The organism is Mesorhizobium sp. 8 (assembly GCF_006351905.1).
GTDB classification, from domain to species: Bacteria; Pseudomonadota; Alphaproteobacteria; order Rhizobiales; family Rhizobiaceae; genus Mesorhizobium; species Mesorhizobium composti.
In genome coordinates, this window is record NZ_CP040914.1 from 2622595 (window position 1) to 2844581 (window position 221987).

Genomic DNA, 221987 nt, shown 5'->3' on the forward strand with positions numbered 1-221987 from the left:
AGCGCAAGAACCCCTCTCCCTCGAGGGGAGGGTGGCCGCGTAGCGGACGGGAGGGGTCGCCTCCACCCCGCCAGCACAAAGAAGAACCTCCGGCACTGCCGAGGTGCCCCCTCTCGCCTCGCTTCGCTCGGCACCCTCCCCTCAAGGGGGAGGGATCGCGACGCGCCGATCCTTGCGAACATCACGAACAGTCTTCAGCCGCCCTGCCCGTTGCCGCCGGTCGTCGTCCCGCCGCTGGTATTGCCGCTGCCGAAATCCACCTTCGGCGGCTCCATCTTGTCCTCGGCCACGGTGAAGTTCTGGAACGGCTGGTTGGAGCGGAACCACAGGGTCGCCCACAGGACCGACGGGAACGTTCGCAGCGTCAGATTGTAGTCCTTGACCGCCTGGATGTAGTCGCGGCGCGCCACGGCGATGCGGTTCTCGGTGCCTTCGAGCTGCGCCTGCAGGGCCAGGAAATTCTGGTTGGCCTTGAGATCGGGATAGTTCTCGGTGATCGCCAGCAGACGCGACAGCGCGCCGGTCAGGCCGGACTGGGCCTCCTGGAACTTCTTGAAGGCCTCCGGATCGGACAGCGTTTCCGGGCTCACCGTCACCTGCGTCGCCTTCGAGCGCGCCTCGACGACAGCCTCCAGCGTGCCTTTCTCATGCGCGGCATAGCCCTTCACCGTTTCCACCAGGTTGGGGATCAGGTCGGCGCGGCGCTGGTACTGGTTCAGCACTTCGCTCCAGGCCGCCTTGGCGTTTTCCTCGGCCGTGGGGATAGTGTTGTAGCCGCAGCCGGCGAGCAGCGGCATCAGCGCCGCCATCACCAGGAAGGTGAGCAGGTTGCGCAGGGAAGGAAGCGGTGCAAGACGGTCTGCGTGCATCGAAAGGCCCTCATGGGATCGGATGCCGAAGCAATAGCACAAACCGCGGCCAAGGAAACGGCAGGTCGCGCGTGGCATGGCCGCAGCGCTTCGGCAGGCCCTGTGCAGGCTTGCCGCGACCGGCTAAGCTGGCCACGAAAACGGGAGCGACGATGGCTGGCAGGCAGAACGGCGACGGCGAGGCCGAGTCGCAGCGCATATTGCGGCGCCTGGCCGCGGAGAGCGAGCCGGGCGGTACGTTCGTCGCCCGCATGACCGACCGCGCCCGCGATCATCTGTCGGCGGCCGACGTCGATTCGTCCGACCGCATCGAGCAGATCGGCACCCGCATCGGCCGCTGGCTGGCCGCCGCCATCACCGTCGCCGTGCTGGTCGGCTTCGTCCTGTTCCTCATGCAGCGCGGTTAGACATCCATGGACGAGAGCATTCCAGGCGGCGGCGCACGCGCGGTCATCGTCGTTTCCAGCCATGTCGCCCGCGGCTCGGTGGGCAACCGCGCCGCCGTCTTCGCGCTGGAGACGCTCGGCTTCCCGGTCTGGGCGGTGCCCACCGTCATATTGCCCTGGCATCCCGGCCACGGCCGCGCCACAAGGATCGTTCCGCCGACGGAACAGTTTTCCGCGCTGTTGGCCGACCTGGCCCGCGCGCCCTGGCTGGGCGAGGTCGGTGCGGTTCTGTCGGGTTATCTTGGCGAGGCAGGACAGGCCCAAGCCATCGCCTATCTCGTCAAGGCCGTGAAGGCGAAGAACCCCGCCGCACTCTATGTCTGCGACCCGGTGATGGGCGATTCGGGCGGTCTCTACGTGCCTGAGGCGACGGCGGTGGCGCTGCGCGACCGGCTGATGCCGTTGGCCGACATCGCCACGCCGAACCGCTACGAACTGCAATGGATGGCAGCGGTTGCCCTCCCCGACATCCGCTCGACGATCGCCGCCGCGCTCGACGCCGGCCCGGCCACCATGCTGGTGACCTCGGCGCCGGCCATGATGGCGGGCGGTACCGGCAACATCCTGCTCGACGGCAACCAGGCGCTGATGGCCGAGCATCGCCTGATCGAGCGGCCGCCCAACGGGCTGGGCGACCTGACCGCCGCCGTCTACCTGGCGCGCATCCTGTCCGGCCAGTTGCCGGCCAAGGCGTTGCAGACGACCACGGCCGCCGTCTACGAGATCCTCGCCCGCACCGCCAAGCGCGGCGGCGACGAGTTGCAACTTGAAACGGACGCGCAGAGCCTGTCGCATCCCATGGCCATGGTGCAGCTGCGCCACCTGCTGCATCCGGGGCGGGACCGCCGCGCGTGAGTGCGACCCGCGCCGCGACGCTGGCCGGCGTCGACGGCTGCAAGGCGGGCTGGATTGCCGTTTGCGCACAACCGGGCCAGGCGCCGTCCGTTTGCGTCATGCCGAGCTTCGCGGCTCTTCTGCAATCGCTGCCCGAGGATACCACCGTCGCCGTCGATATGCCGATCGGCCTGCCGGATTTCACGGCCAAAGGCGGGCGCGGACCGGAGACGCTGGTGCGGCCGCTTCTGGGCGAACGTCAGTCCAGCGTCTTCTCCATCCCTTCGCGTGCCGCCGTCTACGCCGAGCCGGGACCGTTCGCCGATGTCGAGGCCTGGTATGCGGCCCACCGGCGCGCCAGCGCGGTGGCGATCGCCACCTCCGACCCGCCGCGCGGCGTTTCGATCCAGGCTTTCGGCATCTTCGCCAGGATTCGTGAGATCGACGCACTGCTGGTGGCGCAGCCGCACTTGCGCGAACGTGTCTTCGAGAGTCACCCGGAAGTCGCCTTCTGGCGGCTGAACGATGGACGGGCCATGCGCCTGCCCAAGAAGGTCAGGGGTGCGGTGAACCCCGCCGGCATGGAGGAGCGCAAAACGCTGCTTGCCCGCCATGGCTACGATCGCGCCTTTCTCGACCAGGTGCCGCCGCGCGGCGCGGCCGCCGACGACTTCCTCGACGCGGCTGCCATGCTCGTCATCGCAGTCCGGATCGCGCGCGGCGAGGCCCGTCCCTTCCCGGAGCCTCCCGGAACCGACCGCTTCGGCATTCCCGTGGCGGTCTGGACCTGAAGCGCTGGCGATCGCCTGTAATTCGTCGTTGATCCGGGGCGTCGTTTCCCGCTACAGCCTTTGGCGACAGGATCATGATCCCTGCCAGAAAGGTTTCATATCTCCGATGCCCCTGCTTCCCGATCACCTCATCGCCGGCTACCGCAACTTCATCACCGGCCGCTATGTCAGCGAAAGCGATCACTACCGTTCGCTGGCGCGAGAAGGGCAGGCTCCGGAGACGATGATCATCGCTTGCTGCGATTCGCGCACCGCGCCGGAAACCGTGTTCGACGCCGGGCCGGGCGAACTTTTCGTGCTGCGCAACGTCGCCAACCTCATTCCCCCTTATGAGCCGGACGGCGAATACCATTCCACCTCGGCGGCGCTGGAATTCGCCGTGCAGAGCCTGAAGGTGAAGAACATCGTCGTCATGGGCCATGGCCGCTGCGGCGGCATCAAGGCGGCGCTGAGCCACAACAGCGCGATGCCGCTGTCGCCCGGCGATTTCATCGGCAAGTGGATGAGCCTGATCTCGCCGGCCGCCGATACGGTCGCCGCCTCGACCATGATGACCACGGGAGAGCGGGCGACGGCGCTGGAACGCATCTCGATCCGCTATTCGATCGCCAACCTGCGCACCTTCCCCTGCATCAAGATCCTCGAGGACAAAGGCAAGCTTGCCTTGCACGGCGCCTGGTTCGACGTTTCGACCGGAGAACTGTGGGCGATGAACAAGGCGACCGGCGACTTCGAAAGGCCGGAGATCGGCTGAGGCGGGCGCACGGTTGCGCCGCCTGCCTCATCATCCTACATCGGCCATGGTCCCCCTTCTCCGCAACCGTCCCGGAAAGTTCCCGCCATGCCCGCCTCGACCGACCTCGCCGCCCATCCGCTGACGCACTGGACCGGGCCGCTCGGCCTGCCCGATTTCACCCGCATCGGCGACGGCGATTTCGCGACCGTCTTCGATGCGGCGCTCAAGGCGCACGAGGCCGAGATCGCGGCGATCGCCGACAATTCCGAGGCGCCGACCGTCGCCAACACGCTGGCCGCGCTGGAACTGTCCGGCCAGGCGCTCGACCGCGTGTCCTCGATCTTCTGGTGCAAGGCCGGCGCCAACACCAACGACACCCTCCAGGCGCTGGAGCGCGAGGTGTCGCCGAAGATGGCGCGGCATTTCTCCGCCATCTCGATGAACGAAAAACTGTTTGCCCGCATCGACGATCTTTACCAGCGCCGCGAAAAACTCGGCCTCGATGCCGAGACGCTGCGCGTGCTGGAAAAGACCTGGAAAGGGTTCGTCCGTTCCGGTGCGAAACTCGACGCCGCCGGCAAGAAGCGGCTCGCTTCGATCAACGAGGAACTCTCGTCGCTGGGCACGAAATTCGGCCAGAACGTACTGGCCGACGAGCGCGACTGGGCGCTGTTCCTCGACGCCCCTGACCTTGCTGGCCTGCCGGATTTCCTCAAGAGCGCCATGGCAGAGGCCGCCGAAATGCGCGGCCAGAAGGGCCGCTACGCCGTCACCCTGTCGCGCTCGATCTACGAGCCCTTCACCACCTTCTCCGAGCGGCGCGACCTGCGCGAAACCGCCTGGCGTGCCTTCACCATGCGCGGCCAGAACGGCGGCGCCTCCGACAACACGGCGGTGGTGCGGGACATGCTGGCATTGCGCGCCGAGAAGGCGAAGCTGCTCGGCTATGACAGTTTCGCGGCGCTGAAACTCGACGACACCATGGCCAAGACGCCGAAGGCGGTGCACGGGCTGCTTGATCCGGTCTGGCAGAAAGCGCGAGAAAAGGCGGCCGCCGACCAGGCCGAAATGGAGCGGCTGGCTATCGCGGCCGGCAGCAACGAGAAATTCGCCGCCTGGGACTGGCGCTTCTGGCAGGAGAAGCTGCGCGCCGAAAAATTCGCCTTTGACGAGGCGGAACTGAAACCCTACCTGCAACTTGACAACGTCATTGCCGCCTGCTTCGACGTGGCGACGCGGCTGTTCGGCATCACCTTCGAGGAAAAGAAGGGAATCGCCGCCTGGCATGACGACGTGCGCACCTTCGTGGTGAAGAATGCGGACGGTTCCGAGCGCGGCCTCTTCCTTGCTGACCATTTCGCCCGGCCGTCGAAGCGGTCCGGCGCCTGGATGAGCAGCCTGCAATCCGGCTACCGGCTGGGCGATGGCGCCGCGCCCGTCATCTACAACATCATGAACTTCGCCAAGCCGCCGGCCGGCGAGGCCGCTCTGCTTTCGGTGGATGAGGCGAAGACCCTGTTCCACGAATTCGGCCATGCGCTGCACGGCTTGCTCACCGAGGTGACATGGCCGTCGGTTTCCGGCACCTCGGTCAGCCGCGATTTCGTCGAACTGCCCTCGCAGCTCTACGAGCACTGGCTGACGGTGCCTGAGGTTCTGGAAAAGCACGCGCTGCATGTGGCGACCGGCAAGCCGATGCCGAAGGCGCTGCTCGACAAGATGCTGGCCGCCCGCACCTTCGGCGCCGGCTTCGCCACCGTCGAATTCACCGCGTCGGCACTGGTCGACATGGCCTATCACGCACGCGCGGAAGCGCCGGCCGAGCCGCTTCGTTTCGAAGCCGAAACCCTGGCGAAGCTGGAAATGCCCGACACCATCGCCATGCGCCACCGCACCCCGCATTTCGGCCATGTCTTCGCCGGTGACGGCTATTCGGCCGGCTACTATTCCTACATGTGGTCGGAAGTGCTGGACGCCGACGCCTTCTCCGCATTCGAGGAAACGGGCGATGCCTTCAATCCCGCACTGGCGAAGAAGCTGAAGGACAACATCTACGCCGCCGGCGGCTCGAAGGACCCGGAAGAGCTTTACAAGGCATTTCGCGGCAAGATGCCGACGGCCGACGCGATGATGGAGAAGCGGGGGCTGGTGTAGGTTCGCGCCGTATCTCCCCTTGAGGCTCCCTGCCGCCCCTCACCTGCCTGCCGGCATCCTCTCCCCGTAAACGGGGCGAGGAAGGCTGGCCGCACCCTCGGCTCCCACTCCGCAACGTCGACAATTAGAGCGGGATGGGATTACCTTTGGTCATATCCTGAGTTTGCGAAGTAGTTTGAGCACTCGATCGGTGTAACACCGTTGAGGATTTGTCCGATCGCCTGGCAAACGGTTTCGACCGTGCGTCTTGCGGCCTTTCTGAGCCAGTGCTTGAGCTTGGCGAAGAGCTGTTCGATCGGATTGGGATCAGGCGAGTATTTCGGCAGGAAGAAGAGGCGTGCGCCAGCTTTGCGGATGGCGCGGCGCACGGCCTTGGCCTTGTGACTGCCGAGATTGTCCATGACGACGATGTCGCCCGACTGCAGGGTCGGCACGAGTACCTTCTCGACGTAGAGGAGGAACCTCTCGCCATTGATCGGCCCGTCGATGAGCCAGGGCGCCTCGACGCGGTCATGACGCAGCGCCGCCAGAAACGTCATGGTCTTCCAGTGACCATTCGGCACCTTGGCCTTGATCCGCTGCCCGACCGGCGCCCAGCCTCGTAGCGGGGCCATATTGGTCTTGGTCCAGGTCTCGTCGATGAACACCAGGCGGGCGGGGTCGATCCGGTCCTGATACTGAATCCACTGCGCCCGTCGGCGCGCCACGTCCGCACGATCCTGTTCGGCTGCAATCAACGTCTTTTTTTGTGACTGAGCTTCTCGGCGTGCACGAACTCCCAGACCGAGCGGTAGTCGACCCTCAAGCCGCGCTCGCCAAGCTCGGCCACAAGGCCGCGCAAGGTGAAGTCCTTCGTCCGGCAGCGCTCGACCAGCCAATCGCGCCAAGCGCCCGATATCTTCTTCGGCTTGTAGCCGCCGACCTTGAGCGGCGCCACGCTGCCGGTCTCGTCCACCCGCTTCAACCATTCAATCGCCGCGCTGTAGCTGACGCCAAACCGAGCGGCGGCCGCTCGCCGCGAAAGCCCTTCAACCTTGACTGCCGCGACAACCCGCTCGCGCAAATCCATCGAATATCCAGCCATCGATGCTGGCCTCCTGCCCAGCATCGACGTTGAATCAGATCATTGCTGATTTGGGAATCCAACGACTCCTACAAATTTCATCCCGCTCTAGCGAAAGCGGCGATGACAGCTCGCCTCGCCCCGTTTACGGGGAGAGGATGCCGGCAGGCAGGTGAGGGGCAGCGCAGACGGTGAAGAAAACCTAACCCTTCACACTCGCCCCGATCAGCAAATCCGCATTCAGTGCCACCGCCTTCGACGGCCCGCCGGGACCGAAGAGTTGCGCGGAAATATAGGCACCCTCGATCAACAGCAGCAGCCCGTCTCCCAGCACGTCGGGATCGCGCGCGCCCATCTCGGCTGCCATGGCGCGCAGGCGCCGGCGCAGTTCCTTCTTGTTGTCCTCGCTGACGACGCGGGCGGGATGGCCTTCTTCCGGGTATTCGACCGCCGCGTTGGTCATGCCGCAGCCGCGATAGCCCTTCTTCTGCGAGCGACGCCCGACGCCTTCAAGGAAATCGACGATCTGGCGGCGCGCGTCGCCGGGATGCCGTTTCACGGATTCGTCGAAACGCGCCCAGAAATCGCGATCGTATTGCCTGAGATAGGAGGCCGCCAGCTCGTCCTTAGAAGGAAAAGACCGGTAGAGGCTGGGTTTCGTCACACCCGCCTTGCGGACGATCTCGTCGACGCCGATGGCGCGGATGCCTTCGCGGTAGAACAGCTCGCGCGCCACGCCGAGGATCTTTTCAGCCGCCTTCGGAGCGGTCGCATGCGTCTCGCTGATCTTCGCATCAATATTTTTGTCAGCAGACATTCCACCGCTCGCTTGACAATGTTACTGACCGGTACGTATGTCATGCGGCCAAAGATTGCAACGTACCGGTCAGTAACATGAACAGTGCCATCGCTCAATCCCGTCCCTTCGGCCAGCGCTACGCCTTCGTCGTGGTCGGCGTCATCTTCGTCAGCCTTTTGATCGCGGCCGGCCTGCGCTCGGCGCCGGCCGTCATGATGGTGCCGTTGGAGGAAAGCCTCGGCTGGCGCCGCGACGTCATCTCCTTCGGCGCCGCCACCGGCATCTTCCTCTACGGCCTCGCCGGTCCCTTCGCCGCCGCACTGATGGAGCGCATCGGCCTGCGCCGCACGCTCGTCGGCGCCTTCGTGCTGATGTCGGGCTCGACCGCGCTGTCGCTGTTCATGACAGAGGCCTGGCAGTTCGTCGTCACCTGGGGCGTTTTTTCGGGCATCGGCTCAGGCGCGGTAGCGACCGTGCTCGGTGCCACCGTCGTCAACCGTTGGTTCAAGACCAATCGCGGCCTCGTGATGGGCCTGATGTCGGCCTCCAGCGCCACCGGCCTGCTGGTCTTCCTGCCGCTGCTCGCCTCGCTGGCTCAGTCCGGCGGCTGGCGTCCGGTAGCGCTCGCCGTCTCCATAGCCACCGCCTGCTTGATTCCGCTGGTGTTCCTGCTGGTGCCGGAGCGCCCCTCCTCCATCGGCACGGTGCGCTTCGGCGCCGAGGCCGACGACGTGCCGCCGGTGTCGCCGGCCTCTGAGGGCAACTTCATCGCCCACACGCTGGGCACGCTGAAGCGGGCGGCCGGCACACGGGTGTTCTGGTATCTGTTCGCCACCTTCTTCATCTGCGGCTTCACCACCAACGGGCTGGTCGGCACGCATCTGATCGCCTTCTGCAGCGACCAGGGCATCGGCGAGATCCAGGCTGCCGGCCTTTTGTCGCTGATGGGCATCTTCGACCTGATCGGCACCACCTTTTCCGGCTGGCTGACCGACCGCTTCGACCCGCGCAAGCTGCTCGGCGTCTACTATTCGATCCGAGGCCTTGCGCTGATCTACCTGCCCTTCTCGGGCTTCTCCGGCACGGCCCTGATCGTCTTCGCCGTCTTCTACGGGCTGGACTGGATCGCCACCGTGCCGCCGACGCTGCGCCTCACCAACGAGGCCTTCGGCGACCGCAGCGGGCCTATCGTCTTCGGCTGGATCGTCGCCGGCCATCAGGTGGGTGCGGCCGCCGCGGCCTATTTCGGCGGCGTCATGCGCGAGATGCAGGGCGACTACCAGCTCGCCTTCGTCATCGCCGGCATGACCGGCATCATCGCCGCCTGTCTGGCGCTGCTCATCAACACCGACCGGCCGAGCTTCGATCCCGAGCCCCAAGCGGCGTAATGAGCCGGCATAATCAGGCATAACGGCGGGCGAAGGCGACGCAGACGACCACCACGGCGGTCGCCGCGATCATCGTCCAGGCGATCGGCTCGTGTAGCAAAAGGCCGGCCAGCAGCAGCCCGAAGAAGGGCTGCAGAAGCTGCAGTTGGCCGACGCCGGCGATACCGCCCAGCGCCAAGCCGCGATACCAGAAGACGAAGCCGATCAGCATCGAGAACACCGAGACATAGGCGAGACCGAGCCAGGCCGGCATACCTATCGCCTCCCATGTCGCCGGCAGGGTAGCGAGCATGATCGCCAGCATGACCGGCAGCGACAGGGCAAGCGCCCAGGAAATGACCTGCCAGCCGCCGAGCCGCCGCGACAGGGTAGCGCCCTCGGCATAGCCGAGCCCGCACAGGAGGATCGCCGCCACCATCAGGAGGTCGCCTTCCAGCGAGCCGGAGCCACCACCCGACAGCGCGAAGCCGACGACTGTGGCGCTGCCGATGCCGGAGAACAGCCAGAAGGCCGGCTTCGGCCGCTCGCCGCCGCGCAGCACGCCGAAGATGGCGGTGGCGAGCGGCAGCAAGCCGACGAAGACGATGGAATGCGCCGCCGTGATGTGCTGGAGTGCCAGCGCCGTCAGCAACGGGAAGCCGACCACGACACCGAGCGCCACCACGGCGAGCGGCAGGATATCCTGCCGCCGCGGCCAGGTCTGGCGCAGCAGCAGAAGCAACAGCGCGCCGAGCGCCGTGGCGATCACCGCGCGCGCCGAGGTGAGAAACAGCGGCGAGAAGCCGTCCACCGCAACCCGTGTCGCCGGCAGCGATCCGCTGAAGATCACCACGCCGAGCATACCGCTGCCCCAACCGTCCGTCGTTCTCATCGCACATCCCGCTCTGTCGGATATCGCCGCAGTGCTAGCCGAGGACCGCTGGTGCGAACAGAGATGGTTCGATACAATTCAGGAAAACTGTATTGGTTCGATCATCTGTACGGATTGGAACGATGAACGACGAGATAGCGACACGCACCGGCGCTGTGATGGCGGCGATCCGCGCCCGCATAGCCGGCCGCGCGCTCGGTGCCGGCGACCGGCTGCCCTCGATCCGCCGTTTCGCCGCCACCATGGGTGTCTCGCCGGCGACGGTGGTAGAGGCCTACGACCGGCTCGCCGCCGAGGGGCTGATCCGTGCCCGCCGAGGTTCCGGTTTCTATGTCGCGGCAACCGCGCAGGCGCCGCTGGCACTGGCGCCGGCCGGCCCGCTGATCGAGCGCGCCGTCGATCCGTTCTGGGTGTCGCGCCAGTCTCTCGACGCCGATCCCTCGATGCTGATGCCGGGTTGCGGCTGGCTGCCGGCCGGCTGGATGCCGCACGAGGCGCTCCGCCGCGCCATGCGGGCGCTGGCGCGTGCCGACGACCATATCCTCTCCGACTATGGCGCCACGCGCGGCTCGCCGGCGCTGCGCCGGCTCCTGCTGTCGCGCCTTGCCGAGGACGGCATCGAGGCATCGCCCGAGCAGATCATGCTGACGGCCTCCGGCACGCAGGCGGTCGACCTGATCTGCCGCTTCCTGCTTTCGCCGGGCGACACCGTGCTGGTGGACGACCCCTGCTACTTCAATTTCCGCGCCCTGCTGCGCGCGCATCAGGTCGAGCTTGCCAGCGTGCCCTATACGCCCTCCGGCCCGGATGTCGCCGCCTTCGAGGCGGCCGTCTCCGAGCGGCGGCCACGCCTCTACATCACCAATTGCGCCCTGCACAATCCGACCGGTGCGACGCTCTCGCCGCAGACCGCGCACCGCCTGCTCAACATCGCCGCCACGAACAAGCTGACCATCGTCGAGGACGACATCTTCGCCGATTTCGAGCCCGAACCCTCGCCGCGCTTGTCCGCGCTCGACGGGCTGGAGCGCGTCATCCGCATCGGCTCCTTCTCCAAGACGCTGTCGGCCTCGGTGCGCTGCGGCTACATCGCGGCACGGCGCGACTGGATCGACGGCCTGATCGACCTGCAGGTCGCCACCGCCTTCGGCGGTCCGAGCCCGGTCGCCGCCGAAATGATCGCCGGCATGCTGGCCGGCGGCTTCTATCGCAAGCATATGGAGGAGCTGCGCCGGCGGCTGGCGCGGGCACGGCGCGACGTCGCCGGGCGATTGCAAACTCTCGGCATCGAACCGTGGCTGATGCCGCGCGGCGGCTTCTACCTGTGGTGCCGCCTGCCCGGCGGCCACGATGGTGCCGACCTTGCGCGCGCCGTTCTCGCCGACAAGATCGTGCTGGCGCCGGGCAACGTCTTCAGCGTCTCGCAATCGGCACCGGATTTCCTGCGCTTCAACGTCGCGCAGTCGGGCGACCCGCACATCATGGCCGCACTCGCACGGGCGATGCAGCGGTAGACACCGGCGCTGCCTTTCCAGTGCTTCGCCTGCCCACGTGCCTTTCCGGCGCTCCACGTGCCGTTCCGGCACAGGGCGCGCTGTATCGCTTCAGGACGCTGACGCCCCGCCACCCACCCGGCCGTTCCATCGTGGCGAGGTTTTCGTAAAACGCGGATGCCGGCTGGCTGGCCGCTCACCGATCATTCACCATATTGCGCAGCATGGTCCAATGAAACCAACAGGTTAACGAAAGGTCCGGTTTCCGGCGTCGTGTTTGAGCGGATACGGCCGGATTCCTGCATCGGGCCTTTCGAAAGGAACCTCATACCCACGCCGCGCCAACCCGGCGGCGTGTCCATTTCTACCAGGCAGCTTGCGGCACCGAACCGGATGCCGCTTTCCAGGCGATCGCCCGCATCATCAAGCGGCTGGCGCAGGCCTGGCAGAGCCCTCGTCCTCGGCGCCGGTTCGCCGGGATCTTGCGGTCCGTCCCGCGGCGATCGATTCGCGATCGCCGGCCGGCGCCCGAGGCGAGGGTAGAGAGGCGGGGGAGACAACGAAAAGGCCGCCGCTTCTTGCGAAGCCGGCGGCCTTCCCGTGTCTTTCGTCCAGTGCGCGGCCCGTGGCACGATCCCGATTGCCTGAGGCTTGGGATCAAGCGCCGCGCGTCACGCGCTTCAGCGGAGAGACTGCTCCCCGTGAAGGCGATCCGCCGGGACCACGCTCTGGAAAACGAAATCACTCGACATCGGATCACCTCCTTTCGATTGGTTGAACACACCCCTACGATGGGGTGCCAGAGCGTGATTTGCAAGGAGGGGCACCGCGCATGAAGCCGCCGCTGTCAGCGCGCCGGATCGCACTGGCGCTTTTGGTCATCGCCGTCGGTGCCGCGCAGCCGTCTCACGCCTTCGCCGCGAGCTGCAAGCAGGCCAGCACCTGCGAAGAGGCTGTTGTCATGTGGTGCGGCGGCTACAGCCGCGCCGACGGCGATGGTGACGGCATTCCTTGCGAAAACGTCTGCCATTCGCTGGAGCAGGTTCAGAAGATCAAGAAAGAGATCGGCTACTGACTGGCGGTGGGGGGCCTCAGAGGAAGCGCAGCGTGTCGCCCTCGCGGATGCGTCCCGGCCGGTCGACGGTGCAATAGACGCCGATGTTGTGCGCGTTGTGGCGCACCAGCGTGCGCAGGATGCCCGGATCGTTGTCGAACCCGTCCTGGGCGATGACGGTGAAGCCGCAGCGCCGGCACGGTTCCGAAACGGTCAGTTCCAGATCGCCGATGGCGAGCCGGCGGCCGAGCCAGGCCGACTCGGGAAACTCGCCTTCCACCTCCGGCATGGCGACCACGATGCTCGGGCGAAAGCGCCGGGGGTCCGGGTTGCCTTCGGGATGCAATGCCTTGAGGCGAGCAAGAGACGCAGTCGTCAACAGATGCACGGGCGCCTTGCGGTAGCGTGGCGCGACGGTGGAACCGTCGGCAAGCTGCGGCGCGGCGTCGGTGTAAGGCCGCACGGCGACCTCGAAGCCGAGGTAGTCGCCGATCTCCGCATCGCTCGCCGCGTCGGGTGCGGTCAGCCATTCGCCGTCGGGCGTCCTCACTTCCAGCCCGCCGCCCTCCGACAGCCGCGTACGGACGCGGGGAGCCCGGTCCCATTTCGCAGGATTCCGGTCGGGAGCGGCGACGATGCCGCTCGCGACGTCGAATAGCCCGTAGCTGCGGTCGCCTTCGGCCCCGTCGGGACCGAAGGAAAGAGCCTGCATCGGCTGTCCGGCGAGCGAACTGACCGGATAGCGCCACAGCGCGGCCACCTGTCCAAGATCGGTCATCGCAGCCAGCCGAATCGCCTCACGCCCGCTTGTTCTGCCGGTTGGCGATCAGGTCGTCGACGACGCTCGGATCGGCCAGCGTCGAGGTATCGCCCAGCGCGCCGAATTCGTCCTCGGCGATCTTGCGCAGGATGCGGCGCATGATCTTGGCCGAGCGCGTCTTCGGCAGGGCCGGCGCGAACTGGATCTTGTCGGGCGTTGCGATGGCGCCGATCTCCTTGCGCACATGGGCGATCAGGTCCTTGCGCAAGGCCTCGCTGCCCGTCTCGCCCTCGTTGAGCGTGACGTAGCAGTAGATGCCCTGCCCCTTGATGTCGTGCGGATAGCCGACCACGGCTGCCTCCGACACCTTGTCGTGCGAGACCAGCGCCGATTCCACTTCCGCCGTCCCCATGCGATGGCCGGAGACGTTGATGACGTCGTCGACGCGGCCGGTGATCCAGTAGTAGCCGTCCTCGTCGCGGCGGCAGCCGTCGCCAGTGAAATACTTGCCCTTGTAGGAAGAGAAGTAGGTCTGCACGAAGCGTTCGTGGTCGCCGAAGACCGTGCGCATCATGCCTGGCCACGGTTCCTTGATGCACAGATTGCCGCTGCCCTCGCCCTCGATGGTCTTGCCGTCGCCGTCGACGATCTCCGGCACCACGCCGAAGAACGGCCTGGTCGCCGAGCCGGCCTTGAGGTCGGTCGCACCCGGCAGCGGCGTGATCAGGATGCCGCCGTTCTCGGTCTGCCACCAGGTGTCGACGATCGGGCATTTCTTCTCGCCGACGACGTTGAAATACCACTCCCAGGCTTCCGGGTTGATCGGCTCGCCGACAGAGCCCAGCACGCGCAGGCTCTTGCGCGACGACTTCTTCACCCATTCCTCGCCGGCGCCCATCAGCGCACGGATGGCGGTGGGCGCGGTGTAGAAGATGTTGACCTTGTGCTTGTCGACCACCTCCCAGAAGCGCGACGGCGTCGGATAATTCGGCACGCCCTCGAACATCAGCGTCGTGGCGCCGTTGGCGAGCGGCCCGTAGAGGATGTAGGAGTGGCCGGTCACCCAGCCGACATCGGCCGTGCACCAGTAGATGTCGCCGTCATGGTAGTCGAAGACATACTGGTGCGTCATCGACACATAGACGAGATAGCCGCCGGTGGTGTGCAGCACGCCTTTCGGCTTGCCGGTCGAGCCGGAGGTATAGAGGATGAACAGCGGATCCTCCGCCTTCATCTTTTCGGGCGGGCAGGCGGGCTTCACCGAGGCCGCTTCCTCGTGCAGCCACACGTCGCGCCCTTCCACCCAGTTGATCTTGCCGCCGGTACGGCGCACCACAACGACCTTGTCGACCTTGACGCCGGCCTTGCCCGCGATCTCGATCGCCTTGTCGGTATTGTCCTTCAACGGAATGTGCTTGCCGGCGCGCAGGCCCTCGTCGGCGGTGATGACGAAATTCGACTGACAGCCTTCGATGCGGCCGGCCAGCGCATCCGGCGAGAAGCCGCCGAAGACCACCGAATGGATGGCGCCGATGCGCGTGCAGGCGAACATCGCATAGGCCGCCTCCAGGATCATCGGCAGGTAGATGGTGACGCGGTCGCCCTTCTTGACGCCGTGTTTCTTCAGCACGTTGGCGAAGCGGCAGACCTGCTCGTGCAATTCGTTGTAGGTGACCTTCTTCTCGTCGTAGGGGTTGTCGCCTTCCCAGATGATGGCGACCTGGTTGCCACGCTTCTTGAGATGCCGGTCGATGCAGTTGTAGGAGACGTTGGTCAGCCCGTCCTCGAACCACTTGATCGACACCTTGCCGGTGAAGGAGGCGTTCTTGACCTTTGTATAGGGCTTGAACCAGTCGATGCGCTTGCCGTGCTTGCCCCAGAACTTGTCCGGGTTCTTCACGCTATCTGCGTACCACTTCAGATAGGTCTCATTGTCGATCAGCGCGTTCTTCTTCCACGCCGCCTGGACCTTGTGAACGTGAACCTCGGACATTTCCAGTATTCCTCCTCAATCAGCCGACCGCATGAGGCGGCCGCCGCAGCGGCGGGACCGCTGCGTTCGGTGGCATTATTAACAGTTCCGCCCCGAGGGCAATATTAGACGTTCGGTTTGCATGAGGCGTTGCGGTGCACGACCGGCGATCCCATCTCATTAGCCGGCGGTTAACCATCCCGGCGCACAGTTTTGACCGGGAGGAACGGCTCGAAGCTGACGAGGCAGCCATGCGCGAGCATTCCGAGATGGACCTTTTGCTGAAAGGCTACGGCCTGACGACGGCGAAGATCCTCTATCACTATCCGGACCATCCCCACCTGCTGCAGACCTATGTCTGGCAGGATTACGACCTGGCGCCGAAATTCCCGGCGCTATTTGCCTTCATCGATTTCTGGAAAGCCAGGCTCGACGGTCCGCTGCATTCGGTCGTCTATTCGCACCAGCGGCTGATTTCGCCGAGCGAATGGCGCAAGATCGACGGCGAGTTCGTGCTGCACTGAACGGAGCTAGGTAACCAGAACCGGGGTGCTGTGAACGCGCCGCGCCTTTGGCTATGATGCTGCGAGCGACTGCGGGTGGAGCGGCGAGGCGGCGATGCCCGACAACTGGTGCCTGATCTTTTCCGACGGTACGGGCCAGCGCGGCGTGCGCAACGACGCCGGCGTGCGCAACACCAACGTCTTCCAGATGTTCGCCGCGGCGGAAGGCAAGATCTATCTCGACGCCTTCTACGATCCCGGCCTCGGTGCGCCGGAGGAAGGCGAGAACAGTTGGGGCCGCACCTTGCGCAATCTGTGGTCCAAGGCCACCGGCTGGGGCATCAGCGCCAACATCGCCGACTGCTACGAGGCGTTGATGCTGCGCTGGAGGCCGGGTGTGAAGATCGGCCTGTTCGGTTTCAGCCGCGGCGCCTATACGGTGCGCTGCCTGGGCGGCGTGCTGGCAACCTGCGGTATCGCCATGACGGACGGCGGCGCGCCGATCCCTGCCGACAAGGAGGGCGAAGGCGCCAAAAGGCGGCGCGCCATCGCCGAAGCCGCGGTGAGCGCCTACAAGATCCGCAACGAAAGCGAACGCAAGGCGGCGGGCAAGGCCTTCGCACGCAAATACGGCGCGGCGCCGGTGATGCCCGACGTGATCGGCGTCTTCGATACCGTCAAGGCGCTCGGCCTGCCCGGCGTCATGGACCTGGTCAACCCCTGGCGGCACCAGTTCCACGACAACGAGTTGTCGGTGCGCGTTCCGGTCGGCCTGCAGGCGCTGTCGATCGACGAGGACCGCAAGGCTTTCCTGCCGGTGCCATGGGCCGATGTCGATGCGGAGGGCCGGGCCGCCGGGCAGGTCATCGAGCAGGTCTGGTTTCCCGGCGTCCATTCCGATGTCGGCGGCGGCTATCAGGACGACTGGCTGCTGGCCGACCTCGCGCTCGACTGGATGCTGTCGCGGCTGCGCGACGTGGCGCGCCTGCACATTCCGCTGACCGTCACCATGCGCGACAACCTGCTCGGCCGCCAGCACGACGAACGCACCGGCCTCGGCATCTTCTGGCTGCCGGTCGAGCGCAGCGTCCGCGGCGAGAGCGTCGATATCGATCCGCTCTGCCGCAAGATCGAGGACCGCTTCGAGCACTACGCGCCGCCCTACCGGCCGGTGCCGCTCAGGCGTCATCCGCGTGTAAAGCGCTTCTATCGCTCTTAAGACGCTATCTGTGACCGAAGATGGCCGAACCGACGCGCACCGACGTGGCGCCGAAGGCCACCGCCGTCTCGTAGTCGCCCGACATGCCCATCGACAGCTTTTCCACGCCCGCCTGCCCGGCCAGCTTTTCCAGCAGCGCGAAATGCGGGCCGGGATTCTCGTCGGCCGGCGGGATGCACATCAGCCCCTCGACGGCGAGGCCGTGCGTCTCCCGGCAGCGGGCGACGAAGGCGACCGCCTCCGCAGGCTCGATGCCGGCCTTCTGCGGCTCGGAGCCGATGTTCACCTGAACGTAAAGCCGCAGCACCTTGCCCTGTTTCTTCATCTCCTTGGCAAGCTCGGCGGCGATCTTGTCGCGGTCGACCGTCTCGATGACGTCGAACAGCGCAACCGCTTCCTTCGCCTTGTTGGATTGCAGCGGGCCGATGAGGTGCAGCTCGCTGCCGGGAAACTCGTTCCTCAGCGCCGGCCATTTGCCTTGCGCTTCCTGCACGCGGTTCTCGCCGAAGACGCGCTGGCCGGCAGCGAGGACGGGGCGGACGGCATCGGCATCGAAGGTCTTCGACACGGCGACCAGCGTGACGGCGCCGGCCGGACGCCTGGCCTCGCTCTCGGCAGCGGCGATCCTGGCCTTGACTTCGGCAAGGCGTGAGGGCGCATCGTTCATGTCCGGCTCCAGCGTGTTTTTGTCCGGCGGCGCGGGCCTTGCGGTTGACGGGTCTGTCAAACCATGGTGAAGACCGCAGCGGTCGTCCTCCCCGTGCTTTTAAGTGAAATTCGTCCCATGGCAACCGAACGATACAATCCACGCGCATCCGAGCCGAAATGGCAGAAGGCCTGGGACGCCAAAAAGCTCTTCGAGACGAAGAACGACGACCCGCGGCCGAAATATTACGTGCTGGAGATGTTCCCCTATCCGTCCGGGCGCATCCACATGGGCCACGTGCGCAACTACACGATGGGCGACGTGGTGGCGCGCTGGCGCCGGGCTTGTGGCTATAACGTGCTGCATCCGATGGGTTGGGACGCCTTCGGCCTGCCAGCGGAGAACGCAGCGCGGGACAACAAGGTGAACCCGCGCGACTGGACCTACAAGAACATCGCCACGATGAAGGGCCAGCTGAAGACGATGGGCCTGTCGCTCGACTGGTCGCGCGAGATCGCCACCTGCGACGCCTCCTATTATCGGCACCAGCAGAAGATGTTCCTGGACTTCTGGAAGGGCGGGCTGGTCGAGCGCAGGGCGGCCAAGGTCAACTGGGACCCGGTCGACATGACCGTGCTCGCCAACGAGCAGGTCATCGACGGCAAGGGCTGGCGCTCCGGCGCGCCGGTCGAGCAGCGCGACCTGACGCAATGGTTCTTCAAGATCACCTCGGCCAGCCAGGACCTGCTGGACAGCCTCGACACGCTGGAGCGCTGGCCCGACAAGGTCAAGCTGATGCAGGCCAACTGGATCGGCCGTTCCGAGGGCCTGCTGATCCGCTGGAGGCTGGATGCCGCCACCGCGCCGGCCGGTGAGAGCGAACTGGAAGTCTACACCACCCGGCCCGACACCATTTTCGGCGCATCCTTCATGGCGATCGCCGCCGACCATCCATTGGCGAAGAAGGCGGCCGAGAGCAAGCCGGAACTCGCCACCTTCATCGAGGACACCCGCCACCGCGGCACCTCGGCAGCGGAACTGGAGACGGCCGAGAAGCGCGGTTTCGATACCGGCATCCGCGTCGTCCACCCCTTCGATCCGGACTGGACGCTGCCGGTCTACGTCGCCAACTTCGTGCTCATGGACTATGGCACCGGCGCCATCTTCGGCTGCCCCGGCCACGACCAGCGCGACCTGGACTTCGCCAACAAATACGGCCTGCCCGTCATCCCGGTCGTGCTGCCCGACGGCGCCGCCGCCGACGGATTCCAGATCACCGAAGAAGCCGTCGTCGACGAGGGCGCGATGATCAATTCGCGCTTCCTCGACGGCATGCGGTTTCGCGAAGCCTTCGACCAGGTCGCCGATCGCCTCGAGGCAATCACCGTCGGCAATCGCCCGCAAGCCGAGCGCAAGGTGCAGTTCCGCCTGCGCGACTGGCTCATCTCGCGCCAGCGCTACTGGGGTTGTCCGATCCCGGTCATCCACTGCGAAGCCTGCGGCGCCGTTCCGGTGCCGGATTCGGCGCTGCCGGTGGAACTGCCGACCGACGTCTCCTTCGAAAAGCCGGGCAATCCGCTCGACCATCACCCCACCTGGAAGCACGTCGCCTGCCCGCAATGCGGCAAGCAGGCCACGCGCGACACCGACACGATGGACACCTTCGTCGACTCGTCCTGGTATTTCGCCCGCTTCACCGATCCGTGGAACGAGACGGCGCCGACGACGCTCGCCTATGTCGACGGGCCGAACGGCTGGCTGCCGGTCAACCAGTATATCGGCGGCATCGAGCATGCCATCCTGCACCTGCTCTATTCGCGCTTCTTCACCCGCGCCATGAAGGCGACTGGCCACCTGAACGAGGTGAAGGAACCGTTCGAGGGCCTGTTCACTCAAGGGATGGTCGTGCACGAGACCTATCGCAACCTGAACGGCTGGGTGACGCCGGCCGAAGTCAAGGTCGAGGACTTCGATGGCACGCGTAAGGCCTTCATGCTTTCCGACGGCGCGCCGGTCGAGATCGGCGCCATCGAGAAGATGTCGAAGTCGAAGAAGAACGTCGTCGATCCCGACGACATCATCGGCAGCTACGGCGCCGACACGGCGCGCTGGTTCATGCTGTCGGACTCGCCGCCCGAGCGCGACGTGATCTGGACGGAGGCCGGCGTCGAAGGCGCACACCGCTTCGTGCAGCGCGTCTGGCGGCTGGTTTCGGAAGCTGCGCCGGCCGTCGCCGGTGTCGCGGGCGCGGCTGCGTCCGGCGGCGAGGCCGCGGCGCTGTCGAAGGGCGCACACAAGATCCTGAAGGCCGTCGGCGAGGATATCGGCCGGCTGCATTTCAACCGGGCGGTGGCGCGCGTCTATGAACTGACCAACCTGTTGTCGCCGCAGGTGGCCGAGGTCGCGGCCGGCAAGGCGGTCGACCTGCCGGCGGTGCGGCAGGGGCTGGATTTCCTCGTCGCCATGATCGCGCCGATGATGCCGCACCTGGCCGAGGAATGCTGGGCGGCGCTGGGCGGCAAGGGTCTCGTCGCGGAACGGCCGTGGCCGGCTTTCGATCCCGCGCTTGTGGTCGACAACGACGTCACCTATCCGGTGCAGATCAACGGCAAGAAGCGCGGCGATTTGACAATCTCGCGCGACGCAGACCAAGCTGCCGTCGAAAAAGCAGTGCTGGCGCTCGATTTCATGATAAAGGCGCTGGACGGCAAGCCGCCGCGCAAGGTGATCGTCGTGCCGCAGAGGATCGTCAATGTCGTTGCCTGACGCCGAACCATCGAACCGCGCCGGCAGCGCATTCCTGCGCCGGCTCGTCATTGCCGGCGCCGCCGCTTCGGTGTTGCTTGCCGCCGGCTGCACGGTGCGGCCGCTCTATTCCGACGCACCGCTCGGCAATTCGACCGTCAGCGCCAAGGCGGAGCTGGCCTCGATCGCGGTCAAGCCGGTGAGTTCGCGCTATGCCCAGCAGGTCCGCAACAACCTGATCTTCGGCCTTTACGGCGGGGCGCAGGCACCGGCCGCGCCAACCTATTCGCTGGCGCTCAACGTCTCCGAACTGGTCCAGTCCGCGGCGACCATCCAGGTCACCACCGATGTCGACCAGCCGACCGCCGGCACGGTGACGCTGACGGCGGCCTATGTGCTGACCGACGCCCAGACGGGCAAGACGGTCGCCACCGGCACGCGCTCGATCTCGTCTTCCTACGACAAGCCGTCGCAGGAATTCGCCAACTACCGGGCACAGATCGACGCCGAGAACCGTGCCGCGCGCGAACTCGGCGAAGTGTTGCGTCTGGCGCTGGCGCAGGACCTGGCGAAGAAGGCCCGCTGACACGCCGGGCGACCGATCCGATCGCCCTCCAGCCTGTCCCGCAAAAGAGAGCGGTCGTGCAAAAACCCGGCCGCCCTTCGCAATCAGTCGATGGTCTGGCCGGTCTTGGCCCAATCGGCCAGGAACTGCTCCAGGCCCTTGTCGGTCAGCGGATGCTTGACCAGCGCCTTCAGCGTCGCCGGCGGTACGGTCGCCACGTCGGCGCCGATCATCGCCACTTCCTTGACGTGATTCACGGTGCGGATCGAAGCGGCCAGGATCTCGGTCTTGAAGTGGTAGTTGTCGTAGATGGTCCGGATTTCCGAGATCAGCTCGACGCCGTCGATGCCCATGTCGTCGATACGGCCGATGAAGGGCGAGATGAAGGTGGCGCCGGCCTTGGCGGCGAGCAGCGCCTGGTTGGCCGAGAAGCACAGCGTCACGTTGACCATGCGGTCCATGTCGTTGCGGATGGAGCGGCAGGCCTTGAGACCGTCCCAGGTCAGCGGCACCTTGATGGCTATGTTGTCGGCGATCTTCGACAGCACCTTGGCCTGCTGCATCATGCCGTCGTAGTCGGTGGCGGTGACTTCGGCCGAGACGGGACCTTCGACGATGTCGCAGATCTGCTTGGTCACATCGATGATCTTGCCGCCGGATTTCATGATCAGCGACGGGTTGGTGGTGACGCCGTCGAGCAGGCCGAGATCGTTCAGTTCCTTGATCTCCTTGATGTCGGCGGTATCGACGAAAAACTTCATGACGATCTCCTTCGAATTGTCCGGGTGTCGGGAGGGCACGCTCGGCGTTGGGCTTTGCTCTAGACCAAAGTCGGGGCAAGGTCACGCGCGATGAGCAAAGATTCGCCTTTTGACGCGGCCGCCCCGGTGCTGGTTCCCATGCCCGCTGAACGCCCCTACACCTACGCGGTTCCTTCAGGAATGCGTGTGGTGCCGGGCTCGATCGTGCGCGTGCCGCTGGGGCCGCGACAAGTGGCCGGGATCGTCTGGGACGGCGGCGCCGATGCGGTCGATGCTCGCAAGCTCAGGGCCATCGAAGAGGTATTCGACTGCCCGCCGATCGCCGAGCCGATGCGCCGCTTCGTCGACTGGGTGGCGCACTACACGCTGTCGGCTCCGGGCATGGTGGCACGCATGCTGTTGCGCGCGCCGGAAGCCTTCGATCCGGAACCGTGGACGGAAGGTATCGTGCGCACCGACGCCCTGCCGGACCGCATGACGGCGGCCCGCGCGCGGGTGCTCGAAGCCGCGGACGGCGGCCTGGCCTGGACCCGCACCGGCCTCGCGCATGCCGCCGGCGTGTCCTCGACCGTCATCGACGGATTGAAGGCGCAAGGCGTGTTCGAAACGGTGATGATCCCGCCGCGCCCTGTCGTGGCCGCGCCCGACCCCGCCTATGCAAGGCCGCAACTGGCGCCCGACCAGCAGGTGGCGGCCGACATGCTGCGCGCCGGGGTTTCGGCGGAGGGTTTCGGTGTCACGCTGCTCGACGGCGTCACCGGCTCCGGCAAGACGGAAGTCTATTTCGAGGCGGTCGCGGAAGCGCTGGAGAAGGGCAGGCAGGTTCTGATCCTGCTGCCGGAGATCGCACTCACCCACGCCTTCCTCGAACGCTTCCAGGATCGCTTCGGCGCCAAGCCTGGCGAGTGGCATTCCGACCTTGCGCCCCGCATGCGCGAAAAGGTGTGGCGGCAGGTGGCCGAGGGCATGGTGCGGGTGGTGGCCGGCGCGCGCTCGGCGCTGTTCCTGCCGTTCAGGGAACTCGGCCTGATCGTCGTCGACGAGGAACACGACCCCGCCTACAAGCAGGAGGACCGCGTCTTCTACAACGCCCGCGATATGGCCGTGGTGCGCGGCCATCTCGGCGGCTTCCCGGTGGTGCTGTCCTCGGCCACGCCCTCGGTGGAAAGCCGCGTCAACGCCACGCAGGGGCGCTACCGCCATGCGGTGCTGTCCGGCCGCTTCGCCGAGGCGGCACTGCCCGACCTCAAGGCGGTGGACATGCGCCGCGCCCCGCCGGCGAAGGGCAGCTTCCTGTCGCCGCTGCTCACCGAGCAGATCGGCGCGACGCTGGAAAAGGGCGAGCAATCGCTGCTTTTCCTCAACCGGCGTGGCTATGCGCCGCTGACGCTGTGCCGGGTTTGCGGCCACCGCTTCGGCTGCCCGGTCTGCTCGGCCTGGCTGGTCGAGCACCGTTTTCGCGGCCAACTCGTCTGCCATCATTGCGGCCACGCGGAAAAACGCCCGGAAGCCTGCCCCGAATGCGGCACCTTCGACCACCTCGCCGCTTGCGGGCCGGGGGTGGAGCGCATCGCCGAGGAGGTGGTGGCGACTTTTCCGGAGGCGCGCACCATCGTTCTGTCCTCCGACATCGTCGGCGGCGTGCGGCGCCTCAGGCTCGAACTGGAAGCCATCGCCAAGGGCGACGCCGACATCGTCATCGGCACGCAGCTCGTCGCCAAGGGCCACAACTTCCCCAACATGACGCTGGTGGGCGTCGTCGATGCCGATCTCGGCCTCGCCAACGGTGATCCGCGCGCCGCCGAGCGCACTTTTCAGCTTCTCAGCCAGGTCACCGGCCGCGCCGGCCGCACCGGCAAAAAGAGCCACGGCCTGTTGCAGACCTACCAGCCCGACCATCCGGTCATGCAGGCGATCGTTTCCGGCAATGCCGAGAGTTTTTACGCCCGCGAAATCGCCGAGCGCGAACGCGCGGGACTGCCGCCATTCGGCCGGCTGGCCGGCGTTATCGTCTCGGCCGCCACCCGCGCCGAGGCGGAAGGCCATGCACGCGCCCTGCGCCGCGCGGCACCGGAGGCCGCCGACATCTTCGTCCTCGGCCCGGCCGAAGCGCCGCTGGCGCTTGTTGCCGGCCGCCACCGGTTCCGCCTGCTGGTGCAGGGCGAGCGGCGCTCCGACATGCAGGCCTTTGTGCGAGCCATGCTGGCGAACGGGCCGAAACAGCGCGGCTCGGTGCGCGTGCAGGTCGACATCGACCCGCAGAGTTTTTTGTGACGACACGCTGCGATCCAGAAAGCTTCCCTCCACGGAAACTTTCTCTTGCCTCCCCGGTACCGCCGGGATAGTTTCCTTGCAGAGAAACTATTTCGAGACCAACATGGCGCTGACGCTCTACATCCACCCGCTCGCCTCGTTCTGCCACAAGGTGCTGATCGCCTTCTACGAGAACGCGGTGCCGTTCACGGCCGAGACGGTCGACCTCATGGACCCCGGCGAAGCGGCGGACCATCTCGCCCGCTGGCCAGTCGGCAAGATCCCGGTTCTGTATGACAGCGACCGCGATCGCATCGTGCCGGAAACCACCGTCATCATCGAATATGTCGACGAGCGCTACCCCGGCCCGGTGCGGCTGTTGCCGGGAGATCCCGAGGCGCGGCTGGAGGCGCGACTGTGGGACCGTTTCTTCGACCTCTATGTCAGCCAGCCGGTGCAGAAGATCGTCACCGACCGCATCCGGCCGGAAGGCAGGAACGATCCCCATGGCGTCGCCGATGCGCGCCGGACGCTGGATACCGCCTACGCGATGATCGAGGACCGCATGGCCGGCCGGACATGGGCTTGCGGCGAGGCCTTCACCCTCGCCGACTGCGCCGCCCTGCCCGGCCTGTTCTTTGCCGGCATCGTGCAGCCGTTTCCGGCGGGTGCCGCCAACCTATCGGCCTATTTCGAGCGGCTGCTGGCGCGGCCCTCGGTCAAGCGCACGCTGACCGAGGCGCGGCCGTTCTTCTCGATGTTTCCCTATCGGGATGCTATGCCGGAACGGTTTCTTCGCGACTGAGGATGGAGGACCGATGCAGGAAGCCCAGCCGCTCGACCGTCTTTTCCTGGCACTGGCCGATCCCGGCCGGCGCGGCATGGTCGAGCAGTTGAGCCGCGGCCCGGCAACGGTCAAGGAACTGGCCGGCCCGGCGAACATGCGCCTGCCCTCGGCGCTCAAGCACCTCAAGGTGCTGGAGGAGGGCGGCATGGTGGTCTCCCGCAAGGTCGGCCGCACCCGCACCTACGCCATGCGGCCGCAGGCGCTGGCGCCGATGCGCGCCTGGATGCGCGAGCGGGAGGCGGCGCTGAATGCGGCGTTCGACCGGCTGGCGCAGGCGATGGCCGCCATGCCCGAGGAGGATGAGCGATGAGCACGGTCGAGCACACCACCTTCACCATCGAGCGCGACCTGCCGGGCAGCCCGCGCCATGCCTTCCGCTTCTGGTCGGAAAAGGCGCTGAAGCGGCGCTGGACCGATTGCCATCCCGACTGGACGGTGCTGGACGACCGCTTCGATTTCACGGCCGGAGGCGAGGAGGCGGTGCGCTGGCGCACCGCCGAGGGCATCGAACAGACCTTCACCGCCCGCTACCTCGATATCGTTTCCGGGCACCGCATCATCTACGCCTTCGAGATGAGTTCGGCCGGCGCGCGCGTCTCGGCCTCGCTGGCGACCGTCGAATTCCGTCCCGGCGGCAGCGGCACGCGCATGCTCTACACCGAGCAGATGGCCTTCCTCGCCGGCGCCGAGGCGATGCAAATGCGCATCGCAGGCACCGGAACCGGCTTCGACCGGCTGATCGACGCCATCGCGATGGACATTTCCGGCGTGCATTGAACGGGGCGGGTGCTTCGCCCCAACCGCTTGACTTCGCCGCCTCGCCGCCTTCAATGCGCAAACCGCAGCGGACGCAGATCGTAGAGGGGACCGGCGATGGAGTTTTCCTTTCCCTGGCCGATGAGCCAGGGCGAATGGCTGGCCTGGTCGAGCGCGGTCGTCACCGTGCTGCTCGGCCTCTTCTTCTTTCTCGCGCCCGGCCTCGCTTTCCGGGCGGTGCGGTTGCAGGCCAAGGCCGAGAAACCGGAGGCGGTGGCCGAGGGGCGCTCGCGCGTCGCCGGCTTCTATCTTGGCGTCGGCCTGTGCTGTCTGCTGCTCGCACAGCCGCTGCTCTACATGGCGCTCGGCTTCTCCTGGGCGTTCAGCGCCTTCGGCCGGCTGCTCGGCATGATGTCGGACGGCGCCAACACGCCCTACAACTGGGGCGCCATCGTCGTCGACCTCGTCCTGGCCGCCCTGCCGCTCGCCTTCGCCCTCGGTTTCGTGCCCTGATAGGCCCGCCTTCCGCAAGGGCATCGGCATGCATGCGACAATAGTGCAAAAAACCATGCCAGCAGACGCATTGCGGTCGGCAAAGCCGTGTGCTAGACGGCAGGCGACTTTCGGCCGGGGGATGCGGAAGCCGCTCCCTTGTGCTTGAAATAAATTTAGCAAGGTCAAAGATTTAGCCAGAGTTTTTACTCGCGCCAACAATCTGCGGCCTGTCAGTTGAGAGAAAAGACGGACCGTGGCCCAGTCCTCCTCGCCAGTTTCCGGTGTCGCAGAGCGCTACGCAGGCTCTCTGTTCGACCTCGCGCTCGACGCCAATTCGGTTTCCAAGGTCGAGGCCGACCTCGCCAGCTTCGAGCGGATGTTCGAAGCGAGCGACGACCTCAAGCGCCTCATCAACAGCCCCGTCTTCACCGCGGACGGCCAGGAAAAGGCGATCGGCACCATCGCCGACCGCGCCAAGATCACCGGCCTCGTCGGCAACTTCCTGCGCGTCGCCGCCCGCAATCGGCGCCTGTTCGCCGTGCCGGGCATGATCAAGGCCTTCCGCCGCATCGCCGCCGAACATCGCGGCGAGGCTTCCGCGGAAGTCACGTCGGCCCATGCGCTCACGCCCGCGCAGCAGACGGAACTCAAGGCCACGCTCAAGAGCGTCGCCGGCAAGGACGTTTCGATCGCTGTCACCGTCGATCCCTCGCTGCTCGGCGGCATGGTCGTCAAGATGGGCTCGCGCCAGATCGACACGTCGCTCAAGACTAAACTCAATTCGCTCAAGCTTGCACTGAAAGAGGTCGGCTGATGGACATTCGCGCCGCTGAAATCTCCGCGATCCTGAAGGATCAGATCAAGAACTTCGGCAAGGAGGCCGAGGTCTCCGAAGTCGGCCAGGTGCTGTCGGTCGGCGACGGCATCGCCCGTGTCTATGGCCTCGACAACGTCCAGGCCGGCGAGATGGTCGAGTTCCCCGGCGGCATCCGCGGCATGGCGCAGAACCTCGAAGCCGACAACGTCGGCGTCGTCATCTTCGGCAACGACCGCGACATCAAGGAAGGCGACACCGTCAAGCGCACCGGCGCCATCGTCGAAGTGCCGGTCGGTCCGGCCCTGCTGGGCCGCGTCGTCGACGCCCTCGGCAACCCGATCGACGGCAAGGGCCCGATCAAGGCGACCGAGCGCCGCCGCGTCGACGTCAAGGCGCCCGGCATCATTCCGCGCAAGTCGGTGCACGAGCCGATGTCGACGGGCCTCAAGGCGATCGACGCGCTGATCCCGGTCGGCCGCGGCCAGCGCGAGCTGGTCATCGGCGACCGCCAGACCGGCAAGACCGCCATCATCCTCGACACGATCCTGAATCAGAAGTCGGTGCACGAGACCGGCCCGGACAAGGAAAAGCTCTACTGCGTCTACGTCGCCGTCGGCCAGAAGCGCTCGACCGTCGCGCAGTTCGTCAAGGTGCTGGAGGAGCGCGGCGCGCTCGAATACTCCATCGTCGTGGCGGCCACTGCCTCCGACCCGGCGCCAATGCAGTTCCTGGCGCCGTTCGCCGGCTGCACCATGGGCGAATATTTCCGCGACAACGGCATGCATGCCCTCATCGGCTATGACGACCTGTCCAAGCAGGCCGTCGCCTACCGCCAGATGTCGCTCTTGCTGCGCCGCCCGCCGGGCCGCGAAGCCTATCCGGGCGACGTCTTCTACCTGCATTCGCGCCTGCTGGAGCGCGCCGCCAAGCTCAACGACGACAACGGCGCCGGTTCGCTGACCGCGCTGCCCGTCATCGAGACGCAGGCCAACGACGTGTCGGCCTACATCCCGACCAACGTGATCTCGATCACCGACGGCCAGATCTTCCTTGAGACGAACCTGTTCTTCCAGGGCATCCGCCCGGCCGTGAACGTCGGCCTGTCGGTGTCGCGCGTCGGCTCCGCCGCGCAGATCAAGGCGATGAAGCAGGTCGCCGGCTCGATCAAGGGCGAGCTCGCGCAGTACCGCGAAATGGCGGCCTTCGCGCAGTTCGGCTCCGACCTCGACGCTTCCACGCAGCGCCTCCTGAACCGCGGTGCCCGCCTGACCGAACTCCTGAAGCAGCCGCAATTCTCGCCGCTGAAGACGGAAGAACAGGTCGCGGTGATCTTCGCTGGCGTCAACGGCTACCTCGACAAGCTGACGCTGCCGCAGGTCGGCAAGTTCGAGCAGGGTCTGCTGACCCACATGCGCACCACCGGCAAGGCAGTGCTCGACGCCATCCGCGCCGAGAAGGCCCTGTCGGACGACCTGCGCGGCAAGCTGAAGGCCGAGATCGACGCTTTCGCCAAGACCTTCGCCTGATCGGCGAAGGACGGGATCGGAAGCGGAAACAGAGTTTGAAGCATGGCGTCACTGAAAGACCTTCGTAACCGCATCGCCTCGGTCAAGGCGACGCAGAAGATCACCAAGGCGATGCAGATGGTCGCCGCGGCGAAGCTGCGCCGTGCCCAGGAAGCGGCCGAGGCTGCGCGTCCCTATTCCGAGCGCATGGGGGCGGTTCTCGCCAACATCACCCAGGCGGTCGGCGGCGGTGGCGATGCGCCGGCGCTGATGACCGGCACCGGCAACGACGACGTGCACCTGCTCGTCGTCTGCACGGCCGAGCGCGGCCTGTGCGGCGGCTTCAACTCGCAGATCGCGCGCCTGGCCCGCGACCATGCCCGCAAGCTTCTGGCCGAGGGCAAGACGGTCAAGATCATCTGCGTCGGCAAGAAGGGCTTCGATATCCTGCGCCGCGACTTCGCTTCGCAGATCATCGACCGCGTCGACCTGCGCGAAGTGCGCCAGCTCGCCTTCACCCATGCCGACGGCATCGCCCGCAAGGTGATTTCGCTGTTCAACGAGGGCGGCTTCGACGTCTGCACCCTGTTTTATTCGCAGTTCAAGTCGGTGATCTCGCAGATTCCGACGGCGCAGCAGATCATCCCGGCCGCGGCACAGGCCGATACGGCCGACGCCGGAACCGGCGGTGCCGTCTACGAATACGAGCCGGAGCCGGGCGAGATCCTCTCCGACCTCATCCCGCGCAACATCTCGGTGCAGATCTTCCGCGCCTTGCTGGAAAACGCGGCCGGCGAGATGGGCGCCAAGATGAGCGCCATGGACAACGCCACGCGCAATGCCGGCGACATGATCAACCGCCTGACGATCACCTACAACCGTCAGCGCCAGGCGCAGATCACCAAGGAACTGATCGAAATCATTTCGGGCGCCGAGGCGCTCTAACGCGGACGGCGGGCCGGCGGCCCGCGCGTCTTGCGCAAAACGAAGGACGAAAAGGGTAGAGACGATGGCGAAAGCAGCGACTCCTAAGACGGCGGCCGCGAAGACGGCTCCCAAGGCCGCGGCAAAGACGGCTTCGGCTGCGAAGGCGGCTCCGGCGAAGAAGGCAGCGGCTCCTGCCAAGGCGGCCGCGGCCAAGCCGGCGGCGAAGGTGCAGACCACGGCCAACAAGCCGGCGATGCGCGCCACCGGCCCCAAGGGCAAGGTACGTCAGGTCATCGGCGCCGTCGTCGACGTGCAGTTCGAGGATCACCTGCCGGCCATTCTGAACGCGCTGGAGACCGACAACCAGGGCCATCGCCTCGTCCTCGAGGTTGCCCAGCACCTCGGCGAGAACACCGTGCGCTGCATCGCCATGGACTCCACCGAGGGTCTGGTGCGCGGCCAGGACGTCACCGACACCGGCGCGCCGATCTCGGTGCCGGTCGGCCCGGGTATGCTCGGCCGCATCATCAACGTCATCGGCGAGCCGGTCGACGAGGCAGGCCCGGTCGACGGCGTCGAGCTTCGCGCCATTCACCAGCCGGCCCCGGCCTATGTCGACCAGTCGACGGAAGCGGCCATCCTGGTCACCGGCATCAAGGTCATCGACCTGCTGGCCCCCTACGCCAAGGGCGGCAAGATCGGCCTGTTCGGCGGCGCCGGCGTCGGCAAGACCGTGCTGATCCAGGAACTGATCAACAACATCGCCAAGGCGCACGGCGGCTATTCGGTGTTCGCCGGCGTCGGCGAGCGCACCCGCGAGGGCAACGACCTCTATCACGAGTTCATCGAATCGGGCGTCAACAAGAAGGGCGGCGGCCAGGGCTCCAAGGCCGCCCTCGTCTACGGCCAGATGAACGAGCCACCGGGCGCCCGCGCCCGCGTCGGCCTCACCGGCCTGACGGTCGCCGAATACTTCCGCGACCAGGGCCAGGACGTGCTGTTCTTCGTCGACAACATCTTCCGCTTCACCCAGGCGGGTTCGGAAGTGTCGGCGCTGCTCGGCCGCATTCCCTCGGCGGTGGGCTACCAGCCGACACTCGCCACCGACATGGGCGCGTTGCAGGAGCGCATCACCACCACCACCAAGGGCTCGATCACCTCGGTGCAGGCCATCTACGTGCCCGCCGACGACCTGACCGACCCGGCGCCGGCGACCTCCTTCGCCCACCTCGACGCGACGACGACGCTGAACCGCGCCATCGCCGAAAAGGGCATCTACCCAGCCGTCGACCCGCTCGACTCGACCTCGCGCATGCTCGACCCGATGGTTGTCGGCGAGGAGCACTACGCAGTCGCCCGCCAGGTCCAGCAGACCTTGCAGCGCTACAAGTCGCTGCAGGACATCATCGCCATCCTGGGCATGGACGAGCTTTCCGAAGAGGACAAGCAGACGGTCGCCCGCGCCCGCAAGATCGAGCGCTTCCTGTCGCAGCCGTTCTTCGTCGCCGAAGTCTTCACCGGCTCGCCGGGCAAGCTGGTCGACCTCGCCGATACCATCAAGGGCTTCAAGGGCCTGGTGAACGGCGACTACGACCACCTGCCGGAAGCCGCCTTCTACATGGTCGGCTCCATCGAGGAAGCCGTCGAGAAGGCGCAGAAGCTGGCGGCGGAAGCAGCCTGATCAGGGCCGTAAGGCAATAGGACAGTAAGGCAATAGGGAGAGCGGACGAGGGAAGACGGCGGCTGAGCATAGGGATTCCTCCCCTACTGCCCTACTGCCCTACTGCCCTACTCCCATGAAACCATGGCTCAATCCTTCCAGTTCGAACTCGTCTCCCCCGAGCGCCTGCTTGTCTCGGACCAGGTCGAGTCCGTCATCATCCCCGGTGCCGAAGGCGAAATGACCGTCATGGCCAGCCACGCGCCGGTGATGACCACCATCAAGCCGGGCGTCGTCACGGTGAAGTCGGCCTCCGGCACGGAGGAACGCTACGTGGTGTTCGGCGGCTTCGCCGACGTCCTGCCGTCCGGCTGCACGCTGCTCGCCGAATCGGCGGTGGCGGTGAAGGACATCGACCGCGCCGACATCGCCCGCCGCATCCAGGAGGCGAAGGAAGACGTCGCCGACGCCAAGACCGACGAGCACCGCACCAAGGCCGAGGCGTTCCTGCACCAGCTCACCACGCTGGAAGGCGCTCTGCTGCCGGCCTGACGGCACACGGAATCCGCTCCATCGAAAAGGCCGGCAATGCCGGCCTTTTTCTTTGTGCGTTCCATGTTGGCATGACCACTTCCGTACAGCCGAACAAGCCAGGGCGATGGTCGACCCCCACCTGCCTCATACCTGACCTCGTCGACGCAGCGACTCGTTGAATTGTCGTCTGGCGCCAGCCGGAAACCGGCAATCGAGAGCTTTCGCGCGGCCTCTTGGCGCCAGGTGCACGAAAACAAACCGGAATCGAAAAATATTGGGAATCAGTCCGTTATCGAATATGAATGGCGGAGAAGGAGGGATTTGAACCCCCGATGCCCTTGCAGGCATGCCGCATTTCGAGTGCGGTGCATTCAACCACTCTGCCACTTCTCCGCATATGGTTGGGCCGTTGCCGACGCGGCGACTAGATAACGGTTGGCGTCGCCGGATACAAGGCCCAAAATAGGTTCCGATCCGGTCGCGATCCCAGTGCTGTTCCAGCGTGGTCATGGACCTCGTCGCCTTGACTCTGCCTGACCCTTCGGCTAGGGAGGCCGCGCAATCGGCGTGGGAGCTTTCCGCGCCGCTTGTTTTTTGAACCCGCAGACTGACAAAAAGACGGCCCTGCCGCCCCGTTCTCCCGAACGCCAGGTGGCTCCACGAGGCCGACCGAACAGCGAAAGGCAAAAAATGTTCGCAGTCATCAAAACGGGCGGCAAGCAGTATCGCGTTGCCGCCAACGACGTCCTGAAGATCGAGAAGCTCGAGGCTGAGGTCGGCGAGATCGTGCAGATCGGCGCCGTGCTGGCCTATGGCGAAGGCGACAAGGTCACCTTCGGCGCCCCCTTCGTCGATGGCGCTTCCGTCGCCGCCGAGGTTGTGGAGCAGGGCAAGTCGCGCACCGTCATCGCTTTCAAGAAGCGCCGCCGGCAGAATTCGCGCCGCAAGATCGGCCATCGCCAGTTGCTGACCACCGTGCGCATTTCCGAGATCCTGACCGACGGCGCCAAGCCCTCGAAGAAGGCGGCCGCCAAGGCCGAGACGAAGACCGAAGCCAAGGCCGACGCCGCACCGAAGGCTGCCAAGGAAGAGGCCGCTCCGGCTGCCGCAGCGCCGCTGTTCAAGGCGCCGAAGGGCAAGGCCGACGACCTCACCGTCATCAAGGGCATCGGCCCCGTGGCGGCCAAGGACCTCAACGAGCAGGGCATCACCACCTTCGCCCAGCTCGCCGCCCTGACCGATGCCGACGCCGACAAGATTGACGCGGCGATGCCCTTCAGCGCCGACCAGATCAAGGACTGGCGCGAGCAGGCGAAGGAATTGGCCCAGTAATTGGAACAAGCCAAGTAATTCGCCCGGACCTTACCGGACAGGCTTGAAACGGAACGCGAACGCGTTCATAGAGATCGCAGGCGCCGAACGGCGCAAAGGAGTACTACCATGGCACACAAGAAAGCTGGCGGTTCGTCGCGCAACGGTCGCGATTCCGAATCCAAGCGCCTTGGCGTGAAGAAATTCGGCGGCGAAGCCGTGCTCGCCGGCAACATCCTCATTCGTCAACGCGGCACCAAGTGGCATGCCGGCACCAATGTCGGCATGGGCAAGGACCATACGCTTTTTGCCCTCGAAGCCGGTGCCGTGTCGTTTGCCAAGAAAGCCAACGGCCGAACCTACGTGTCGGTAAACCCGATGACCAAAGCCGCGGAGTAGCCGGTTCCGCACTAGAACACCGGCGCCCATCTCGGGAACCGGTGTCTGGCCAGGCCAGGAAAAGGATCAGGGGAGATGGGCGACCGTCTCCCCTTTTACTTTGCCTGGAGGACTGACCATGGTTGCCGAAGAAGCCTTCTTTGAAGAAAGTTCTTTCATCGACTGCCCGACGCTGACCACCGAACGTCTGGTGATGCGCCCGCCGCACGAGGTCGATATCGCGCAACTCATCGAGCTTGCCGACAACCGTCACGTTGCCGAGATGCTGGCGCGCATGCCGCATCCCTATGGCGAGGCCGAGGCACGTGCCTTCCTCGCCATGGCAGCCGCTCCTCGCTCTGGTGTCGTCTATGCGCTGACATTGAAGGAGAACGGCGCCTTCGTCGGCTCCGCCGGGCTCAACGCCACCGATCGCGGACTGGAACTGGGCTACTGGATCGGCGAACCTTACTGGCGGCAGGGTTATGCGACCGAGGCCGCGCACGCGCTGGTCGATCTTGCCTTCGCCCGCACGTCGGTCCAGGTGCTCCACGCCTCATGCCGCGTCATCAACCCGTCCTCGCGGCGCGTCATCCACAAGTGCGGCTTCCAGTACGCCGGCCAGGGCATGCTGAACTCCATCGTCGCCGGCCAGGTGCCGGTCGAGCGCTACCGGCTCGACCGGCGGACATGGGCGAGCCTGAGGAACTGGGCGCGGTTTTGAGGGGCGGCGTGCGTCCTTCGAGGCTCGCCCTGCCATGTCTGCGCTTGCTCGCAACCGATGAAGCGGGCTCGCACCTCGGGATGAGGATCGTTGTCGCCGGTCATTGGCCTACGCCTGTGCATGTCAGGACGCGCGCATCAGCGGCCCTCATCCTGAGGTGCGAGCCCGCACAAGGTCGAAATGCGCGCTTCGATCGCGGCGGGCGAGCCTCGAAGGACGCACTCGAGCCCTACCCCAGCTCCAGCCACACCGGCCTGTGATCCGATCCGACCGCTTCCGCGTCGACCCAAAGGCGTTTCAGGTTGCCGGCCAGCGATACGTTGGTGAAGATGTAGTCGATGCGCTTGTGGCGACTGGCGTCCTGCGGTCGCTTCGGATCGACCCAGGTGACGAGGTCATCGCCGGATGCCTTCAGCCACGCGGCGGCATCGACCGCGAGGTCGGCGGCGAGCGGCATGCCGAATTCGTGGTCGGGCAGGCCGGCCAGCTCGACATATTCGGGCAAGCCGGCCAGCATGTTGAAGTCGCCCATCAGCACGAAGGCCTCCGGCGCCGGCGGTTCCGGCAGGCCGACCTCCGACAGGCCGGTCAGGCCGCCGCCTTCGAGCGCATGATTGAACAGGCGCTCACGCAGGAAACGGATCTGCCGGGCGCGCTCCACGGGATTGCGATGGTCGAGATGGGTGGAATAGAAGCGGATGAAGCCGAGCGGTGTCTCGATCAGCGCTTCCAGCGCGCCGCGCTGGAAGTTGAGGGCCGAGATCGAGCGGCTGCGCGGCAGGAGAAGATTGCGCGAAAGCTGGATCGGCGCCTTCGACAGGATCATGTTGCCGAGCTGGAACATGGTCGTGACGGCGCGGCCGCCGTTCACGTGCGAGCCGACATTGGCCTCGAAATTGGAGCCGTAGACGAAGAAGTAGTCGGGCAGCAGGGCGGTCATCTCCGCCACCATGTCGCGCCCGCCGTTCTGCGGATTGTTGCGTGAGACCTCCTGCAGGGCGATGACGTCGGCGCCGCGCACGGCGTCCGCGATGCGCTCGGCGTCGTAGCGGCCGTCGAGGCCGACGCCGTACTGGATGTTGTAGCTCACCACCTTCATTGCGGCATCCCTTCGGCAATCCGCCCGATTCGACCGTGACGGCCTCGCGCTTACGCGCATCTTGCTCTAAGACCGCTCGATCCGTTCCATAACAGCACGACAAGCCACACGCATGAAATTCCTCGATCAGGCCAAGGTCTATATCCGCTCCGGCGACGGTGGCGCGGGTTCCGTGTCGTTCCGGCGCGAGAAGTTCATCGAGTTCGGCGGGCCGGACGGCGGCGACGGCGGCCGCGGCGGCGATGTCTGGGTGGAGGCCGTCGACGGCCTGAACACGCTGATCGACTACCGCTACCAGCAGCATTTCAAGGCCAAGACCGGCGTCCACGGCATGGGCCGCAACCGCGCCGGCGCCAAGGGCGCGGACGTGTCGCTGAAAGTGCCGGCCGGCACCCAGATCTATGCCGAGGACAACGAAACGCTGATCTGCGACCTGACCGTGGTCGGCCAGCGCTTCCTGCTCGCCAAGGGCGGCAATGGCGGCTTCGGCAACCAGCATTTCAAGAGCTCGACCAATCAGGCGCCGCGCCGCGCCAACCCCGGCCTGCCGGGCGTGGAAATGACCATCTGGCTCAGGCTGAAGCTGATCGCCGACGCCGGGCTGGTCGGCCTGCCCAACGCCGGCAAGTCCACCTTCCTGGCAGCGGTCACTGCGGCCAAGCCGAAGATTGCAGACTATCCTTTCACCACACTGCATCCGGGCCTCGGCGTCGCCCGCATCGACGCGCGCGAATTCGTCATCGCCGACATTCCGGGCCTGATCGAGGGCGCGCACGAAGGCGTCGGCATCGGCGATCGCTTTTTGGGCCATGTCGAGCGCACGCGGGTCCTCCTGCACCTCGTCTCGGCACAGGAGGAACATCCCGGCAAGGCTTACAAGACCGTGCGTGGCGAACTGGAAGCCTACGGTCATGGTCTTGCCGACAAGCCGGAAATCGTCGCGCTCAGCCAGGTCGATACCCTCGATGCCGACGCCCGCAAGAAGAAGCTCGCGGCGCTGAAGCGCGCCTGCGGTTCTACGCCGCTGGCGCTCTCGGCCGTCACCCGCGAAGGTGTCGAGGTGGTGCTGCGCGCGCTGATTTCGGTTGTCGAGGAAGCACGGACCGGCGAAACGCCGGTGCAGGACGACCGGTGGGTGCAGTAGCCGCCATGCATGCACCGTCCCCCGTCCCCCTCTCCCTCAAGTCCTACCGCCGCATCACCGTGAAGATCGGTTCGGCACTGCTGGTCGACCGCGCGGCCGGCCTCAAGCGCGACTGGCTGGAGGCGCTCGCAGCCGACATCGGCAGGCTGGCTCAAGGCGGCGCCGAAATCCTCGTCGTTTCGTCGGGCGCCATTGCGCTCGGCCGCACCATCCTCGGCCTCAGCCGCAAGGCGCTGAAGCTGGAGGAAAGCCAGGCCGCCGCCGCCGTCGGCCAGATCGCACTGGCCGGCGCGTGGTCGGATGCGCTGGGCCGCCACGGACTCAAGTCCGGGCAGATCCTGCTGACGCTCGGCGACACCGAGGAGCGCCGCCGCTATCTCAACGCCCGCGCCACCATCTCGACGCTGGCCAAGATGAAGGCCGTGCCGGTCATCAACGAGAACGACACCGTCGCGACGTCTGAAATCCGCTACGGCGACAACGACCGGCTGGCCGCTCGCGTCGCCACCATGATGGGCGCCGACCTGCTCATCCTGCTGTCGGACATCGATGGGCTTTACACCGCGCCGCCCGCGCAAGACCCGAACGCGACCTTTCTGCCGCTGGTCGAGCGCATCACGCCCGAGATCGAGGCGATGGCCGGCGGCGCAGCTTCGGAACTGTCGCGCGGCGGCATGCGCACCAAGATCGACGCCGGCAAGATCGCCACGGCGGCGGGCACAGCCATGATCATCACTGCTGGCCAGCGCATGAATCCGCTGTCGGCCATCGAGCGCGGCGAGCGCTTCACCCTGTTCAAGCCAAGCAGCCATCCGGTGAAAGGCTACAAGACCTGGATTGCCGGCCAGCTCGAACCGGCAGGCCGGCTGACCGTCGACGACGGCGCGGTCAAGGCGCTGATGTCGGGCAAGTCGCTGCTGCCGGCCGGCGTAAAGCTGGTAAGCGGCAATTTTTCGCGCGGCGATACGGTGGCGATCCTGTCGCTGGGGGGCCGCGAGGTGGCGCGCGGGCTGGTTGCCTACGATGCCGTCGACGCGTTAAGGATCGCCGGATTGAAATCGGCCGAGATCGACAGCGTTCTCGGCTACCATGGACGCTCGGCGATGATCCACCGCGACGACCTGGTGGTGGGCGACGCCGACCAAGCCGACGGAGGGTGAACCGTGCTGAAACCGCATGAATCCGCCGACGACACCGTCTCGTTGATGGCCGCTCTCGGCCGCCGGGCGCGCGCGGCGGCACGGCCGCTGGCCGTCGCCTCGACCGAGGCGAAGAACGCAGCACTTACCGCCATGGCCGATGCCATCCGACGCAACGAGGCGGCGATCCTCTCAGCCAACGCCATCGACCTGAAGAACGGTGAGGAAGCCGGCCTTTCCGCCTCCTTCATGGACCGGCTGAAGCTGACGCCGGAACGCATCGCCGCAATCGCGCAGGGAATCCGCGAGATCGCCGCCCTTGCTGATCCGATCGGCACCGTCATTGCTGCTTGGGACCGCCCGAACGGCCTCCATATCGAGCGCGTGCGCACGCCGCTCGGCGTCGTCGGTGTCATCTACGAGAGCCGGCCTAACGTCACCGCCGACGCCGGCGCGCTCTGCCTGAAGGCCGGCAATGCCGTGATCCTGCGCGGTGGCTCGGATTCCATCAATTCGTCGTCCGCCATCCACGCCTGCCTGGTCGAAGGCCTGAAGGCGACCGGATTGCCCGAGGACGCGATCCAGCTCGTGCCCACCACCGACCGCGCCGCCGTCGGCGAGATGCTGAAAGGGCTTTCCGGCAATCTCGACGTCATCATTCCGCGCGGCGGCAAGAGCCTGGTCGCGCGCGTGCAGAACGAAGCGCGCGTGCCGGTCTTCGCGCATCTGGAGGGCATCGTGCACCTCTACATCGACCGCTCCGCCGATCTTGAGATGGCGAAAAAGATCGCGGTCAATGCCAAGATGCGGCGCACCGGCATCTGCGGCGCGGCCGAGACGCTGCTGGTCGACCGTGCGGTGGCCGGCACCCATCTCGTGCCGATCCTCGCCGCGCTACGCCATGCCGGCTGCACGATCCGCGCCGATGCCGAGGTGCTGAAGGCATTCCCCGCCGCCGAGCCGGCGACCGACGCCGACTGGACGACCGAATATCTCGACGCCGTCATTTCCGTGAAGCTGGTGGACGGGATCGGCGAGGCCATCGATCACATCGAAACCTTTTCCTCGCATCACACCGAGGCGATCGTCGCCGAGGATGCGGCGGCGGTGGAGCGCTTCTTCAACGAGATCGATTCCGCCATCCTGCTCCACAACGCCTCGACCCAGTTCGCCGATGGCGGCGAGTTCGGCATGGGGGCCGAGATTGGTATCGCCACCGGCAAGATGCACGCGCGCGGCCCGGTCGGCGTCGAGCAACTCACTTCCTTCAAGTACCGCGTGCGTGGCGCAGGCCAGGTGCGGAGCTGACTTGCCGTGACACGCGATTGTGCTAAATTGTGCACATGAGCACACAATCCGAGACCGTCACCGTTCGCCTGAGCCCCGAGACCAAATCGCGGCTTGAAACGCTGGCTGAGCACACGCGACGGACGAAGTCCTTCCTCGCCGGCGAGGCCATCGCCGACTATGTCGAGCGCGAACTGGCGATCGTCGAAGGCATAAAGCGCGGGCTTGCTGACATCGAGGCAGGACGGGTGACGCCGCACAAGGAAGCAATGCGGCGGATCAGGGCAACAATCGACCGCGCTCAGAAATCGTAATGCGAGACGTCGTCTGGTCCGACGAAGCATTGGACGACTTCGATTCGGCGATTTATTTCGTTGCTAAAGACAGCAAGAGATCGGCTGATCTAATCGCCGACCGCATCGAGCGAGCCGTCGACTTTCTCGCGGATATGCCGACCGGGCGGCTGGGCAGGGTCCATGGGACTTACGAGCGGGTGGTTCAGAAGACACCCTATATCATTGCCTATACTTTGTCGGATGCGGCGGTCAGGATCGTGCGCATCATCCACAGCGCGCGCGACTGGCCGGAAGGCGAGTGGCCGGCCGAATGATCGCCCCCGACGTCCATTCCCGCTATCTCCGCATGCCCTATGTCGAGAAGGGCATGCAGGTCGGCCTGTTCGGCGGCTCTTTCAACCCGCCGCATGCGGGCCACCGGCTGGTGGCCGAGATCGCGCTGAGGCGATTGCGGCTCGACCAGCTCTGGTGGATGGTAACGCCCGGCAACCCGTTGAAATCGACGCGCGAACTGGCGCCGCTAGCCGAGCGCATCCGGCTTTCCGAGACAGTCGCCGAAGACCCCCGCATCAAGGTTACCGCCTTCGAGGCGGCGCACCGCATCCGCTACACCGCCGACACGCTGGCGCTGGTGCGCGCGAAAAATCCCGGCGTGGAATTCGTCTGGATCATGGGAGCGGATTCGCTGCGCGATTTCCACCGCTGGCAGCGCTGGCGCGAGATCATGATGACCTTCCCGATCGCCGTCGTCGATCGTCCGGGCTCGACCCTGTCCTTCCTGTCCTCGCGTGCGGCCAAGACCTTCGACTATGCCCGCGTCGACGAACGCGATGCGCCGCTGCTGGCGCACATGCGGGCGCCCGCGTGGACTTTTATCCACGGTCCGCGCTCTTCCCTCTCTTCAACGGCACTGCGGCTGGCCGAGAAGCGCTAGCCTCTTGCCGGTCCTATCTCGGCACCCGCCGTCGGCGTGTTCATCGCCCGCGCATAGCTTGCCGGCGAGACCCGCCAGTAAAGCACCGCGACGACGATGGCCGAAGCCAGGTGCAGCAGCCAGCCGGCGACGAAGCTGCCGGTCGCCTCGTGCAGGGCCGCGACGATCCAGGGCGGCAGCGCGGTGATCAGGAAGCCGCCGCCCTGCATCAGCGCCGACAGGGCGCCTGCCTCGGCCGGGTCCGGCAGATGGTCGAGCGCGACGATCATCGACAGCGCGAAACAGCCGCCCAGCCCCGCGCCGAGCATCATCGCCGATGCCAGCGGCGCGGCCTCCGGCCGGAACGCCAGCGCGGCAAAGCCAGCCGCCTGCATGACGAGCGTCAGCCACAGCCATGGCCTCAGATCGTCCTTGCCTTTGGCCAGAACAGGCAGCACCAGTGCCGCCAGCGCCTGGCACACCGCCAGGATCGCCAAGAGGCTGCCGCTGGCCGCCGCACTCCAGCCATGCTCACGGTAGAAAGGCGCGAGCCACGCCACGACGGTCGAGTAGCCGCCGTTGACGAGGCCGAAGCAGACCATCAGCAACCAAACCCTCGGGCGCTTCAGAAAGGCGATGGCGCTGGTGCGCTTCTGCACCGACACGCCGTCGCGCGGGAGATAGAGTGCGGCCAACGCCAGCGCCAGCACCGCCGGAACCGCCATCCAGGCAAGGCCGACGTGCCAGTTCCCGGTCGCCGCGGCGATCAGAGGTGCGGCCTGCGCGCCCAGCGCGCCACCACCCATCAGGGTCGCCGAATAGAGCCCCATGACGACGCCGACATGGCGCGGGAACTGCTTCTTGACGATGCCGGGGAACACCGCCTGGATAACGGCGACGCCGAGCCCGAGCAGGGCCGCCGTTCCCACCATCTGCCAGCCTTTCGCCGCGAACAGCCTGAGGGCGGAACCGAGGACGAGCACGGCGAGAGACGCAAGCGTCGAGCGTCGCGCACCGACACGCGATTGCAGGAAGGGACCGGCAAAGGCGAACAGGCCCATCAGCGCCATCGGCACCAGCGTCAGCAGCGAAATGCCCTTGAGGTCGAGGCCCGTCTCGGCGCCGATATCGGCCGCCAGCGGCCCGATGCCGGTGATGAACGGCCTGAGGTTCAGGCCGACCAGGGCGACGGCTGCAAGCAGCACCGCGTTTGCCGCGCGCGAGGGCGCTTCCGACTCCACCCTTCTTGCCTATGCCCGCCCGCCCGGGGCCTGCTTGCTCCCGGTCCATTCGGCATAGAGGTCCGCCTTGCCTTCCGGGCGCACCGGCACATAGCGGATCGCCATGGACTGCTCGGCGAAAGGCTTGGCCAGGTCCTCGTAGATCGTCGCGGTGGAGAGCCCGAACGGCGCGCCGTCGTCGTTGGAATAGGCGTAGAAGACCTTTTCGACGCCGGCCAGCCGCATCGCGGCCATGCACATGGGGCAGGGATGGCCGCTGGCATACACGGCGCTGCCCTTGAGGTCGGGCGATCCGAGCTTGTGGCTGGCGGCACGGATGGCGTTCATTTCCGCATGGGAGGTCGGATCGTTGGTGACGTGGATCTCGTTCACCGCCGTGGCGACGACCGCGCCGTCGCGCACCAGCACGGCGCCGAAGGGACGGCCGCCCTTGCCGATATTGGCGCGGGCGAGTTCGATCGCCTCGCCGAGGAAACGGTTTTCATCGGTCATGGCCGGATTCCTTTCTTCAACGCATCCGCCCTTCAGCGTGCGCCGGCTGCCGCCAGCGTCGCCTCGATTTCCTTGTAGCCGCCGGCACGCGCATGCTGGAGCGGCGTAACGCCCTTGCCGTCGGCCAGGTTGACGTCGGCGCCGGCCTTGACCAGCAGGTCGACGATCTTCTGGTGGCGTTCGCCGCCGTCGCCGAGGATGATTGCCTCCAGCAGCGCCGTCCAATGCAACTTGTTGACGTGATCGACATCGACACCGGCCGCGATCAGCGTGCGCACCGTCTCGACATGGCCGCGCTCCGAGGCCGGGATCAGGGCGGTGCCGCCATAGCGGTTGACGCTTTTCAGGTCGGCGCCGTGCGCGAGCGTCATTTTCAGGATTTCGAGGTGCCCGCGCGCACCGGCGTAGAGATAGGGACTGTCCTCGATATTGTCCTTGGCGTTGACGTCGGCGCCGGCATCGATCAGCGCCCTGGCGGCCTCGACCTGGTTGGCGTGAGTGGCGGCCAGCAGGGCGGTCGCGCCCGAATTGTCGCGCGCGTCGATGGCGGCGCCCGCCGACAGAAGTTTCTCGATGGCGGCAACGTCGCCGCTGGTCGCAGCGGCATGCAGGGAGGTCTCGCTCATGGTTTCTCCTGACGCGGTAAAGGGAACGGATGCCGAAAGCAGGGCAACGAAGGCCAATACGGCCGAAAAGTATCGCATATTTCGCTCCTGTCGCTGAATGGCGACCTGCCCTTCCACGCAGGCGCGAGGGCACAGGCTCCAGATAGGGCTAGAGTCTTTCATTTGGAAATTAAATATCGTAATAGGTACCATCCTATTCTTTAATGAAGATACGAGCCGGTCACGCCCGTCGTCCTCAGGGAAAAGATGTACGATCCGCGTCTCCTGCGCTCATTCGTCACGATTGCCGACAGCGGCAGCTTCACCCGCGCGGCGGAACAGCTGCATATGACCCAGTCGACGATCAGCCAGCAGCTCGCGCGGCTCGAAGAAGCCGTCGGCCACACGCTGGTCGAGCGCGCCGCCCGGCCAATCCGGACCACGGCGGCTGGCGAACGCCTGCTCGGCTATGCGCGCCGCATCCTCGATCTTCAGCAGGAGGCCCAAACGGCGCTGGCCGATCCCGCCGGCACGACGTCCCTGCGCATCGGCGTCGCGGAAGACATCGCCGGCAAGGCGATGGCGAAAGTGTTCGGCACATTTTCCAGGCATCGGCGCGAAGCGCAGCTCGACGTCACCGCAGGGCTGAGCCGCGACCTGATGCGGCACTACCGCGACGGTGAGCTCGACATTGTCGTCGCCAAGGAGACCGTTCCGGCATCCGACTGCCGTGCCAGCTTCCCCGAGCCGATCGCATGGTTCGAGGCTGCCGACGCCTCCGGCGACTGGACCGATCCCTTGCCCCTGGTCGCCTTTCCGCCCGGCGGGCTCTACCGCGACACCATGCTCGAGCGCATCGAGCGGGAACATCGCCGCTGGTACATCGCCCTGTCGGGCAGCAGCCTGCACAATGTCCTGGTCGGCGTCGAGGCCGGCATCGGCCTCTCGCTTCTGCCGGTCGCGGCGGCAGCCGGATACCAGGTGCGCCGCTATGCGCCCTTCGGTTCGGAGCCGGCGATTACCGTCTCCCTCTATGCCCGGGAACAGGCAGGCCCCGTCGCGGAACTGGTCCGGCAGATGAGCGCCGTGCTCGCCGCAAGGGCCGGCATGGCCAGCAGGGACCTGTGACGCCGCCGGCCGCCTCCTTTCGCTGGACAGCCTTCGCGCGGACAGCGAGGATCAACCCATGACGCGCGCCGACCATAGCTTTCTCGCAAGCCCGCCGAGGCTGCTCGCGGTCTGGTGCCTCCTCCTGCTCGTCGCCTGCGCAGCGCTGACGGCCTTCCAGCACCGGGCGCTGGTCGCCGAGCTTGAGCGCGAAAGCACGGCCCTGCACGCGCTGGCCTCGCAGCGGGCCGACCAGCACGACGCGCATATGACGGCCCTGTCGGCGGTCGCCGTGGCAGCCGGTGGAGAGCGGCAGGATCTGTTCCTCGACGTCGCCGCGACGATCGCGCGCTTTTATCCGCGCATCGACGAAGTGCAGCTCGTCCCGCTCGATCCCGCCGGGCCTGTGATCGGCACCGGACCGCTCGCCCCGCAAACGGCCGAGGTCGTGCGTGCGGCCGCCAAGGCCTCCGACGGCCGCATCATGCTTTTGCCGCATCCTGAGCGGCCGGACCATTACATCATGGTCAAGCGCAGCCCCAACAACGATGCGGCCATCTATGGGCTGATGCTGGGTATCGATGCGCACAAGCTGCTCGGCGAGGCCGGGCCGTTCTGGTCGCGGCCCGGTGTGGCGCTTCGCCTCTCGCTGCCGGACGGCCAACCCCTCGTCGGCCATTCCGGCTCCGGCGAGAGGGTCCGCTTTTCCAGCCCCCTTGGCAGCGCGTCCCAGCCGCTCATTCTCGAAACCGGGATGCGGATCGGCCTGCCCGACCTGCTTCCCGTCCTGCCGACGGCCCTTATGCTCATCGGCGTCAGCCTCGCCTACCTCGCCGTCCTAATAGCGCTGCGCCAGCGGGCGCGCACACGCGCCGCGGTCGAGCAGGCACGACTCAGCGCGCTGGAGACGCGGCTTGCCCACGCCTCGCGCGTCAACGCGTTGGGCGAGATGGCGAGCGGTCTCGCGCATGAGCTGACGCAGCCGCTCACCGCCATCCTGGCGCAGGCGCAGGCCAGCCGCCGTATTCTCGAACGCGGCGACGCGGCCGCCCTTGCCCCGGTGCTGGGCGACACCGTTGCACAGGCGCGCCGCGCCTCGGCGATCCTGGAACGCTTCCGCAACTGGTCGCGTCCGCAGCGCGCGCCGGCATCGGCCGTCGATCTGCGCGAGGCGTTGGCGAATGTGCAGGCGCTTCTGACGCCGCAGGCGACAACGCATGGGACACGACTGGCTTTCGACATCCCGCAATCTCCGGTTCCCGTCATGGCCGATCCCGTCGAGATGGAACAGGTCGTCTTCAATCTCGTGCGCAACGCCATCGAGGCGACCGACGGCGCCGCCGGCAACGCGCAGGTGCGTGTCATGCTGAGGCAGGACGCCGACCAGACCGTGCTGGAGGTCGCCGACAACGGCCCCGGCGTGCCGGCGGACCTGCGTGCGCGCCTGTTCACGCCCTTCACGACGACACGGGCCAACGGCACCGGCCTCGGCCTGGCGCTGAGCCAGCGTCTGGTGGAAAGGGCGGGCGGCGAGATCGCGCTGGTCGGCGACGGCCCGGGCGCCACTTTCCGGGTCACGCTGCCGCGCAAGCAGAAGCCGGAGGAAACGCCGCGATGAACCGTCCCGTCTATCTTGTCGACGACGACGAGGCGGTGCGCCGCGCGCTCGGCCTGCTTTTGTCCACTGTCGGCATCGAGGCCACCGGCTTCGGCGACCCGCAGGCGTTTCTCGCCCAGGTCCCCAAGCTCGCGCCCGGCTGCCTCATCGTCGATATCCGCATGCCGGTTCTTTCCGGCCTGAAATTGCAAGAAAAGCTCAACGAGCAGGGCATCGACTGGCCGACCATCGTCATTTCCGGCCATGGCGACATCGAGGCCTGCCGCCGCGCCTTCCGCAACGGCGCCGTCGATTTTCTCTCCAAGCCGGTCGACGAGCAGGACCTGATCGATGCCATCCAGAAGGGGCAGGACGCGCTGGAGCGCATGCTCGACCGCCGCGCCGAGAAGGCGGAGACGCTGGCGCTGCTGGCCGCACTGACGCCGCGCGAGCACGAAGTGCTCGACCGCATCGCCGCAGGCTTCACCACCCGCCAGATCGCCGAGGGGCTGGGTCTGTCGCCGCGCACCGTGGAAAGCCACCGCGCCGCCATCGGCGCCAAGCTCGGCACCACCTCGCAGGCCGAGATGACGCGTCTGTGGCTCGAGGGACGCGCATCTCCGTAGAACTACGGAGGCGGCCGCAAGGCCTACGAATACCGAGCGGGCGGCAGACGGCCTAATTCCCTTCCATCAAACTTGGAAAGGAAGACACCATGATCCGCAACCTCGTTCTCGCCGCCACGCTGCTGGCTCCGCTCGCCGCCACCGCGCAGGAGCTGCCGACCGCTCCCTACCTGCCGCTCGATATCGCCACCAAGGCCGCCGATGCCGCGCTCAAGGCCTGCGTCGCCGAGGGTCACAACGTCAGCGTCGCCATCGTGGCGCGCGACGGCTCGACCAAGGTGCTTTTGAAGGCCGATAATTCCGGTCCGCACACCGGCACGAGCGCCACCGGCAAGGCTTTCACCTCGGCCGCTCTCGGCCGCGACACCGCCGGCCTCGCCGAATTCATCGCCTCCAAGCCGGCGAACGAGGGCCTGCGCGACATGGACCCGCGCATGGTCATCCAGGCCGGCGGCCTGCCGATCAAGTTCGGCAAGGCGCTGGTCGGCGGCATCGGCGTCGGCGGCGCGCCCTCGGGCGACATCGACGCGGGTTGCGCGGTCGCCGGCCTGAAGGCCGTCGGCGCCGCCGAATAAAAGCTCGTCTCATGGCACGGAAGCGGCCCGCCTTGCGCGGGCCGCTTTTCGTTTCGATGACAACCGCCACAGAACGGATTCTTAACGGTAATGGAGCGTAATCCCGGCCATTAAAATGGCGCGTATGGGTTTGGGGTTACGCATGCCTGAATATTCGACCTTCATCCGTTCGATACGGATACGGTATCTGTCCGGTCTGGTGATCTTCGCACTCGCCTCCGGCTCGGTGATGCTCGCACTCAACAAGATCAGTTCGTTCCGCCGCGACGTGGATTCGCTGAGCAGCAATCTCGTCGAACTGACCAAGGATCTGCGCAACGCCACCGACTTCGCCGAAAAGGCTTCCGGCAACTGGCGCGCCGGAACGCGCGGCGAACTCGCCACGGTCGCCCGCGACTATGTCAGCCGCATCCAGGGCAAGATAGAAACGCTGGAAGCGCAGACCGGCACGCTCATGCCACGCCTGTCCAAGGCGACGCAGGATGTTCTCGGCAGTTCCTCGGTCAACGGCGACCTGTTCTGGAGCGCCAAGGACATGGTGCGCAACCTCAATCTCATGGCGGCGGCGATAACGGTCGACGACTGGAGCCCTCGCCCCATCCGCAACCAGAACGACCTGTTCGTCCAGCCCATGCTCATCAAGGCTCGGACCGTGATGGACAGCGAGCGCCATCAGGCCGACGCCGCGTCCGACCGCTTGCTGGCATGGGCGGGAGCCTTGCTGTCCGTCGTGCTCCTCATCGTCGCCTTCTGGATTTTCCGACCGATGGAAAAGGCGATCCGCCGCGCCTTCACCGAAACGACGACGGCGCTGTTCAAGGCGGAGGCCGCCGACCGCGCCAAGTCGGAATTCCTCGCCAATATGAGCCATGAGATCCGCACGCCGATGAACGGCGTGCTGGGCATGGCCGAACTGCTCGCCAAGACCGAACTGACGCCGCGCCAGAAGACGTTCACCGACGTGATCGTCAAATCCGGCAATGCGCTGCTCACCATCATCAACGACATCCTCGACTTCTCCAAGATCAATGCCGGCCAACTCATGCTCGATCCGGCGCCGTTCCGCCTCACCGAGGCGGTCGAGGACGTCGCCACGCTGGTATCGGCGCGCGTCGCCGAGAAGAACCTCGAACTGATCGTGCGCGTCGACCCGTCACTGCCCGCCTTCGTCGTCGGCGACGCCGGGCGCTTCCGCCAGATCGTCACCAACCTGCTCGGCAACGCCGTCAAGTTCACCGAGAAGGGGCATGTGCTGATCGACGTCGGCGGCGAGGTGGCCGACGGCATCGCCCACCTCAAGGTGCGCGTCGAAGACACCGGCATCGGCATTCCCGCCGACAAATTGCAGAACGTTTTCGAGAAATTCGCCCAGGTGGACGCATCTTCGACCCGCCGGCACGAGGGTACGGGCCTCGGGCTCGCCATCGGCGCGCGTCTGGTCGACCTCATGGACGGCAAGATCGGCGTTGAAAGCGAAATCGGCCGCGGTTCGGTCTTCTGGTTCTCCGTGCCGCTGCCCGTGCATGAGGCGAAGGCGGACGACAAGGCCGTGCCCGGCGACGTGACCGGCGCGCGCGTGCTGGTCATCGACGACAATCCGGTCAATCGCGAGATCCTCCTGGAGCAGCTGCGCAGCTGGGGCTTCGACTGCGCGGCCGCCGAAAGCGGCGCCGTCGGCCTGGCTTTCCTCGACCGCGCCTGCCAGCTCGGCGCGTCGGTGGACTGCGTCATCCTCGACTACCAGATGCCCGGCATGAACGGCGCCGACGTGGCCAGGGCGATCGCCTCCGACCATCGGCTCTCCTCCATCCCGATCCTGCTGCTGACCTCCGTCGACCAGGTGGATTTCGGCAAGCTCATCATGGATTACGGCATCACCGCGCACCTGACCAAGCCGGCCCGTTCGGCGGTGCTGTTCGGCACCGTCATCTCGACGATCCAGAAGGCGCGCGCCCAGGCCGGCAGGCCGGCGCAGTTCGTGCGCGAGCCGGTCGCCGCCGCGATCCCGCAGCAGCCGCACCCGGCCTTCACCGTCATCCGCGGCAACCCCCAGCCGCAGGCCAAGGAAAGCGCCGGCGACCCGGCGCGCCCGATAGACATCCTGATCGCCGAGGACAACGAGGTGAACCAGCTCGTCTTCGGCCAGATCCTCAACGGGCTGGGCTTGAGCTACCGCATCGCCGGCAACGGCCGCACCGCGGTGGAGATGTACCGGACGCTGAACCCGCGGCTGATCCTCATGGACGTCTCGATGCCGGAGCTGAACGGCTACGAGGCGACCCGCGCCATCCGCGCCGCCGAGGCAGGCAAGGAAGTCCGCATCCCGATCATCGGCGTCACCGCCCACGCGCTCAAGGGCGATCGCGAAAAGTGCATCGAGTCGGGCATGGACGACTATCTTTCCAAGCCGATCTCGCCCGACCGCCTCGGCGCCAAGATCGGCACCTGGCTGAGCGAGACCGTGGCGAAACGGGCGTGATCAGCCGCGCAGACGACCGATCGGGATGATCTCCGGCGCATCGCCCCGCCAGGGGCCGCCCTGCCAGTCGCCCAGCCACCGGTCGACGCAAAGCCCGGCTTCGTCGATCAGCGCCGCCACGTTCTCGCGCGCGGGAAAGGCGATACGCGACGAGGCCCTGAACAGCCTGTCGTCGGACAGCGCGCGATAGACCGTCTCATAGGTCACGACGCCCGTCGCCTCGTCGCGCTCGATGGCGTTCCACGCCTCGATGCGGCCGAGCACCGGGTGATCGAAGTTCCGGCGCGATGTCTCCGGCACCCATTCTTCCCATTCGCGCACCGCCGGGTTGCGCGTATCGAAGATGAAGCGGCCTTCCGGCTGAAGGTGATGCGCGATCGTCCGAAGCACCGCCAACTGATCCTCGCGGGTCAGGAAAACCTGGAAGGCATGACCGGTCAGCACCACAAGATCATAGCGCCGGTCCAGCCGCAGGGTGCGCGCATCCGCTTCGATCCATTCCGCCGCAACGCCGCCTGCCCGGCGCCGCGCCACGTCGAGCATCGCGCCGGCTGGATCGACGCCCGTGACATGGCGCCCGGCCGAAAGTGCAGCGGCGAGCTGGCCGGTGCCGCAGCCGAGGTCTAGCACCGAGCGGGCATCGCCCGCCAGTTCGCTGCAGAAGGCGAAATCCGCACCGCCCTTGTTCTCCAGATCGTAGAACTGGACGAGTTCGGGATCGTGATAGAGACGGTCGGGATCGGTCATGCTTTTCGTCGGCTTCCCATCACTCTAGAGATGGAACCAGTCCCTGATACGGCAGGCGCATTCCTGCGGCGTCGCCGAATCGGTATCGAGCCGCAGATCGTAGTCGATTCCGTCATGGACGCGGTCGAATTGCCAGCGCGCCAGCCCTATCGTCCGGTCGCCGCGCTGCCGCTCCCGCTCCTCCAGGACGTCCAGTGAAGCGAAGACGCCGACGACATGAAGGCGGAAGCCGGAAAGCAGTCCGCGATATTCATCGATGCGGCCGTTCAGCATCACGTCGTCGACGATAAGGTTGTTGCCCGCGGCGGCCATGGCGGCGATGGCCCCGTGCATGCCGGCCAACAGCCGCCGAGCCGTCGGTCCGGTGCGAATGGCGACTGTGGGCCGCTCCGCGCCGTCGACCGAAGCGAAGGAGATGCCGTCCGGATGCCCCAGAAGAGAGGCCGGCAGCATATCGATGAACGCATCCATCTGGACATGCAGGAACGGCTCGCGCGTGATCTCTTGCAGCGCTCTGGCGATCGAGCCCTTGCCGGCGCTGCCGACGCCGTTGAGGAGGATGATTGTCGTCATGCCCTGTCTTTCACCGGTTGCGCATGACCACGCAGGCGCCGCCCACCTGCCGCACCTTGCCGCAGACGTCGTTGGCGGCCTGCCGGCTGTCGGCGCCGATGCGCACAGCATAGATTCCGCGCCGTGCATAGTTGACCCGAACGCGGCTGACCACCGGCTCGTAATCCCCCAGCGCGGCCGGGAAACGGCCCTTGAGCCGCTGCCACTGCCGGATCGCCGCCGCGCGGCGGAAGGAGCCGGCCACCTGAACGCCCCAGGGCTTGGTCGGGATGGTCGCCATGGCGACGACCGAGGCTTCGAGCACCGGTAATTTGCGGCAGGCTACGCCGAACGGCATTTTCCCGTCAAGCGGATGGATCGTGCCCTGATAGGCGCTGTCGGTGAAAACGTCCGATGCCTCGCCCATGATCTCCTGCACGTAATCCTCCGTCTCCAGCGGCAGGAAACCACCGGAAGACAGCCAGCGCGAGACGCGCGCCTCGCCGGCATTGTAGGCCGCAGCCGCAAGCCCTAGATTGCCGTAGCCGGCGCGCATCTCGGCAAGGTAGGCGGCCGAGGCGGCGAGCGCCTGGCCGACGTCGAACGGATCGGCAAGATTGCGCATTTTCGCCGTGCCCGGCATGAACTGGGCGATGCCCTCGGCGCCCGCCGGGCTGACCGCGTTGGGATCGAAACGGCTTTCCTTCCAGATCAGCCGGGCGAAGAAATCCTTCGGCAGCCCGTTATAGTCGGCCTGCGCGGCGATCAGGTCGCAAACCCGCCCGATGAGCCGTTCCTTCGCCGAAAGGGAATGCGGCGGATCGGCGTATGCCGGTGCGCTCCCCGCCAGCCAGGCAAGACCGAACCATGAAAAGCAAAGAAGACAGGCGGCGAACGCCCTTCGCATCGCCTATTCGGCCGCCCTGGCACCGGTGCCGAAGCGCTGCTCGATATAGTCGGCGACCATCTTCTGGAAGTCTTCCGCGATGTGCGGCCCGCGCAGGGTCGCCGCCTTTCGGCCGTCGATGAAGACCGGCGCGGTCGGCGTCTCGCCGGTGCCGGGCAGGGAAATGCCGATATCGGCATGCTTGGATTCGCCGGGGCCGTTGACGATGCAGCCCATCACCGCGACCTTCAGTTCCTCGACGCCCGGATAGCGCTCGCGCCAGAGCGGCATGTTGATGCGGATGTCCTCCTGGATCGACTGCGCCAGTTCCTGGAACACAGTGGAGGTGGTGCGGCCGCAGCCGGGGCAGGCGGCGACGATCGGCACGAACTGGCGGAAGCCCATGGTCTGCAACAGTTCTTGCGCCACCTGCACCTCGCGCGTGCGGTCGCCGCCGGGTTCCGGCGTCAGCGAGATGCGGATGGTGTCGCCGATGCCTTGCTGAAGCAGGATGCCCATCGCGGCGGAAGAGGCGACGATGCCCTTGGAGCCCATGCCGGCCTCGGTCAGGCCGAGATGCAGCGCATGGTCCGAGCGCTTGGCAAGTTCGGTGTAGACGGCGACAAGGTCCTGCACCCCGGAAACCTTGGCCGACAGGATGATCTTGTCGCGGGAAAGGCCGATCTCCTCGGCCATATGGGCCGACAGGATCGCCGACTGCACGATCGCCTCGCGCATCACCTCCAGCGCCGTCATCGGCGAGCCCTTGGCCTGATTCTCGTCCATCAACCGGGTGAGCAGGTCCTGGTCGAGCGAGCCCCAGTTGACGCCGATGCGCACCGGCTTGTCGTGGCGGATCGCCATTTCGACGATGTCGGCGAACTGGCGGTCGCGCTTGTCCTTGAAGCCGACGTTACCGGGATTGATGCGGTATTTGGCCAGCGCGGCGGCACAGGCCGGATGGTCGGCCAGCAGCTTGTGGCCGATATAGTGGAAGTCGCCGACCAGCGGCACGAAGACGCCGAGCCGCTCCAGCCGCTCGCGGATCTTCGGCACGGCCGCCGCACTTTCGTCGCGGTCGACGGTGATGCGCACGATCTCCGAGCCGGCGCGATGGAGCGCCGCCACCTGCGCCACCGTCGAATCGACATCGGCCGTATCGGTGTTCGTCATCGACTGCACGACGACAGGCGCGGTGCCGCCGACCATGACGCCGCCGACATCGACGCCGACCGAGGTGCGGCGCGGGAAAGGAGAAGAAAAATATCCGGTCATGCCGGCGGTCCCGATTGAGGGCGAACTGTGCCCGGTTCGGCGCCCGGCCGTAAAAGGGATGGCCGTCCGCGCACATGGAAATCCGCGCATGAGGTGACGGACGAAATGCGGCTTGTCAATGCCGATGACGGGGCAACGGCCGGATGCGATGGCAAATTAGGCTATAGGTCGCATGCAGGCGGGAGAACCTCGACCGCCGCGCAAAACGCTGTCGTCGCGTCAGACCAATCGCCGCGATCGCACGGAAGGCTTGAAATCAACCGCAAAAGCCATCCTCCAGCGACGGCTGCCGCTGGAGCCGGTTTTCGCGTCGCCCCGGGGCGTTCGCGTCTATGGCAAGGATGTTGTCAGTGGGTCGTCGGCTCTATCCTGAGTTTCTCAATCTCGTCCTTGATGGCCAGCTTGCGTCGCTTGAGGTTGGCGATCTCGAGATCGTCCACCGAGGGGTGCAGCATCGCTTCATCGATCTCGCGCTCGATGTCGCCATGCTTCCTCTTCAGCTCATCAAGATGGGATGCAAGAGACATGATTGGTTCTCCCTTTCATGGTTTCCTCGATTGCAACCGCCGAAGGCGTAGTCCACCGCAGGGCCGCCTTCATGACGGCTGGATGACAGTCTGCCATCATCGTTCCCGGATGTCGAATACAGCTTGGTAGCATTTCCCGACATTGTGAAATGTGATAAGGCGTTCGCGCCGGCGGGGAGATGCTTCGGGCCGGTCCCGCCCTGGATGCCTTCCGGCATCCGCAGACTGCAGAACGGTGGCCATGTCGGAACAGGAACAGGCCGAGATTCGTCTCGAATTCGCGCGGCTGAAACAGGAACACGCCGATTTCGACGCGGCCATCAACGCCATGATCGCGACCGGCTGCGACCCGTTGCAGATCCAGCGCATGAAGAAAAAGAAGCTCGTCCTCAAGGATCGGCTGAGCGCGCTGGAAGACCGGATCATCCCCGACATCATCGCCTGACCAGAGCATGTCTCCCGAAAGTGGGAACCGGTTTCGGGACAAAGACATGCGTAGAATCAAGAAGCTAAAGCGTGCGGAGCGAATCTGAAAGATCGCGGCACGCTTTGGGCGGCAGGCGACGCCTGCCCCGTTTTCAACGGGAAAACGACGAACGGTACTGACGCGGCGACATGCCGCGCAGGCGCCGGAATTGCCGGTTGAAATTGGCGAGCGAGGCGTAGCCGACTTCCGCCGCGATGTGCTGGATGGGCTGGTCCGTGCCCGACAGGCGCGAGCACGCCTCACCGATCCGCAGGCCGATCAGGTAGTCCGAAACGTTGGCCTGCGTGTGCTTGCGGAACATGCGGTGCAGGCCGGACGGGCTCAGCGCCGCGACCTTGGCCAATTCCTCAATGGAAACCTGCCGGTGATAGTGCTGGTGGAGATGTTGCAGGACGCGGTCCAGGCGGATGCGGTCGCCCTCGACATGCCGGGGCACCGTCGCCGACAGCGGCCTGCCGTCGTCGGCGTCCGCGATTCGCAGCAGGATATCGATCAGGCCGAGGAAGCGCCCGGCGGGCGAACGGGCGAAGATCGCCTCGAAATCGGCGGCAAGCGCCTGCCCGAGGCGGCTGTCGAACGCCAGGCCGGTCGCGGCACGGCCGACGAGACGCCCAATCGGCCGCAGTTCCACCGAACCGCCGATCAGGCCGTCGATCCATTCCCTGCGGAACCAGAACACCAGCGCGACGTGCGGAACGGCCGGATCGACCTTTTCGCGCGAAGCCCATGTATGCGGAAGGTTCGGCCCGACCAGGACGAGGTCGCCATGGCCGTAGTCGCCGACATGATCGCCGATGAAGCGCTGGCCGCGCGAATTGAGCGTCAGCGTCAGCTCGAATTCGGGATGATGATGCCACTCGAACGGGATGGCGTCGTCGAGCCGGCGGTTGAGCAGGCTCCATGACGCATCCGGTGGCGGCGACAAGTGCTCAAGATAAGGCTTCATCCGGCATCGATCTCATTCAAGACGCCGGAATAGTATCGGAATTTGCCAGCCTTCGACAACATCCCGGTGCCGGACCACCTATGCTGCCGCCATTGCCTGATGTTCAGGAAGACCACGATGGGAGACCGACATGCAAGCCACCGCAGCCCTCAAGCGCGACAGCCATCCGACCACGACCGCCACGACGCAGTTGAAGGATATCCGCAAGACCTTGCCGCTGCGCGTCCTGTCGAAGGCCGACTGGGAGCACTGGACGACGAAGGGCTATGTCATTGTCCGTCAGGCGGTGCCTGCGGCGAATGTGGAACGCCTTGCCGATCTGCTGTGGAAGTTTGACGAGAAGGACCCCGAAGACCCTTCGACCTGGTATGCGCCGCAGCGCCGCGAGCACAAGATGAAGGAGCTTAACAACACCGGCATGCTGGAGATCTACAATCACCAGTATCTCTGGGATAACCGCATGGAGCAGCGCATCTACGACACCTTCGTCGACATCTGGGACCGTGAGGACCTGTGGGTCACCATCGACCGCGCCAACCTGAACCCGCCGAAGAAGGTCAAGGGCAACCCCAACGGCTTCATCCACTGGGACGTGGATACCTCGATCCGGCCGCTGCCGATCGGCGTGCAGGGTGTGCTGAGCCTCAGGAAGCAGGATGGCGACGTCGGCGGCTTCCAGTGCGTGCCCTACCTTTTCGAGCACTTCGAGGAATGGGTGAAGACGCAGCCGGCCGACCGCGACCCGATGCACCCCGACATGACCGGCCTGTCGGTCGTCAACATCGACATGGAGCCGGGCGATCTGATGATCTTCAATTCGCTGCTGGCGCATGGCGTGCGGCCCAACCATTCGGACAACCGGGTGCGCATGGCGCAATACATCTCCATGCACCCTGCCGAGTGGAACGACGAGGCGGCGCGGCAGGAGCGCATCCGGCTGTGGCGCGAACGCGACCACCCGAAGCGCGACGCCTTTCCCGGCGACCCGCGCGAGTGGGAAAAGCACAATGCCCGGACCGCTCAGCTGACACCGCTCGGCGAGAAGCTACTCGGCCTGACGCGCTGGTAGAGCAGGCGACTTCGGCCGCCCATCCTTGCGACGACGGCCGATTTCCGCTAAGGCGCGGCCTTTCTGGACAGGAGGCCGGCCTTGACCGATCAGCGTGCCGACGTCGCCATCATCATGGGCAGCCAGTCCGACTGGGCGACCATGCGCCACGCCGCAGAGACGCTCGACCTGCTCGGCGTCTCCCACAAAAGCCTGATCGTCTCGGCCCACCGCACGCCCGAGCGCCTCTACGACTTCGCCAGGGGCGCCAGGGCCGCCGGCTACAAGGTGATCGTCGCCGGTGCCGGTGGTGCTGCCCACCTGCCCGGCATGACGGCCGCGCTTACTCCGCTGCCCGTCTTCGGCGTGCCTGTGGAATCGAAGGCGCTGTCGGGACAGGATTCGCTGCTCTCCATCGTGCAGATGCCGGCCGGCATTCCGGTCGGCACGCTGGCCATCGGCAAGGCCGGCGCAGCCAACGCCGCCCTGCTCGCCGCCGCCGTGCTGGCCCTTTCCGATACCGCGCTTGCCGAGCGGCTGGACGCCTGGCGCGCCGCGCAGACCGCGAAGGTGGCGCTGGAGCCGGGAGACGAGGCGTGAGCGCAGCACTGCCCGCCGGCGCGACGGTCGGCATCGTCGGCGGCGGCCAGCTCGGCCGCATGCTCGCCATGTCGGCCGCCCGGCTGGGCTACCGCACCATCGTGCTGGAACCGCAGCCGGACTGTCCGGCCGCGCAGGTCGCCAACCGGCAAATCGTCGCCGCCTATGACGATCCGGCAGCCCTTGCCGAGCTTGCCGCCGCTTCTTCCGTCGTCACCTACGAGTTCGAGAACGTGCCTGTCGCCGCAGCGCAATCTCTGGCCGCAAGCGTTCCGGTGCAACCACCGCCGCGCGCGCTGGAAATGGCGCAGGACCGGTTGGTGGAAAAGACCTTCCTGAACGATATCGGCATCGCCACGGCGCGCTTCCATTCGGTCGATGACGACGCGCAGCTGACGCAAGCGCTTTCCGCCTTCGGTGGCAGCGGTGTGTTGAAGACCCGCCGCCTCGGCTATGACGGCAAGGGCCAGCGCGTCTTCCGCAACATGGAGGCCGGCGGCTATTCCGGCACCTGCGAGGCGATGGGAAACGTGCCGCTGATCCTCGAGGAGCTGGTGCCCTTCGAGCGCGAGATTTCCGTCATCGCCGCACGCGCCGCAAGCGGCGCGGTCGTCGCCTACGATCCGGCCGAGAACATCCACCGCGACGGCATCCTGCACACCTCCACGCTGCCTGCGACGATCGCGCCGCAGACCGCCGCCGCGGCGCACGAAGCCGCCCGGAAAGTCCTCGCAGCACTCGACTATGTCGGCGTCGTCGGCGTCGAGTTCTTCGTCCTGGCCGACGGCTCGCTGCTCGCCAACGAACTCGCCCCGCGCGTCCACAATTCCGGCCACTGGACGGAAGCCGCCTGCCTCGTCTCGCAGTTCGAGCAGCACATCCGGGCCGTCGCCGGCCTGCCACTCGGCTCGGCCGCGCGCCATGCCGACTGCGTGATGGAAAACCTGATCGGCGACGACATCCTGCGCGCGCCGGCGCTGCTGGCCGAGCCGGACGTCATGCTGCACCTTTATGGCAAGGCCGAAGCGCGGCCCGGCCGCAAGATGGGCCATTTCACCCGCATCGCCCGGTCCTAAGGGCCGCGACCGCCATGCCCGACCGGCGTTTTGGCGTGCATGCGGTTGACACGCACGAGCTTACTCGTCTATGAGCCTGCCACGGAACGGGCGTGCTTTCGCGAGCGCGCCTTTTGGTTGGCCCGAACGGGCACGAACTGACGGGCAAGACCATGAAGATCAAGAACTCGCTCAAGGCGCTGAAGGCGCGGCACCGGGACAACCGTCTGGTCCGCCGCAAGGGCCGCATCTACATCATCAACAAGACCGACCCGCGCTACAAGGCCCGCCAGGGCTGAGCGCGCCGCGCGGCCCTCACGGCCGCGCCGCGTCTTTCACGCGAAATTCAGTTTGACGATCCGGTGCGCGGAGCTAGATTCCTGCGCATGCGGATCGTTCTTGCCGTCTGCGCGGCCCTTTTGTTTTCCACAGCCATGCCATCCGTCGCCGCGACACCGGCGCAGGACGGCGCACCGGCAAGCCGTGCGCCGCAGACCCGCGAGCAGCGACTCGATACGCTGTTTGCTAATCTCAAGCGTGAGCGCAACGAAAAGGCCGCCGAGCGGACCGCAGCACGGATCTACGACGAGTGGAACCATTCCGGCAGCGCTTCCATCGACCTGATGATGCAGTGGTCGCAAAAGGCGATCGAGGACAAGAAATATGCCGTCGCGCTGGATTTCCTCGACCAGGTGGTGACCTTGCAGCCCACTTATGCCGAGGGCTGGAACCGCCGCGCCACGCTGCACTACATCATGAAGAACTACGGCAAGTCGATGGCCGACATCGACCGCACGCTGCAACTGGAACCGCGCCATTTCGGCGCCATATCCGGCCTGGCGCAGATCATGGCCGACACCGGCCGCAAGGAACAGGCGCTGCAGGCCTGGCAGCGCGTGCTCGACATCTACCCGATGCTGCGCAGCGCCCAGAACCAGGTGGTGACGCTGTCGGAGGAACTGGTGGGGGAAGGAATCTAGGAGGGTAAGGGAATAGGGGAATAGGGGAGTAAGGCAATAAGGGAATATGCCTGCTTCGCGGCGGAACGTTATTCCCCCATTCCCTTACTCCCCTATTCCCTTAACCCACTTATCTCCCGCCCTTCCCGTCCGTACCGATATAGGCAATCCGCAGCATGTTGGTGGAACCCGGTGTCCTCAGCGGCACGCCGGCGGTGATGATGATGCGGTCGCCGGGCTCGCCGAAATCCTGCTCGATGGCGATGCGGCAGGCGCGATTCACCATGTCGTCGAGGTCGCGGGCGTCTTCCGTCACCACGCAATGCGTTCCCCACAGGAGCGACAGCCGCCGCGCCGTGTCGAGGATCGGCGACAGAGCGATGATCGGCACTTGCGGCCGCTCGCGCGCGGCGCGCAGGCCGGTGGTGCCGGAGGCCGTGTAGGTGACGATCGCCGCCAGTTTCAGCGTCTCGGCGATCTCGCGTGCCGCAAGCGAAATGGCGTCGGCACCGGTTGCTTCGGGCACCGAACGCTGGCCGTTGATGACGGCGGCATAGGTCGGGTCGCGCTCGACCTGTTCGGCGATACGGCTCATCGTCGCCACCGCCTCGACCGGATAGGCGCCGGCGGCCGATTCGGCCGACAGCATGACGGCGTCAGCGCCTTCGAACACAGCCGTCGCCACGTCCGACACCTCGGCGCGCGTCGGCACCGGCGCGGAAATCATCGATTCCAGCATCTGGGTCGCCACCACCACCGGCTTGCCGGCTTTGCGCGCGGCGCGGGTGATCTGCTTCTGGATGCCGGGCACCGCCTCCAGCGGCATCTCCACGCCGAGGTCACCGCGCGCGACCATCAGCGCGTCCGACAATTCCATGATCTCGTCCAGCCGCGCCACCGCCTGCGGCTTTTCGATCTTCGACAAAAGAAGCGCCCGGCCGCGCGCGATCTTGCGCGCCTCGGCCAGATCCTCGGGCCGCTGGATGAACGAGAGCGCCACCCAGTCGACGCCGGCGGCCAGCACCGCGTCGAGGTCCTTGCGGTCCTTTTCCGTCAGCGCGCCGACCGGCAGCACGGTGTCGGGCAGCGACACACCCTTCTTGTCGGAGATCGCGGTGCCGGCAACCACCGTGCAGACGATGCGCTTGCCGTCCGTCTCGACCGCCTTCAGCGCCAGCTTGCCGTCGTCGATCAAAAGCCGGTGGCCGGGCTCGACGGAGGCGAGGATTTCCGGATGCGGCAGGAAGACACGGGTGGAATCGCCGGGCTCGGGATTGTCGTCCAGCGTGAAGGTCTGGCCGACCTTCAGCGCCTCCCGGCCGTTGGCGAACTTGCCGACACGCAGCTTCGGCCCCTGCAGGTCGGCGAGGATGCCGATAGGCCGGCCGACCGCCTTCTCGACCTTGCGGATGCGGCCGACCAGCGTGCGCATGAGATCATGGTCGGCATGGCTCATATTGATGCGGAACACGTCCGCGCCGGCCTCGAACAGCTTCTTCAGCATCGCCTCGTCCGAGGAGGCCGGACCGATGGTGGCGAGGATCTTGACCTTGCGGCTGCGTCTCATGGACCTTCAATTTCCCGGCGCGGCGGGCGCGCCGTCGGTTGCGGGCTGGTCGGTGAGCTGGACCATCCAGCTCGACTGCTCGCCCGTGTCGTATTCCTGGAAGCCGGCGCGCTGGAAGCCGCGCGCCACGCAGTCGGTGACGCCGGCGATCTTGAATTCCTTCTCCGCCACGCACATCGAGATCGGACCGTCCCAGCGGCCGCCGCGCTCGGCGTCCTCGGCGTAGAGATAGTAGAAACGCGACGACAGCGGCCCCTCGATCAGCGTCTTGCAGGTCGAGCCTTCGATGTGCCACCAGCCCTCGGTGATCCAGCCCGCTTTGGCCCGGTAGCCGATGCCGACGCCGACGAGGTTCTGCGTGGCGTTGCAGACGCGGAAATCGGCCCGCGCCGGCGAGGCGGCGAGAAGCGGAAGCGCACAGGCGGCTAGCAACGGAAGCGTCAGGGGAAACACCCCCCGCGCGCGCAGCCTGCCGGCGAGAACCATCCTCAAACCTCTCGGGAACCACGTCACCATGTTCTGTCGCCCCTTTTCGGCAAAGTCCCGACCCATGTCAACGCGCCCGCCGGTCCAATTCCAATCGATTTAGAAGGCAAACGGCGCGATTCTCGGTTAGCGCGAAACAGTTTCTTGCAAAAACCGTGGCCAAACAACGGCGTTGCGCAAGAGTAAGCTTCGTGAAAAGACGGACAAGCCGCATCGCCAACGAACGAACCCTGCCCCGATAGATCTGCCGATGACCCGATCGACCGCCTTTTCGCCCTTCGACCTGATCGAAGGCGACCGGACAAAGGGGCTCGTGCTCGTTGCTGACCACGCGCGCCGCACCTTGCCCGAAGACTACGGCGATCTCGGCCTGCCGGCGACGGAGTTCGACCGCCACATCGCCTACGACATCGGCGTGGAGGCCGTGACGCGCGAACTGGCGGCCCTTCTCGACGCGCCGGCGGTGCTGTCCAATTTCTCGCGCCTGCTCATCGATCCCAACCGCGGCGAGGACGACCCGACGCTGATCCGCCAGCTCTATGACGGCACCGTCGTGCCGGGCAACTATCCGATGGCGCCGCAGGAGCGCGAGCAGCGGCTGGACCGCTTCTACCGGCCCTATCACGACGCCGTGGCGGCGATGGTCGCCTCCGTGGCGGAGGCGAGCGGCAAGGCCCCCTTCATCTTCTCCGTCCATTCCTTCACGCCGGTCATGCAGGGGATCGTACGGCCCTGGCATGTCGGCATCCTGTGGGACAAGGACGATCGCGCCCCGCGCCCGCTGATCGAGGCGCTGGCGGCGGACAAGAGCCTCGTCGTCGGCGACAACGAACCCTATGACGGCGCGCTGCGCGGCGACACCATGTTCAAGCATGCCATCGTCAACGGCTTTGCCCACGCGCTGATCGAAATCCGGCAGGACCTGATCGCCGACGAGGCCGGCGCGCTCGACTGGGCAGCGCGGCTGGCGCCGATCGTTGAAGCGATCAACGCCCGTGCCGATATACACGAGGTCAAGATGTACGGCTCGCGCACCGGTCCGCTGTGAGCGGCCGGCGGCGCAGCGAAAGGAACAACGCCATGGACAAGCTCACCCCTAGGCTTACCCCGGAGCAGCAGCGCGATTTCGAGGCCGCCGCCTTCCGCCGGCTTATCGATCACCTGCGCGAGCGCACCGACGTGCAGAACATCGACCTGATGAACCTCGCCGGCTTCTGCCGCAATTGCCTGTCCAACTGGTATCGCGAGGCGGCGGAGGCCGAAGGCGTCGCGCTCTCCAAAGACGAGTCGCGCGAGATCGTCTACGGCATGCCCTACGCGGAATGGCAGGCGCTACACCAGACCGAGGCGTCCCCTGAGAAGAAAGCGGCCTTCGAGGTGAACAAGCCGAAGGACCATTAAATCCTAACGCCCGCCACCCCGCCCGAGCCGTGCGCTTTCGGCGGCAATCGCCAGCAATGCCTGCCTAGCCAGCGGCGTCGACAGGTCCGGCCGGCGGCGCGTCTGCAACACCGCACCCTGCAACCGTTCCAGCGCGCGCGCGAGACCTTCGCCGCTCCAGCGCTCCAGCACCTTCTCCACCAGCTTGCGGCGGGCGAAGAACACCGGCGGCTTGTGGCCGGCGACGATGGCCGCAGCGTTGCGGCCCTCCGCCTCCATCTTGGCGCGCATGACCTGGATCGCCTGCAACTGCCGCATGGCGGCCGACAGCGCCACGAAAGGATGGGTGCCGGCCTGGCACTGCCGCGTGAAGGCGGCGTCGAACGCGTCGATCCGGCCTTCGAGCACGGCGTCCACCGCATCGTCGAAGGATTGGCCCGAGACGTCGCCGGCCAGCGCCCGCACGTCCTCCAGGCCGATCGCGTCCTGCCCGTGGCAATAAAGAACCAGCTTCTCGATCTCGCCACGCGTCGCCAACCGGTCGCCGCCGAGATTGCGGCGCAACGCCTGCCGCGCCTCCAGCGAAATCGTCATGCCGGCCTTTTGCAATTCGGCATCAATGACGCCGTCCACGTCGCGCGCCTCGTCGGCATAGCAGGGCAGCGCCATCGCCAAGGCAGCACCTTCCACCGCGCTGCGCAGGGCTGCACCTTTTTTCAGGTCGCCGGCCTCGATCAGCACGATGGCGTCGCGCGGCGGCTCGGCCACCAGCACCTTGACGTCTTCCGCCAGGCTTTTCTGCGCGCCCGCATTGCGCACCCACAACAACCGCCGGTCGGAGAACATCGAGACGGTGCGCGCCTCGTCCAGCAGCCGGCCCTCGTCGCGCTCGGCCTCGCCCGCGTCCAGCTTCACCACGGTGAAGGGGTCGTCGAGTGGCAGGCCGGTCTTCTCGGCAAAGCCGCGTGCGCGTTCCGAGACCAGCCCGCGATCCGGCCCGTAGATCAGCACGATGGTAAAGCGCGGGTCCGGCCGCGCCAGCCACGAATCGACCTCGAATGCCTTTTTCTGCGCCATGGCTTCGCTCTACCACAGGGGTCGGTCATGTCGAGGGCTGGGCGTGCGTCCTTCGAGGCTCGCTGCGCTCGCACCTCAGGATGAGGACCGTTTGTACCGCGCCACCTGTGAAAACACCAAGGCGCTGCTCCCGCTCAGAATGAGAACAGCACCAACCTCCCTCATCCTGAGGTGCGAGCGCAGCGAGCCTCGAAGGACGCACGGCATTTTCATGCCGGAGCAGCCATACGCCGAGCCGGTTTATTGCCGCAAGCCTCATGCGAAAGACGGGAAATTACGTCTGTTTCCTGTCACATTCGGCGCTCACGCTGACGCCTGCGGGCGGCAATGGATTGCCGCTGCCTTGGCGGTCAGGATGTGCGAAGATCGCGCCGACGGGAGGAGGACGGTCATGACTGACGCTTTGCGTTTTCACGTTCCGGAGCCGGAGGTGCGCCCCGGCGGTACGCCCGATTTCTCCAACGTTCCCATTCCCAAGGCGGGCTCGGTGCCGCGCCCGCCCATCGACGTCGATCCGCGCGACATCCGCGACCTCGCCTTCTCCATCATCCGTGTGCTGAACCGCTCCGGCGAGGCGGTCGGCCCGTGGGCAGGCCTGTTGACCGACGACGAACTGCTGGAAGGCCTGCGCCACATGATGACGCTGCGCGCTTTCGACGCCCGCATGCAGATGGCGCAGCGGCAGGGCAAGACCTCTTTCTACATGCAGCATCTGGGCGAAGAGGCAGTCAGCACCGCGTTCCGCAAGGCGCTTTCGCCGGGCGACATGAATTTCCCGACTTATCGACAAGCGGGGCTGCTCATCGCCGACGGCTACCCGATGGTCACCATGATGAACCAGATTTATTCCAACGAGGCGGACCCGCTGAAGGGGCGGCAACTGCCGATCATGTATTCCTCGAAGGAGCACGGCTTCTTCTCGATCTCCGGCAACCTCGCAACGCAATACGTTCAGGCGGTCGGCTGGGCGATGGCTTCGGCGATCAGCGGCGACACGAAGATCGCCGCGGCCTGGATCGGCGACGGTTCGACCGCCGAGAGCGACTTCCATTCCGCGCTGGTTTTCGCCTCCACCTACAAGGCGCCCGTCATCCTCAACGTCGTCAACAACCAGTGGGCCATCTCGACCTTCCAGGGCATCGCCCGCGGCGGCGCCGGCACCTTCGCCGCGCGTGGCCTCGGCTTCGGCATTCCGGCGCTGCGCGTCGACGGCAACGACTACCTCGCCGTCCATGCCGTGGCGAAGTGGGCGGCCGAGCGCGCCCGCGCCAATTTCGGGCCGACGCTGATCGAGCACGTCACCTACCGCGCCGGCGCGCATTCCACCTCCGACGACCCATCCGCCTATCGGCCGAAGGCGGAGTCGGACGCCTGGCCGCTCGGCGACCCCATCGTGCGGCTGAAGAACCATCTCATCTATCGCGGCGTCTGGTCGGACGAACGCCACGCGCAAGCGGAGGCCGAAATCCTCGACACAGTGATCGCCGCCCAGCGCGAGGCGGAAAAGCACGGCACGCTGCATTCCGGCAACAAGCCCTCGGTGCGCGACATGTTCGAGGGCCTCTATGCCGAGATGCCGCCGCATCTGAGGCGCCAGCGCCAGCAGGCGGGGGTGTGAGGATGACGGGCGCTGATGCACGCACTTCCTTCTCCCCGTTCACGGGGAGAAGGTGTCACGAAGTGACGGATGAGGGGCAGCGCCAGCATTGGCGGCTTTCACGCCGCCCCTCATCTGCCTGCCGGCATCTTCTCCCCGTAAACGGGGAGAAGGACGCTCTCACGTCCGTTGGAGCCCAATAATGCCCCGCAAGACGATGATCGAGGCCATCCGCGACGCCATGGACGTTTCCATGGGACGCGACGAGAAAGTGGTGGTGTTCGGCGAGGACGTCGGCTTCTTCGGCGGCGTCTTCCGCTGCACGCAAGGCCTGCAGGCGAAATACGGCAAGAGCCGCTGCTTCGACGCGCCCATCAACGAAAGCGGCATCGTCGGCACCGCCATCGGCATGGCCGCCTACGGCTTGCGGCCATGCGTGGAAATCCAATTCGCCGACTACATGTATCCTGCCTACGACCAGCTTACCCAGGAGGCTGCCCGTATCCGTTATCGTTCCAACGGCGACTTCACCTGCCCCATCGTGGTGCGGATGCCCACCGGCGGCGGCATCTTCGGCGGCCAGACGCATAGCCAGAGCCCGGAGGCGCTGTTCACCCACGTTTCCGGCCTGAAGACGGTCGTGCCGTCCAATCCCCACGACGCCAAGGGCTTGCTGATCGCGGCGATCGAAGACCCCGATCCGGTGATCTTCCTCGAACCGAAGCGGCTCTACAATGGCCCCTTCGACGGCCATCACGAACGGCCGGTGACGGCGTGGTCCAAGCATGAACTCGGCGAAGTGCCGGACGGCCACTACACCGTGCCGCTCGGCAAGGCGGTGGTGCGGCGGCCGGGCGCAGCAGTCACCGTGCTCGCCTACGGCACCATGGTCTATGTGGCGCAGGCGGCAGCCGAGGAAACCGGCATCGACGCCGAGGTGATCGACCTCAGGACGCTGCTGCCGCTCGATCTCGACGCCATCGTCGCCTCGGTGACCAAGACCGGCCGCTGCGTCGTCGTGCACGAGGCGACGATGACCTCCGGCTTCGGCGCCGAGCTGGCCGCACTCGTGCAGGAGCACTGCTTCTACCATCTCGAAGCGCCGGTGGCACGCGTCGCCGGCTGGGACACGCCCTATCCGCACGCGCAGGAGTGGGACTATTTCCCGGGCCCCGCGCGCGTCGGCCGGGCGCTGCTCGAAACCATGGAGGCATAAGGCATGGGCGAGCATGTGATAAAGCTGCCGGACGTCGGCGAAGGCGTCGCCGAGGCCGAGTTGGTCGAATGGCACGTCAAGGTCGGCGACCTTGTCCGCGAGGACCAGATGCTGGCCGCCGTCATGACCGACAAGGCGACCGTTGAAATCCCCTCGCCCGTCGACGGCGAGGTTCTGTGGCTCGGCGCCGAGATCGGCGACACGGTCGCCATCGGCTCGCCCATCGTGCGGCTGAAGGTGGCCGGCGACGGGAATGTGAAGGAAGGCGATGCTACGCCGGCGGGGGCGGAAGCCAAGCCTGCTGACAATGCCAAAGATACCCCCACCCCTAACCCCTCCCCTCAAGGGGGAGAGGAACATGCCCCGACATCGAAAGTCACCATTGAGCCGGAAGTGTCGTCTTCGCGCGAAGTTTCGATTGGGAGCGCATCGCCGACAGAGTCCCCCTCCCCCTTGAGGGGAGGGGCTAGGGTTGGGGGTAAACCCACCTCCGACATGAAAAGCACATCTCGCACCACCGGCTCCCCTCGTCCCGAGGGCGAAAAGCCGCTCGCCTCGCCCGCCGTGCGCCTTCGCGCCCGAGAAGCCGGCATCGACCTGCGCCAGGTCACCGGTAGCGGCCCGGCCGGCCGCGTCACGCATGAAGACCTCGACACCTTCTTCGCCCGCGGCCCGCAGGCAGCGCCTGCGACCAGCGGCAGCCTCGCGCGCAACGATGCCGTCGAGGAAATCAAGGTCGTCGGCCTTCGCCGCAAGATCGCGGAAAAGATGCGCATCGCCAAATCGCGCATCCCGCACATCACCTATGTCGAGGAGGTCGATGTCACGGCACTTGAAGACCTGCGCGCCGCGCTCAACAAGGAAAAGCGCGCCGACCGCCCGAAGCTGACGCTGCTGCCCTTCCTGATGCGGGCGATGGTGAAGGCGATCGCCGAGCAGCCACAGTTGAACTCCCTGTTCGACGACGAAGCCGGCGTCATCCATCAGCATGGCGGCGTCCATATCGGCATCGCCGCGCAGACGCCGGCCGGGCTGGTGGTGCCGGTCGTCCATCACGCCGAGGCGCTGGACCTGTGGGGCTGTGCTGCCGAGGTCAACCGGCTGGCCGAAGCGGCCAAGGCAGGGCTGGCGACGCGCGAGGAGCTTTCCGGCTCGACGATCACCATCACCTCGCTCGGCGCCATGGGCGGCTTGGTGACGACGCCGGTCATCAACCATCCGGAAGTCGCCATCGTCGGCGTCAACAAGATGATGGTGCGGCCGGTCTGGGACGGCACGCAATTCATCCCGCGCAAGATGATGAACCTGTCGTCGTCCTTCGACCATCGCGTCATCGATGGCTGGGATGCGGCGGTTTTCGTCCAGCGCATCAAGGCGCTGCTGGAAACGCCGGCGCTGATTTTCGTGGATTGAGAAGCGATGTCTAGCGAATTGCCTGCCTCTCTAGCGGTTGCGCCGCCCCTCACTGTCCTGCCGGACATCTCTCCCCGTAAACGGGGAGAGAGAAGACGGCCGCCCGGGCTTCGCCAATTGCAGGCGTTGCAGGACAAGGAGGTAGGCAGGCAAGGGCGTTCTTCTCCCCGTTTACGGGGAGAAGGTGGCGGCAGCCGGATGAGGGGCAGCGCCGACAGACCAAGATTTTTTACCCTGACAGGAGAAGTCGTATGAAAGAAATCTCCTGCAAGCTGCTTGTCATCGGCGCCGGACCGGGCGGCTATGTCTCAGCCATCCGCGCCGGCCAGCTCGGGCTGGATACTGTCATCGTCGAGGCCGGCAAGCCCGGCGGCACCTGCCTCAATGTCGGCTGCATTCCCTCCAAGGCCCTGATCCATGCGGCGGAAGAATTCGAGAAGGCGCTGCACGCCGCTTCCGGCAACAGCCCGCTCGGCATCTCGGCCGCCAAGCCCGCCCTCGATTTCGGCAAAACGGTCGGCTGGAAGGACGGCATCGTCAGCCGGCTGAACAGCGGCGTCGCAGGCCTGCTGAAGAAGGCCAAGGTTAAATACGTCCAGGGATGGGCGACGTTCCGGGACGGCAAGACCGTCACGGTGGAAACCGAGACCGGCGAACAGATCATCAAGGCGGAGACGGTCGTCATCGCTACCGGCTCGGCGCCGGTCGAATTGCCGTTCCTGCCCTTCGGCGGACCGGTCATTTCGTCGACCGAAGCTTTATCTCTGTCGTCCGTGCCGGAAAGGCTGGTCGTCGTCGGCGGTGGCTATATCGGGCTGGAACTCGGCACCGCCTTCGCCAAGATGGGCGCGAAGGTGACGGTGGTCGAGGCGCTGCCGCGCATTCTCGCGCAATACGACGCCGAACTGACCCGGCCGGTGGCCAAGCGGCTGGCGGCGCTCGGCGTCGAGGTGTTGACGGGCGCCAAGGCCAAGGGTCTGTCCAAGAAAGGCGACGCGCTGCTGATCGAGACGGCGGATGGCACCGAAAAGAAGATCGCCGCCGACCGGGTGCTCGTCACGGTCGGCCGCAAACCGGTCACCGACGGCTGGGGCCTCGACCAGATCGACCTCGACATGGCCGGAAAATTCATCCGCATCGACGACCAGTGCCGCACATCGATGCGCGGCGTCTACGCCATCGGCGACGTCACCGGCGAGCCGATGCTGGCGCACCGCGCCATGGCGCAGGGCGAGATGGTGGCCGAGATCGTCGCCGGCCACAAGCGCAGCTGGGACAAGCGCGCGATTCCCGCCGTCTGCTTCACCGATCCGGAGATCGTCTCGGTCGGCCTGTCGCCGGAGGAGGCGAAGGCGCGTAACATCGAGGTCAAGACGGGCTTGTTCCCCTTCGCTGCCAACGGCCGAGCCATGACCTTGCAGGGCGAGGACGGCTTCGTCCGCCTCGTCGCGCGCGCCGACAACCATCTTGTGCTGGGCGTGCAGGCGGTCGGCACCGGCGTGTCGGAACTGTCGGCGGCATTTTCCCTCGCCATCGAAATGGGAGCGCGGCTGGAGGACATCGCCGGCACCATCCATGCCCACCCGACGCAGAGCGAGGCTCTCGCCGAAGCGGCGCTGAAAACGCTCGGCCACGCGCTGCATATATAGCAAAAGGCTCGTTCCGTTGCCGGAACGAGCCTTTCTTCTCCCCCTCTTATTTTCTGTTCGGCGCGAAAGGTGCCGCTCAGCTCGCCAGCCGGGTCAGGCCCTCGTGCTGCGCATAGGCGTGGCCGAAGCGGTTGGCGAGGAAGGTGTCGAGCGCAATGTCCTCCTGCCTGACGAAACCCTTCGCCGGCAGGCTGCCGTCGGCCAGCATGTCGAGCACAGCGCAGATGCCGGAAGCCGTGGTGATCTGGATGGCGCTGCGCACCGAGGCGCCGACGCGCTGCGAATAGACCTTGTTGGCGTAGGTCTCCTGTAACAGCCGGCCGTTTTTGCGGCCCGAGACGGTGACGAAGACGATGACGACGTCCTGCATGGTGGCCGGCAGCGCGCTCTCGAAAATGTCCTTCAGCACGTCGCGGCGGTGGCGCAGGCCGAGGTCGTTGAGCAGCGCCTTCATGATCGCGGCATGGCCGGGATAGCGGATGGTGCGGTAGTTCAGCGTGCGCACCTTGCCCTTCAGCGTCTCGGCCAGCGTGCCGAGCCCGCCCGAGGTGTTGAAGGCCTCGTAGGTGACGCCGTCGAGCGAGAATTCCTCACGCTCCTCCAGCGGCGGCACCTCGACCAGCTCGCCCTCGACGATCGCCTCGCAGGGCTCGCAATATTCGTTGATGACGCCGTCGGTGCTCCAGGTCAGGTTGTAGTTCAGCGCGTTGGATGGATACTGCGGCAGCGCGCCGACGCGCATGCGCACGCTCTCAAGCGTGTCGAAGCGGCTGGCAAGGTCATTGGCGACGATGGAAATGAAGCCCGGCGCCAGCCCGCACTGCGGGATGAAGGCGGTTTTCGCGCCCTTCGCCAGTTCCTTGACGCGGCGGGTCGAGGCGACGTCCTCGGTCAGGTCCATGTAATGCACGCCGGCGGAAGCGGCGGCCTCGGCGATGCGCGTGGTGAGGTGGAAGGGGGCGGCGCTCAGCACCGCGAACTTGCCGGCAAGCACCGCTTCCAGCGCGCCGGCCGCCTCGATGTCGATCTCGCGCCGCTCGACGGCGGCCGGAACCTCGAGCGCCGCAAGCTGGGCGGCGGAGCGGTCGACGATGGTGACGCGATAGTCGCCCGTGGCGGCCAGCATGTCGGCGATGGTCGAGCCGATCTTGCCCGCGCCGACGACAACGATATCCTTCATGGCATTCTCCCTCAAAAGGTTCTGCGGCCTCGCGGTAGTCCACGGGCACGCTCTGTCTTTTCGATTCTGCCACCTTGCCTGACGAAAGGAAGCGTGCGATTCGTCGTTATGAAGCAGGTTTTTAGACGATATGACGAGCAAAGCCTACGAAACGCCGACAGATGCCGACCAGGCGCTGATCGCCCTGCTGCGCGAGAACGCGCGCGCCTCGACAGCCGAGCTGGCGCGCAGACTGGGCGTCTCACGCACCACGGTGCAAAGCCGCATCGAGCGGCTGGAGGCACGCGGCGTCATCGCCGGATACGGAGTCAGGCTGTCGGCTGCCTACGAGCAGGGCCTGGTACGGGCGCATGTGCTGCTCACCGTCACGCCGAAGAAGGCGGATGCGGTGGTGCGCAGCCTGCGCGCGCTGCCGCAGGTGCGCACGCTGCATTCCGTCGGCGGCAGCTTCGACATGATCGTCATCGTCGAATCACCGTCTATCAGCGACCTCGATATGCTGCTGGATAAGATCGGCGCCATGGAAGGCGTGGAGCGCACGCTGTCGTCGATCATCCTGTCGACGCGGATCGACCGGTAGAGCATTTTGCAGCTCGACGGAATCGTCTGGCGCCGCACAAATGCGGCTAAAACAAAGAGATAGATCGTTTCACCGTTTCTGTGAAACGATCTTGCGGCCGTTAAAAGTCCGAAGTGAGCCCCTTGACCTCCCAGTCGCCATAGCGGCCGGGCTCCAGCCCGCCGCGCCCGCCGCGCTCCTTCGGCAGCGCCGCTTCCTTCTCCCGATAGGCCTCGCGGCGCGCCGCCGCCTCGGCCAATGCGCGCTCGGCCGCCGGCGTCAACGGCTTCTTCGCACGCACCTCGGTAACGCGGTAATCCGGCAGGGGTTCTTGTCCGCTCATCGCGCTTGCCTCCATGGATTGAAACGGCTGCGATCTCTTACCATCATATAGCGGACCTGCGGCGCGGGATCGACCCTCGCCGGCCCGTTACGGAGCAGACGATGAACACGATGCGCACCGCCATGCTTCTCGCCGTCATGACGGCGCTGTTCATGGCCGTCGGCTATGCAATCGGCGGATCGGGCGGCATGATGATCGCGCTGGCCATCGCAGCCGCCACCAACCTGTTTTCCTACTGGAACGCCGACAAGATGGTGCTGGCGATGAACCGCGCCGTCGAGGTCGATGAAAGGTCCGCGCCGGAATATTACGGCATCGTGCGCGATCTCAGCCAGCGCGCCGGCCTGCCGATGCCGCGCGTCTACCTGATCGACAATCCGCAGCCCAACGCGTTCGCCACCGGTCGCAACCCCGAACACGCGGCGGTGGCCGCCACCACCGGCCTGTTGCAGCGCCTCTCCTACGAGGAGGTGGCGGGTGTCATGGCGCACGAGCTTGCCCATGTGCAGCATCGCGACACGCTGACGATGACAATCGTCGCCACGCTCGCCGGCGCCATCTCCATGCTCGGCAACTTCGCCTTCTTCCTCGGCGGCAACCGCAACAACAACGGCGCCGGCATGCTCGGCACGCTGGTGGCGATCATCGTCGCGCCCTTCGCCGCCATGATCGTACAGATGGCGGTGTCGCGCACCCGCGAATACGCAGCCGACCGGCGCGGCGCCGAGATCACCGGCCGGCCGCTGTGGCTGGCCTCGGCGCTGGCGAAGATCGCCCGCAACGCCGAAGCGATCCGCAACCCGGACGCCGAGCGCAACCCGGCCACCGCGCACCTGTTCATCATCAATCCGCTGCACGGCGAGCGCATGGATTCGCTGTTCTCCACCCACCCGGCCACCGAAAACCGCATCGCCGCCTTGCAGGCGATGGCCGAGGAGATGGACCGTGCCCCCGCGCAGCCGAACCCACCGCGCACATCGCGACCGTCAGCACCGAAAAGCCCGGCATCCGGAGAGGCGGCGCCCGCCGGCCCATGGGGCAGTGCATCGGCCGGAAGCGCATCCGGCGAAACCGCCGAACCCGAAGTGCCGCCGGCCGAACCGAAACCCAATCCCTGGGGCCGCAACCCGACCGGGCCAAGGCGGAGATAGCCGCTATCGCGGCAGGCCGGCGATGGCCAGCGGATTGTGCTCCAGCACCGCGCGGTCGGGCGTATCGACGCGAGGCCTGTTGGTCAGCGCCGCGAACAGCCGCTCGACATAATCGGCCGGCATGTCGAGCGTAATCAGCACCAGCCGCGTACCGCGCCGCTCGTCTGGCCAGGCCGACAGCCGCGCCGGCGGATGCAGCAGCCGCTGCACGCCATGAATCACCAGCGGCCGCGACGGGTCCTCCACGAGCTCGATGACGCCCTTCATGCGCAACAGCTTGTCGCCGTGCTGCGAGCGCAGCAGGTCGAGGAAAGCCTCGATGGCCGAAAACGGCACCGCGCCGTCATGCACCAGCGCATGCGTCTTCACGCGCTCGTCGTGGCGATGATGGCGATGGTCGTGGCCTTCGTGAGCATGGTCATGCCCATGATGATGGTGGTCGTCGCCATGCGCGTGCCCATGGTGCTCGTCGGCCGCCTCGCCCAGCCAGCGGCGCACGTCGGCACTCTTGGTCGCCGGATCGTAGAGGCCGCAATCGAGCAGGTCCGCCGCGTCGGCCTTCCTGGCGTCGAGGATGCGGGCGCCGGGATTGATCGCCTTCAGCCGTGCCTTGAGCACCTCGATCTCGTCCGCACCGGCAAGGTCTGTCTTGGTCAGCACCAGCCGGTCGGCCACCGCCGCCTGCTTCAGCGCCTCGACATGGGCGTCGAGCGAGGCGGCGCCGTTGACGGCGTCCACCAGCGTGACGACGCCGTCGAGCCGAAAAGCCTGCACCAGCGCCGGATGACCCATGATCGATTGCAGCACCGGCGCCGGATCGGCGAGCCCGGTGGTTTCGATGACGATGCGCGCCAGCTTCCCGATACGGCCGGTCTGCAAACGATCGACAAGGTCGGCCAGCGTGTCGACCAGTTCGCCCCGCACCGTGCAGCACAGGCAGCCGTCGGACAGCTGGATGATGCCGTCGGATGCCTGCTCGACCAGCAGATGGTCGATGGCCACCTCGCCGTATTCGTTGATGATGACGGCTGTGTCGGCCAGCGCCGGGTCCTTCAGCAGCCGGTTGAGCAGTGTCGTCTTGCCGGCGCCGAGGAAGCCCGTCAGCACAGTGACAGGAATGGGGAACACGGCCATCGTCGTCAGTTCTTCGCCGCCTGGTCGCCTTCCGCGGACACTTCTAAGCCCACCGGCGGCGGCAGGTCCGGCCGCCAGCCGGGGACGGGCACGTCGGCATACTGGTTGCCGGCCGCATCCAGCATCGCCTTCGGCACCGGGCCGGTGGCGCCGCCGATGCTCACCGCGACCAGCGTCGGATGCACCAGCTTCTGCTGGTAGGGCGATTTCGGCTTCTCCTCATCCGTCTTGGCCGGCGGCGCTTCCGACTGCTCCGCCGCCGTCTTCTTGTGGCAGACGACGTCGCGCAGGTTGGTCGCCGTCTCAGTGTCGCCATAGGGCTGCAGCGAGGCCAGCGTCGTCGAGCCCTTCGTCGGCACGGCAAAGCCGACGTCGAGCAGACGCGCGGCCGCCTCCGCGCGGCTGATCGCCGTCTGTTCGCCCAGCACCACGGCGACCAGCGTGCGGCCGTCGCGCGTCGCGGAGCCGACCTGGTTGAAGCCCGACGGGCAGACGAAGCCGGTCTTCATGCCGTCGGCGCCGTCGTAGCGGCCGATCAGAAGATTGTAGTTGGGGATCGTCTTCTTGCCGAAGGCGAGGCCCTCGATGGAGAACCACGGCGCATATTGCGGAAAGTCGCGCCTGAGCGCCGCCACCAGCACGGCGATGTCTCGCGCCGTGGTGTACTGTTCGGGCGAGAACAGGCCGTTGGGGTTGACGAAATGCGAGCCGACCATGCCGAGGCGCGCGGCCTCGGCATTCATGCGCTCGGCGAAGGCGGCCTGCGAGCCGCCGATGTTCTCGGCCACCGCCATGGCGATATCGTTGGCCGACTTCACCAGCATCATCTTCAACGCCGTGTCGAGCCTGAGCACTGTGCCGGGCTTGAGTCCCATCTTCGACGGCGGCTCGGCCGCCGCGTGTTTGGTCACCTTGATCGGCGAATCGAGCTCCGCTTCGCCGGCCTGAAGTGCCCGGAAGGCGACGTAGGCCGTCATCAGCTTCGACAGCGAGGCCGGATACCAGCGCTTGAAGGCTTCCTCGTGCTCGATCACCTGGCCGCTACCGAGGTCGAACAGGATGGACGGATTGGCCAGCGCCGGACCGGAAGCGGTCAGCGCCACCGCCGCCAAGGCGCCGGCAACCGCCAACCGGCGCGAAAAGGTAAGGGAAATGCCTTGGCTCATAATCAAATCCGAAATCGCTCTTGCCGTCCTTGCCCCGCTCTCCGTAAGATTTCGAAACGGGATCGCCGTCAGGCGGCCACCCTCCCCGTCGGACCGCCGCGCGACGGTGCTATTTAGCCTATGTGACCTCACGATGGCAAAGCGCGGTCCGATCACGATTGCAACCTGCCGGCCATCGCGCCGGCCAAGAGCGAGCTGAGACAGATGCCGATCCTGAACCGTGCCGCAGAGATGCAGGAGGAAGTCGCCGGCTGGCGCCGTCACCTGCACCAGAACCCGGAACTGAACTTCGACGTGTTCCAGACCGCCGCCTTCGTCACCGACAAGCTGAAGGCGTTCGGCTGCGACGAGGTGGTGACGGGGCTCGGCAAGACCGGCGTCGTCGGCATCATCCGGGGCAACCGCGGCGAAGGCGGCACGATCGGCCTGCGCGCCGACATGGACGCCCTGCCGATCAACGAGATCACCGGCAAGCCCTATGCCTCGGTGACGCCCGGCAAGATGCACGCCTGCGGCCATGACGGCCACACCGCCATGCTGCTGGGCGCGGCCAAGTATCTCGCCGAGACGCGCAATTTCGCCGGCTCCGTGGCCGTCATCTTCCAGCCGGCGGAGGAAGGCGGTGGCGGCGGCAACGAGATGGTCAAGGACGGCATGATGGAGCGCTTCGGCATCGAGAAGGTGTTCGGCATGCACAATATGCCGAGCCTGCCGGTCGGTCAGTTCGCGCTGCGTCCCGGCCCGATCATGGCGGCGACCGCCGAGTTCACCATTACCGTCAAGGGGCGCGGCGGCCATGCGGCGATGCCGCACGGCACCATCGACCCGATCGTCATCACCAGCCAGCTGGTCGGAGCCTTGCAGACGATCGCCTCGCGCTCCACCGATCCGGTCGAATCGGTGGTGGTGTCGGTCACCAAGTTCCATGCCGGCGACGCCTACAACGTCATCCCCGAAACGGCCGAGATCGCCGGTACCGTGCGGACGCTGAAGAAGGAGGTGGCGAAGCTGGCCGAGGAGCGCATCCGCGCGCTGTGCGCCGGGCTCGCCGCCGCCAATGGCGCCGAAATCAACCTCGATTACGACGCCAACTATCCCGTCACCTTCAACCACGCCGAGGAAACCGTGTTCGCGGCGGACGTGGCGGCGACGGTGGCCGGCGACAGCCATGTCCATCGCAACATGCCGCCGGTAATGGGCGGCGAGGATTTCTCCTACATGCTGGAAGCCCGTCCCGGCGCCTTCATCTTCATCGGCAACGGCGACAGCGCCGGCCTGCACCACCCGGCCTACGACTTCAACGACGAGGTCATCTCCCACGGCATCAGCTATTGGGTGAAACTGACCGAGACGGCACTGCCGGCGGCGTGAGCCGCCGCGCCCGGCGCGCCGGAGCAGCGGGATTGTGTTCATCGGCGCTCACGCCGCTTCCGCCACCTTCGCTCTTGGCGCGAAGCTCAGAAGCGGTTATGTGTCGGGCCGCGTGGTCCCGTAGCTCAGTAGGATAGAGCGGCAGATTCCTAATCTGTAGGTCACAGGTTCGATTCCTGTCGGGATCACCAGCAAAGTCAGGCGCTTAGCTGACGACAGCTCGTCGAACGGGCAGTTGGTATGAAGCACGCTTCTCACGAAGCCTCTGCGCGCCGTCTCCATTTGTGACAGAACCGATCCCGGTGTTGCCCACTTTAAGCGTTGGAAAGAGCGCTTTCAAAAGGAGCACCAGATGAACGATCCCAAATTCGATCAGCCGGTTTCCGTCTTCGTCGGTCTCGGCTTCCCGCGGGAGGTTTCGACCGTCCTCGATGCCTACGATATCCTGATCGAGTGGAACGGCATCCCCGATCTGGATCACGCCGGCGCCATCGAGGTCTGCCGCAAGGCGCTGAGCGGCAAACGCGACGGCGAGGATGCCCGCAAGGCGTTCGAGGATTTCGCGCTCAACAAGGGCATCCTGGCCGAAGAGGCCTATGACCGCGCCGTCGACAATCTCGCCCATGAATGGTCGATCCCGCGCGCTCACTAGCTCAAAGGAGACGCAACGAAGGCCGGCGCTGATTCGGCCGGCCTTGCAGGGTATGGGAACGCCGATCCGGCGTTCCGCTCACGGCCGGCTGCCGACGATCCTCAGCCACGGCGCCAGGTGGAAGGCGCTCATCAAGAGGTACATCGCCGCCATGCCGCTCAGCGGCGAGGCGTCCTGCGCCATGCAGGCGCCGCTTCCCGACATGATGGAGAACAGCGCCATCGCCGCGAAAGTGGGCGCGGCCGCGAGACCGAGCCAGCCGGCGAGGAAACGGGCGGCGGCATGGCCGCCCGTCTCGTTCGGTGAGGATCCGATACCGCGCACGGCCACCGCTCAGGTCCGCCCGTATTCGTCGTGGCGGCGCCACCAGATGCCCGTCTCGTTGCGCCCCTTCGGCGCGCGGTCGAGCCAGGGATACATGCCCCAGATACCGTCGACGCCGCGCGCATAAGCCGAATAGGTATGATAGATCGCGCCGTCCTCGAGCGCGAAGGCGCTGAGGCCGGGCCGCTCGCGCGTGAAGGTCGCAACGTCCGTTCCCGTCGTCGCCGCGATCTGCTCGACAGGCCCCGCGCCGCCCTTCGTCAGTGGCGGAACCGGCATCGCCGGCTCGCGCCGGTAGTTGTATTCGATGCCGCCGTCGCGCTGCTGCTCCGGCGAGAACCAGACGTTGAAATCGGCGTTGAAGTCGCTGTCGAAGGACGACGCCCAGTCGAAGCTCCAGCCCATCCGCTCGCGATAGGCAAGAAGCTTGGCTAGCGGCGCCCGCGACACCGCCGAAAAGGCGACGTCATGGTTCTCCAGATGAACGACGCTGCCGTTGAAGCCGTCGGCGATGGAGGAGCAGGACGGGCAGCCGGCCGTATAATCCGGTCCGAACATGAAATGATAGATAAGAAGCTGCGAGCGCCCCTTGAACAGGTCCTTCAGCGAGGCAGGCCCATTTGCAGTGTCGAAGGTGTACGGCTTGTCGATGCGCACCCACGGCAGCGCCTGCCGCTGCCCGGCCAGTTCGTCGCTGCGCCGCGTCAGAGCCTTTTCCTCTTCGAGCAGCGCGAGCCGGGCCGCCAGCCACTCCTCGCGCGTTCCGGTGGTGAAATGTGTCATGACCTTTTCCTCTTTTGCTTTCACACGACTTGCCGGTTGGCTGTCATGACGTAGGCTAGGAGCCGGCGCCGGCAGGCGTGAGTAACAAGTGTGACGGGATTCGGCCGGGTGACGAACTAGGATGGACTCGCTGATCACCGCCGCCGCCCGCGCGCTGGCCGCCGGCGACGCCCTCGGCGCCCTGAAGCGGGTCGCCTTGCGCGAGGATGCGGCCGCACTGGCCTTGCGCGGCATCGCCATGGCGCAGCTCGGCGACCTGGAGCGGGCCAGGGGGCTGCTGCGGCGTGCCGCGCGCGCCTTCGGTCCGAAGGAGAAGGTGGCCCGCGCCCGCTGCGTCGTCGCGGAAGCGGAGATCGCGCTCGTCTCGCGCGACGTCGGCTGGATCGGCAATGCGCTCGATCAGGCGGGAGCGGTGCTTCAGGCGCATGGCGACCGGCTGAACGCCGCGCATGCCCGCAATCTGGAGGCCCGCCACCTGCTGCTGATCGGCCGCCTCGACGAGGCCGAGCGCCTCCTTTCCGACAAGGATGCCGCGCCGCTGCCACCGGTTCTGCGCACCGCGCGAGAACTGGTGACGGCCGGCATCGCCATCCGCCGCCTGCATACCGGTGCGGCGCGGGCCGCCATCGCCAATGCGGGCCGCGCGGCGGAGCAAGCCGGCATTCCGGCGTTGGCGGCGGAGGTCGAAAGCGCCGCCCGGCTTCTGGAGGCGCCGGCTGCCCGCCTGATCGCCCGGAAGGAGGAACGGCTTCTTCTGCTCGACGAGGTGGAAACGCTCCTCGCCTCCAATACGCTCGTCGTCGATGCCTGCCGCAACGTCGCCCGCATCGGCCAGACGGTCGTCCCGCTCGCCACCCGCCCGGTGCTTTTTGCGCTCGCCCGCACGCTGGCCGAAGCGTGGCCGGGCGACGTTTCCAGGCAGACGCTCGTTGCGCGCGCCTTCCGTGGCAAGGACGCCGACGAATCGCACCGCGCGCGGCTGAGGGTCGAGATCGGCCGGCTGCGCGGCGCGCTCCATGCGCTGGCGCAGATAACCGCCACCCCGGAAGGTTTTGCACTGGTACCGCAGGAGGCACGGAGTGTCGCGGTACTGGCGCCGCCCGCGGAGGAGCGGCATTCGGCGCTGCTCGCCCTTCTGGCCGACGGCGAGGCGTGGTCGAGCTCGGCGCTGGCCATGGCGCTCGACACCAGCGCGCGTACCGTCCAGCGAGCGCTTGAACAGCTCGCTGAAGAGGGCAAGGTGCACTCCTTCGGCCGTGGCCGCGCGCGCCGCTGGCTGACCCCGCCGGTGCCCGGTTTCCCGACGCTATTGTTACTCCCGGCGCCGCTGCCGAACGCTTAGGGTGCGGCAATCGAAACAGGCTGAACGGAGCAGAGCGATGAAACGGAAAGCAGCCGAGATCATCCGGGAATACGGCCCCTTCCCCGGCGTCGAGGCCATCCACGGCCTCACCTTCGACGGCAGGCATGTCTGGTTCGCTTCCGGCGACAGGCTGAATCGCCTCGACCCTGACGACGGCACGATCGCCCTGTCGATCGAGGTGCCGGCCCACGCCGGAACCGCCTTCGACGGCCGCCATCTCTACCAGATCGCCGAGGACCGCATCCAGAAGGTCGACCCGGCGACGAAAACCGTGCTCGCCACCATTCCCGCTCCGGGCGTAGGCGGCGATTCGGGTCTCGCCTGGGCGGAAGGCTCGCTCTGGGTCGCGCAATATCGCGAAGGAAAGATCCGCCAGGTCGATCCCGAGACGGGCAAGGTGCTGCGCACCATCGAATCGACGCGCTTCGTCACCGGCGTCACCTGGATCGACGGCGAGTTGTGGCACGCTACCTGGGAAGGCGACGAGAGCGGCTTGCGCCATATCGACCCCGACACCGGCAAGGTGCTGGAGGTGCTGGACATGCCCGCCGGCACCGGCATATCGGGCATGGAAGCCGGCGGCGACCGCTTCTTCTGCGGCGGCGGCAGGAGCGGCAAGATACGGGCCGTGCGCCGCCCGCATTGACAAAGCGGGCCGGGATCCATTGGTTGGCGTTCTACCCAAAAGGATGCCGCCATGTCCCGCCTGCCGCTCGCTCCTCGCCCGCAAACGTTCCTCGGCCTGCCCGCCGCGGCGGCGCCTGTGGCAGGCTCGGCGGCGATCTTCGGCGCCGTCCACGGCACGCCCTATGTGTCCGATCCCGTCGAGAGCGCGACAGAAACCGGGCCGGATGCGGTGCGGCGCGCCGTCACCGCCGCCTGCCTCGATGCCGGCCACTGGGATTTCGACTTCGACGGGCCGCTGCTGAACGACGGCGCACTGGAAGCCCTCGATCTCGGCGACGTCGCAACGGTGCATGACGATGCGCCCGGCAACCGCAAGAACATCGAGACCGTCACCGGCGCGGTGCTGGCAGCGGGCGCCACGCCCATCCTGATCGGCGGCGACGATTCCGTCGCCATTCCCTTCATGCGCGCCTTCGACAGGGGCGAGCCGCTGCATCTTCTCCAGATCGACGCCCACATCGACTGGCGCGACGATATCGGCGGCGAAAGGCTCGGCTATTCCAGCACCATCCGCCGCGCCTCGGAGCTTGGCTGCATCGCGTCGATGACCCAGTGCGGCATTCGCGCGGTCGGCAGCGCCCGTCGGCAGGAAGTCGAGGCGGCCCGCGCCTGGGGTTCGCGCATCGTCACCGTCGCGGAGGCGCGCCGGCAGGGCCTGGCGGCGGTCGCCGCCGCGCTGCCGCGCGACAAGCCGCTGCTCATCCACATCGACTGCGACGCCATGGACCCCGGCACCTGTCCGGGCGTCAACGCGCTGTCGCCAGGCGGCTTCACCTTCCCCGAGATGACGGAACTGCTCGGCGCGGCGATGCGGGGCCGGCGGCTGGCCGGCTTCTCCATCGTCGAGTTCCAGCCAAAGGCCGATGTCAACGATATCGCCGCGACCGTCGTCGGCCGCCTCGTCTGCCACGTCCTCGGCCATCTGGCGCGTGCGGCCTGACACGTTACGATTGTGCTGGCGCCGCCGGTGCTTTGGCTGAATACTGGGTGCGGCGGCTCGGCGCACCGGCCATGCCGCCGGTCCGATCGAACCGGGAGGCAATCCATGGCAGACGACAGGCATGAACGCATCCGCCAGCGCGCCCATGCGATCTGGGAGCGCGAAGGTCGCAGGGACGGCGATCACGAACGACACTGGCATCAGGCGGCGGGCGAGATCGACGCCGAGGATGCCGCGGCCGCCAAGCCCGGACGCAAGGCCGCCACGCCGCGCAAGCCTGCCGCCGCCAAGCTCACGACGGCGCCGGCAAAGGCAACTGCGGCGAAGGCGGCAAAGCCTGCCGTTGCAGCGAAACCACGCACGCGCAAGGCCAAGGCCGAGTAGCCGGCCTTACAAGCCTGTCACTCGACGATGACGATGCTGGTGTTGGCAGCGCCGAACGTCTCGACGAGCTGGTAGAAATCGGCCGCCGCGGCCGGATGCAGGCGCACGCAGCCATGCGAGGCCGGCGTGCCCAGCCGCTTGATGTGATTGGTCGCATGCACGGCATAGCCGCCGTGGAAGAAGACCGAATGCGGCATCGGCGCGTTGTCGTATTTGCGCGAATACCACATTTCCTCCAGACGCGTCGGCTTGTAAGAGCCCCTTGGCGTCGCGTGGCCCTTCGCTCCGGTCGAAACCTTCCACTCGAAGGCCGGCCGCCCGTCCACCAGAACCTGCATGCGCTGCTGCGAGATGGACACCTGCGCCACCAGTTTGTTGGCGGCATGCGCCGTGCCGTTGCCCGCGCCGAACAGCATTGCGGTGCCGACACAGGCGATGGCGGCGATATTGATGAGTTTCGTGGAAACGGTAGCGATCATGATGTCCCTCCATGGCCGGACGAGACCGGCGTCAATTCGATGGCGGGCTTATCGGGGCGTCGTGTTTCGATCTGATTTCGCTTAACAGGCATTTTCGTTTCGATATGGTTTCTAATTTATCGCCACAGACAGTTTTCGGAACCGAAACCGCTTCGCTCCCCTCCTGATTCTCCAGGAATCGTCGGTTTCCGGTCAAAGCAAAAAGGAGTTTCCCGCCAAATCACTTTCGCTACGAAACAAAAAACATCGATACCGAAACCAATCTGCAACAAAAGAAACACCGCGCGGCATGAAGCCGATACAGGGGCCGGCCAATCTGGCGACAACGAGAACAGCCGATTGGACCGTCCATGAGCATCTCCTTCAAGGCCGTATCCCGGTTGGCCGGCGCAGGCATCGCCATCGTCGTGGCGGTCGGCGTCGATGCCGTGGCGGCTCATGGCGATGCCATGGCGGCGATGGCCGGCATGACGGCGGGAGAAATCTCGACGCTGCATGCGGCGCTGTTCCTCGCCACGGTCTGGATCGTCTCCAGCCTGCGCATCCACCGTCTCAAGGCCCTCTGGCGGGTTGGCCTCGGGCGGAAGGCTTTGCGCGGCGCCTCCGGCAGCTTGCAGCCGAGAGGACCGAAGGCCCGCGTCGCCGCGGGGGGCTCCGTCGGCGGCGCGGGTGCTTCGGGAAATCCCGGCAGCATACGACGAGCGGGTGACCGGCGTCGCCATGCGGTCTTCGCCAATGACAACGACAATGGCGCGGCGCATCAGTTGCTCGACAATTTCAGGGGTTGACCATGAACAGAAGGAAGTTCGCCGCAGCCGTGCTTTCGACCCTGCTCTACGCGCAGGGCCTGCTCGGCTTTGCCGGCCTCGCCACCGTGCTCATGAAGGAGCACGCCCACGCCGCGACGGCTCCTGTATCGACGGCATCTGCACCCGCGGCCTTGCCGGCGGCGACGCGTTGACGCGGCAGCATGACCGGCATCGCCTCAATCGCTGCCTGTGTCGGCGCTGGCCGCATCGGCGCCCCTGGTGTCGGGCGGATCGAACCGATAGCCGGCGCCGCGTATGGTCGTGATCGCCTCGGTGTCGAGCTTGCGCCTCAGCCTGACGATGCGCGAATCGATCGAGCGATCGAAGGCGTCGGCATTCTCGGCGGGCGCGGCGGCGATGATGTCGTCGCGCGTCAGCACCTTGCGCGGGCTCGACGTGAACAGCCGGAGCAGCGCCACCTGGCCCGGCGAAAGCTGGTCCTCGCTGCCGGAACGGTACATGACCATGGCCGAGCGCAGGTCCACCGTCGCATTCTCCAGCACCACCAGTTCGGATGTGCCGCGGCCGCGCCGCGCCAGGAGGCCGCCGATGCGGGTGGCGAGCTCGCGCACCACCAGCGGGCTTTCGACGACGTCGGCCGCGCCCAGTTCCAGCGCCAGCACCTTGTCCACCAGGTCCCTGGGCCGGCAGATCAGCACGAAATCCGGCCCGCCCTCGCCGCTATGACGCTTGAGAAGGTCGCGCCCCTCGCCCGGGGTCAGGCCGTCGCCGACCACGACGACGTCGACGCGTTCGCCCGCCAGCAGCGCGTCCGCCTGCCAGACCTGCGTGACCTTGCGCACGTCATGGCCGCGCCGCTCCAGGTGGTCGGCGAGATCCTGCGCCACCACCTCCGCCACGCAGACCAGCGCCACCATCGCTCGTGCCATGCGTCACCCCCGAAACCCGCCAACATGAGCCCTAGCAATATGTTTATACCCAATCTACTTTCCCCTGAAAGCGGGAACGAGGCGGCCGTGCGCGCCAGGATCATTATCGTCGAGGACGAGCCGGACCTCAGGGACGCCGTAGCCGAATATCTCACGGCCAACGGCTATGAGGTTGCGACGGCCGAAAATGCCGCCGTGGCCCGGCCGATGCTGGAAAGCGGAAGCTTCCACATCGCGCTGCTCGACATCGCCATGCCGGGCGAGGACGGGCTGTCGCTCGGCCGCTGGCTGCGCTCGAAGATGTCGACCGGCATCATCTACGCCACCGCCGCCGGCGCCCCGCTTGACCGCATCGTCGGGCTGGAACTCGGCGCCGACGACTACATCGTCAAACCATACGAGCTGCGCGAGGTGCTGGCGCGCGTGCGCTCCGTCCTGCGCCGTGTGCCGCAACCTTCGGCGCCCCGGCCGGCCAGGGCCGATGCGGGGCAGGCCCGCCGCTCGATGAGCTTCGGCCCCTTTTCGGCCGACCTCGACGGCCGCCTGGTGACCGGGCCGGGCGGCGCCGTCATCGACCTCGCCCGCAGCGAGTTCGACGTGCTGGAGGTCTTCCTGACGCGGGCCAACCGGGTGCTGACGCGCACGGCGATTTCCGAGGCGATCGGCTTTGCCGAAGACCCCGAATCTTCGCGCGCCGTCGACATCCGCATCATGCGGCTGCGCAAGAAGATCGAGGCCGATCCGGCCAACCCGAAATTCCTGCGGACGGTGCGCGGCGAGGGCTATATTTTCTCGCTGCCGGCCGACGACGGCGCCTGAAGCCGGGGACGGGATCGACCGTTATGGACCGGCCGCTGCGCAGAACCGAAGCGACACTGCCTTCCAGCGGCACCGCGGCGAAGGAAGACAGCCCGGCCGTGGCGGCCGCGCGCATCGCGCGCTGCCTGCGCGAGGCCGACGACTGGCGCCGCGAGATCGGCTCGTTGCTCGAACTCCTGGGGCGTTCCTGCGCCGGCCATCGCGCCATCCTGTTCAGCCTGGAGGACATGCCCGGCCAGGGCCTCACCCAGTCCGTGGCGGCCTACTGGGTCGACGATTCGGTGGCCGGCAACGCCTCGCCTCCCTCGGTCATTCCCCAGGCCGTCGTCCATATGGACCCGCTGCTCGGCAAGGTCGCCCGGGAAGGTCGGCAGGGCAAGATGTTCGCCGGCCTGACCCGAGACATCGAGGGCTTCCTGCGGCGGGATTTCGAGAACCAGCACATCGTCTCCTTCCTGTCCGTGCCGGTGTGGGCCAACGGCACGCCATGGGGCTCCCTCGCCGTCAACGACTGCGTCGAGGAGCGCGCCTGGAGCGACGAGGTGAAGGCGGCGATGGAGATCGTGGCGCTCGCCGTCGGCGACGCGATCGAGCGCCTGCAGTCGGAAGCGCACATCAGCGAGGTGGTCCGGCGCACGATGATCCAGGCCTCGCTCGATGCCATCATCGTCATCGACGAGACCGGCGCCGTCATCGAGTTCAATCCGGCGGCCGAGAAGATGTTTGGCTATCGGCGCAGCGACATCCTCGGCCGCGACCTCCTGCACATGATCGTGCCCGACTATTACCGCAAGGGCTATTCCACCGGTGCCGAATACATGGCCGGGCGCGGCGCGCCGATGATTGGCCAGCGGCTGGAAACGGTGACGCAGAACGCCGCCGGCGAGGTCTTCCCGATCGAACTGACGGCGACCGAGATCAAGGTCGGCGACCGCCGGCTGATCTTCGGCTCCATCCGCGACCTGCGCGAGAAACTGCGCGCCGAGGAGGAAATCCACCGCCAGCGCGAGAAACTGCACCAGAACGAGAAGATGGCGGCGATGGGCTCGCTGCTGGCAGGCGTCTCGCACGAGCTCAACAACCCGCTCGCCGTTGTGGTGGCGCAATCCACCCTGCTGCATGAGTTCGCGCCCGACTCGCCGACCAAGGTGCGCGCCGAAAAGGTGCGCGCGGCGGCGGAGCGCTGCGGCCGCATCGTCAAGAGCTTCCTGTCGATGGTGCGCCTGCATCCGACCGCGCAGGTCGAGACGGACCTGAACCAGGTGGTGCGGGCAGCCCTCGAACTGACCGCCTATGGCGCGCGCTCCAGCGGCATCCTTATCGACACCGACTTCGCGGCCGGCCCGCTGCCGATCATGGTCGATGCCGACCATGTCACGCAGGTGGTCGCCAACTTCCTCATCAACGGCCAGCACGCGCTGGCCGGCGCCAGCGGCGACCGCGTCATCAAGGTGCGCACCTACCGCGCCGCCAACGGAGACGCCGGCTTCTATGTCGAGGACAACGGAGCGGGCATACCCGAGGTGATCCGCCACCGCATCTTCGAATCCTACTTCACCACCAAGCCGGTCGGCGTCGGCACCGGCATCGGCCTGTCGATCTCCAAATCCATCGTCGAGCGCCATGAAGGCCGCGTCTGGTTCGAGGAAGCGAAGCCGCACGGCGCCCGCTTCGTCGTCGAGTTTCCGGCCGTCGCCGGCCTCTCCTCGGGTGCCGGGGACGGCCGCATCCAGTCCTCCGCCATCCGCCACGCCCTCGTCGTCGACGATGAGCCGGATGTCGCCGCCTCGCTGTCGGACATACTGGAACTGATGGGCATCAAGTCGCGCATCGTCGCCGGCTGGCAATCCGTGGTCGAGACGCTGGCCGACCATCAACGGCCCGACATCGTATTTTCCGACCTGCGCATGCCCGGCACCAGCGGCATGGCAGCCTACCGGCAACTGCTTGTCGAACGGCCGCGACTGGCGCGCCGCTTCGTGCTGGTGACCGGCGACCTCGTCGGCGCCCGGGCCGAGATAGAAGCCTTGCCGGCGGGCCAGCGGCCGCAGATCCTCGAAAAACCCTTCTCGACGCTCGACGTGCGCGACGTACTGGCGGCCATCAGCGATCAGGCTTAGAACCATCGACATGATCGAAATGACGCCCGAGCCCGGCTTGATGGCCTAGAATCATTCGGATTCCTAAACTTGTTCAGCCGGTATGGAGAGTTGTTCCACCGTCCCGACGACAAAATCGAAAATGGCGGTGTCTTCCAGCAATGCCATGTCGATAGACCCGCTCCTGAGCCCCTCGAGCAGCTCTTGCTTGAAGGCGGCCGCATCTTGCGGGCTCTCGGCGTCCGCTATGTGCCGAAGGGCATGTTGCAGACAAAGAGCCTGCGTGTTCAGCGCAATGTTCACCAGGTCCAGGCTTACCCCGGTCGGAATTTCCGGTCGCTCGGTCATCTGACTGCCTCCTTCCTGGATTGGGCATAACCGCGCGGCGGCGCCTTTGGTTCCGGCCGGACCAACGCAATAAAAAGCTCCCGCCAAACGGGATGGCGGGAGCAAGTAGCGCCGTGACGGCGCGGGAGGATCACAAAACGCCAGGCCGCCGCGTGCGGACCCGGCTACGATCACACATAGGCTACCGGTTGCCTGCGCGCGGGACCGGCCGGCGGCGGCGTGCAGGCATTCGCTCCTTCCACCGCTTGAGGTCTGATCCTGGCGGGAGAAACCGTCGCAATCCTTGGCAGGCGCGAGGTTTTCGCCGTGGTGTGGGTGCTCACGGCGACGTTGGCCGGCGGATCGAGCGAGGCGAAAGCGGAACCGCTTTCCGGTGCCAGCATCATGCCGGCCAGTGCACCGACGGCGAGCGTCGTGACAAGCGTCATCGGATGGCCGCCGGTCTGCCGGCGCAGTTCCAGGCGACGATAGAACGGCAGGCCGGTCCTGACCGGCCGGGCGGTTTGCAAATGGCGGGAAGAAAGCATGGCAGTCATCGCCACGTCCTTTCGTTTATCTTCATTTCTTGATTGAAACGAAGATAAACGCAGAGCGTAACCGGTCCATGGTGGACGGCCGCGCCCTTGTAACCGCCCGGAAACACGGCGGCGATGCGCGTCCGCACTATCCCGCGGCCTTGCCATGAAAGCCCGCCGGGAGGCGGACATCAGGCGTAGACGATCAGCAGGTCCTTGGCGTCGATCTGGTCGCCGGCGCGCACCAGCACCTCGGCGATGGTGCCGTCGCGCTCGGCATGCAGCGCCGTCTCCATCTTCATCGCCTCGATGGAGAGAAGCACGTCGCCGGCCTTCACCGCCTGCCCGGCCGATACCGAAACGCCGGAGACCACGCCCGGCATCGGCGCGCCGAGATGCGCCTCGTTGCCGGCATCGGCCTTCGCCCGCGCCTTGCCGGCCGAAGCGCCATGCACGCGGTCCGGCACCTTGATGCGGCGCGGCTGGCCGTTCAGCTCGAAGAAGACGGTCATCATCCCCTTCTCGTCGGTGTCGCCCATGGCAAGGCAGCGGATGACCAGCGTCTTGCCCTTCTCGATATCGACGAAGATCTCGTCCTCCGGCTCCATGCCGTAAAAATAGGTCGGCGTCGGCAGCACGCTGACGGGACCGTAGGTTTCCTGCGCGGCGGCGAAGTCGGCGAACACCTTGGGATACATCAGCCAGGAAGCGAACTCCTGCTCTGACAGCGCGCGGCCGACCTTGTCCTCGATCTCCTTGCGGCTCTTCGCCAGGTCCGCCGGCTTGAGCAGCGAACCCGGCCGCGCCGTATAAGGCTTGTCGCCCTTCAGCGCCTTCTTCTGCAGGGCCGCCGGCCAGCCGCCCGGCGACTGGCCGAGATCGCCGCGCAGCATGGAGACGACCGAATCCGGGAAAGCGATGTCCCTGGCCGGATTCTCGACATCGGTGACCGTAAGGTCCTGACTGACCATCATCAGCGCCATGTCGCCCACCACCTTGGACGACGGCGTCACCTTGACGATGTCGCCGAACATGAGATTGACGTCGTGGTATGCCTGCGCCACCTCGTGCCAGCGCGTCTCCAGCCCCAGCGAGCGAGCCTGCTCTTTCAGGTTGGTGAACTGGCCGCCCGGCATCTCGTGCAGATAGACCTCCGATGCCGGCCCCTTCAGGTCGCTCTCGAAGGCGGCATACTGGTTGCGCACGGCTTCCCAGTAGAAGGAGATTTTCCGGATCCAAGCCGGGTCGAGACCGGGATCGCGATCCGTGCCCTTGAGCGCCTCGACGATGGAGCCGAGGCAAGGCTGCGAGGTGTTGCCGGAAAAGGCATCCATGGCGGCGTCGACGGCGTCGACGCCCGCTTCTACGGCGGCCAGCACTGTCGCCGCCGACAGGCCCGAGGTGTCGTGCGTGTGGAAATGGATCGGCAGGTCCGTCGCCTCGCGCAGCGCCTTGAACAGCACCCGCGCCGCACCCGGCTTCAGCAGGCCGGACATGTCCTTGACGGCGATGATATGCGCGCCGGCCGCTTCCAGTTCCTTTGCCAGGCCGACATAGTATTTCAGGTCGTACTTGGCGCGCTGCGGATCGAGGATGTCGCCGGTGTAGCACATCGCCGCCTCGATCAGCTTGCCCTCGGCGCCGACCGCGTCCATGGCGACGCGCATGTTCTCCACCCAGTTCAGGCAGTCGAAGACGCGGAAGAGATCGATGCCGCCGCTTGCCGCCTGCCTGACGAAATGCTGCACCACATTGTCGGGGTAGTTGGTGTAACCGACGCCGTTGGCGCCGCGCAGGAGCATCTGCAACAGGATGTTCGGCGCCTTCTCGCGGATCAGCGCCAGCCGCTCCCACGGGTCCTCGGTGAGGAAGCGCATGGCGACGTCGAAGGTCGCCCCGCCCCAGCATTCCAGCGACAAAAGCTGCGGCAGCGCCCGCGCATAGGTGCCGGCTATTGCCGCGATGTCGTGCGTGCGCACGCGCGTGGCGAGCAGCGACTGGTGGCCGTCGCGCATGGTGGTGTCGGTCACCAGAACACGCTTTTCGGCCCGCATCCACTGGCCGAACTTTTCCGGTCCCAAGGCGTCGAGCCTGTCCTTCGTGCCCTCCGGCACCGGCGCCGTATACCAGGGGATGACGGGCGCGGCGGCATCCGGATTCGGGCGCGGCCGGCCGCGCGTTTCCGGATGGCCGTTGACCGATACATCGGCCAGGTAGTTGAGCAGCTTGGTGGCGCGGTCCTGCCGCTTGACTTGGCTGAACAGTTCCGGCGTCGTGTCGATGAACTTCGTCGTGTAGGAATTGTCGGCGAAGGCCCTGTGGTTGATGATCGCTTCCAGGAAAGTCAGGTTGGTCGCCACGCCGCGGATGCGGAATTCGCGCAGCGCCCGCGTCATACGCGAGATCGCTTCGCGCGGCGTCGGTGCCCAGGCCGTCACCTTCTCCAGCAGCGGATCGTAGTAGCGAGTGATGACGGCGCCCGAATAGGCCGTGCCGCCGTCGAGGCGGATACCGAAGCCGGTGGCGCCGCGATAGGCGGTGATGCGGCCGTAGTCCGGAATGAAATTCTGCTCCGGATCCTCGGTAGTGATGCGGCATTGCAGGGCATGGCCATTGAGCCGGATGTCGTCCTGCGCCGGCACGCCGCTCTCCGCCGTGCCGATGGCGAAGCCGTCGAGGATATGGATCTGCGCCTTGACGATGTCGATGCCGGTGACCTGCTCGGTCACCGTGTGCTCGACCTGGATGCGCGGATTGACCTCGATGAAATAGAACTTGCCGCTGTCGGCATCCATCAGGAATTCGACCGTGCCGGCGCCGATATAGTCGGTCTCGCGGGCGATCTTCAGCGCATGGCCGCACAGTTCCTGCCGCTGCGCGTCGCCGAGATAGGGCGCGGGCGCCCGTTCGACGACCTTCTGGTTGCGGCGCTGGATCGAGCAGTCGCGTTCGTAGAGATGCACGACGTTGCCGTATGTGTCGCCCAGAACCTGCACCTCGACATGGCGCGCGCGCTCGACGAGCTTCTCCAGATAGACCTCGTCCTTGCCGAAGGCGGCCTTCGCCTCGCGCTTGCCTTCGTTGACCTCGCGGGCGAGGTCGGCTTCCGAGCGGATGGCGCGCATGCCCCGTCCGCCGCCGCCCCACGAGGCCTTCAGCATCAGCGGGTAGCCGATCTCCGCCGCGAGCTTCTTGACGGCCTCCATGTCGTCCGGCAGCGGATCGGTCGCCGGCACCACCGGCACGCCGACCTCGACGGCGAGGTTGCGCGCCGCCACCTTGTTGCCGAGCCGCCGCATCGTCTCCGGCTTCGGGCCGATAAAGGTGATGCCGTTGGCCGCGCAGGCCTCGGCGAATTCCGGGCTTTCCGACAAAAGCCCGTAGCCGGGATGGATGGCATCGGCACCCGAGAGCTTCGCCACCCGCATGATCTCGTCGATGGAGAGATAGCTTTCGATCGGCCCCATGTCCTTCGCGAGCCACGGCCCGCGCCCGACCTGATAACTCTCGTCGGCCTTGAAGCGGTGCAGCGAATATTTGTCTTCCTCGGCCCAGATGGCGACGGTCTTGATGCCCAGTTCGCTCGCCGCGCGGAAAACGCGGATGGCGATTTCGGACCGGTTGGCGACGAGGATCTTGCTGATGGCCAAGAACGCGCTCCCGTTGGGGAAGATTTGAAGGGGGCTAATGAATAGCGGGAAAATGCTGCAGTGCAAACAAAATTGCACCCGTCATATTAAATCGATTGAAAGTGAAGGGCGGATCGTCAGTTGCGTGACCAGTACGAAAAAGGCCCGGCACAGAGCGCCGGGCCTCGTTCCAATCGAAGAAAACGGTAGGGCTTACTTCTTCTCGAAGTAGCCGATCTTGCCGTCGTCGCCCTTCTTCCATTCGTAGATGACGTAGTTCCGGCCGGTGGTGTCGCCCTTCTCGTCGAAGCTGATATCACCGATGACCGTCTTCCACGGACCGTCCTTGTGGATGGTCTCGGCAACCTTCACCGGGTCGTTCGTGCCGGCCTTGTTGGCCGCCTCGACCATGACCTGAACAGAGGCATAGGAATAGAGCGTGTAGGCTTCCGGCTCGAAGCCGGAAGCGCGGAACTTCTCCACCACTTCCTTGGCGTTCGGATTGTTGCGCGGGTCGGGCGCGAAGGTGTTCAGCGTGCCGATGACGGCGTCGCCGGCGATGGCGGCGAGCTCGTTCGAGACGATGCCGTCGCCCGAGAACAGCAGCGCCTTGAGGCCCTGGTCGTGCGCCTGGCGGATGATCAGGCCGGCTTCGGTGTGCAGGCCGCCCCAGTAGATCAGGGTGACGCCGGCTTCCTTCATCTTGGCGATGAGGGCCGAGAAGTCCTTGTCGCCGACGTTGACGCCTTCGTACATGACCTCCGGATGGCCGGCGGCTTCCAGCGCCTTCTTGGTTTCGTCGGCGAGACCCTGGCCGTAAGGCGTCTTGTCGTGGATGACCGCGACCTTGGCGTCCTTGAAGTTCTCGGCGATGTACTTGCCGGCGATGCCGCCCTGCTGGTCGTCACGACCGCAGATACGGAAGACGTTGGTCATGCCGCGCTCGGTCACCTGCGGGTTGGTGGCGGCCGGGGTGACCATCAGAAGGCCGTTCTCGGCATAGACCTCAGAGGCCGGAATGGTGACGCCCGAGTTGAAGTGGCCGTCGACGAACTTGACGCCGTCGGCGACGAACTTGTTGGCGACGGAGATGCCCTGCTTCGGATCGGACTGGTCGTCGCCGATCGACAGGACGATCTTCTCGCCGTTCATGCCGCCGGCTGCGTTGAGGTCGGCCACGGCCTGCTCGGCGCCCTTCTGCAACTGCGCGCCGAAGGCGGCGTTCGGGCCGGTGATCGGCGCACCGACGCCGATGAGGACATCGGCCCATGCGCTGCCGCTGAACGCGACCAGCGCGGTCAGGGCCACGGCCGACAAGAGTGATTTCTTCATAGATACGCTCCCATTCAAGGAGTGGGCGTGAATAAAGCCTTCGTGCGATGCCCACCCTTATCGCAGAAAGTGTAGTTTGCCCATTTCAGGGCGGTTGTCACGCCGTTTCGTCCCGAAAACGGCGTCTTGGTGAACGTCAACCTTTCGGTTTCCAGCTCAACAGGGAGGCTCTTTCGTAGAGCCAGTTGTACTGCGTCACCATCTGGTTGGTGCGCGTGTATTGGTAGCCGACGAAGCCGACGATCATCAGCACGATGGTGTCGACGACATAGTATTGCAGCGAGAACATCGTGGCGTCGAACAGCGCATGGTGGATGAAGCGCACCGCGATCCCCAGCCCCAGCATGTAGAAGAACAGCGTGGTGAAGGTGCGCCAAGTCTGGGCGCAGGCCTTGCCCGTCATCCAGGCCGCCCAGCCGCCGAGCAGCACGGTGATGAACAGGAACTGCCAGATCGAGCCTTCTTCGTAGAGAATGCCTTGCATGTCTTAATCTCCCCGGCTCAATGGTGGCCGCCTTCGAGATAGGCCGCGCGCACTTCGGGATTGGCCAGAAGCTCCTTGCCGGTGCCGCTCATGGTGACGTTGCCGTTGACCATGACATAGCCGCGGGTGGCGAGCTTGAGCGCGCCGAAGGCGTTCTGCTCGACCAGGAAGACGGTCAGCCCCTGGCTGCGGTTCAGTTCCTTGATGGCGTCGAAAATCTGCTTGACGATCAGCGGGGCGAGGCCGAGCGACGGCTCGTCGAGCAGAAGCAGTTTCGGCCGTGCCATCAGCGCGCGACCGATCGACAGCATCTGCTGCTCGCCGCCCGACAGCGTGCCGCCGCGCTGGCCGATGCGCTCCTTCAGGCGCGGGAACAGCGCGAACACCTTCTCGACGTCCTCGTCGTAATATTTGAGGTTGTCGAGATTGGCGCCCATCTGGAGATTTTCCATCACCGTCATGCGCGGGAAGATGCGCCGGCCTTCCGGCGACTGCGCGATGCGCAGGCGTGCGATCTCGTGCGTCGGCAGCATGGTGATGTCGGTGCCGGCGAAGGTGATGGTGCCCCGGCGCGCGCGCGGTGCGCCGAAGATGGTCATCATCAGCGTCGACTTGCCGGCGCCGTTGGCGCCGATCAGCGCCACCACTTCGCCTTCGTTGACGGAGACGTTGACGCCGTTCAGCGCCTTGATGTTGCCGTAGTAGGTCTCGACGCCCCTGATGTCGAGCAGCGGTGCGCCGGCCATTATTTACGCCCTCCACGCTTGCTGGCGGCACTTTTGGCCGCGCCGGCCTTGGCGGCCTGTTTTGCCAGAGCCTTGGCCTGGCCGATCCAGTCCTCGCGGGCGATGCGCCCGTCGAAGGCCAGATAGGCCTCGACCGCTTCGATGTCGGCCTTCTTCCAGGCGGCGATCTGGTCGAAATGGAAGATGCCGTGCTCGTTGAGCTTCTTCTTGTTGACCGGGCCGATGCCCTTGATCACCAGAAGGTCGTCCTCGCGGCCGCCGCGCGGCGCGGCGAGCCGGTTCGACACGCCGGCAGGTTTCTTGGCGGGCGCCGCCGGCTTTGCAGCGTCCGGCTTTGCTGTGGTCGATTTCGCAGTAGCCGATCCGGCAGCCGCAGGCTTGCCGGCGGTGGCCTTCGGGGTTGCGGCCTTCGGCGTAGCTGCCGCGCGCGAGGACGCCTTGGCGGACGAGGCCGGCGCGGACTTGGCCGATGCCTTGGCTTCGGATGTCTTGCCCTGTGCCTTGCCGGCAGTGCTCCTGGCGGGAGTCGATGCCTTGGCGCCCGTCCCGACCCGTGCTGCTCTGGACGCGCCCTTCGACACCGTCACCCGCTCGCCCTCGTCGCCGTGCTCGACCGAGTCGGACACCGGCCCGGCCAGCATCGAGGCCGAGCTTTGCGGGCCATGGTCCGGGCCGGGGCCGGTGTCGAGCTGCTCGATCACCTCCTCGTCGCCGACTTCCGTCAGCACAGTCTCGACCTCTTCGTCATCGACGCCGAGATAGGCGGCAATGACCTTCGGGTCGGTGCGCACCGCTTCGGGGTCGCCGTCGGAGATCTTGCGGCCGTATTCCAGCACCACGACGTGGTCGGAAATCTGCATGACCACCGACATGTCGTGCTCGATCAGCAGGATCGACGTGCCGGTGTTGTCCTTGATGTCCATCAGCAGCGTGTTGAGCGCCAACGATTCCTTCGGATTGAGACCGGCCGCCGGCTCGTCGAGGCACAGAAGCTCCGGTCCCGTGCACATGGCGCGCGCGATCTCCAGCCTTCGCTGCGCGCCGTAAGGCAGGTCGCCGGCCGGATCGTCGGCGCGGTCGGTCAGGTCGGCCTTATCCAGCCAGTGCTTGGCAAGCTCGATCGACTCGGCCGAGGCCTGCCGATAGCTGGAAAAGCCGAACAGGCCGAGGAACGTGTAGCCGGAGGCCTTCATCAGCTTGTTGTGCTGCGCCACCAGAAGGTTCTCCAGCACGGTCATGCCGGAGAACAGGCGGATGTTCTGGAAGGTGCGCGCCACCTTGGCGCGTGCCGGGATCTCGTGGTTCGGCAGCCGCTCCAGCAAGTAGGTGGAGCCGTCGCGGCGGGCGAGCGTGATCATGCCCTCGGTCGGCTTGTAGAAGCCGGTGATGCAGTTGAACACCGTCGTCTTGCCGGCCCCGTTGGGGCCGATCAGCGCGGTGATTTCGCCGCGCCGGGCCTGGAACGACAGGTCGCCGATCGCCACCAGGCCGCCGAACTTCATCGACAGGTGTTCGACGTTGAGGATGGTGTCGGTCATGGACGTATTCGCGCTCGCGTTCATCAGCCGTGACCTTCCTTGGTGAAGGAGGTGGACACGGCTTTTCGTTCCTTCAGGAAGGCGGTCGGTTCACGCGATCCGACGAAGCCGCGCGGCTTCCATATCATGACGATGACCATGGCCATGCCGAACAGCAGCATGCGGTAGAGCTCGGGCGTGAAGTCCGGCCCGAAGACCGCTTTCAGGAACTGCAGTTCGCGCAGGATCTCGGTGCCGCCGATCATCACCGCCGCCGCCACCGCGATGCCGCCGAGCGAGCCCATGCCGCCCAGCACGACGATGGCGAGCACGATCGCCGATTCCAGGAAGACAAAGGATTCCGGCGACACGAAGCCCTGGCGGGCGGCGAAGAAGGAGCCGGCGAAGCCGCCGAACATGGCGCCTGTGGCGAAGGCCGTCAGCTTGGTCGTGGTGGTGTTGATGCCGAGCGAGCGGCAGGCAATCTCGTCCTCGCGCAGCGCTTCCCAGGCGCGTCCGACCGGCAGCCGGCGCAGCCGGATGGTGACGAAGGCGGTGAGCAGGCAAAGCAGCAGGATGAGATAGTAGAGGAAAATCTTGTAGTAGACGCCCGACGTCGCCAGCCCCAGCACCTTGGCGATGTAGTTCGGGTCCGAGACGTTGAACGACATCAGCCCGAAGAACGACACCTTCGGAATGCCGGAGATGCCGGCCGAGCCGTTGGTGACCTCGCGCCAGTTGATCAGCACGAGGCGGATGATCTCACCGAAGGCCAGCGTCACGATGGCGAGGTAGTCGCCGCGCAGGCGCAACACCGGGAAGCCGAGGATAACGCCCCACATGGCGGCCATGATGCCGGCGCAGGGCAAAAGGATCCAGAACGACAGCCCGTAATGCGAGGCGAGCAGCGCATAGGAATAGGCACCCACCGCATAGAAGGCGACGTAGCCGAGGTCGAGCAGGCCGGCCAGGCCGACGACGATGTTCAGGCCCCAGGCCAGCATCACGTAGATGAGGATCTGGATGCCGAAATTATCGACCCATTTCAGCGAGCCTTGAAGGCCGAACGCCATAACCGAGACGATCGGGAACAGGAACAGGATAACGATGCCGATCTTGTTGGAGTTGCGGCGGATGAAGCCCGGCTCGCTGACGACGACGGGCGCCTTGGCGCGCTCGGCCTTGGCCCGCGCCATCGCCGGCGCGATGAAGCCGACATAGAGGAAACGGCCGAGCATGGTCAGCGCGACCACCGCGGCCAGCAGGCCCCAGCGCGGCTCGAGAACGAGTTCGTTGCGGATGTTCTGGTCGGTCTTGAGGCCGATCAGAAGAACGAACATGCCGAACGAGATGACGCCGGCGAAGAGGGACTCGCGCACGGCCCGCGCGAGGGGATTTGCGGCGGGGCGCGAAGCGGAAACGGTGACGGCCATCAGCTCAGACCTTTTCGACTTCGGGCCGGCCGAGGATGCCGGAGGGCAGGAAGATCAGCACGATGGCCAGGATCGAGAAGGCGGCGACGTCCTTGTAGTCGATGGAGAAATAGGCCGACCACATGCTCTCGATGAAGCCGATCAGAAGCCCGCCGATGACGGCGCCCGGCAGCGAGCCGATGCCACCCAGCACCGCGGCCGTGAATGCTTTCACGCCCGGCACGAAGCCATCCGAGAAGGATACGACGCCATAATACATCAGGAACAGCGTGCCGGCGACGGCGGCAAGTGCTGCACCCATGATGAAGGTCAGCGAGACGGTGCGGTCGACGTCGATGCCGAGAAGGGCCGCCATCTTCTGGTCCTGCTCGCAGGCGCGTTGCGCGCGCCCCAGCGGCGTTCGGTTGACGACGTACCAGAAGATCGCCAGCAGCACCGCGGTGACGAGCACGATGATGATCTGCTTCAGCGACACGCTGACGCCGCCGATGTTGTAGACCTGGCTGACCATCGGCGGGATCGGCTTGTTGCGCGGGCCCTGCGTGACCTGGACGAAGTTGGACAGGGCGATCGACATGCCGATCGCGGTGATCAGGGGCGCCAGCCGGAAGGAGCCGCGCAAGGGCCGGTAGGCGACCTTCTCGATCACCCAGTTGTAGAGGCCGGAAAGCAGCATCGCCACGATCATCATGACCAGCAGCGCGACCACAACGGGGACCGAGTAGAACATCGCCGTCAGGATCAGGAACACGATGAGGGCAATGAAGGCGCCCACCATGAACAGATCGCCATGGGCGAAGTTGATCATGCCGATGATGCCGTAGACCATCGTATAGCCGATCGCGATCAGCCCATAGATCGATCCCAGCGTCAGCCCGTTGATAAGCTGCTGGATGAAATACTGCATGGTAAGAAGGCTCCCCTTGAGCGTCGCCGCCAGGGCGCGCCCTTTTTTGGTATTTCCCCTAGTCCTAAGGGTTCAGGACCGGATTGCAACGTGATTTTTCATTCGCCGACACGACCTTGCATCGCGCCGCCCGGTAACCCCGTCCGTTGCATCCGCCCCATGGACCACGGCGGACCCTATCATTGGCATACCGCAATGTCTTTGACGATTCAGGGAAAGATTGCATCACTTATCGAAGAATCTTCGGTCAAAAGAATTTGAAAGGACGGAAGATTGCGCCGCCGCCGAGCCGCCATTTGAGCTGGCGAAGGGGCGGCGCAGGCCCGGTTTCCCTACTTGACGACGAAGCCGTGGGCGAACGGATCGCGCTCGTCGATGAAGATGGTGTTGAAGCCGGTCTGCCGCGCCCAGCCGCCGATCGAGGGAATGATCGCCGGCCTGTTGCCGACGCCGACTTCCTTTTCCACGCGCCCCTTGAACAGCGAGCCGATGATGGATTCATGCACGAAATTGTCGCCTGCCTTCAGCTTGCCCTTGGCGTGAAGCTGCGCCATGCGCGCTGACGTGCCGGTGCCGCAGGGCGAGCGGTCGATGGCCTTGTCGCCGTAGAAGACGGCGTTGCGCGCATGCGCTTGCGGGTCGCGCGCCGCCCCGGTCCACAGCATATGCGAGAGCCGGTTGATGTCGGGATTTTCCGGATGCACGAACGTGTACTTCTCGTTCAGCCGCTGGCGCACCACCGGGCTCCAGGCGACCAGTTCGCCGGCCGAATAGTCGGCCATGTCGGAATAGTTCTTCTGAGGCTCGACGATGGCGTAGAAATTGCCCCCATAGGCGACGTCGACGGTGATCTCGCCGAGCACCGGACACTCCACCGTCAGCCCCTCCGCATAGAGGAAGGATGGCACGTTGGTGATGCGCACTTCCTCGACGAGGCCGTTCACTTCGCGGTACTCGGCCTTCACCAGCCCGGCCGGTGTATCGAGGTGGAGCACGCCCGGCGTCTTCGGCTTCACCAGCCCGTTCTCGATGGCCATGGTGACGGTGCCGATCGTGCCGTGGCCGCACATCGGCAGGCAGCCCGACGTCTCGATGAACAGGATGGCGATGTCGCAGTCCGGCCGCGTCGGCGGATAGAGGATGGAGCCCGACATCATGTCATGGCCGCGCGGCTCGAACATCAGCCCTGTGCGGATCCAGTCGTATTCGGCCAGGAAATGCGCCCGCCGCTCCATCATCGTCGCGCCGTCGAGCAGCGGCCCGCCGCCGGCGACGAGCCGGACCGGATTGCCGCAGGTGTGACCGTCGATGCAGGTGAAGGTGTGGCGAGACATTTCGATGCGATCCGATGGTTGAAGGAATGACTGGAGCGAAATAAAGGCTAGAACCGCTGCGCGCGGAACGGCCGAATGTCAATTGCCGGGGCCTGGCACGCAATCAGGTCGCGGATCAGCCGGCCGGTCGCTGCGGCCTGCGTCAGGCCGAGATGGCCATGGCCGAAGGCGTAGAAGACGCCGGGCGCGCGGGCAGCGCCGATGACAGGCAGCGAATCCGGCAGCGACGGACGGAAGCCCATCCATTCGCGGCCGCCCTCGGCCTTGAGGCCCGGCAGGAACCGCTTCGCCTTTTCGAGCATCGCCCTGGAGCGGGCATAATTCGGCGGCCGCTTCAGGCCGGCAAGCTCGACGGCGCCGCCGATGCGCAGGCCGGTGGACAATGGCGTGATGACGAAGCCGTGGCCGGAGAAGGTCAGCTGCCGCTTCACGTCGAAGGCGTCGGCGGGAAGCGTGGTGTTGTAGCCGCGCTCGGTTTCCAGCGGGATCGCCTCGCCGAGTTGCCCGGCCAGCAGATGCGACCAGGCACCGGCGGCGATCACCAGCTTTGCGGCCTTGCGCGACGAACCGTCGGCAAGATGAAGCGTTGCGCCACTCGCGCCGGCCTCGGCGCGAACGACCTCGCCGCGCTCGAAGCGAGCGCCCTTTTTCTCCGCATAGGCCCACACCGCCTTGCCGAGCAGCTTGGGGTCGGCCACCGTCTTCCATCCGGGCACGAACGTGCCCTTGACGAAGCGCGGCGCCAGCCCCGGCTGCAGGCCGGCGAGTTCCGCGCCCTCGACATGGCGATAGACGATACCGAAACGATCGCGCGCCACCCAACCCGGCAGGGAAGCAGCAAATTCGGCCTCGCTCTCGTAAAGTTCGAGCGAACCGTCCTCCCGCAGCATCGTTGCGGTTCCGGAACGATCCATGAGTCCGGCCCATTCCGCCTCGGCGAGACGCATCATCGCAGCTTGGGCGACGAGGCTCGCTTCGCGGTTCTTCGCCGCGCCGGCCCGCCAGAAGCGCCACAGCCACGGCGCCAGATGGGGCAGATAGGTTGGCGGCACCGAAAGCGGCCCGAGCGGATCGGCCAGCCACCTCGGCAGGTTGCGCATCATGCCCTTCTGCGCCAGCGGCAGCACGTCGGAGAAAGCGAAGGCCGCAGCATTGCCCGAGGACGTTTCCTCCGAGATCCCGGTGCGGTCGATGACGGTGACGGCGTGGCCGGCCTCGACCAGATGCGCCGCGATGCAGATGCCGACAATCCCTGCTCCGACGATGACGACGTCGTCCGAGGACAAGGCAGCATTCATCGACGGGAACCCCACACTGTGCCGTTCCCCTTCACCTTCGCCTCGACGCCTTGCCGGGCTTTTCGCGAAAGAGAGCCGGCCGCACTCGGCCTGCTTCAAGTGGTTGCAGACCGGATGCGCCCGCTTGACCCGCTTGATATATCAGGTGAATATCTGCCGAAAAATCAATTGTCAACGTGGCATTCGGCTCGATATATCAACGCGATTCCAGAGGAGGCGACGGCATGGATGCTTTGGTGACCCAGCGGGACCCGTCGACCGAACTGGCCAGCGCCAAGGCCTATCGCGGGCTCGAGAAGATGATCGTCACGCTCGAGCTGGCGCCCGGCGCGGTGGTCACCGAGCGCGTGCTGATCGAACATCTGTCGCTCGGCCGCACGCCGGTGCGCGAGGCGATCCAGCGGCTGACCTGGGAGGGCCTGTTGGAAGTCAGGCCGCGCGCGGGCATCGTCGTCGCTCCCCTCAACGCCGCCGACTGGCTGCGCGTCATCGATGCCCGGCGCGGCGTCGAGACCGTGCTTGCCCGTTCGGCGGCACGCTTCCTCGCCGCCGATGCCGCCCCCCACTTCCAGGCGACGGCACTGGCCATGCACGACGCGGTTCTGGGCAACGACGTGCTCGGCTTCCTCGAAGCCGACAAGTCGCTGGACGAGGCGCTGACGCGCGCCGCCGACAATCCCTTCGCCGCGCGCCTGGCGGCTCCCCTGCAGACGCACAGCCGGCGTTTCTGGTACCGCTTCCAGAGCGGCACCGGGCTCGCCGAATCGGCCGCCAACCACGTCGCCCTGATCGGCGCTGTCCTCGACCGCGACGAGGAGCGCGCCGGCATCGAGGCCGACCGGCTGATGTCGCTGCTCAGGCTGCATGCGCAGGCGGCCGCCATGCGCTGACCGCACGGCGCGGGGCCGGCGCCGTTCAAGCCGTTTTGAGAAAATTTCCATGCCATGTCGGAACCGTCCGCCGTGAGCCGTCCTTGCCGCATCGCTGACGATCGATGAACAAGGAGGGACACGATGAGCGAGACCGCAAGAACAAGGATCGGCTACGGGCTTTCAGGGCTTTTCGTCCTGTTCATGCTGGGCGCGTCGGTCGCCCCGAAACTGCTCGGCATGCCCGTCGCCGAGGAAACCATGGCGGCGCTCGGCTGGCCCGCCGGCTATACGGTGCCGATCGGCATCCTCGAACTCGTGCTGACGTTGCTCTATATCGTTCCGCGCACCAGCGTGCTGGCCTCGGTGCTGTTCATGGGCCTGTTCGGAGGCGCGATGGCGACGCAGATCCGCATCGGCAATCCGCTATTCAGCCATGAACTGTTCGCCGTTTATCTCGGCGTCTTCATGTGGGGCGGCCTGTGGCTGCGCGACCCGGCCCTGCGCGCGCTGTTTCCACTGCGCGGCAAAACTTCGCCCTGAACCGGACCCGCCCGCTTTCGCGGCATCAAAAGGAGGAAAATCCCATGGGCAAGACCATCGCCATTCTCGTCGCCCGCCTGATCTTCGCCGGGGCCTTCGCCATGGCCGCAGGCTTCAAGTTCGCCGGCATGCAAATGACGGCGGATTACATCGCCGCCGCCGGCTTCCCCTTCCCGCTGTTTCTTGCCTGGGTAGCGGCGGCCTTCGAAGTATTGCTGGTGCTTGCCTTCCTCACCGGCGCCTTCTTTTCGGAGGCTGCGCTGCTTGCCGCCGTCTACGTGATCTTCCTCGCCTTCGCCTTCCACGGCCCATCGCACTGGCAGGGCAACCAGGCTGAATTCGGCTTCTTCGTCGACCACTTCACCTTCCTCGCCGGCCTGCTCTTCGCTGCTGTGCACGGGCCGGGCGAGAAGTTAGCGATGAAGGCGGGATTGATCTGGAAGTAGCTATGAGAAACGGCACCGACGCCAAATTCGTCTCAGGCTGAGTCGAAAATGGCGCGGACTGGAGCACCGAAGCGGAGCGTACTTAAAGTACGTGAGCATCGGAGCGCACAGCCGCGCCATTTGCAGACCAGCCTCAGGCGAATTTTTACTTCATCGTCGGCATGGCGAATTCGGCGCCTTCCTTGACGCCCTGCCCGCGCGCCCGCAGCCGAAGGCGAGGACGCGCAAACAAGGAATCCGTCGGGCTATTTCATCGTCGGCATGGCGAACTCGGCACCTTCCTTGACGCCCGACGGCCAGCGCTGGGTGACCGTCTTGGTCTTGGTGTAGAAGCGCACCGAATCCGGACCGTACTGGTTGAGGTCGCCGAAGCCGGACTTCTTCCAGCCGCCGAAGGTGTAGTAGGACACCGGCACCGGGATCGGCACGTTGACGCCGACCATGCCGACATTGACGCGGGCTGCGAATTCGCGCGCGGCGTCGCCGTCACGGGTGAAGATGGCGACGCCGTTGCCGTATTCATGCTCGGAGGGCAGGCGCACCGCCTCCTCGAAGTCGTGCGCGCGCACCACCGAAAGCACCGGGCCGAAGATCTCTTCCTTGTAGATGCGCATGTCCGGCGTCACGTCGTCGAACAGGCAGCCGCCGAGATAGAAGCCGTTCTCGTAGCCCTGCATCTTGAAGCCGCGACCGTCGACGACCAGCTTGGCGCCTTCCTCGATGCCGAGGTCGACATAGCCGCGCACGCGATCCAGTGCCTGCTTGGTCACCAGCGGGCCGTAGTCGGCGCTCGGGTCGGTCGACGGGCCGATCTTCAGGCTCTCGACGCGCGGGATGAGCTTTTCGACAAGCTTGTCGGCGGTCGCCTTGCCGACCGGCACGGCGACCGAGACGGCCATGCAGCGCTCGCCGGCCGCACCGTAGCCGGCGCCGATGAGGGCATCGACCGCCTGGTCCATGTCGGCGTCGGGCATGATGATCATGTGGTTCTTGGCGCCGCCGAAGCACTGCACGCGCTTGCCGTTGGCGCAGCCGCGCGCATAGATGTACTGCGCGATCGAGGACGAGCCGACGAAGCCGACGGCGGAGATGTCCTCATGGTCGAGGATGGCGTCGACCACTTCCTTGTCGCCGTTGACGACGTTGAGGATGCCCGCCGGCAGGCCGGCTTCCAGCATCAGTTCGGCGAGCTTCATCGGCACGCCCGGATCGCGCTCCGACGGCTTCAGGATGAAGGCGTTGCCGCAGGCGATGGCCGGCGCGAACTTCCACATCGGGATCATCGCCGGGAAGTTGAACGGCGTGATGCCGGCGACGACGCCGAGCGGCTGGCGGATCGAGTAGAGGTCGATGCCGGGGCCGGCGCCCTCGGTGTATTCGCCCTTCATCAGGTGCGGGATGCCGAGCGCGAACTCGACGACCTCGACGCCGCGCTGGATGTCGCCCTTGGCGTCGGGAATGGTCTTGCCGTGCTCGCGGGCGAGCAGTTCGGCGAGCGCGTCGTTGTCGCGCGCCACCAGTTCGAGGAACTTCATGAAGACGCGCGCGCGGCGCTGCGGGTTGGTCGCGGCCCAGGCCGGCTGGGCCGCCTTGGCATTGGCCACCGCCGCGTCGAGCTCCGCCTTCGAGCCGAGCGCCACCTTGGCGCGCACCGTGCCGTCGAGCGGCTGGAAGACGTCCTGCTCGCGCCCGGAGGTGCTCTTGACGGCCTTGCCGCCGATGAAATGTCCGTAGTGATCCATGCTATCGCTCCCTGGAATTCGATTGCCGCATTGTCCGCCTTCACGCGGCGGAAGGCAACGCGAGCCGAAACGCAACCGTTGTGCAGTAAATGTACACCGATGTTGTCCGGGACATTACTTTCTGCATATAATTCCCGCATGAACTGGGATGACGTCCGTATTTTCCTCGCCGTTGCCCGCGCCGGGCAGATCCTCGGCGCGGCCAAGCGGCTGGAACTCAACCACGCCACCGTCTCGCGCCGCTTGGCAGCGCTGGAGACGGCACTTCGGACAAAGCTGTTCCGGCGCCTCACCACCGGCTCGGAGCTGACGCCGGCCGGCGTGCGCTTCATGGAAATCGCCGAGCGCATGGAGGCCGACATGATCGCCGCTCGCGCGGCGGTGGCCGGCGAGGGCGAGGAGATATCCGGGCCGGTGCGCATCGGCGCGCCGGACGGTTTCGGTGTCGCCTTCCTCGCTCGCCGGCTCGGCGAACTGACCGCCCAGCATCGCGAACTGACCATCCAGCTCGTGCCGGTGCCGCGTTCCTTCTCGCTGTCGCGCCGCGAGGCCGACATCGCCATCACCGTCGAGCGGCCGAGCGAGGGCCGGCTGGTCGCCGGCAAGCTGGTGGACTATTCGCTCGGCCTCTTCGCCAGCCGAGCCTATGCCGAACGCCACGGCCTGCCGAAGACGGCGGCGGAACTGGCGGCGCACACGCTGATCGGCTACGTGCCGGACCTGATCGTCAGCCCTTCACTCGACTATGCCGCCGAGTTCAGCGCCGACTGGCGTTCGGCCTTCGCCATCTCATCGGCGCTCGGCCAGGCCGAGGCGGTGCGGGCCGGCGCGGGCATCGGCATCCTGCACACCTTCATTGCCCGTTCCATGCCCGATCTGGTGCCGGTGGAGGCGGTGCAACCGATCCGCCGCGCCTACTGGCTGGTCTACCACGAAAGCGTGCGCCCGCTGCGCCGGGTGCAGGCGGTCGCGGATTTCATCGCCAGGGCGGTCGAGAAGGAACGGGCGCTGTTCCTGTAGCGGCCGGCCTCAGTTGTAGCGGCTGACCGACAGCGCACCGGCGTCGACGTCCGGCTTGCGGCCGGAGATGATGTCGGCCAGCACGCGGCCCGATCCGCACGCCATCGTCCAGCCGAGCGTGCCGTGGCCGGTGTTGAGATAGAGGTTGGAATATTTCGAGGCGCCGATGATCGGCGGCCCGTCCGGCGTCATGGGGCGCAGGCCGGTCCAAAAGGTCGCCGCGCCGAGATCGCCGGCGCCGGGGAACAGGTCGCCGACGGAGTGCTCCAGCGCCTCGCGCCGTCCCTGCTGCAAGGACAGGTCGTAGCCGGCGATGGCCGCCGTGCCGCCGACGCGGATGCGGTCGCCGAGCCGCGTGATGGCGATCTTGTAGGTTTCGTCCATCACCGTCGATTCGGGTGCGGCCTTGGCGTTCACGATCGGCACGGTGATCGAATAGCCCTTGATCGGATAGACGGGGATCGGCTGGCCGAGCTTGCGCATCCAGACCGGCGAATAGCTGCCCATCGCCATGACATAGGTGTCCGCCGTCTTCTCGCCGGCGCTGGTGGAAACGCCGGTGACACGTCCCTTGTCTGTGTTGATCGCCTTTACCGTGACCCCGTACTCGAACTTGACGCCGGCGGCCGTCGCGATCTCGGCCAGCCGCGTGGTGAACATCTGGCAGTCGCCCGTCTCGTCGCCCGGCAGTTGCAGGCCGCCGACGAACTTTTCGCGCACGGCGCCGAGCCCCGGTTCGGCGGCGATGCAGCCGTCCTGGTCGAGCACGTTGAAGGGAACGCCGTACTGCTTCAGCACCTCGACGTCGCCGCCGATACCGTCGAGCTGGTACTGCTTGCGGAAAAGCTGAAGCGTGCCCTTGGCGCGGTCGTCATAGGCGATGTTGGTGGAAGCCCGAAGCGCCTTCAGCACGTCGCGGCTGTATTCAGCGATCGGCACCATGCGCGACTTGTTCACCGCATAGCGCTCGGCCGTGCAGTTGCGCAGCATCTTGAAGACCCAGCTCCACATATGCGGGTCGAGCGCCGGGCGGATGATCAGCGGGCCGTATTTCATCAGCAGCCACTTCACCGCCTTGACCGGCACGCCGGGGCCGGCCCAGGGCGAGGAGTAGCCGGGCGAAACCTCGCCGGCATTGGCGAAGCTGGTTTCCAGCGCCGGGCCCGGCTGGCGATCGATCACCGTCACCTCATGGCCGGCCTCAGCCAGATACCATGCCGACGTGACGCCGATGACGCCGCTGCCCAGCACCAGAACTTTCATGATCAATTCCCCTTGGAAACCCCGTCAGGCGGCCGAAGGACCGTCGTCGTCGCCCCCTCTGTGCCGGATTTTGGCAGGGCCGCCAAGGGGGTTCTCCGGCGGTTGCCAATCGTCACCGGCGTTGTGGACCAGTACCAGGCGACGGCTCTCGGCCGCCTTCGGCAGGACATGCCGGGAGCGTCGGGCCGCCTCGGGCTGGTAAAGTACCTTGTCGAGCACGATCCGCTCCGGCCGCACGCCGGGCCGCTCGAACAGCACCGTCTCGCCTTCGCTGAGCCCGAGCAGGGCAAGGCCGAGCGGCGTCGTCACCGGCAGGCCGAGGCCGACCATGCCGCGCACTTCCTGCTGGATCAGCGTGCGCGTCTGCGCCGGCGCATCGCCGACACGGAACAGCACCCGGCTGTTCAGCGTCGCCACGCCCGGATCGACGCCGTCGACCAGCACGACGCGCGCGTCGGCAAGCTTGCGCTCCAGCGCCGGCACGATGGCGTCGCCGAAGCCGCGCCGCCGCTCCAGCATGACCTCGAGGATGGAGTAATCCTTGGCGGTGAGGCAGCAACGGCCATGCGCGCTCATCACACCCTCTCCTGCTCGGACGGCAGGGCTACGGCGGCGATATGCGCCGCAAGCCGACGCCCGTCACGCGTCGACCAGGTGATGGACTGGCCGGCCCTGGTGCCGATCAGCGCAGCGCCCAGCGGCGTCAGCACCGAGATCCGCCCGGCGGCGATGTCGGCCTCGGCCGGATAGACGAGCACGATCTGCTGCGGCCCCTCATGGCCTTCCAGCGTGACGGAAGACCCCATTCGTACCACGTCCGCGGGCAGCCTGCCCGGCGTGGTGACGACGGCGCGATCCATTCCGGCGAGCAGGCCGGCAGCGGCCGGCACGCGCTCGAGCGCTGCTTCCGCCAGGCCGGTCAGGCGGTTGTAGTCGGCCTCGCTGACGACGATCTTCGGCGGCGGCCTTTCCTTGATGGCATGTTGCATGTCGAACTCCTTTGATTGCGTTGTGACATGGGAAGGATCGACGCGCGGCCGGGGCGATCCGGGTTGCCTGCGACGTCGATGGCGATCCGTCTTGCGGACCGTTTCGGTTATGGATGGAAAGAAAAGACGCCCCGGTTCATACAGCCACGCACGGCCGTGCCGGGGCTACGCTCCCGCGATGGGGCAGACCCTGAAAAAGGTGCTGTTGGCGTGTCTGTTCATGATCCGAACGTGGGTGACGGGGCGCGGTTTGTCAAGCTGGCCGGCCACGGCCCTCTTGTCTCATGTGCCGAGATAGCGGCGATGGAAGCGATGGCCGAGGCTGGTCAGCACCTCGTAGGCGATGGTGCCGGAATAGCGGGCTACCTCGTCCAGCGTCTGCGAAGGCCCGATCATCTCCACCATGTCGCCCGCCTCGAGGCCACCTTCCGGCAGGTCAGAGACGTCGAGGATGATGGAATCCATCGACACCCGGCCGATGAAGGGGAGCCGCACGTCCTTGAAATGCGCGAAAGCGGCGGCGCGGCGGCGCCAGCCGTCGGCGTAACCCAGCGAAATGGTCGCCACGCGAAGCGGACTGTCGGCGATTGCCGTGTGGCCATAGCCGATGCCGACGCCCGCGCCGATCGTGCGTGTCTGGATGACCTTGGCCTCCAGCCGCACCACCGGGTGCATCGGATTGTCGACATCCGGCGTCGGGTTGATGCCGTAGAGCGCCGCGCCCGGACGGGCCAGGTCGAAATGCCACTCAGGCCCGAGGAAGATGCCGGAAGAATTGGCGAGCGAGGCGGGGGCTGCCGGCAGCAGCCGGCGCAACCGCTCAAATGCGGCAAGCTGGGCGCGGTTGGCCGCATGGTCCGGTTCGTCGGCGCAGGCGAGATGGCTCATCACCAGGACAAGGTCCAGACCTGTGAATGCTTCGGCATCGGCCGCTACCGCCTCGACCTCCACCGGGGGCATGCCGAGCCGCGACATGCCGCTGTCCACCTGCACGGCGACGGGCAGCTTGCGGCCGAGCCGCCGCGCGGTGGCGCGCCATGCGGCGAGCTGGTCGGTACTGTTGGCGACCGGGATCAGGCCGGCCGCCGCCGCTTCGCCCTCGGCGCCCGGCGGCAGGCCGTTGAGGACATGGATCGCCGGTCCGGTCCCGAGCGCGGCGCGCAGATCGATGCCCTCGCTGGCATTGGCGACGAAGAAGCTGTCGCAGCCTTCCTTCTGCAGGGCACGCGCGATCACGGCGGCGCCGAGGCCGTAGCCGTCGGCCTTCACCACGCCGGCGCAGCGCGTGCTGCCGAGCCGCGTCTTCAGCCGCCGGTAGTTCTCGCGCACCGCGCCAAGGTCGATCGTCAGCACCGCGCCGGCGGTCACAAGATCCGGCCCGTCCGCCTCGTTCAATCGCTCGACAATCCCGTCCACGTCAGTCTCCAAACCGTTGCTCATGAGGCAACGCCCTTCAAGAGATAACACGGATGCCGCGCACGATCCTCGCGAAAGCCTCCGCTTTCCGGGAGGCTCCGTCAAGGAAACACGGCGTTTGCAAGCAAGATCGCACGGAACCGCGACCGCCCGGCTTTATGCGCCGGCCCGGTTCGCCGACGCTCAGCCGGCGAGGTGCCGGAACGCCGCGACCACCTGTTCGTAGACGGCGCGCTTGAACGGCACGATCAGGTCGGGCAGGTCGGCCATCGGCCTCCAACCCCATTCGTCGAATTCGGCCGTATGGCCTCCCGGTGGTGGATTGATGCGGATTTCGTCCGCATCGCCATGGAAGCGGAAGGCGAACCATTTCTGCGTCTGGCCGCGATATTTGCCCTTGAAGGCGACGCCGACCAGATGGCGCGGCAGGTCGTAGTCGATCCAGTCCGCCGCTTCGGCAAGCAGCGTCAGGCTCTGCATGCCGGTTTCCTCGAAAATCTCGCGCTTTGCCGCTGCGAGCGGTTCTTCGCCCTTGTCGATGCCGCCCTGCGGCATCTGCCAGAGCTGCGTGGTGCCGGAGAACTCGCTGTCGGGCTCTGCGATGCGCCTGCCCACCCACACCAGCCCGCCGGCGTTGAGCACCATCACGCCGACGCAGGGGCGGTAGGGCAGGCTTTCGGGATCGACGGGCTTTTTCGTCTTGCCGGACATCGGACTTCTTTCCGTTTTGGGGAGACCAGTCTTACTGATTCTCGGGATCGGCGGCGACGGCCGAGAACGGCACGATCTCGATGCCGCGCCGCTTCGCCTCGCCGACCCAGGAGGCGACGGCATCCACCGTCACGTCGAAGGCCGAGCCGGTGCCCAGCGCAAAGCCCTTGGCACGCGCGGTCGCTTCGAGCTGATCGAGCTTCTTCAGGATGGCGCCGCGATCCTGCACGTCGTCGATGACGGTGTCGCCCACCGCCAGCGGCACGCGGTCGGCCGCCGCCAGTTGCGGGGCGAGGCTGCGCGCCGACGAGCCGTCGTCGAGATAGCCGAGGCCGCGCTTGGCCAGCTCAGCCATCACCGGCGCAAGCGCTGCCTGATCGGCCGAGAAGCGCGCGCCCATATAGTTCATCACGCCGGTGTAGTTGGTGGTGCGCGCCAGCGCCCAGCGCAGCCTTTTCAGATTCTCGTCCGGTGACGCATCGACGGTCAGCGTGTTGCGGCCGGGATTGACGTTGGGAAAGTCGAACGGCTCCAGCGGCACCTGCATCATGATCTCGTGGCCGGTGCGGCGTGCTTCCTGCATCCAGCGGCCGATGGAATTGCCCTGCGGCGCGAAGGCCAGCGTCACCTCGCCCGTCAGCCGCGCGATCGCCGCTTGCGTGCCGGTCTGCGACACGGCGAGGCCTCCGATGACGATCGCCACCTTGGCGCCGCGCGCGCCCGACCACGGCCGGGCATAGACGTCGAAAGGTCGCCGTCCGTCGGCCGCGCGCACCGGCAGCGGGCCGCTCTCGGCTAGTTCGATCAGCGCCTGGTCGGGCACATGGGCGACGGCGAGGTTCTGCGTCAGCGCCGAGGGATCGCGCACGACGATGCCGGCCGGACCGCCGGTCTCGGTCGGCTGCACGTGGATGATCTGCGGTCCGTCCTTCTTCGGCGACGCCGGTTCGGCTTTCGGTTGCACCGCGACCGGCTGTGCCGGCGCGGCCTCCACCGGAGCCGGCGTCGTCACCGCCACCGTCGCCGGATTGCGGAACGGCTGCTTCCTGAGCGCGATCACGCCCGAGATGCCGACAAGAGCTACGGCGACGAGCAGGGCGGCGACCTGGCCCGCGCCGAAGCGCCGGCCCGGCTCACGGCGGGGCTTCAGCCCCTGCCCAAGCGGACGCTCGATCTCCTTGCCCAGTTCAGCCAACCCGCAAACCCCTGCCGCAGAATCCAGCCCCGAATCAAACTGCCGGAACCTCGCGGCCCCGGCAGGATGGCATTGCTCCGCTCCTGCGGCCAGAGTTTTGGCCGGCCGCGCGGACGGGGAGCGGACTTACTGGTTCATCACCGCCTTGTCCGGATTGGGCGGGAAGGCCGGATCGGTCTTCTGCCCGCGCAGCAACTCCTCGGCGTATTTGAGCTGCAGGTCGTCCTTCGGGTCCGGCGGCACGTAGGCGGCCGAGCCGGAGCCCTGGTCGCTCTCGTCGGCGCCTTTGATGTGACCCTTCAGGTCCGATTCGCCGCGCGTCAGGTCGCGACCCTGCAATTCGGCCGGCACCGGCTGGTCGACCTTGATGTCGGGCGTGATGCCCTTGCCCTGGATCGACTTGCCGGACGGCGTGTAATAGAGCGCCGTCGTCAGCCTCAGCGCACCGTTCTCGCCGAGCGGAATGATGGTCTGCACCGAGCCCTTGCCGAAGGACTGGGTGCCGACGACCGTCGCCCGCTTCAGGTCCTGCAAGGCGCCTGCGACGATCTCCGAAGCGCTGGCCGAACCGCCGTTGATGAGGACCACCAGCGGCTTGCCGTCGATGTCGTCGCCGGCGCGCGCGTCGAAGCGCGTCACGTCCTTCGGGTCGCGGCCGCGCGTCGAGACGATCTCGCCGCGGTCGAGGAAGGTGTCGGAAACGCTGACCGCCTGGTCGAGCAGGCCACCCGGATTGAGCCTGAGGTCGAGCACGTAGCCCTTCAGCTTGTCCTTCGGCACCTCTTTCTTGATGTGGTCGATGGCGTCCTGCAGGTCGTCGTAGGTCTTCTCGGTGAAGGAGGTGATCTTCATGTAGCCGACGTCGTTCTCGACCCGGTACTTGACCGCCTTGACCTTGATGATGTCGCGCACCACCGTCACCTCGATCGGCTTGTCGGCCCCCTGGCGCAGGATGGTGAGCTTGATCGGGTCGCCGACCTTGCCGCGCATCTTGTCGACGGCGTCGTTGAGCGTCATGCCGTTGACGTCGGTGCCGTCGATCTTGGCGATGTAGTCGCCGGCCAGCACGCCGGCCTTGGCGGCGGGCGTGTCGTCGATCGGGGTGATGACCTTGACGAGGTTGTTTTCCATCGTCACCTCGATGCCGAGCCCGCCGAACTCACCCTTGGTCTGCACGCGCATGTCCTGCGCTTCCTCGGCGTTCATGTAGGAGGAATGCGGATCGAGCGAGGTCAGCATGCCGTTGATGGCGTTCTCGACCAGCGACTTGTCGTCCGGCGGGGTTACGTATTGCGCCCTCACCCGCTCGAAGATGTCGCCGAAGATGGCAAGCTGCTTGTAGGTTTCGGAGCCGGCCGCGTTCGCCGTCGAGCCGGGCGCACCGTAGACGAGGCTCATGGCTGACGCGCCCATAAGCGCGCCGGCAAGCAAGAGCGACAGTTTCCGCATCGTTTCAGGTCCTTCCAGAAAGACGGTCCGCCCACCACGGGGCCGGATCGACGGGTTTTCCATCCTTGCGGAACTCCACATAGAGTTCCGGCACGACATTTCCATCCGGCCGGGCCGCGGTGCTCGCCACCCTCGCCTCGCCCATCGCGCCGATCGGCTCACCCGCGAGCACGGACTGACCCGACGCGACGTTCAATTTGCTCATTCCCGCCAGCACGACATGATAGCCGCCGCCGGCATTGAGGATCAAGAGTTGGCCATAGGAGCGAAACGGCCCTGCATAAAGCACATTCCCATCCGCCGGCGCGGTGACGATGGCGCCCGATTGTGTCGCAACCATGTCGCCCTGCATCACGCCGCCGTTGCCGTCGTCGGCGCCGAAGCGGCGCTTGAACGTGCCGATCACCGGCAGCGCCATCTGCCCTTGCAGCGCCCGGAAAGGCACCGGCTGGACAAGCTGATTCGCTTCCGGCAAGGACAGCGAGGCGACCGCGTCGTCCTTGTCGTCCTGGGCCGCCGCCTTGGCGGCCGCTTTCGCCTCGGCGTCGCGCTTTTGCGCCTCGCTTTGCAGCGAGGCGATGAGGTCCTTCAGGCTGGCCGCCTTTTCGGCGAGCGCCTGCGACTTCTTCTGCTCGTCGGCCAGCGCCTGCTCGGTCTCGGCCTGCACCTTGCGCTTGACCTGCAGCAGCATCGTCAGCCGCTCCTTCTCGGCTACCTGGTCGGCCACCGCCGCCGTCAGCCGGGCCCGCTCGGCCTCGATCGAGGTGCTGACCCGCGTCAGTTCCTTCAGCTCCGCCATCAGCACGTCGGTCTGCTGGCGCAGCTCCGGCACCACCGCGCCGAGCAGGATGGCGCTGCGCACCGACGACAGCGCGTCCTCCGGCTTGACCAGGATCGCCGGCGGCGGGTTCAGGCCCATGCGCTGGAGCGCGCCCAGCACCTCGGCCAGCACGTCGCGGCGCGCATTCAGGGAGCCCCGGATGGTCTTTTCCTGGTCCTTCAGCCCTTCCAGCTTCGAGCCGATGTCCTCGATGTCCTGGCCGAGCTTCTGCTCGGTCTTGGCCGACTGGATCAGCGCCGCCGTCACCGAGGCGTGATCCTTCTTCACCGTCGCCACGTCGGCGGCGAGCTTGGCCATGCGTTCGGCCGACAGGGTGATCTCGTGCGAAACCTGCTCGTATTCGGCGCGGCTGCGGTCCGGATCGGTCGCGGCGTCCTCGGCCCGAGCGGTGCCGGCCGGACCGATGCAGGCGAAGGCAAGCAGCGCCGCCGCCAGAAGGCCGCGACGCCCGGACATTTCCATGCGGAAGACGGGCCGTTCAGACATGCACCGGCGACTGTATGCGGGGCTTCGTTAAGGAATCATCAACCATGTTCGGCCGGCCTGTGCGTCGACGCCTGACTGCGTCGGCCCAACTGCATCGACAATGGGGCGAAAATCGGCCCGGCTGCTTTCCGCGCGCGAATCAGGATCGATGGTAGGGATGGCCGGACAGGATGGTCGCCGCCCGGTAGAGCTGCTCGCCCAGCATGACGCGGACAAGCTGGTGCGGCCAGGTCAGCGCGCCGAACGACACCACCAGCTCTGCCTGGTCGCGCAGCGACTGGTCATGCCCGTCGGCGCCGCCGATGGCGACCACCAGCGCCTTGCGGCCGTCGTCGCGCATCAGGCCGATGCGGCCCGCCAGTTCCTCGGAGGTGAAGGCACGGCCGCGCTCGTCCAGCAGCATCAGCGCCGCGCCCGCCTGGAGCTGGCCCTGCAGCGCCCGGCCTTCCTCGCGCTTGCGCTCCGTTGCGGTCTGGGCTCGGCTTTCCGGCGTCTCGACGATGCCGGCGAAATCCAGCCCGACGGCCGGCCCGCTCTTGCCGAACCGGTCGAAATAGCGGTCGGCGAGTTCCCTTTCGGGGCCGGCTTTCATCCGGCCCACGGCATGTACGATGATCTTCATCCCGGTCGGGAGACGCTAGTGCAGCGTCTCCTCCTCGAGGTCCGGCGCCAGCCACATCTTTTCGAGATTGTAGAAGTCGCGGACTTCGGGCCGGAAGACGTGGACGATGACGTCGCCCGAATCGATCAGCACCCAGTCGGCGCTGGCCAGCCCCTCGACGCGCGCGGCACCGAAGCCGGCATCCTTGAGCGCCTTGAGGAGATGGTCCGCGACAGCCGCCACATGGCGATGGGAACGGCCCGACGCGATGACCATATGGTCGCCGAGCGAGGATTTTCCCTGGATGTCGATGGGGACGATGTTCTCGGCCTTGGAGTCTTCCAGACTGGCAAGAACCGTGTTGAGGGCGCGGGACGAGGCGTCGAAACCGCTGATCCCGGCCGGCGAAGGCACGACGTCGGCCTTCTTCCGCAGTGCTGTTCTCAGTGTCTTTCCTTTCGCAGCAAGAACAACCAAATCACCTGAGCAAATCAGGCGACACCACTTAGATAGGCAGAGTTGCGTTGCAGTTTCAAGACGCCGCCCGAAGGTAAGGTCCATCTTCGGTTCGCACGCGGGTTTTCACGGCTGGCGTTGCTCGTCCTCGCCGGCGAAGGCCAGCTCCACCGGCAGCGGCGCCTGCGCCGTCATCGGCTGGAAGGAGCCCGTCTCGGGCATCGGCACCGGCCGCGCCCGCACGGTGCGCCAGGCGACGAACAGCGCGTAGGCGAGCGCCAGCACGACCGAGACGTAGATGAAGGTCTGCGTGCCGTAGAACGCCGACAAGACAGTGACGATGGCCGGCACGACGAAGCCCGACAGCGACCAGGCGAACAGGAGTGACGACGACAGCGCCACCATCTCGCTCTTGTCGGCACGGTCGGCGGCGTGCGCGCTGGCCAGCGAATAGACCGTCTCGGTCGCGCCGTCCCACAGAAGGTAGATGACGATCAGCGCACCGAGCGCGCCGCCGTCGAAGCCGAGCGCGAAAAGGCCGGCCGCCGCCGCGAGCAGCGTCGCGCCGATCAGCACCTTGCGGCGGTCGGTGCGGTCCGACAGCCAGCCGAGCGGGAACTGCAGGATGAGCGTGCCGAGCGGCATCGACGCCATCAGCAGCGCCACGTCCTCCTGGCTGTAGCCCTTGGCGGTGGCGTGGATGGGGGCGAAGCCGGCCAGCGACATGGAAAGCCCGCCCACCGCCAGCATGCCGGCAAGCCCGACGGGCGAGGTGCGCCAGGCGCGGCCGAGCGCCACCGAGGCCGCGACCGGGGCCGGCGGCTGGGCAAGGCGCGTCAGGCCGACCGGGAGGATCGACAGCGCGGTGAAGGCAACGCCGATCAGCGGCACGGCGGCGGTGTGGATGTCGACCAGCGCCAACAGCATGTAGCCGATGCCGAGGCCGGCTATGTAGGCGATGTAGAAGGCGGCGAGCACGCGGCCGCGGATGGTGTTCTCCACCGCGTCGTTGAGCCAGCTCTGCGCCACCACGAACAGGCCGCAGATGGCGAAGCCATAGAGCGCCCGCGCCGCCAGCCACACGAGCGGATAGGCGCCGGCGCCGATCGCCGTGTTGGACAGCGCGATCAGCGCCGACAGCACCATGAAGGCGCGCGCGTGGCCGACGCGCCGCACCAGCGGCCCGGTCAGCACGCAGCCGGCGAGACCGCCGCCCGAAAGCCCGGTGACGATCAGCCCGGCCCAGGTCGGATCGATGCCCTCGACGCCGAGCCGGACGGGGATATAGGCGAACATCAGCCCGTTGCCGACAGCCACCAGTGCCATCGACAGGATGACGCTGGCGATCGCCACCAGCGGTGCCGGCGCGGCAGGCGCCGGCTCAGCACTTTGCGGATCCATCCCGGTGGCCTGGATATCGGTTGCGGTCATGGCGCGAGATTGCCTTGGCGTGCACGCCGCCGCCGCCGTAAAAACGACATGGCCGGGCGTGGCGCGACAGCCAGCAGCCCGCCTTGCCCCACGCCAGAAAAGAGCCGGACAACCCTATTGCGACTGCCGTGCCGCCTCCGCCACCAGCCGTTGCGCCCGGAAGGCGCTCCACTGCTGGTCGATCATCACCCCGAGCAGGATGACCCCGCCCATGACGGCGAAGTTGAGCGAGGAAGGAATGCCGAGCAGGTTGACGAGGTTCTGCAACTCCTGCAGCAGCACGGTGCCCAGCACCGCGCCGACCAGCGAGCCCTCGCCGCCACGCAGCGAAAAGCCGCCCAGAACCGCCGCCGCGATGGCGTAGAGCTCGTAGAACTGGCCGTGGCTGGCCGGCGAGATCGAGCGCGTGTACATGGCGAAATAGATCGCCGACAGCGCCGTCAGCACGCCGCAGATGACATAGGCGGCAATGACGATGCGGTCGGTATGGATGCCCGAATATTTCGCCGCCTCCTCGTTCTTGCCGATGGCGTAGAGATAGCGGCCGAACACCGAGCGGTGCAGCACGATCCACATCACCGCGGCAATGACGATCAGCGCGATGAAGGAGTTGGGAACGCCGTGGAAGCGGCCGGCGGTCAGGAACTCCAGCGACGGGAAATTCTGGCCGAAGGCGAAACCCGCCGTGCCGTCCTTGGTGTAGAAGCGCGCCACGCCGCGATAGATCAGAAGGCCGCACAGCGTCACCACGAAAGGCTGCAGTTTCAGCCTGGCGATCAGCCAGCCGTGCACCAGGCCGACGACGCCGCCGAGCACGATGATCAGCGGCAGCGCCACCGGCCATGCCATGCCGCGCGTCGCGATCAGGTCGATGAACAAGACGCCGAACAGCGCCACCAGCGAGCCGACCGAAAGCTCGATGCCGCCGGTGATGATGACGAAGGCCTGGCCGATCGACAGGATGCCGAACAGGCCGATCAGGTTGGAGGTGTTGGCGAGGTTGATCGGCAACAGGAAGCGCGGATTGATGGCGGCCACGACGACGCCGACCGCAAGGATCAGGATCAGCAGGCCCAGGTCCTTCTTGCTCATGCTCAGCCTCCCTCGCCGCCGCCGTCACAGCGGCCTGTTCTCCTAAAGGCGGCCCGTTCCCGCGCCGCCCCTCAGGCGACCGGAAACGCCGCCCCTGCGCTTTCCTTGCCTGCCGGCTTGCCGATCGCCAGCAGCAACACGTTCTCCTGGCTGAAATCGTCGCGGTCGAGATAGCCGGAAATGTTTCCCTCGTGCATGACGGCGATGCGGTCGGACACGCCGATCACTTCCTCCATGTCGCTGGAGATCATCAGCACGGCGACGCCGGCATCGGCCAGGCCGCGCATCAGCGCATAGATCTCGGCCTTGGCGCCGATGTCGATGCCGCGTGTCGGCTCGTCGAGGATCATCACCTTCGGTTTCATCGCCAGCCATTTGGCGAGCACGACCTTCTGCTGGTTGCCGCCCGACAGCGTGCCGGTGAGCGTGGCGACCGACGGCGCCTTGATGGCGAGGTTCTTCTTCTGCGCTTCGGCCGTCTCGGCCTCGCTGCGTGGCGAGACGAGGTAGCGGCGGGCATGGCGCGGCAGGTCCGGCAGCGAAATGTTCTGCGCGATCGGCAGGTCGAGCAGGATGCCGGTCGCCTTGCGGTCCTCCGGCACCAGGAAGATGCCGTTGGCGACGGCGTCGTTCGCCGCCGACAGTGCCAGCGGCTTGCCATCCAGCGCGACCGACCCGCCGAGCCGGCGGTCGATACCGAACAGGACGCGCGCCAGTTCCGTGCGGCCGGAGCCGACCAGCCCGGCAAGGCCGAGGATCTCGCCCTTGCGCAGGTCGAGGTCGACGCGGCATCCCGGATAGGCCGGCGTGCGGACGCCGCGCGCCGACAGCGCCACCGCGCCCGGTTCTCGCGCCGGCGCCAGCGCCTCGCGCGCCTTCAGCGCCCGGCCGATCATCAGCTTGACCATGGCGTCGTGGCCGATCTCGTCCCGGTCCAGCGTTCCGACCAGTGCGCCGTCGCGCATCGCCAGAACCCGGTCCGCCGCCCTCTCGATCTCGTGCAGCCGGTGCGAGATGAAGATGACCGAGATGCCCTGCGCCTTCAGCCCGGCAATGACGGAAAGCAGCCTGTCGGTCTCCGCCACCGGCAGGCTGGAGGTCGGCTCGTCGAGGATGACGAGGCGGGCCTGCATCGACAGCGCCTTGGCGATCTCGACCATCTGCTGCTGGGCGAGCGACAGCGAGGCGACCGGCGCATCGGCGGAAAAGTTGGCGCCGACCTGTTTCAGGTAGGGTTCGCAGGCGGCGCGAAGGGCTGCCCGGTCGACCAACCGCAGCGGTCCCGCGCGCAGCGGCTCACGGCCGAGAAAGACGTTGGCGGCGACGTCCAGATTGTCGAACAGGTTGAGTTCCTGATGCACGAAGGCGATGCCCGCCCGCATGCTGGAACCCACCGTCAGCCGGTCGTGCGGCACGCCGTCGACGGTGATGGTGCCCTGATCCGGTGCGGTGATGCCGCCGAGGATCTTCATCAGCGTCGACTTGCCGGCGCCGTTCTCGCCCACCAGCCCGATCACTTCGCCGGGCGCCACGCGCATGGAGAAATCCGCCAGCGCGATCACGCCGGGATAGGTCTTGCGGATGCCGTCCAGCGCCAGGAAATGCGCCCGCGCGGTCAACCCGGAAGGATCGGATGCCTTCAGCATGCTTTGAGTTTGACGTCGTTTGACAGCATGGCGCAAGCCGCTTGCTCGAACGACGGGCGGAACCGGTCCGGGGCTGCGGGCCCCGGACCAGGGCTCAGGCCCGTGCTCAGTTGCCGGCCATCGCCTTCAGGTTGGCCGCATAGGCGTCGACGTCATCCTTGCCGATGATCTTGGTCGGCACGATGATCAGCTTGCTTTCCGGGATGCCGGACTTGTCGCCCTTCACATAGGCGGCCATCAGTTTCATGCCCTGATAGGCCCATTCGAACGGCTGCTGAACGACGGTGCCGGCGATGTTGCCTTCCTTGACGCCGCCCAGCGTGATCGGGTCGTCGTCGAAGCCGACGACGGTGATCTGGCCGAGCTTGCCGGAATCGCGCAGCGCCTCGTAGATGCGCGGCGTGTTGTAGGAATAGAAGCCGACCATGCAGGTGATGTCGGGATTGGCGACCAGCGCATCCTCGACATTGGCCTTGGCGCGCGTCTGGTCGATATCGTCGCCGCGCACGTCGACAAGCTCGATCTTGGAACCGGCGAGGCCGTCCTTCATGCCCTGGATGCGCTCCTTGGCGTTGTCGGCGCCGAGCAGGCCGACGAAGCCCATGCACTTGCCGCCGTCCGGCATCGCCTTCTTGGCGATCTCGGCCGCCTGCTTGCCGGCGTCGACGTTTGAGGAGCCGATATAGGCGACGCGGTTGGTCTGCGGCGCGTCGCTGTCGGTGGTGAACAGCGCCGTCTCAGAAGCGATCTTGTTCAGCCCCTCGGTCGAGGTCTTGGGATCGACGGCCGAGACCATGATCGCCTTGACGCCGGCGGTGACGAGATCATCCATCAGCCGCTGCTGGATGGCGACCGAAGCCTGCTCGGGATATTTCAGCTCCATGTTGAAGTCGGGCAGCTCGCCCTGCGCCTTCTTGACGCCGGCTTCGGCCGCCTTCCAGAAATCGGAGGCGCCGTTGACGACGAAGGCCAGCGTCGGCTTGTCCTGCGCCGACGCCATTGTCGTGGCCGACAGACCGACCAGCAGGGCGCCGATGGCGACTGCGGTGCTGCACAGAATGGATTTCATGCTCGATAACCTCCCTGTTTCATTCAGCGCACGTCGCTGACCCGTTTTCAGTTCGCAGCCTCGATGCTTCCTCCCGCGGGCCCGTGATGGTCCGGACCCTGCCTTGCAAGTGCCGCAGCGTAAAACGGCGCCTCTCGCGAGTAAAGGTATTTGTCAGACAAATAGTGGATCACCTCATGCGTTCCCATTTGTGCCCGACACCTCCCGCAAGCGGCGACGCCTCCGCCCGCCCGGCCCTGCTGCCGCGATGAGATTGACACTACCTGTTGAATTGATATTAGTAAATATAATTAGTAATCACAGGGAAATTTTGTGCCGTCGGCCTGGAACAAGACGTTCCTCCGCAACCATGGAAATCCTTGCACACAAAGGATTACACGGCCTCCTGGCGACAGAAAAGCAGCTTCGAAGGTGCATTTATAACGTCGATTTTCTATAAATCGAAACCGCTTCCGGCTCTTGTCGCGCCGCACAGGGCTGCGCTAAAGACGCCACGACGAGGGGTGACGACGCCATGAACGATCCGGACAGTCCTGCCGCAACCGCGCCGGGCCGCCGCAAGGCGGGTCGCGTGAAGGCCGCAGGCGGACGCGTGACGATGACCGACATCGCCAGGGCCGCCGGCTGCTCGCAGGCGACGGTGTCCTTCGTGCTCAACAACACGCCCGGCATAAAGCTGTCGCCGCAGACGCGCGAGCGCGTGACGGAAGCGGCCCGCAGCCTCGGCTATCGCCTGCCCGCCGCCAATACCAGCCGGCAATCCTCCACTGCCACGATGCTCGACGGCGTTATCGGCTTCATGGTCGACCAGCTCGCCACCAGCCCGGAAGCCGTCGTCGCCATCGAAGGCGCGCGCCAGGCGTCATGGAACGCCGGCAACGTGGTGCTGGTGACGCAGACGATGAACGATCCGGTGATGGAGCCGCGCGCCGTCGAGGCCCTGAAGGCGCAGCGCCTCTCGGGCCTGATCTACATGACCATCTTCACCCGCGAGATCGACGCCCCCGCCTTCCTCTACGAGCTCGACATCCCGGTCGTGCTGCTCAACTGCCACACGGCCGACTACGCCTTCCCCGCCGTGGTGCCGAGCGAGATCGCCGGCGGCCAGACGGCGACGCGCCACTTGATCGGCCACGGCCACCGCCGCATCGCCACCATCACCGGCGAGCCGTGGATGCAGGCCGCGCAGGACCGCTTGAAGGGCTATCGCCGGGCGCTCGCCACCGCCGACATCCCTTTCGATCCCGATCTGGTGATCGAGGGCGACTGGTCGGCCAGCGCCGGCTATGCCGCGACCGTCAGGCTGCTGGCGCTGAAGGAGCGCCCGACCGCCATCTTCTGCCAGAACGACCGCACGGCGATCGGCTGCTACGAGGCGCTGAAGGAAGCCGGCCTGCACATCCCACAGGATATGTCCGTCATCGGCTATGACGACGAGGAGATCGCACGCCACCTGTTCCCGCCGCTGACGACGTCGATCCTGCCGCACTTTGCCATGGGACAATGGGCGATCGAACAACTGGAAACGCCGCCCGCCGCCGGCGGCCGGCATCCGATCGTCAAGCTGGAATGCCCGCTGGTCGAACGCCAGTCTGTAGCCGCCCCGCCGAAGCGGAAAGGCTAACACCGGACGAACGACAGGGAGCCCGGCTCGCCGGGCTCCCGTCAAAGACGTCTACTTCTGCAGGTCGGTCCAGATGCGCGTATAGAGCTGCTGCACGTCGGGTTCGCAGGTGGCGAGGAACTCGCCCGCCTTCTCGAACTCGGGCGGCACGACGAGTTCCGGCGCGTCCTGCATTTCCTTCGGCATGAACTCCTTCGAGCCCTTGATGCCGTTGGCGTATTTGGCGAAGGCCGATATCAGCGCCGCATTGTCCGGCTCCATGATGAAGTTCATGAACAATTTGGCGTTGTCGACGTTCTTGGCGTCCTTCAGGATGGCCACGCTGTCCATGAAATAGGGGAAGCCCTCCTTCGGATAGCCGAACTTGATATCGGGGTTCTTGATGCGCGAGCGCATGATGGCGCCGTTCCAGTAGTAGACGCCCGCATAGTCGCCCGCCGGCAGCTTCTCCACCACGCTGTAGTCCATGGCCAGCCATTTCGGCTTCGCCTCGACCAGCTTGTCGCGCACCTTCTTGAGCAGTTCCTTGTCCTGCGTGCACCAGTCGCCGCCGAAATACTTGATGGTGGCGAACAGCACGTCGTTCATTTCCGGCGCGACGTTGATCTTGCCGACCAGTTCCTTCGGCGGATCGAGCCAGATCGCCGAGGTGTTGATGTCGCCGCCATAGACCTTGGTGTTGACGCCGATGCCCGTCAGGCCCCACTGCCACGGCACGGTGTAGTGGCGGCCTTCGTCCCACGGCACGTTGACCCAGCGCTCGTCGACGTTCTTGAAGTTCTCCATCTGGTCGGGGCGGGCCTCGAGCAGCAGGCCTTCCTTCACCCAGATCGGCACGTAGTTGGCCGAAGGCACGACGATGTCGAAGCCGTGGCCGCCGGCGCGCACCTTGGCGAGCGCGGTGTCGTTGGAATCGTAGTCGGTGATCGTCACCTTGACGTTGTATTTTTCCTCGAACTTCTTGATCAGGTCGGGGCTGGTGTAGTCACCCCAGTTGAAGATGTTGAGTTCGCCGTCCGCGGCGGCAGTGCCGGTGAAGGCGAACGCCGCGAGCGTCGCCGCAAGGGCGGTGGTCTTCCATCTCATTTTCGGTCTCCCATTGTGTTGCGATTGTTCATGGCTTGCGCCGGTTGACGAAGAAGAACACGGTGACGAGCAGGACCGACAGGGCCAGGAACACCGTGGCGATGGCGTTGATCTCCGGCGTCGTCTCGCGCCGCAGCTGGCCGAGCATGTAGGTCGGCAGCGTGTCCTGCCCGCCCGACTTGACGAATTCGGTGATGACCACGTCGTCGAGTGAGATGACGAAGGCGAGCATGAAACCGGCGATGATCGCCGGCCTTAGCAGCGGCAGCGTCACATGGCGGAACGTCCGCCAGGGGTTCGCGTAGAGGTCGGCCGCCGCCTGTTCCAGCTTCAGGTCCATGCCTTCCAGCCGCGCCCGGATCGGCAGATAGGCGAACGGGATGCAGAAGGCCGTGTGGGCGAGGACGAGGTAGCCGAGGCCGGAATAGCCGGTCCACACCTTGATGCGCGAGAACACGATCAGGAGCGCCACGGCGGTGACGATCTCGGGCACCATCAGCGGCTGGTTGATGAACGCATATTTGAAGGTCAGGCCCGGATAGGGCGGCGTGCGCGTCGTCGCCAGCGCGGCCATGGTGGCCACGACGGTCGACAGGGCAGCGGCCCACACCGCCAGCACCAGCGAACGGATCGACGCGTCCTGCACGGTCGAGTTCTGCCAGGCGGAAATGAACCAGCGCAGCGACAGCCCGTCCCAGCGCGACAGCGAATCCGCCGCGTTGAACGAATAGGCGACGAGTGCGGCGATCGGCAGGTAAAGCGCGAAGAAGGTCAGCAACGCCACGAAGCCGAAGCCGGGCTGCGCGCGGATGTCGAAGGGCCTTTTAGCCATGGCCGGCCTCCGAGCGAGAGACGTTGCGCACGTAGAACAGCAGCGCCACCATCACCAGCGCCATCAGCGTTATAGAAATGGCGGCGCCCAGCGGCCAGTTGCGGCCGGCGCCGAACTGCAATTCGATCAGGTTGCCCAGCATCATGTTCTTGCCGCCGCCGAGCACGCGCGGGATGACGTAGGCGCCGAGCGACGGGATGAAGACGAGGATCGAGCCGGCGATGACGCCGGGCTTGACCAGCGGCAGGATGATGCGCCGCAGCACCTGCCAGCGCGAGGCATAGAGGTCGTAGCCTGCCTCGATCAGGCGGAAGTCCAGTTTTTCCATCGAGGCATAAAGCGGCAGCACCATCAGCGGCAGGTAGACGTAGACCATGCCGAGCAGGATGGCGGTATCCGTGTTCATGATCTGCAACGGCCGGTCGAGGATGCCGAGCTGGATCAGCGCGGTGTTGACCAGCCCCTCGTTGCGGATCACCTGCTGCATGGCGAAGGTGCGGATCAAAAGGTTCGTCCAGAACGGGATGGTGACGAGGAAGACCCAGACCTCGCGCGTCTTCGGCGGCCGGGTGGAGATGAAATAGGCAGTCGGGAAGCCGAAGATCAGCGTCAGCACGGTGGTGTAGAAGGACAGCCGGACCGACCGCCACAGGATCGTCAGATGGGCGTCGGCGAGGCCGAGCGTGTCGTCGAAGATGTCGCGCTCGAACAGCACCGAGGTCCAGCCGTCCAGCGAAAAGGTGCCGAATTTGACATCGCCGTAGTCGCCTTTCACCATGAAGGAATAGGCCAGCATGACGAACAGCGGGCCGATCGCGGCGACGAAGATGATGATGAGCGCCGGTGCCGAAAGCAGCCAGCGGTCGCGTATGTCCTTGCGGTCTGCGGCTCGGGCGATTTCCTCGGCGCTCGCCATCGTCAGTCCTTCAGGACCTGCGCGGCGTCGGCGCCGATCAGCACCCCGGCGCGGCTGCCCTGCGTCAGTCCCTCGCCGCCGCCACGGCTGTTCTGCCGCCGCACGATGAAGGGCGAACCGTCGTCGAGCCGCAGGTGGAAATGCGTATCCGTGCCGAGATAGACGACGTTTTCCACCGTCCCGCTGAGCGAGGCGTCACCGTTCGCGGCGGCGAGCTGCGCATGCTCGGGGCGCACGACGATCGTCACCGCGCCGCTCGGCGAAAAGCCCTCCGGCAGCGAGGCGGGGATTTCGGCGCCCGACGACAGCCTCACCGTCGCACGCCCGCCTGCCGTGCCGGCGATTTCTCCCTTGAGGAAATTGCTCTCGCCGATGAAGTCGGCGACGAAGCGCTCGGCCGGGCGGTCGTAGATGTCGCGCGGTGCGCCGACCTGTAGAATTTTGCCCGCCGACATCACCGCGATGCGGTCGGACATGGTCAGCGCTTCCTCCTGGTCATGGGTGACGAAGATGAAGGTGATGCCCGTCTCGCCCTGCAGCCGCTTCAGCTCGATCTGCATGTCCTTGCGCAGCTTGTAGTCCAGCGCCGAAAGCGGTTCGTCGAGCAGAAGCACCTTGGGCTGCGGCGCCAGCGCGCGGGCCAGCGCCACGCGCTGCTGCTGGCCGCCGGAAATCTGGCTGGTGCGGCGGTTGGCGAGCTGTTCCATGCGCACCAGCTTCAGCATCTCGGCGACGCGCGCCTTCACCTCGGCCTTCGGCCTGTCCAGCATCTCCAGCCCGAAGCCGATGTTCTCGGCCACCGTCATGTGCGGAAACAGCGCATAGGACTGGAAGACGGTGTTGACCGGCCGCTTGAAGGGCGGCAGCGGCGCGATGTCGTCGCCGTAGAGCAGGATCTCGCCGGCGCTCGGATAGTCGAAGCCGGCGATCAGGCGCAGCAGCGTGGTCTTGCCGCAGCCGGACGGGCCCAGAAGCGTGAAGAACTCGTTCTCGCGGATGGGAACGGACACGGTGTCCAGCGCCACGACCGCATTTTCCCCTGCACCGAAGACCTTGCGGACGCCGCGGATTTCGATGGCATTCCTGTCGGGCACACTCCACCCCATTGCTGCGGGCCCGCTCTTGCCGGCGGATCCTGTTCCCTCTCCCGATTGTCACCACAAGCGGCGGAGCTTGGCAACCGGGCCGATCAAAATGACGACGCGCATTTGCAGGCATGTCCATGCTCCGGCCGGACGCATCGAAGACGGCGGGGCTTTGACAGTTCGGCGCGGCGCTGCTCAAAGACGGGGCATGTCGAAAGTCTTCGCCGTCCTGATCCTCGCCATGATGGTGGTCCATCTTTTCAAGCCGCTCGGCCTGCCCGGCCTCAGGCGGCGTGCCGATTTCTGGAAACTGGCGGTGCTGGCGCTGGCGGCGATCTCGCTGACGGCGGCGCTCAGCCACTGGACCTGATTCGGCTCAGAAACCGTCGCCGAGGACGAGCGGCGCCAGGTGCTCGGCCCAGGCACGGTAGCCGGCGGCCGAGGCATGGAAGCCGTCATCGGAAAACCCCGCCTGCGGATCGGTGATCGGCAGGCGCGGCACAGGCACCGCACCGCGTTCGTTGCACAGGCGCGCGCCCATGCGGTTCATTTCCTGAGCGCGGACTTCGAGGATTTTGCCGAGCAGGCCGGGCATCGCCGGCGCGCGGGTGAATTCCAACACCGGCGACCACACCAAGCGCGCCTCGGGCCACTTGGCCCTGAGCGCGTAGAGAAGCCCGCCGAAGTCCTTCTTGAAGCGCGGCGCGGAATGGAAATTCTTGGTGTCGTTGGTGCCGATGGCAAGCACGATGTGCGTCCATGGTTCGGGCGCCAGATTGGGCAGGACGAAATCGCGGATCTGGCCCGACGTCGCCGAATTGAAGCCGGCGGCGCGCCAGCGCACGGCACGTCCGGTCCGCTCGTTGAGAAGTTGGGCGAGATGGCTGGCAAGACCTTCCTCGGTGCGATCGATGCCGACCGAGGCGGCGGAGGAATCGCCCAGCACCAGAAGCGCAAGCATCGGTTCGGCGCCGGCGAGCGCATGCATCACCGGACCTTCAGCCGGCAGCATGCGCGCCGTGCGGCGGCGCACGCCAAGCCCCTGCCAGGCATAGACGGGAAAGGCGAGCCAGGTGAGCGCGGCGGCGAGGCGAGACATGAGGGCGGCGCGTCCGTTGCGGAGAACGCCGCAGCCTTACCCCATCGCCGCGCCGAGGTGAACCGCAGTCGCGACCGCACCCGGCCTCAGTGGCAGCAGCTTTCGCCGGAGCCGCTGTCGTCCTCGTACTCGTCGTGCAGCCGCACCCAGGCCATCATGCCGCGACCATCCTCGTTGCGGCCCTTGGGCACCATGTCGAGATAGTCGTAGGCGGTGATCAGCGGTTCGCCGCCGCGCGCCCGCGTCGTGAAGGTGAGGAAGATATTGCCCTGGTCGTCCCTGAAGAAAACGCTGGCGCCCGGCAGGTCGCGCGAGGTGAACGCCTTCTTCTCGAAATTGTAGACCGTCTCGCCCTCGGCGATCTGCCCGGCGGTGAAAGACACCTGCAAGTCGAAGTTGAAGTCGCTGGCATAGGACGACACCCAGTCGAACTTCCAGCCCATGCGCCGCTTGTAGGGCAGGAGTTCGGCCAGCGGCGCGCGCGCCGCAACGACCAGCGACACGTCGTTGTGCCTCAGGTGCTGCTCGGCGCCGTCGATATGGTCGGCCAGCAGTGAGCAGCCCTCACAGCGGTAGTCGGCACCGGGCGGAAACATGAAATGGTAGACGATGAGCTGGCTGCGGCCCTTGAACAGGTCGGCCAGATATTCGGGACCGCGTTCCGTCTCGAACACATAGTCCTTGCGGATTTTCAGCCACGGCAGGGCGCGCCGCTCGGCGGCGATCCTATCGCGCAGGCGCGCCAGTTCCTTCTCGCGCTTGAGATGCTCCTTGTGTGCGGCGAACCATTCGGATTGGGGAACGATCTTGTTCTTCGACATCGAAAACTCCTTCCTTTGTCGTCATGACGTTCGGGAAGGGCGATTTGCGACAATGGAACGAAAAAATTCGGGATGCTGGAAAAGAAAAAGCCGGGCGCAAGGCCCGGCTTCGTCATGCTGCATTCGCTCGTCGGCGCGAGCGGCTATGCCTTCACGCTGGAGGCGTCGAAAATGCTGTCGATCGCCGACGCCAAGGCCGCGTTGAACTCGGCGTCGCTCTGCTGCGCAGTCAACCCCTCGGTCAGCGCGCGCGAGAAGGAGGCGATCATGCCGACATTGTGCCTGAGCTTGTCGTTCGCCTCGTCGCGGGAATAGCCGCCCGACAGCGCGACCACGCGCATGACGCGCGGATCGTCGATCAGCGGCTTGTAGAGGTTCGGTTTCGTCGGCAGCGTCAGCTTCAGCATGACCTGCTTACCGGCCGGCACCTCGTCGAGATGCTTCTTGATCTCGCCGAGCAGGATGTCCTCGGCTTCCGCCTTGTCGGGGATCGAGATCGTGACTTCCGGCTCGATGATCGGCACGAGACCATGCGACAGCACCTGCCGGCCGACCTCGAACTGCTGGGCGACGATCGCCGCGATGCCTTGTCGGTTCGCCGCGTCGATGACCGAACGTTCCTTGGTGCCGAAGATTCCCTTGGCGACGGCACGCTTCAAGAGCGCGTCGAGGTCCGGCATCGGCTTCATCAGCTTGACGCCGTCCTTCTCGTCGGCCAGGCCCTTGTCGATCTTCAGGAAGGGCACGACGTGGCGCTTTTCCCAAAGGTACTGCGCGGTCGGGATGCCGTCGATGTCGCGGTCCATCGTCTGCTCAAACAGGATCGCGCCCATGATCTTGTCGCCTGTGAAGGCGGGCGCCTTGATGATGCGCGTGCGCATCTGGTGGACGAGGTCGAACATCTCGGCGTCGCTCGACCAGGCGCTCTGGTCGATGCCATAGAGCTTGAGCGCCTTCGGCGTCGAGCCGCCCGACTGGTCGAGCGCCGCAATGAAACCGTCCTTGTGTGCGGCCTGCGCGGCCATGTCCTTGTTCATCTCGTTCTCCCGCATTGTCTGTCTGGCGCTTAACAGAAGAAAATTTTCGATGGAATGCCAGCAAAAACCTTGAATCGATTGAATGATATCACTTGCGATGTGGAAGTGTTTCATCCTGCCCTGCGACCGGCAAGATGAACATCGCCGCTAGGCCTTCAGCACGTCCACGCCCGGCAGCGGCTTGCCTTCCATCCATTCGAGGAAGGCGCCACCAGCGGTCGACACATAGGTGAAGTCGTCGGCCACGCCGGCATGGTTCAGCGCCGCCACCGTGTCGCCGCCGCCGGCGACCGACACCAGCTTGCCCGCTTTCGTGCGAGCCGCCGCGTGCTTCGCCGCGGCAACCGTCGCGGCGTCGAAGGGCGCGATCTCGAAGGCGCCGAGCGGACCGTTCCAGACCAGGGTGGCGGCGCGGTCGATCCACTGGTTGACCGCCTCGACGGTCTTCGGCCCGACATCGAGGATCATGGCGTCGGCCGGCACCTCGGCGATGGCGACCGTCTCGCTCGCCGCGCCCGCCTTGAACTCGCGCGCCACCACGCCGTCGACAGGCAGGATGAGGGCGCAGCCCGCTTCGGCCGCCTCGATCATGATCTGCTTGGCGGTGCCGGCGAGATCGTGCTCGCACAGCGACTTGCCGACATCGGTGCCGCGCGCGGCCAGGAACGTGTTGGCCATGCCGCCGCCGATGACCAGCGCGTCGACTTGTCTCACGAGGTTCATCAACAGGTCGATCTTGGTCGACACCTTGGCGCCGCCGACGATGGCGACGACCGGCTTGACCGGATTGCCGAGGCCCTTTTCCAGCGCCTCCAGTTCGGCCTGCATGGTGCGACCGGCGAAGGCCGGCAGAAGGTGCGCTAACCCTTCGGTCGAGGCGTGCGCCCGGTGCGCGGCCGAGAAGGCGTCGTTGACGTAGAGGTCGCCGTTGGCGGCCAGCGCCTTGCTGAAATCGGGATCGTTCTTTTCCTCGCCCTTGTGGAAGCGGGTGTTCTCCAGCAGCAGGATATCGCCGTTCTTCATCTTCGCCACGGCGTCGGCGGCCTCCTTGCCGATGCAGTCGGCGGCGAAGGCGACCGGCCTGCCGACAATGGCCTCGACGGCGTTGACGATGGGATCGAGCGAGAATTCCGGCGACGGCGCGCCCTTCGGCCGGCCGAAATGCGCCAGCAGGATGACCTTGGCGCCCTTCTTCGACAGTTCGTCGAGGGTCGGCACGATGCGCTCGATGCGGGTCGTGTCGCTGACCTTGCCGTCGGCGACGGGCACGTTCAGATCGACGCGCACCAGAACGCGCTTGCCGGCGATGGCGCCGATGTCGTCCAATGTCTTGAAACCAGCCATTTCCGATCCTTCCTGAAAGCCGCCGGACCATACAAGGCCCCGCGCACGATGCAAGATCGTGTCCGGCGGTTGACGAAAATCGCTCAGGCGGCGGTGCCCAGCGGCGTGTCGGACGGGTCTTCCGGCGCATCGTCGTTGGACGGCTGGGGCCGCTCCGGCGCCGCCTCGCGTGCCGGTCCCGGCGGCGCCTTGTCAGACGCAGCCGCCTTCAGCTGCCTGCGCGCGGCAAGCCAGGCTTTCAGCCGGTCCCGGATCTCGCCGGCGCTGAGGAAGACCGGCACGCGCGCCACCGGCGCGGTCGGCTCGAAGGAGAGGCCGAGCGCCGTGATCCGGCCCTTGTCGTCGACGTCGCGCACGATCAGCTCGACCGGGCCGATGGAGACGCGGTCGGCATACTCTGCCTTGCCGCCCAGCCGTTCGAGCACCAGCGCCGCGACCGTCAGCTTGCGGTCCTCCTCGCCGAGGCCGACGGAATAGGCGCTGTCCAGTTCCGCCGCCGGCCGTGCCGGATCGACGGCGAAGGCGCCGAAGAAATCGGCGTCCTCCGGATCGACCGCCGCCCGGCTGGCGAACAGCTTGTCGAGCAGTTGCGGATAGCGGTCGGGCACGAAGATGTAGACATAGTCACCGGCCGTCACCCGGCCGACGTCCTGGAAGCGCATGGCGCGCCCCTCGCGCACCACCAGCGAGGGTCGTGCCCAGCGCGGAATGCGTTCGCCCCGCGCCACCGGGCTGCCAGGCACGATCCTGTAGGCGAGCAGTTCGTGGCGGGCGGCGCCCGGCAGTTCGAGCTGAACCTTGTCGAGCGGGCCGATGCGGGCCGGCACGATGAGGCCGAGGCGCCGCGCCAGCGGCCCGACCGTCCAGCCCTGCACCACCAGCGACACCAGCACGATGATGAAGGCGGAATTGAAGATCAGCCGTCCGTGCTCCAGCCCGCCGAGCAGCGGCGTGATCGCAAGCAGGATGGAGACGGCGCCGCGCAGGCCCACCCACGACACGAAGGCGACTTCCGGTCGCGGCAGGCGGAAGGGCATGAGACAGAGCCAGACGGCGAGCGGGCGGGCGACGAACATCAGGATGAGCCCCAGCGCCACCGCAGGCAAAAGCAGCTCGGGAAACTGCGAGGGCGTGGCGAACAGGCCGAGGATCAGGAACATGATGATCTGCGCCAGCCAGGATATGCCGTCCTGGAAGCGCTTCAGCACGGTGACGGCGCGGATGTCGGAATTGCCGGCGACCATGCCCGCGAGATAGACGGCGAGGAAGCCGGAACCGCCGATGGCGCCGGCCGCGGCGAACACCATCAGCGACAGGGTGATGACGAAGATCGGCAGCAGGCCGGAATCGAGCTGCAGCCGCTCGACCAGCCTGACGATTCCCATGCCACCGAGCAGGCCGACGACGGCGCCGAGCCCCATCGAGACGAAGAAGCCGAGGATCAGGTCGGTGACCAATACCTTGGCTTCCGGGTTGGCGCCGGCGGCGATCACCTCGACCAACGTGATGGTGAGGAAGATGGCGATCGGGTCGTTGGTGCCGGATTCGACTTCGAGGATGGAACGGACGCGCTCGCGCAGGTTGATCTCGCCGGCGCGCAGCAGGAAGAACACGGCCGCCGCGTCGGTGGAGGCGACCGAGGCGCCGAGCAGGAAGCTCTCCAGCCAGCCGAGATGGAGCAGGTAGAAGGCGGCGACGCCGAAGATGCCGGTGGTGAGCACGACGCCGACGGTCGCCAGCGACAGCGCCGGCCCCGCCGCCTGCTTCATCACCTTGAGCGGCGTGCCGAAGCCCGAATCGAACAGGATGACCGCCAGCGCCAGCGAGCCGGCAAAATAGGCGAAGCGGGCGTTGTCGAACTCGATGCCGAGGCCGTCGCTGCCCGACGCCAGGCCGATGCAGAGGAACAGAAGCAGCAGCGGGGCGCCGAAACGGAAGGCGATCAGGCTCGAAAACGCGGCGGCGACGACCAGGCCGGTGCCAACCAGCGTGACGAGATAGATCGCATGTTCCATGCGCTATGGGCCCCCTCCGAAATCTGCGCTTGTGGATTTACTTCAGAGTGGGGCGAAGGCGTGGCCAGTGCAAGGCGACGTTATGTTTTTTGTTTCCGAACGCCGGATTTTTTGCAGGGAACACAAACGAAAACGCCCGGCAAATTGCCGGGCGTCTCCCATTCTCGAAAACTTCAGCCCGTTCAGGCGATGGTCTTGGCGAAGGTCGCCGTGACGTCAGCCATGCGGTTCGAAAAACCCCATTCGTTGTCGTACCAGCCGAGGATGTTGACGAAGTTGCCGTCGATCACCTTGGTCTGGTCGAGAAGGATCGTCGCCGAATGCGGATCGTGGTTGAGGTCGCTCGAAACCAGCGGGGCGCGGGTGTAGGTCATGACGCCCTTGAGCTTGCCGTCGGAAGCGGCGATCAGCGCGTCGTTGACCTCCTGCACCGTCGTGTTGCGGCCGGCGACGAACTTCAGGTCGACCAGCGAGACGTTCGGCGTCGGCACGCGGATGGAGATGCCGTCCAGCTTGCCCTTCAGTTCCGGCAGGACGAGGCCGATCGCCTTGGCAGCGCCCGTCGAGGTCGGGATCTGCGAAAGGGCGGCGGCACGGCCGCGGTAGAGGTCCTTGTGCATGGTGTCCAGCGTCGGCTGGTCGCCGGTGTAGGAATGCACCGTCGTCATCATGCCCTTCTCGAGGCCGACGAGGTCGTTCATCACCTTGGCCATCGGCGCCAGGCAGTTGGTGGTGCACGAGCCGTTGGAGATGACGATGTGGTCCTTGGTCAGCTTGTCCTGGTTGATGCCGTAGACGACAGTCAGGTCAGCGCCGTCGGCGGGAGCCGAGACGATGACGCGCTTGGCGCCGGCGGTCAGGTGGGCGGAGGCTTTTTCCTTGGACGTGAAGATGCCGGTGCATTCCAGGGCGATGTCGACGCCGAGGTCCTTCCACGGAAGCTGCGCGGGATCGCGCACGGCGGTGACCTTGATCTTGCCCGAGCCGATGGAGATGGTGTCGCCGTCCACCTTCACCTCATGCGGGAAGCGGCCGTGAACGCTGTCGTAGCGCAGCAGGTGCGCGTTGGTCTCGACCGGGCCGAGATCGTTGACGGCGACGATGTCGATGTCCTTGCGGCCGGATTCATAGACGGCGCGCAGGATGTTGCGGCCGATGCGACCGAAACCGTTGATGGCAACTCTGACAGTCATGTGCTTCTCCTGGGCGGCGGTAACCGCCGGTTCTGTGCACCGGCCAGGCCGGCGCGGGTTTCAACCCTGTGGCGCCGCGGGCCGAGGCCTCACGGCGCCGGAACTCACTTGCCGGCGAGCCGCGCCTGCGCCGCCTTGGCAGCCGCTTCCGCCGTGATGCCGAAATGCGGGTAGAGCTGCTCGATGGTGCCGGAGGCGCCGAAGCCGGTCATACCGACGAAGATGCCATCGGTGCCGATGATTTCGTCCCAGCCCTGGCGGATGGCGGCCTCGATGCCGACTTTGACGCGCGCCTTGCCGAGGATCTTTTCACGGTAGGCCTTGTCCTGCGCGAAGAACAGCTCGAAGCAGGGCACGGAGACGACGCGGGTCGGGTGCCCCTTCTCCTGCAGGAGCTTGCGGGCACCGAGCGCGATCTCGACCTCCGAACCGGTGGCGAAGATCGAGACCTCGGCTTCGCCGCCCTCGGCCGAAGCCAGTTCGTAGGCGCCCCTGGCGCAAAGGTTTTCCGCCACGAACTCGGTGCGCAGCGCCGGCAGGTTCTGCCGCGTCAGCGCCAGCGTCGACGGCGTCTTCTCGCTTTCCAGCGCAAGCTGCCAGCATTCGGCCGTCTCGGTGGCGTCGGCCGGGCGGAAGACGTTGTGGTTCGGAATGGCGCGCAGGGCCGCCAGATGCTCGATCGGCTGGTGCGTCGGCCCGTCTTCGCCGAGCCCGATGGAATCGTGCGTCATGACGTAGATGGAGCGGATGCCCATCAGCGAGGCGAGCCGCATCGACGGCCGCGCATAGTCGGTGAAGCACATGAAAGTGCCGCCGTAGGGGATGATGCCGCCATGCAGCGTCAAGCCGCTCATGGCCGCCGCCATGCCGTGCTCGCGGATGCCGTAGTGGACGTAGCGCTGGCCGTAGTCGTCCGGCGTGATGTTCTTGGTCTGGCTGGTCTTGGTGTTGTTGGAGCCGGTCAGGTCGGCCGAACCGCCGATCGTCTCGGGCAGGAAGCCGTTGATGACCTCCAGCGCCATTTCCGACGACTTGCGGGTGGCGACCTTCGGCTTGTCGGCGGTCAGTTTCTTCTTGTAGTCGGCGATCACCTTGTCGAGGCCGGGAAGCAGCTTGCCGTCCATGCGGCGCTCGAACTCGGCCTTTTTGTCCGACTTGGCGAGGCGGCTTTCCCACTCGGCGCGCGGCTTGGAACCGGCCTTGCCGGCCTCGCGCCAGGCGGCAAGAATATCGGCCGGGATCTCGAAGGGAGCGTCGGTCCAGTTGAAGAATTTGCGCGCGCCGGCGATTTCCTCCGCACCCAGCGGCGAGCCGTGCGCCTTGTTGGTGCCGGCCTTGGTCGGCGCGCCGAAGCCGATGGTCGTCTTGCAGGCGATCATCGTCGGCTTGTCGGAATGGCGGGCCGCCTCGATGGCGTAGGCGATGGCTTCCGGGTCCATGCCGTCGATATGCGTGGCGTTCCAGCCCGACGCCTGGAAGCGGGCGACCTGGTCGGTGTTGTCGGCGAGCGAGACCGGGCCGTCGATGGAGATGTTGTTGTTGTCCCAGAAGACGATCAGCTTGTTGAGCTTCAGGTGCCCGGCCAGCGAGATCGCTTCCTGCGAGACGCCTTCCATCAGGCAGCCGTCGCCGCAAAGCACATAGGTGTAATGGTCGACGAGGTCGTTGCCGAAGGCGGCGTTCATGATGCGCTCGCCGAGCGCGAAGCCGACCGAATTGGCGATGCCCTGGCCGAGCGGCCCGGTGGTCGTCTCGATGCCGGCGGCATGGCCGTATTCCGGGTGGCCGGCGGTGCGCGCGCCGAGCTGGCGGAAATTCTTGATATCGTCGATCGTCATATCCTCGTAGCCCGTCAGGTAGAGCAGCGAGTAGAGCAGCATCGAGCCGTGGCCGGCCGACAGGATGAAGCGGTCGCGGTCGGCCCAGTGCGGCGCCTTGGGATCGAATTTCAGGAAGCGCGTGAACAAAACGGTGGCGATGTCGGCGCAGCCCATCGGCAGGCCCGGATGGCCTGAATTCGCCTTCTCGACCGCATCCATGGACAGAAAGCGAATGGCGTTCGCCATCCGGTCGTGTTGTTCGCGCGAAACCATGGTTTCCTCCATGTAGACGGGTCGGGGCAGACGATAGGGAAGGCTGGCGCGACACATAGCAGGCCGGCGGCCTGAGTCAATAAAACCTAAATCGATTTAAATAAGGATCGCGCCGGTAAACTTGTCGCATTGTCCGCTCAATTCGGCCTTTGCGGGGGATAGTGGACGCGGCTTGATTGACGTTTGTTTCATCCGCCGCCTAATGTTTCGCACTTAACGCGTTCTGAACACGCGCGATTCGGTGATGGGGAGAGGCCCCGACGGAACCATGACCGGCGAAACCACGCTCAAGGAAGTCATCGCAAGGCTCGGCAAGGCCATGGAAGGCCTGGAAAACGTCGTCGCGGAACGGCTGGAGCACGAACGCGACTATTCCGAGGCCGAGGCGGAAGTGCAGCGCATGAACGCCGACCGTTCGCGGCTGGCGCAGGAACTCGACAATTCCGAAGCGCGCGCCGAACGGCTGGAAGACGCCAACAAGGAAGTGTCGCGCCGGCTGGTGACCGCCATGGAAACCATCCGCGCCGTTTTGGACAGGTGAGGTCATGGCGCAGGTTACCGTTTCCATCGACGGCAAGCAGTACCGCATGGCCTGCGACGAGGGGCAGGAAGAACACCTGATCGACCTCGCCCAGCGCTTCGACCGCTACGTCTCGCACCTGAAGGATTCGTTCGGCGAGATCGGCGACCAGCGGCTCACCGTCATGGCCGGCATCATGGTCATGGACGAACTGTCGGAACTGCAAAAGCGCATCAAGGGCATGGAGAGCGAGGTCCAGACGCTGCGCAAGACGCGCGACGACGCACTGACCAAGGCCGACAAGAACGACGCCGCGCTGACCGGCGCGCTGGGCGCGCTCGCCCAGCGCATGGAGGACCTTGCCGGCACGTTGGCGGTGCGCAAGGCCGCCCAGTAGCGTCTCGACCGCGATAAATTTTCACGGATCGTCGCTTTCCCGGAAATCCATACCGGAAACAGCCCTTGCCGCTGTCGGAAATTTCCTTCCGTCGGCTTTTGCGCTAGTCTTATGATCAGGGTCGAGCGATGCCGCCGGCATCCGCGTCCTCTTCACATCCAGCAGCGGGGAAGTCCCATGAGCCTTCGTATCAACGACATCGCACCGGATTTCACGGCCGACACCACCGACGGCCCGATCCATTTCCACGACTGGATCGGCGACGGCTGGGCCGTGCTGTTCTCGCATCCCAAGGATTTCACGCCGATCTGCACGACCGAGCTCGGCACCATGGCTGGCCTCAAGGGCGAGTTCGACAAGCGCAACGCCAAGATCGTCGGCATCTCGGTCGACCCGGTTGAAAGCCACGTCAAATGGAAGGGCGACATCCAGAAGGCGACCGGCCACGCCGTCAACTACCCGATGATCGGCGACAAGGAACTCAAGGTCGCCAAGCTCTACGACATGCTGCCGGCCAATGCCGGCGACAGCTCCGAGGGCCGCACGCCGGCCGACAACCAGACCGTGCGCTCGGTCTTCGTCATCGGCCCCGACAAGAAGATCAAGCTGATCCTCACCTACCCGATGTCGACCGGCCGCAACTTCCAGGAAATCCTGCGCGCCATCGATTCCATCCAGCTCACCGCCAAGTTCCCGGTCTCCACCCCGGCCGACTGGAAGCCGGGCGAGGATATCGTCATCGCCGGCTCGGTGTCCGACGAGGACGCGGTCAAGCGCTTCGGCGCCTTCGAGACCATCCTGCCCTATATCCGCAAGGCCAAGCAGCCGAGCGCCTGAGCCTCCTGCGACCGGCCGCGCGAAACCGCGCGGCCGGCTCGTTGTGCGCCGCACCATGGAATGGAGCCGGCGCCCCTTCCCGTACGTCATAAGGCATCGAGCGCCCGCTTTTGGCTGTTTACGATCCTTTAATGTTGCAATGCACAAACGCATTGCCGCTATGCAAAAGCATCTCTTCATCTCTCGATCGGGACCGCCTATCTGAGCGGCATCGAATTGATCCCAACCCGATGGAGAGAACCATGAACCTGATCCGCAGCTACAAGAACTGGCGCCGTTTCAACCAGACCGTCCGCGAGCTGAGCCGTCTCGACAACCGCGAGCTCAACGACCTGGGCATCGCCCGCGCCGACATCGAGCGCGTCGCCCGCGCCTCGATCTGAGCCGGTAACGCCGGAAAGTAGAGCCGACGCCTGGCGCGCCGAAAGGCGGCGCCGCTGGCTCCGAGCCCGCTGGACCCTGTCCGGCGGGTTTGTTTTTGCGGGGTCGATCAATCTTCCCGCCGCACGAATTCGTGAAATTCCTCCCGCTGTCCGGGCCGGTCAGCAGCGACAACCATCGCCAGCCGCGCTTCGTCGAATACTCTGAACCATTCGTCCCACTCGACCAGCTCATAGCCGCCGGCATTGGCCGGGCGCTCGGGCCGGTCGGTATCCTCATAGGCATGCTGGCCGAAGACGATGCGCAGCATCGGCTGGGTCCCGGCTTCCGGCGAAACGTCGACGACCGCCGGCGCGCCCGCACGCGCGGCGGCCCAGTCGCGGATGGTCTGGTGGTCGGTCAAAGTGACGGTTTCGGCCATGGTCTCTTCTTCCCTCCGGCTTGCCATGGGAAACGCCGGCAACGTCCGCCGGTTCCGGCGCTCCTGCCTTAACGCGTTGTTTGGGCTTGAGGTCTAGGCTGCTTGACGCGACGGCAACCGGCCAGGGCGTTCCATTGGACTCAAGACTCCTCATCGCTCTGCTCAACCCGTCCATCGCGCTGGTGCTGGCGACGGCCTTTTCCGTGCTCTGGTTCTATCAACGGCAACGGCGCTATCTCGCTGTCCTGGCGACAGGCTATGTCTGCGCGGCGAGCGGCTTCCTGCTGCAGTATTTCATCCTGCCGTTCGGCTTCACGGCCACCAAGCTCATCTCCAACATGGGCTTCCTTGCCGCGGGAAGCTGCATCGCCGGGGCCATCATCGCCCGCAGCGGCCGGCGCGTGCCCTTCGCGGCCATCGGCGTGCTTGCCCTCGGCGGACTGGCCAGCCTTTGCTGGTTCATGTTCGTCTTTTCCAACATCACCTGGCGCATCTTTGCCATCAATTTCGCCCTCGGCGGCATCAGCCTGCTGGCGGCGGCAGAACTGCGGCATGTGCGCCGCAACGGGCCGATCGAAACAGCCCTTCTGGTTTTTTCGCTCGTGGCCAGCGCCAACTTCTTCGTCCGCACGGTGCTGGTCATCGGCCTGCACGGCGCTTTCGCCGACTACGAGGATTTCTACCGCTCGACCTACTGGACGACGGCGCTGCTGTCGCACGCGGTGCTGTCCCTGCTGCTCGCGCTCACGCTGCTCAGCGCGGCCGCGCTCGACGTGGTGACGACGCTGTCGAGCGATGCGCGCACCGATCCGCTGTCCAAGCTGCTCAACCGGCGCGGCTTCGAGGAACGGGCCACCCTGCTGCTCGACCGCTGCGACCGGGCCGGCATGCCGGTCGCGCTGGTGCTGGCGGATCTCGACCATTTCAAGGCGATCAACGACATCTACGGGCACCAGGCCGGCGATCGGGTCATCGCCGACTTCGCCGGGCGCCTGCAACAGGCGGCGGGCACCCGCGGCATCGCCGGGCGGCTGGGCGGCGAGGAATTCGCGTTGATCCTGCCAGGCGTCGATCTCGCGGCCGCGCGCATGCTCGCCGAAGCCGTTCGCGTCGCCTTCTCGTCGGGCATGGTCGGAGGCCTGCCGTCCGGCGTCAGGATCACCGCCAGCTTCGGCGTCGCCTCGCGTTCGGGCAACGAGCCGCTGGAACCGATGATGCGGCGCGCCGACGAGGCCCTCTACAAGGCCAAGCAGAACGGCCGCGACAGCGTGCGCATATCCTACGAGCGGCCTCATACCGCGCCCGAATTGAAGCTGGCCGGCTGACTGCGCGAACTTCCGTCGCGTTAACCTGATCTTCGCCGCTCGATGGTTTGGTACCGTCTCGACGGGACAGACATGAGCGGCGCCAGCTTCATCCTCAGCATCAACATTGCCGTCGCCGGCTTGCTGGCGGCGGCCTTCATGGCGGTCGCCGCCTATGACGGGCGCCGCCTCGCGGCACGCTGGATGGCCGCCGCCTACCTAATCGGCATGGGCTACTATATCGTCGAACTAGCGATCCCGACGCTGCACGACGCCATTCCCGCGGTGGTGGTGGCGTTCGCGGTGCTGCTCGTCGCCACCGCCGTCTTCAACGCCGGGCTGGCGGCCAAGTACGCGGTCACAACGCCATGGCTGACCATGCTCGCCTTCGTCGCCGCCGCCACCGTCACCGTCGCCATCGTGCAGGACCTGCCGCGCCAGTCCCCGGCGCGGATGATGGCCTATCAGTTTCCCTATGCCGTCATGCAGCTGATCGGCCTGGCCATCGTCTGGGTTGGAAACAGGAAGCGCGATCCGCTCGCCCGCCTGCTGATGACGGTGCTGGCGCTGAGCGCGGCGCAGTTCGTCAGCAAGCCATTCCTTGCCGCGGCGCTCGGCGGCTGGGGCGCCAATCCGCAATCCTACAACGGCACCGTCTACGCGATGGTCTCGCAGTCGCTCGGAACGGTGTTCGCCGTGGCGATCGCGCTGCTGATCCTCGTCATCCTGGTGCGCGACGCGCTGGGCGAAGCGTCCGCGCGTTCGGAAATCGACGCGCTGTCGGGCCTGCTCAACCGTGGCGGCTTCGAACGGCAGGCCGAAACCGTCCTGCTCCGCGCCGCGCGTCACGGCATGCCGGTCTCGCTGGTGCTCACCGATCTCGATCACTTCAAGGCGGTCAACGACACCTACGGCCACGCCAGCGGCGACCGCGTCATCGAAAGCTTCGCCGCCTTCCTGCGCGAGACCGGGGTGTCCGGTCATATCGCCGGGCGCATCGGCGGCGAGGAATTCGCCGTCCTCCTGCCCGGCACCAATCTCGCCGCCGCGCGCCTGTTCGCCGAAGGCACGCGCAGTTCCTTCGGCGCCCTGCCGATCGATTCATTGCCGTTGAACCACCGCTGCACCGCGAGCTTCGGCGTCGCCGAGCTGCAGCCGCTGGAGAGCTTCCGCGACATGATGCGGCGCGCCGACGCCGCGCTCTACGAAGCCAAGAAGGCCGGCCGCGACCAGGTCAGGATCGCGGGCGAAGCAAGCGCCTTTCCAAACGGCAACGGCAACGGCGCGTCGCGAAGCGTCAGCGGCACGGGCTGAGTTCGGGCATCTCGCCGTCGGAAAGGCCGTACATGTAGCTGCGGCCCTTGACGAAGACCGGCGGCCGGTAGCAATCCCCGCCGTAGAAAGCCGCCGAGCGATCCAGATATTCCACCTTCGGCCGGCCGGCATCGACATAGGCCGAAAGCTCCCTGGCCAGCTTGCCCTCGCCGACGATGATGCGCTTGTAGCCGGCGGCGCTTTCGATCACCAGGTTGCCGAACGAATCGGCATAGACGTGGTCGCGCTCGTGAGCCGAGGCCGGCAGGACAAAGCCGGCGACGGCGGCGGCGAGCAGGGGCATTGCGAGGCGCAGGCAGATTTTCGAACGCATGGCGCGTCATCCTTTCGGGTACAGGCAGCCCCTTCGGCCCAAAGGCCGGCAGGGGAAAGCCTCCTCGAATCGACACGTTAACCTTTTCTTAACCTTTGTTAAGCGCCTGGCCGCTGCTCCGGGGCGGCTTCGCCGAATATGGTTAACGGCGGCTGCCGGCCCCGGCCGCGGCCTTGCCGGCGCCTTTTTCGTCCAGACGATGATCCGCCAGGCGTCCGGCAATCGCCCGATAATCGCTTGAGGAAAAGCCGCGCGGCCGCCTTGATCTTGCGGCGGGCGCCCGGCAATCTCGCCTTGGGAGACAGGATATGGCGATGCGCCGCACAGTCCGGGTGACGCTCGCCCTTTCGCTTATCGGCGCGCTTTCGGGCTGCGTATCGGGGTCCGGCGCGCCCGCCTCGACCGGCGCCGTCGTACCCGGACCCGGCCGGCCTCCCGCCACAGTGCTGCAGGACAATGCCTCGCAGCCGCGCACCGCCACCTACAGCTGCGCCGACGGCGGCATGATGACTATCCAGAACCTCGGCACCTCGCTGAGGCTGCTCGGCCCCGACGGGGTGACCGAGGAACTGCCGGCCTCGCCCGCCGGCCAGACCAGCCGCTACGGCCAGTCGCACGACGCCATCGTCATCGACGGCAACGAGGCGCTGGTGATGACCGGCGGCCATCCGCCGATGCCCTGCACGCGCTGACAGCGAACCGTTTCGGATATGCCAGGAGCGCCGGCAACGCCCGCGCCCGCGGCGGTTTCCACTTCAACCGTTTGAAAGCGGGCGGCGCCGTTAAATCAGACTAAATGAGCATTCCGGAACGATTTTCCGACTTTGACGCGGTGCAAAAAGAGTTCTAGAAAGCCGCTGTCCAATGTCGCGTCCGGAACGGCGATGCCGTTTTCCGCATGGCGCGGAAGGGCGCCGAACTGGGGGAGCCATGAGCCGATCACCAGCCACCCAAGGCCCTGTTTTGCGAGAGAGGCCGCTTTCGCCGCATCTGACGGTCTATCGATGGCCGATCACCATGACGATGTCGATCCTGCACCGCATCACCGGCGGCGCGCTCTATGTCGGCACGTTGCTGGTCGCCTGGTGGCTGGCCGCTGCCGCGACGTCGGAGAGCTACTTCACCTTCGTCGACGGCATCGTTCACTCGTGGTTCGGCCTGCTCGTGCTGTTCGGCTTCACCTGGGCGATGTTCCATCATCTTCTCGGCGGTATCCGGCATTTCATCTGGGATACCGGCGCCGGCCTCGAGAAGCACACCGCCTCGAAGCTCGGCTGGGCGACGATCATCGGCTCCGTCCTGCTCACGCTCGCCGTGTGGGCGGTGTATTTCGCTATCGGATGACCTGACATGCGCGACATGGAAACCCCTCTCAAGAAGGTGCGTGGCCTGGGTGCGGCGCGCGAAGGCACCGGCGGCTTCTGGCGCCAGCGCGTCTCCGGCCTTGCGCTCGCGGTGCTGACGCTGTTCGTCGTCGGCTGGATCTGGTCGCTCAAGGGCGCCGGCTTTGCCGAGGTCCGCGCTTCGCTGGCGCATCCGCTGGTCGCCATCGCCATGGCGTTGTTCATCGTCATCAGCCTCGACCACATGCGGCTCGGCATGAAGGAAATCATCGAGGACTACGCCCACAGCCAGGGCAACCGGCTGGGCCTCTCCATCCTCAACACGTTTTTCACCGTGGCGGTCGGCGGCGTCTGCCTGTTCGCCCTCGCCAAGCTTGCATTCGGAGGCTGAGCCGTGGCCCAGACACAGAACACCAAGGGCTCGGCCTATACCTATGTGGATCACAAGTTCGATGTGGTGATCGTCGGCGCCGGCGGCGCCGGCCTGCGCGCCACGCTGGGCATGGCCGAGCAGGGCCTGAAGACCGCCTGCATCACGAAAGTCTTCCCGACCCGCTCCCACACGGTCGCGGCGCAGGGCGGCATTGCCGCTTCGCTGCAGAACATGGGCGCGGACAGCTGGCAGTGGCACCTCTACGACACCGTCAAGGGCTCCGACTGGCTGGGCGACGTCGACGCCATGGAATACATGGTGCGGCAGGCGCCCGCAGCCGTCTACGAGTTGGAACACTACGGCGTGCCCTTCTCCCGCACGGAGGAAGGCAAGATCTACCAGCGGCCGTTCGGCGGCCACATGATGAACTATGGCGACGGCCCGCCCGTGCAGCGCACGTGTGCGGCCGCCGACCGCACCGGCCACGCCATTCTGCACACGCTCTACGGCCAGTCGTTGAAGAACCATGCACAGTTCTTCATCGAGTATTTCGCCCTCGACCTCATCATGGACGAGGATGGCACCTGTACCGGCGTCGTCGCCTGGAATCTCGACGACGGCACCATTCACCGCTTCTCGGCGAAAATGGTGGTGCTGGCGACCGGCGGCTACGGCCGCGCCTATTTCTCCGCCACCTCGGCGCACACCTGCACCGGCGACGGCGGCGGCATGGCCGCACGTGCCGGATTGCCGCTCCAGGACATGGAATTCGTGCAGTTCCACCCGACCGGCATCTACGGCGCCGGCTGCCTGATCACCGAAGGCGCGCGCGGCGAGGGCGGCTACCTGGTCAATTCCGAGGGCGAGCGCTTCATGGAGCGCTATGCGCCGTCGGCCAAGGACCTCGCCTCGCGCGACGTCGTCTCGCGCTGCATGACGCTGGAAATCCGCGAAGGCCGTGGCGTCGGCAAGAACAAGGACCACATCTTCCTGCACCTCGACCACCTCGACCCGGCCGTGCTGCACGAACGCCTGCCCGGCATTTCGGAATCGGCCAAGATCTTCGCCGGCGTCGACGTCACCAAGGAGCCGATCCCGGTGCTGCCGACGGTGCACTACAACATGGGCGGCATCCCGACCAACCACTGGGGCGAGGCACTGAACCCGACCGCCAGGGAGCCGGACCGCGTCACGCCGGGCCTGATGGCGGTGGGCGAAGCGGGCTGCGCCTCCGTCCACGGCGCCAACCGGCTCGGTTCCAACTCGCTGATCGATCTCGTCGTCTTCGGCCGTGCCGCCGCCATCCGCGCCGGCCAGGTGATCGACCGCAACAGTGCCGTGCCCTCAGCCAACGAGGCGTCGGTGGAAAGGATCATGGACCGTTTCGACCGGCTGCGGCACGCCAACGGCGGCACACCGACCGCCGTTCTGCGCGAGAAGATGCAGCGCGCCATGCAGGAGGACGCGGCGGTGTTCCGCACGCAGGACTCGCTGGAGAACGGCTGCAAGCGCATCTCCGAACTGTGGGGCGAGTTGAAGGACCTCAACGTCACCGACCGCTCGATGATCTGGAACTCCGATCTGGTGGAGACGCTGGAGCTGGAGAACCTGATGGCCAACGCCATCGTCACCGTCTACGGCGCCGAGGCGCGCAAGGAGAGCCGCGGCGCGCATGCCCGCGAGGATTTCTCCGCCCGCGACGACAAGACTTGGCGCAAGCACACGCTGGCCCGGCTTTCGCCTGACGGCAAGGTGAAGCTCACCTATCGCCCGGTGCATACCGAGACGACGCTGCCGCTCGCCGAAGGCGGCATCGACCCGAAGAAGATCGCGCCCAAGGCGCGGGTGTATTGAGGCGCTGACGAATGGTCGAACTCGCTCTCCCCAAGAACTCGCAGATCCGGCAGGGCAAGACCTGGCCGAAGCCCGAAGGCGCCACGAACCTGCGCGAATACAAGATCTACCGCTGGTCGCCGGACGACGGCGAAAACCCGCGCATCGACACTTATTTCGTCGACATGGACGATTGCGGGCCGATGGTGCTGGACGCGCTTCTGTGGATCAAGAACAAGATCGATCCGACGCTGACGCTGCGCCGCTCCTGCCGCGAGGGCATCTGCGGCTCCTGCGCCATGAACATCGACGGCTCCAACACGCTGGCCTGCACCAAGGGCGCCGACGACATTTCCGGGCCGGTGAAGATCTACCCGCTGCCGCATATGGCCGTGGTCAAGGATCTCGTGCCGGACCTGACGAACTTCTACGCCCAGCACGCCTCGATCGAGCCGTGGCTGCACACCGTCTCGCCGGAGCCGGCCAAGGAATGGCTGCAGAGCCATGAGGACCGCGAGAAGCTCGACGGGCTCTACGAGTGCATCCTGTGCGCCTGCTGCTCCACCGCCTGCCCGAGCTACTGGTGGAACGGCGACAAGTATCTCGGCCCGGCCGTGCTGTTGCAGGCCTATCGCTGGCTGATCGATTCCCGCGACGAGGCGACCGGCGAGCGCCTGGACAACCTGGAAGATCCCTTCCGGCTCTATCGCTGCCACACCATCATGAACTGCACGCAGACCTGCCCCAAGGGCCTGAACCCGGCCAAGGCGATCGCCGAGATCAAGAAGATGATGGTGGAGCGGAGGGTCTGATTATATGTGCGTCCTTCGAGGCTCGCTCCGCTCGCGCCTCAGGATGAGGAAGGTCGTACATCGAATTTGAGGCGCCGTAGACCGGAGCGCCATACGGTCCTCATCCTGAGGTGCGAGCGGAGCGAGCCTCGAAGGACGCACCTACAATGTAGAGACGGAGCGAGAGTGGGCCAAGATGACTGACACCGACCTCCCTGTCCTCTCTCCCGCCGAAGCGCGTGTGCTCGGCTGCCTGATCGAGAAGAAGGAGCTGACGCCCGACGTCTATCCGATGACGTCGAACGCGCTTCTCGCCGCCGCCAACCAGAAGACCTCGCGCGAGCCGGTCATGGCGCTGGAGCCCGTCGATATAGCCCGCGCGCTTTCCACGCTTCAGACCAAGGGGCTGGTGCGCCAGCAATTCGCCTCGCGCGTCGAGCGCTACGAGCACCAGATGGCGCAGAAATTCTCGCTGACCCGCAACCAGGGCGCGCTCATTGGCCTGCTCCTGCTGCGCGGCCCGCAGACGGTGCACGAACTCACGGCTCGCGCCGAACGGATGGCGAATTTCGCCGATGCCGACGCCGTGCGCGGCGAACTCGACATGCTGATCGGCCGCCGTCCGCCGCTGGTGCAGGAAATCGGCCGCGGCCCCGGCCAGCGCGAAGACCGCTTCGCACATCTGCTTTCCGGCGAGGTCGACGTCTCGGCAATTGCCGCAGGCCGTGCGCCGAGCTCCGATCCGTCCGCGCTTTCCACCCTTGAGGAGCGGGTCAGGGTTCTGGAGGAGGAAATCACGGCGCTCAAGGCGCGGCTCGACGCCGTCGGCGGATGAGTTCGTGAGCGAGCAGGAGCCGGCGCCTTCAGCGGCACAGGCGAGCGCGGTCTTCAGGGCGGATATCGTCGTCATCGGCGCCGGCCAGGCCGGCCTGTCTTCAGCCTATCACCTTGGCAGGCTGGGCCTTGCTGCGGGACGGCAGTTCGTCGTCCTCGACAGGAACCCGACGCCGGGCGGCGCCTGGCAGCATCGATGGCCGTCGCTCACCCTCAGCACCGTCAACCGGGTGCACGATCTGCCGGGCATGCAATTTTCCGAGGCCGTCGATACGAGCGCGGGCGAGGCCAGGGCATCCGAGGCGGTGCCGCAATATTTCGCCAGCTATGAACGCAGGTATCGCCTGCCCATCTACCGGCCCGTCACCGTCAAGGTGGTTTGCGAGCGGTTCGGGCGGCTGCGGATCGAAACGGATCACGAGGCGTTCTCGGCGCGCGGCATCATCAACGCCACGGGAACCTGGGAGACGCCCTATATCCCCGCCTATCCGGGCAGCGAACTGTTCAAGGGAAGGCAGCTCCACACGCGCGACTATCGTAGCGCAGAGGAATTCGCCGGAAAGCACGTCGTCATCGTCGGAGGCGGAATATCGGCGCTCCAGCATCTCGACGAGATCTCGAAAGTCACCGGCACGACCTGGGTAACGCGCAGCGAGCCACGCTTCCGCGAAGGCTCCTTCACGCCGGAAGACGGACGCGCGGCCGTCGCCATCGTCGAAGACAGGGTCCGGCGCGGCCTGATCCCGGGCTCGGTCGTTTCCGTCACCGGCATTCCACTCACGCCGGCCTTGCAGGCCGCCCGGGATCGCGGCGCGCTGAGAAGGCTGCCGATGTTCAGCGAAATCACCGAACATGGTGTGCGATGGCCCGACGGCTCGGAGCAGAAAGCCGATGTCATCTTGTGGGCGACCGGCTTCCGCAGCTCGCTCGATCATCTGGGGCCTTTGCAGCTCCGCGAGGACGATGGCGGCATCGTCATGACGGGCCGACTGGCGACGCAGGTGAAGAAAGACCCCCGCATCCATCTGGTCGGCTACGGCCCGTCGGCGTCCACCATCGGGGCCAACCGGGCCGGAAGCGCCGCCGCGCGAGAACTCGCGACTTTTCTCGGCTTGATCTGATCGGCGTTTCCGGCTTCGGGTGGCGGACAGCCGTTATGCCAGCTTGGCGTCGAGCGTCACCTTGATGGCGCCCAGCGCCTTCGACACCGGGCAGCCTGCCTTGGCCTTGTCGGCCAGTTCCTTGAACTTGGCGGCGTCGATGCCCGGCACCTTGCCGGTGAGCTTGAGCGCGCTTTCGGTGATCTCAAAGCCGCCGCCGGCGGCCGGCCCGTAGGTGACGACAGCCTCGGCGTTCAATTCGGACGCCGGCGTGCCGTTCTCCGCGAGGAAATGCGAAAGCTGCATGGCGAAGCAGCCGGCATGCGCCGCCGCGATCAGCTCTTCGGGATTGGTGCCCGACTTGCCGCTCTCGTCCTGGAAGCGGCCCTTGAACGAATAGGGCTGCTTGGCGAAGGCGCCGCTTTGCGTGTCGAGGGTGCCGCTTCCCTCGGTCAGCGTGCCCTTCCAGATGGCGGTGGCGTGACGATTCATGGCGATCTCCTTCAATGCGGCCGGCCCGATGCCGGCAGTCGTCATGACTATAGCGCGGCACGGCGCGAAGGCCATCGCGCGTTCGGCCGCAGAGTTGACAATCGATGCGGGAAAAATGTCGGCTTCGCCGATGCGGCACCGTCCTTGGGCTGTCAACCGACGGAGGAACCGGAAAAAATGAAATATATCTGCCTGGTATATCACGCGGAAAGTGCGCTTCACGGCCTGTCGCCAGCGGAAGCCGTGAAACTGGACGCCGACTCGCTCGCCTATGACCGGAAGCTGGAGGCGCAAGGCCATCTGGTCGCGGCGGAGGCGCTGGAGTCGGTCAGGAAAGCCAGGACCGTGCGCAAGCGCGCCGGCAAGGTGCTGGTCAGCGACGGCCCGTTCGCCGAAACGAAGGAGCAGTTGCTGGGCTTCGTCATGATCGAGGCAAGCGACATGGACGCGGCGGTCGCCATCGCCGCCGACATCCCGCTGGCAGCGATGGGCATGGTCGAGGTGCGCGCGATCCACGATATACCAGAGCCGGATCAATAGGTTCTGGCCTGACAGCCGTTCCCTACTGGGTGCCCTGTCCGAACGGATCGTCGATCGACGGCGACGGCTCGGTGAACCAGTGCGCGCCGTCGTCGGCCATGTAGATGTGGTCCTCCAGCCGCACCCCGAACTCGCCGTAGACGCAGATCATCGGCTCGTTGGAGAAGCACATGCCGGCTTCGAGCCGCGTGGCGTTGCCCTCGACGATGTAGGGCTCCTCATGCACGTCCAGGCCGAGCCCGTGGCCGGTGCGGTGCGGCAGGCCGGGCGTTGCGTAGCCCGGCCCAAGCCCCGCCGCCTCGATGGTGCGCCGAGCGGCGCGGTCCACCGCCTCGCAGGGCGCGCCGAGTTTCGCGGCGTCGAAGGCGGCCTGGGTCGCCCGTTTGGCGATGCTCCAGATTTCGCGCTGGCGGGCGTTCGGCTCGCCGAAGACATAGGAGCGGGTGAGATCGGAATTGTAGCCGTGGAAGGCGCCGCCGACGTCGACCAGCACCATGTCGCCGCTCTTGAGCGTCTGCGGGTAGGGCACGCCGTGCGGATAGGCGGTCGGCTCGCCGAACAGCACGATGCGGAAGGCGGGCGCGCCGTCGAAGCCGAGCGCCAGATGCGCTTCGGTGAGGAAAGCGGCCACCTCCGTCGTGGTCATGCCCTCCCGCAGGATGCGCGCAGTAGCGCGCTGCACGTCGAGCGTCAGGTTCATCGCCGTCCTGATGATGGCGATCTCGTTGGCCGACTTGATGCGGCGACAGGCGTCTGTAATCGTCGCGCCGTTGACGAAATCATAGCTATTGCCGGCCCGGCGCAGCGCGTCGGCGCGGAAGAAGGGCGTCATCGGGTCGATGGCCAGCGTGCCGCCGGCAAGCCCCATGCCGTCGAGAATGTCGATGACGAGGGCTGCCGGGTCCTCGTTCTCCTGCCAGCAACGCACCGTTGCCGGCCCGGCTCCCGCATCCTCGATCAGCGCGCGCAGCTTGGCCTCCTCGAAGGCTGGGCTGATATGCACCGGCTCACCCTCGGCGGGAATGACGACGCCGTGCATGCGCTCGCTGCCGTGGAAGCGCAGGCCGGTGAAATAGAAGGTTGAGGTGGAGGCGTCCAGATAGAGTGCGGAAATGCCCTGCTCGCGCATCAGCGCCTGGGCGCGTGCCACCCGCTGCCGCCGCTCGTCCTGCCCGATGGGAGCCACGCTATCGCGCTTCGACGTCAGCTTGCGCAGTTCTTCTTCCGGGCTGGAACCGCCCACGCCGATGGTCATGCTGTCACCTGTTCCGTTGCTCGATTGTCTGGAATCAGATCGCCTCGCCGCGCAAAAGGCGCGGCGTATCGCCCGAAAGCCCTGACGCCTGGCGGATGAAGAAGCCTTTCAACCGCGGCATCCTCTCGACCAGCCCGAGGCCGAGGTCGCGCGCGGCGCGCAGCGGGCCGATGTCGTTGGAAAACAGCCGGTTGAGCACGTCTGTCGTCACCCCCATGGACAGCGTGTCGAAGCGCCGCCACTGCTGGTAGCGCTCCAGCACGTCGAGCGCGCCGATGTCCTGCCCCAGCCGGTCGGCCTCCACCACCACTTCGGCGAGCGCCGCGACATCCTTGAAGCCGAGGTTGAGGCCCTGGCCGGCGATGGGATGGATGCCGTGCGCGGCGTCGCCCGCCAATGCCAGCCGCGGCGCCACGAAGGCGCGCGCCAGCGTCAGGCCGAGCGGCCACGCGCGCGGTTTGTCCAGGACCCGGATTTCGCCGAGCTTCAGGCCGAAGCGGCGTTCCAGCTCCATTTCGAAGACGAGGTCGTCGCCAGAAACCAGTGCATCGGCGTCGGCGCTGCGCTCCGCCCACACGATGGAGGAGCGGTTGGTGCCGTCCTCGGCCGGCTTCAGCGGCAGCGTGGCGAAGGGGCCGGCAGGCAGAAAATGCTCCTCGGCGCGGCCGTTGTGCGGCCGCTCGTGGCCGACCGTGCAGACGATGCCGGACTGGCCGTACTCCCACCGCACCGTCTTGATGCCGGCCATGTCGCGCAGCCGCGACTTTACCCCGTCGGCGGCGACCAGCAGCCGCGCCTTGAGCGTGGCGCCGTCGGCCAGATGCACGGTGACGCTGCCGGCGCCGGTGTCGAAGCCTTGCACGGCCATGCCCTCGATCAGGTCGATGCCGAGCTTTTCGGCCTGCCGGCGCAGCGCGCCGTTGAGGTCGCGGTTGGCGACCATGTGGGCGAAGGGCTCGCCCGGCGCCACCTCGCCGTCGAAGGTCAGGAAGGTTGGCCGCACGGGATCGGCGGCGCGCGAATCGGTGATGACCATGTCGGTGATCGCCTGCGCCTGGCTGGCAAGCTCGGCCCAGACCCCGAGCCGGTCGAGCATGCGGCTGGCGGCGGCGGCGATGGCCGAGCAGCGCCCGTCGCGCTGCCAGGCACCCGCCGGCGCGGCATCCACCACGGCGATTTCGAGGCTCGGCCGTGCCTGCTTCAGCGAAACGGCCGCGGCGAGCCCGACATAGCCGGCGCCCGCCACAAGGACGTCCAGCACCGCGCGATCATCCGTCGACTGCCTGGCCATTCCGCTCCTCTTTTCCGGCTTCGTTCCGCCGCTTCGCCGCCCTGTCGAACTTGACTGCCCGTCCATCCTGTTCGAAACCGGCCTGATATCCCGGAGGGGCAAGCCATGACAGCCATGAACGAGCTGCTCGACATTCTCGACCTCGAGGAGTTGGAGCACAACCTGTATCGTGGTCGCAGCCCCCAGGTCGAGTGGCAGCGCGTGTTCGGCGGCCAGACCATCGCCCAATCGCTGGTGGCCGCGCAGCGCACCGTCCCGGCCGAGCGCCACGTCCATTCGCTGCACGGTTACTTCATGCGGCCCGGCGACATCAAGGTGCCGATCGTCTACGAGGTCGACCGCATCCGCGACGGCGCCTCCTTCACCACAAGGCGTGTGACGGCCGTGCAGCACGGCCAGGCGATCTTCTCGCTGGAAACGTCCTTCCAGGTGCGGGAGCAGGGGCTCGACCACCAGATTCCCATGCCGCCGGACGTTCCGATGCCCGAGACTCTGCTGTCGCAGCGCGATCTCTTGAAGACCATGGAGCACATCCCCGAGGTCATCCGCAAGTTCTGGGCGCGCGAACGGCCGCTGGAGATCAGGCCCGTCAACCTCAAGCATTATTCCAGCCGCGACAGGCTGCCGCCGCGCCAGAACGTCTGGATCCGGCTGACCGGCCCGGTTCCCGAAGGCGACCCGCGCCTGTCCTCGGTATTGCTCGCCTACCTGTCGGACATGACGCTGCTCGACACCTCGACCTTCGCGCACGGCCGCGGCCTGTTCGATCCCGACATCCAGGCCGCCAGCCTCGACCATGCCATGTGGTTCCACCGCGCGCATGCGCTCGACGACTGGCTGCTCTACACGCAGGACAGCCCCTCGGCGTCCGGTTCGCGCGGCTTCAACCGCGGCGCGCTCTATGCGCGCGACGGCACGCTGATCGCCTCTACGGCGCAGGAAGGTCTGATCCGCCTGAGGCGACCGCACAAATAAAAGGCGGTTTTCTGCAGCTGCCTATTTGATAGGCGTTCGTTATGCTGCGCGTGCGAAGGCGTGATTTGTCGCGCTTCGCGATTTCCTTCATCTTCAATGGTTTAGCGCTCATGCCACGCAACTGGCACGGAGCTTGAATCCCTTTGTCCGATCTCCGGCGCGCAGCAAGCCGGCGACATCAAGCGAACGCGGGAACCCGCAAGAGCGAAAGGGTGAAACCTGATGAAGATCGTGATGGCAATCATCAAGCCGTTCAAGCTCGACGAGGTGCGCGAGGCGCTCACCGCCGTCGGCATCCAGGGCCTGACCGTCAGCGAGGTCAAGGGCTACGGACGGCAGAAGGGACATACCGAAATCTACCGCGGCGCCGAATACGCGGTGAGCTTCCTGCCCAAGATCAAGATCGAGATCGCCGTCGCCACCGACATGGCCGACCGGGCGGTGGAGGCGATCGCCGCCGCCGCCCGCACCGGCCAGATCGGCGACGGCAAGGTCTTCGTCTTCGGCATCGACCAGGCCGTGCGTATCCGCACCGGCGAAACCGACACCGACGCGCTCTGAGCCGCGAAACGACATCCCAATGGAGAGATCGATGACCTTTTTTTCGACCTTGAAGAAGACCGGGCCGGCGGCGCTGGCCGGCGCCTTGGCGCTCGGCCTGTCCGGCACGACGGCGGCGCTGGCACAGGACGCAGCACCCGCCCTCGACACCGGCAACACCGCCTGGATGCTCGTCTCCACCGCTCTGGTGCTGATGATGACCATTCCGGGCCTTGCGCTGTTCTATGCCGGCATGGTGCGCAAGAAGAACGTGCTCGCCACCGTCATGCAGAGCTTTGCCGTCTGCTGTCTGGCCACCGTCCTGTGGTTCGTCGTCGGCTATTCCCTCGCCTTCTCGGACGGCGGCGGCGCCAACGCCTATGTCGGCGGCCTGTCCAAGGCCTTCTTCGCCGGCATCACGGTCGACACGCTGTGGGCGCCGGGGGTGGCAAACATTCCCGAATATCTCTTTGCCGTCTTCCAGATGACCTTCGCCATCATCACGCCGGCGCTGATCGCCGGCGCCTTCGCCGAGCGCATGAAGTTTTCCGCCATGCTCCTGTTCACCGGCCTGTGGCTGCTGGTCGTCTATGCGCCGATCGCGCACTGGGTATGGGGCGGCGGCTTCCTCGGCTCGGCCGGCGTGCTCGATTTCGCCGGCGGCACCGTCGTCCACATCAATGCCGGCGTCGCCGGCCTCGTCTGCGCGCTCGTTCTCGGCAAGCGGCAGGGCTACGGCTCGGTCAACATGGCGCCCTACAACCTCGTCTATGCGGTGATCGGCGCCGCACTCCTGTGGGTCGGCTGGTTCGGTTTCAACGCCGGCTCGGAACTGGCCGCCGACGGACTCGCCGCCGCCGCGATGGTCAACACCCAGGTCGCCGCCGCCACGGCCGGCCTTGCCTGGATGTTCACCGAATGGCTGGTGGCGAAAAAGCCCTCGGTGCTCGGCATCATCTCCGGCGCCGTCGCCGGCCTCGTCGCCATCACGCCGGCCGCCGGCTTCGTCAATCCGACCGGCGCCTTCGTCATCGGCATCGTTGCCGGCATCGTCTGCTACTTGGCCGCAGTCAAGCTGAAGCACGCGCTGGGCTACGACGATTCGCTCGACGCCTTTGGCGTGCATGGCGTCGGCGGCATCGTCGGCGCGATCCTGACCGGCGTGTTCGCCGACAAGACGATCAACAGCCTCGGCGAGAACGCCTCGGTGGTGACGCAGCTCTACGGCATCGTCTTCACCATCGTGTGGACGGCGCTCGCCACCGCCGCGATCCTCTACGCGGTCAAGGCGCTCGTCGGCCTGCGCCCCTCCGGCCAGCAGGAGATCGAGGGCCTCGACGTCAGCCAGCACGGCGAAGTGGTGCAGTAGGAAGCCCGCTTCCGGAACGGCAACAGGGGTTCGCCCGTTATTGCGAGGCGGCCCCCTGCGCGTTCACGAAGGGTTCAGCTTGAAAGACATAGTGTTTCGACTTCGGCGGCGGGTCGTGTTCGATTGAAATGCAAGCAGGAGGTTTCCATGGATCGACGATTGTTCCTGACCGGATTGCTCGGCCTTGCCGGCGCGGCGACCGTGGCGGGCATGGCCCGTCCCACGCAGGCCGCAGCAGGCGTGCTCAAGGGAAACGGCATCCTCGATGAACTGGACGGCGCCGACGCCGTGCCGCTCGGCGAAGCCGACGTCGTCGACGTCCAGTACCGGCATGATCGCCATCGTCCGCCGCATCACCGGCCGCGGCGTCGTCGCCGGCGGGTCTGGCGGCGGGTCTGCCGGCGCTATTGGCGCCATGGCCGCCGCGTCGTGCGCTGCCACCGCGAGCGCGTCTGGGTCTGGTACTGGGGCTGAAACCGCCCTTGATTACGGGTGAATTGCCCCGGCACCCGTGCCGGGGTTTTCGCGCCCGACTGCCCGCAAGCGCAAAAAGCCCGCCCCGGTGAGCCGGAACGGGCGATGATGCGGCAATGCCGCAAAACCCAGGCATCATGAGGATGCGGGGCGATCTGCGGTTACATCGCGGGCATTCCCTCGTGCACCGCCTTTCGAATCTCCTTGCGAAATTCAGGCGTATCCTTTTCGCCGTGAACGGAAACGGCGTGTTGCACCGCAGCTTCGATCAGTTCGTCTTCCCGATCCGCTGAAATGGCGATGCTGCATTGCATCTCGCTCGGGAATTCGCGGCAGTCTATGTACCTTCTTGCCATGGCCTTTCTCCCGATCTGGAGGCAGCCCCTCGAGGCGCCATTATAGGCCCTCGCCTTCGCGCCTCGAAATCACAAAAGGCCCTCCCCGCCGAAGGCGGTAGACGCTTCATCCGAAGTACTGCCTTGACGATCGCCATCGACCTGCGGGGTTCCCGCCGGGCGTCCGGCACGGCAAACGACCGGACCGTCCGAGTATCGATTCGCTGAGGCCAACGGCCGGCCGGCAAGGCTCCCCACGGCGGCGGCACGGTGCCGCCCTCTGCGCCTTGCGGAATAAGGGGCAGCCGCTTCGGCATAGTTAATGCGCCCTTAACCCTCGGGCCAATAATCTGCCGCAACGATTCCACCGGTATGCGCACGCGACCGGCTCAGGCACTTATAGGCGGAGAATAGAATGCGTTCAGGGGCATCGGTACCGCTCACGCTGACCGATACGGGCCACGGCATCCGCGCCTTCGCGCGCCGGCAGGTCGGGCGTCTGGTCGGCGCCGGCCTTTTTGCCGCCGTCGCCTTCGGCATCGCCAGCCTCGCCACCTGGAACGTCGCCGATCCGAGCTTCAGCCACGCCGTCGACAACCCCGTCACCAACGCGATGGGCTATGCCGGGGCGGTCTTCTCCGACCTCGCCATGCAGTTCTTCGGCCTGTCGGCGGTCGCCGCGCTGGTTCCGGCGGTTGCCTGGGGCTTCTTCCTGTTCACCGCGCGCGGCGTCGACAAGCTGCCGAAGCGCGGGTTTGCCTGGTTCGGCTTCGCGCTGCTGGCCGCTTCCATCGTCGGCTGCGTCGCGCCGCCGCCGACCTGGCCGCTGCCGACCGGCCTCGGCGGCGTCTTCGGCGACATGGTGCTGAAAATTCCCGGCGCCTTCGCCGGCGGTTATCCCACCGGCCTGCTCGCCGGCGTGCTTGCCGTCGTCTTCGCCGTCCCGGCGCTGTGGCTGTTCGTCTACGGCTCGGCGCTGATTGCGCGCCGCAACGGCTTCGCCGTGATGGAGGATGAGCCGGCCCGGCCCGAACCGGCCGATACCGACCAGATCCTGTTCGAGGAGGAAGACGACGACGACAACGAGGGCATTCTGGCGCTCGGCGCCATCACCCACTGGTGGCTGTCCTTCCGCGCCTTCCTGCACCGCCGCGCCGCGCAGCGCCGCAGCCGGCAGGACGAGTTCGGCTTCGAAGAAGAAGCCCCTCAGCCCTCCAGCAGCGCCTGGCGTAGGGCCGCCGAGCGCGTCGAGGTAGCGGAAATGGAGGAGGTGCGACTGAGCCAGGCCGGCCGCGCCCGCGTCGAGCCGGAATTCTTCGCCTCCATGGTCGGCGGCCGCGCGCCCGCGCTCGATCCCGCCGATACCGATTTCTACGACGAGGGCGAGGACGAGGACGTCAACGATTTCGCTCCGGAGCCCGCCGCGCATGTGCCGCAGGCGCCGGCAACCGAGGTGCGCGCCTTCCGCTCCGACGCCGCCACCCGCGTCGAGACGCCGGCGCCGCGCCCGCAGCCGGGCGTGCGCGCTCATCGCGAAGCGCAGACCTCGATGCTCGCCAGCGGTCATTTCGAAATGCCGTCGCTGCATTTCCTGTCGGAGCCGAAGAACGTCGTGCGCGACGCCTCGCTGTCGAAGGAGGCGCTGGAGCAGAACGCCCGCCTGCTGGAAGGCGTGCTGGAGGATTTCGGCGTCAAGGGTGAGATCATCGCGGTCCGCCCCGGCCCCGTCGTCACCCTCTACGAACTGGAGCCGGCGCCGGGCATCAAGTCGAGCCGCGTCATCGGCCTGGCCGACGACATCGCCCGCTCGATGAGTGCCATCGCCGCGCGCGTCGCCGTCGTGCCCGGCCGCAACGCCATCGGCATCGAGCTGCCCAACGCCAAGCGCGAGATGGTGTACCTGCGCGAAATCCTGGCCAGCCGCGATTTCGAGCAGACCAAGGCGAAGCTCGCGCTGGCGCTCGGCAAGACCATCAATGGCGAGGCCGTCATCGTCGACATCGCCAAGATGCCGCACGTGCTGGTCGCCGGCACCACCGGCTCGGGCAAGTCGGTCGCCATCAACACCATGATCCTGTCGCTGCTCTACCGGCTGAAGCCCGAGGAATGCCGCCTCATCATGATCGACCCGAAGATGCTGGAACTGTCGGTCTACGACGGCATCCCGCATCTTCTGACCCCCGTCGTCACCGACCCGAAGAAGGCCGTCGTCGCGCTCAAATGGACCGTGCGCGAGATGGAGGACCGCTATCGCAAGATGTCCAAGGTCGGCGTGCGCAACATCGACGGCTTCAACCAGCGCGTCGCGCAGGCCGAGAAGAAGGGCGAGCAGATCCAGCGCACCGTGCAGACCGGCTTCGATCGCCAGACCGGCGAGGCGATCTACGAGACGGAGAACCTCGACCTCGAGCCGATGCCCTACATCGTCGTCATCATCGACGAGATGGCCGACCTGATGATGGTCGCCGGCAAGGATATCGAAGGCGCCGTGCAGCGCCTCGCCCAGATGGCGCGCGCCGCCGGCATCCATGTCATCATGGCGACGCAGCGTCCGTCGGTGGACGTCATCACCGGTACCATCAAGGCCAACTTCCCCACCCGCATCTCCTTCCAGGTGACGTCGAAGATCGATTCGCGCACCATCCTGGGCGAGCAGGGCGCCGAACAGCTGCTCGGCATGGGCGACATGCTCTATATGGCCGGCGGCGGCCGCATCCAGCGCGTCCACGGCCCGTTCGTCTCCGACGACGAGGTGGAAAAGATCGTCCAGCACCTGAAATTGCAGGGCGTGCCGGAATATCTCGACGCCATCACCGAGGACGACGAGGCAGAAGACGACGACGCGCCTTCGGGCAAGGGCGGCTCCGGCGGCGGCAATTTCGACGAGTCCGACGATCCCTACGATCAGGCGGTGGCCGTGGTGCTGCGCGACGGCAAGGCCTCGACCAGCTACATCCAGCGCCGACTCGGCATCGGCTACAACAAGGCCGCCTCGATCATCGAGCGCATGGAGAAGGAAGGCGTCGTCGGCCCGGCCAACCACGCCGGCAAGCGCGAGATCCTCGTGCCGACCGAGGACGACAAGTTCTGATCACTCCACAGGGAACCCGAAGCCGCGGCAACGTGTTTCTTCAGGCGCCAAACTTCAGCCCAACTGGGGGACCAGACACTGTCGCACAGCAAATAAGGACGTGAGAGCCATGACCACAGATCGCCTTGCCCGGACAAGCACGTTCGCCCCGACGCGCCGGCACCTGCTCGGCCTTGGCCTCGCGCTCGCCGGTGCGGCCGCGCTCGACCTCGCCCCCAGCCTGCGGCTGCTCGGGCCGGCCGAGGCCGCCGCGCCCGACGTGGCACAGAAGATCGCCGACCATTTTTCCGCCGTGAAGACGATGACCGGCGAGTTCGTCCAGTTCGGCCCCAAGGGCGAGCAGACGGGCGGCAAGTTCTTCCTCGAGCGGCCGGGCAAGATTCGCTTCAACTATGACGGCGCCTCCGATTTCCGCGTCATCTCCGACGGCCAGTCGGTGGTCATCCTCAACAAGAAGCTCAGGACCTCCGATCTCTACCCGCTGTCCAAGACGCCGCTCAAGCTCCTGCTCGACGACCGCATCGACCTGTCCGGCGGCAAGGTGACGGGCATCAAGCAGGAAGACGACCTGACCACCATCCAGCTTGCCGACAAGCAGGTGTTCGGCAATTCGAAGATCACCATGATGTTCGATCCGAAGACCTACGAGCTGCGCCAGTGGACCATCACCGACGCACAAGGCAAGGACACCACGGTGATGATCTTCAACACCAGGGAAGGCGTCAATTTCGCCGCCGACACCTTCAAGATCGACTACACGGCCAACCGTGAGCTGAACGCGAAGAAAAGCAACCGTTGACCACCGCGTAACGCCTGTGGAAATCAGCCGGCAACCGGCCGGCGGGCAGCGGACGACTTGTCTTTGAACGCAACGGCTGGCAGGGTTCGCCGTCTTTTTCTCACGCCTGCCTCAACCGAATGCCCTTCACCCTCGCCACCTGGAACATCAACTCCGTTCGCCTGCGCATGCCTCTTGTCGAGCGGCTGCTTGCCGAGCGGGCGCCGGACGTGCTGTGCCTGCAGGAAACCAAGTGCCCGGACGACCTGTTCCCGTTCGATGCCTTCCGTGGCCTCGGCTACCAGCACATCGCGATCTTCGGCCAGAAGGGCTATCACGGCGTCGCCACAGTTTCGCGCCGCCCGCTGGAGGTGGTGGAGAAGCGCCGCTTCTGTGGCATCGAGGACAGCCGCCACCTGTCGGTGCGCGTATCGGCCGGCGGCCGGTCGATCCTGTTGCATAATTTCTACGTGCCGGCCGGCGGCGACGAGCCGGACCCGGAGATCAACTGGAAGTTCAGGCACAAGCTCGATTTCGTCGCCGAGATGAACGCGGTTCGTGCCGAACAGGACGACTTTTCCTCCTCGATCCTGGTCGGTGACCTCAACATCGCGCCGCTCGAACACGACGTCTGGTCGCATAAGCAGCTGCTCAAAATCGTCTCCCACACCCCGGTCGAGACGGAGAGCTTCGAGGCGATGCGCAAGGCCGGCGAATGGGTCGACCTGATGCGGCTCAACGTGCCTTACGAGCAGAAACTCTATACGTGGTGGAGCTACCGGGCGCAGGACTGGCAGGCCTCCGACCGGGGCCGCCGGCTCGACCATGTCTGGTCATCGGCCAATCTGGTGCCGCCCTTTGCCGGCTACGAGATCCTGCGCGAGGCGCGCGGCTGGGAGCGGCCGTCCGACCATGTGCCGGTCATCGCGCGCTTCGACCTGGATTGACGGGACCGCCGCGCGCCTCACTCGGCGAAGCGCGGCGCCACCTGCTCTATGCGCTCGATCAGCGCCTGCAATTCGTCGGCGATGCGCTGATGGAGCTGGACGGCGATATCGGGATATTCCTCGAGGATGCGGCGGAACATCTTGCGGTTCAGCCGCAGGATTTCGGAATCGACCGCCGCCGAGGCGCTGGTGAGCCGTCTCGTGTCGGCGATCAGCGCCAGTTCGCCGAGGATGGAGCCCGATTCGGCGAAGCCGATGGGCACATGCGCGCCGTCCGCCTCGCGGTAGAGCACGATGCGGCCGGCGACCACGACATAGGCCGAATCGGCCTCGTCGTCCTCGCGGTAGAGCTTGCGCTCGGCCGGCAGCGCCGTCGTCTCCGCGCCGAAGGCAAGCAGGCGCAGCTGCTCGGGCGTGAAGCCCTCGAACAGCCCCACGCGCGAGAGGATGCGAACGTCGTCATCCAGCGCCATTTGCGATCATGTCCCCGGCCGTCAGGCCATTCCCTCCTCGCGCGCCCCCGCCGATTCGGCATTTGACCAGCAAGCTGGTTAACAATGTAGCGCCTTCCCGTGCCAGGCGCTCATTCTCAGGGAACCAGTTTGTAGCCGCCGCTTTCTGTCACAAGAATTTCAGCATTGGAAGGATCGCGCTCGATCTTCTGGCGTAGGCGGTAGACATGCGTTTCCAGCGTGTGGGTGGTGACGCCGGAATTGTAGCCCCAGACCTCCTCCAGAAGCACGTCGCGCGTCACCACCTTCTGCTCGGCGCGGTAAAGGTACTTGATGATGGAGGCTTCCTTCTCGGTCAGCCGCACCTTGCCGCCGCGCTGGTCGATGAGCAGCTTCTGGCTCGGCTTGAAGGTGTAGGGGCCGATGGCGAAGGTGGCGTCCTCGCTCTGTTCGTGCTGGCGCAGCTGCGCCCGGATGCGGGCGAGCAACACGGCGAAGCGGAACGGCTTCGTCACATAGTCGTTGGCGCCGGCCTCCAGCCCGAGGATGGTGTCGGAATCGGTGTCGTGGCCGGTCAGCATGACGATGGGCGCCTTATAGCCGCCCTTGCGCAACAGCTTCACCGCCTCGCGGCCGTCCATGTCGGGCAGGCCGACGTCCATGATGAGCAGGTCGACCATGCCGGCGCGGGCCGCAGTGATGCCCTTGGCCGCGGTCGTTTCCTGCTGGATGTCGAACTCCTCGTAGAGCGACAGCTGCTCGACCAGCGTCGAGCGCAGGTCATCGTCGTCGTCGACAATCAGGATGGTGCGTGAGGTCATGGATCAATCCGTTGTTTCGCAATAAAAAAACTGTCTTGCCGAGTGCCGGCGGGTTGACCGTCGCCCGTTTATGCGGAAGCTGACCGCAACAACAGGCGTTCACAGTGATTTGTTCCGTGAAACGATCATACCCGAAAAACGGCGCGAGCAAGATCGGCAATGGAAAATCGCCTGCCGCGCTCTCGGCCATCGTCGTGCGCCCCCGCCCGGGACATCCGACGCAGGGGCTGATGAAGGCCGGACAACTGGTCATTCCCTGCGCGCTGGGGCGTGGCGGCATCGTGGCGAACAAGCGCGAAGGCGACGGCGGCACGCCGCTGGCGGCGATGCGCATCCTGTCGGGCTATTTTCGCGGCGACCGGTTCGCCGGCGCGCGCCGCACGCGGCTCGAAATGCGGCCGATCGGCGCCGCTCTCGGCTGGTGCGATATGCCGGACGACCGCAACTACAACCGGCCGGTCAAAATCCCGTATCGCGCCGGTCACGAGCGCATGAAGCGCGACGACCGGCTCTACGACGCCTGCCTGGTGCTGGACTGGAATATTTCGCCGCGCCGGCGCGGGCGCGGCAGCGCCATCTTCTTCCATCTGGCGCGGCCGGGTTTCACGCCGACCGAGGGCTGCGTGGCGGTGAGCCCGCGCGCCATGGCGCGGCTTCTGCCGCATCTCGGCGCCGGCACGGTGCTCAAGGTGGTGCGTTAAAGCATTTCCAGCAAAAGCGTGAAACGGTTTTGCGTCCGGAAAATGCGGCTAAAACAAAGAGATAGAGCGGCTCTGCCGATTCTGTTAAAATCAGAACCGCTCTGAAGATCAGCGCCGGCCCGGTATCCAGCCGCGCTCCGAGAGTCCGAGACTGACGGTCGCTTCGTGCGAGGGGCGCGGCACGCTGCGCGGATCGATGCCGATGTCCTCGAGCAGGCTGTCGCTCAAGCCCTCGATCTCCTGGATCGGCACCACGGGAACGTTTCCGGCGGCTGGGCGGCGATCGACGAGACCGTCGAGCAGCCTTTTCCAGAGGGGAACCGGACGGGTCAGGATATAGCTGGTCATGGCCTTGTTCCTTTCATGGCCCGGTATCAAGCCAGGCTTTTTGTTTCTGCGATGAGTGAACAATGACCCATTGAAGCAAAAGAGAGAAACGAGTAGTTCTTGTCAGATCATCAAGTATTCCTTGAAGGATGAGATGCACCCGATACCCGGAACACGCGCGCTGAGGACGCTGGAGGCGGCGGGCCGCCACCTCAATTTTACCCGCGCGGCGGACGAACTCGGGCTGACGCCGGCGGCGGTCAGCTACCAGATCAAGGAAATCGAGGACCAGCTCGGCCTGGTCCTGTTCACCCGCACCAGCCGCTCGATCCGGCCGACCAAAGCCGGCGAGCTCGTGCTGGAAGCCTCTGCCGAGGCGCTCGACGTGCTCGGCCGCGCGGTGGCGCGGGCGCGCAGGATGGAGCGCGGAGCGAGCCAGCTCCGGGTCAGCGCCGACGCGCAGTTCGCCGCCAAATGGCTGATGCGGCGGGTCGACTCCTTCCGCGAGGCCCATCCCGACATCGAATTGCGCTTCGATGTCTCGTCCGACCTGCGCGACTTCGAGCAGGACGACGTCGATGTCGCCGTGCGTTTCGGCGCCGGCAAATATGCCGGCCTTGCCGCCCACCGGCTGTTCGACGACGTGCTCGGCCCCGTATGCAGCCCGACGCTGCTGCGCTCGGGACCGCCGATCCGGGAGCCGCGCGACCTGCTGAACTACACGTTGGCGCATATAGAATGGTCGCGCCAGGGCATCACCTGGCCGAACTGGCCGATGTGGATGGCGGCCGCCGGCATCGACGATTTCGACGACAGCCGCACCGTGGTTTTCGGCACGTCTTCCGAACTGTTGCAGGCGGCCCTCGAAGGCAGCGCCGTCGTGCTGGCCGAATCCGCCATGGTCGCCGGCGATCTGGCGGAAGGTCGCCTCGTGCGGCCGCTCGAACTCAGCCTCAGGCTCGCGCCGGAATTCGCCTATTTCCTCGTCTATCCGCAGGGCGCAGCGGACGATCCGCGCATCGCCGCCTTCCGCGAGTGGATTCTGGCGGAAGCGGCGAAGACGCAGGCCTGACCGGCGGCTGCCGTCAGCCGAAGCGCCACACCGTCGTGCGCTTCACCTCGGCGTCTTCCAGCGCGCGGGTGACCGGCACTTCGTAGACGGCGAGCTTTTCGAGCCCGGTTTTCGGCAGGTAGGCGCGGCCGGGATCGCCGATCAGGATTTCGGCGCCGCGCGCATGGAGCGCTGAAAACCACGGCAGCAGGCGCTCGGCGAAGGGCTTGTCGTAGAAGACGTCGCCGGCCAGCACGACGTCCCAGCCGCCGTCGCGGCCGATCCAGTCCTCGTCCGAAAAATCGGCCGCCACGCCGTTTTGGGCCGCGTTCAGGCGGATCGCCGCTTCGCAGAAAGGGTCGATGTCGGCGGCAAGGATTTTGGCCGCGCCGGCCTTGGCGGCGGCGATGGCGACCAGTCCGGAACCGGAGGCGAAGTCGAGCACGTTTTTGCCCGACACCGTGCCGGGATGATCGAGCACGTAGCGCGCCAGCCCCTGCCCGCCGGCCCAGGCGAAGGCCCAGAATGGCGGCGGCAGGCCGATCGCGGCCAGCTCTTCCTCGGTGCGACGCCACAGATCGTGCGCCTCGTCGGCAAGGTGCAGGCAGATTTCCGGCACATGCGGCGGTGCCGTCAGCGCGGTGTTGGCAAGGATGAAAGCGTCACGGGAGGCGGTCATGGGGGCGTCCATGAGAATCACACATGAGGTTCGCCCCCCTCTCCGTCGCGCTTCGCGCGCCACCTCTCCCCCCGTTCCGGGTGGAGAGGATACGCCGGCCTCAGGCTTGGCACCCATCCTCTCCCCTCACGAAGTGGGGGAGAGGTGGATCGGGCGTAGCCCGAGACGGAGAGGGGGTAATGCGTGCTATGCGACAGTCATGCCCTCAAGAGAGAGGGCTACGTCTGCGCGCTTCACCGCTGCCCGGCCGGGGGCCCGCTGCTTCGCAGCTCCCCGGCGTTCGAAGCTTTCCGTCGTGCCACCGGCACGACGGATCGCCTTCGGCGACCAGCTTCTCACCCGATGGATTTTTCCAAAGCGCCGGCCCAGTTCTTCCAGGCGATTTTCTCGATCAGCTCGCGCCCGTAGCCGTGTCGGGCGAAGGCGTCGATCAGTTTCGGCAGGCCGGACACGTCGCCGATCGGCGCCGGGATCATCGCGCCGTCAAAGTCGGACCCCAGGCCGACATGGTCTTCGCCCAGCGCCGCCAGCAGCGCATCGACATGGCGCACCATGAGGTCGAGGCTCGTATCGGCGTTCATGGTGCCGTCCTCGCGCAGGAAGCCGGTGGCGTAGTTCAGGCCCACCATGCCGCCGCTGTCGCGGATGGCGCCGAGCTGCCAGTCGGTCAGGTTGCGCGAATGCGGGCAGATGGCGTGCACGTTGGAGTGGGTGGCGACCAGCGGCGCGTCGGAGAGCTTCGCCACGTCGCGAAAACCCTTCTCGTTGAGATGCGACAGGTCGATCTGGATTTTCAGCCGGTTGCATTCCTTGACCAGCGCCTTGCCGGCGTCGCTCAGGCCGTCGCCGATGTCGGGCGAGGAGGGGAAGCGGAACGGCACGCCGTGGCCGAAGATGTTCGGCCGGCTCCAGACGATGCCCAGCGAGCGCAGGCCGGCGGCATGCAGCACCTCCAGCATGGAAAGGTCGGCGCCGATCGCTTCCGCGCCCTCGATGTGGAAGACGGCGGCGAGCACGCCCCTGGCGACGGCGGCGCGCACCTCGGCGGCGTTGCGGCAGACCGTCAGTGCGCCGGCGCGCTCCAGCTTGAACAGGATCGAAGCCATGCCGATGGTGGAATCGATCGCCGTCGCGCGCGGCAGTTGCGGCGGCAGCGGCTCGTCATGGCTCAACATATCGCCGCTTCGGCGCTTCTCCGGCGAAGGCGGGAAGATGGCGAACATGCCGCCGGCGAAGCCGCCCTTGCGGGCGCGCGGCAGGTCGATGTGCCAGTCGGCGGGAGACCCGTCGATGAACAGCTTCTCCTTGTCGGCCTCCTTGGCCTTGTAGAGCTTGAGCAACGTGTCGTTGTGGCCGTCGAAGACGGGGACGAGGGTCTGGTCGGTCATGGTCGGCTTTCGGCTTGGCTGGGACGCCTGCGGCGGCCCGATTGCAGGATGCGGGGCTAGGTTAGGCGGGAGAAAGGCTGCATGCAAAGGCCAGATGGCATGCCGCGCTTGTGACTGGCCCGTCCGGATTCGCCCGGGCGGCCAGGACCACTGCCTACGACATGCGGTCGAGCTTGCGCTGCATGGCGGCGATCTGTTCCTTCAGTTCCTGCAGGTCGTCGGATTTCTCCGGCGCCTCCGTGCCTTCCGCCCCGTCTTTCCTTGCAGGTTCCGGCGCGCCGGCGGCCGGCGTCGCGCTTCCCGCCGCCGGGAAGGGCGTGAACATGCGCATGGCGTTCTGGAACATCTCCATGTTGCGGCGCGTCTGCTCCTCGATCGCCTTCATCGGCGTCGCCAGCTTCATCATGTCCATCGGCGACTTCATCTGCTCGCGGAAGCGTTCCTGCTCCTTCGAAAAGGCGATCATCGACTGTTCGAGGAAGCTCGGCACGATCATCTGCATCTGGTCGCCATAGAAGGCGATGAGCTGGCGCAGGAACGGGATCGGCAGCATGTTCTGCCCGTCCTTGTTCTCCAGCTCGAAGATGATCTGGGTCAGCACCGGATGGGTGATGTCCTCGCCCGTCTTGGCGTCCTGCACGGAAAAGTCCTCGCCGCGCTTGACCATCTCGGCGAGGTCCTCGAGCGTGACGTAGGTGCTGGTGCCCGTATTGTAGAGGCGCCGGTTGGCGTATTTCTTGATCACCACCGGTTCGTCTTTTGCCGCCATACCATCCTCCCCGGATTTCGGCGCGTAAGCAGCCGGCGACGAATTGAACTAAGGTCGAGGATAGACGCAAAACCGGCGTGAATCCAAGACCTTTGTGCGGTGCGGGAGCGCGCAAGCCGGCAAAATGCTGCGCAGCAATCGCCTCGTTGTGCGATGCAAGGGCCGAAGCGGCCGATTTCCGGTTTGACTCGAAGGCGTGAAAGGTCAAGAAAAGTCGTCAGGATAGCCAACGTTCCCGGAGCCTGGAGATAAAAATGCCCGCTTCCAATGCCATCGTCGTGGCCAGCGCCGCCCGCACCGCGGTCGGTTCGTTCAACGGAGCCTTCGCGGCCACCCCCGCCCATGAACTGGGAGCGGCGGTCATCCGCGAGCTGTTGGCGCGGGCCGGCGTCGAGGCGGGCGAGGTGAACGAGGTCATCCTCGGCCAGGTGCTGACGGCGGCGCAGGGCCAGAACCCGGCGCGCCAGGCTTCCATCAATGCCGGCCTGCCGAAGGAGACGACCGCCTGGGGCCTCAACCAGGTCTGCGGCTCGGGCCTGCGGGCCATCGCGCTCGGCATGCAGCAGATCGCCACCGGCGACGCCAAGATCGTCATCGCCGGCGGCCAGGAGTCCATGTCGCTGTCGCCGCATGCCGAGCACCTGCGCGCCGGCGTCAAGATGGGCGACTACAAGATGATCGACACCATGATCAAGGACGGCCTGTGGGATGCCTTCAACGGCTACCACATGGGCACCACCGCCGAGAACGTCGCCAAGCAGTACCAGATCACCCGCGACGACCAGGACAAGTTCGCGCTTGCCTCGCAGAACAAGGCTGAAGCCGCGCAGAAGGCCGGCAGGTTCAAGGACGAGATCGTTGCCTTCACCGTCAAGGGCCGCAAGGGCGACACGGTCGTCGACCAGGACGAATACATCCGCCACGGCGCCACCATCGACGCCATGCAGAAGCTGAAGCCGGCCTTCGAGAAGGACGGCACGGTCACGGCCGGCAATGCGTCGGGCATCAACGACGGCGCCGCCGGCGCGCTTCTGATGACCGAGGCCGAAGCGGTGCGCCGCGGCCTCACCCCGCTGGTGCGCATCGCCTCCTGGGCGACCGCCGGCGTCGATCCGGCGATCATGGGCACCGGCCCGATCCCGGCCTCGCGCAAGGCGCTGGAAAAGGCCGGCTGGGCGGTCGGCGACCTCGATCTCGTCGAGGCCAACGAAGCCTTCGCCGCGCAGGCGTGCGCCGTCAACAAGGACATGGGCTGGGACCCGTCGATCGTCAACGTCAACGGCGGGGCGATTGCCATCGGCCATCCGATCGGCGCTTCCGGCGCCCGCATCTTCAACACCCTCGTCCACGAAATGAAGCGGCGCGGCGCCAAAAAAGGCCTGGCGACGCTGTGCATCGGCGGCGGCATGGGCGTGGCGATGTGCGTGGAAGCGATGAACTGAGGCAATAAGGGAATAGGGCAATATGGCAGTAGGGGAATAAGGGAAGAAGAAGCGGAACCGACCGCTCTCCCCTATTCCCTTACTCCCGTATTCCCCTGAATTTGGGAGGAGAACCATTCATGACCAAAGTCGCACTCGTCACCGGCGGATCGCGCGGCATCGGCGCCGCCATTTCCATCGCGCTGAAAAATGCCGGCTATGCGGTGGCGGCGAACTATGCCGGCAACGACGAGGCGGCGAAAAAATTCACCGCGGAGACGGGCATCAAGACCTACAAATGGTCGGTCGCCGACTACGACGCCTGCGCCGCCGGCGTCAAGCAGGTCGAGGCGGACCTAGGCCCGGTGGCCGTGCTGGTCAACAATGCCGGCATCACCCGCGATGCCATGTTCCACAAGATGACACCGCAGCAGTGGAACGAGGTGATCGGCACCAACCTCAGCGGCGTCTTCAACATGACGCACCCGGTCTGGGGCGGCATGCGCGACAGGAAGTTCGGCCGCGTCATCACCATCTCCTCCATCAACGGCCAGAAGGGGCAGGCAGGCCAGGCGAACTATTCGGCAGCCAAGGCCGGCGACATCGGCTTTTCCAAGGCGCTGGCTCAGGAAGGCGCGCGCGCGGGCATCACCGTCAACGTCATCTGCCCCGGCTACATCGCCACCGAAATGGTCAAGGCCATCGACGAGAAGGTGCTGGCCGAGCGCATCATCCCGCAGATCCCGGTCGGCCGCCTCGGCGAACCGGAGGAAATCGCCCGCTGCGTGGTGTTCCTCGCTTCCGAGGAGGCCGGCTTCATCACCGGCTCCACCATCTCAGCCAACGGCGGGCAGTATTTCGCCTGAACCGACGGAAAGCCGGTTAAGAAACGGGTCGCTTCGGCGGCCCGTTTTTCGTTTCCGCTGTGCCGATACGGCACGCGAACGTTAACGCCGGCGGTGGAGATCGCGCCGTCACCGTTACCCAAGCTGTGAATCCTCGGTGGATAGCCTGTGGACAACACAAGATGTTGGGGTGAACGAAACGGGAATATCGTTCCATCTCTGATTCGTCGCCGATTCGTTCCGGCTTTGGTCGAAACGTTAACGACGGCAGGCTTTCCGGCCTCGGCTTCCGTTAATTCCCGTTAGGAAAAATCAACGAATCCATAATCTTACTTGGCGACCCGCACCTGCCGCCGGGTCGCCGGCAGAAGCACGCCGGCAAAGGTTAACGCCGACAGCGGATTCCGGCCGGCCGGCCGTTCCGCTGATTCAGCATGTGGTACGGACCACTTCGCCGCGATCCACATCTAGCCGTGAACGAAGCGTGAATCCGCCTGAGTCAGCGATTCGTCGCTGATTCGTTCCAGACTCGTTCCATCTGTTAACTCCGACGCATAGAGAGGCCGTTTCAAAGGTCGTTTTGCACCGCCTGTTGAACATTGCGCTTTCACCCGCCGCCGCGAATGCCTATGTGTCGCCTGTCACGGCAGTCCGCCCCGTACGACCATGAGGCGATCCCCCGAACCGATGAACATTCGCCCGCAATCCACCGAGCCGCTGATCCTGTCGGGACGCGACGTCACCGCCGTGCTCGGCCCCACCAACACCGGCAAGACGCATCTCGCCATCGAGCGCATGGTGGCGCATGAGAGCGGCGTTATCGGCCTGCCGCTGAGGCTTTTGGCTCGCGAGGTCTATGCGCGGCTCTGCGAGAAGGTCGGCGCCCACAAGGTCTCGCTGGTCACGGGCGAGGAGAAGATCCAGCCGGCCGGCGCGAAATATTCGGTCTGCACCGTCGAGGCGATGCCGCGCGAGACGGACGCCGCTTTCGTGGCCATCGACGAGGTGCAGCTTGCCGGCGACCTCGAACGCGGCCACATCTTCACCGACCGCATCCTGCACCTTCGCGGCCGGCAGGAGACGCTGCTGCTGGGTGCCGCCACCATGCACGGCATCCTGCAAAAGCTGTTGAAGGGCGTTTCGGTGGTGACAAGGCCACGCCTGTCGCATCTCGCCTATGCCGGCTCGAAGAAGCTGACTCGCTTGCCGCGCCGCACCGCCATCGTCGCCTTCTCGGCCGACGAGGTCTATGCCATCGCCGAACTGATCCGCCGCCAGCAGGGCGGCGCCGCCGTGGTGCTGGGCGCGCTGTCGCCGCGCACCCGCAACGCCCAGGTGGCGCTCTACCAGTCCGGCGACGTCGACTATCTGGTCGCCACTGACGCCATCGGCATGGGCCTCAACCTCGACGTCGACCACGTCGCCTTCGCCCAGAACCGCAAGTTCGACGGCTATCAGTACCGCCAGCTCACCGCCGCCGAGCTCGGCCAGATCGCCGGCCGCGCCGGCCGCCACATGCGCGACGGCACCTTCGGCGTCACCGGACGGGTCGATCCGTTCGACGAGGACCTCGTCCAGAAGCTCGAGGCGCACGATTTCGAGCCGGTAAAAGTGCTGCAATGGCGCACCGCGCGGTTCGACTTTTCCTCGCTCGACGCGCTTATGCGCTCGATCGAGACCAACGCGCCGGTCGAAGGCCTGGCGCGGGCGCTGCCGGCGGTGGACGCGCAGGCGCTCGACTTCCTGTCGAAGGACGGCGAGATCCGCGCGCTGGCCACGAACCCGAAACGGGTCGAGCTCCTGTGGGAAGCCTGCGCCCTGCCCGACTACCGCCGCATCGCGCCGGCCCAGCACGCTGACCTCATCGCCTCCATCTACATGGACCTTGCCCGGCATGGTCATGTCGACGAGAATTACATGGCCGAGCAGGTGCGCCGCGCCGACACCACCGAAGGCGACATCGACACGCTGTCGCATCGCATCGCCCAGATCAGGACCTGGACCTTCGTGTCGAACCGCCCCGGCTGGCTTGCCGATCCGACACACTGGCAGGAAAAGACCAGGGAAATCGAAGACAGATTGTCGGATGCGCTGCATGAGCGCTTGACGAAACGCTTTGTCGACCGCAGGACTTCCGTCCTCATGCGGCGCCTTAGAGAAAACACCATGCTTGATGCCGAAATCAATCCGAACGGAACGGTCCTCGTCGAGGGCCACCATGTCGGTGAACTCCAGGGGTTCCGCTTCACCGCCGACGCCAGCGCCGGCGGCGAGGACGCCAAGGCGGTGAAGACCGCCGCGCAGAAGGCGCTGGCGGCCGAGTTCGAGGCGCGTGCGGAGCGTTTCGCCGCTTCCGGCAACGGCGACATCGCGCTCGCCTCGGACGGCACGCTGCGCTGGATCGGCGCACCCATCGGCACGCTGGTCGCTGGCGAGGATGTCTTGAAGCCGCGCGTCATCCTTTTGGCCGACGAGCAGCTCGAAGGGGCTGCCCGTGACAAGGTACAGGCGCGCGCCGAACGCTTCGTCAATTTCCAGGTGGAAAGCCTTTTGAAGCCGCTGGCCGACCTGAAGACTGCCGAGCAATTGACCGGCATTGCGCGCGGCATTGCCTTTCGTCTGGTCGAAAGCCTCGGCCTGATCAACCGCCGCGAGATCGCCGAGGACATCCGCTCGCTCGACCAGGAGGGGCGCGCAGCACTTCGCCGGCTCGGCGTGCGCTTCGGCGCCTACCACGTCTTCATCCCGGCGCTGATCAAGCCGGCGCCGGCCGGGCTGGTGACGCTTTTGTGGGCGCTCCAGAACGACGGCAAGGACAAGCTCGGCTTCGGCGACGTCGTCCATGCGCTCGCATCGGGGCGCACCTCGATGGTGGTCAACCAGTCTTTCGACAAGGATTTCTATCGGCTCGCCGGTTATCGCAACCTCGGCCGCCGCGCCGTCCGCGTCGATATCCTCGAACGCCTCGCCGATCTGATCCGTCCGGCCACCATGTGGAAGCCCGGCACCGGCCCGCGTCCCGACGGCGCCTATGACGGCCAGGCCTTCGTCGTCACGCCGCCGATGATGTCGATCCTCGGCGCCACCGCCGACGACATGGAAGAGATCCTGAAGGGCCTCGGCTACCGCGCCGAACCGAAGCCGGCCGAAGAGGTCAAGGCCAAGCTCGAAGCCATCGACGCCGCCGCACAGGCGGCCGCTGAGGCGAAAGCGGCGGCGGATGCCGCCAAAGCGGCTGAAGCTGCTGCGGCTGAAACGACGGAAGCGTCGGTATCAGCGGAAGTTTCGGCGGACTCAGCCGTGCAAACCGATGAGGCCGCCGAAGACGGCGCCGTCCTATCCTCCCCCCTTGAGGGGGAGGTGCCCCCGCAGGGGGCGGAGGGGGTCGGTGCGGAAGTGCTCGACGTTCCTTCTGCGGAATCTGCGGAGATTTCTGATCAGACGTTGCACAATGAGGATGTCGGAGCGGTTGAGGTGACCCCTCCCGGCCCTTCGGGCCACCCTCCCCTCAAGGGGGAGGACGCAGCGGCCACCGCCGTCGAGGCGAAGGATACCGCTACGGCTGACGAGACTGCACCTGCCGAAGCCCAGCAAGCCGAAGCCGCCGAGGCGGAGGCGCCCAAGCCGATCCTTCTGTGGCGGCAGCAGCGCTTCGACCGGCCGCGCGGCGGCCAGCGGCACGACCATCGCGGCCGTGGCGGTCCACGGCATGGCCGGCCGGGCAACGCACAGGGCGATGATCAGAAGCCCGGCGAAAAGCAGGGCGGATGGAAGAGAGGCGGCAGGCCGCAGGACGGACAGGGCGAGCAGGGCGAACGCCGTCACGGACGGCCACAGGGCGAGCGGCCGGATCATCGCCGCGACGGCCGACCGGACCGCAAGGGCAAGCCCGACAACCGCCGCCATGACAGGGCAGCGGGCGGCAAGGACGGCGGACCGGGCGGCAAGCCGGCCTTCCAGCAAAAGCCGCGCGAGGAACGCCCCGCCCGCTTCGATCCGGATTCGCCCTTCGCCAAGCTCGCCGCCCTGCGCGACCAGTTGAAGAAGTAGATGCCGGCAGCCGCGTCATCGGCCGCTGCGGCCGGTCTTTGACGGCATGGTCGCCGAGGGCCGCCAGCGCATCGACAAATGGCTGGTCTTCGCCCGTGCGGTGAAATCGCGCTCGCTGGCAGCCAAGCTGGTCGTCGCCGGGCGCGTGCGCGTCAATCGCGACAAAGCGGCGCAGGCTTCCGACACGGTCAAGGCCGGCGACGTGCTCACCATCGCGCTCGACCGGCGCATCCTCGTCTGGAAGGTGCTGGCGCCCGGCATCCGGCGCGGCCCCGCCGAGGAGGCGCGCACCCTCTACGAGGATATCTCGCCGGCGCCCGCCGCGCACGACCCCGCCCTGCCGGATGCGGTCGCGCCGATCCGCGAGGCGGGCAGCGGCCGGCCGACGAAGAAGGAGCGCCGGCAGACCGACCGTCTCATCGGCGACGAGTGACCGCCTCTTCCCGGTAAAGCGCTCCGGCACGCTTTTCGCGATCCCGTTCGGGAGGTCCCAGCGCGGTTCTGGCGCAAAAACCATTCGCGGCTGGGCCGCGCCTGCGACGAGACACGGCCTTGCAAGGCGCCGGCAAAGACGTTACCTCACCGCCGAAAACATTGAAAAGACGGCGTTCCGGAGCCGACCCATGACCTATGTCGTGACCGACAACTGCATCAAGTGCAAGTACATGGACTGCGTCGAGGTCTGTCCGGTCGATTGCTTCTACGAAGGCGAGAACATGCTCGTCATCCATCCCGACGAGTGCATCGACTGCGGCGTGTGCGAGCCGGAATGCCCGGCAGACGCGATCAAGCCCGACACCGACGGCGGCCTCGACAAATGGCTCCAGGTCAACGCCGAATACGCCGACAAGTGGCCCAACATCGCCACCAAGAAGGACGCGCCGGCGGACGCCAAGCAGTTCGACGGCGAGGAAGGCAAGTTCGAGAAATACTTTTCGCCCGAGCCCGGCGGCGGCGACTGACGGGGCGCCGTGCAGGCGCCGAATTGACGCAACGTCACCACGGCGGCGGGCTGGTCGTTTTGCCGACGATCCGCCCGTCCGCTCTTCGCGCATGCAGCAAATTCTTGATTCTTCCGACTTTTTGTGCTACCTATAGCCATCATGCCGGTGACACACGTCGATTGATGGCGCCAACGCCTAATCACTGAAAGGTGGGTTTCAGAGTCCGGGCCAGAGTGATCTGGGTCAGGCCGTTGCCTTGCAACATGCCGGCCCTGTCTTCCCCGGAACACACCTGTCATGCGGCAAGGCCGGAACGAAACCGGCCCGCTTGAGTTCAGTCGGCAGCCCCGCCGGCGCCACAACAAGGAGTTCAGGGCGTAATGGCAACAGCAACCCCGCAGAAGAAGTCCGCAGCATCGGCCGTCCGCCACGGCTTCAAGACCGGCGAGTTCATCGTCTACCCCGCCCACGGCGTCGGCCAGATCGTCTCCATCGACGAGCAGGAAGTGGCGGGCATGAAGCTGGAACTGTTCGTCATCGACTTCCAGAAGGACAAGATGCGCCTCAAGGTGCCGGTCGCCAAGGCGACCTCCATCGGCATGCGCAAGCTTTCCGAGACCGATTACGTCGACCGCGCGCTGAAGGTCGTGCAGGGCCGCGCCCGTGTCAAGCGCACCATGTGGTCGCGCCGCGCGCAGGAATACGATGCCAAGATCAATTCCGGCGACCTGATCTCCATCTCGGAAGTCGTGCGCGACCTCTACCGCGCCGACAACCAGCCGGAGCAGTCCTATTCCGAACGGCAGCTCTACGAGGCCGCGCTCGACCGCATGGCGCGCGAGATCGCAGCCGTCAACCGCATGTCGGAGACCGAGGCCGTGCGCCTCATCGAGGTCAACCTGAACAAGGGTCCCAAGCGCGGCGCCAAGGCCGACAACGAGGAAACCGAGCAGGAAGAAGCCGCGTAAAGGTTTCCTGTCCGCAGCGAGTTTGAAAGACCCGGCCGAAGCGCCGGGTCTTTTGCTTTTTAGGATCGAGGAATGGCGTGGCATCGATGAAGCGCGCCACCGTTGCGGAACAACCGCGGATCGCGGCATGGTGGAAACCGACACAGCGAGCACGGCGAGAACATCATGACCTCCCTGAAAGACCTGAAAAAACATCTGCGCATGGAAGCGCTCGGCCGCCGCGATGCGCTCGATCCGGCCTGGCGCATTGAAGCCTCGCTCGCCATGGCCGAGCATGCGCCGGCGATCGACCTCAGCCATGGTCCGGTGGTTTCCGGCTTCCTGCCGATCCGCTCGGAGGTCGACCTGCGCCCGCTGATGGCCGCACTTGCCGACCAGGGCGCGCGACTCTGCCTGCCTGTCGTGCTCGACCGCGAGACCATCGTCTTTCGCGAACTGGTGCGCGGCGTCGAAATGGTGTCGACCGGCTTCGGCACCTCCGGGCCGGGACCGGAGGCGGCCGTGCTCGATCCCGACATCATGCTGGTGCCGCTCGCCGCCTTCGACCGGCGCGGCCACCGGCTGGGCTATGGCGCCGGCCACTACGACCGGGCGATTGCGCGCCTGCACGACAAGGGCCGCAGGCCGCATCTCGTCGGCGTCGCCTTCGACTGCCAGGAGGTCGAGCGCGTGCCGGACGAGCCGCACGACGTCATGCTCGCCGAAATGCTGACGGAGAGCGGGTTGCGAAGCTTCCCCTCCGCTGGCTAAAAGGAAGGTGGGATGCGGCTCCTATGCCAAGCGGCGGCGAGGTCGCGAGGCTTGGCTTCAGAGTGACGGCATGAGACTTCTTTTCCTCGGCGACATGGTGGGCAAGACGGGCCGAACGGCGGTGTGGGAGCAATTGCCCGGCCTGATCTCGGATTTCCGGCTCGATTTCGTCATCGTCAACGGCGAGAACGCCGCCGGCGGCTTCGGCATCACCGAAGAGATATTCCGCGCCACGCTGGACGCCGGCGCCGACGTGGTGACGACCGGCAACCATGTCTGGGACCAGCGCGAGGCGCTGACCTTCGCGCCGCGCGAGGAGCGCTTCCTGCGCCCGGCCAATTTCCCGAAAGGCACGCCGGGGCGCGGCTCGGGCGTCTACCTGGCGAAGAACGGCGCGCGCGTGCTGGTCGCCAACGTCATGGGCCGCGTCTTCATGCACCCGGAACTCGACGATCCCTTCCATGCCGGCGAACGCGAACTCGCCGCCTGCCCGCTCGGCGAGCAGGCAGACGCCGTGGTCATCGATTTCCACGCCGAGGCGACCAGCGAGAAGATGTGCTTCGCCCATTTCGTCGACGGCCGCGCTTCGCTTGTCGTCGGCACGCACACGCACCAGCCGACCGCCGACCACCAGATCCTCAACGGCGGCACGGCCTATATTTCCGATGCCGGCATGTGCGGCGACTACGACTCCTCGCTCGGCATGGACAAGGAGGAACCGCTGAACCGCTTCCTCTCGAAAGTGCCGAAGGGACGCTTCGAGGCGGCCAACGGGCCGGCGACGCTGTGCGGCGTCGGCATCGACATTTCCGACCGTACGGGGCTGGCCGAGCGCATCGCGCCCTTCCGCCGCGGGCCGCGGCTGGAAGAAACTGCGCCGTCCTTCTGGTCGTGAACTTGAAGTTTTCCGGCGGCGTACCTAATTGCCGGCAACCAAAGCCTGTCTGACGCCGCCACCTCCTGACCGGGACGACGCCATTGCCGCTAATCGATTTCCTCGGCCCCTATTTCGCCTTCGTTCACGATCCCACCGCATGGGCCGCGCTTCTGACGCTGGTGGTGCTGGAGATCGTGCTCGGCATCGACAATCTGATCTTCATCTCCATCCTCACCAACAAGCTGCCGAAGGATCAGCAGGTGCCGGCGCGACGCCTCGGCATCTCGGCCGCGCTCGTCATGCGGCTGATCCTTTTGGCGACGATCTCGATCATCGTCCAGCTCACCACGCCGGTCTTCACCGCCTTTGGCCACGGCTTCTCGTGGCGCGACATGATCCTCGTCGCCGGCGGCCTCTTTCTCGTCTGGAAGGCGACCAAGGAAATCCACCACACCGTCGATCCGGCCGAGCATGACGATCCGTCGCTGGCCAAGACGCTTCAGCTTTCGCTTGCCGGGGCGATCGCCCAGATCCTGCTGCTCGACCTCGTCTTCTCGATCGATTCTATCATCACGGCGGTCGGCATGACCGACGAGATCGCCATCATGTACATCGCCGTCATCGTCGCGGTGTCGGTGATGATGCTGGCGGCGACGCCGCTCGCCAACTTCATCGAGAGGAACCCGACCATCGTCATGCTGGCGCTGGGCTTCCTGCTGATGATCGGCATGACGCTGATCGCCGACGGTTTCGGCTACCATGTGCCGAAGGGCTACATCTACGCCGCCATGGGCTTTTCGGCGCTGGTCGAGGGACTCAACATGCTGGCGCGCAACCGCAAGGCCAAACGCGGCGGGCACTGAAAGCCGGGACTGCCGTCAGCGAGGCTTCCACCCCTCGACCAGCATGTCGGGGTGACGATCCTCGACAAGCCGCAGCTTGAGGCCATGCTCCAGCCAGGCCTTGGCCCCTGCGACGACGAGCGAGAAGCCATCGGTGCTATCGACCAGTTGCTGCACCTGCTTGTCGGGCTCTCCGGTAAAGCCGTGGTTCCGGATATCGACGAAGGTCGCGCCGTCGGCCCGTGGCACGAACAGCCATTCGACGATGCTGGCATGTTCGGTGCCGGCGTCCCAGTCGATGACGATCCTATGGCCGGGCACCAATTCCTTGACGTCGACCGCGGAGGAGACTCCGTACATGCCCCAGGTCCAGATCACCTGGCGGCCGGCATCCAGCCGGTCGCTGCCGGCGGAGAACCAGAATTTCGAGGTGATGGCGGGGTCGACGAAGGCCTCGTAGCAATCTGGCGGCGGCCGGCGGATCAGCATGGCGGCACGGGCGACGAGTGGCTGCGTGACTTCCATTTTCTCCTCCGATCTTTCCAATTCAGGGCAGGTTGATCTGCCACGACACGCCAAAGCGGTCGTTCACCCAGGCGAAGCGGCGGCTGAAGCCGTAATTGTCGAGCGGCATGAGGGTTCCGCCGCCTTCGCCCAGTGTCGCGACGAGCCGCTCCTGCTCGGCCTCGGACGCGCAGTCGACGAACAGCGAAAGCGCCGGCGTGAAGGTGAAGGCGTGGTGGACCGGGCTGTCGAAGGCCATGACCTTCAGCCCGGCGATCTCGGCGCGCGCCATGCTGACGCTGCCTTCCTTGCCCGGCCCCTTCGCATCGTAGCGCTGCAGGTCGAGGATGCGGCTGCCGGGAACGGTCTCGCAATAGAAGCTCAGCGCCTCCTCGGCCCTGCCTTCGAACATCAGGAACGGTGTCGCGGTCGTCATGCGTATCCTCCCTCAGATCGGGTCCGGAATCCTCAGAGATTATCGGGGGTCGCCTTCTCGCCCTTCATCTCCGAGCGGTAGTAGCCGTCGCGCAGGTTGATGCCGTATTCGACATAGGCCTTCATGCAGGACAGCATCTGCGACCAGCCCTCGCAGTTCATGTAAGAGTTCTTGCGGCCGGTCTCGTCCTCGTGCCAGCCCGTCTCGGCGATGGTGATGAAGGTGCCGCCGTCGTCGAGCGCCTCGAAATTCATCTCGATGCGGGTCTTGTAGGGCGGCTTGGCGTCGTGGGCGTCCCAGCGCAGCACGATGCGCTCGTTCTGCACCACCTCGTCGACCTCGACCGGGACTTCGCCCCACCACGTTACCGTCGTGTCGGCGACCAGCGGCGCGCTGGCGCCCTTGATGGTGGTGAAGTAGCCGGAAAGCTTCTTCGGATTGACGACGGCGTCGAACACTTCTGCGGCCGGCTTGCCGATGCGGCCGGAAACCCTGATCCCGATGGACATATCCACAGCCTCCTTGCTTGATTGCAACAATCTTATGTTATAAAAATATAACATGTCAAGCGAAGCGCAAGACGACCGCATTTTCAAGGCCTTGGCGCATCCGCGCCGGCGCTTGATGCTGGACGAACTGAAGGACGGGCCGAGGACCACCGGCGCGCTGTGCGAGACGTTTTCCGACATGGACCGCTGCACGGTCATGCAGCATCTCAAGGTGCTGGAGGAAGCGGGACTGGTGGTGGCCAGGCGCGAGGGGCGCGAGCGCTGGAACCATCTCGACGCATTGCCGATCAAGCGCATCCACGACCGCTGGATCGGCGAATACGCAACGCATGCCATGAGCATCCTCGACCGGCTGAAGGCCGATATGGAAGCCTGACCGGCAGGCGTCTCCGGCGGCGGGGCGCGATGGCCGCTGTACTTGCGTAACGGCCGCGACTGGACGTTTTGAGCCGATTTATTTATAAGCCCGTCATTCCCAGCATCGGATCGCATGAAGAATCCGCTGCCCAACCAACATACCAGGCTGTTTTATCTGCGCCCTCGCGGACGCTCGGCGGCTTGGTAGCCGCGAACAGACCATAGGGGTTTCATGGCCGGCCATTCACAGTTCAAGAACATCATGCACCGCAAGGGTCGCCAGGACGCCATGCGGTCGAAGCTCTTCTCCAAGCTGGCGCGCGAGATCACCGTCGCCGCCAAGCTCGGCTCTCCCGACCCGGCGATGAACCCGCGCCTCAGGCTCGCCGTGCAGGCGGCCAAGGCCGAATCCATGCCGAAGGACAACATCCAGCGCGCCATCAACAAGGCCTCCGGCGGCGACGCCGAGAACTACGAGGAAGTGCGCTACGAGGGCTACGGCCCCGGCGGCGTGGCGCTGATCGTCGAGGTGCTGACCGACAACCGCAACCGCTCCGCCTCCAACGTCCGCGCCGCCTTCACCAAGGCAGGCGGGGCGCTCGGCGAAACCGGCTCGGTGTCGTTCATGTGGGACCGCGTCGGCGAGATCTATTACCCAGCCTCGGCCGGCGATGCCGACAAGGTGATGGAAGCGGCGATCGAGGCGGGCGCCGACGACGTCGAGAGCGACGAGGAAGGCCACACCATCTATTGCGCCTTCGACGCCATCGGCGATGTCTCAAAGGCGCTGGAAGCCGCGCTCGGCGAGGCGGAATCGGTCAAGGCGATCTGGAAGCCGCAGAACAACGTGCCCGTCGACGAAGAGCGCGCGCAGTCGCTGATGAAGCTGGTCGCCACGCTGGAAGACGACGACGACGTGCAGAACGTCTACGCCAACTTCGAGGTCGACGAGGCGACGCTGGCCAAGCTCAGCGCGGCCTGAGGCTTTCCGTGGCCGAAGACAAGCCGCGCATCGTCATCACCTACTGCACGCAGTGCCAATGGCTGTTGCGGGCCGGCTGGATGGCCCAGGAACTGTTGTCCACCTTCGGCGCCGACCTCGGCGAAGTGGCGCTGGTGCCCGGCACCGGCGGCATCTTCGCGATCGAATGCAACGGTGAACCGATCTGGGAGCGCAAGCGCGACGGCGGCTTTCCCGATGCCGCCGAACTGAAGCGCCGCGTGCGCGACCGGGTGTGGCCCGAGCAGGAGCTCGGGCATTCGGATAAGAATGGCTGAGGTGCGGTAAGCGCGGCTGTTCGCTACTCAACTTATCACGCGAGCGGAAGGGCAGTCGCATAAGGCGCATGGCCCCCTCTCCGTCGCCGCTTCGCGGCGCCACCTCTCCCCCACCTTGTAGGGGAGAGGATGGGCGTCAAGCCCTTGCGGCCGGCTTATCCTCTCCACCCGGAACGGGGGGAGAGGTGGCTCGGCGAAGCCGAGACGGAGAGGGGGACCTACGCTGGCGGCCTGCCTCCCTCGCACTAAGAGGGAACCGGCAGCGGGATGAGGATAGCGTCGGCGCTTCGCCCTTTTGCTTGTCTCCGAACCGCCTCACTCCGCCACCGGCGTCCAGATCACGTCGTCGATACGCGCCGCGCCCGTCGCCAGCATGACCAGCCGGTCGAAGCCGAGCGCGATGCCGCTGGCTTCCGGCATGACGGCCAATGCCGCCAGGAAATCGTCGTCGATCGGATAGCGCTCGCCGTAGATGCGCTCCTTCTCGTCCATCTCGAGGCCAAAACGCCGGCGCTGCTCGGCGGCGTCGGTCAGTTCGCCAAAACCGTTGGCGAGTTCCACGCCGCAGCAATAAAGCTCGAAGCGCTCGGCGACGCGCGGGTCGCGGGCGCTCGGTCGCGCCAGTGCCGCTTCCGAAACGGGATAGTCGCAAAGGACGGTCGCCCGGCCCTGCCCCAGATTCGGCTCGACGCGCTCGACCATGACGCGGCTGAACAGGTCGGCCCAGCTATCATCCGGCGCGCTACGGATGCCGGCGCCGTCAAGCGCCGCGCGAAGTGCGGCGCCATCGGTCGAGCCGTCGGCGGAAACGGTGGCCAGCAGGTCGATGCCGGCGTGGCGCGAAAAGGCTTCCGCCACCGTCAGCCGTTCCGGCTCGGCGAAGGGGTCGGCCTCGCGCCCCCGGAAGGTGAAGCGCTTTGAACCGGCGATCTCGGCGGCGAGCTTCAGAAAGGCGGCGCAGTCCGACATCAGGCTCTCATAGGTCTCGCCGGCGCGATACCATTCGACCATGGTGAATTCGGGATGGTGCAGCGGCCCGCGCTCGCGGTTGCGCCACACCGGCCCGAAGGAGAACAGGCGCTTCTCGCCGGCCGCCAGCAACTTCTTGCAGGCGAATTCCGGCGAGGTGTGCAGGTAGAGCGGCTTTCGCGCGCCGTCCGTCGCGATCGCCTCGGTGGCGAAGGCGGCGAGATGCGCCTCGTTGCCGGGCGAGATCTGCAAGCCGGCCGTCGTCACTTCGACGAAATCGCGTTCGGCGAACCAGCCGCGCAAGGCGGCGGCGATGCGGTTGCGCGCCATCAGGCGGGGGCGGCGATCGGCATGGACATGCGGGGTCCACCAGGGGGAAGCTTCGGTCATCGGTATCCGGAATCTGCGGGGAAGACTGGCGATAGGCTTTAAGATGCGCTAAGGGCCTGCGCAACAACGAACGCTTCGGGACATTTCATGGTCAAGGTCATTGCCAGCTCGCTCCGCAAGGGCAACGTCGTCGACAAGGACGGCAAGCTCTATGTCATCCTGTTCGCCGAGAACATCCACCCCGGCAAGGGCACGCCGGTGACGCAGCTCGACATGCGCCGCATCTCCGACGGCGTGAAGGTGTCGGAGCGCTACCGCACCACCGAACAGGTCGAGCGCGCCCATGTCGAGGACCGCGAGCACACCTTCCTCTACAGCGATGCCGAAGGTTTCCACTTCATGAACCCGGAAACCTACGACCAGATCACCGTCGCCGAGGACGTGATCGGCGACGCCGCGCCCTATCTGCAGGAAGAAATGAAGGTTTCGCTGTCCGTACACGAAGGCGTCGGCATCGCCATCGTGCTGCCGCAGCGCGCCGTCTTCGAAGTGGTCGAGACCGAACCGGTGACCAAGGGCCAGACGGCCTCGTCGTCCTACAAGCCGGCCGTCCTGTCGAACGGCGTCAAGACCGCGGTGCCGCCGCACATCTCCGCCGGCACCCGCGTCGTGGTGATGACCGCCGACGGCTCCTACGTCGAGCGCGCCAAGGACTGACTTAAAGCGTGTCGCGATCTTTCAGATTCGCTCCGTACGCTTTAGTTCCTGTCTTTCGCATGTCTTTGTCCCGAAACCGGTTTCCACTTTCGGGAGACATGCTTTAGTCCCTCACTGCCGCGCCATGGCGAAGCAGGCCAGCGCGGCGAGGCCGGCAAGGGTGCGGACGTGGTTCCACGGCACCCATTCCGCAAGATAACGTGACCAGACCTGCGCATCGCCGGGCGCGGCCGCCAGCGCGTCGTTGAGCGGCACGTTGAAGGCGGCGGTGACGCCGAAGATCCCGACCAGATAGCAGACGCTGCCGGCGAGCAGCCACGCCGATCCCGGCTGGCTCCAGCCAAGGACGGCCCTGGCTCCGAGCGCCAGCGCGACAACCGTCATGCCCATGAAGACGGTGAGGAACACCGGGTTCAGGATCACGACATTGACGGCGTTCATCGCCGCCGCGCCCTGCCCGTCCGGCAGGCGGGCGAGCGCGGCCATCACGGCCGTCGAGAAGGCGAAGAACAAGCCGGCCATCAGCCCGCTGCCGAGGATGGCGGCCAAGGTGAGGGTGGCGAACAGCGATGCGAGCATGACTGGTTTTCTCACAATATGAGTAATGTTCATATTTGATAAACGTGATAAACTCTCATATTCTGGAAGTCAAGCGGCGAGGCTCCCATGGAAGACAGCGACGTCAACGCGCATCTGCCGGCGCAGGCAAAGGCAGAGGCGCGCCGGTTGCCCAGCCAGCAGCGCAGCCGCGAACGCGTCGAGCGGATGCTGGCCGCGGCTTCCGAGCTGATCGCCGAGCAGGGCAGCGACGCGCTGAAGATGCGGGACGTGGCGGAGCGCGCAGGCGTGCCGATCGGTTCGCTCTACCAGTTCTTCCCGGACAAGAGCGCCGTCATCCGCGCGCTGGCGGAGCGCATCACCACGGAAGGCCGGGCCTGCATCGCCGAGGCGCTGGCGCCGGTCAGCACCGCCGATGAACTGCGGAAAGCCTTTTGCGACCTCGTCGATACCTATTATGCGCTCTTCCTGGCCGAGCCGGTCATGCGCGACGTCTGGTCGGGAACGCAGGCCGACAGGACGCTGCGGACGCTGGAACTGGCCGACAGCCGCGCCAGTGCGGCACTTCTGGTCGAGGCGCTGCTTGCAGCCCAGCCCGGCCGCGACCGCGAGGCCGCAGGGCAGACGGCGTTCTTCGTCTGGCAGCTCGGCGAGGCGGCGGTGCGGCTGGCCGTTTCCGTCGGGAGGCAGGAGGGAGACGCGATGGTCGAAACCTACAAGCGCATGGCACTGCGCGAACTGCTGGGCGACTGAGACAGGTAGAAGGCGGCAGTGCCGCCAACAAAAAACCCGCCACAAGGGCGGGTTTTTTGTGTCCGAAGTCCGGTCCGGCTCAGATGCCGAGATTGGCGAACTTGTTCTTGAACTTGGTGACGCGGCCGCCGCGGTCGAGCAGGGTCTGCTGGCCGCCGGTCCAGGCCGGATGCGTCGAGGGGTCGATGTCGAGGTTCAGCGTGTCGCCTTCCTTGCCCCAGGTCGAGCGCGTCTCGTACTCGGTGCCGTTGGTCATGACGACCTTGATGACGTGGTAGTCGGGATGGATATCGGCCTTCATCGGTTCTGTCCTGCTGGCACGGCGGCGACGGCCTGCGTCGATCTCGCCTCTTTCTAAAACTCGAAGCCGCAGCTATGGAAAGCCACGGCTTCAAAACGGTCAGCCGGCCTATACATCAGGCGGATTTGAATCACAATCCCGTTTGGGACCGCCAGTCAGGAAAAGGATCGATGGCGCAAACCGGCGCAAACGACCGCAGGCGTTCGCTCGGACCGCTTCGCCGCCTGAGCCCCTATATCGGCCGCTACAGGGGCCTCGTCGCGGGCGCCGCCGTCTCGCTGGTGCTGGCCGCCGTCACCACGCTGGCGCTGCCGGTCGCCGTGCGCCGCATGATCGACCACGGCTTTTCCGCCTCCGATTCCGTCTTCATCGCCAGCTACTTCTCCATGCTGGTGGCGATGGCGGCGGCGCTGGCATTGGCTTCGGCCGGCCGCTACTATTTCGTCATCACGCTCGGCGAGCGCGTCGTCGCCGACCTGCGCCGCGACGTCTTCTCGCATGTGACGACGCTGTCGCCTGCCTTCTTCGACGCCGCGCGCTCCGGCGAGATCGTCTCGCGGCTCGCCGCCGACACCACGCAGATCAAGTCGGCCGTCGGCGCGACTGCCTCGGTGGCGCTGCGCAACATCATCCTCGGCCTCGGCGCCGTCGCCATGATGGTCGTCACCAGCCCGAAGCTGTCGGGACTGGTGCTGGCCGCGATCCCGGTGATCGTGCTGCCGCTGGTCGCCTTCGGCCGTTCCGTGCGCCGCAAGTCGCGGCAGGCGCAGGACACGCTGGCCGACGCCACCGCCTATGCCAGCGAGCAGATCGGCGCCGTACGCACGCTCCAGGCTTTCACCAACGAGACACTGGTCGTCGGCCGGTTCGCTTCAGCCGTCGAGGCCGCCTTCGCGGCGGCGAAATCTTCGGTGCTGGCGCGCGCCGTGCTCACCTTCTTCGCCATCTTCCTGATCTTCTCCTCGGTGGTGGCGGTGCTGTGGTTCGGCTCGCGCGACGTTTTGTCGGGTGCGCTGTCGCCGGGCACGCTCGGCCAGTTCCTGCTCTATTCGGTGTTCGCCGCCGGCGCGCTGGGGGCACTGTCGGAAGTGTGGGGCGAGCTCAGCCAGGCCGCGGGTGCGGCCGAGCGGCTGACCGAGATCCTCGACGAACGTCCGGTAATCACCACCCCCGCCGATCCACAGAAGCTGCCGGACGTAGCGCAAGGCGCCGTCGCCTTCGAAAACGTCTCCTTCTCCTATCCCGCGCGGCCCGACCGGGCGGCGGTCCACGGCCTGACCTTCACGGTCAGGCCCGGGAAGACGGTCGCCATCGTCGGCCCGTCGGGTGCGGGCAAGAGCACGATCTTCTCGCTGCTGCTGCGCTTCTACGATCCCGAGACGGGCACGGTGCGCGTCGACGGCGTCGACGTGCGCGCGACCGATCCGCACGATCTGCGCCGGCGCATGGCCATCGTGCCGCAAGACGTGACCATTTTCGCCGCCAGCGTGCGCGACAACATCGGCTTCGGCCGGCCCGGCGCCTCCGATGCCGAGATCGAGGCGGCGGCGACAGCCGCGCTCGCCGACGAGTTCATCGCCCGGCTGCCAGACGGCTACGCCACCGAGGTCGGCGAACGCGGCGTCACCCTCTCGGGCGGCCAGCGCCAGCGCATCGCGATTGCCCGCGCCATCCTGCGCGACGCACCGATCCTGTTGCTCGACGAGGCGACCTCGGCGCTCGACGCCGCCAGCGAGACGCTGGTGCAGGAGGCGCTGGAGCATCTCATGCAGGGCCGCACGACGCTGGTCATCGCCCATCGGCTCGCGACGGTGTTGAAAGCCGACCGCATCCTCGTCATCGAGGATGGCCGCATCGTCGAGGAAGGCACGCACAAGAGCCTTGTCGCCAAGGGCGGCACCTATGCCACGCTCGCCCGGCTCCAGTTCGAAAGCGGCGCCGACGCCTTCGACCGCGCGGCGGAATAAAATCTATCCCAAAAGATTGCGCGCCGTGCGCATGAAAATTCGCGCGCCAAGCGGAATGAGGTCATCCGGAAAGTCATAGTCGGGATTGTGCAAAGCGGGATGCCGCTCGCCGGCGCCGAGGAAGAACATCGCAGACGGCGCGCTGCGGCCAAAAATGCCGAAATCCTCCGAGGCGCGCATCGGCAGCGCCTCCTCGCTATGCGCGACGCCCTCCTCGTCCAGCGCGGCGCGCAAATGGTCGACCGCCGACGGCGCGTTCATGCTGGCGACGAAGATCTCGTGATAGTCGACCGCGAACGTCAGGCCGTGCTCGCCGGCGACGCGTCCCACCAGCGCCTCGGCGGCGGCGACGAGGCCAGCCATGCGCTCGTCGAGCCGCGTGCGCAGCGTCGCCCAGACTTCTGCGCGGCCGGGCGCGACGCCGAACACCGCTTCGCCCATTTCGGCATGGGTGACGGTGATCATGCCGAAATCGTCGTCGCTGAAGGCGCGGCCGCCGAGCTTGGCCAGCGCCGGCATCAGTTGGCTCACAGCCAGCATTGGCGACGTGCCGGTCTCCGGCATCGAGGAATGCGCGGTCTTGCCCTCCAGCACGATGCGCATGCCACGCGAGGCGCAGTTCACCACGCCGGGCTTCAGCCTGACCTCGCCGAACGGGATGCCGGGCAGGTTGTGCAAGGAGAAGGAAAAATCCGGCGCTATGGCCGCGAAGCGCGGGTCCGCCACCACGCCGGCGGCGCCGTCGCCGGTCTCCTCCGCCGGCTGGAACATCAAGACGACACGGCCGCTCGCCGGGCGCTGACGCCCGAATTGCCGGCCGAGGGCTGCGAGAATGGCGGTGTGCCCGTCATGGCCGCACATATGCGACTTGCCGGGCACCTCAGAACTGTGCGGCACGCCCGACAGTTCCTCGATCGGCAGGGCGTCGAGTTCGGAGCGGAACAGCACCGTCGAGCCCGGCCTGCCACTGTCGTAGATCGCGGCGACGCCATGGCCGCCGAGGCCGGTCAGCACTTCGTCCGGCTTGGTGTCGGCAAGGAAAGCGACCACCTCGCCGGCCGTCTTCTCCTCCTCGTTGGAAATCTCCGGCTGCCGGTGCAGCTTGCGCCGCCAGGCGACGAGTTCGATCAGGTCCTGGTTGGTCAGGGACAAGGCGGCCTCCACATCGGGTCCATGGTCGGCAACCATCCTGTCCCGTGTCAACGGCCGAAAGATGCAGCCGCCGGAAATCGACCGTCCAGCGGCGCGTCACCTCACAGGAAGGTCGCGATCTCGGCGAGCGGCTTCTTTTCCATCGCATGCGCGGGAATGGTCGCGCCGTCCTTCGGATAGCCGACCACCATCAGGATGTAGGGCTTGTCGTGCGGATCACGGCCACAGATCTCGTTGAGGAAGCTCATCGGGTTCGGCGTATGCGTGAGGGCGACGAGCCCGGCGCGATGGACGGCGGCGACCAGCAGGCCGGTGGCGATCGAGACCGATTCCGGCACGTAGTAGTTCTTGCGCTTGACGCCGTCGGCGGAGCGGCTGCGGCGCTCGCCGAAGATGCAGATCAGCCACGGCGCCTCTTCCAGGAAGGGTTTGTCGGCATCGGTGCCGAGCGGCGCCAGCGCCTGCAGCCATTCCTCGCCGGCGCGGCCTTCGTAGAAGGCGCGCTCCTCGATCTCGGCGGCCTCGCGGATGCGCTTCTTGATCGCCGGGTCGCCGATGACGGCGAAATGCCAAGGCTGATGGTTGGCGCCGTTCGGCGCGGTGCCGGCGGCCAGGATGCAGGTCTCGATGATGTCGCGCGGCACCGGCCGGGTGGAGAAATCGCGCACCGTATGGCGCGCCCGCATCTCGGCATAGAACGCCTCGGCATTGGCGCGCATCTCTTCAAGCGGAAGCTCGCGGTAGTCCGGCAGCGGCACGGGCCGGTAGCTGGTGGTGACGTCCATGGTTCATCTCCATGATTGTCCGACAATCCTGTCAGACAATAAGCAAAGGCGCAAGCCTCATCCGGCGAAATGGCTGTCGGGCAACTGCTGGACCAGTTTTCGCGATCCATCGACATGCGTCCGCATGGCCTCCTCGGCCGCCCCCGCGTCACCCGCAAGAATGGCCGCCACGATACGCCGGTGCTCGGCATGGCTGTCGAACACCTGCCGGCGGTCGACCAGCATGCGGAATTGCAGCCAGTAGATGGAATTGGACAGCCGCGTCAGCGTTTCCGACAGGAGGGCGTTGTCGGCGACCTCGGCGAACAGCGCGTGGAAGGCCGCGTTGGCCGCCGAGAAGGCCGGCATGTCGTTGTCGGCGACGGCGCGGTCCATCTCGGCCAGCAGGGCGAGCAGCCGCTCGGGCGCCGCCTTCAACGCAGGCAGGGACAGCCGCACGGCCAGCGCCTCCAGCGCGCCGCGCACGGCGAACAGATTGTCGATCTCGCGCCGCGAAAGGATGCGCACGGTGACGCCGCGATTGGGTTCGAAGGCGAGCAGCCCGTCGGCCGTCAGGCGGCGGAAGGCCTCGCGCACCGACGAGCGCGACACGCCGTGGCGGCCGGCGAATTCGGTTTCCGTCAGGCGCTGGCCCGGCGCCAGCCGGCCGTCGCGCACGGCCTCGGTGACCGCCTCGGCGATCCTGTGGACGGTGGGGATGCTGTCAGGCTCGCTCACGAGGCGACATTCCGGCACTGGCGACGGCGCGACCCTATCACGATTTGCCGTAGCGCTGCTTGAGATGGCGGATGAAATGCCCAGCTTCCAGCTTCTCCCCGGTGGCGCGCTCGATCAGTTCGGGCGTCGACCAGCGCGATCCCTGCGACCAGATCTTTTCGCGACGCCAGCCGTTGATCGCCGTCAGGTCGCCTGCCGCGAGGTCGGCGTCGGCGGCCGGATGGTCCTTCACCAGCGCCGCCCATTGCTGCGCCGCCATCATGGCGCCCAGCGTATAGGACGGGAAATAGCCGAAGGCGCCGCCTGACCAGTGGACGTCCTGCATCGGCCCATCGGCCGGATTGTCGATGGTGGAAAGGCCGAGATAGGCGCGCATCCCGGCGTCCCACGCCTCGGGGATATCGGCCGCCTCCAGACGGCCGGCGACGATATCCTGTTCCAGCTCGAAGCGCAGGATGACGTGCAGCGGATAGGTCACCTCGTCGGCGTCGACGCGGATCAGGCCGCGTTCGACATGGTGGACATGCGGCAGCATGTCTTCCAGCGTCCAGGCTTCGCCGAGATGCTTTTCGACCACCGGCAGCGCCCAGCGCCAGAAGGCCGGGTTGCGGCCGACCTGCTTTTCCACGAACAGGCTCTGGCTTTCATGCACGGCCATGCCGCGCGCCTTGCCGAGCGGCCAGTGCGACCACTCTTTCGGCAGGTTCTGCTCGTAGAGCGCATGGCCGCTCTCGTGCAGCACGCCCATCAGCGCCGACAGGAATTCGCCGGTGCGGTAGCGCGTGGTGATGCGCACGTCGCTCGGCACGCCGCCGCAGAACGGATGATGCGACACCGACAGGCTGCCGTGGGTGAGGTCGAAGCCGACCGCCGCCATCATGGCCAGCCCAAGTTCGCGCTGCTTTTCGACCGCATAGCTGCCCGTCAGCTTCTTCAGCGGGCGCTTCGCCAGCCGCTCCTCCTGCACCGCGAGAGCTTCCGGGACAAAATCCTTCAGGAAAGCTTTCAGCTTGGCGAACACAGGCGCGATTTCGGCAGCGCGGTTGCCGGGATCGTATTGCTCCATCAGCGCGTCGTAGGGTTGGAGCCCGAGCGCCTCGGCGCGCATGGCGGCTTCCTCGCGCACCAGCGCCACCACGCCCTCGAGCGCCGGCAGGAAGCCCGCCCAGTCGTTCTTCGCCCGAAGGTCCCGCCACAACTGCTCGCAGCGCAGCCGCGCCGCCGTCTGGCGCTCGACGAAGTCCGCCGGCAGGCAGGTGAGATTGGTGTGCTGGCGCTTGAACTCGCGCAGCGCAGCTGCCTGGTCGTCGTTCAGGGCCTCGCTCTCGGCCGCCGCGATCCAGTCGGCGATCTCGGGCGCCGTCGCCTGCCGGTGATAGAGGCCGGCGAGAGAGGCCAGCGCCTCGGCCCGCTTCTCGCCGCCGCCGACTGCCATGTGCGTCGCCTCGTCGGCGCCGAGGATGGCGATCGCATGCTCCAGCGCCTCCAGCCTGTGGCCGAGTTCGTCGAGTTTCTGGAAAGACATCGCGGGCTCCTGCTCGAGAAGCCCGGAAGGGAGCGCGATTCGCCGGCAATCGCAAGCCGGCCGAAACCGATTGAGCGTTTTGCAATCGTGCAGAATCGTCCGGCGTCACACAAATGCAGTTAAAACAAGAAGATAGATCGTTTCACCGCGGAAACGCGGCGGGCCGAAGCCCGCCGCGGCATAATTTCAGGGCCGTGCGCAATCAGCCGCTCGGATAGTGCCCTGTATCGCCACCGTCGCCGATGGCGAAGCCGCTGCCCGTATCCATGAGGAGCCGCTGGTCGATATTGTCCAGCCGGCGCAGGACCTGCTTGTAGCTTGTCGCGGGCATCCGGCCATGGTTCTCCGCCGCGACCCGCTCCGCCGTCCTGATGACGCCGCCGGTCCGGCTCTCCAGCATCCGGGCCTCGCTGGCGCCGATCTCGCGGCCTCTATGGGCGTCGGTGATGGCATCGCGGACGCCCCCCGCCTGATTGAGCACGGCCGACAGCCGCGACCCTTGCATGGCAGCGGGATTCGGGTAGTCGCCGCCCCCCGAACTGGCATAGGCCGCGCCGAGAGGCAGGGTTGCAAGAAGCGAAGCGATGAAGATGGTCTTGGGAGTGAAAGAGCGCATAGCCGCGTCTCCTTGGTGAGAGGACGGCTCGCCGCCGTCCGTCGCATGCGCGAACCGTCCGGTTCCGTCGTGTCGCGATACCCCCGACGATCGCCGGCAGTTCCCAGTCCGCGCAGGCAGGCTAGCGCCGCCCGAACGCGCGGCTTAGTTAAAAAAAGATAATTCTGTCCGCCCTTGCCGGCAGAGGGCGGCGCACTATGCGGGTGTCCCCCCCCCTCTGCGAGACGGCTTCAGTATTCCCGCAGCAACGCCCCGAGCGCGGCGGCTTCGCGGTCCGGACGCCGCCAGCCGAGCCGGGCCTCGATACGCCGGGCGCTTTGCCTGACCAGCCCCACCAGGTCCGGGTCCTTCTGCCTGACCTTCACGTCCGGCACCACGATGGAGACCGTAGCCCGGCAGGCACCCTGCGAGTCGCGGATGGGCGCCGCGATGCAGGCGACCGAAAAATCGGACTCGCCGGCCTGGATTGCCAGCCCATGATCGAGCGCGGCGGCGGCGCTGTGGGCAAGCCGCTGCCTGTCGGTCTCGGCGCGGCCCGTCGGCGAGGCGGTGGCCGAGCGGCCGAAAACCTCCAGCCGCTCCGTTTCGGGCAGGTGGCCGACCAAAAGCCGGCCCGACGCCGTCCAGTTCAGCGGCGTGCGCGTGCCGACGCGCGAGGTGACCTGGAAATGGTCCGACCCCTCCTCCATGGCGAGCACGACCATATGGTCGCCGTCGCGGCCGCAGATCTGCACCGTCTCGCCCGAATTGCGCGCCAGTTCGTGCATCTCCCGCACGGCGACGTCGAGCAGGTCCAGCGAGCGGGCATAGGTCAGCCCGTAATGGTAGAGCCGCGGCCCGAGCCAGAGCAGCCCGCCGTCCTTGCGGTCGAGCATCTCCTTGTCGACCAGGTCGTCAACAATGACGTAGATGGTCGACAGCGGCGCGCCGACGGCGCGGGCGATCTCGTAGGCGGTGGCCGGCCGGCCCTCTCTCTGCAGGTGGTCGAGGATCTGCAGCGCCCGGTCGATGCCGCTGGTGCGCGAACGGCGCGGCGTCCGCACCGCCTCGGCCCTGCCCGCTTCAGGATCGGCTTCCGTGGTCGACATGGCTCCGGTCAGGCTCTTTCGTCGTGGCGGATGCAGGCCACATGGTGCCCGTCGCCGATCTCGACGACGGGCGGAACGGTCTCGGCGCAGGCGGCGATCGCCTCCGGGCAGCGGGTGCGGAAGACGCAGCCGGACGGCGGCGCGATCGGGCTCGGAATATCGCCCGTCAGCGCCACATGCGTACGCCGGCGCGTCGGGTCGGGCACCGGCGCGGTGGCGAGCAGCGCCTTGGTGTAGGGATGGCGCGGCGCGGCATAGACCAGCTTGCTCGGGCCACGCTCCATGACCCGGCCGAGATAGAGCACCACAACCTCGTCGCACAGGTACTCGACCACCGAAAGGTCGTGGGCGATGAACAGCAGCGTCAGCCCCAGCTTCTTCTGCAACTCGCCGAGCAGGTTCAGCACCTGCGCCTGCACCGACACGTCGAGCGCCGAAACCGGCTCGTCGGCGACGACGAATTCCGGCTCCACGGCGAGCGCACGCGCAATGCCGATGCGCTGGCGCTGGCCACCGGAGAACTCGTGCGGATAGCGCGTGGCGTGGTCGGGCGACAGGCCGACCAGCGTCAAGAGCTCGGCGACGCGTTCCCTGCGCGCCTTGCCGCGCGGGAAGCCGCAGGCGTCGAGCGCCTCGCCGAGGATGGCCGCGACGCGCAGGCGCGGATTGAGGCTGGAGAAGGGGTCCTGGAAGACGATCTGGAGTTTTCGGCGATAGGCGCGCATCTCGGCCGCCGACAGCGAAAACAGGTCGACGCCGTCGAACAGCGCCTTGCCGGCGGTCGGCTCGATCAGGCGCAGCACGGCGCGGCCGGCAGTCGTCTTGCCGGAGCCGCTCTCGCCGACCAGCCCGACCGTCGAGCCGCGCTTCACCTCGAAGCTGACGTCCTCGACGGCATGGACGATGCGGCCGTTGCGGGCCGGAAAATGCTTGGTCAGGCCCTGCACGACAAGCAGCGGCTTCGTCTCGGTGCGGCGGTCGATCTCGATGACGGCGCTCACAGCTCCGCGCTCCTGATGCAGCGGGAAAATCCGTCGCTGCCGGCCGGCATCAGCGGCGGAGGTGCTGCCTTGCAGGGCGGGATGGCGAAATCGCAGCGCGGCTCGAAGGCGCAGCCGGGCGGCAGCGCCGTGATCGGCGGCACCGAGCCCGGAATGGAGTAGAGCGCGCGGCGCTCGCCGGTTGCGTCGATGTCGCGTCCGGCGTTCGGCGTACAGGCCAGCAGCCCCTTCGTATAGGGATGGCGCTGATGCGCGAACAGGTCGTTGACCGGCGCCTGTTCGACGACGCGGCCGGCATACATGACCACGACGTTGTGGGCGATCTCGGCGACGACGCCGAGGTTGTGGGTGATGAACAGGATCGACATGCCGAATTGCTGTTGCAGCCGGCGCAAGAGGTCGAGGATCTGCGCCTGGATGGTGACGTCGAGTGCCGTCGTCGGCTCGTCGGCGATCAGTAGCGAGGGATTGCAGGCCAGCGCCATGGCGATCATGACGCGCTGGCGCATGCCGCCCGACATCTGGTGCGGATAGTCGTCCAGGCGGGAGGCCGCGTCCGGAATCTCGACGTGCTTCAGCATCTCGAGCGCACGTTTGCGTTTCTCCTCGCGGCTGACTTTCTCGTGCAGCGCGATCATCTCGCCGATCTGGTCGCCGACCGTGTAGAGCGGGTTGAGGCTGGTCATCGGCTCCTGGAAAATCATGGCGATCTCGCGGCCGCGAATCTTGCGGAAATCGGCAGGGCCGAAAGCGGCGAGGTCGTGCACCTTTCCGGCGCGGTCGCGAAACAGGATCCGGCCGCCCTCGATCCTGCCGGGGCGCGAAAGCAGCCCCATGACCGACAGGCTTGTGACCGACTTGCCCGAGCCGCTTTCGCCGACCACGGCCAGCGTCTCGCCGCGCTTCAGGTCGAAGGTCACGCCATCGACCGCCTTGGCGGTGACGCGGCGGGTGACGAACCAGGTCTTCAGGTCCCGGACGGAGAGGATCGTGTCGGCGGCCAGCGTTTCGCTCATGACTTCCATCCGCAATGCGGGCAGACATGGCCCTCGCCTGTCGCCCCCTCGGCCGGGACATAGCGATGCGCGGCGACCGCTTCGGCGCCGAGGATGGCGTGGCGCGGCTCGAACAGGCGGTGCAGCGTCGAGACGGCGCCTTGCGAATCCTTCACCGTCACATCGGAATCGACGAGATCGAAGAGGGTAAATTCCGCCGGCTTGCCTTTTTCCAGAAGCCTGTCGGTCGGAAGTTTGATCGCCTTTCGCGGCGCGATGGTGGAAGCCGCGACGACATCCTCGAATTTCATGCCGAGCGACAGGACCTTCGACATGGTGGTGGCCATGTCCCACACCGACGTGTCCATCGAGCGGTTGTGCAGGTCGGTCGAGATCGTCTTCGGCGGCAGGCCGCGCGAAAGGGCCGCCTTGGCGACGTCGAAGGAGAAGGAGGCGCCGCCATGGCCGACGTCGAGCACGATGCCGCGCGCCGCCGCGTCCTCGGCGAGTCGATAAAGGTCCTCGTCTTCAAGAATAGAGCCGCCGGCCTTGCCGTTGAAGCAGTGGGTGACGATGTCGCCTTCCGACAGCAGCGGCAGGATGTCGTCGTAGAGCGGCGGCGGCTCGCCGACATGCACCATGATGGGAAGCTTGAGGATCCGGCTGAACTTCTTCGCCAGCCGGACCGGCGTGAGGTCCCAGCCGCCGGTGATGACGTGGCTGGCGCGCACCTTGAGGCCGATGATGACATCGCGGTTGGCTTCGACGGTGGCGATGGTGCGGTCGATGTCGATCGAGCGCATGTCGATCAGTTCGGAGACGCGGTTGCAGGCGACCAGCCCGATCGAGCCGATGTTCAGGAAGGCGTAGATGTTTTCCTTCGCCGGCTCGATGACGTATTCGCGAAAGCCGTGGAAATTCGCCTCGCCGGCCGAGCCGGCGTCGACCATGGTGGTGACGCCGTGCGAGGCGCCGCACTGTTCGGGACGCAGCGAGATGTCGGTGCCGCCGTACCAGACATGCACATGCAGGTCGGTCCAGCCCGGCGACATGTAGGCGCCGTTCGCCTCGATCACCTTCACCTCGTCGCCGGCAGCGATCATCGATCCGATCTCGGCGATACGGCCGTCCCGGCCGACCAGCACATCCAGCTTTTCAGGCAGGCCGGAGCCGAAGCCGACAGGTTTTGCCCCGCGAATCAGCAGCGGGCGTTCTGCTTGCGGGAAGCGATTGGCGAACATCATATGTCCTTTGCCAGACGAGGGTCGAGGAGATCACGCAGGCTGTCGCCGACCAGTTGCAGCGCCAGCACGGTGATGACGATGGCGGCGCCCGGAAACATCATGATCCAGCCGGCCTGGTCCATATATTGCCGGCCGACGGCGATCATCGTGCCCCAGGTCGGGATATCGGGCGAGATGCCGACGCCGAGGAAGGAGAGACCCGCCTCCGCCAGGATGGCGTTGGCGAAGATGAAGGTGCCCTGCACCAGGATCGGCGAAGCGACGTTGCGCAGCACATGCCGCACCAGGATCACCGGCGTCGGCACGCCGAGCGCGCGGGCGGCCTCGACATAGGGCAGTTCGCGGATCACCAGCGTCGAGGCCCGCACCACGCGCGCCAGCCGCGGCGCATAGACGATGCCCAGCGCCATCACGACGTTGACGGCGGTGGGGCCGAGCGCGGCGACCAGCGCGATGGCGAGCAATATGTCGGGGAAAGCCATCATGGCGTCGACCAACCGCGACACCGGCGTGTCGAGCTTCTTGAAGAAGCCTGCCGTCAGACCCAGCACGATGCCGACGATGGAGGAGAAGACGACGACGGCGAGCGCCACCGACAGCGAGGTGCGCGCGGCGTAGAGCATGCGGGAAAAGACGTCGCGGCCGAGATCGTCGGTACCGAACAGATGTTGCAGCGTCGGCGGCTCCAGCCGGTGCGCGACGGACAATTTCGCCGGCGCATAGGGAGCGATCCATGGGGCCAGCAGGGCGGCCAGCGCGATCAGCACCAGCACGACCAGGCCGACGCCCGAGGTCGGCCGACCCATCAGCCGTGCGACGAGGCCGGGTTCGCTTTGCAGGGGTGCGGAGACGGCGGCCATCAGTAGCGCACCCTCGGATCGATGGCGAGATAGAGCATGTCGATGGCGAAGTTCACCAGCACGTAGAGGCCGGCGATGACCAGCAGCGCCCCCTGGATGACGGGATAGTCGCGCCGCAGCACCGCCGACACCACCAGCGAACCGACGCCCGGGAGGCCGAACACCGTCTCCGTCACCACCGCGCCGGAGATCAGCAGCGCCGCTGTCAGGCCGATGACGGTGAGGATCGGGATCAGCGCATTCTTCAATGCATGCTTGAGCACAACGCGCCACTCGCTCATGCCCTTGGAGCGGGCGGTTCGCACATAGTCGTCGTTGAGCACGTCGAGCATGGAGGCGCGCGCGAAGCGGGTGATCAGCGCCGACGAGACAAGGCCGAGCGCCAACGCCGGCAGGACGAGGTGGTTCAGCCGCTCGAGGAAGGAGGCGCCCGGCCCGCCATAGCCGGACGTGTCGAACCAGCCGAGTTTTACCGCGAAGAACTGGATGAACAGCAGGCCGAGCCAGAAGCTCGGCACGCTGGCGGCGAACATGGCCAGCGTCGTCGCCGCCTGGTCGAAGGCCGAGCCGCGCTTGTAGGCCGAAAGGATGCCGACCGGCAGCGCGATCACCGTGGCGATCAGCAGCGAGAAGACGGTGAGGAAGAAGGTCGGCTCGGCGCGCTGGGCGAGCGCCGTGGTCACCGGCTGGTTGAGGAAGATCGACTGGCCGAAATCGCCCTGCACGACGCCCAGCACATAGCGGCCGAACTGCACGACCATCGGCTGATCGAGGCCGAGCCTCGACCGAAGCGCCGCGACGTCGGCGGCGGTGGCGTCGGGGCCGAGCATGACGGCCGCCGGGTCGCCCGGCGTCACGCGCACGATGACGAAAACGATGGTGACGACCAGCGCCATCACCGCGATCATGCCGAACAGCCTGTTGAGAATGGAGCGCAGCATCGGCTCACGATCCTTGCATCATCGCTGGGACCATGCCGGGCGCCGGCACTTTTCGGCGCCCGGCAGCCTCTCCCGCGAAGGCACGGGAGAGGCGGGAGGAACGGCTTATTTCTCCAGCCAGGCGTTCCAGAAGAACGGCCACGGCGCCGGCGTCACACCCTCGAGGTTCGGTGCCTGCGCGGCGAGCGCGTTGAAGTCGCCGACCTTGTAGATGGGTGCCTCGTCGTAGATCACCTTCTGCACGTCCTCATAGAGCTTGGCGCGCTTGGCCGGATCGGACTCGGCGTTGAAGGCCTCGACCGCCTTGTGCTTGGCGTCGGTCGCCCACCAGCCGGGCGTCGTGTCCGACATGAAGCCGTTGAGCGACGGCTCGGGCAGGAACGGGCTGTGGGTGATGTAGATGTCCCACAGCTTCGGATCCTGGCGGTTCTTGGTCAGCGTCGCCCATTCGACGACGTCGAGCTTCACCTTGAAGCCGGCCTGTTCGAGATAGGCCTGCGCCACCTGCGCCATCTTGTAGTGGAACTCGTACTGGCGGCTGGTGAGGATGCGCAGCGGCTTCGAACCGTCGTAACCGGCTTCCTTGAGCAGCGCCGCGGCCGCCTCGGTATCGCCGTCGGGCTTGTAGGCGTCGATGCCGACCGTGTTGTGCCAGGCGAAGCCTTCCGGATACATCGAACCGTCGACGGCGAAGAAGTCGGTCGAGCCGAAGGCGGCGGTCAGCATGTCGTTCGGCGCCAGCGCCGCCTGCACCGCCTTGCGGATGCGGATGTCGGAGTTCAGGCCTTCCTTGGTGTTCATGACGAAGACCGGCCAGCCGAACGGCTTCAGGATAACCGGCTTGGTCTTGCCGCCGGAAATCTTGTCATAGGCTTCCACCGGCAGCGCGTCCGCATAGGCGAACTGGCCGGCCACCGCGCCCTCGACGCGGGTGTTGGGATCGGGCACCGGCACGAAGCGGATCTCGTCGAGATACTGCTTGCGGGCGCCGCCGTAGAAATTCGACTCGCCGTCACGCGATTTGTAGCCGTCGAAGCGGGCGAGCTGGATGAACTGGTCGGGCTTGCGGTCCTTCAGCAGGTAGGGGCCGGTGCCGACGAATTTGGTGAGCGGGTCCTCGCCGGCGTTTTCCGACGGGATGATGATGGCCGCCGCGTTGTTGAAGGCAAGCAGCGACAGAAGCGGCGCATAGGGCTTCTTCAGCGTGATCTTGACGCTGTTGGTGTCCGGCGCCTCGATACCGGCGATCACTTCCGCCGCCTGCTTGCCGCGCGTGGCGATCTTCTCCCAGCGCTCCAGCGAGGCGACGACGTCGGCCGAATCCATGTCGGAGCCATCGTGGAACTTGATGCCGGTCCTGAGCGGGATGGTGTAGGTCAGCCCGTCCGCCGAAATCTGCGGCATGTCGGCGGCCAGCAGCGGCGTGACGGCCCAGTCCTTGCCGAAGGTGTAGAGCGTCTCGAAGATATGCTGGGTGACAATGCCGACGAGATCGGCGGTCGAGGCCATCGGATCCAGCGTCGGCGGCTCGCCGACGGTCGCCACGTCGATCACCCCGCCCTTGACCGGATCGGCCCAGGCTCCGTGTGCCGCAGGCAGCACCATCGCCGCAACCAGCGCGGCGACATTCACCAGACGTCCCATATTCGTCTCCCTGTTCCCTTATTATGAAATATATGCTTTATTTGTGTATGACTATCCCATCGTGTTTCCGTTTCGTCAAGCCGAGATGGAAGGCGCCCGTCACCGTAATCCGCTTAGCGCCATCCCCAAATGCGAAAACGCCCGGTCGAGCCGGGCGTTTCCTTTGTCGATGATAGGAGAGAAAGCGTTCTACTTGGTGTAGATCGGCTCCGGCGCCGGTTCGTAGGCCACCTGCGGCGCGGCGCAGCCCGTATTGCCGCCGAACTGATAGCGCAGGCCACCGCGCACTTCGTGGTTGTCGAGGCCGCGATCGTAGCCTGGGCCGGCGCTGGAAGCGTCCCATTCGAACATGCGGCCGCCCTGGATGTGGGTATAGCGATAGCCGGCGTCGAAGATGAGATTGTCGGTCAGGCAGTAGGACGCGCCGGCCATCAAGGCGTAGGCGAAACGCCAGTTGGAGGCGCCCGGATTGTGCTCGGGCGTATTGGGGTCGTAGACCTCGTCCCACTTTACCTTCGCGCCGCCGATGCCGGCGCCGACATAGGGCGTGATACCGTGCCAGGTGCCGATGTCGACATAGGCGTTGGCGAGCAGAAGGAGCGCGCTCATCTTCGACTTTTCGGTCGATTCCGAGACGAAGTCGGACGTATGCCCGTCGAAATTCGACTTGAACCAGTAGTCGGCGGTCAGGTCGGTGCGGAAATGCTCGCTGACCTTGTAGCCAACGCCGCCGCCGAAGGAGAAGCCACCCTTGAGCTTGGCCCAGTCGAAGGATTTGCTGCCCGGTACGATGATGCAGTTGCAGTCGTCGAAGCCGTAGGTCGTGTAGTCGACGCCACGCAGTTCCGACTTGCGGTAGGCGAGGTCGCCGCGGATATACCAGCCGCCGAAATCCACCGGCTCATAGGCCGGCGCCTCGATCACCGGCGCCTCCTCGACGGGCGGTTCGTAGAGATCGGCCGCGAACGCGGGCACCGTCAGACCGGCGACCGCGCCGGCCAGCAGCAGTTTCCTTGTCAGGTAAAACATCCTTGCCACCCTGGGAGACGTCGGGAGACCGGCCCCCGGACGCGATTGACTTCGGATGTGGATAATGAATTGCAAAGGTTAAAAGGCGTTTAACCCTGCCAATTAACCAAGAATAGCTAAAGTTCGAAGGTTTCGCGCCGCTTCCGCCGGCTGTCATTGCGGCCAGGCGCGCATGAAAAAGCCCGCCGGCCGGCGGGCTTTTCAAGAAAAGGAAATGGAGCGGATCAGGCGGCGCTGCGGGTCTCTGAAATGATCCCGATGAGGTCGTCCACCACCGCCTCGACCAGCCCCGAATCGTCGCCTTCCGCCATGACGCGGATCAGCGGCTCGGTGCCGGAGGGGCGGATGACCAGGCGGCCGGTATTGCCGAGACGGCTGCGCGCATCCTCGATCGCCGCCTTGACCGGCTCCTCCTCCAGCGGCTTGCCGCTGGAGACGCGCACGTTCTTGAGCACCTGCGGAACCGGCTCGAAGGTCCGCGACAGCTCGCTGACCGGCTTGTTCTGCCGTTTGACGCAGGCGAGCACCTGCAAGGCGGACACCAGGCCGTCGCCGGTGGTGGAGAAATCGGACAAGACGATATGGCCGGACTGCTCGCCGCCGACGTTCAGTCCGTGCGCGCGCATATGCTCGACCACGTAGCGGTCGCCGACCTTGGTGCGGTGAAGCTCCAGGTTGAGGCCGGACAGGAAACGCTCGAGGCCGAGGTTGGACATGATGGTGGAAACGACGCCGCCGCCGGCCAGCCGGCCGCTCTGGTGCCAGGCTTGGGCGATCATCGCCATGATCTGGTCGCCGTCGACGACCTCGCCCTGTTCGTCGACGATGACCACGCGGTCGGCGTCGCCGTCGAGCGCGATGCCGATGTCGGCGCGCACCTCGTGCACCTTCTTCTGCAGGCCCGCCGGGTGGGTGGAGCCGCATTCCTTGTTGATGTTGAAGCCGTTGGGCTCGACGTTGATGGCGACCACGTCCGCGCCCAGTTCCCAAAGGGCTGCGGGCGCCACCTTGTAGGCCGCCCCGTTGGCGCAGTCGACGACGATGCGCAGGCCCGACAGCGACATCGAGCGCGGCAGCGTGCGCTTGGCGAACTCGATATAGCGGTCATGCACGCCGTCGACGCGCTTGGCGCGCCCGAGCGCGTCGGAATCGGCAAGCGCCATCTCGACATCGGTGTCGAGCATGGATTCGATGCGCTCCTCGATCTCGTCGGAAAGCTTGTAGCCGTCGGGGCCGAACAGCTTGATGCCGTTGTCGTAATAGGGATTGTGCGAGGCCGAGATCATGACGCCCATGTCGGCGCGCAGCGAACGCACCAGCATGGCGACGCCCGGCGTCGGGACAGGACCGAGCAGGAAGACGTCCATGCCGGCCGCGCACAGGCCCGCCACCAGCGCGTTCTCGATCATGTAGCCGGACAGGCGCGTATCCTTGCCCAGCACGACGCGGTGGCGATGGCTGCCCCGCTGGAAGGAAAGGCCGGCGGCCATGCCGACCCGCATGGCGATTTCCGCGTTCATCGGAAACTTGTTGGCGCGCCCCCGGATGCCGTCGGTGCCGAAATAACGTCCAGACATGGACTTGACCCCTAAATGGTTTGCCCGCGGCACCACATGCCACAACTGCCCCACGCGCGGGTATCACAATATATGATCTTCTGTCACCAATCCTTAGGAAAGAGTTGTTTCGCCAAAATTATGTCGAAAAATGCGAGAGCTATTCAGTCCGTGCAGGGACCGTGCATGTCGGGGCTGGTGCGCTACCCCGTCGGGCGGTATGTCTTGCGAGACTATTGGCGGGCGGCTTTAACGGAGAGACCTATGTTCATCCATCGATTGGCCACATTGACGGGTCTCGCCGTCGTGGCGTTGTTCCTGGCCTCGCCGGCCAGCGCGCTGACCATGGCGGAGTGCAGCGCCAAGTATAACGCCGCCAAGGACGCCGGCACGCTGTCCGGCCAGACCTGGAACCAGTTCCGCAAGGCGGAGTGCGGCTCGGACGCGGCCGCCACCGACAGCAAGCCCGCCAAGAAGACCAAGGCTTCGGCGAGCGACGACAGCAAAGCCAAGAAGACGAAGAAGTCCTCCGACGCGGCGAGCAACGACGACGCTAAGGGCCTGACCATGGCCGAGTGCAGCGCCAAGTACCAGGCTGCCAAGGACGCCGGCACGCTGAACGGCATGAAGTGGAACGACTTCCGCAAGAGCGAATGCGCCGCCGGTGCCACCGCCGCCGCTGCAAAGCCGGCGAAGAAGACCACCAAGGCCGCTGCCAGCGCCGACGACGATTCGGCCGGCAAGGGCCTGACCATGGCCGAATGCAGCGCCAAGTATCAGGCGGCCAAGGACGCCGGCACGCTGAACGGCATGAAGTGGAACGACTTCCGCAAGAGCGAATGCGCCGCCGGCGCCACCGCCGCCGCTGCAAAGCCGGCAAAGAAGACGACCAAGGCCGCTGCCAGCACCGACGAGCAGGCCGGCAAGGGCCTGACCATGGCCGAGTGCAGCGCCAAGTATCAGGCCGCCAAGAGCAACGGTTCGCTGAACGGCATGAAATGGAACGACTTCCGCAAGGCCTCCTGCGGCGCCGGCGCGGCGGACGACGACAGCGTTCCCAGCATCGACGAGGCCAACTACTCGGGCGATCCCGAGACCCCGACGGTCAAGGCGCCGCGCGGCGTGAAGTTCCCGACCGGCATCTCCAAGAAGTATTCCGACGAGTCGGCCGGCAAGGCACGCATGCACACCTGCCTCGACCAGTACTACGCCAACAAGGACTCCGGCTCGCTGAGTGGCCTGCGCTGGATCCAGAAGGGCGGCGGCTACTACAGCCTCTGCAACGCCAGGCTGAAGGGCTGAGGCCAACGCCGCGCATTTTCAAGAAGGGGCCTGCGGAACGATCCGCAGGCCCCTTTTTCTGTCCTCTCCGATACGATAGCTGTTGGCAAGACGGCGTGCAGTCGCCGGGACGCGGGACCGACGAACATGGATCTGCCGGCCTATATCGAGTGCCGGGCCGACGTGGCCAGCTACAACGGCTTCGCCTTGCGGGTGGCGGGCGAGCCGGATTTTGCCGCGGGGCTGGGCTGGAAGGCTGTTGCCGGCGAAAATCCGTTCCTGCAGCAATACCGGCTTCCCGCGCCGATCGAGGCCTTCGGCCATTCGACGGATTTGATAGCGTTCACGTCCACCGGCCCGATGGCCGTCCTGGAAGGCGTCGCCGCGCCGGAGCTGGCGGAAAGGCTCGGCATCGTGCCGGTCGTCTCGACCCCGGAAAAATTCCTCGGCGAAAAGATCATCCACGAAGTCAGCGAGGATAGCGGCGGCGTCACCTACGTGACGCGCATCTCGCTCAATGTCTCGACGGTGGAGGGCCTGCCCGGCAAGATCCTGGCCGGCTGCTCCTACGCGCTCGACGTGAAATGAAAGAGCCCGGCGGTGCCGGGCTCCCGAAAGGTGGATCGCCGCGCTGTCAGTTGGCGATGCGCCGCGCGAACTCCGCCAGCGCCTGCTGGTAGATCTTGGCGCGGTTCCAGTCGGCCCAGACGCCGTAGTTGGTCTGGCCCGGTCCGTAGCCGCCGCCCGCGCTCCAGCCGTGGCCGCGCAGGAAGTTGGCCGTGGAGGCGAGCACGTCGGCGCGCGAATGGATCAGGTCGCGGCGGCCGTCGCCGTCGAAATCGACGGCGAATTGCAGGTATTTCGACGGCAGGAACTGCGTCTGGCCAAGCTCGCCGAAGCCGGCGCCGCGCATCTGGCTGGCGGAAATGTAACCCTTCTGGGCGATCTCCAGGGCCGAATCCAGCTCGTTGGTGAAGAAGGCGGAGCGGCGGCAGTCATAGGCCAGCGTCGCAAGCGGCGCGAAGACGCTCTTGTTGCCGGAATTGGCGCCGAAGCCCGTTTCCATGCCCCAGATCGCCAGGATGACTTCCGGCTGCACGCCGTAGCGGGCCTCGATCTTCTTCAGGAGCCCCGCCTGGGACTTCATGTAGCCCTTGGCCTTCTTGACGTAGGAGGCAGGCGCCCGCCGCGCCATGAACTGCTCCAGCGTGCCGGAAAAGGCCTTGTGCTGGCTGCGGTCGATCCGGATCACGCCGCGATCGTAGTTCACGCCGGCCAGCGGGCCGGTGTCGATGCCGCGCGCTTTGGCGTCCGCCTTGTAGGCGTCCACCCAGGCGTCGAAACCGCCACCGTCCTTGCCGCATTTGCCGGCGGCCTGGGCGTTCGTCACCAGCGCAAGTGCCGCGACAGCGGCGGCGGCGAACACGATCTTTCCTTTGGCAAGCACTGCCATGCTTTTCTCCTGATTGCCTGAATCACGTCCCTGAGGCGAATTTGCCAGCGAAATGCGGGCTTGTCACCGCCTGCCCGCATCGCCGTCATTGGTCGCGACGCGGCAACTTGCCCAAGATCAAGGGATATTTGTGAGGGTGGCCACATTTTACGTCCGCCGCCGCAGACGGGCAGTGCCGGCAATCACTGGTTTACCGATCGATGCGCATATGGTGCGGAACGCCCGGCCGCAGCGACGGTTGCGGGACCATGAACGGAATGAGGACAGCTTGAGCATCGATCCCGCCGCATTCGAAGCTTACCGGCGCTCGGCCGGCGAGAGGGCCACCCTGCCCAGGCTGATCGCCGGCACGCTGATCATCGTCATCTTCTGGGCGCTGTCGTCGCTGCTCGTCATCGTCGGCGGCATCTTCCTCGTCTCACGCTGGCAGGGCGGCGAGGCAGGCATGCCCGACATGGCATCGTTTTCCGCCACGCCGACCGGCGTGCTGACCGTGCTCGCCTCCTTCTGCGGCATCTGGATCGGCGCCTGGATCGCCATGCGCCTCCTCCATCGCGAGAGACTGTCCGCCCTGTTCGGCAACAGCCGGCGCATTTCCGCTTCCGGCTTCTGCAAGGGCGCGGTGGCGGTGCTGCTCACGTCGGTCGTGTCGGAGGTGCTGATCTACCTGCTGCACCCGGAAATCGGGCGCGGCGCCATCGGCGTCTCGGCCTGGCTCGCAGCACTCGTCCCCATCGCCGCGCTGGCCTTCGTGCAGACCTCGTCGGAGGAGTTGCTGTTCCGCGGCTACCTGCCGCGCGGCCTGGCGAAGCGTTTCAGGAGCCCGCTTGTATGGGCGCTCCTGCCGCTGATCGCCTTCACCGCGCTGCACTGGAGCCCGGCGAACTCGCTGGCGATCAACATCTGCGTCATGATCTCCATCGGCGCCTTCGCCATCGTACTGACGCTTCTGGTCTACGCCACCGGCAACCTCGGCGCGGCCTTCGGCGCCCATCTCGCCAACAACCTCTTCGGCTTCCTGCTCATCTCGCACCAGCAGAGCTTCAACGCCTTCGCCCTGTTCACGGCGCCGCCGCTGGAAGGGCCGGGCTGGACGCCGCTCGACGCTTTTCTCCTGTCGCTGATCGGCATCGTCTCCTCCGGCCTGACGGCGCTGCTGCTGCTGCATCCGCGTTCGCCGCTGAAGGTCGAAGCCGACCGGGGATAGAAGCCCTAGACGTGCACCTCGCCGAAGCCGCTCTGGTCGGCATCGTCGAGCGCGCGGCGTGAGGCGAAGAACAGCCAGACGTAGAAGACGGCGACGGCCAGCACCACCGCCCAGCCCGGGATCGGGCCGAGCCGCGTGTTGGCGACGATCTCGCTCAGCGAATGGACAAGCGTCGAGCGCGCGCCCTCGGCCTGCAGGCCCGGCGTCGAGATCTTCAGCACCCAGGCGAGCAGCAGGATCAGGAACATCCAGATGTAGTTGCGCCTGAGCCGCCGCGAGAAGGCGTCGCCGTAGGAGATGAAGAACTTCGGCTCGCGCAGGTTCTGGCCGACGATCTGCAGCCAGTTGGCGGAGAAATCCGGCACGGGCGAGAACACCTGCGCGAAATAGTGCCGCTCGAACTGGCGCACCCGGTAGCGGTAGACGTCGAAGAACCGGTAGCGCCGCGCCTCGATCATCAAAAGCAGGTAGACCAGCACCATGGCGAACAAAAGCACGCCGTGATGCGACGACGGCGTCGACAGCGACACCGACAGCAGCGCGGCGACGACGGTGATCGCCCAGTTGGAGGTCTGGTCGATGCGCTCGCGCCAGCCCGCCATGCGCGCGATCTCGGCGCGGTAGTAATGGACGATCGCCGTAACCGTCTCGGAATGGTTGGACGGCAGGAAGGACGGCTGGATTTTCGCAGTGTCCTCGGCCATGACATCTCCTCCCGTCGCCTGTTTGCTCGGCGCACTATAGCGCCGTTTCAGCCGCCCGCCGCCGTCCGGCCTTGACTCAGCGGCGTTTTTCCTGTCTAGACGCCGCAACTTTCCGCGACGATCTTCTCGCGAAAGCCGACCGGGGCGCCCTTTCAGGGCCTGAGACGATCCCGGAGGCCAACACCCGGCAGCGCGATGCGCCCCCGGGTGCTTTTTGGTTTTGGGCTTTGCCCGCCGGCTTTCGCTTGGACCTTTGGCGTGGGGACACTACCTCTCGGGTTCATTCCCGGGACTGAAGGACGAAGAATGTTTGAATCGCTACAGGAACGCCTCGGCTCGATCCTGAACGGCCTGACCGGCCGTGGCGCGCTGTCGGAGGCGGACGTCTCGGCGGCGCTACGCGAAGTGCGCCGCGCCCTGCTGGAGGCGGACGTCGCGCTGGAGGTCGTGCGCTCCTTCACCGACAAGGTACGCGAGAAAGCGGTCGGCGCGGCCGTCCTGAAGTCCATCAAGCCCGGCCAGATGGTCGTCAAGATCGTCCATGACGAGCTGGTCACCATGCTCGGCGAAGAGGGCGTCGCCATCGACCTCAACGCGCCGGCGCCGGTCGTGCTGATGATGGTCGGCCTGCAGGGCTCCGGCAAGACGACGACCAGCGCCAAGATTGCCAGGCGGCTCACCGAGCGCCAGGGCAAGAAGGTGCTGATGGCCTCGCTCGACACGCGCCGCCCGGCCGCGCAGGAGCAGTTGCGCCAGCTCGGCGAGCAGGTGAAGGTCGCCACCCTGCCGATCGTCGCCGGCCAGTCGCCGGTCGATATCGCCAGGCGCGCCGTGCAGGCGGGCAAGCTCGGCGGCCACGACGTCGTCATCCTCGACACCGCCGGCCGCACCCACATCGACGAGCCGCTGATGGTCGAGATGGCCGACATCAAGAAGATGTCGGCGCCGCACGAGATCCTGCTGGTGGCGGATTCGCTCACCGGTCAGGATGCCGTCAACCTGGCGAAAAGCTTCGACAGCAGAGTCGGCATCACCGGCCTGGTGCTCACCCGCATGGACGGCGACGGCCGCGGCGGCGCCGCCCTTTCCATGCGCGCCGTCACCGGCAAGCCGATCAAGCTGATCGGCACCGGCGAGAAGATGGACGCGCTGGAGGAATTCTATCCCAAGCGCATCGCCGACCGCATCCTCGGCATGGGCGACATCGTCAGCCTCGTCGAGAAGGCGGCCGAGAACATCGACGCGGAACAGGCCGCGGCGATGGCGAAGAAAATGCAGTCGGGCAAGTTCGACCTGAACGATCTCGCCCAGCAGATCCAGCAGATGTCGAAGATGGGCGGCATGGGCGGCATCATGGGCATGATGCCGGGCATGGGCAAGATGAAGGACCAGCTTGCCGCCGCCGGCCTCGACGACAAGATGTTCAAGCGCCAGCTCGCCATCATCTCCTCGATGACCAGGGCCGAACGCGCCAATCCCGACATCCTCAAGCACAGCCGCAAGAAGCGCATCGCCGCCGGCTCCGGCACCGACGCCGCCGAGATCAACAAGCTCTTGAAGATGCATCGCGGCATGGCCGACATGATGAAGGCCATGGGCGGCAAGGGCAAAGGCGGCGGCATGATGCGCGCAGCCATGGGCGGGCTGGCCTCGAAGATGGGGCTTGGCGGTCTGGCGGGCGGCATGATGCCCGGAATGGGCGGCATGCCCGACCTGTCGAAGATGGACCCCAAGCAGCTCGAAGCCTTGCAGAAGCAGGCGGAAGCCGCTGGCCTCGGCAAGGGCGGCATGAAGGGTCTTCCCGGCGGATTTCCCGGCCTTGGCGGCGGCGGACTGCCCGGTCTTCCGGGGGGCATGAAACTACCCGGCCTCGGTGGCCCCGGCGGGCTCCCGGGCGGGGTCAAGAAGAAGTGAGCCGACGATGAACGAAGAACAGGACATGGCCGAAGCGCGCAAGACGCTGGCCGGCTACCGCGCCTCGATCGACAATTTCGACGCGATCCTCATCCACACGCTGGCCGAGCGCTTCCGCTGCACCCAGGCGGTCGGCGTGCTCAAGGCAACGCACGGCCTGCCGCCGGCGGACCCGAACCGTGAAGCCCAGCAGATCGAGCGGCTGCGCCGGCTGGCGAAGGACGCCCATCTCGATCCGGATTTCGCGGAGAAATTCCTCAACTTCGTCATCAGGGAAGTGATCCGTCACCACGAACAGATCGCCGCCGACGCCAACGGCGGATGAAGAATACCGGCCGCACAATCCGGCGGCCGGCGCAGCCAACCGTCAATCATGACTTTCTAGGAGACAACCAATGGCACTGAAGATCAGACTGGCCCGCGCGGGCTCGAAGAAGCGTCCCTACTACCACATCGTCGTCGCCGACGTGCGCTCGCCGCGCGACGGCCGCTTCATCGAGGCGGTCGGCGCCTGGAACCCACTCCTGTCGAAGGACGGCGACCGCATCAAGCTCGACGAGGACCGCGTCAAGCACTGGCTCGGCAACGGCGCCCTGCCGACCGACCGCGTCGCCCGCTTCCTCGACCAGGCCGGCATTTCCAAGCGCGACGCCCGCAACAACCCGTCAAAGGCGCAGCCCGGCAAGAAGGCGCAGGAGCGCGCCGCCCTGCTCGCCAAGGCGCAGGAAGATGCCGCCGCCGCTGCCGCGGCTGCTGCCGCCGAACCGGCTCCGGCCGAGGCGAGCGCCGAGTAGGCACCCGGCTCAGGCCGAAACACCAGAACGGCGGGCTCAGGCCCGCCGTTTTCCTTTCTGCCTGCGCTCGGTCAGTAGCCGCGCGGACAGCGGGCGACATAGGTGCGGCCGTAACGGTCGCGATAGCGGCACTGGCCGCGCTCGCTGGCATGGCCAATCAGGGCTCCCGCCACCGCGCCGACGGCACCGCCGATCACGGCGCCTTCGACCGGATCGCCGGCCACCGCAGCACCCACGGCAGCACCACCCAGGCCGCCCACGGCAGCCCCCTGTTCGGTCTGCGAGCACGCACCGAGCGGCAGCAGCAACGCCATCAGAACCACCATCTTTTTCATGTCGAATTCCTCTCTCGAAAGTTCACCGCCTGCCCTGTAACGATTGAGAGCGGGATTCGATCCAAGGGCAGGACGGCCGCCAAGCGCGGACCGCCGCCGAAGGAAGGCAACGATGACGGGTGAAACCGACCTCAAGACCCTGCTCGGCTCGATGCAGCCGGCGCTTCAGCCGGAGGTGCTGGTGTTCGCAACCGTGCCGCTGTCGCAGGGCCGACCGGAGGGGTTCGACCCCGTGATGACGTTTCGCGAAAACGAGGCCCTGACCTTCATCTTGACCGAGGACGCCGCACGAAAGGCCGGGCTTGCCGACACGTTCCGCTGCCGCATGATTACGTTGAACGTCCACTCGTCGCTGGAGGCTGTCGGCTTCCTCGCCGCGATCACCACGCGGCTTGCGGCGGCCGGCATGGGCGTCAATCCGGTCTCCGGCTTCTATCACGACCATCTGTTCGTGCCGGCCGAACGCGCGGCCGAGGCGATGACGATCCTCAGGGAAATGGCGAAGGAAGCGCGCTGAGCGCGCGGTTCAGTTCGGGTAGCAGGCAGCAGGCACGTTCGGCCAGACGGCCTCGTCGCAGCCGGCGTCGGCCTGGCGCTGCCTGAACGAAACGCTGACCGGGCCGGTCACCACCGGGTCGACGCCGTCGGGAGCGTCGGGATAAAGCGCTTCCGCCTGCGTGGCCGCGGCGATTTTCGGGACATCGGCGCGCGTCGCGGCCGAATGGGCAACCCCCGCGACCAGAACCAGCGCCAGCGCGCCGACGACGAGGCGTGGCGAAAGCAGTCTGCCGACGATTTCGATCCTGCGTTCCATCTTGCCCTCAATGCCCCGGCCGTGTGCCGGTTCCGCAATTGGTTAATGAAAGTTTCGCATCAAGCGTTTAACAATCGGTAACCGTCATTTGGGTTGCGAGGTCCCCTTTCGCAATTGCGAAAAAACCTGTATGAGCCGCGCAACCGAAAAAAAGCAGCGCTTTGTTCCGTTTCCGTGGCTCCATGCATGCATGGGGGGAAAACGCCACCGGGAAGCGACGGCTGGGCGCCGCGGCAACGCTTCCGAGTGACCTTATGGATATCCGCAACATCGCGATCATCGCGCATGTCGACCATGGCAAGACCACGCTTGTCGACGCGCTTCTCAAACAATCCGGCGCCTTCCGCGAGAACCAGCGCGTCGCCGAACGCGCCATGGACTCGAACGACCTCGAAAAAGAGCGCGGCATCACCATCCTCGCCAAGGCGACGTCGGTGGACTGGCACGGCACCCGCATCAACATCGTCGACACGCCCGGCCACGCCGACTTCGGCGGCGAGGTGGAACGCATCCTGTCGATGGTCGATTCGGCCATCGTGCTGGTCGACGCCGCCGAAGGCCCGATGCCGCAGACCAAGTTCGTCGTCGGCAAGGCGCTGAAGGTCGGCCTGAAGCCGATCGTCGTCATCAACAAGATCGACCGGCCGGACGCCCGCGAGACCGAGGTCATCAACGAGGTGTTCGACCTGTTCGCCGCCCTCGACGCCACCGACGAGCAGCTCGATTTCCCCATCCTCTACGGTTCCGGCCGCGACGGCTGGGTTGCCGAGAAGCCGGAAGGCCCAAAGGACCAGGGCCTTGCCCCGCTGTTCGATCTGGTGCTGAAGCACGTGCCGGCGCCGGCCGTCGAGCCCGGCCCGTTCCGCATGATCGGCACCATCCTGGAAGCCAACCCCTTCCTCGGCCGCATCATCACCGGCCGCATCGCCTCCGGCACGCTGAAGCCCAACCAGGCCGTGAAGGTGCTGCATCACGACGGCACGCTGCTGGAAACCGGCCGCGTCTCGAAGATCCTTGCCTTCCGCGGCCTCGAGCGCCAGCCCATCGACGAGGCGCAGGCCGGCGACATCGTCGCCATCGCCGGGCTCCAGAAAGGCACCGTCGCCGACACCTTCTGCGATCCCTCGGTGAGCGAGCCGATGGCCGCCCAGCCGATCGACCCGCCGACGGTCACCATGTCCTTCCTCGTCAACGATTCGCCGCTCGCCGGCACCGAAGGCGACAAGGTGACCAGCCGCGTCATCCGCGACCGCCTGCTCAAGGAGGCCGAGGGCAACGTCGCGCTGAAGATCGAGGAATCGGCCGACAAGGATTCGTTCTACGTTTCCGGCCGCGGCGAGTTGCAGCTTGCCGTGCTGATCGAGACGATGCGCCGCGAGGGCTTCGAGCTCGCCGTGTCGCGGCCGCGCGTCGTCATGCAGAAGGACGAGGCCGGCCAACTGCTGGAGCCCGTCGAGGAAGTCGTCATCGACGTCGACGAGGAGCATGCCGGCGTCGTCGTGCAGAAGATGAGCGAGCGCAAGGCCGAGATGATCGAGCTGCGCTCTTCCGGCGGCAACCGCCAGCGCCTCGTCTTCCATGCGCCGACGCGCGGCCTGATCGGCTACCAGTCGGAACTGTTGACCGACACGCGCGGCACGGCGGTGATGAACCGGCTGTTCCATGCCTACGAACCCTACAAGGGCGAGCTGCCCGGTCGCGTCAACGGCGTGCTGATCTCTAACGACCAGGGCGAGGCGGTCGCTTACGCGCTGTTCAACCTGGAGGATCGCGGCCCGATGGTCATCGACGCCGGCGTCAAGGTCTACCAGGGCATGATCATCGGCATACACTCGCGCGACAACGACCTCGAAGTGAACGTGCTGAAAGGCAAGAAGCTCACCAACATCCGCGCCGCCGGCAAAGATGAGGCCGTCAAGCTTACCCCGCCGGTGCGCATGACGCTGGAGCGTGCGCTGGCCTGGATCCAGGACGACGAGCTGGTCGAGGTGACGCCGAAGTCGATCCGGCTGCGCAAGCTCTATCTCGACCCGAACGAGCGCAAGCGCTTCGAAAAGCAGAAGGTCGCCGGCGCGGCATAAGATAAGCCGATGGTTTCGGATTACAGGCCCTGAACGGCCACGCCTTCGGATTCGGCGGCGTTCGCGAGATCGCGATCCAGCGTGGCCAGCGGCAGACGTCGCCGCTGCGCCAACTCCAGATAGGCGGCATCATAAGGCGTCAGATCACGACGGTCGGCCAGTTGCAACGTCGCATGCCAGGCATGGGTGTTGGTCTCCGGGTCGACCTTGATCGACAATTTAGCCAGTTGGACGAGAGCGGCGTCCCTGAACGACGGCGATATTCTTTCGCGTCGTATCGCTATCCGAAGGCCGTTGGCCACCTCCAGCGGCCACAGGGATGGGACGAATGCGCTCGACGAGCCCACCTTATTCATCACGGCCACGACGGCCGACGTCCGCTCATCCTCGAAAAACGACGCGAGCACTATCGAGGCGTCGAGAACGATCATTTCCGGCCCTCGTTAATCAAGTCCTTGATCGACAGGCCGCCAAGGGTAACGCCTTTGCTCATCCTCTTGATCTCCTCTACCGCCTTCAGCGCATCGCTGCGATCGATCTTCTCGACAGGCGCAACGAGTCGCGCAACCGGCTTGCCGTGGCGGGTGATGGTGATCTCCTCTCCCCGCTCGACCATGTCGAGCAGCGAGCCGAACGTGTTCTTGGCATCGAAGGCGGCAACGGTGCGCATGATAGGAACTCCAGATAAGCTAGCTTAAGCTAGATTTAATACTCTACGCTGGTTTGTGCAAGGCCCGGTGGGGATGGTTACGCCATCACCTCTGAGCCACCCTCTCTGGCCCTTGGGTTTGCCTCGCCTGCATCCTTGGCGCGGCATCGGTTTGCCTCTAGCGGCTGATCCGTTCAGCCGGATCGCCATCGTGACAAGCATCAAGACCGCGCCTTCGCCCCTGCCGGCCGTCCTGGTCTGCACACTGGGCATCTTCCTGCTGTCGGCGATGGATGCATCGGTCAAGGCGCTGGTCGTCGTGATCGGCGCCTACAACGCCCTTCTGTGGCGCTCGATCCTGGCGACGGCGACGGCCGGCCCGATCTGGGCGGCGCTATCCAGCCGCCGGCCGAGCGCCAAGGCGGTCAGGCTGCATGCGGTTCGCGGCGTCATCGTCAGCTTCGTCGCACTGGCATTCTTCTTCGGCCTGGGGCGGTTGCCCCTGGCCGAGGCGATCGCGCTTTCCTTCGTCGCCCCGCTCGTCGCCCTGTTCCTCGCCGCACTCATGCTGAAGGAGAGGATCAGCCGCACCGCAGTGGGGGCCTCGCTCATCGGCATGGCCGGCGTCCTGGTCATCATATTCGGCAAGCTCGGCCAGAGCGGCTATGCGCCAGACGCCCTGCTCGGCATGGCCGCCATCATCGCCTCGGCGGTTCTTTACGCCTATAACCTGATCCTGGCGCGACAACAGGCACTGGTGGCGAAACCGCTGGAGATCGTGTTCTTCCAGAACCTCGTCGTCGGCATCACGCTGGGCCTGGCCTCGCCATGGCTGGGCACCGGCGTGCCGCACGATCAGTGGCCGCTGCTGGCGGGGGTGACGGCGCTTGCCCTCGCGGGCCATTTCCTGATGAGTTGGGCCTATGCGCGCGCCGAGGCCCAGTATCTGATCCCGACGGAATATTCGGCCTTCGTCTGGGCGATCGTGCTCGGCTGGGTCTTCTTCCGGGAAAGCGTCACCTGGTCGACCATGACAGGCGCCCTCCTCATCATCGCCGGATGCCTGATCGCCTCGCGGGCCAAGCCGAAACTGGCCGCCGAACCGATCGAGGCGGCTGCGGTCTGACGGCCTGGGCTCTTGCCGGGCCGGCTTGCGCGAACGCCGGGAGCCGGCGTAGATTTGCCGCATGCACCTCACCTCGCTCCTCATCTTCGCCGGCGCGCTGCTCGTCGCCGCCGGCTCGCCCGGCCCCTCGATCGCGGCCCTCGTCGCCCGCGTCATCTCGAAGGGTTTTCGCGACGTGTTTCCCTTCCTGCTCGCCATGTGGATCGGCGAGGGCATCTGGCTGTCCTTCGCCGTCTTCGGGCTGGCGGTCGTGGCGCAGACCTTCCACCTCGCCTTCATCGTCGTGAAATGGATCGGCGTCGCCTACCTCGCCTGGCTCGCCTGGAAGATGTGGACGGCGCCGGTCGAGGCAAAGGCGGGCGACCTGCCGAAGGAGGATTCGCCGCTGAAACTGTTCTTCGCCGGCATGGCCGTGACGCTCGGCAATCCGAAGATCATGATGTTCTACCTGGCGCTCCTGCCGACCATCATCGACCTCGGCTCGGTCACCGTCGTCGGCTGGCTGGAACTGACCGCGACCATGGCCGCCGTGCTGGTCGCCATCGACCTTTCCTGGGTGCTGGCGGCGGCGCAGGCGCGCAAGCTGCTCAAGAGCCCGCGCGCCATGAAGATCGCCAACCGCATCAGCGCGGGCACCATGGGCGCCGCGGCTGCGGCGATCGCGGCGCGGTCGTAAGCTTGTTTCAGCGGAAAAACAGCCTATTGTTATCGACAGGTAATACCTTGGGATAACAATGGCCATTTCAGTCAAGATCGACGACGACCTGAAAAGCCGCGTGCAACGACTGGCGGAGAGCCGCCGGCGTTCGTCGCATTGGATCATGCGCGAAGCAATCGAACAGTATGTCGAGCGCGAGGAGGCGCGTGCAAGCTTTCGCGCCGAGGCGCAAGAGTCATGGGTCGCCTATCGTGAAACAGGGCTGCACCTGACGGGACAGGAAGTGCGTGACTGGCTAGGCAGCTGGGGCACCGAAGAGGAAACGGAAGTCCCCACGTGCCACGAGTGATCGTGACTGCCGGCGCAGCGGCCGGCCTTGAACGGTGCAGACGCTTTCTGGTCGATAAGAATCCTTTCGCCGCAAGGCGCGCCGCCGAGACCGTAGGCAGGCATTTTTCGTTCCTCGAAACACATCCCGAAATCGGGCGTCCGGAGCCTGACGAACCGCAATTGCGTGAACTGCTCATCCCGTTCGGGGATTCCGGCTACGTCGCACTCTATCGCTTCATTGCCGAGGAAGATTCCGTCTTCATACTCGCGTTCAGACACCAGAAAGAAGCGGGCTACTGAACGCTACCGCGCCATGGCGTGGTATTCGGCGTTCGGCCGCATGTCGATGGCGGCGGCAAGCCGGTTCGACATGTTGAAGAAGGCGGCGGTGGCGGCGATATCCCAGATGTCGCGGTCTGAAAAACCGGCGGCGCGGAGCGCCTGCCGGTCCTCTTCCACCATCTTGGCCGGCGCTTCCGTCAGCTTGACGGCGAATTCCAGCATCGCCCGCTGCCGCGGCGAAAGCGCCGCGGCGCGCCAGTTCATCGCCATCATCTCGCCGAAGGCGGGATCGCCGGAGAGTTGCCGCACCGCCGCGCCATGCGCGGTCAGGCAGTAGTAGCACTGGTTGATGGAGGAGACCGCGACCGCGATCATCTCGCGCTCCAGCTTGGACAGGCCCGATTGGCCCAGCATCAGGTCGTTATAGGTGTCGGTGAAGGCGCGCAGCTTCTTCTCGTCGAAGGCGTAGGAGAGCAGCACGTTCGGCACCAGCCCCAGCTTCTCCTCACATTTGGCGAAATAGGCCTTGGTCGCGTCGCTGAGATCGCCCGTCGGCAGGTCGAGGGCGGTGATCTTTTCGGCCATGTTTGTCTCCTTCACGTATCGCCCGAAAAGGGCGGTCGGGTTTGAATCGGTTTTATTTTCGGCGCGCCGTCAAACCACGGTCGCAAATTCCGGATCATCTGGCTACGATACCGCCAAAGCATTGTGACGGGAGGGATTTTGCGCCATGGCCAGCCGGAAAGCCGTAGCCAAGCCGAAGAAAACCGCTGGGACAGCCAAGGCTACGGCAAGGACGGGCGAGGGAACCGGCGGGCTGGCCGAACATCTGCTCAGCCGCGCGCCGGTCGAGGACGTCGCCGCCTACGATGCGGCTGACCTGAAGAAGGCCGCCGACCTCGTCGCCGGCGCCGTCGCCCGCCACAGGAAGGGCGAGAGTGTCGTCGCCATCGATGCCGATGCCGGCATATCGCGCCAGGGGCGGCCGCTCTCCGTCATCACCGTCGTCAACGACAACATGCCGTTCCTGTTCGATTCGATCCTCGGCGAAGTGGCCGAGATGGCGGGCGAGCCGACGCTGGTCACCCACCCGGTGCTGGCGGTCCGCCACGGCAGGGCCGGTGTCGAGGAAATCCTCGGCGAAGGCGGCCTGGTCAGGGAGGACGGCACGCACGACCGGCTGAGCGTGGTGCACGTCCATGTGCCGCGCCTGGGCGCCGGGCAGGCCGAGGAACTGTCCGCCCGCCTCGCGACGACGCTGGCGCAGGTGCGCGCCGCCACGCGCGACTGGAAGCCGATGCTGGCCCGCCTCGACCAGGCCATCTCCGAATTCCGCTATGCGCCGGTGCCGCTCGACAAGAAGAGCGTCGCCGAGGCCATCGCCTTCCTCGAATGGCTGCGCGACGACAATTTCACCTTCCTCGGCATGCGCGAGTACAAATATACGGGCGGCGAAAAGAGCGGCGAGCTGGAGCTGAGCGACAGCCCCGGCCTCGGCATCCTCACCGATCCCAACGTGCTGATCCTCAGGCGCGGCACCGAGGCGGTGACGACGACACCCGAGATCCGCGCCTTCCTGCATGGGCCGGAGCCGCTCATCGTCACCAAGGCCAACGCCAAGTCGGTCGTCCACCGGCGCATCTATCTCGATTACATCGGCGTCAAGACCTACACCGCCAAGGGCGTGCTGTCGGGCGAGCTGCGCATCGTCGGCATGTTCACCTCGACCGCCTATACGCGCTCGGTGATGAAGATCCCCTACCTGCGCTCCAAGGCCGAGACGATCATAGCCAAGTCGGGCTTCAACCCGCACGACCATTCCGGCAAGGCGCTCATCAACGTGCTGGAGAGCTATCCGCGCGACGAGCTGTTCCAGGTGCCGACCCCCATCCTAAGGAAACACGCCGAGGCGATCCTGGCCCTGTCGGAGCGGCCGCGCGTGCGCGCGCTGGTGCGCGTCGACCAGTTCGACCGCTTCGTCTCCGTCCTCGTCTTCGTGCCGCGCGACCGCTACGATTCGGTGGCGCGCGAAAAGATCGGCACCTATCTGAAGACCGTCTACCAAGGTCGTTTGTCGGCTTACTATCCGGCCTTCCCCGAAGGCGGCCTGGCCCGCGTCCACTTCATCATCGGCCGTTCCGGCGGCAAGACGCCGAAGGTCGAGCAGGCCGCCATCGAGGCGGCGATCCGCGGCATGGTGCGCACCTGGGACGACGCGCTGGCGGAAGCCGCCGAAACCGGCGGCGCCGATCCGACCCTGCGCGGCGTGGCCGCGCGCTTCCCCGAAAGCTATCGCGACTCCTTCACCGCCGCGCAGGCGCTGGTCGATGCCGGCCGCATCGTCGGCATCGACGCCGCCAACCCCATCGCCATCGACTACTACCGCGACACCGGCCAGAGCGCCGAGCAGGCGTCGCTGAAGATCTATCATCATGGCGCGCCGGTTGCGCTGTCGCGGCGCGTCCCGGTGCTGGAGAACATCGGCTTCCGGGTCATCTCCGAACGCACATTCGAAATCGGCGAGAACGGCGACGAAAAAGTCTTCATTCACGACATGGAGCTGGAGAGCGCCGACGGCAAGCCGATCGACCTTGCCGACGACGGCGCCCTGTTCGACGACGCCTTCCTCGCCGTCTGGCGCGGCGACGCCGACAATGACGGCTACAACAGGCTCGCCCAGACCGCCGGCCTGTGGTCGAACGAAATCCTCGTCCTGCGTGCCTACGGCCGCTACCTGCAGCAGGCCGGCATCCCGCAGGGCCAGGAGTTCATCGCCGCGGCGCTCAACCGCTATCCCGACATCGCGCGCGGCCTGCACGCGCTGTTCGTCGCCCGGCTTGGCCCGGACGCCGAGGGCGAAGGCGCCGTCACCGCCAGGCACCTCAAGGCCAAGATCAAGGATGCGCTGGAGGAAGTCCCCAATATCGACGACGACACCATCATCCGCCGCTATCTCAACCTGATCGAGTCCTCGCTGCGCACCAACCACTTCGTCGACGGCAAGCAGGAACGCGGCCAGTCGCTGGCCATCAAGCTCGATTCGCGCGCCGTCGAAGGCCTGCCCGAGCCCAGGCCGTGGCGCGAGATCTTCGTCTACGGCTCCGAGGTCGAGGGCGTCCACCTGCGCTTCGGCCCGGTGGCGCGCGGCGGCCTGCGCTGGTCGGACCGGGCGCAGGACTACCGCACCGAGGTGCTCGGCCTGGTCAAGGCCCAGCAGGTCAAGAACGCCGTCATCGTGCCGGTCGGCGCCAAGGGCGGCTTCTACCCCAAGCAGCTGCCCGTCGGCGGCAGCCGCGACGCGGTCTTCGAGGCCGGCCGCGCGGCCTACGTCAACTTCGTCTCCAGCCTGTTGTCGATCACCGACAACATCGGCCTCGACGGCATCATTCCGCCCGAGGGCGTGGTGCGGCGCGACCCCGACGACCCCTATTTCGTCGTCGCCGCCGACAAGGGCACGGCGACCTTCTCCGACACCGCCAACGCGATCTCGCAGAAGCACGATTTCTGGCTGGACGACGCCTTCGCATCCGGCGGCTCGGCCGGCTACGACCATAAGGGCATGGGCATCACCGCCAAGGGCGCGTGGGAGGCCGTCAAGCGCCACTTCCGCGAGATGAACCGCGACATCCAGACGAGCCCGTTCACCACCGTCGGCGTCGGCGATATGTCCGGCGATGTGTTCGGCAACGGCATGATGCTGTCGGACCAGACGCGGCTGGTCGCCGCCTTCGACCATCGCGACATCTTCATCGACCCCGACCCGGATCCGGCGCCGTCGATGGCCGAACGCAAGCGCTTGTTCGCGCTGCCGCGCTCCAGCTGGCAGGACTACGACAAGGCGCTGCTGTCGGCCGGCGGCATGATCGTGTCGCGGGCGCAGAAGTCGATCACGCTGACGCCGCAGGCGGCTTCCGCCATCGGCATCGCCAAGACGGTGGCGACGCCGGCCGAGATCATGACCGCCATCCTCAAGGCGCCTGTCGACCTCCTGTGGTTCGGCGGCATCGGCACCTATGTGAAGGGCACGAGCGAGACCAATCAGGAGGTCGGCGACCGCGCCAACGACGCCATCCGCGTCAACGCCGCAGACGTCCGCGCCAAGGTCATCGGCGAAGGCGCCAATCTCGGCGTCACCCAGCGCGGCCGCATCGAATTCGCCCTCAGCGGCGGCCGCAACAACTCCGACGCCATCGACAATTCCGGCGGCGTCAACTGCTCCGACGTCGAGGTCAACATCAAGATCGCGCTGGCGGCGGCCATGCGCGCCGGCTCGCTGGCACGACCGGCCCGCAACAAGCTCTTGGCCGAGATGACCGGCGAGGTGAGCGGCCTCGTTCTCGCCAACAACTACGAGCAGACGCTGGCGCTGTCGCTGGCGCGCAAGCGCGGGCTGGCCGACATCGCCCATCAGGGCCGCTTCATGGCGGCGCTCGAAGCGCGCGGCCTGCTCGACCGCACGGTGGAGACCCTGCCCTCGCCGGCCGCGCTCGCCGAGCGCGAGGCGCGCGGCGAGCCGCTGACGCGGCCGGAGCTCGGCGTGTTGCTCGCCTATGCCAAGATCGTGCTGTTCTCCGACATCGTCGCTTCCGACGTGCCGGACGAGCCGCATTTCGATCGCGACCTGATGGGCTACTTCCCCGACCGCATGGCCAAGAAGTATTCCGCCGAGATCCACGGCCACCGGCTGCGGCGCGAGATCATCGCCCGCGTCGTCGCCAACGACCTGGTCAACCGCGGCGGCCCGTCCTTCGTCAACCGGCTGATGGAATCGACCGGGCGCAGCGCCGCCGACGTGGTGCGCATCTTCTCCGTCATCCGCGACGGCTTCGCACTGCCCGCCCTCTATGCCGAGATCGACGCGCTCGACAACCGCATCGACGGGCAGACCCAGCTCGATCTCTACCAGATGGTAAGCCGACTCATCTTCGTCACCGGCGGCTGGTATCTGAAGAACGAGACCGGCAATGCGCCGCTTTCCGAGCGCATCGCGACCTTGCAGGAAGCGCGCAAGGCGCTGGAGCCGAAGCTCGCCTCGCTGCTGCCGGCCTATTCGCGCCAGCGTCTCGACGAGCACCGGCTGGAGCTTGCCGCGGCCGGCGCGCCGGAAAAACTGGCCGAGCGTCTGGCTCTGTGCGAACCGGCGGCGCTGATCCCCGACATCGCAGCCGCCGCACGGCTCGCCGGCGCCGACATCGTCGCGGCGGCAAAGGCCTTCTTCGCCGCCGGCGAAGCCTTCCGCATCCCGCGCATCGAGGAGGCGGTCGGCACGATCTCGGCGTCCGACTATTACGACCAGTTGGCGCTGGCGCGCGCCGCCGACACCATCGGCTCCGCCCGGCGCGGCATCGCCGTGGCGGCGCTGACGGCGCACGGCACGGCCGCCGACCCGGTCGCGGCCTGGCTGGAAGCCGGCGGCGAGCGCGTGGCCCGCATCCGCGAGCGCCTGCAGGCGCTGACCGAAGGCGGCGACCTCACCGTCTCGCGCCTGTCGGTGGCGGCCGGCCTGATGAATGACTTGACGGCGGGGTGAGAGCCCGGTTCGCCGAAGGCGGATTGAAGGGTCCGGTGGACCCTTCAAAGGGCTCGAACGCCCGAGGCCGTAGCCGAGGGCCGGGCGGTGATCTTCCTTCTCCCCGTTTACGGGGAGAAGGTGGTCCGGAGGGCCGGATGAGGGGCAGCACCAGCTCGCGAAAGTTCGCGCCGCTCCTCACCTGCCTGCCGACACCCTCTCCCCGTAAACGGCAGGGCAATCGCATATGGCGCAAATCACCCCCACTCCGTCGCGCTACGCGCGCCACCTCTCCCCCTCAAAAGGGGAGAGGAAGGGAACCAAGCCTGCAAACGGCGCTTCCTCTCCCCCTTGAGGGGCAGTGTTCACACTGGACTCAGAATGTGCCTGTTGAAGAACAGGTCGAGGGTAATGGCGAGCATGTTGTAGGTCTTAGAGAAGCGCTTGGAGCGTCTGTTGAAGCGGGCGAGGTTGTCACGGATCGAGGAATTGGAGGCTTCGATCAGGTGCGTCTGGGCCTTGGTCTGGGTATGCGGCTCGGGCACGCCGTGGCGCTCGAAGGCGAGCCTGTAGCAGGAGTTGGCATCGGTATAGATGATCTCGATGTTGCCCACAGCCTGCTTGGTCAGCCGGTAGATGGCCATGGCGCTGGCGACGCCCTTGTCGCCGATATGATAGGCCACCACCCGGTTGAGGCACCGGCTGAAGGCGGTCCAGATCACCGCGCGCTGCTGTTTTTTTGGACGAAGGTGTAGATCTCGTCCATCTCGATGATGTCCGCTGCCGCACCGGCATGGGGTGGCTCGGCCGTGGGCATGCGCGCCTGCAGCCGGTCATGCTCCTTGCGGATCCAGCGCAGCACCCCGGCCGGCGACGCGCCAACGAACCTGGCGATCTTCCGGATGCCGACATTGTTGAGATACATGTCGACGGCCCTGGCTTTGATCTCGGGGCCGAAGCGCGGCGGCTTGTCGGTCATGTAGCGCCGGCACTGCCTGCACTGGTAGCGCTGCGCTCCGTTCTTGGAGCCGCTCCGGCGCAAGTCGCTGCTCCCACACTGCGGACAGATCATGCAAACCTCCGGGCAAATCACCTCTACCCAGAAGAATCCAATCACAGTCCATTGTAAACATTGCCCCGTCGAACGGGGGAGAGGTGGCTTGCGAAGCAAGACGGAGTGGGGGTCGAATTCCATATGTGATCGCCCCGCCGCAAGCGCGGTAGATGCGGACAGCTTTGGCGTCGCACTCAAAAAAACTTCCCGAAATCTATCCCCGTCCTTTCTACCCGCTCCATACTGCCCGTCATCTCCTGTGCGGGAACGCGGGTCGCGAACCGGGCGCTTGTGGCAGGGGACGGTGCCGGGCTGGCAGCGTAACGGTGCGCTGCTGGGTGATGAGCCCCCAAGTCCGGGCCTCGACCGAGCCAGCGGGCCGCCCGAAAGGCGGCAACGACCCTCGGGGAGGCAAGACACCGGCGGGCGCGGGATGCCGCGCCATTACTTAACTTAGCAGGCACGGCTCCCGCGCCCGCTTCCCGACCTCAAGCAAATGAGGTCAGCTCTTTGACAATGGCCAGGGCCGAAAGGCAGCGTGGCGGCGGCGAAACTCGCACCCAACGATCCCCTCGATCACAGAAGCCACCCCTTTGCACCGTTCTCAAAAACATGCAGACATGGCACCGCCGCAACGGGGCGCGGCCGGAGGGAGCATGACCGAGGCAGCCGTTCAGCGCGCATCCGGACGCGGCATCTGGGGGTGGATGTTCTTCGACTGGGCGGCACAGCCCTTCTTTACCGTCGTCACCACCTTCATCTTCGGCCCCTATTTCGTCTCGCGCCTGTCGAGCGATCCGGCCATGGGGCAGGCCGTGTGGGGCTATGGGTTGGCGGCGGCCGGCTTCGTCATCGCCATCCTGTCGCCGGTGCTGGGCTCCATCGCCGACCAGACCGGCCCGCGCAAGCCGTGGATCGCCTTCTTCGCCGCCGTCAAGATCATATCGCTCTGCACGCTGTGGTTCGCGGCACCCGGCTCGAACCTGTGGTTCGTCGTGCTCGCCTTCTCGCTGGCCTCGGTGGCGGCGGAATTTTCCACCGTCTTCAACGATTCCATGATGCCCAGGCTGGTGCCGAAGGCTCAGATTGGCCGCATCTCCAACGTTGCCTGGGGGCTCGGCTATCTCGGCGGCATGATCGCGCTGATCTTCGTCGTCGCTTTGCTCGCCGGCTCGCCCGAGACCGGCAAGACCATCGTCGGCGCAACGCCCCTGTTCGGCCTCGACCCGGCGCAAGGCGAGGACGCACGCGCCACCGGCCCGCTGTCGGCCCTGTGGTACTTCGTCTTCATCCTGCCGATGTTCTTGTGGACGCCGGACGCGAAGCGCGGCATGCCGGTCGGCCCGGCGGTACGTGAGGGCCTGGCCGAACTGAAGGCGACGCTCGGCGAGGTGCGCAAGCGCGCCGGCATCTTCCGTTTCCTCGTCGCCCGCATGATCTACCAGGACGGCGTCAACGCGCTGCTGTCTCTCGGCGGCGCCTTCGCGGCTGCCATGTTCGGCTGGTCGATCACCGAGATCGGCGTCTACGGCATCATCCTCAACGTGGTGGCGATCTTCGGCTGCTGGGTCGCGGCAAGGCTGGACACCGGCCTCGGCTCCAAGGCGGTGGTGATGATCTCTCTGGTGCTCTTGGCGCTCGCCACCGTCGGCATCGTCTCGACCGGGCCGGGCTTCACCCTGTTCGCGCTGCCGCTGTCGGGCGCCGATTCCGGCGGCCTGTTCGGCACGGCGGCGGAAAAGGCCTACATCGTCTACGGCCTGCTCATCGGCGTCGCCTTCGGCCCGGTGCAGGCCTCGTCGCGCTCCTACATGGCGCGCTCGGTGACGCCGGAGGAATCCGGCCGCTACTTCGGCATCTATGCGCTGGCCGGCCGCGCCACTTCCTTCGCGGCGCCCTTCCTCGTCGCCACCGTCACCGCGCTGTCGGGCTCGCCGCGCCTCGGCATGGCCGTCATCATCCTGTTCCTCGGCGCCGGGCTGTGGATTCTGGCCGGAACGCCCTATCCGGCGGACAAGAAGAGATAGCCCGATCTCAATGCCGGAAGTGCCGCGTCCCGGTCAGCACCATGGCAATGCCGTGCTCGTCGGCGGCGGCAATCACATCCTTGTCGTTGACCGAGCCGCCCGGCTGGATGACCGCCGTGGCGCCCGCCTCGACCGCCGCCAGGAGCCCGTCGGCGAAGGGGAAGAAAGCGTCGGAGGCAACCACCGAGCCGCGCGTCAACGGCTCGGACAGGCCCGCTGCGTCGGCCGCGTCCTCGGCCTTGCGGGCGGCGATGCGCGAGGAATCCACCCGGCTCATCTGGCCGGCGCCGATACCGACAGTCGCCAGCCTCCGGGCATAGACGATGGCGTTGGACTTGACGTGCTTGGCGACGCGGAAGGCGAATTTCAGGTCGGCGAGCTCGGCATCGCTCGGCGCACGCTTCGTCACCACTTTCAGGTCGAGGTCGTCGACCACGGCGCCGTCGCGGCCCTGCACCAGAAGCCCGCCGGCGACCGACTTCACCATCGCCCCGGCGGCACGCGGATCGGGCAGGCCGCCCGTTACCAGCAGCCTGAGGTTCTTCTTGGCCGCCACGATCGCCGCCGCTTCCTCGGTCGCGTCGGGTGCAACGATGACCTCGGTGAAGGTTTTCACGATCTCCTCCGCCGCCTCCGCGTCGAGGATGCGGTTGAGCGCGACGATGCCGCCGAAGGCCGAGACGGGATCGCAGGCCAGCGCCTTGAGATAGGCGTCCCTCAGCGTCGCGCCTTCGGCGACGCCGCAGGGATTGGCGTGCTTGATGATGGCGACGGCGGCCGTGCGCGCGGGATCGAACTCGCCGACCAGCTCGAAGGCCGCGTCCGTGTCGTTGATGTTGTTGTAGGAGAGCTGCTTGCCCTGCAACTGCCGCGCCGTCGCCACGCCGGGCCGTTTCTCGCCAGTGACATAAAAGCCCGCTTGCTGGTGCGGGTTCTCGCCGTAGCGCATCACCGTTTCCAGTTGCCCGCCGAAGGCACGCCATGCCGGATGCTCGATCTCCAGCGCCTCGGCGAACCAGCCGGAAATGGCGGCGTCGTAGGCGGCCGTGCGAGCAAAAGCCTTGGCGGCGAGCTTCTTCCTGAAATCCAGCGACAGGCTGCCGGCGTTGAGGTCCAGCGCGTTCAGCACGGCGGCGTAGTCCTCGGGGTCGGTGACGACGGCGACATAGGCGTGGTTCTTGGCCGAGGCGCGCACCATGGCCGGACCGCCGATGTCGATGTTCTCCACCGTCGCCGCATAGGAGGCGCCGGAGCGGCGCACCTCCTCGAACGGATAGAGGTTGACGACGACGAGGTCGATCGGCTCGATGCCGTGCGCTTCCATGGCCGCACGGTGTTCGGCATCGTCGCGGATGCCGAGCAGGGCGCCGTGCACGGAGGGGTGCAGCGTCTTGACCCGGCCGTCCATGATCTCGGGAAAACCGGTCAGGTCGGAGACGTCGCGCACCGTGATGCCGGCTTCGGCGATCGCCTTGGCCGTGCCGCCGGTCGACACCAGCTCGACGCCGGCATGGAACAGCGCCCTGGCGAAATCGACGAGGCCGGTCTTGTCGGACACCGAAAGCAGGGCGCGGCGGATCGGCACAAGGTCGGGAGCGGGAATGTTCTTCGTGGCGACGGCCATGGCGGGGCCTTTCCGGAGCGATGGGAGCAGGGCCGCGCCGTAGCACATGGGAGCCATAATTCAAACGCCCAAGCTGGCCCCAAGCCGGCCGATGGCGATCAGCCGCGCTCGCGCAAGCCGGCAAAGGCGACCCGGTCGAACCGCCAGCGCACCTCCGGCAATTCCGAAGCGCGGAAGGCGAGCACGATCTGGCGGCTGCGGCGGGGGCCGCCGAGGCCGGCGAAGAAGATCGATTCCTCGATCTCCGGTTCGACGTCCTCGCACGCAAAGGCAAAGGCGTCGGCTCCCTCGGCGGCCAGCACCAGCCGGTCCTGCCCGTCGCGGAACAGGCTCGTATCGGGATGGATATGGAAACGCACGGCGATGGCGTCATGGCCCCGGTGGCCACTGTCGTCGCGGACCGGCCTGCCGTCCGGCCGCAGGAAGCGGTCGTGGCCGACGAGCTGGTCGCCGTCGGCCGAAAGCGTCAGCTCGCGTTCGTGAAGGATGCCGAAGCGCCGGACGTAGCCGTCATGGCTGGCGACGAAGCC

General features: G+C 66.3%; 227 protein-coding genes and 2 tRNA genes (1 of these 229 running past the window's edge). 119 read left to right on the forward strand and 110 right to left on the reverse strand.

Going from position 1 to position 221987, the window contains the following annotated elements; all coding sequences use genetic code 11:
• Positions 1-194: 194 nt before the first annotated feature.
• On the reverse strand, positions 195-869 hold the full coding sequence (locus tag FGU64_RS12740; RefSeq protein ID WP_139953586.1) for a LemA family protein: 675 nt from the start codon (positions 867-869) through the stop codon (positions 195-197).
• Positions 870-1021: 152 nt separating this feature from the next.
• On the opposite strand from FGU64_RS12740, the gene FGU64_RS12745 reads away from it, so the two are divergent.
• The 5 genes from FGU64_RS12745 to FGU64_RS12765 all read left to right on the forward strand — a co-directional run bounded on the left by FGU64_RS12745 (position 1022) and on the right by FGU64_RS12765 (position 5830).
• The gene (locus FGU64_RS12745; RefSeq protein WP_139953587.1) at positions 1022-1276 is read left to right on the forward strand and encodes a hypothetical protein; all 255 of its coding nucleotides are present in this window, start codon (positions 1022-1024) and stop codon (positions 1274-1276) included.
• 6 nt (positions 1277-1282) lie between these two features.
• Positions 1283-2170 carry a pyridoxal kinase PdxY gene (gene pdxY / locus FGU64_RS12750; RefSeq protein ID WP_139953588.1) on the forward strand — a complete coding sequence of 296 codons (888 nt, stop codon included), beginning with the start codon at positions 1283-1285 and terminating at the stop codon, positions 2168-2170.
• Positions 2167-2940 carry a DUF429 domain-containing protein gene (locus FGU64_RS12755; protein ID WP_139953589.1) on the forward strand — a complete coding sequence of 258 codons (774 nt, stop codon included), beginning with the start codon at positions 2167-2169 and terminating at the stop codon, positions 2938-2940. Before pdxY ends, FGU64_RS12755 begins: the two co-directional genes overlap by 4 nt.
• A 106-nt stretch (positions 2941-3046) precedes the next feature.
• Complete coding sequence (locus FGU64_RS12760; RefSeq protein WP_139953590.1) at positions 3047-3694, forward strand: carbonic anhydrase; 648 nt, start codon at positions 3047-3049, stop codon at positions 3692-3694.
• A gap of 87 nt (positions 3695-3781) precedes the next feature.
• Positions 3782-5830: a M3 family metallopeptidase gene (locus tag FGU64_RS12765; RefSeq protein WP_139953591.1), complete on the forward strand. Its 2049-nt coding sequence runs from the start codon at positions 3782-3784 to the stop codon at positions 5828-5830.
• Between the two features lie 140 nt (positions 5831-5970).
• Here FGU64_RS12765 and FGU64_RS12770 read toward each other — a convergent pair.
• Positions 5971-6914, reverse strand: a protein-coding gene (locus FGU64_RS12770; RefSeq protein ID WP_139953446.1) for an IS630 family transposase whose coding sequence is annotated in 2 segments (ribosomal slippage) — positions 5971-6578 and positions 6578-6914 — 945 coding nt in all. Because the reading frame shifts where the segments join, the coding sequence is not laid out codon by codon here.
• A 181-nt stretch (positions 6915-7095) separates the two neighbouring features.
• A complete protein-coding gene (locus FGU64_RS12775) occupies positions 7096-7710 on the reverse strand; it encodes a TetR/AcrR family transcriptional regulator (RefSeq protein ID WP_139953592.1) in 615 nt (204 codons plus the stop codon).
• A 77-nt stretch (positions 7711-7787) separates the two neighbouring features.
• On the opposite strand from FGU64_RS12775, the gene FGU64_RS12780 reads away from it, so the two are divergent.
• Positions 7788-9080: an MFS transporter gene (locus tag FGU64_RS12780; protein WP_139953593.1), complete on the forward strand. Its 1293-nt coding sequence runs from the start codon at positions 7788-7790 to the stop codon at positions 9078-9080.
• A 13-nt stretch (positions 9081-9093) separates the two neighbouring features.
• Here FGU64_RS12780 and FGU64_RS12785 read toward each other — a convergent pair whose 3' ends face one another.
• Positions 9094-9951: a DMT family transporter gene (locus FGU64_RS12785; protein ID WP_139953594.1), complete on the reverse strand. Its 858-nt coding sequence runs from the start codon at positions 9949-9951 to the stop codon at positions 9094-9096.
• 122 nt (positions 9952-10073) lie between these two features.
• On the opposite strand from FGU64_RS12785, the gene FGU64_RS12790 reads away from it, so the two are divergent.
• Positions 10074-11465: a PLP-dependent aminotransferase family protein gene (locus FGU64_RS12790; RefSeq protein WP_180375524.1), complete on the forward strand. Its 1392-nt coding sequence runs from the start codon at positions 10074-10076 to the stop codon at positions 11463-11465.
• Positions 11466-12276: 811 nt separating this feature from the next.
• Entirely contained in the window at positions 12277-12519 is a 243-nt protein-coding gene (locus tag FGU64_RS12795) for an excalibur calcium-binding domain-containing protein (RefSeq protein ID WP_139953595.1), read from the forward strand.
• Positions 12520-12535: 16 nt separating this feature from the next.
• Here FGU64_RS12795 and FGU64_RS12800 read toward each other — a convergent pair whose 3' ends face one another.
• Both FGU64_RS12800 and acs read right to left on the reverse strand, forming a co-directional pair.
• A complete protein-coding gene (locus FGU64_RS12800; protein ID WP_139953596.1) occupies positions 12536-13276 on the reverse strand; it encodes an MOSC domain-containing protein in 741 nt (246 codons plus the stop codon).
• Between the two features lie 19 nt (positions 13277-13295).
• Positions 13296-15251: an acetate--CoA ligase gene (gene acs / locus FGU64_RS12805; RefSeq protein WP_139953597.1), complete on the reverse strand. Its 1956-nt coding sequence runs from the start codon at positions 15249-15251 to the stop codon at positions 13296-13298.
• Between the two features lie 230 nt (positions 15252-15481).
• Between acs and FGU64_RS12810 the strand changes: the two genes are divergently transcribed.
• Positions 15482-15754, forward strand: a complete 273-nt coding sequence (locus FGU64_RS12810; RefSeq protein ID WP_139953598.1) for an aspartate-semialdehyde dehydrogenase — start codon at positions 15482-15484, stop codon at positions 15752-15754.
• Positions 15755-15848: 94 nt separating this feature from the next.
• Positions 15849-16952 carry a DUF2235 domain-containing protein gene (locus tag FGU64_RS12815; protein WP_139953599.1) on the forward strand — a complete coding sequence of 368 codons (1104 nt, stop codon included), beginning with the start codon at positions 15849-15851 and terminating at the stop codon, positions 16950-16952.
• 4 nt (positions 16953-16956) lie between these two features.
• On the opposite strand, the gene FGU64_RS12820 is transcribed toward FGU64_RS12815, so the two are convergent.
• Positions 16957-17619, reverse strand: coding sequence for a YggS family pyridoxal phosphate-dependent enzyme (locus FGU64_RS12820; protein ID WP_139953600.1), 663 nt, complete (start codon positions 17617-17619; stop codon positions 16957-16959).
• 117 nt (positions 17620-17736) lie between these two features.
• On the opposite strand from FGU64_RS12820, the gene leuS reads away from it, so the two are divergent.
• Together leuS and lptE are read left to right on the forward strand one after the other, a co-directional pair.
• Positions 17737-20364, forward strand: a complete 2628-nt coding sequence (gene leuS, locus FGU64_RS12825) for a leucine--tRNA ligase (protein WP_139953601.1) — start codon at positions 17737-17739, stop codon at positions 20362-20364.
• Positions 20351-20929 carry an LPS assembly lipoprotein LptE gene (gene lptE, locus FGU64_RS12830; protein WP_139953602.1) on the forward strand — a complete coding sequence of 193 codons (579 nt, stop codon included), beginning with the start codon at positions 20351-20353 and terminating at the stop codon, positions 20927-20929. The genes leuS and lptE overlap by 14 nt, the downstream gene beginning before the upstream one ends.
• 83 nt (positions 20930-21012) lie before the next feature.
• On the opposite strand, the gene fsa is transcribed toward lptE, so the two are convergent.
• Entirely contained in the window at positions 21013-21669 is a 657-nt protein-coding gene (fsa, locus tag FGU64_RS12835; protein ID WP_139953603.1) for a fructose-6-phosphate aldolase, read from the reverse strand.
• A 90-nt stretch (positions 21670-21759) separates the two neighbouring features.
• On the opposite strand from fsa, the gene FGU64_RS12840 reads away from it, so the two are divergent.
• From FGU64_RS12840 to FGU64_RS12885, 10 genes are all read left to right on the forward strand, one after another.
• Positions 21760-23943 (forward strand): primosomal protein N', encoded by a 2184-nt coding sequence (locus FGU64_RS12840; RefSeq protein WP_139953604.1) that lies wholly within the window; start codon positions 21760-21762, stop codon positions 23941-23943.
• Positions 23944-24046: 103 nt separating this feature from the next.
• On the forward strand, positions 24047-24727 hold the full coding sequence (locus FGU64_RS12845; RefSeq protein WP_139955379.1) for a glutathione S-transferase family protein: 681 nt from the start codon (positions 24047-24049) through the stop codon (positions 24725-24727).
• 13 nt (positions 24728-24740) lie between these two features.
• The gene (locus FGU64_RS12850; protein ID WP_139953605.1) at positions 24741-25079 is read left to right on the forward strand and encodes a metalloregulator ArsR/SmtB family transcription factor; all 339 of its coding nucleotides are present in this window, start codon (positions 24741-24743) and stop codon (positions 25077-25079) included.
• Positions 25076-25546, forward strand: coding sequence for an SRPBCC family protein (locus FGU64_RS12855; protein WP_139953606.1), 471 nt, complete (start codon positions 25076-25078; stop codon positions 25544-25546). Before FGU64_RS12850 ends, FGU64_RS12855 begins: the two co-directional genes overlap by 4 nt.
• 96 nt (positions 25547-25642) lie before the next feature.
• Positions 25643-26038 carry a DUF4345 family protein gene (locus FGU64_RS12860; protein ID WP_136356978.1) on the forward strand — a complete coding sequence of 132 codons (396 nt, stop codon included), beginning with the start codon at positions 25643-25645 and terminating at the stop codon, positions 26036-26038.
• 235 nt (positions 26039-26273) lie between these two features.
• Positions 26274-26834: a F0F1 ATP synthase subunit delta gene (locus FGU64_RS12865; RefSeq protein WP_139953607.1), complete on the forward strand. Its 561-nt coding sequence runs from the start codon at positions 26274-26276 to the stop codon at positions 26832-26834.
• Positions 26834-28363, forward strand: a complete 1530-nt coding sequence (atpA, locus tag FGU64_RS12870) for a F0F1 ATP synthase subunit alpha (RefSeq protein ID WP_136356974.1) — start codon at positions 26834-26836, stop codon at positions 28361-28363. Before FGU64_RS12865 ends, atpA begins: the two co-directional genes overlap by 1 nt.
• Before the next feature lie 42 nt (positions 28364-28405).
• The gene (locus FGU64_RS12875; protein ID WP_136356972.1) at positions 28406-29287 is read left to right on the forward strand and encodes a F0F1 ATP synthase subunit gamma; all 882 of its coding nucleotides are present in this window, start codon (positions 28406-28408) and stop codon (positions 29285-29287) included.
• Between the two features lie 64 nt (positions 29288-29351).
• Positions 29352-30950 (forward strand): F0F1 ATP synthase subunit beta, encoded by a 1599-nt coding sequence (atpD, locus tag FGU64_RS12880; protein WP_180375525.1) that lies wholly within the window; start codon positions 29352-29354, stop codon positions 30948-30950.
• Positions 30951-31073: 123 nt separating this feature from the next.
• Positions 31074-31481 carry a F0F1 ATP synthase subunit epsilon gene (locus FGU64_RS12885; protein WP_136356970.1) on the forward strand — a complete coding sequence of 136 codons (408 nt, stop codon included), beginning with the start codon at positions 31074-31076 and terminating at the stop codon, positions 31479-31481.
• Between the two features lie 285 nt (positions 31482-31766).
• Here FGU64_RS12885 and FGU64_RS12890 read toward each other — a convergent pair.
• Positions 31767-31856: transfer RNA gene (locus tag FGU64_RS12890), tRNA-Ser, on the reverse strand.
• A gap of 297 nt (positions 31857-32153) precedes the next feature.
• On the opposite strand from FGU64_RS12890, the gene FGU64_RS12895 reads away from it, so the two are divergent.
• The 3 genes from FGU64_RS12895 to FGU64_RS12905 all read left to right on the forward strand — a co-directional run bounded on the left by FGU64_RS12895 (position 32154) and on the right by FGU64_RS12905 (position 33876).
• Positions 32154-32795, forward strand: coding sequence for a 50S ribosomal protein L21 (locus tag FGU64_RS12895; RefSeq protein ID WP_136356968.1), 642 nt, complete (start codon positions 32154-32156; stop codon positions 32793-32795).
• Positions 32796-32903: 108 nt separating this feature from the next.
• The gene (rpmA, locus tag FGU64_RS12900) at positions 32904-33173 is read left to right on the forward strand and encodes a 50S ribosomal protein L27 (protein WP_136356966.1); all 270 of its coding nucleotides are present in this window, start codon (positions 32904-32906) and stop codon (positions 33171-33173) included.
• Positions 33174-33291: 118 nt separating this feature from the next.
• Positions 33292-33876, forward strand: a complete 585-nt coding sequence (locus tag FGU64_RS12905) for a GNAT family protein (RefSeq protein ID WP_139953608.1) — start codon at positions 33292-33294, stop codon at positions 33874-33876.
• A 229-nt stretch (positions 33877-34105) separates the two neighbouring features.
• Here FGU64_RS12905 and FGU64_RS12910 read toward each other — a convergent pair whose 3' ends face one another.
• Positions 34106-34975 carry an endonuclease/exonuclease/phosphatase family protein gene (locus tag FGU64_RS12910; protein ID WP_139953609.1) on the reverse strand — a complete coding sequence of 290 codons (870 nt, stop codon included), beginning with the start codon at positions 34973-34975 and terminating at the stop codon, positions 34106-34108.
• Positions 34976-35087: 112 nt separating this feature from the next.
• Here FGU64_RS12910 and obgE point away from each other — a divergent pair, with 112 nt between their 5' ends.
• The 6 genes from obgE to FGU64_RS12940 are packed head-to-tail and all read left to right on the forward strand — an operon-like array spanning position 35088 to position 39775.
• Positions 35088-36119, forward strand: a complete 1032-nt coding sequence (gene obgE / locus FGU64_RS12915; protein ID WP_139953610.1) for a GTPase ObgE — start codon at positions 35088-35090, stop codon at positions 36117-36119.
• 5 nt (positions 36120-36124) lie between these two features.
• Entirely contained in the window at positions 36125-37279 is a 1155-nt protein-coding gene (gene proB, locus FGU64_RS12920; protein ID WP_139955380.1) for a glutamate 5-kinase, read from the forward strand.
• 3 nt (positions 37280-37282) lie between these two features.
• Positions 37283-38566, forward strand: coding sequence for a glutamate-5-semialdehyde dehydrogenase (locus tag FGU64_RS12925; RefSeq protein ID WP_139953611.1), 1284 nt, complete (start codon positions 37283-37285; stop codon positions 38564-38566).
• A 35-nt stretch (positions 38567-38601) separates the two neighbouring features.
• Positions 38602-38859: a CopG family ribbon-helix-helix protein gene (locus FGU64_RS12930; protein WP_136356955.1), complete on the forward strand. Its 258-nt coding sequence runs from the start codon at positions 38602-38604 to the stop codon at positions 38857-38859.
• Positions 38859-39155, forward strand: coding sequence for a type II toxin-antitoxin system RelE/ParE family toxin (locus tag FGU64_RS12935; protein WP_139953612.1), 297 nt, complete (start codon positions 38859-38861; stop codon positions 39153-39155). The genes FGU64_RS12930 and FGU64_RS12935 overlap by 1 nt, the downstream gene beginning before the upstream one ends.
• A 32-nt stretch (positions 39156-39187) precedes the next feature.
• Positions 39188-39775, forward strand: coding sequence for a nicotinate-nucleotide adenylyltransferase (locus FGU64_RS12940; protein WP_139955381.1), 588 nt, complete (start codon positions 39188-39190; stop codon positions 39773-39775).
• On the opposite strand, the gene FGU64_RS12945 is transcribed toward FGU64_RS12940, so the two are convergent.
• From FGU64_RS12945 to FGU64_RS12955, 3 genes are read right to left on the reverse strand one after another with little or no spacing between them, the layout of a single operon-like run.
• Complete coding sequence (locus FGU64_RS12945) at positions 39772-40995, reverse strand: cyanate transporter (protein WP_139953613.1); 1224 nt, start codon at positions 40993-40995, stop codon at positions 39772-39774. The two genes, FGU64_RS12940 and FGU64_RS12945, sit on opposite strands and share 4 nt — an antisense overlap.
• Before the next feature lie 9 nt (positions 40996-41004).
• A complete protein-coding gene (locus tag FGU64_RS12950) occupies positions 41005-41487 on the reverse strand; it encodes a nucleoside deaminase (protein WP_139953614.1) in 483 nt (160 codons plus the stop codon).
• 32 nt (positions 41488-41519) lie between these two features.
• The gene (locus FGU64_RS12955) at positions 41520-42113 is read right to left on the reverse strand and encodes an ankyrin repeat domain-containing protein (protein WP_246671111.1); all 594 of its coding nucleotides are present in this window, start codon (positions 42111-42113) and stop codon (positions 41520-41522) included.
• Between the two features lie 246 nt (positions 42114-42359).
• Between FGU64_RS12955 and FGU64_RS12960 the strand changes: the two genes are divergently transcribed.
• The 5 genes from FGU64_RS12960 to FGU64_RS12980 all read left to right on the forward strand — a co-directional run bounded on the left by FGU64_RS12960 (position 42360) and on the right by FGU64_RS12980 (position 48476).
• Entirely contained in the window at positions 42360-43220 is an 861-nt protein-coding gene (locus FGU64_RS12960; RefSeq protein ID WP_139953616.1) for a LysR family transcriptional regulator, read from the forward strand.
• Positions 43221-43278: 58 nt separating this feature from the next.
• Positions 43279-44817, forward strand: coding sequence for an ATP-binding protein (locus tag FGU64_RS12965; protein ID WP_139953617.1), 1539 nt, complete (start codon positions 43279-43281; stop codon positions 44815-44817).
• Complete coding sequence (locus FGU64_RS12970; protein ID WP_139953618.1) at positions 44814-45422, forward strand: response regulator; 609 nt, start codon at positions 44814-44816, stop codon at positions 45420-45422. The genes FGU64_RS12965 and FGU64_RS12970 overlap by 4 nt, the downstream gene beginning before the upstream one ends.
• A gap of 89 nt (positions 45423-45511) precedes the next feature.
• On the forward strand, positions 45512-45997 hold the full coding sequence (locus FGU64_RS12975; protein ID WP_136356940.1) for a heme-binding protein: 486 nt from the start codon (positions 45512-45514) through the stop codon (positions 45995-45997).
• 142 nt (positions 45998-46139) lie between these two features.
• Positions 46140-48476, forward strand: coding sequence for a response regulator (locus FGU64_RS12980; protein WP_139953619.1), 2337 nt, complete (start codon positions 46140-46142; stop codon positions 48474-48476).
• Here the strand turns inward: FGU64_RS12980 and FGU64_RS12985 are convergent, their stop codons facing one another.
• The 5 genes from FGU64_RS12985 to FGU64_RS13005 all read right to left on the reverse strand — a co-directional run bounded on the left by FGU64_RS12985 (position 48477) and on the right by FGU64_RS13005 (position 52463).
• Complete coding sequence (locus tag FGU64_RS12985; RefSeq protein WP_139953620.1) at positions 48477-49223, reverse strand: class I SAM-dependent methyltransferase; 747 nt, start codon at positions 49221-49223, stop codon at positions 48477-48479.
• A 24-nt stretch (positions 49224-49247) separates the two neighbouring features.
• The gene (locus FGU64_RS12990; protein ID WP_139953621.1) at positions 49248-49796 is read right to left on the reverse strand and encodes a chloramphenicol phosphotransferase; all 549 of its coding nucleotides are present in this window, start codon (positions 49794-49796) and stop codon (positions 49248-49250) included.
• 10 nt (positions 49797-49806) lie between these two features.
• A complete protein-coding gene (locus FGU64_RS12995) occupies positions 49807-50682 on the reverse strand; it encodes a transglycosylase SLT domain-containing protein (protein WP_139953622.1) in 876 nt (291 codons plus the stop codon).
• Between the two features lie 3 nt (positions 50683-50685).
• Positions 50686-51936: a flavodoxin-dependent (E)-4-hydroxy-3-methylbut-2-enyl-diphosphate synthase gene (gene ispG / locus FGU64_RS13000; protein ID WP_139953623.1), complete on the reverse strand. Its 1251-nt coding sequence runs from the start codon at positions 51934-51936 to the stop codon at positions 50686-50688.
• A 347-nt stretch (positions 51937-52283) separates the two neighbouring features.
• On the reverse strand, positions 52284-52463 hold the full coding sequence (locus FGU64_RS13005) for a DUF465 domain-containing protein (RefSeq protein ID WP_136356928.1): 180 nt from the start codon (positions 52461-52463) through the stop codon (positions 52284-52286).
• 241 nt (positions 52464-52704) lie between these two features.
• On the opposite strand from FGU64_RS13005, the gene FGU64_RS13010 reads away from it, so the two are divergent.
• Positions 52705-52908 carry a YdcH family protein gene (locus FGU64_RS13010; RefSeq protein ID WP_136356926.1) on the forward strand — a complete coding sequence of 68 codons (204 nt, stop codon included), beginning with the start codon at positions 52705-52707 and terminating at the stop codon, positions 52906-52908.
• Positions 52909-53041: 133 nt separating this feature from the next.
• Here FGU64_RS13010 and FGU64_RS13015 read toward each other — a convergent pair whose 3' ends face one another.
• Positions 53042-53896 (reverse strand): AraC family transcriptional regulator, encoded by an 855-nt coding sequence (locus FGU64_RS13015; RefSeq protein ID WP_139953624.1) that lies wholly within the window; start codon positions 53894-53896, stop codon positions 53042-53044.
• 130 nt (positions 53897-54026) lie between these two features.
• Here FGU64_RS13015 and FGU64_RS13020 point away from each other — a divergent pair, with 130 nt between their 5' ends.
• From FGU64_RS13020 to FGU64_RS13040, 5 genes are all read left to right on the forward strand, one after another.
• Complete coding sequence (locus FGU64_RS13020; protein ID WP_139953625.1) at positions 54027-54965, forward strand: phytanoyl-CoA dioxygenase family protein; 939 nt, start codon at positions 54027-54029, stop codon at positions 54963-54965.
• 81 nt (positions 54966-55046) lie between these two features.
• Entirely contained in the window at positions 55047-55544 is a 498-nt protein-coding gene (purE, locus tag FGU64_RS13025; protein ID WP_139953626.1) for a 5-(carboxyamino)imidazole ribonucleotide mutase, read from the forward strand.
• Between the two features lie 59 nt (positions 55545-55603).
• Positions 55604-56620: a 5-(carboxyamino)imidazole ribonucleotide synthase gene (locus FGU64_RS13030; protein ID WP_246671346.1), complete on the forward strand. Its 1017-nt coding sequence runs from the start codon at positions 55604-55606 to the stop codon at positions 56618-56620.
• A gap of 152 nt (positions 56621-56772) precedes the next feature.
• Complete coding sequence (gene ykgO / locus FGU64_RS13035; RefSeq protein ID WP_035022199.1) at positions 56773-56898, forward strand: type B 50S ribosomal protein L36; 126 nt, start codon at positions 56773-56775, stop codon at positions 56896-56898.
• An 87-nt stretch (positions 56899-56985) separates the two neighbouring features.
• Positions 56986-57579: a hypothetical protein gene (locus tag FGU64_RS13040; RefSeq protein ID WP_139953628.1), complete on the forward strand. Its 594-nt coding sequence runs from the start codon at positions 56986-56988 to the stop codon at positions 57577-57579.
• Positions 57580-57688: 109 nt separating this feature from the next.
• On the opposite strand, the gene pyk is transcribed toward FGU64_RS13040, so the two are convergent.
• Complete coding sequence (gene pyk / locus FGU64_RS13045) at positions 57689-59125, reverse strand: pyruvate kinase (RefSeq protein WP_139953629.1); 1437 nt, start codon at positions 59123-59125, stop codon at positions 57689-57691.
• A 6-nt stretch (positions 59126-59131) separates the two neighbouring features.
• On the reverse strand, positions 59132-59677 hold the full coding sequence (locus tag FGU64_RS13050) for a DUF1036 domain-containing protein (protein WP_139953630.1): 546 nt from the start codon (positions 59675-59677) through the stop codon (positions 59132-59134).
• Between the two features lie 184 nt (positions 59678-59861).
• On the opposite strand from FGU64_RS13050, the gene FGU64_RS13055 reads away from it, so the two are divergent.
• Positions 59862-60659 carry an N-formylglutamate amidohydrolase gene (locus FGU64_RS13055; RefSeq protein ID WP_139953631.1) on the forward strand — a complete coding sequence of 266 codons (798 nt, stop codon included), beginning with the start codon at positions 59862-59864 and terminating at the stop codon, positions 60657-60659.
• Between the two features lie 32 nt (positions 60660-60691).
• Positions 60692-61012: a DUF1244 domain-containing protein gene (locus tag FGU64_RS13060; RefSeq protein ID WP_139953632.1), complete on the forward strand. Its 321-nt coding sequence runs from the start codon at positions 60692-60694 to the stop codon at positions 61010-61012.
• Positions 61013-61015: 3 nt separating this feature from the next.
• On the opposite strand, the gene holA is transcribed toward FGU64_RS13060, so the two are convergent.
• Positions 61016-62068: a DNA polymerase III subunit delta gene (holA, locus tag FGU64_RS13065; protein ID WP_139953633.1), complete on the reverse strand. Its 1053-nt coding sequence runs from the start codon at positions 62066-62068 to the stop codon at positions 61016-61018.
• 391 nt (positions 62069-62459) lie between these two features.
• Between holA and FGU64_RS13070 the strand changes: the two genes are divergently transcribed.
• From FGU64_RS13070 to lpdA, 4 genes are all read left to right on the forward strand, one after another.
• Complete coding sequence (locus FGU64_RS13070; protein ID WP_139953634.1) at positions 62460-63686, forward strand: 3-methyl-2-oxobutanoate dehydrogenase (2-methylpropanoyl-transferring) subunit alpha; 1227 nt, start codon at positions 62460-62462, stop codon at positions 63684-63686.
• Positions 63687-63867: 181 nt separating this feature from the next.
• On the forward strand, positions 63868-64881 hold the full coding sequence (locus FGU64_RS13075; protein ID WP_139953635.1) for an alpha-ketoacid dehydrogenase subunit beta: 1014 nt from the start codon (positions 63868-63870) through the stop codon (positions 64879-64881).
• A gap of 3 nt (positions 64882-64884) precedes the next feature.
• Entirely contained in the window at positions 64885-66294 is a 1410-nt protein-coding gene (locus FGU64_RS13080; protein ID WP_139953636.1) for a dihydrolipoamide acetyltransferase family protein, read from the forward strand.
• Positions 66295-66545: 251 nt separating this feature from the next.
• Positions 66546-67943: a dihydrolipoyl dehydrogenase gene (gene lpdA, locus FGU64_RS13085; RefSeq protein ID WP_139953637.1), complete on the forward strand. Its 1398-nt coding sequence runs from the start codon at positions 66546-66548 to the stop codon at positions 67941-67943.
• Positions 67944-68019: 76 nt separating this feature from the next.
• Here the strand turns inward: lpdA and FGU64_RS13090 are convergent, their stop codons facing one another.
• Positions 68020-69123 carry a saccharopine dehydrogenase family protein gene (locus FGU64_RS13090; RefSeq protein ID WP_139953638.1) on the reverse strand — a complete coding sequence of 368 codons (1104 nt, stop codon included), beginning with the start codon at positions 69121-69123 and terminating at the stop codon, positions 68020-68022.
• Positions 69124-69253: 130 nt separating this feature from the next.
• Between FGU64_RS13090 and FGU64_RS13095 the strand changes: the two genes are divergently transcribed.
• Positions 69254-69703, forward strand: a complete 450-nt coding sequence (locus tag FGU64_RS13095) for an Lrp/AsnC family transcriptional regulator (protein WP_139953639.1) — start codon at positions 69254-69256, stop codon at positions 69701-69703.
• 100 nt (positions 69704-69803) lie between these two features.
• Here the strand turns inward: FGU64_RS13095 and FGU64_RS13100 are convergent, their stop codons facing one another.
• Complete coding sequence (locus tag FGU64_RS13100) at positions 69804-70025, reverse strand: DUF1674 domain-containing protein (protein WP_139953640.1); 222 nt, start codon at positions 70023-70025, stop codon at positions 69804-69806.
• 101 nt (positions 70026-70126) lie between these two features.
• Here FGU64_RS13100 and htpX point away from each other — a divergent pair, with 101 nt between their 5' ends.
• Positions 70127-71176, forward strand: a complete 1050-nt coding sequence (gene htpX, locus FGU64_RS13105) for a zinc metalloprotease HtpX (protein WP_139953641.1) — start codon at positions 70127-70129, stop codon at positions 71174-71176.
• A 3-nt stretch (positions 71177-71179) separates the two neighbouring features.
• Here the strand turns inward: htpX and FGU64_RS13110 are convergent, their stop codons facing one another.
• Both FGU64_RS13110 and FGU64_RS13115 read right to left on the reverse strand, forming a co-directional pair.
• Entirely contained in the window at positions 71180-72310 is a 1131-nt protein-coding gene (locus FGU64_RS13110; protein ID WP_139953642.1) for a GTP-binding protein, read from the reverse strand.
• 5 nt (positions 72311-72315) lie between these two features.
• Positions 72316-73476 carry a D-alanyl-D-alanine carboxypeptidase family protein gene (locus FGU64_RS13115; protein ID WP_139953643.1) on the reverse strand — a complete coding sequence of 387 codons (1161 nt, stop codon included), beginning with the start codon at positions 73474-73476 and terminating at the stop codon, positions 72316-72318.
• Between the two features lie 204 nt (positions 73477-73680).
• Here FGU64_RS13115 and FGU64_RS13120 point away from each other — a divergent pair, with 204 nt between their 5' ends.
• From FGU64_RS13120 to FGU64_RS13130, 3 genes are all read left to right on the forward strand, one after another.
• The gene (locus FGU64_RS13120) at positions 73681-74847 is read left to right on the forward strand and encodes a M20 aminoacylase family protein (protein WP_136356885.1); all 1167 of its coding nucleotides are present in this window, start codon (positions 73681-73683) and stop codon (positions 74845-74847) included.
• Between the two features lie 114 nt (positions 74848-74961).
• Positions 74962-75038: transfer RNA gene (locus tag FGU64_RS13125), tRNA-Arg, on the forward strand.
• Positions 75039-75199: 161 nt separating this feature from the next.
• Positions 75200-75499: a DUF982 domain-containing protein gene (locus FGU64_RS13130; protein ID WP_139953644.1), complete on the forward strand. Its 300-nt coding sequence runs from the start codon at positions 75200-75202 to the stop codon at positions 75497-75499.
• Between the two features lie 78 nt (positions 75500-75577).
• On the opposite strand, the gene FGU64_RS13135 is transcribed toward FGU64_RS13130, so the two are convergent.
• Together FGU64_RS13135 and FGU64_RS13140 are read right to left on the reverse strand one after the other, a co-directional pair.
• The gene (locus tag FGU64_RS13135; protein ID WP_139953645.1) at positions 75578-75823 is read right to left on the reverse strand and encodes a hypothetical protein; all 246 of its coding nucleotides are present in this window, start codon (positions 75821-75823) and stop codon (positions 75578-75580) included.
• A gap of 9 nt (positions 75824-75832) precedes the next feature.
• Positions 75833-76606: a thioredoxin family protein gene (locus tag FGU64_RS13140; RefSeq protein WP_139953646.1), complete on the reverse strand. Its 774-nt coding sequence runs from the start codon at positions 76604-76606 to the stop codon at positions 75833-75835.
• 121 nt (positions 76607-76727) lie between these two features.
• On the opposite strand from FGU64_RS13140, the gene FGU64_RS13145 reads away from it, so the two are divergent.
• The 4 genes from FGU64_RS13145 to FGU64_RS13160 all read left to right on the forward strand — a co-directional run bounded on the left by FGU64_RS13145 (position 76728) and on the right by FGU64_RS13160 (position 79980).
• A complete protein-coding gene (locus FGU64_RS13145; protein WP_139953647.1) occupies positions 76728-77948 on the forward strand; it encodes a helix-turn-helix domain-containing protein in 1221 nt (406 codons plus the stop codon).
• A 37-nt stretch (positions 77949-77985) separates the two neighbouring features.
• Positions 77986-78615 carry a glutamine cyclotransferase gene (locus FGU64_RS13150; protein WP_139953648.1) on the forward strand — a complete coding sequence of 210 codons (630 nt, stop codon included), beginning with the start codon at positions 77986-77988 and terminating at the stop codon, positions 78613-78615.
• 51 nt (positions 78616-78666) lie between these two features.
• A complete protein-coding gene (locus tag FGU64_RS13155; RefSeq protein WP_139953649.1) occupies positions 78667-79596 on the forward strand; it encodes an arginase family protein in 930 nt (309 codons plus the stop codon).
• A 105-nt stretch (positions 79597-79701) separates the two neighbouring features.
• Positions 79702-79980, forward strand: coding sequence for a DUF2934 domain-containing protein (locus tag FGU64_RS13160; RefSeq protein WP_139953650.1), 279 nt, complete (start codon positions 79702-79704; stop codon positions 79978-79980).
• Between the two features lie 17 nt (positions 79981-79997).
• Here the strand turns inward: FGU64_RS13160 and FGU64_RS13165 are convergent, their stop codons facing one another.
• Positions 79998-80459, reverse strand: a complete 462-nt coding sequence (locus FGU64_RS13165; protein WP_139953651.1) for a L,D-transpeptidase — start codon at positions 80457-80459, stop codon at positions 79998-80000.
• A 350-nt stretch (positions 80460-80809) separates the two neighbouring features.
• Here FGU64_RS13165 and FGU64_RS23550 point away from each other — a divergent pair, with 350 nt between their 5' ends.
• Both FGU64_RS23550 and FGU64_RS23310 read left to right on the forward strand, forming a co-directional pair.
• Positions 80810-81247: a hypothetical protein gene (locus FGU64_RS23550; protein ID WP_246671112.1), complete on the forward strand. Its 438-nt coding sequence runs from the start codon at positions 80810-80812 to the stop codon at positions 81245-81247.
• A 2-nt stretch (positions 81248-81249) separates the two neighbouring features.
• On the forward strand, positions 81250-81420 hold the full coding sequence (locus tag FGU64_RS23310) for a hypothetical protein (RefSeq protein ID WP_180375526.1): 171 nt from the start codon (positions 81250-81252) through the stop codon (positions 81418-81420).
• Positions 81421-81444: 24 nt separating this feature from the next.
• Here the strand turns inward: FGU64_RS23310 and FGU64_RS13175 are convergent, their stop codons facing one another.
• The gene (locus tag FGU64_RS13175; protein ID WP_139953652.1) at positions 81445-82158 is read right to left on the reverse strand and encodes a winged helix-turn-helix domain-containing protein; all 714 of its coding nucleotides are present in this window, start codon (positions 82156-82158) and stop codon (positions 81445-81447) included.
• Positions 82159-82245: 87 nt separating this feature from the next.
• On the opposite strand from FGU64_RS13175, the gene FGU64_RS13180 reads away from it, so the two are divergent.
• Both FGU64_RS13180 and FGU64_RS13185 read left to right on the forward strand, forming a co-directional pair.
• A complete protein-coding gene (locus FGU64_RS13180) occupies positions 82246-82977 on the forward strand; it encodes a response regulator transcription factor (RefSeq protein ID WP_246671113.1) in 732 nt (243 codons plus the stop codon).
• A 23-nt stretch (positions 82978-83000) separates the two neighbouring features.
• Entirely contained in the window at positions 83001-85097 is a 2097-nt protein-coding gene (locus FGU64_RS13185; RefSeq protein ID WP_180375527.1) for a PAS domain S-box protein, read from the forward strand.
• A 63-nt stretch (positions 85098-85160) separates the two neighbouring features.
• Here the strand turns inward: FGU64_RS13185 and FGU64_RS13190 are convergent, their stop codons facing one another.
• The 11 genes from FGU64_RS13190 to FGU64_RS13240 form a co-directional block, all read right to left on the reverse strand.
• Positions 85161-85424: a hypothetical protein gene (locus tag FGU64_RS13190; protein ID WP_136356863.1), complete on the reverse strand. Its 264-nt coding sequence runs from the start codon at positions 85422-85424 to the stop codon at positions 85161-85163.
• Between the two features lie 170 nt (positions 85425-85594).
• A complete protein-coding gene (locus FGU64_RS13195) occupies positions 85595-85960 on the reverse strand; it encodes a YtxH domain-containing protein (protein ID WP_139953654.1) in 366 nt (121 codons plus the stop codon).
• Between the two features lie 170 nt (positions 85961-86130).
• Complete coding sequence (pyc, locus tag FGU64_RS13200; protein WP_139953655.1) at positions 86131-89589, reverse strand: pyruvate carboxylase; 3459 nt, start codon at positions 89587-89589, stop codon at positions 86131-86133.
• A 192-nt stretch (positions 89590-89781) separates the two neighbouring features.
• Positions 89782-90900 (reverse strand): branched-chain amino acid ABC transporter substrate-binding protein, encoded by a 1119-nt coding sequence (locus FGU64_RS13205; protein WP_136356856.1) that lies wholly within the window; start codon positions 90898-90900, stop codon positions 89782-89784.
• Positions 90901-91036: 136 nt separating this feature from the next.
• Entirely contained in the window at positions 91037-91384 is a 348-nt protein-coding gene (locus tag FGU64_RS13210; RefSeq protein ID WP_136356854.1) for a DUF6867 family protein, read from the reverse strand.
• A gap of 17 nt (positions 91385-91401) precedes the next feature.
• A complete protein-coding gene (locus FGU64_RS13215) occupies positions 91402-92130 on the reverse strand; it encodes an ABC transporter ATP-binding protein (RefSeq protein ID WP_136356852.1) in 729 nt (242 codons plus the stop codon).
• Positions 92130-93692, reverse strand: a complete 1563-nt coding sequence (locus tag FGU64_RS13220) for an ATP-binding cassette domain-containing protein (protein ID WP_139953656.1) — start codon at positions 93690-93692, stop codon at positions 92130-92132. Before FGU64_RS13220 ends, FGU64_RS13215 begins: the two co-directional genes overlap by 1 nt.
• Entirely contained in the window at positions 93692-95080 is a 1389-nt protein-coding gene (livM, locus tag FGU64_RS13225; protein ID WP_139953657.1) for a high-affinity branched-chain amino acid ABC transporter permease LivM, read from the reverse strand. The genes FGU64_RS13220 and livM overlap by 1 nt, the downstream gene beginning before the upstream one ends.
• A 4-nt stretch (positions 95081-95084) precedes the next feature.
• Positions 95085-95987: a branched-chain amino acid ABC transporter permease LivH gene (locus FGU64_RS13230; protein ID WP_136356846.1), complete on the reverse strand. Its 903-nt coding sequence runs from the start codon at positions 95985-95987 to the stop codon at positions 95085-95087.
• A 332-nt stretch (positions 95988-96319) separates the two neighbouring features.
• The gene (locus FGU64_RS13235) at positions 96320-97321 is read right to left on the reverse strand and encodes a 4-hydroxyproline epimerase (RefSeq protein WP_139953658.1); all 1002 of its coding nucleotides are present in this window, start codon (positions 97319-97321) and stop codon (positions 96320-96322) included.
• 47 nt (positions 97322-97368) lie between these two features.
• Positions 97369-98619 (reverse strand): FAD-binding oxidoreductase, encoded by a 1251-nt coding sequence (locus FGU64_RS13240; protein WP_139953659.1) that lies wholly within the window; start codon positions 98617-98619, stop codon positions 97369-97371.
• A gap of 224 nt (positions 98620-98843) precedes the next feature.
• Between FGU64_RS13240 and FGU64_RS13245 the strand changes: the two genes are divergently transcribed.
• The 3 genes from FGU64_RS13245 (at position 98844) to FGU64_RS13255 (ending at position 100477) form a co-directional block, all read left to right on the forward strand.
• The gene (locus FGU64_RS13245; protein WP_139953660.1) at positions 98844-99509 is read left to right on the forward strand and encodes a GntR family transcriptional regulator; all 666 of its coding nucleotides are present in this window, start codon (positions 98844-98846) and stop codon (positions 99507-99509) included.
• Between the two features lie 123 nt (positions 99510-99632).
• A complete protein-coding gene (locus FGU64_RS13250; RefSeq protein WP_139953661.1) occupies positions 99633-100031 on the forward strand; it encodes a DoxX family protein in 399 nt (132 codons plus the stop codon).
• 44 nt (positions 100032-100075) lie between these two features.
• Entirely contained in the window at positions 100076-100477 is a 402-nt protein-coding gene (locus FGU64_RS13255; RefSeq protein ID WP_136356836.1) for a DoxX family protein, read from the forward strand.
• A 245-nt stretch (positions 100478-100722) separates the two neighbouring features.
• Here the strand turns inward: FGU64_RS13255 and FGU64_RS13260 are convergent, their stop codons facing one another.
• Positions 100723-102219, reverse strand: coding sequence for a CoA-acylating methylmalonate-semialdehyde dehydrogenase (locus FGU64_RS13260; RefSeq protein ID WP_136356833.1), 1497 nt, complete (start codon positions 102217-102219; stop codon positions 100723-100725).
• 138 nt (positions 102220-102357) lie between these two features.
• Here FGU64_RS13260 and FGU64_RS13265 point away from each other — a divergent pair, with 138 nt between their 5' ends.
• Positions 102358-103239 carry a LysR family transcriptional regulator gene (locus tag FGU64_RS13265; RefSeq protein WP_139953662.1) on the forward strand — a complete coding sequence of 294 codons (882 nt, stop codon included), beginning with the start codon at positions 102358-102360 and terminating at the stop codon, positions 103237-103239.
• 9 nt (positions 103240-103248) lie between these two features.
• Here FGU64_RS13265 and FGU64_RS13270 read toward each other — a convergent pair whose 3' ends face one another.
• From FGU64_RS13270 to FGU64_RS13335, 14 genes are all read right to left on the reverse strand, one after another.
• Entirely contained in the window at positions 103249-104502 is a 1254-nt protein-coding gene (locus FGU64_RS13270) for a D-amino acid dehydrogenase (RefSeq protein ID WP_139953663.1), read from the reverse strand.
• 24 nt (positions 104503-104526) lie between these two features.
• Positions 104527-105078, reverse strand: a complete 552-nt coding sequence (locus FGU64_RS13275) for a nucleoside-diphosphate kinase (protein WP_139953664.1) — start codon at positions 105076-105078, stop codon at positions 104527-104529.
• A complete protein-coding gene (gene rnk / locus FGU64_RS13280) occupies positions 105078-105491 on the reverse strand; it encodes a nucleoside diphosphate kinase regulator (protein ID WP_139953665.1) in 414 nt (137 codons plus the stop codon). Before rnk ends, FGU64_RS13275 begins: the two co-directional genes overlap by 1 nt.
• 282 nt (positions 105492-105773) lie before the next feature.
• Positions 105774-106907: an alanine racemase gene (gene alr / locus FGU64_RS13285; RefSeq protein ID WP_246671114.1), complete on the reverse strand. Its 1134-nt coding sequence runs from the start codon at positions 106905-106907 to the stop codon at positions 105774-105776.
• Between the two features lie 183 nt (positions 106908-107090).
• Positions 107091-107618, reverse strand: a complete 528-nt coding sequence (locus FGU64_RS13290) for an RNA pyrophosphohydrolase (RefSeq protein WP_139953667.1) — start codon at positions 107616-107618, stop codon at positions 107091-107093.
• Positions 107619-107649: 31 nt separating this feature from the next.
• Entirely contained in the window at positions 107650-108813 is a 1164-nt protein-coding gene (locus FGU64_RS13295; RefSeq protein WP_139953668.1) for a divergent polysaccharide deacetylase family protein, read from the reverse strand.
• A gap of 126 nt (positions 108814-108939) precedes the next feature.
• Positions 108940-110262 (reverse strand): S41 family peptidase, encoded by a 1323-nt coding sequence (locus FGU64_RS13300; protein WP_136356817.1) that lies wholly within the window; start codon positions 110260-110262, stop codon positions 108940-108942.
• 4 nt (positions 110263-110266) lie between these two features.
• Positions 110267-111589, reverse strand: a complete 1323-nt coding sequence (locus FGU64_RS13305; protein ID WP_246671115.1) for a murein hydrolase activator EnvC — start codon at positions 111587-111589, stop codon at positions 110267-110269.
• A gap of 139 nt (positions 111590-111728) precedes the next feature.
• Entirely contained in the window at positions 111729-112211 is a 483-nt protein-coding gene (rlmH, locus tag FGU64_RS13310) for a 23S rRNA (pseudouridine(1915)-N(3))-methyltransferase RlmH (RefSeq protein ID WP_139953669.1), read from the reverse strand.
• A gap of 15 nt (positions 112212-112226) precedes the next feature.
• Positions 112227-112604 (reverse strand): ribosome silencing factor, encoded by a 378-nt coding sequence (gene rsfS, locus FGU64_RS13315; RefSeq protein ID WP_136356813.1) that lies wholly within the window; start codon positions 112602-112604, stop codon positions 112227-112229.
• A 168-nt stretch (positions 112605-112772) separates the two neighbouring features.
• On the reverse strand, positions 112773-114047 hold the full coding sequence (locus FGU64_RS13320) for an MFS transporter (RefSeq protein WP_139955384.1): 1275 nt from the start codon (positions 114045-114047) through the stop codon (positions 112773-112775).
• Positions 114048-114191: 144 nt separating this feature from the next.
• Complete coding sequence (locus FGU64_RS13325) at positions 114192-115169, reverse strand: ABC transporter permease (protein ID WP_139953670.1); 978 nt, start codon at positions 115167-115169, stop codon at positions 114192-114194.
• Positions 115170-115240: 71 nt separating this feature from the next.
• A complete protein-coding gene (locus FGU64_RS13330) occupies positions 115241-116815 on the reverse strand; it encodes a sugar ABC transporter ATP-binding protein (protein ID WP_139953671.1) in 1575 nt (524 codons plus the stop codon).
• Positions 116816-116921: 106 nt separating this feature from the next.
• On the reverse strand, positions 116922-117884 hold the full coding sequence (locus FGU64_RS13335; RefSeq protein WP_139953672.1) for a sugar-binding protein: 963 nt from the start codon (positions 117882-117884) through the stop codon (positions 116922-116924).
• Positions 117885-118398: 514 nt separating this feature from the next.
• Between FGU64_RS13335 and FGU64_RS13340 the strand changes: the two genes are divergently transcribed.
• Positions 118399-119508 carry a LacI family DNA-binding transcriptional regulator gene (locus FGU64_RS13340; RefSeq protein WP_180375530.1) on the forward strand — a complete coding sequence of 370 codons (1110 nt, stop codon included), beginning with the start codon at positions 118399-118401 and terminating at the stop codon, positions 119506-119508.
• Between the two features lie 51 nt (positions 119509-119559).
• Here FGU64_RS13340 and FGU64_RS13345 read toward each other — a convergent pair whose 3' ends face one another.
• Genes FGU64_RS13345 through FGU64_RS13360 form a run of 4 tightly spaced genes read right to left on the reverse strand, consistent with a single transcriptional unit; the run spans position 119560 to position 123448 of the window.
• Positions 119560-120594, reverse strand: a complete 1035-nt coding sequence (locus FGU64_RS13345; RefSeq protein WP_139953673.1) for an extracellular solute-binding protein — start codon at positions 120592-120594, stop codon at positions 119560-119562.
• Between the two features lie 28 nt (positions 120595-120622).
• A complete protein-coding gene (locus tag FGU64_RS13350; RefSeq protein ID WP_136356803.1) occupies positions 120623-121426 on the reverse strand; it encodes an ABC transporter permease in 804 nt (267 codons plus the stop codon).
• Positions 121419-122342, reverse strand: coding sequence for an ABC transporter permease (locus FGU64_RS13355; RefSeq protein WP_136356801.1), 924 nt, complete (start codon positions 122340-122342; stop codon positions 121419-121421). The genes FGU64_RS13350 and FGU64_RS13355 overlap by 8 nt, the downstream gene beginning before the upstream one ends.
• A gap of 2 nt (positions 122343-122344) precedes the next feature.
• Positions 122345-123448, reverse strand: coding sequence for an ABC transporter ATP-binding protein (locus tag FGU64_RS13360; protein ID WP_139953674.1), 1104 nt, complete (start codon positions 123446-123448; stop codon positions 122345-122347).
• Positions 123449-123635: 187 nt separating this feature from the next.
• Between FGU64_RS13360 and FGU64_RS23315 the strand changes: the two genes are divergently transcribed.
• The gene (locus FGU64_RS23315) at positions 123636-123797 is read left to right on the forward strand and encodes a hypothetical protein (RefSeq protein ID WP_168734497.1); all 162 of its coding nucleotides are present in this window, start codon (positions 123636-123638) and stop codon (positions 123795-123797) included.
• A 6-nt stretch (positions 123798-123803) separates the two neighbouring features.
• On the opposite strand, the gene FGU64_RS13365 is transcribed toward FGU64_RS23315, so the two are convergent.
• The 7 genes from FGU64_RS13365 to tkt all read right to left on the reverse strand — a co-directional run bounded on the left by FGU64_RS13365 (position 123804) and on the right by tkt (position 133029).
• Positions 123804-124526 (reverse strand): SGNH/GDSL hydrolase family protein, encoded by a 723-nt coding sequence (locus FGU64_RS13365; protein ID WP_139953675.1) that lies wholly within the window; start codon positions 124524-124526, stop codon positions 123804-123806.
• 86 nt (positions 124527-124612) lie between these two features.
• Positions 124613-125347, reverse strand: a complete 735-nt coding sequence (locus FGU64_RS13370; RefSeq protein ID WP_139953676.1) for a thioredoxin family protein — start codon at positions 125345-125347, stop codon at positions 124613-124615.
• 143 nt (positions 125348-125490) lie between these two features.
• Positions 125491-126384, reverse strand: coding sequence for a fructose bisphosphate aldolase (locus tag FGU64_RS13375; RefSeq protein ID WP_139953677.1), 894 nt, complete (start codon positions 126382-126384; stop codon positions 125491-125493).
• Between the two features lie 147 nt (positions 126385-126531).
• On the reverse strand, positions 126532-127728 hold the full coding sequence (locus tag FGU64_RS13380; RefSeq protein WP_139953678.1) for a phosphoglycerate kinase: 1197 nt from the start codon (positions 127726-127728) through the stop codon (positions 126532-126534).
• An 83-nt stretch (positions 127729-127811) separates the two neighbouring features.
• A complete protein-coding gene (locus tag FGU64_RS13385) occupies positions 127812-129743 on the reverse strand; it encodes a potassium/proton antiporter (protein WP_139953679.1) in 1932 nt (643 codons plus the stop codon).
• Positions 129744-129925: 182 nt separating this feature from the next.
• On the reverse strand, positions 129926-130936 hold the full coding sequence (gene gap / locus FGU64_RS13390; protein ID WP_136356786.1) for a type I glyceraldehyde-3-phosphate dehydrogenase: 1011 nt from the start codon (positions 130934-130936) through the stop codon (positions 129926-129928).
• Between the two features lie 104 nt (positions 130937-131040).
• Complete coding sequence (gene tkt, locus FGU64_RS13395) at positions 131041-133029, reverse strand: transketolase (protein WP_139953680.1); 1989 nt, start codon at positions 133027-133029, stop codon at positions 131041-131043.
• A 268-nt stretch (positions 133030-133297) separates the two neighbouring features.
• Between tkt and FGU64_RS13400 the strand changes: the two genes are divergently transcribed.
• From FGU64_RS13400 to FGU64_RS13415, 4 genes are all read left to right on the forward strand, one after another.
• A complete protein-coding gene (locus FGU64_RS13400) occupies positions 133298-133570 on the forward strand; it encodes a DUF4164 domain-containing protein (protein WP_136356782.1) in 273 nt (90 codons plus the stop codon).
• Positions 133571-133574: 4 nt separating this feature from the next.
• On the forward strand, positions 133575-133946 hold the full coding sequence (locus FGU64_RS13405; RefSeq protein WP_136356780.1) for a cell division protein ZapA: 372 nt from the start codon (positions 133575-133577) through the stop codon (positions 133944-133946).
• A 177-nt stretch (positions 133947-134123) separates the two neighbouring features.
• Positions 134124-134783 carry a peroxiredoxin gene (locus tag FGU64_RS13410; RefSeq protein ID WP_139953681.1) on the forward strand — a complete coding sequence of 220 codons (660 nt, stop codon included), beginning with the start codon at positions 134124-134126 and terminating at the stop codon, positions 134781-134783.
• Positions 134784-135025: 242 nt separating this feature from the next.
• A complete protein-coding gene (locus tag FGU64_RS13415) occupies positions 135026-135166 on the forward strand; it encodes a DUF1127 domain-containing protein (RefSeq protein WP_136356776.1) in 141 nt (46 codons plus the stop codon).
• Positions 135167-135273: 107 nt separating this feature from the next.
• Here FGU64_RS13415 and FGU64_RS13420 read toward each other — a convergent pair whose 3' ends face one another.
• Complete coding sequence (locus tag FGU64_RS13420) at positions 135274-135585, reverse strand: hypothetical protein (protein ID WP_136356774.1); 312 nt, start codon at positions 135583-135585, stop codon at positions 135274-135276.
• A 134-nt stretch (positions 135586-135719) separates the two neighbouring features.
• On the opposite strand from FGU64_RS13420, the gene FGU64_RS13425 reads away from it, so the two are divergent.
• Both FGU64_RS13425 and FGU64_RS13430 read left to right on the forward strand, forming a co-directional pair.
• Complete coding sequence (locus FGU64_RS13425; RefSeq protein WP_139953682.1) at positions 135720-136910, forward strand: GGDEF domain-containing protein; 1191 nt, start codon at positions 135720-135722, stop codon at positions 136908-136910.
• Positions 136911-136982: 72 nt separating this feature from the next.
• Positions 136983-138203, forward strand: coding sequence for a GGDEF domain-containing protein (locus FGU64_RS13430; protein WP_139953683.1), 1221 nt, complete (start codon positions 136983-136985; stop codon positions 138201-138203).
• Here FGU64_RS13430 and FGU64_RS13435 read toward each other — a convergent pair.
• Positions 138187-138537, reverse strand: a complete 351-nt coding sequence (locus FGU64_RS13435) for a hypothetical protein (RefSeq protein WP_136356768.1) — start codon at positions 138535-138537, stop codon at positions 138187-138189. The genes FGU64_RS13430 and FGU64_RS13435 overlap by 17 nt on opposite strands.
• A gap of 314 nt (positions 138538-138851) precedes the next feature.
• On the opposite strand from FGU64_RS13435, the gene FGU64_RS13440 reads away from it, so the two are divergent.
• The 7 genes from FGU64_RS13440 (at position 138852) to FGU64_RS13470 (ending at position 144832) form a co-directional block, all read left to right on the forward strand.
• The gene (locus FGU64_RS13440) at positions 138852-139229 is read left to right on the forward strand and encodes a hypothetical protein (protein ID WP_348639770.1); all 378 of its coding nucleotides are present in this window, start codon (positions 138852-138854) and stop codon (positions 139227-139229) included.
• A gap of 238 nt (positions 139230-139467) precedes the next feature.
• Positions 139468-139881 carry a succinate dehydrogenase, cytochrome b556 subunit gene (gene sdhC, locus FGU64_RS13445; protein WP_139953685.1) on the forward strand — a complete coding sequence of 138 codons (414 nt, stop codon included), beginning with the start codon at positions 139468-139470 and terminating at the stop codon, positions 139879-139881.
• Between the two features lie 6 nt (positions 139882-139887).
• A complete protein-coding gene (gene sdhD / locus FGU64_RS13450) occupies positions 139888-140271 on the forward strand; it encodes a succinate dehydrogenase, hydrophobic membrane anchor protein (protein WP_139953686.1) in 384 nt (127 codons plus the stop codon).
• 3 nt (positions 140272-140274) lie between these two features.
• A complete protein-coding gene (sdhA, locus tag FGU64_RS13455) occupies positions 140275-142107 on the forward strand; it encodes a succinate dehydrogenase flavoprotein subunit (protein ID WP_139953687.1) in 1833 nt (610 codons plus the stop codon).
• Between the two features lie 11 nt (positions 142108-142118).
• Complete coding sequence (locus tag FGU64_RS13460; protein ID WP_139953688.1) at positions 142119-142898, forward strand: succinate dehydrogenase iron-sulfur subunit; 780 nt, start codon at positions 142119-142121, stop codon at positions 142896-142898.
• Between the two features lie 175 nt (positions 142899-143073).
• Positions 143074-143712 (forward strand): DUF480 domain-containing protein, encoded by a 639-nt coding sequence (locus tag FGU64_RS13465; protein ID WP_139953689.1) that lies wholly within the window; start codon positions 143074-143076, stop codon positions 143710-143712.
• A gap of 4 nt (positions 143713-143716) precedes the next feature.
• Positions 143717-144832, forward strand: a complete 1116-nt coding sequence (locus FGU64_RS13470; RefSeq protein ID WP_139953690.1) for an FAD-dependent oxidoreductase — start codon at positions 143717-143719, stop codon at positions 144830-144832.
• A gap of 33 nt (positions 144833-144865) precedes the next feature.
• On the opposite strand, the gene FGU64_RS13475 is transcribed toward FGU64_RS13470, so the two are convergent.
• A complete protein-coding gene (locus FGU64_RS13475; RefSeq protein ID WP_139953691.1) occupies positions 144866-145303 on the reverse strand; it encodes an OsmC family protein in 438 nt (145 codons plus the stop codon).
• A 177-nt stretch (positions 145304-145480) separates the two neighbouring features.
• Between FGU64_RS13475 and FGU64_RS13480 the strand changes: the two genes are divergently transcribed.
• Complete coding sequence (locus tag FGU64_RS13480; RefSeq protein ID WP_139953692.1) at positions 145481-145843, forward strand: YciI family protein; 363 nt, start codon at positions 145481-145483, stop codon at positions 145841-145843.
• Between the two features lie 22 nt (positions 145844-145865).
• Here FGU64_RS13480 and FGU64_RS13485 read toward each other — a convergent pair whose 3' ends face one another.
• Both FGU64_RS13485 and FGU64_RS13490 read right to left on the reverse strand, forming a co-directional pair.
• The gene (locus FGU64_RS13485; protein WP_139953693.1) at positions 145866-147098 is read right to left on the reverse strand and encodes a Xaa-Pro peptidase family protein; all 1233 of its coding nucleotides are present in this window, start codon (positions 147096-147098) and stop codon (positions 145866-145868) included.
• 34 nt (positions 147099-147132) lie between these two features.
• Positions 147133-148389 (reverse strand): ubiquinone biosynthesis hydroxylase, encoded by a 1257-nt coding sequence (locus tag FGU64_RS13490; RefSeq protein WP_139953694.1) that lies wholly within the window; start codon positions 148387-148389, stop codon positions 147133-147135.
• Positions 148390-148494: 105 nt separating this feature from the next.
• Here FGU64_RS13490 and tesB point away from each other — a divergent pair, with 105 nt between their 5' ends.
• The 4 genes from tesB to FGU64_RS13510 all read left to right on the forward strand — a co-directional run bounded on the left by tesB (position 148495) and on the right by FGU64_RS13510 (position 151747).
• Positions 148495-149364 carry an acyl-CoA thioesterase II gene (gene tesB, locus FGU64_RS13495; protein ID WP_139953695.1) on the forward strand — a complete coding sequence of 290 codons (870 nt, stop codon included), beginning with the start codon at positions 148495-148497 and terminating at the stop codon, positions 149362-149364.
• 222 nt (positions 149365-149586) lie between these two features.
• Entirely contained in the window at positions 149587-149925 is a 339-nt protein-coding gene (locus tag FGU64_RS13500) for a P-II family nitrogen regulator (RefSeq protein WP_136356741.1), read from the forward strand.
• Between the two features lie 31 nt (positions 149926-149956).
• Positions 149957-151273, forward strand: a complete 1317-nt coding sequence (locus tag FGU64_RS13505) for an ammonium transporter (protein ID WP_139953696.1) — start codon at positions 149957-149959, stop codon at positions 151271-151273.
• Between the two features lie 147 nt (positions 151274-151420).
• Positions 151421-151747 (forward strand): protamine-2 (modular protein), encoded by a 327-nt coding sequence (locus FGU64_RS13510; protein ID WP_139953697.1) that lies wholly within the window; start codon positions 151421-151423, stop codon positions 151745-151747.
• A 161-nt stretch (positions 151748-151908) separates the two neighbouring features.
• On the opposite strand, the gene FGU64_RS13515 is transcribed toward FGU64_RS13510, so the two are convergent.
• A complete protein-coding gene (locus FGU64_RS13515) occupies positions 151909-152103 on the reverse strand; it encodes a DUF1059 domain-containing protein (protein ID WP_136356735.1) in 195 nt (64 codons plus the stop codon).
• Positions 152104-152497: 394 nt separating this feature from the next.
• Between FGU64_RS13515 and FGU64_RS13520 the strand changes: the two genes are divergently transcribed.
• The 3 genes from FGU64_RS13520 to FGU64_RS13530 all read left to right on the forward strand — a co-directional run bounded on the left by FGU64_RS13520 (position 152498) and on the right by FGU64_RS13530 (position 156898).
• Entirely contained in the window at positions 152498-155173 is a 2676-nt protein-coding gene (locus FGU64_RS13520; RefSeq protein WP_139953698.1) for a DNA translocase FtsK, read from the forward strand.
• A 109-nt stretch (positions 155174-155282) separates the two neighbouring features.
• Positions 155283-155972, forward strand: a complete 690-nt coding sequence (locus FGU64_RS13525; RefSeq protein ID WP_139953699.1) for an outer membrane lipoprotein carrier protein LolA — start codon at positions 155283-155285, stop codon at positions 155970-155972.
• A gap of 119 nt (positions 155973-156091) precedes the next feature.
• A complete protein-coding gene (locus FGU64_RS13530; protein WP_136356728.1) occupies positions 156092-156898 on the forward strand; it encodes an exodeoxyribonuclease III in 807 nt (268 codons plus the stop codon).
• A gap of 17 nt (positions 156899-156915) precedes the next feature.
• On the opposite strand, the gene FGU64_RS13535 is transcribed toward FGU64_RS13530, so the two are convergent.
• Positions 156916-157371: a Crp/Fnr family transcriptional regulator gene (locus FGU64_RS13535; protein ID WP_139953700.1), complete on the reverse strand. Its 456-nt coding sequence runs from the start codon at positions 157369-157371 to the stop codon at positions 156916-156918.
• A 116-nt stretch (positions 157372-157487) separates the two neighbouring features.
• The gene (locus FGU64_RS13540; protein WP_136356724.1) at positions 157488-158171 is read right to left on the reverse strand and encodes a response regulator transcription factor; all 684 of its coding nucleotides are present in this window, start codon (positions 158169-158171) and stop codon (positions 157488-157490) included.
• A 230-nt stretch (positions 158172-158401) separates the two neighbouring features.
• Between FGU64_RS13540 and FGU64_RS13545 the strand changes: the two genes are divergently transcribed.
• Positions 158402-158872 carry a L,D-transpeptidase family protein gene (locus tag FGU64_RS13545; protein WP_139955386.1) on the forward strand — a complete coding sequence of 157 codons (471 nt, stop codon included), beginning with the start codon at positions 158402-158404 and terminating at the stop codon, positions 158870-158872.
• Between the two features lie 108 nt (positions 158873-158980).
• On the opposite strand, the gene FGU64_RS13550 is transcribed toward FGU64_RS13545, so the two are convergent.
• Positions 158981-159220, reverse strand: a complete 240-nt coding sequence (locus tag FGU64_RS13550; RefSeq protein WP_139953701.1) for a hypothetical protein — start codon at positions 159218-159220, stop codon at positions 158981-158983.
• Positions 159221-159353: 133 nt separating this feature from the next.
• Between FGU64_RS13550 and gcvA the strand changes: the two genes are divergently transcribed.
• Positions 159354-160271: a transcriptional regulator GcvA gene (gene gcvA / locus FGU64_RS13555; RefSeq protein ID WP_139953702.1), complete on the forward strand. Its 918-nt coding sequence runs from the start codon at positions 159354-159356 to the stop codon at positions 160269-160271.
• Positions 160272-160284: 13 nt separating this feature from the next.
• Here the strand turns inward: gcvA and FGU64_RS13560 are convergent, their stop codons facing one another.
• The 3 genes from FGU64_RS13560 to phaR form a co-directional block, all read right to left on the reverse strand.
• Positions 160285-160929, reverse strand: coding sequence for a methyltransferase (locus tag FGU64_RS13560; protein WP_246671116.1), 645 nt, complete (start codon positions 160927-160929; stop codon positions 160285-160287).
• 335 nt (positions 160930-161264) lie between these two features.
• Positions 161265-162317, reverse strand: coding sequence for a dipeptidase (locus FGU64_RS13565; RefSeq protein WP_136356715.1), 1053 nt, complete (start codon positions 162315-162317; stop codon positions 161265-161267).
• 154 nt (positions 162318-162471) lie between these two features.
• Complete coding sequence (gene phaR, locus FGU64_RS13570; RefSeq protein ID WP_139953704.1) at positions 162472-163086, reverse strand: polyhydroxyalkanoate synthesis repressor PhaR; 615 nt, start codon at positions 163084-163086, stop codon at positions 162472-162474.
• Positions 163087-163340: 254 nt separating this feature from the next.
• Here phaR and FGU64_RS13575 point away from each other — a divergent pair, with 254 nt between their 5' ends.
• From FGU64_RS13575 to FGU64_RS13615, 9 genes are all read left to right on the forward strand, one after another.
• Positions 163341-164528, forward strand: coding sequence for an acetyl-CoA C-acetyltransferase (locus tag FGU64_RS13575; RefSeq protein ID WP_136356711.1), 1188 nt, complete (start codon positions 163341-163343; stop codon positions 164526-164528).
• 119 nt (positions 164529-164647) lie between these two features.
• Positions 164648-165373: an acetoacetyl-CoA reductase gene (phbB, locus tag FGU64_RS13580; protein WP_139953705.1), complete on the forward strand. Its 726-nt coding sequence runs from the start codon at positions 164648-164650 to the stop codon at positions 165371-165373.
• Between the two features lie 666 nt (positions 165374-166039).
• The gene (locus tag FGU64_RS13585) at positions 166040-169402 is read left to right on the forward strand and encodes a helicase-related protein (RefSeq protein ID WP_139953706.1); all 3363 of its coding nucleotides are present in this window, start codon (positions 166040-166042) and stop codon (positions 169400-169402) included.
• A 46-nt stretch (positions 169403-169448) separates the two neighbouring features.
• On the forward strand, positions 169449-169835 hold the full coding sequence (locus FGU64_RS13590; protein ID WP_139953707.1) for an RNA-binding S4 domain-containing protein: 387 nt from the start codon (positions 169449-169451) through the stop codon (positions 169833-169835).
• A gap of 190 nt (positions 169836-170025) precedes the next feature.
• Positions 170026-170364: a ferredoxin FdxA gene (gene fdxA, locus FGU64_RS13595; RefSeq protein ID WP_136356703.1), complete on the forward strand. Its 339-nt coding sequence runs from the start codon at positions 170026-170028 to the stop codon at positions 170362-170364.
• A gap of 362 nt (positions 170365-170726) precedes the next feature.
• Positions 170727-171314: a CarD family transcriptional regulator gene (locus FGU64_RS13600; protein WP_136356701.1), complete on the forward strand. Its 588-nt coding sequence runs from the start codon at positions 170727-170729 to the stop codon at positions 171312-171314.
• A 165-nt stretch (positions 171315-171479) separates the two neighbouring features.
• The gene (locus FGU64_RS13605) at positions 171480-172064 is read left to right on the forward strand and encodes a 5-formyltetrahydrofolate cyclo-ligase (protein ID WP_139953708.1); all 585 of its coding nucleotides are present in this window, start codon (positions 171480-171482) and stop codon (positions 172062-172064) included.
• A gap of 70 nt (positions 172065-172134) precedes the next feature.
• Positions 172135-172959, forward strand: coding sequence for a TIGR00282 family metallophosphoesterase (locus FGU64_RS13610; RefSeq protein WP_139953709.1), 825 nt, complete (start codon positions 172135-172137; stop codon positions 172957-172959).
• Positions 172960-173051: 92 nt separating this feature from the next.
• A complete protein-coding gene (locus tag FGU64_RS13615) occupies positions 173052-173804 on the forward strand; it encodes a TerC family protein (protein ID WP_180375717.1) in 753 nt (250 codons plus the stop codon).
• A 15-nt stretch (positions 173805-173819) separates the two neighbouring features.
• Here the strand turns inward: FGU64_RS13615 and FGU64_RS13620 are convergent, their stop codons facing one another.
• The 3 genes from FGU64_RS13620 to FGU64_RS13630 are packed head-to-tail and all read right to left on the reverse strand — an operon-like array spanning position 173820 to position 175232.
• Entirely contained in the window at positions 173820-174308 is a 489-nt protein-coding gene (locus FGU64_RS13620; RefSeq protein WP_139953711.1) for an SRPBCC family protein, read from the reverse strand.
• 22 nt (positions 174309-174330) lie between these two features.
• A complete protein-coding gene (locus FGU64_RS13625; protein WP_139953712.1) occupies positions 174331-174723 on the reverse strand; it encodes a VOC family protein in 393 nt (130 codons plus the stop codon).
• A 32-nt stretch (positions 174724-174755) separates the two neighbouring features.
• Positions 174756-175232, reverse strand: coding sequence for an SRPBCC domain-containing protein (locus FGU64_RS13630; protein WP_139953713.1), 477 nt, complete (start codon positions 175230-175232; stop codon positions 174756-174758).
• Between the two features lie 52 nt (positions 175233-175284).
• Between FGU64_RS13630 and FGU64_RS13635 the strand changes: the two genes are divergently transcribed.
• The 3 genes from FGU64_RS13635 to FGU64_RS13645 all read left to right on the forward strand — a co-directional run bounded on the left by FGU64_RS13635 (position 175285) and on the right by FGU64_RS13645 (position 176867).
• The gene (locus tag FGU64_RS13635) at positions 175285-175608 is read left to right on the forward strand and encodes a metalloregulator ArsR/SmtB family transcription factor (protein WP_136356676.1); all 324 of its coding nucleotides are present in this window, start codon (positions 175285-175287) and stop codon (positions 175606-175608) included.
• Between the two features lie 213 nt (positions 175609-175821).
• Entirely contained in the window at positions 175822-176571 is a 750-nt protein-coding gene (locus tag FGU64_RS13640) for a YebC/PmpR family DNA-binding transcriptional regulator (protein ID WP_139953714.1), read from the forward strand.
• An 8-nt stretch (positions 176572-176579) separates the two neighbouring features.
• A complete protein-coding gene (locus tag FGU64_RS13645; protein ID WP_139953715.1) occupies positions 176580-176867 on the forward strand; it encodes a SelT/SelW/SelH family protein in 288 nt (95 codons plus the stop codon).
• A 315-nt stretch (positions 176868-177182) separates the two neighbouring features.
• Here the strand turns inward: FGU64_RS13645 and epmA are convergent, their stop codons facing one another.
• Positions 177183-178226 (reverse strand): EF-P lysine aminoacylase EpmA, encoded by a 1044-nt coding sequence (epmA, locus tag FGU64_RS13650; RefSeq protein ID WP_139953716.1) that lies wholly within the window; start codon positions 178224-178226, stop codon positions 177183-177185.
• Between the two features lie 87 nt (positions 178227-178313).
• Here epmA and efp point away from each other — a divergent pair, with 87 nt between their 5' ends.
• Positions 178314-178883: an elongation factor P gene (gene efp / locus FGU64_RS13655; protein WP_139953717.1), complete on the forward strand. Its 570-nt coding sequence runs from the start codon at positions 178314-178316 to the stop codon at positions 178881-178883.
• A 111-nt stretch (positions 178884-178994) separates the two neighbouring features.
• Here efp and FGU64_RS13660 read toward each other — a convergent pair whose 3' ends face one another.
• A complete protein-coding gene (locus tag FGU64_RS13660) occupies positions 178995-179462 on the reverse strand; it encodes an anthrone oxygenase family protein (protein ID WP_139953718.1) in 468 nt (155 codons plus the stop codon).
• A gap of 87 nt (positions 179463-179549) precedes the next feature.
• Between FGU64_RS13660 and FGU64_RS13665 the strand changes: the two genes are divergently transcribed.
• On the forward strand, positions 179550-180194 hold the full coding sequence (locus FGU64_RS13665) for a TetR/AcrR family transcriptional regulator (RefSeq protein WP_139953719.1): 645 nt from the start codon (positions 179550-179552) through the stop codon (positions 180192-180194).
• 79 nt (positions 180195-180273) lie between these two features.
• Here the strand turns inward: FGU64_RS13665 and rpmE are convergent, their stop codons facing one another.
• Entirely contained in the window at positions 180274-180495 is a 222-nt protein-coding gene (gene rpmE / locus FGU64_RS13670; protein ID WP_136356662.1) for a 50S ribosomal protein L31, read from the reverse strand.
• A 170-nt stretch (positions 180496-180665) separates the two neighbouring features.
• Here rpmE and FGU64_RS13675 point away from each other — a divergent pair, with 170 nt between their 5' ends.
• The gene (locus tag FGU64_RS13675; protein ID WP_139953720.1) at positions 180666-182462 is read left to right on the forward strand and encodes an ABC transporter transmembrane domain-containing protein; all 1797 of its coding nucleotides are present in this window, start codon (positions 180666-180668) and stop codon (positions 182460-182462) included.
• Between the two features lie 3 nt (positions 182463-182465).
• Here the strand turns inward: FGU64_RS13675 and FGU64_RS13680 are convergent, their stop codons facing one another.
• The 14 genes from FGU64_RS13680 to glmM all read right to left on the reverse strand — a co-directional run bounded on the left by FGU64_RS13680 (position 182466) and on the right by glmM (position 197636).
• On the reverse strand, positions 182466-183614 hold the full coding sequence (locus FGU64_RS13680) for an amidohydrolase (RefSeq protein ID WP_136356658.1): 1149 nt from the start codon (positions 183612-183614) through the stop codon (positions 182466-182468).
• A 101-nt stretch (positions 183615-183715) separates the two neighbouring features.
• Positions 183716-184399, reverse strand: coding sequence for a nitroreductase family protein (locus FGU64_RS13685; protein ID WP_139953721.1), 684 nt, complete (start codon positions 184397-184399; stop codon positions 183716-183718).
• Between the two features lie 57 nt (positions 184400-184456).
• Positions 184457-185116, reverse strand: a complete 660-nt coding sequence (locus FGU64_RS13690; protein WP_139953722.1) for a GntR family transcriptional regulator — start codon at positions 185114-185116, stop codon at positions 184457-184459.
• Positions 185117-185153: 37 nt separating this feature from the next.
• On the reverse strand, positions 185154-186641 hold the full coding sequence (locus tag FGU64_RS13695) for a carboxypeptidase M32 (RefSeq protein ID WP_139953723.1): 1488 nt from the start codon (positions 186639-186641) through the stop codon (positions 185154-185156).
• A gap of 202 nt (positions 186642-186843) precedes the next feature.
• Positions 186844-187257 (reverse strand): hypothetical protein, encoded by a 414-nt coding sequence (locus FGU64_RS13700; protein ID WP_139953724.1) that lies wholly within the window; start codon positions 187255-187257, stop codon positions 186844-186846.
• 230 nt (positions 187258-187487) lie between these two features.
• Positions 187488-188345, reverse strand: a complete 858-nt coding sequence (locus tag FGU64_RS13705) for an IclR family transcriptional regulator (RefSeq protein WP_139953725.1) — start codon at positions 188343-188345, stop codon at positions 187488-187490.
• A gap of 8 nt (positions 188346-188353) precedes the next feature.
• Complete coding sequence (locus tag FGU64_RS13710; RefSeq protein ID WP_246671117.1) at positions 188354-189346, reverse strand: ABC transporter ATP-binding protein; 993 nt, start codon at positions 189344-189346, stop codon at positions 188354-188356.
• Positions 189343-190350, reverse strand: a complete 1008-nt coding sequence (locus tag FGU64_RS13715; protein ID WP_210239077.1) for an ABC transporter ATP-binding protein — start codon at positions 190348-190350, stop codon at positions 189343-189345. Before FGU64_RS13715 ends, FGU64_RS13710 begins: the two co-directional genes overlap by 4 nt.
• 8 nt (positions 190351-190358) lie before the next feature.
• A complete protein-coding gene (locus FGU64_RS13720) occupies positions 190359-191582 on the reverse strand; it encodes an amidohydrolase/deacetylase family metallohydrolase (RefSeq protein WP_139953727.1) in 1224 nt (407 codons plus the stop codon).
• Positions 191582-192445, reverse strand: coding sequence for an ABC transporter permease (locus tag FGU64_RS13725; protein WP_139953728.1), 864 nt, complete (start codon positions 192443-192445; stop codon positions 191582-191584). Before FGU64_RS13725 ends, FGU64_RS13720 begins: the two co-directional genes overlap by 1 nt.
• Entirely contained in the window at positions 192445-193386 is a 942-nt protein-coding gene (locus FGU64_RS13730) for an ABC transporter permease (protein WP_139953729.1), read from the reverse strand. Before FGU64_RS13730 ends, FGU64_RS13725 begins: the two co-directional genes overlap by 1 nt.
• 105 nt (positions 193387-193491) lie before the next feature.
• Positions 193492-194991, reverse strand: a complete 1500-nt coding sequence (locus FGU64_RS13735) for an ABC transporter substrate-binding protein (RefSeq protein WP_246671347.1) — start codon at positions 194989-194991, stop codon at positions 193492-193494.
• A gap of 228 nt (positions 194992-195219) precedes the next feature.
• Entirely contained in the window at positions 195220-196059 is an 840-nt protein-coding gene (locus FGU64_RS13740) for an outer membrane protein (RefSeq protein ID WP_136356635.1), read from the reverse strand.
• Positions 196060-196283: 224 nt separating this feature from the next.
• Complete coding sequence (gene glmM, locus FGU64_RS13745) at positions 196284-197636, reverse strand: phosphoglucosamine mutase (RefSeq protein WP_136356633.1); 1353 nt, start codon at positions 197634-197636, stop codon at positions 196284-196286.
• A 243-nt stretch (positions 197637-197879) separates the two neighbouring features.
• On the opposite strand from glmM, the gene FGU64_RS13750 reads away from it, so the two are divergent.
• A complete protein-coding gene (locus tag FGU64_RS13750) occupies positions 197880-198917 on the forward strand; it encodes a hypothetical protein (protein WP_136356631.1) in 1038 nt (345 codons plus the stop codon).
• A 126-nt stretch (positions 198918-199043) separates the two neighbouring features.
• Entirely contained in the window at positions 199044-199484 is a 441-nt protein-coding gene (locus FGU64_RS13755) for a hypothetical protein (RefSeq protein WP_246671118.1), read from the forward strand.
• A gap of 46 nt (positions 199485-199530) precedes the next feature.
• Here FGU64_RS13755 and FGU64_RS13760 read toward each other — a convergent pair whose 3' ends face one another.
• Complete coding sequence (locus FGU64_RS13760; RefSeq protein ID WP_136356627.1) at positions 199531-200349, reverse strand: lytic murein transglycosylase; 819 nt, start codon at positions 200347-200349, stop codon at positions 199531-199533.
• 268 nt (positions 200350-200617) lie between these two features.
• On the opposite strand from FGU64_RS13760, the gene FGU64_RS13765 reads away from it, so the two are divergent.
• Complete coding sequence (locus FGU64_RS13765) at positions 200618-201556, forward strand: type II CAAX endopeptidase family protein (protein ID WP_139953732.1); 939 nt, start codon at positions 200618-200620, stop codon at positions 201554-201556.
• 5 nt (positions 201557-201561) lie between these two features.
• Here the strand turns inward: FGU64_RS13765 and FGU64_RS13770 are convergent, their stop codons facing one another.
• On the reverse strand, positions 201562-202260 hold the full coding sequence (locus FGU64_RS13770) for a DUF2270 domain-containing protein (protein WP_139953733.1): 699 nt from the start codon (positions 202258-202260) through the stop codon (positions 201562-201564).
• Positions 202261-202566: 306 nt separating this feature from the next.
• On the opposite strand from FGU64_RS13770, the gene ffh reads away from it, so the two are divergent.
• The 3 genes from ffh to rpsP all read left to right on the forward strand — a co-directional run bounded on the left by ffh (position 202567) and on the right by rpsP (position 204968).
• A complete protein-coding gene (gene ffh, locus FGU64_RS13775; protein WP_139953734.1) occupies positions 202567-204174 on the forward strand; it encodes a signal recognition particle protein in 1608 nt (535 codons plus the stop codon).
• Between the two features lie 7 nt (positions 204175-204181).
• Positions 204182-204499 (forward strand): chorismate mutase, encoded by a 318-nt coding sequence (locus FGU64_RS13780; protein ID WP_136356619.1) that lies wholly within the window; start codon positions 204182-204184, stop codon positions 204497-204499.
• A gap of 70 nt (positions 204500-204569) precedes the next feature.
• The gene (gene rpsP / locus FGU64_RS13785; RefSeq protein WP_139953735.1) at positions 204570-204968 is read left to right on the forward strand and encodes a 30S ribosomal protein S16; all 399 of its coding nucleotides are present in this window, start codon (positions 204570-204572) and stop codon (positions 204966-204968) included.
• A 71-nt stretch (positions 204969-205039) separates the two neighbouring features.
• Here the strand turns inward: rpsP and FGU64_RS13790 are convergent, their stop codons facing one another.
• Positions 205040-205303, reverse strand: coding sequence for a glycine zipper domain-containing protein (locus tag FGU64_RS13790; protein ID WP_136356615.1), 264 nt, complete (start codon positions 205301-205303; stop codon positions 205040-205042).
• Positions 205304-205415: 112 nt separating this feature from the next.
• On the opposite strand from FGU64_RS13790, the gene FGU64_RS13795 reads away from it, so the two are divergent.
• The gene (locus FGU64_RS13795) at positions 205416-205820 is read left to right on the forward strand and encodes an ACT domain-containing protein (protein ID WP_139953736.1); all 405 of its coding nucleotides are present in this window, start codon (positions 205416-205418) and stop codon (positions 205818-205820) included.
• 9 nt (positions 205821-205829) lie between these two features.
• Here FGU64_RS13795 and FGU64_RS13800 read toward each other — a convergent pair whose 3' ends face one another.
• Positions 205830-206117, reverse strand: coding sequence for a hypothetical protein (locus FGU64_RS13800; RefSeq protein ID WP_139953737.1), 288 nt, complete (start codon positions 206115-206117; stop codon positions 205830-205832).
• Positions 206118-206371: 254 nt separating this feature from the next.
• On the opposite strand from FGU64_RS13800, the gene typA reads away from it, so the two are divergent.
• A complete protein-coding gene (gene typA, locus FGU64_RS13805) occupies positions 206372-208198 on the forward strand; it encodes a translational GTPase TypA (protein ID WP_139953738.1) in 1827 nt (608 codons plus the stop codon).
• Positions 208199-208218: 20 nt separating this feature from the next.
• Here the strand turns inward: typA and FGU64_RS13810 are convergent, their stop codons facing one another.
• Positions 208219-208629, reverse strand: coding sequence for a type II toxin-antitoxin system VapC family toxin (locus FGU64_RS13810; protein WP_136356607.1), 411 nt, complete (start codon positions 208627-208629; stop codon positions 208219-208221).
• Positions 208626-208868, reverse strand: coding sequence for a type II toxin-antitoxin system prevent-host-death family antitoxin (locus FGU64_RS13815; RefSeq protein WP_180375531.1), 243 nt, complete (start codon positions 208866-208868; stop codon positions 208626-208628). Before FGU64_RS13815 ends, FGU64_RS13810 begins: the two co-directional genes overlap by 4 nt.
• A gap of 190 nt (positions 208869-209058) precedes the next feature.
• On the opposite strand from FGU64_RS13815, the gene FGU64_RS13820 reads away from it, so the two are divergent.
• The 4 genes from FGU64_RS13820 (at position 209059) to FGU64_RS13835 (ending at position 211261) form a co-directional block, all read left to right on the forward strand.
• Positions 209059-209973, forward strand: a complete 915-nt coding sequence (locus FGU64_RS13820) for a DMT family transporter (RefSeq protein WP_246671119.1) — start codon at positions 209059-209061, stop codon at positions 209971-209973.
• 61 nt (positions 209974-210034) lie between these two features.
• Positions 210035-210649, forward strand: a complete 615-nt coding sequence (locus tag FGU64_RS13825) for a LysE family translocator (RefSeq protein ID WP_139953741.1) — start codon at positions 210035-210037, stop codon at positions 210647-210649.
• A gap of 58 nt (positions 210650-210707) precedes the next feature.
• Positions 210708-210980, forward strand: a complete 273-nt coding sequence (locus FGU64_RS13830; RefSeq protein ID WP_136356599.1) for a CopG family ribbon-helix-helix protein — start codon at positions 210708-210710, stop codon at positions 210978-210980.
• A complete protein-coding gene (locus FGU64_RS13835) occupies positions 210968-211261 on the forward strand; it encodes a type II toxin-antitoxin system RelE/ParE family toxin (protein ID WP_136356597.1) in 294 nt (97 codons plus the stop codon). Before FGU64_RS13830 ends, FGU64_RS13835 begins: the two co-directional genes overlap by 13 nt.
• Before the next feature lie 3 nt (positions 211262-211264).
• On the opposite strand, the gene FGU64_RS13840 is transcribed toward FGU64_RS13835, so the two are convergent.
• The gene (locus tag FGU64_RS13840) at positions 211265-211828 is read right to left on the reverse strand and encodes a peroxidase-related enzyme (RefSeq protein ID WP_139953742.1); all 564 of its coding nucleotides are present in this window, start codon (positions 211826-211828) and stop codon (positions 211265-211267) included.
• Between the two features lie 145 nt (positions 211829-211973).
• On the opposite strand from FGU64_RS13840, the gene FGU64_RS13845 reads away from it, so the two are divergent.
• On the forward strand, positions 211974-216773 hold the full coding sequence (locus FGU64_RS13845; RefSeq protein WP_139953743.1) for an NAD-glutamate dehydrogenase: 4800 nt from the start codon (positions 211974-211976) through the stop codon (positions 216771-216773).
• Positions 216774-217117: 344 nt separating this feature from the next.
• Here the strand turns inward: FGU64_RS13845 and FGU64_RS13850 are convergent, their stop codons facing one another.
• The gene (locus FGU64_RS13850) at positions 217118-217474 is read right to left on the reverse strand and encodes an IS1 family transposase (protein WP_139953744.1); all 357 of its coding nucleotides are present in this window, start codon (positions 217472-217474) and stop codon (positions 217118-217120) included.
• Entirely contained in the window at positions 217471-217731 is a 261-nt protein-coding gene (locus FGU64_RS13855; protein ID WP_139953745.1) for an IS1 family transposase, read from the reverse strand. The genes FGU64_RS13850 and FGU64_RS13855 overlap by 4 nt, the downstream gene beginning before the upstream one ends.
• A 731-nt stretch (positions 217732-218462) precedes the next feature.
• On the opposite strand from FGU64_RS13855, the gene FGU64_RS13860 reads away from it, so the two are divergent.
• Positions 218463-219833, forward strand: a complete 1371-nt coding sequence (locus tag FGU64_RS13860; protein ID WP_139953746.1) for an MFS transporter — start codon at positions 218463-218465, stop codon at positions 219831-219833.
• A 7-nt stretch (positions 219834-219840) separates the two neighbouring features.
• On the opposite strand, the gene purH is transcribed toward FGU64_RS13860, so the two are convergent.
• Together purH and FGU64_RS13870 are read right to left on the reverse strand one after the other, a co-directional pair.
• Entirely contained in the window at positions 219841-221457 is a 1617-nt protein-coding gene (gene purH / locus FGU64_RS13865; protein ID WP_139953747.1) for a bifunctional phosphoribosylaminoimidazolecarboxamide formyltransferase/IMP cyclohydrolase, read from the reverse strand.
• 98 nt (positions 221458-221555) lie between these two features.
• Positions 221556-221987, reverse strand: the final stretch of a protein-coding gene (locus FGU64_RS13870; protein ID WP_246671348.1) for a heparinase II/III family protein. It continues 1284 nt past the right edge of the window; 432 of the gene's 1716 nt are visible here — the last part of the coding sequence; its start codon lies beyond the right edge, outside the window; its stop codon occupies positions 221556-221558.

What these genes read in the sequence shown, in the direction of transcription:
- FGU64_RS13250 (WP_139953661.1), top strand. Translation starts at nt 99,633, where the DNA reads ATGAGCGAGACCGCAAGAACAAGGATCGGCTACGGGCTTTCAGGGCTT.
- FGU64_RS12895 (WP_136356968.1), top strand. Translation starts at nt 32,154, where the DNA reads ATGTTCGCAGTCATCAAAACGGGCGGCAAGCAGTATCGCGTTGCCGCC.
- rlmH (WP_139953669.1), bottom strand. Translation starts at nt 112,211, where the DNA reads ATGAAGATCATCGTACATGCCGTGGGCCGGATGAAAGCCGGCCCCGAA.
- FGU64_RS13130 (WP_139953644.1), top strand. Translation starts at nt 75,200, where the DNA reads ATGAACGATCCCAAATTCGATCAGCCGGTTTCCGTCTTCGTCGGTCTC.
- atpA (WP_136356974.1), top strand. Translation starts at nt 26,834, where the DNA reads ATGGACATTCGCGCCGCTGAAATCTCCGCGATCCTGAAGGATCAGATC.
- FGU64_RS12990 (WP_139953621.1), bottom strand. Translation starts at nt 49,796, where the DNA reads ATGACGACAATCATCCTCCTCAACGGCGTCGGCAGCGCCGGCAAGGGC.
- FGU64_RS13810 (WP_136356607.1), bottom strand. Translation starts at nt 208,629, where the DNA reads ATGATCGTTCTCGACGCCTCGATAGTGCTCGCGTCGTTTTTCGAGGAT.
- FGU64_RS13075 (WP_139953635.1), top strand. Translation starts at nt 63,868, where the DNA reads ATGCCCCGCAAGACGATGATCGAGGCCATCCGCGACGCCATGGACGTT.
- FGU64_RS13325 (WP_139953670.1), bottom strand. Translation starts at nt 115,169, where the DNA reads ATGAGCAAGAAGGACCTGGGCCTGCTGATCCTGATCCTTGCGGTCGGC.
- FGU64_RS13475 (WP_139953691.1), bottom strand. Translation starts at nt 145,303, where the DNA reads ATGAATCGTCACGCCACCGCCATCTGGAAGGGCACGCTGACCGAGGGA.
- FGU64_RS23550 (WP_246671112.1), top strand. Translation starts at nt 80,810, where the DNA reads ATGAGCATCTCCTTCAAGGCCGTATCCCGGTTGGCCGGCGCAGGCATC.
- ykgO (WP_035022199.1), top strand. Translation starts at nt 56,773, where the DNA reads ATGAAGATCAAGAACTCGCTCAAGGCGCTGAAGGCGCGGCACCGGGAC.
- FGU64_RS13120 (WP_136356885.1), top strand. Translation starts at nt 73,681, where the DNA reads ATGCCGATCCTGAACCGTGCCGCAGAGATGCAGGAGGAAGTCGCCGGC.
- atpD (WP_180375525.1), top strand. Translation starts at nt 29,352, where the DNA reads ATGGCGAAAGCAGCGACTCCTAAGACGGCGGCCGCGAAGACGGCTCCC.
- FGU64_RS13210 (WP_136356854.1), bottom strand. Translation starts at nt 91,384, where the DNA reads ATGCAAGGCATTCTCTACGAAGAAGGCTCGATCTGGCAGTTCCTGTTC.
- FGU64_RS13440 (WP_348639770.1), top strand. Translation starts at nt 138,852, where the DNA reads ATGCGCCGCACAGTCCGGGTGACGCTCGCCCTTTCGCTTATCGGCGCG.
- FGU64_RS13630 (WP_139953713.1), bottom strand. Translation starts at nt 175,232, where the DNA reads ATGTCCATCGGGATCAGGGTTTCCGGCCGCATCGGCAAGCCGGCCGCA.
- FGU64_RS12775 (WP_139953592.1), bottom strand. Translation starts at nt 7,710, where the DNA reads ATGTCTGCTGACAAAAATATTGATGCGAAGATCAGCGAGACGCATGCG.
- FGU64_RS13410 (WP_139953681.1), top strand. Translation starts at nt 134,124, where the DNA reads ATGAGCCTTCGTATCAACGACATCGCACCGGATTTCACGGCCGACACC.
- lptE (WP_139953602.1), top strand. Translation starts at nt 20,351, where the DNA reads ATGTCGTTGCCTGACGCCGAACCATCGAACCGCGCCGGCAGCGCATTC.
- FGU64_RS13370 (WP_139953676.1), bottom strand. Translation starts at nt 125,347, where the DNA reads ATGTCGAAGAACAAGATCGTTCCCCAATCCGAATGGTTCGCCGCACAC.
- FGU64_RS13685 (WP_139953721.1), bottom strand. Translation starts at nt 184,399, where the DNA reads ATGGACGTCACCACCAGCTACCGGCCCGTGCCGCTGCCGGACTACCGC.
- FGU64_RS13600 (WP_136356701.1), top strand. Translation starts at nt 170,727, where the DNA reads ATGGCAACAGCAACCCCGCAGAAGAAGTCCGCAGCATCGGCCGTCCGC.
- tesB (WP_139953695.1), top strand. Translation starts at nt 148,495, where the DNA reads ATGACAGCCATGAACGAGCTGCTCGACATTCTCGACCTCGAGGAGTTG.
- FGU64_RS13575 (WP_136356711.1), top strand. Translation starts at nt 163,341, where the DNA reads ATGCCCGCTTCCAATGCCATCGTCGTGGCCAGCGCCGCCCGCACCGCG.
- FGU64_RS13535 (WP_139953700.1), bottom strand. Translation starts at nt 157,371, where the DNA reads ATGGCGCTGGATGACGACGTTCGCATCCTCTCGCGCGTGGGGCTGTTC.
- FGU64_RS12910 (WP_139953609.1), bottom strand. Translation starts at nt 34,975, where the DNA reads ATGAAGGTGGTGAGCTACAACATCCAGTACGGCGTCGGCCTCGACGGC.
- FGU64_RS13675 (WP_139953720.1), top strand. Translation starts at nt 180,666, where the DNA reads ATGGCGCAAACCGGCGCAAACGACCGCAGGCGTTCGCTCGGACCGCTT.
- rpsP (WP_139953735.1), top strand. Translation starts at nt 204,570, where the DNA reads ATGGCACTGAAGATCAGACTGGCCCGCGCGGGCTCGAAGAAGCGTCCC.
- FGU64_RS13625 (WP_139953712.1), bottom strand. Translation starts at nt 174,723, where the DNA reads ATGACGACCGCGACACCGTTCCTGATGTTCGAAGGCAGGGCCGAGGAG.
- FGU64_RS13660 (WP_139953718.1), bottom strand. Translation starts at nt 179,462, where the DNA reads ATGCTCGCATCGCTGTTCGCCACCCTCACCTTGGCCGCCATCCTCGGC.
- FGU64_RS13275 (WP_139953664.1), bottom strand. Translation starts at nt 105,078, where the DNA reads ATGAGCGCGCATGGCCGTTGCTGCCTCACCGCCAAGGATTACTCCATC.
- sdhC (WP_139953685.1), top strand. Translation starts at nt 139,468, where the DNA reads ATGAGCCGATCACCAGCCACCCAAGGCCCTGTTTTGCGAGAGAGGCCG.
- FGU64_RS13185 (WP_180375527.1), top strand. Translation starts at nt 83,001, where the DNA reads ATGGACCGGCCGCTGCGCAGAACCGAAGCGACACTGCCTTCCAGCGGC.
- ffh (WP_139953734.1), top strand. Translation starts at nt 202,567, where the DNA reads ATGTTTGAATCGCTACAGGAACGCCTCGGCTCGATCCTGAACGGCCTG.
- FGU64_RS13195 (WP_139953654.1), bottom strand. Translation starts at nt 85,960, where the DNA reads ATGACTGCCATGCTTTCTTCCCGCCATTTGCAAACCGCCCGGCCGGTC.
- FGU64_RS13385 (WP_139953679.1), bottom strand. Translation starts at nt 129,743, where the DNA reads ATGGAACATGCGATCTATCTCGTCACGCTGGTTGGCACCGGCCTGGTC.
- FGU64_RS13545 (WP_139955386.1), top strand. Translation starts at nt 158,402, where the DNA reads ATGAAGGCCGGACAACTGGTCATTCCCTGCGCGCTGGGGCGTGGCGGC.
- FGU64_RS13620 (WP_139953711.1), bottom strand. Translation starts at nt 174,308, where the DNA reads ATGGAAGTCACGCAGCCACTCGTCGCCCGTGCCGCCATGCTGATCCGC.
- rpmE (WP_136356662.1), bottom strand. Translation starts at nt 180,495, where the DNA reads ATGAAGGCCGATATCCATCCCGACTACCACGTCATCAAGGTCGTCATG.
- FGU64_RS13030 (WP_246671346.1), top strand. Translation starts at nt 55,604, where the DNA reads ATGCTCGCCATGTCGGCCGCCCGGCTGGGCTACCGCACCATCGTGCTG.
- FGU64_RS13465 (WP_139953689.1), top strand. Translation starts at nt 143,074, where the DNA reads ATGACTGACACCGACCTCCCTGTCCTCTCTCCCGCCGAAGCGCGTGTG.
- FGU64_RS13260 (WP_136356833.1), bottom strand. Translation starts at nt 102,219, where the DNA reads ATGGATCACTACGGACATTTCATCGGCGGCAAGGCCGTCAAGAGCACC.
- ispG (WP_139953623.1), bottom strand. Translation starts at nt 51,936, where the DNA reads ATGACCGGATATTTTTCTTCTCCTTTCCCGCGCCGCACCTCGGTCGGC.
- FGU64_RS13665 (WP_139953719.1), top strand. Translation starts at nt 179,550, where the DNA reads ATGGAAGACAGCGACGTCAACGCGCATCTGCCGGCGCAGGCAAAGGCA.
- FGU64_RS12765 (WP_139953591.1), top strand. Translation starts at nt 3,782, where the DNA reads ATGCCCGCCTCGACCGACCTCGCCGCCCATCCGCTGACGCACTGGACC.
- FGU64_RS12955 (WP_246671111.1), bottom strand. Translation starts at nt 42,113, where the DNA reads ATGAGCGAGACCTCCCTGCATGCCGCTGCGACCAGCGGCGACGTTGCC.
- FGU64_RS13350 (WP_136356803.1), bottom strand. Translation starts at nt 121,426, where the DNA reads ATGGCTAAAAGGCCCTTCGACATCCGCGCGCAGCCCGGCTTCGGCTTC.
- FGU64_RS13365 (WP_139953675.1), bottom strand. Translation starts at nt 124,526, where the DNA reads ATGTCTCGCCTCGCCGCCGCGCTCACCTGGCTCGCCTTTCCCGTCTAT.
- FGU64_RS12845 (WP_139955379.1), top strand. Translation starts at nt 24,047, where the DNA reads ATGGCGCTGACGCTCTACATCCACCCGCTCGCCTCGTTCTGCCACAAG.
- FGU64_RS13175 (WP_139953652.1), bottom strand. Translation starts at nt 82,158, where the DNA reads ATGGCACGAGCGATGGTGGCGCTGGTCTGCGTGGCGGAGGTGGTGGCG.
- FGU64_RS13790 (WP_136356615.1), bottom strand. Translation starts at nt 205,303, where the DNA reads ATGAAAAAGATGGTGGTTCTGATGGCGTTGCTGCTGCCGCTCGGTGCG.
- FGU64_RS13430 (WP_139953683.1), top strand. Translation starts at nt 136,983, where the DNA reads ATGAGCGGCGCCAGCTTCATCCTCAGCATCAACATTGCCGTCGCCGGC.
- FGU64_RS13490 (WP_139953694.1), bottom strand. Translation starts at nt 148,389, where the DNA reads ATGGCCAGGCAGTCGACGGATGATCGCGCGGTGCTGGACGTCCTTGTG.
- FGU64_RS12740 (WP_139953586.1), bottom strand. Translation starts at nt 869, where the DNA reads ATGCACGCAGACCGTCTTGCACCGCTTCCTTCCCTGCGCAACCTGCTC.
- FGU64_RS13755 (WP_246671118.1), top strand. Translation starts at nt 199,044, where the DNA reads ATGGATCTGCCGGCCTATATCGAGTGCCGGGCCGACGTGGCCAGCTAC.
- FGU64_RS13405 (WP_136356780.1), top strand. Translation starts at nt 133,575, where the DNA reads ATGGCGCAGGTTACCGTTTCCATCGACGGCAAGCAGTACCGCATGGCC.
- FGU64_RS13515 (WP_136356735.1), bottom strand. Translation starts at nt 152,103, where the DNA reads ATGGCAAGAAGGTACATAGACTGCCGCGAATTCCCGAGCGAGATGCAA.
- FGU64_RS13375 (WP_139953677.1), bottom strand. Translation starts at nt 126,384, where the DNA reads ATGAACAAGGACATGGCCGCGCAGGCCGCACACAAGGACGGTTTCATT.
- FGU64_RS12785 (WP_139953594.1), bottom strand. Translation starts at nt 9,951, where the DNA reads ATGAGAACGACGGACGGTTGGGGCAGCGGTATGCTCGGCGTGGTGATC.
- FGU64_RS13380 (WP_139953678.1), bottom strand. Translation starts at nt 127,728, where the DNA reads ATGGCTGGTTTCAAGACATTGGACGACATCGGCGCCATCGCCGGCAAG.
- FGU64_RS13150 (WP_139953648.1), top strand. Translation starts at nt 77,986, where the DNA reads ATGAAACGGAAAGCAGCCGAGATCATCCGGGAATACGGCCCCTTCCCC.
- FGU64_RS13460 (WP_139953688.1), top strand. Translation starts at nt 142,119, where the DNA reads ATGGTCGAACTCGCTCTCCCCAAGAACTCGCAGATCCGGCAGGGCAAG.
- typA (WP_139953738.1), top strand. Translation starts at nt 206,372, where the DNA reads ATGGATATCCGCAACATCGCGATCATCGCGCATGTCGACCATGGCAAG.
- FGU64_RS13695 (WP_139953723.1), bottom strand. Translation starts at nt 186,641, where the DNA reads ATGTCTTTCCAGAAACTCGACGAACTCGGCCACAGGCTGGAGGCGCTG.
- FGU64_RS13860 (WP_139953746.1), top strand. Translation starts at nt 218,463, where the DNA reads ATGACCGAGGCAGCCGTTCAGCGCGCATCCGGACGCGGCATCTGGGGG.
- FGU64_RS12860 (WP_136356978.1), top strand. Translation starts at nt 25,643, where the DNA reads ATGGAGTTTTCCTTTCCCTGGCCGATGAGCCAGGGCGAATGGCTGGCC.
- FGU64_RS13255 (WP_136356836.1), top strand. Translation starts at nt 100,076, where the DNA reads ATGGGCAAGACCATCGCCATTCTCGTCGCCCGCCTGATCTTCGCCGGG.
- FGU64_RS12975 (WP_136356940.1), top strand. Translation starts at nt 45,512, where the DNA reads ATGATCCGCAACCTCGTTCTCGCCGCCACGCTGCTGGCTCCGCTCGCC.
- FGU64_RS13055 (WP_139953631.1), top strand. Translation starts at nt 59,862, where the DNA reads ATGACCCGATCGACCGCCTTTTCGCCCTTCGACCTGATCGAAGGCGAC.
- FGU64_RS13800 (WP_139953737.1), bottom strand. Translation starts at nt 206,117, where the DNA reads ATGGAACGCAGGATCGAAATCGTCGGCAGACTGCTTTCGCCACGCCTC.
- FGU64_RS12815 (WP_139953599.1), top strand. Translation starts at nt 15,849, where the DNA reads ATGCCCGACAACTGGTGCCTGATCTTTTCCGACGGTACGGGCCAGCGC.
- FGU64_RS13585 (WP_139953706.1), top strand. Translation starts at nt 166,040, where the DNA reads ATGAACATTCGCCCGCAATCCACCGAGCCGCTGATCCTGTCGGGACGC.
- livM (WP_139953657.1), bottom strand. Translation starts at nt 95,080, where the DNA reads ATGGCCGTCACCGTTTCCGCTTCGCGCCCCGCCGCAAATCCCCTCGCG.
- FGU64_RS13590 (WP_139953707.1), top strand. Translation starts at nt 169,449, where the DNA reads ATGGTCGCCGAGGGCCGCCAGCGCATCGACAAATGGCTGGTCTTCGCC.
- FGU64_RS13750 (WP_136356631.1), top strand. Translation starts at nt 197,880, where the DNA reads ATGTTCATCCATCGATTGGCCACATTGACGGGTCTCGCCGTCGTGGCG.
- FGU64_RS13815 (WP_180375531.1), bottom strand. Translation starts at nt 208,868, where the DNA reads ATGCGCACCGTTGCCGCCTTCGATGCCAAGAACACGTTCGGCTCGCTG.
- FGU64_RS13540 (WP_136356724.1), bottom strand. Translation starts at nt 158,171, where the DNA reads ATGACCTCACGCACCATCCTGATTGTCGACGACGACGATGACCTGCGC.
- FGU64_RS12855 (WP_139953606.1), top strand. Translation starts at nt 25,076, where the DNA reads ATGAGCACGGTCGAGCACACCACCTTCACCATCGAGCGCGACCTGCCG.
- FGU64_RS13330 (WP_139953671.1), bottom strand. Translation starts at nt 116,815, where the DNA reads ATGCTGAAGGCATCCGATCCTTCCGGGTTGACCGCGCGGGCGCATTTC.
- gap (WP_136356786.1), bottom strand. Translation starts at nt 130,936, where the DNA reads ATGACTGTCAGAGTTGCCATCAACGGTTTCGGTCGCATCGGCCGCAAC.
- FGU64_RS13415 (WP_136356776.1), top strand. Translation starts at nt 135,026, where the DNA reads ATGAACCTGATCCGCAGCTACAAGAACTGGCGCCGTTTCAACCAGACC.
- FGU64_RS13505 (WP_139953696.1), top strand. Translation starts at nt 149,957, where the DNA reads ATGACCTTTTTTTCGACCTTGAAGAAGACCGGGCCGGCGGCGCTGGCC.
- FGU64_RS13320 (WP_139955384.1), bottom strand. Translation starts at nt 114,047, where the DNA reads ATGGATCCGCAAAGTGCTGAGCCGGCGCCTGCCGCGCCGGCACCGCTG.
- FGU64_RS13520 (WP_139953698.1), top strand. Translation starts at nt 152,498, where the DNA reads ATGCGTTCAGGGGCATCGGTACCGCTCACGCTGACCGATACGGGCCAC.
- FGU64_RS13095 (WP_139953639.1), top strand. Translation starts at nt 69,254, where the DNA reads ATGACGAGCAAAGCCTACGAAACGCCGACAGATGCCGACCAGGCGCTG.
- FGU64_RS12950 (WP_139953614.1), bottom strand. Translation starts at nt 41,487, where the DNA reads ATGACCGATGAAAACCGTTTCCTCGGCGAGGCGATCGAACTCGCCCGC.
- FGU64_RS13840 (WP_139953742.1), bottom strand. Translation starts at nt 211,828, where the DNA reads ATGGCCGAAAAGATCACCGCCCTCGACCTGCCGACGGGCGATCTCAGC.
- FGU64_RS13355 (WP_136356801.1), bottom strand. Translation starts at nt 122,342, where the DNA reads ATGGCGAGCGCCGAGGAAATCGCCCGAGCCGCAGACCGCAAGGACATA.
- FGU64_RS13500 (WP_136356741.1), top strand. Translation starts at nt 149,587, where the DNA reads ATGAAGATCGTGATGGCAATCATCAAGCCGTTCAAGCTCGACGAGGTG.
- FGU64_RS12760 (WP_139953590.1), top strand. Translation starts at nt 3,047, where the DNA reads ATGCCCCTGCTTCCCGATCACCTCATCGCCGGCTACCGCAACTTCATC.
- FGU64_RS13300 (WP_136356817.1), bottom strand. Translation starts at nt 110,262, where the DNA reads ATGCGGAAACTGTCGCTCTTGCTTGCCGGCGCGCTTATGGGCGCGTCA.
- FGU64_RS12905 (WP_139953608.1), top strand. Translation starts at nt 33,292, where the DNA reads ATGGTTGCCGAAGAAGCCTTCTTTGAAGAAAGTTCTTTCATCGACTGC.
- FGU64_RS13010 (WP_136356926.1), top strand. Translation starts at nt 52,705, where the DNA reads ATGTCGGAACAGGAACAGGCCGAGATTCGTCTCGAATTCGCGCGGCTG.
- FGU64_RS13080 (WP_139953636.1), top strand. Translation starts at nt 64,885, where the DNA reads ATGGGCGAGCATGTGATAAAGCTGCCGGACGTCGGCGAAGGCGTCGCC.
- FGU64_RS13420 (WP_136356774.1), bottom strand. Translation starts at nt 135,585, where the DNA reads ATGGCCGAAACCGTCACTTTGACCGACCACCAGACCATCCGCGACTGG.
- FGU64_RS13270 (WP_139953663.1), bottom strand. Translation starts at nt 104,502, where the DNA reads ATGAAAGTTCTGGTGCTGGGCAGCGGCGTCATCGGCGTCACGTCGGCA.
- FGU64_RS13115 (WP_139953643.1), bottom strand. Translation starts at nt 73,476, where the DNA reads ATGAGCCAAGGCATTTCCCTTACCTTTTCGCGCCGGTTGGCGGTTGCC.
- FGU64_RS13205 (WP_136356856.1), bottom strand. Translation starts at nt 90,900, where the DNA reads ATGAAGAAATCACTCTTGTCGGCCGTGGCCCTGACCGCGCTGGTCGCG.
- lpdA (WP_139953637.1), top strand. Translation starts at nt 66,546, where the DNA reads ATGAAAGAAATCTCCTGCAAGCTGCTTGTCATCGGCGCCGGACCGGGC.
- FGU64_RS13060 (WP_139953632.1), top strand. Translation starts at nt 60,692, where the DNA reads ATGGACAAGCTCACCCCTAGGCTTACCCCGGAGCAGCAGCGCGATTTC.
- rpmA (WP_136356966.1), top strand. Translation starts at nt 32,904, where the DNA reads ATGGCACACAAGAAAGCTGGCGGTTCGTCGCGCAACGGTCGCGATTCC.
- FGU64_RS13550 (WP_139953701.1), bottom strand. Translation starts at nt 159,220, where the DNA reads ATGACCAGCTATATCCTGACCCGTCCGGTTCCCCTCTGGAAAAGGCTG.
- acs (WP_139953597.1), bottom strand. Translation starts at nt 15,251, where the DNA reads ATGTCCGAGGTTCACGTTCACAAGGTCCAGGCGGCGTGGAAGAAGAAC.
- FGU64_RS12800 (WP_139953596.1), bottom strand. Translation starts at nt 13,276, where the DNA reads ATGACCGATCTTGGACAGGTGGCCGCGCTGTGGCGCTATCCGGTCAGT.
- FGU64_RS12810 (WP_139953598.1), top strand. Translation starts at nt 15,482, where the DNA reads ATGCGCGAGCATTCCGAGATGGACCTTTTGCTGAAAGGCTACGGCCTG.
- FGU64_RS13730 (WP_139953729.1), bottom strand. Translation starts at nt 193,386, where the DNA reads ATGCTGCGCTCCATTCTCAACAGGCTGTTCGGCATGATCGCGGTGATG.
- FGU64_RS12875 (WP_136356972.1), top strand. Translation starts at nt 28,406, where the DNA reads ATGGCGTCACTGAAAGACCTTCGTAACCGCATCGCCTCGGTCAAGGCG.
- FGU64_RS13140 (WP_139953646.1), bottom strand. Translation starts at nt 76,606, where the DNA reads ATGACACATTTCACCACCGGAACGCGCGAGGAGTGGCTGGCGGCCCGG.
- FGU64_RS12780 (WP_139953593.1), top strand. Translation starts at nt 7,788, where the DNA reads ATGAACAGTGCCATCGCTCAATCCCGTCCCTTCGGCCAGCGCTACGCC.
- FGU64_RS13040 (WP_139953628.1), top strand. Translation starts at nt 56,986, where the DNA reads ATGCGGATCGTTCTTGCCGTCTGCGCGGCCCTTTTGTTTTCCACAGCC.
- FGU64_RS13795 (WP_139953736.1), top strand. Translation starts at nt 205,416, where the DNA reads ATGACGGGTGAAACCGACCTCAAGACCCTGCTCGGCTCGATGCAGCCG.
- FGU64_RS13640 (WP_139953714.1), top strand. Translation starts at nt 175,822, where the DNA reads ATGGCCGGCCATTCACAGTTCAAGAACATCATGCACCGCAAGGGTCGC.
- FGU64_RS13220 (WP_139953656.1), bottom strand. Translation starts at nt 93,692, where the DNA reads ATGAACGCGAGCGCGAATACGTCCATGACCGACACCATCCTCAACGTC.
- FGU64_RS12980 (WP_139953619.1), top strand. Translation starts at nt 46,140, where the DNA reads ATGCCTGAATATTCGACCTTCATCCGTTCGATACGGATACGGTATCTG.
- purH (WP_139953747.1), bottom strand. Translation starts at nt 221,457, where the DNA reads ATGGCCGTCGCCACGAAGAACATTCCCGCTCCCGACCTTGTGCCGATC.
- FGU64_RS12935 (WP_139953612.1), top strand. Translation starts at nt 38,859, where the DNA reads ATGCGAGACGTCGTCTGGTCCGACGAAGCATTGGACGACTTCGATTCG.
- FGU64_RS13845 (WP_139953743.1), top strand. Translation starts at nt 211,974, where the DNA reads ATGGCCAGCCGGAAAGCCGTAGCCAAGCCGAAGAAAACCGCTGGGACA.
- FGU64_RS13560 (WP_246671116.1), bottom strand. Translation starts at nt 160,929, where the DNA reads ATGACCGCCTCCCGTGACGCTTTCATCCTTGCCAACACCGCGCTGACG.
- FGU64_RS13290 (WP_139953667.1), bottom strand. Translation starts at nt 107,618, where the DNA reads ATGTCCGGCAAGACGAAAAAGCCCGTCGATCCCGAAAGCCTGCCCTAC.
- FGU64_RS13050 (WP_139953630.1), bottom strand. Translation starts at nt 59,677, where the DNA reads ATGGGTCGGGACTTTGCCGAAAAGGGGCGACAGAACATGGTGACGTGG.
- gcvA (WP_139953702.1), top strand. Translation starts at nt 159,354, where the DNA reads ATGCACCCGATACCCGGAACACGCGCGCTGAGGACGCTGGAGGCGGCG.
- FGU64_RS13100 (WP_139953640.1), bottom strand. Translation starts at nt 70,025, where the DNA reads ATGAGCGGACAAGAACCCCTGCCGGATTACCGCGTTACCGAGGTGCGT.
- fsa (WP_139953603.1), bottom strand. Translation starts at nt 21,669, where the DNA reads ATGAAGTTTTTCGTCGATACCGCCGACATCAAGGAGATCAAGGAACTG.
- FGU64_RS13480 (WP_139953692.1), top strand. Translation starts at nt 145,481, where the DNA reads ATGAAATATATCTGCCTGGTATATCACGCGGAAAGTGCGCTTCACGGC.
- FGU64_RS13215 (WP_136356852.1), bottom strand. Translation starts at nt 92,130, where the DNA reads ATGGCCGGCGCACCGCTGCTCGACATCAGGGGCGTCGAGACCTACTAC.
- FGU64_RS13825 (WP_139953741.1), top strand. Translation starts at nt 210,035, where the DNA reads ATGCACCTCACCTCGCTCCTCATCTTCGCCGGCGCGCTGCTCGTCGCC.
- FGU64_RS23315 (WP_168734497.1), top strand. Translation starts at nt 123,636, where the DNA reads ATGTCGAAAGTCTTCGCCGTCCTGATCCTCGCCATGATGGTGGTCCAT.
- FGU64_RS13230 (WP_136356846.1), bottom strand. Translation starts at nt 95,987, where the DNA reads ATGCAGTATTTCATCCAGCAGCTTATCAACGGGCTGACGCTGGGATCG.
- FGU64_RS12850 (WP_139953605.1), top strand. Translation starts at nt 24,741, where the DNA reads ATGCAGGAAGCCCAGCCGCTCGACCGTCTTTTCCTGGCACTGGCCGAT.
- FGU64_RS12965 (WP_139953617.1), top strand. Translation starts at nt 43,279, where the DNA reads ATGACGCGCGCCGACCATAGCTTTCTCGCAAGCCCGCCGAGGCTGCTC.
- rnk (WP_139953665.1), bottom strand. Translation starts at nt 105,491, where the DNA reads ATGCAACATGCCATCAAGGAAAGGCCGCCGCCGAAGATCGTCGTCAGC.
- FGU64_RS12790 (WP_180375524.1), top strand. Translation starts at nt 10,074, where the DNA reads ATGAACGACGAGATAGCGACACGCACCGGCGCTGTGATGGCGGCGATC.
- phbB (WP_139953705.1), top strand. Translation starts at nt 164,648, where the DNA reads ATGACCAAAGTCGCACTCGTCACCGGCGGATCGCGCGGCATCGGCGCC.
- FGU64_RS12885 (WP_136356970.1), top strand. Translation starts at nt 31,074, where the DNA reads ATGGCTCAATCCTTCCAGTTCGAACTCGTCTCCCCCGAGCGCCTGCTT.
- FGU64_RS13855 (WP_139953745.1), bottom strand. Translation starts at nt 217,731, where the DNA reads ATGACCGACAAGCCGCCGCGCTTCGGCCCCGAGATCAAAGCCAGGGCC.
- holA (WP_139953633.1), bottom strand. Translation starts at nt 62,068, where the DNA reads ATGGCGCAGAAAAAGGCATTCGAGGTCGATTCGTGGCTGGCGCGGCCG.
- FGU64_RS12985 (WP_139953620.1), bottom strand. Translation starts at nt 49,223, where the DNA reads ATGACCGATCCCGACCGTCTCTATCACGATCCCGAACTCGTCCAGTTC.
- FGU64_RS13530 (WP_136356728.1), top strand. Translation starts at nt 156,092, where the DNA reads ATGCCCTTCACCCTCGCCACCTGGAACATCAACTCCGTTCGCCTGCGC.
- glmM (WP_136356633.1), bottom strand. Translation starts at nt 197,636, where the DNA reads ATGTCTGGACGTTATTTCGGCACCGACGGCATCCGGGGGCGCGCCAAC.
- FGU64_RS13525 (WP_139953699.1), top strand. Translation starts at nt 155,283, where the DNA reads ATGACCACAGATCGCCTTGCCCGGACAAGCACGTTCGCCCCGACGCGC.
- FGU64_RS13760 (WP_136356627.1), bottom strand. Translation starts at nt 200,349, where the DNA reads ATGGCAGTGCTTGCCAAAGGAAAGATCGTGTTCGCCGCCGCCGCTGTC.
- FGU64_RS13145 (WP_139953647.1), top strand. Translation starts at nt 76,728, where the DNA reads ATGGACTCGCTGATCACCGCCGCCGCCCGCGCGCTGGCCGCCGGCGAC.
- sdhD (WP_139953686.1), top strand. Translation starts at nt 139,888, where the DNA reads ATGCGCGACATGGAAACCCCTCTCAAGAAGGTGCGTGGCCTGGGTGCG.
- htpX (WP_139953641.1), top strand. Translation starts at nt 70,127, where the DNA reads ATGAACACGATGCGCACCGCCATGCTTCTCGCCGTCATGACGGCGCTG.
- FGU64_RS12840 (WP_139953604.1), top strand. Translation starts at nt 21,760, where the DNA reads ATGAGCAAAGATTCGCCTTTTGACGCGGCCGCCCCGGTGCTGGTTCCC.
- FGU64_RS12820 (WP_139953600.1), bottom strand. Translation starts at nt 17,619, where the DNA reads ATGAACGATGCGCCCTCACGCCTTGCCGAAGTCAAGGCCAGGATCGCC.
- efp (WP_139953717.1), top strand. Translation starts at nt 178,314, where the DNA reads ATGGTCAAGGTCATTGCCAGCTCGCTCCGCAAGGGCAACGTCGTCGAC.
- FGU64_RS13235 (WP_139953658.1), bottom strand. Translation starts at nt 97,321, where the DNA reads ATGTCTCGCCACACCTTCACCTGCATCGACGGTCACACCTGCGGCAAT.
- FGU64_RS13830 (WP_136356599.1), top strand. Translation starts at nt 210,708, where the DNA reads ATGGCCATTTCAGTCAAGATCGACGACGACCTGAAAAGCCGCGTGCAA.
- tkt (WP_139953680.1), bottom strand. Translation starts at nt 133,029, where the DNA reads ATGGTTTCGCGCGAACAACACGACCGGATGGCGAACGCCATTCGCTTT.
- leuS (WP_139953601.1), top strand. Translation starts at nt 17,737, where the DNA reads ATGGCAACCGAACGATACAATCCACGCGCATCCGAGCCGAAATGGCAG.
- FGU64_RS12970 (WP_139953618.1), top strand. Translation starts at nt 44,814, where the DNA reads ATGAACCGTCCCGTCTATCTTGTCGACGACGACGAGGCGGTGCGCCGC.
- FGU64_RS13005 (WP_136356928.1), bottom strand. Translation starts at nt 52,463, where the DNA reads ATGTCTCTTGCATCCCATCTTGATGAGCTGAAGAGGAAGCATGGCGAC.
- pdxY (WP_139953588.1), top strand. Translation starts at nt 1,283, where the DNA reads ATGGACGAGAGCATTCCAGGCGGCGGCGCACGCGCGGTCATCGTCGTT.
- FGU64_RS13015 (WP_139953624.1), bottom strand. Translation starts at nt 53,896, where the DNA reads ATGAAGCCTTATCTTGAGCACTTGTCGCCGCCACCGGATGCGTCATGG.
- FGU64_RS13400 (WP_136356782.1), top strand. Translation starts at nt 133,298, where the DNA reads ATGACCGGCGAAACCACGCTCAAGGAAGTCATCGCAAGGCTCGGCAAG.
- fdxA (WP_136356703.1), top strand. Translation starts at nt 170,026, where the DNA reads ATGACCTATGTCGTGACCGACAACTGCATCAAGTGCAAGTACATGGAC.
- FGU64_RS13265 (WP_139953662.1), top strand. Translation starts at nt 102,358, where the DNA reads ATGAACTGGGATGACGTCCGTATTTTCCTCGCCGTTGCCCGCGCCGGG.
- FGU64_RS13165 (WP_139953651.1), bottom strand. Translation starts at nt 80,459, where the DNA reads ATGATCGCTACCGTTTCCACGAAACTCATCAATATCGCCGCCATCGCC.
- FGU64_RS13740 (WP_136356635.1), bottom strand. Translation starts at nt 196,059, where the DNA reads ATGTTTTACCTGACAAGGAAACTGCTGCTGGCCGGCGCGGTCGCCGGT.
- FGU64_RS12745 (WP_139953587.1), top strand. Translation starts at nt 1,022, where the DNA reads ATGGCTGGCAGGCAGAACGGCGACGGCGAGGCCGAGTCGCAGCGCATA.
- FGU64_RS13345 (WP_139953673.1), bottom strand. Translation starts at nt 120,594, where the DNA reads ATGAGATGGAAGACCACCGCCCTTGCGGCGACGCTCGCGGCGTTCGCC.
- FGU64_RS13360 (WP_139953674.1), bottom strand. Translation starts at nt 123,448, where the DNA reads ATGGGGTGGAGTGTGCCCGACAGGAATGCCATCGAAATCCGCGGCGTC.
- FGU64_RS13780 (WP_136356619.1), top strand. Translation starts at nt 204,182, where the DNA reads ATGAACGAAGAACAGGACATGGCCGAAGCGCGCAAGACGCTGGCCGGC.
- FGU64_RS13020 (WP_139953625.1), top strand. Translation starts at nt 54,027, where the DNA reads ATGCAAGCCACCGCAGCCCTCAAGCGCGACAGCCATCCGACCACGACC.
- FGU64_RS13305 (WP_246671115.1), bottom strand. Translation starts at nt 111,589, where the DNA reads ATGTCTGAACGGCCCGTCTTCCGCATGGAAATGTCCGGGCGTCGCGGC.
- FGU64_RS13340 (WP_180375530.1), top strand. Translation starts at nt 118,399, where the DNA reads ATGAACGATCCGGACAGTCCTGCCGCAACCGCGCCGGGCCGCCGCAAG.
- FGU64_RS13705 (WP_139953725.1), bottom strand. Translation starts at nt 188,345, where the DNA reads ATGTCGACCACGGAAGCCGATCCTGAAGCGGGCAGGGCCGAGGCGGTG.
- FGU64_RS13635 (WP_136356676.1), top strand. Translation starts at nt 175,285, where the DNA reads ATGTCAAGCGAAGCGCAAGACGACCGCATTTTCAAGGCCTTGGCGCAT.
- FGU64_RS13335 (WP_139953672.1), bottom strand. Translation starts at nt 117,884, where the DNA reads ATGAAATCCATTCTGTGCAGCACCGCAGTCGCCATCGGCGCCCTGCTG.
- FGU64_RS12995 (WP_139953622.1), bottom strand. Translation starts at nt 50,682, where the DNA reads ATGCGAAGGGCGTTCGCCGCCTGTCTTCTTTGCTTTTCATGGTTCGGT.
- FGU64_RS13605 (WP_139953708.1), top strand. Translation starts at nt 171,480, where the DNA reads ATGACCTCCCTGAAAGACCTGAAAAAACATCTGCGCATGGAAGCGCTC.
- FGU64_RS13510 (WP_139953697.1), top strand. Translation starts at nt 151,421, where the DNA reads ATGGATCGACGATTGTTCCTGACCGGATTGCTCGGCCTTGCCGGCGCG.
- obgE (WP_139953610.1), top strand. Translation starts at nt 35,088, where the DNA reads ATGAAATTCCTCGATCAGGCCAAGGTCTATATCCGCTCCGGCGACGGT.
- proB (WP_139955380.1), top strand. Translation starts at nt 36,125, where the DNA reads ATGCATGCACCGTCCCCCGTCCCCCTCTCCCTCAAGTCCTACCGCCGC.
- FGU64_RS13565 (WP_136356715.1), bottom strand. Translation starts at nt 162,317, where the DNA reads ATGACCGACCAGACCCTCGTCCCCGTCTTCGACGGCCACAACGACACG.
- FGU64_RS13485 (WP_139953693.1), bottom strand. Translation starts at nt 147,098, where the DNA reads ATGACCATCGGCGTGGGCGGTTCCAGCCCGGAAGAAGAACTGCGCAAG.
- FGU64_RS13725 (WP_139953728.1), bottom strand. Translation starts at nt 192,445, where the DNA reads ATGGCCGCCGTCTCCGCACCCCTGCAAAGCGAACCCGGCCTCGTCGCA.
- FGU64_RS13155 (WP_139953649.1), top strand. Translation starts at nt 78,667, where the DNA reads ATGTCCCGCCTGCCGCTCGCTCCTCGCCCGCAAACGTTCCTCGGCCTG.
- FGU64_RS13070 (WP_139953634.1), top strand. Translation starts at nt 62,460, where the DNA reads ATGACTGACGCTTTGCGTTTTCACGTTCCGGAGCCGGAGGTGCGCCCC.
- epmA (WP_139953716.1), bottom strand. Translation starts at nt 178,226, where the DNA reads ATGACCGAAGCTTCCCCCTGGTGGACCCCGCATGTCCATGCCGATCGC.
- FGU64_RS13720 (WP_139953727.1), bottom strand. Translation starts at nt 191,582, where the DNA reads ATGTTCGCCAATCGCTTCCCGCAAGCAGAACGCCCGCTGCTGATTCGC.
- FGU64_RS13160 (WP_139953650.1), top strand. Translation starts at nt 79,702, where the DNA reads ATGGCAGACGACAGGCATGAACGCATCCGCCAGCGCGCCCATGCGATC.
- FGU64_RS13770 (WP_139953733.1), bottom strand. Translation starts at nt 202,260, where the DNA reads ATGGCCGAGGACACTGCGAAAATCCAGCCGTCCTTCCTGCCGTCCAAC.
- FGU64_RS12960 (WP_139953616.1), top strand. Translation starts at nt 42,360, where the DNA reads ATGTACGATCCGCGTCTCCTGCGCTCATTCGTCACGATTGCCGACAGC.
- FGU64_RS12940 (WP_139955381.1), top strand. Translation starts at nt 39,188, where the DNA reads ATGCCCTATGTCGAGAAGGGCATGCAGGTCGGCCTGTTCGGCGGCTCT.
- FGU64_RS12795 (WP_139953595.1), top strand. Translation starts at nt 12,277, where the DNA reads ATGAAGCCGCCGCTGTCAGCGCGCCGGATCGCACTGGCGCTTTTGGTC.
- FGU64_RS13735 (WP_246671347.1), bottom strand. Translation starts at nt 194,991, where the DNA reads ATGGTGCTGCCTGCGGCACACGGAGCCTGGGCCGATCCGGTCAAGGGC.
- FGU64_RS13190 (WP_136356863.1), bottom strand. Translation starts at nt 85,424, where the DNA reads ATGACCGAGCGACCGGAAATTCCGACCGGGGTAAGCCTGGACCTGGTG.
- FGU64_RS13090 (WP_139953638.1), bottom strand. Translation starts at nt 69,123, where the DNA reads ATGAAGGATATCGTTGTCGTCGGCGCGGGCAAGATCGGCTCGACCATC.
- FGU64_RS13610 (WP_139953709.1), top strand. Translation starts at nt 172,135, where the DNA reads ATGAGACTTCTTTTCCTCGGCGACATGGTGGGCAAGACGGGCCGAACG.
- FGU64_RS13245 (WP_139953660.1), top strand. Translation starts at nt 98,844, where the DNA reads ATGGATGCTTTGGTGACCCAGCGGGACCCGTCGACCGAACTGGCCAGC.
- FGU64_RS13110 (WP_139953642.1), bottom strand. Translation starts at nt 72,310, where the DNA reads ATGGCCGTGTTCCCCATTCCTGTCACTGTGCTGACGGGCTTCCTCGGC.
- FGU64_RS12930 (WP_136356955.1), top strand. Translation starts at nt 38,602, where the DNA reads ATGAGCACACAATCCGAGACCGTCACCGTTCGCCTGAGCCCCGAGACC.
- FGU64_RS23310 (WP_180375526.1), top strand. Translation starts at nt 81,250, where the DNA reads ATGAACAGAAGGAAGTTCGCCGCAGCCGTGCTTTCGACCCTGCTCTAC.
- FGU64_RS13240 (WP_139953659.1), bottom strand. Translation starts at nt 98,619, where the DNA reads ATGAATGCTGCCTTGTCCTCGGACGACGTCGTCATCGTCGGAGCAGGG.
- FGU64_RS13435 (WP_136356768.1), bottom strand. Translation starts at nt 138,537, where the DNA reads ATGCGTTCGAAAATCTGCCTGCGCCTCGCAATGCCCCTGCTCGCCGCC.
- FGU64_RS13700 (WP_139953724.1), bottom strand. Translation starts at nt 187,257, where the DNA reads ATGCGCTCTTTCACTCCCAAGACCATCTTCATCGCTTCGCTTCTTGCA.
- phaR (WP_139953704.1), bottom strand. Translation starts at nt 163,086, where the DNA reads ATGGCGGCAAAAGACGAACCGGTGGTGATCAAGAAATACGCCAACCGG.
- pyk (WP_139953629.1), bottom strand. Translation starts at nt 59,125, where the DNA reads ATGAGACGCAGCCGCAAGGTCAAGATCCTCGCCACCATCGGTCCGGCC.